This is a genomic window from Pseudomonas moraviensis, assembly GCF_900105805.1.
Lineage (GTDB): Bacteria > Pseudomonadota > Gammaproteobacteria > Pseudomonadales > Pseudomonadaceae > Aquipseudomonas > Aquipseudomonas moraviensis_A.
The window spans coordinates 4493187-4717299 of sequence record NZ_LT629788.1 but is presented as its reverse complement, the minus strand read 5'-3'; the positions used below and the strand labels follow the sequence as shown (position 1 = coordinate 4717299).

The 224113-nt window shown below is 61.1% G+C and carries 217 protein-coding genes, 1 other RNA gene and 1 pseudogene (2 of these 219 only partly in view); 121 read left to right on the top strand and 98 right to left on the bottom strand.

The features are described from left to right. A protein-coding gene (locus BLU71_RS21200; protein ID WP_083353820.1) for an ABC transporter substrate-binding protein crosses the window boundary here: on the bottom strand, window positions 1–1192 show its 5' portion. The gene continues 395 nt to the left of window position 1, outside the view; only the first 1192 of its 1587 coding nucleotides appear in the window; it begins with the start codon at window positions 1190–1192; its stop codon lies beyond the left edge, outside the window. 446 nt (window positions 1193–1638) lie between these two features. On the opposite strand from BLU71_RS21200, the gene rpmB reads away from it, so the two are divergent. Continuing rightward, complete coding sequence (gene rpmB / locus BLU71_RS21195; RefSeq protein WP_007920377.1) at window positions 1639–1872, top strand: 50S ribosomal protein L28; 234 nt, start codon at window positions 1639–1641, stop codon at window positions 1870–1872. An 11-nt stretch (window positions 1873–1883) separates the two neighbouring features. Then, window positions 1884–2039, top strand: coding sequence for a 50S ribosomal protein L33 (gene rpmG / locus BLU71_RS21190; RefSeq protein WP_016772554.1), 156 nt, complete (start codon window positions 1884–1886; stop codon window positions 2037–2039). A 177-nt stretch (window positions 2040–2216) separates the two neighbouring features. Here the strand turns inward: rpmG and BLU71_RS21185 are convergent, their stop codons facing one another. Further along, window positions 2217–2579, bottom strand: a complete 363-nt coding sequence (locus BLU71_RS21185; protein ID WP_042608123.1) for a cupin domain-containing protein — start codon at window positions 2577–2579, stop codon at window positions 2217–2219. A 236-nt stretch (window positions 2580–2815) separates the two neighbouring features. Here BLU71_RS21185 and BLU71_RS21180 point away from each other — a divergent pair, with 236 nt between their 5' ends. Both BLU71_RS21180 and BLU71_RS21175 read left to right on the top strand, forming a co-directional pair. Beyond that, window positions 2816–4309, top strand: coding sequence for an aldehyde dehydrogenase (locus BLU71_RS21180; protein ID WP_065616363.1), 1494 nt, complete (start codon window positions 2816–2818; stop codon window positions 4307–4309). Between the two features lie 184 nt (window positions 4310–4493). Further along, a complete protein-coding gene (locus BLU71_RS21175; protein ID WP_083353819.1) occupies window positions 4494–5636 on the top strand; it encodes an MFS transporter in 1143 nt (380 codons plus the stop codon). 89 nt (window positions 5637–5725) lie between these two features. On the opposite strand, the gene BLU71_RS21170 is transcribed toward BLU71_RS21175, so the two are convergent. Both BLU71_RS21170 and BLU71_RS21165 read right to left on the bottom strand, forming a co-directional pair. Beyond that, window positions 5726–7294 (bottom strand): phospholipase D family protein, encoded by a 1569-nt coding sequence (locus tag BLU71_RS21170; protein ID WP_064364647.1) that lies wholly within the window; start codon window positions 7292–7294, stop codon window positions 5726–5728. Between the two features lie 61 nt (window positions 7295–7355). Beyond that, window positions 7356–8777 (bottom strand): PLP-dependent aminotransferase family protein, encoded by a 1422-nt coding sequence (locus tag BLU71_RS21165; RefSeq protein ID WP_064364648.1) that lies wholly within the window; start codon window positions 8775–8777, stop codon window positions 7356–7358. Between the two features lie 175 nt (window positions 8778–8952). Between BLU71_RS21165 and BLU71_RS21160 the strand changes: the two genes are divergently transcribed. Continuing rightward, window positions 8953–9195: a DUF1127 domain-containing protein gene (locus BLU71_RS21160; RefSeq protein WP_064364649.1), complete on the top strand. Its 243-nt coding sequence runs from the start codon at window positions 8953–8955 to the stop codon at window positions 9193–9195. Between the two features lie 118 nt (window positions 9196–9313). Here BLU71_RS21160 and BLU71_RS21155 read toward each other — a convergent pair whose 3' ends face one another. Then, window positions 9314–10624, bottom strand: coding sequence for an NAD(P)/FAD-dependent oxidoreductase (locus tag BLU71_RS21155; protein ID WP_083353818.1), 1311 nt, complete (start codon window positions 10622–10624; stop codon window positions 9314–9316). A gap of 146 nt (window positions 10625–10770) precedes the next feature. Between BLU71_RS21155 and BLU71_RS21150 the strand changes: the two genes are divergently transcribed. Beyond that, complete coding sequence (locus BLU71_RS21150) at window positions 10771–11124, top strand: YkgJ family cysteine cluster protein (RefSeq protein WP_065616970.1); 354 nt, start codon at window positions 10771–10773, stop codon at window positions 11122–11124. Between the two features lie 118 nt (window positions 11125–11242). Here the strand turns inward: BLU71_RS21150 and BLU71_RS21145 are convergent, their stop codons facing one another. Further along, window positions 11243–11731, bottom strand: a complete 489-nt coding sequence (locus tag BLU71_RS21145) for an Lrp/AsnC ligand binding domain-containing protein (RefSeq protein WP_010465173.1) — start codon at window positions 11729–11731, stop codon at window positions 11243–11245. 153 nt (window positions 11732–11884) lie between these two features. Between BLU71_RS21145 and dadA the strand changes: the two genes are divergently transcribed. The 6 genes from dadA to BLU71_RS21110 all read left to right on the top strand — a co-directional run bounded on the left by dadA (window position 11885) and on the right by BLU71_RS21110 (window position 18177). Beyond that, window positions 11885–13189, top strand: a complete 1305-nt coding sequence (gene dadA, locus BLU71_RS21140; RefSeq protein WP_042607133.1) for a D-amino acid dehydrogenase — start codon at window positions 11885–11887, stop codon at window positions 13187–13189. Next, entirely contained in the window at window positions 13161–13514 is a 354-nt protein-coding gene (locus BLU71_RS21135) for a RidA family protein (RefSeq protein ID WP_042607132.1), read from the top strand. The genes dadA and BLU71_RS21135 overlap by 29 nt, the downstream gene beginning before the upstream one ends. A gap of 93 nt (window positions 13515–13607) precedes the next feature. After that, on the top strand, window positions 13608–14681 hold the full coding sequence (alr, locus tag BLU71_RS21130) for an alanine racemase (RefSeq protein WP_042607131.1): 1074 nt from the start codon (window positions 13608–13610) through the stop codon (window positions 14679–14681). Between the two features lie 88 nt (window positions 14682–14769). Continuing rightward, the gene (locus BLU71_RS21125) at window positions 14770–15318 is read left to right on the top strand and encodes a cupin domain-containing protein (protein ID WP_016772566.1); all 549 of its coding nucleotides are present in this window, start codon (window positions 14770–14772) and stop codon (window positions 15316–15318) included. A gap of 180 nt (window positions 15319–15498) precedes the next feature. After that, a complete protein-coding gene (locus BLU71_RS21120) occupies window positions 15499–15912 on the top strand; it encodes a c-type cytochrome (RefSeq protein ID WP_042607130.1) in 414 nt (137 codons plus the stop codon). A 342-nt stretch (window positions 15913–16254) separates the two neighbouring features. Next, window positions 16255–18177 carry an acetyl-CoA hydrolase/transferase C-terminal domain-containing protein gene (locus BLU71_RS21110; RefSeq protein ID WP_083353816.1) on the top strand — a complete coding sequence of 641 codons (1923 nt, stop codon included), beginning with the start codon at window positions 16255–16257 and terminating at the stop codon, window positions 18175–18177. A 131-nt stretch (window positions 18178–18308) separates the two neighbouring features. On the opposite strand, the gene BLU71_RS21105 is transcribed toward BLU71_RS21110, so the two are convergent. Then, window positions 18309–18881, bottom strand: coding sequence for a xanthine phosphoribosyltransferase (locus tag BLU71_RS21105; RefSeq protein WP_042607125.1), 573 nt, complete (start codon window positions 18879–18881; stop codon window positions 18309–18311). Window positions 18882–18938: 57 nt separating this feature from the next. Further along, entirely contained in the window at window positions 18939–20948 is a 2010-nt protein-coding gene (rep, locus tag BLU71_RS21100; RefSeq protein ID WP_083353815.1) for a DNA helicase Rep, read from the bottom strand. Between the two features lie 272 nt (window positions 20949–21220). Here rep and BLU71_RS21095 point away from each other — a divergent pair, with 272 nt between their 5' ends. After that, window positions 21221–22894, top strand: coding sequence for a putative bifunctional diguanylate cyclase/phosphodiesterase (locus tag BLU71_RS21095; protein WP_042607124.1), 1674 nt, complete (start codon window positions 21221–21223; stop codon window positions 22892–22894). Window positions 22895–23002: 108 nt separating this feature from the next. On the opposite strand, the gene BLU71_RS21090 is transcribed toward BLU71_RS21095, so the two are convergent. After that, entirely contained in the window at window positions 23003–24397 is a 1395-nt protein-coding gene (locus BLU71_RS21090; protein ID WP_064364760.1) for a NorM family multidrug efflux MATE transporter, read from the bottom strand. Window positions 24398–24556: 159 nt separating this feature from the next. Here BLU71_RS21090 and BLU71_RS21085 point away from each other — a divergent pair, with 159 nt between their 5' ends. The 3 genes from BLU71_RS21085 (at window position 24557) to BLU71_RS21075 (ending at window position 29051) form a co-directional block, all read left to right on the top strand. Further along, entirely contained in the window at window positions 24557–25477 is a 921-nt protein-coding gene (locus BLU71_RS21085; RefSeq protein WP_042607123.1) for a LysR substrate-binding domain-containing protein, read from the top strand. Between the two features lie 187 nt (window positions 25478–25664). After that, on the top strand, window positions 25665–27641 hold the full coding sequence (locus BLU71_RS21080) for a methyl-accepting chemotaxis protein (RefSeq protein ID WP_042607122.1): 1977 nt from the start codon (window positions 25665–25667) through the stop codon (window positions 27639–27641). 195 nt (window positions 27642–27836) lie between these two features. After that, a complete protein-coding gene (locus BLU71_RS21075) occupies window positions 27837–29051 on the top strand; it encodes an aldose 1-epimerase family protein (RefSeq protein ID WP_083353814.1) in 1215 nt (404 codons plus the stop codon). On the opposite strand, the gene BLU71_RS21070 is transcribed toward BLU71_RS21075, so the two are convergent. Together BLU71_RS21070 and BLU71_RS21065 are read right to left on the bottom strand one after the other, a co-directional pair. Continuing rightward, the gene (locus tag BLU71_RS21070) at window positions 29048–30541 is read right to left on the bottom strand and encodes a YifB family Mg chelatase-like AAA ATPase (protein ID WP_083353813.1); all 1494 of its coding nucleotides are present in this window, start codon (window positions 30539–30541) and stop codon (window positions 29048–29050) included. The genes BLU71_RS21075 and BLU71_RS21070 overlap by 4 nt on opposite strands. Window positions 30542–30923: 382 nt before the next feature. Continuing rightward, window positions 30924–31388, bottom strand: coding sequence for a hypothetical protein (locus BLU71_RS21065; protein WP_073470953.1), 465 nt, complete (start codon window positions 31386–31388; stop codon window positions 30924–30926). 323 nt (window positions 31389–31711) lie between these two features. Here BLU71_RS21065 and BLU71_RS21060 point away from each other — a divergent pair, with 323 nt between their 5' ends. Further along, window positions 31712–31909, top strand: coding sequence for a HigA family addiction module antitoxin (locus BLU71_RS21060; RefSeq protein ID WP_231982427.1), 198 nt, complete (start codon window positions 31712–31714; stop codon window positions 31907–31909). Between the two features lie 252 nt (window positions 31910–32161). Here BLU71_RS21060 and BLU71_RS21050 read toward each other — a convergent pair whose 3' ends face one another. Beyond that, the gene (locus BLU71_RS21050) at window positions 32162–32422 is read right to left on the bottom strand and encodes an accessory factor UbiK family protein (RefSeq protein WP_007920416.1); all 261 of its coding nucleotides are present in this window, start codon (window positions 32420–32422) and stop codon (window positions 32162–32164) included. Between the two features lie 395 nt (window positions 32423–32817). Here BLU71_RS21050 and glnK point away from each other — a divergent pair, with 395 nt between their 5' ends. From glnK to sutA, 4 genes are all read left to right on the top strand, one after another. Next, the gene (gene glnK / locus BLU71_RS21045) at window positions 32818–33156 is read left to right on the top strand and encodes a P-II family nitrogen regulator (RefSeq protein WP_002555808.1); all 339 of its coding nucleotides are present in this window, start codon (window positions 32818–32820) and stop codon (window positions 33154–33156) included. 37 nt (window positions 33157–33193) lie between these two features. Next, window positions 33194–34531 (top strand): ammonium transporter, encoded by a 1338-nt coding sequence (locus BLU71_RS21040; RefSeq protein ID WP_041476939.1) that lies wholly within the window; start codon window positions 33194–33196, stop codon window positions 34529–34531. Between the two features lie 215 nt (window positions 34532–34746). Then, window positions 34747–35172, top strand: coding sequence for a secondary thiamine-phosphate synthase enzyme YjbQ (locus BLU71_RS21035; RefSeq protein WP_042607117.1), 426 nt, complete (start codon window positions 34747–34749; stop codon window positions 35170–35172). A 101-nt stretch (window positions 35173–35273) separates the two neighbouring features. Beyond that, window positions 35274–35600 (top strand): transcriptional regulator SutA, encoded by a 327-nt coding sequence (gene sutA, locus BLU71_RS21030; RefSeq protein ID WP_016772583.1) that lies wholly within the window; start codon window positions 35274–35276, stop codon window positions 35598–35600. A 185-nt stretch (window positions 35601–35785) separates the two neighbouring features. Here the strand turns inward: sutA and BLU71_RS21025 are convergent, their stop codons facing one another. The 6 genes from BLU71_RS21025 to lptM are packed head-to-tail and all read right to left on the bottom strand — an operon-like array spanning window position 35786 to window position 40392. Beyond that, window positions 35786–36493, bottom strand: a complete 708-nt coding sequence (locus BLU71_RS21025; protein ID WP_083353812.1) for an HAD family hydrolase — start codon at window positions 36491–36493, stop codon at window positions 35786–35788. Beyond that, window positions 36490–37389, bottom strand: a complete 900-nt coding sequence (gene xerC, locus BLU71_RS21020) for a tyrosine recombinase XerC (protein ID WP_039757393.1) — start codon at window positions 37387–37389, stop codon at window positions 36490–36492. The genes BLU71_RS21025 and xerC overlap by 4 nt, the downstream gene beginning before the upstream one ends. A 2-nt stretch (window positions 37390–37391) precedes the next feature. Continuing rightward, window positions 37392–38117, bottom strand: a complete 726-nt coding sequence (locus BLU71_RS21015; RefSeq protein ID WP_042607115.1) for a DUF484 family protein — start codon at window positions 38115–38117, stop codon at window positions 37392–37394. Window positions 38118–38130: 13 nt separating this feature from the next. Then, on the bottom strand, window positions 38131–38961 hold the full coding sequence (gene dapF, locus BLU71_RS21010; RefSeq protein ID WP_083353811.1) for a diaminopimelate epimerase: 831 nt from the start codon (window positions 38959–38961) through the stop codon (window positions 38131–38133). A 3-nt stretch (window positions 38962–38964) separates the two neighbouring features. Continuing rightward, on the bottom strand, window positions 38965–40212 hold the full coding sequence (lysA, locus tag BLU71_RS21005) for a diaminopimelate decarboxylase (protein WP_083353810.1): 1248 nt from the start codon (window positions 40210–40212) through the stop codon (window positions 38965–38967). A 9-nt stretch (window positions 40213–40221) separates the two neighbouring features. Further along, window positions 40222–40392 (bottom strand): LPS translocon maturation chaperone LptM, encoded by a 171-nt coding sequence (gene lptM, locus BLU71_RS21000; RefSeq protein ID WP_016772589.1) that lies wholly within the window; start codon window positions 40390–40392, stop codon window positions 40222–40224. A gap of 313 nt (window positions 40393–40705) precedes the next feature. On the opposite strand from lptM, the gene cyaY reads away from it, so the two are divergent. From cyaY to rnk, 3 genes are all read left to right on the top strand, one after another. Next, entirely contained in the window at window positions 40706–41038 is a 333-nt protein-coding gene (gene cyaY, locus BLU71_RS20995) for an iron donor protein CyaY (RefSeq protein WP_041476930.1), read from the top strand. A gap of 3 nt (window positions 41039–41041) precedes the next feature. Continuing rightward, entirely contained in the window at window positions 41042–41266 is a 225-nt protein-coding gene (locus BLU71_RS20990) for a DUF1289 domain-containing protein (protein ID WP_064364658.1), read from the top strand. A 126-nt stretch (window positions 41267–41392) separates the two neighbouring features. Next, window positions 41393–41812 (top strand): nucleoside diphosphate kinase regulator, encoded by a 420-nt coding sequence (gene rnk, locus BLU71_RS20985; protein ID WP_042607112.1) that lies wholly within the window; start codon window positions 41393–41395, stop codon window positions 41810–41812. Between the two features lie 9 nt (window positions 41813–41821). Here rnk and BLU71_RS20980 read toward each other — a convergent pair whose 3' ends face one another. From BLU71_RS20980 to BLU71_RS20970, 3 genes are all read right to left on the bottom strand, one after another. Then, entirely contained in the window at window positions 41822–44659 is a 2838-nt protein-coding gene (locus tag BLU71_RS20980; protein ID WP_065616349.1) for a class I adenylate cyclase, read from the bottom strand. Window positions 44660–44840: 181 nt separating this feature from the next. Next, complete coding sequence (locus tag BLU71_RS20975) at window positions 44841–45086, bottom strand: TIGR02647 family protein (protein ID WP_003229392.1); 246 nt, start codon at window positions 45084–45086, stop codon at window positions 44841–44843. A 254-nt stretch (window positions 45087–45340) separates the two neighbouring features. Continuing rightward, a complete protein-coding gene (locus BLU71_RS20970) occupies window positions 45341–45631 on the bottom strand; it encodes a hypothetical protein (protein WP_083353809.1) in 291 nt (96 codons plus the stop codon). 123 nt (window positions 45632–45754) lie between these two features. Here BLU71_RS20970 and BLU71_RS20965 point away from each other — a divergent pair, with 123 nt between their 5' ends. Continuing rightward, window positions 45755–46414: a glutathione S-transferase gene (locus BLU71_RS20965; RefSeq protein ID WP_083353808.1), complete on the top strand. Its 660-nt coding sequence runs from the start codon at window positions 45755–45757 to the stop codon at window positions 46412–46414. 130 nt (window positions 46415–46544) lie between these two features. Here BLU71_RS20965 and argH read toward each other — a convergent pair whose 3' ends face one another. Next, entirely contained in the window at window positions 46545–47939 is a 1395-nt protein-coding gene (argH, locus tag BLU71_RS20960; protein WP_042607108.1) for an argininosuccinate lyase, read from the bottom strand. A gap of 469 nt (window positions 47940–48408) precedes the next feature. Between argH and BLU71_RS20955 the strand changes: the two genes are divergently transcribed. The 7 genes and pseudogenes from BLU71_RS20955 (at window position 48409) to BLU71_RS20930 (ending at window position 54802) form a co-directional block, all read left to right on the top strand. Continuing rightward, window positions 48409–49155, top strand: coding sequence for a LytR/AlgR family response regulator transcription factor (locus tag BLU71_RS20955; protein WP_042607107.1), 747 nt, complete (start codon window positions 48409–48411; stop codon window positions 49153–49155). A 138-nt stretch (window positions 49156–49293) separates the two neighbouring features. Then, on the top strand, window positions 49294–50235 hold the full coding sequence (hemC, locus tag BLU71_RS20950; RefSeq protein WP_042607106.1) for a hydroxymethylbilane synthase: 942 nt from the start codon (window positions 49294–49296) through the stop codon (window positions 50233–50235). Then, window positions 50232–50978 (top strand): annotated as a pseudogene (locus tag BLU71_RS27830) (uroporphyrinogen-III synthase); the annotation flags it as partial. The gene hemC and the pseudogene BLU71_RS27830, both read left to right, overlap by 4 nt. A gap of 36 nt (window positions 50979–51014) precedes the next feature. Further along, complete coding sequence (locus tag BLU71_RS27825) at window positions 51015–52157, top strand: uroporphyrinogen-III C-methyltransferase (protein WP_231982544.1); 1143 nt, start codon at window positions 51015–51017, stop codon at window positions 52155–52157. Next, complete coding sequence (locus tag BLU71_RS20940) at window positions 52154–53392, top strand: heme biosynthesis protein HemY (protein ID WP_042607105.1); 1239 nt, start codon at window positions 52154–52156, stop codon at window positions 53390–53392. Before BLU71_RS27825 ends, BLU71_RS20940 begins: the two co-directional genes overlap by 4 nt. Before the next feature lie 217 nt (window positions 53393–53609). Then, window positions 53610–54161, top strand: a complete 552-nt coding sequence (locus BLU71_RS20935) for a disulfide bond formation protein B (protein WP_064364664.1) — start codon at window positions 53610–53612, stop codon at window positions 54159–54161. Window positions 54162–54343: 182 nt separating this feature from the next. After that, window positions 54344–54802 carry an Rsd/AlgQ family anti-sigma factor gene (locus BLU71_RS20930; RefSeq protein WP_039757408.1) on the top strand — a complete coding sequence of 153 codons (459 nt, stop codon included), beginning with the start codon at window positions 54344–54346 and terminating at the stop codon, window positions 54800–54802. 57 nt (window positions 54803–54859) lie between these two features. Here the strand turns inward: BLU71_RS20930 and BLU71_RS20925 are convergent, their stop codons facing one another. After that, window positions 54860–55525, bottom strand: coding sequence for an FKBP-type peptidyl-prolyl cis-trans isomerase (locus tag BLU71_RS20925; protein WP_083353806.1), 666 nt, complete (start codon window positions 55523–55525; stop codon window positions 54860–54862). A 192-nt stretch (window positions 55526–55717) separates the two neighbouring features. On the opposite strand from BLU71_RS20925, the gene BLU71_RS20920 reads away from it, so the two are divergent. Then, the gene (locus BLU71_RS20920; protein WP_083353805.1) at window positions 55718–56899 is read left to right on the top strand and encodes an AlgP family protein; all 1182 of its coding nucleotides are present in this window, start codon (window positions 55718–55720) and stop codon (window positions 56897–56899) included. Here BLU71_RS20920 and BLU71_RS20915 read toward each other — a convergent pair. Then, a complete protein-coding gene (locus tag BLU71_RS20915; protein ID WP_083353804.1) occupies window positions 56896–57357 on the bottom strand; it encodes a TIGR02444 family protein in 462 nt (153 codons plus the stop codon). The genes BLU71_RS20920 and BLU71_RS20915 overlap by 4 nt on opposite strands. A gap of 50 nt (window positions 57358–57407) precedes the next feature. On the opposite strand from BLU71_RS20915, the gene BLU71_RS20910 reads away from it, so the two are divergent. From BLU71_RS20910 to BLU71_RS20900, 3 genes are all read left to right on the top strand, one after another. Next, a complete protein-coding gene (locus BLU71_RS20910; RefSeq protein ID WP_016772606.1) occupies window positions 57408–59318 on the top strand; it encodes an ATP-binding cassette domain-containing protein in 1911 nt (636 codons plus the stop codon). After that, a complete protein-coding gene (locus BLU71_RS20905; protein WP_083353803.1) occupies window positions 59318–59899 on the top strand; it encodes a mechanosensitive ion channel family protein in 582 nt (193 codons plus the stop codon). Before BLU71_RS20910 ends, BLU71_RS20905 begins: the two co-directional genes overlap by 1 nt. Before the next feature lie 194 nt (window positions 59900–60093). Next, window positions 60094–60726 (top strand): LysE family transporter, encoded by a 633-nt coding sequence (locus BLU71_RS20900; RefSeq protein ID WP_083353802.1) that lies wholly within the window; start codon window positions 60094–60096, stop codon window positions 60724–60726. Between the two features lie 60 nt (window positions 60727–60786). Here the strand turns inward: BLU71_RS20900 and BLU71_RS20895 are convergent, their stop codons facing one another. The 5 genes from BLU71_RS20895 to BLU71_RS20875 all read right to left on the bottom strand — a co-directional run bounded on the left by BLU71_RS20895 (window position 60787) and on the right by BLU71_RS20875 (window position 65553). Continuing rightward, entirely contained in the window at window positions 60787–61533 is a 747-nt protein-coding gene (locus tag BLU71_RS20895) for a penicillin-binding protein activator LpoB (RefSeq protein WP_083353801.1), read from the bottom strand. Between the two features lie 3 nt (window positions 61534–61536). Beyond that, the gene (lpoB, locus tag BLU71_RS20890) at window positions 61537–62124 is read right to left on the bottom strand and encodes a penicillin-binding protein activator LpoB (protein ID WP_039757415.1); all 588 of its coding nucleotides are present in this window, start codon (window positions 62122–62124) and stop codon (window positions 61537–61539) included. A gap of 36 nt (window positions 62125–62160) precedes the next feature. Continuing rightward, window positions 62161–62532, bottom strand: a complete 372-nt coding sequence (locus BLU71_RS20885) for a YcfL family protein (protein WP_016772611.1) — start codon at window positions 62530–62532, stop codon at window positions 62161–62163. Between the two features lie 16 nt (window positions 62533–62548). Continuing rightward, the gene (locus BLU71_RS20880) at window positions 62549–63943 is read right to left on the bottom strand and encodes a COG3014 family protein (protein WP_042607098.1); all 1395 of its coding nucleotides are present in this window, start codon (window positions 63941–63943) and stop codon (window positions 62549–62551) included. A 206-nt stretch (window positions 63944–64149) separates the two neighbouring features. Further along, the gene (locus BLU71_RS20875; RefSeq protein WP_083353800.1) at window positions 64150–65553 is read right to left on the bottom strand and encodes a COG3014 family protein; all 1404 of its coding nucleotides are present in this window, start codon (window positions 65551–65553) and stop codon (window positions 64150–64152) included. Between the two features lie 168 nt (window positions 65554–65721). On the opposite strand from BLU71_RS20875, the gene BLU71_RS20870 reads away from it, so the two are divergent. Together BLU71_RS20870 and BLU71_RS20865 are read left to right on the top strand one after the other, a co-directional pair. Then, on the top strand, window positions 65722–67620 hold the full coding sequence (locus BLU71_RS20870) for an FTR1 family protein (RefSeq protein WP_083353799.1): 1899 nt from the start codon (window positions 65722–65724) through the stop codon (window positions 67618–67620). Between the two features lie 102 nt (window positions 67621–67722). After that, window positions 67723–68178, top strand: a complete 456-nt coding sequence (locus BLU71_RS20865) for a YaiI/YqxD family protein (protein WP_083353798.1) — start codon at window positions 67723–67725, stop codon at window positions 68176–68178. Between the two features lie 116 nt (window positions 68179–68294). On the opposite strand, the gene elbB is transcribed toward BLU71_RS20865, so the two are convergent. Next, window positions 68295–68963 (bottom strand): isoprenoid biosynthesis glyoxalase ElbB, encoded by a 669-nt coding sequence (gene elbB, locus BLU71_RS20860; protein ID WP_042607094.1) that lies wholly within the window; start codon window positions 68961–68963, stop codon window positions 68295–68297. Between the two features lie 167 nt (window positions 68964–69130). Then, a complete protein-coding gene (locus tag BLU71_RS20855) occupies window positions 69131–69790 on the bottom strand; it encodes a DedA family protein (protein WP_065616339.1) in 660 nt (219 codons plus the stop codon). Between the two features lie 207 nt (window positions 69791–69997). On the opposite strand from BLU71_RS20855, the gene hemB reads away from it, so the two are divergent. Beyond that, window positions 69998–71011 (top strand): porphobilinogen synthase, encoded by a 1014-nt coding sequence (hemB, locus tag BLU71_RS20850; RefSeq protein ID WP_083353797.1) that lies wholly within the window; start codon window positions 69998–70000, stop codon window positions 71009–71011. An 18-nt stretch (window positions 71012–71029) separates the two neighbouring features. After that, window positions 71030–73255, top strand: coding sequence for a polyphosphate kinase 1 (gene ppk1 / locus BLU71_RS20845; protein ID WP_042607091.1), 2226 nt, complete (start codon window positions 71030–71032; stop codon window positions 73253–73255). 310 nt (window positions 73256–73565) lie between these two features. On the opposite strand, the gene ppx is transcribed toward ppk1, so the two are convergent. From ppx to BLU71_RS20820, 5 genes are all read right to left on the bottom strand, one after another. Continuing rightward, the gene (gene ppx, locus BLU71_RS20840) at window positions 73566–75068 is read right to left on the bottom strand and encodes an exopolyphosphatase (RefSeq protein ID WP_042607090.1); all 1503 of its coding nucleotides are present in this window, start codon (window positions 75066–75068) and stop codon (window positions 73566–73568) included. Between the two features lie 207 nt (window positions 75069–75275). After that, the gene (locus tag BLU71_RS20835; RefSeq protein ID WP_042607089.1) at window positions 75276–76013 is read right to left on the bottom strand and encodes an amino acid ABC transporter ATP-binding protein; all 738 of its coding nucleotides are present in this window, start codon (window positions 76011–76013) and stop codon (window positions 75276–75278) included. Next, the gene (locus BLU71_RS20830) at window positions 76000–76650 is read right to left on the bottom strand and encodes an amino acid ABC transporter permease (RefSeq protein ID WP_016772621.1); all 651 of its coding nucleotides are present in this window, start codon (window positions 76648–76650) and stop codon (window positions 76000–76002) included. Before BLU71_RS20830 ends, BLU71_RS20835 begins: the two co-directional genes overlap by 14 nt. Next, window positions 76647–77315 (bottom strand): amino acid ABC transporter permease, encoded by a 669-nt coding sequence (locus BLU71_RS20825; protein ID WP_083353796.1) that lies wholly within the window; start codon window positions 77313–77315, stop codon window positions 76647–76649. The genes BLU71_RS20830 and BLU71_RS20825 overlap by 4 nt, the downstream gene beginning before the upstream one ends. Before the next feature lie 21 nt (window positions 77316–77336). Further along, on the bottom strand, window positions 77337–78122 hold the full coding sequence (locus tag BLU71_RS20820; protein WP_083353795.1) for a transporter substrate-binding domain-containing protein: 786 nt from the start codon (window positions 78120–78122) through the stop codon (window positions 77337–77339). A 256-nt stretch (window positions 78123–78378) separates the two neighbouring features. Here BLU71_RS20820 and BLU71_RS20815 point away from each other — a divergent pair, with 256 nt between their 5' ends. The 7 genes from BLU71_RS20815 to BLU71_RS20785 all read left to right on the top strand — a co-directional run bounded on the left by BLU71_RS20815 (window position 78379) and on the right by BLU71_RS20785 (window position 86520). Beyond that, window positions 78379–79083 carry a FadR/GntR family transcriptional regulator gene (locus BLU71_RS20815; protein ID WP_042607141.1) on the top strand — a complete coding sequence of 235 codons (705 nt, stop codon included), beginning with the start codon at window positions 78379–78381 and terminating at the stop codon, window positions 79081–79083. Window positions 79084–79203: 120 nt separating this feature from the next. Beyond that, entirely contained in the window at window positions 79204–79533 is a 330-nt protein-coding gene (trxA, locus tag BLU71_RS20810) for a thioredoxin TrxA (RefSeq protein ID WP_065616337.1), read from the top strand. A 247-nt stretch (window positions 79534–79780) separates the two neighbouring features. Continuing rightward, complete coding sequence (rho, locus tag BLU71_RS20805) at window positions 79781–81040, top strand: transcription termination factor Rho (protein WP_003229334.1); 1260 nt, start codon at window positions 79781–79783, stop codon at window positions 81038–81040. Between the two features lie 139 nt (window positions 81041–81179). After that, window positions 81180–83141, top strand: coding sequence for an acyltransferase family protein (locus tag BLU71_RS20800; RefSeq protein ID WP_064364679.1), 1962 nt, complete (start codon window positions 81180–81182; stop codon window positions 83139–83141). Between the two features lie 80 nt (window positions 83142–83221). Then, window positions 83222–84688: a 4-hydroxy-3-polyprenylbenzoate decarboxylase gene (gene ubiD / locus BLU71_RS20795; RefSeq protein WP_039757427.1), complete on the top strand. Its 1467-nt coding sequence runs from the start codon at window positions 83222–83224 to the stop codon at window positions 84686–84688. Continuing rightward, a complete protein-coding gene (locus tag BLU71_RS20790) occupies window positions 84688–85656 on the top strand; it encodes a CDP-6-deoxy-delta-3,4-glucoseen reductase (protein WP_064364680.1) in 969 nt (322 codons plus the stop codon). Before ubiD ends, BLU71_RS20790 begins: the two co-directional genes overlap by 1 nt. A gap of 195 nt (window positions 85657–85851) precedes the next feature. Continuing rightward, window positions 85852–86520, top strand: coding sequence for a gamma-glutamylcyclotransferase (locus BLU71_RS20785; protein WP_083353794.1), 669 nt, complete (start codon window positions 85852–85854; stop codon window positions 86518–86520). Here BLU71_RS20785 and glpT read toward each other — a convergent pair. After that, complete coding sequence (gene glpT / locus BLU71_RS20780) at window positions 86496–87845, bottom strand: glycerol-3-phosphate transporter (protein ID WP_039757430.1); 1350 nt, start codon at window positions 87843–87845, stop codon at window positions 86496–86498. The two genes, BLU71_RS20785 and glpT, sit on opposite strands and share 25 nt — an antisense overlap. Before the next feature lie 257 nt (window positions 87846–88102). Continuing rightward, window positions 88103–89080 (bottom strand): NADPH:quinone oxidoreductase family protein, encoded by a 978-nt coding sequence (locus BLU71_RS20775; RefSeq protein WP_064364681.1) that lies wholly within the window; start codon window positions 89078–89080, stop codon window positions 88103–88105. 150 nt (window positions 89081–89230) lie between these two features. On the opposite strand from BLU71_RS20775, the gene BLU71_RS20770 reads away from it, so the two are divergent. Continuing rightward, entirely contained in the window at window positions 89231–89638 is a 408-nt protein-coding gene (locus BLU71_RS20770) for a flagellar basal body-associated protein FliL (RefSeq protein ID WP_039757432.1), read from the top strand. Window positions 89639–89707: 69 nt separating this feature from the next. Here the strand turns inward: BLU71_RS20770 and BLU71_RS20765 are convergent, their stop codons facing one another. From BLU71_RS20765 to BLU71_RS20755, 3 genes are all read right to left on the bottom strand, one after another. Then, window positions 89708–90517, bottom strand: coding sequence for an IS3 family transposase (locus BLU71_RS20765; protein WP_231982542.1), 810 nt, complete (start codon window positions 90515–90517; stop codon window positions 89708–89710). Window positions 90518–90537: 20 nt separating this feature from the next. Continuing rightward, window positions 90538–90834: an IS3 family transposase gene (locus BLU71_RS20760; protein WP_083352103.1), complete on the bottom strand. Its 297-nt coding sequence runs from the start codon at window positions 90832–90834 to the stop codon at window positions 90538–90540. A gap of 123 nt (window positions 90835–90957) precedes the next feature. After that, window positions 90958–91407, bottom strand: coding sequence for an EVE domain-containing protein (locus BLU71_RS20755; protein ID WP_065616335.1), 450 nt, complete (start codon window positions 91405–91407; stop codon window positions 90958–90960). Window positions 91408–91604: 197 nt separating this feature from the next. On the opposite strand from BLU71_RS20755, the gene BLU71_RS27520 reads away from it, so the two are divergent. Beyond that, window positions 91605–91760 (top strand): hypothetical protein, encoded by a 156-nt coding sequence (locus BLU71_RS27520; protein ID WP_007911192.1) that lies wholly within the window; start codon window positions 91605–91607, stop codon window positions 91758–91760. A 35-nt stretch (window positions 91761–91795) separates the two neighbouring features. On the opposite strand, the gene BLU71_RS20750 is transcribed toward BLU71_RS27520, so the two are convergent. From BLU71_RS20750 to BLU71_RS20735, 4 genes are all read right to left on the bottom strand, one after another. After that, window positions 91796–92401 carry a 5-formyltetrahydrofolate cyclo-ligase gene (locus BLU71_RS20750; RefSeq protein WP_024014742.1) on the bottom strand — a complete coding sequence of 202 codons (606 nt, stop codon included), beginning with the start codon at window positions 92399–92401 and terminating at the stop codon, window positions 91796–91798. Window positions 92402–92481: 80 nt separating this feature from the next. Then, a non-coding RNA gene (ssrS, locus tag BLU71_RS20745) (6S RNA) lies at window positions 92482–92660 on the bottom strand. A gap of 30 nt (window positions 92661–92690) precedes the next feature. Beyond that, on the bottom strand, window positions 92691–93008 hold the full coding sequence (locus tag BLU71_RS20740; RefSeq protein ID WP_042607079.1) for a cell division protein ZapA: 318 nt from the start codon (window positions 93006–93008) through the stop codon (window positions 92691–92693). Then, entirely contained in the window at window positions 93005–93214 is a 210-nt protein-coding gene (locus tag BLU71_RS20735) for a TIGR02449 family protein (protein WP_007911197.1), read from the bottom strand. The genes BLU71_RS20740 and BLU71_RS20735 overlap by 4 nt, the downstream gene beginning before the upstream one ends. 124 nt (window positions 93215–93338) lie before the next feature. Between BLU71_RS20735 and BLU71_RS20730 the strand changes: the two genes are divergently transcribed. From BLU71_RS20730 to gcvP, 9 genes are all read left to right on the top strand, one after another. Continuing rightward, window positions 93339–93899: a YecA family protein gene (locus BLU71_RS20730; RefSeq protein ID WP_065616333.1), complete on the top strand. Its 561-nt coding sequence runs from the start codon at window positions 93339–93341 to the stop codon at window positions 93897–93899. A gap of 27 nt (window positions 93900–93926) precedes the next feature. After that, window positions 93927–95261, top strand: coding sequence for a Xaa-Pro aminopeptidase (pepP, locus tag BLU71_RS20725; RefSeq protein ID WP_065616332.1), 1335 nt, complete (start codon window positions 93927–93929; stop codon window positions 95259–95261). Next, window positions 95258–96445: a 2-octaprenyl-6-methoxyphenyl hydroxylase gene (gene ubiH, locus BLU71_RS20720; protein ID WP_083353793.1), complete on the top strand. Its 1188-nt coding sequence runs from the start codon at window positions 95258–95260 to the stop codon at window positions 96443–96445. The genes pepP and ubiH overlap by 4 nt, the downstream gene beginning before the upstream one ends. A 109-nt stretch (window positions 96446–96554) precedes the next feature. Continuing rightward, window positions 96555–97772, top strand: coding sequence for a 2-octaprenyl-3-methyl-6-methoxy-1,4-benzoquinol hydroxylase (locus BLU71_RS20715; RefSeq protein WP_173867418.1), 1218 nt, complete (start codon window positions 96555–96557; stop codon window positions 97770–97772). A gap of 222 nt (window positions 97773–97994) precedes the next feature. Beyond that, on the top strand, window positions 97995–98999 hold the full coding sequence (locus tag BLU71_RS20710; RefSeq protein WP_064364687.1) for an extracellular solute-binding protein: 1005 nt from the start codon (window positions 97995–97997) through the stop codon (window positions 98997–98999). A gap of 244 nt (window positions 99000–99243) precedes the next feature. Next, window positions 99244–100860 carry an ABC transporter permease gene (locus tag BLU71_RS20705; protein WP_083353791.1) on the top strand — a complete coding sequence of 539 codons (1617 nt, stop codon included), beginning with the start codon at window positions 99244–99246 and terminating at the stop codon, window positions 100858–100860. Between the two features lie 155 nt (window positions 100861–101015). Then, the gene (gcvT, locus tag BLU71_RS20700) at window positions 101016–102098 is read left to right on the top strand and encodes a glycine cleavage system aminomethyltransferase GcvT (protein ID WP_064364689.1); all 1083 of its coding nucleotides are present in this window, start codon (window positions 101016–101018) and stop codon (window positions 102096–102098) included. A 47-nt stretch (window positions 102099–102145) separates the two neighbouring features. After that, on the top strand, window positions 102146–102529 hold the full coding sequence (gene gcvH, locus BLU71_RS20695; protein ID WP_042607071.1) for a glycine cleavage system protein GcvH: 384 nt from the start codon (window positions 102146–102148) through the stop codon (window positions 102527–102529). 246 nt (window positions 102530–102775) lie between these two features. After that, window positions 102776–105649: an aminomethyl-transferring glycine dehydrogenase gene (gene gcvP, locus BLU71_RS20690; protein ID WP_083353790.1), complete on the top strand. Its 2874-nt coding sequence runs from the start codon at window positions 102776–102778 to the stop codon at window positions 105647–105649. Window positions 105650–105825: 176 nt separating this feature from the next. Here the strand turns inward: gcvP and BLU71_RS20685 are convergent, their stop codons facing one another. The 3 genes from BLU71_RS20685 to BLU71_RS20675 all read right to left on the bottom strand — a co-directional run bounded on the left by BLU71_RS20685 (window position 105826) and on the right by BLU71_RS20675 (window position 108428). Next, window positions 105826–106146 carry a DUF2388 domain-containing protein gene (locus BLU71_RS20685; RefSeq protein ID WP_172667868.1) on the bottom strand — a complete coding sequence of 107 codons (321 nt, stop codon included), beginning with the start codon at window positions 106144–106146 and terminating at the stop codon, window positions 105826–105828. 66 nt (window positions 106147–106212) lie between these two features. Further along, a complete protein-coding gene (locus BLU71_RS20680) occupies window positions 106213–107997 on the bottom strand; it encodes a GspE/PulE family protein (protein ID WP_083353789.1) in 1785 nt (594 codons plus the stop codon). A gap of 92 nt (window positions 107998–108089) precedes the next feature. Further along, window positions 108090–108428 carry a hypothetical protein gene (locus BLU71_RS20675; RefSeq protein WP_064364692.1) on the bottom strand — a complete coding sequence of 113 codons (339 nt, stop codon included), beginning with the start codon at window positions 108426–108428 and terminating at the stop codon, window positions 108090–108092. A 126-nt stretch (window positions 108429–108554) separates the two neighbouring features. Here BLU71_RS20675 and BLU71_RS20670 point away from each other — a divergent pair, with 126 nt between their 5' ends. Then, window positions 108555–109019 carry an Lrp/AsnC family transcriptional regulator gene (locus BLU71_RS20670; protein WP_083353788.1) on the top strand — a complete coding sequence of 155 codons (465 nt, stop codon included), beginning with the start codon at window positions 108555–108557 and terminating at the stop codon, window positions 109017–109019. A 120-nt stretch (window positions 109020–109139) separates the two neighbouring features. Here the strand turns inward: BLU71_RS20670 and BLU71_RS20660 are convergent, their stop codons facing one another. Beyond that, window positions 109140–110510, bottom strand: a complete 1371-nt coding sequence (locus BLU71_RS20660; protein WP_039757448.1) for an inorganic triphosphatase — start codon at window positions 110508–110510, stop codon at window positions 109140–109142. Between the two features lie 156 nt (window positions 110511–110666). Between BLU71_RS20660 and argE the strand changes: the two genes are divergently transcribed. Both argE and argA read left to right on the top strand, forming a co-directional pair. Continuing rightward, window positions 110667–111824: an acetylornithine deacetylase gene (gene argE, locus BLU71_RS20655; protein ID WP_042607066.1), complete on the top strand. Its 1158-nt coding sequence runs from the start codon at window positions 110667–110669 to the stop codon at window positions 111822–111824. Between the two features lie 275 nt (window positions 111825–112099). Continuing rightward, a complete protein-coding gene (gene argA / locus BLU71_RS20650) occupies window positions 112100–113401 on the top strand; it encodes an amino-acid N-acetyltransferase (protein ID WP_064364694.1) in 1302 nt (433 codons plus the stop codon). A gap of 99 nt (window positions 113402–113500) precedes the next feature. On the opposite strand, the gene tauA is transcribed toward argA, so the two are convergent. Continuing rightward, window positions 113501–114490: a taurine ABC transporter substrate-binding protein gene (gene tauA / locus BLU71_RS20645; RefSeq protein WP_123417769.1), complete on the bottom strand. Its 990-nt coding sequence runs from the start codon at window positions 114488–114490 to the stop codon at window positions 113501–113503. Between the two features lie 363 nt (window positions 114491–114853). On the opposite strand from tauA, the gene BLU71_RS20640 reads away from it, so the two are divergent. The 8 genes from BLU71_RS20640 to BLU71_RS20605 all read left to right on the top strand — a co-directional run bounded on the left by BLU71_RS20640 (window position 114854) and on the right by BLU71_RS20605 (window position 122112). Continuing rightward, entirely contained in the window at window positions 114854–116197 is a 1344-nt protein-coding gene (locus BLU71_RS20640) for an OprD family porin (protein ID WP_064364696.1), read from the top strand. 291 nt (window positions 116198–116488) lie between these two features. Further along, window positions 116489–117127 carry a peroxiredoxin gene (locus BLU71_RS20635; protein WP_024014725.1) on the top strand — a complete coding sequence of 213 codons (639 nt, stop codon included), beginning with the start codon at window positions 116489–116491 and terminating at the stop codon, window positions 117125–117127. A 315-nt stretch (window positions 117128–117442) separates the two neighbouring features. Continuing rightward, window positions 117443–118036, top strand: coding sequence for an NADPH-dependent FMN reductase (gene ssuE, locus BLU71_RS20630; protein ID WP_042607062.1), 594 nt, complete (start codon window positions 117443–117445; stop codon window positions 118034–118036). Between the two features lie 89 nt (window positions 118037–118125). Then, window positions 118126–119100, top strand: coding sequence for a sulfonate ABC transporter substrate-binding protein (locus tag BLU71_RS20625; RefSeq protein ID WP_065616325.1), 975 nt, complete (start codon window positions 118126–118128; stop codon window positions 119098–119100). Between the two features lie 25 nt (window positions 119101–119125). After that, complete coding sequence (gene ssuD / locus BLU71_RS20620; RefSeq protein ID WP_016772653.1) at window positions 119126–120274, top strand: FMNH2-dependent alkanesulfonate monooxygenase; 1149 nt, start codon at window positions 119126–119128, stop codon at window positions 120272–120274. A 9-nt stretch (window positions 120275–120283) separates the two neighbouring features. Continuing rightward, window positions 120284–121066, top strand: coding sequence for an aliphatic sulfonate ABC transporter permease SsuC (gene ssuC, locus BLU71_RS20615; RefSeq protein ID WP_011336451.1), 783 nt, complete (start codon window positions 120284–120286; stop codon window positions 121064–121066). Continuing rightward, entirely contained in the window at window positions 121063–121869 is an 807-nt protein-coding gene (gene ssuB / locus BLU71_RS20610) for an aliphatic sulfonates ABC transporter ATP-binding protein (RefSeq protein ID WP_042607060.1), read from the top strand. Before ssuC ends, ssuB begins: the two co-directional genes overlap by 4 nt. Window positions 121870–121896: 27 nt before the next feature. Further along, a complete protein-coding gene (locus tag BLU71_RS20605; protein WP_003229256.1) occupies window positions 121897–122112 on the top strand; it encodes a TOBE domain-containing protein in 216 nt (71 codons plus the stop codon). Window positions 122113–122273: 161 nt separating this feature from the next. Here BLU71_RS20605 and BLU71_RS20600 read toward each other — a convergent pair whose 3' ends face one another. Both BLU71_RS20600 and BLU71_RS20595 read right to left on the bottom strand, forming a co-directional pair. Then, window positions 122274–122906, bottom strand: a complete 633-nt coding sequence (locus BLU71_RS20600; protein ID WP_064364700.1) for a TetR/AcrR family transcriptional regulator — start codon at window positions 122904–122906, stop codon at window positions 122274–122276. 162 nt (window positions 122907–123068) lie between these two features. Further along, window positions 123069–124445: a glutamine synthetase family protein gene (locus BLU71_RS20595; protein WP_039757469.1), complete on the bottom strand. Its 1377-nt coding sequence runs from the start codon at window positions 124443–124445 to the stop codon at window positions 123069–123071. Window positions 124446–125173: 728 nt separating this feature from the next. Here BLU71_RS20595 and BLU71_RS20590 point away from each other — a divergent pair. From BLU71_RS20590 to BLU71_RS20560, 7 genes are all read left to right on the top strand, one after another. Further along, complete coding sequence (locus BLU71_RS20590; protein ID WP_042607058.1) at window positions 125174–126532, top strand: glutamine synthetase family protein; 1359 nt, start codon at window positions 125174–125176, stop codon at window positions 126530–126532. A 56-nt stretch (window positions 126533–126588) separates the two neighbouring features. Continuing rightward, complete coding sequence (locus BLU71_RS20585; protein ID WP_083353787.1) at window positions 126589–127953, top strand: aspartate aminotransferase family protein; 1365 nt, start codon at window positions 126589–126591, stop codon at window positions 127951–127953. 171 nt (window positions 127954–128124) lie between these two features. Then, window positions 128125–129237 carry a polyamine ABC transporter substrate-binding protein gene (locus tag BLU71_RS20580; RefSeq protein WP_042607056.1) on the top strand — a complete coding sequence of 371 codons (1113 nt, stop codon included), beginning with the start codon at window positions 128125–128127 and terminating at the stop codon, window positions 129235–129237. A 187-nt stretch (window positions 129238–129424) separates the two neighbouring features. Then, entirely contained in the window at window positions 129425–130522 is a 1098-nt protein-coding gene (locus BLU71_RS20575; protein ID WP_042607140.1) for a polyamine ABC transporter substrate-binding protein, read from the top strand. Between the two features lie 63 nt (window positions 130523–130585). Then, entirely contained in the window at window positions 130586–131728 is a 1143-nt protein-coding gene (locus tag BLU71_RS20570) for an ABC transporter ATP-binding protein (protein WP_064364702.1), read from the top strand. Between the two features lie 35 nt (window positions 131729–131763). After that, entirely contained in the window at window positions 131764–132645 is an 882-nt protein-coding gene (locus BLU71_RS20565) for an ABC transporter permease subunit (RefSeq protein ID WP_173867416.1), read from the top strand. After that, window positions 132642–133532 carry an ABC transporter permease subunit gene (locus BLU71_RS20560; protein ID WP_042606507.1) on the top strand — a complete coding sequence of 297 codons (891 nt, stop codon included), beginning with the start codon at window positions 132642–132644 and terminating at the stop codon, window positions 133530–133532. The genes BLU71_RS20565 and BLU71_RS20560 overlap by 4 nt, the downstream gene beginning before the upstream one ends. Before the next feature lie 139 nt (window positions 133533–133671). On the opposite strand, the gene BLU71_RS20555 is transcribed toward BLU71_RS20560, so the two are convergent. Beyond that, entirely contained in the window at window positions 133672–134313 is a 642-nt protein-coding gene (locus tag BLU71_RS20555; protein WP_064364705.1) for an HD domain-containing protein, read from the bottom strand. A 224-nt stretch (window positions 134314–134537) separates the two neighbouring features. Between BLU71_RS20555 and BLU71_RS20550 the strand changes: the two genes are divergently transcribed. Next, window positions 134538–135503, top strand: a complete 966-nt coding sequence (locus BLU71_RS20550) for a GlxA family transcriptional regulator (protein WP_083353786.1) — start codon at window positions 134538–134540, stop codon at window positions 135501–135503. A gap of 201 nt (window positions 135504–135704) precedes the next feature. On the opposite strand, the gene BLU71_RS20545 is transcribed toward BLU71_RS20550, so the two are convergent. Then, window positions 135705–138113, bottom strand: a complete 2409-nt coding sequence (locus BLU71_RS20545; RefSeq protein WP_083353785.1) for a penicillin acylase family protein — start codon at window positions 138111–138113, stop codon at window positions 135705–135707. 102 nt (window positions 138114–138215) lie between these two features. Next, entirely contained in the window at window positions 138216–138794 is a 579-nt protein-coding gene (locus BLU71_RS20540) for a DUF6436 domain-containing protein (RefSeq protein WP_083353784.1), read from the bottom strand. 99 nt (window positions 138795–138893) lie between these two features. Between BLU71_RS20540 and BLU71_RS20535 the strand changes: the two genes are divergently transcribed. After that, a complete protein-coding gene (locus BLU71_RS20535) occupies window positions 138894–139841 on the top strand; it encodes an alpha/beta hydrolase (RefSeq protein ID WP_042606512.1) in 948 nt (315 codons plus the stop codon). Window positions 139842–139932: 91 nt separating this feature from the next. On the opposite strand, the gene BLU71_RS20530 is transcribed toward BLU71_RS20535, so the two are convergent. After that, window positions 139933–140667 (bottom strand): DUF2059 domain-containing protein, encoded by a 735-nt coding sequence (locus BLU71_RS20530; RefSeq protein ID WP_041476866.1) that lies wholly within the window; start codon window positions 140665–140667, stop codon window positions 139933–139935. A gap of 108 nt (window positions 140668–140775) precedes the next feature. Here BLU71_RS20530 and BLU71_RS20525 point away from each other — a divergent pair, with 108 nt between their 5' ends. Both BLU71_RS20525 and BLU71_RS20520 read left to right on the top strand, forming a co-directional pair. Next, complete coding sequence (locus tag BLU71_RS20525) at window positions 140776–141408, top strand: 2OG-Fe(II) oxygenase (protein WP_083353783.1); 633 nt, start codon at window positions 140776–140778, stop codon at window positions 141406–141408. Between the two features lie 2 nt (window positions 141409–141410). Further along, window positions 141411–141896, top strand: coding sequence for a DUF523 domain-containing protein (locus tag BLU71_RS20520; protein ID WP_064364709.1), 486 nt, complete (start codon window positions 141411–141413; stop codon window positions 141894–141896). 225 nt (window positions 141897–142121) lie between these two features. Here BLU71_RS20520 and BLU71_RS20515 read toward each other — a convergent pair whose 3' ends face one another. Then, window positions 142122–142685 (bottom strand): transporter substrate-binding domain-containing protein, encoded by a 564-nt coding sequence (locus tag BLU71_RS20515; RefSeq protein WP_064364710.1) that lies wholly within the window; start codon window positions 142683–142685, stop codon window positions 142122–142124. A 135-nt stretch (window positions 142686–142820) separates the two neighbouring features. Between BLU71_RS20515 and BLU71_RS20510 the strand changes: the two genes are divergently transcribed. After that, window positions 142821–143246: a DUF4399 domain-containing protein gene (locus BLU71_RS20510; protein WP_039757489.1), complete on the top strand. Its 426-nt coding sequence runs from the start codon at window positions 142821–142823 to the stop codon at window positions 143244–143246. 115 nt (window positions 143247–143361) lie between these two features. Here BLU71_RS20510 and serA read toward each other — a convergent pair whose 3' ends face one another. After that, window positions 143362–144591 (bottom strand): phosphoglycerate dehydrogenase, encoded by a 1230-nt coding sequence (gene serA / locus BLU71_RS20505; protein ID WP_025112046.1) that lies wholly within the window; start codon window positions 144589–144591, stop codon window positions 143362–143364. A gap of 206 nt (window positions 144592–144797) precedes the next feature. On the opposite strand from serA, the gene BLU71_RS20495 reads away from it, so the two are divergent. The 4 genes from BLU71_RS20495 (at window position 144798) to BLU71_RS20480 (ending at window position 149121) form a co-directional block, all read left to right on the top strand. Beyond that, the gene (locus tag BLU71_RS20495; RefSeq protein WP_083353782.1) at window positions 144798–146192 is read left to right on the top strand and encodes an FAD-binding oxidoreductase; all 1395 of its coding nucleotides are present in this window, start codon (window positions 144798–144800) and stop codon (window positions 146190–146192) included. Window positions 146193–146233: 41 nt separating this feature from the next. After that, window positions 146234–146899 (top strand): fumarylacetoacetate hydrolase family protein, encoded by a 666-nt coding sequence (locus tag BLU71_RS20490; RefSeq protein ID WP_024014705.1) that lies wholly within the window; start codon window positions 146234–146236, stop codon window positions 146897–146899. Window positions 146900–147162: 263 nt separating this feature from the next. Then, the gene (locus BLU71_RS20485) at window positions 147163–148086 is read left to right on the top strand and encodes an SdiA-regulated domain-containing protein (protein WP_042606517.1); all 924 of its coding nucleotides are present in this window, start codon (window positions 147163–147165) and stop codon (window positions 148084–148086) included. Between the two features lie 117 nt (window positions 148087–148203). Beyond that, window positions 148204–149121 carry an SdiA-regulated domain-containing protein gene (locus BLU71_RS20480; protein WP_083353781.1) on the top strand — a complete coding sequence of 306 codons (918 nt, stop codon included), beginning with the start codon at window positions 148204–148206 and terminating at the stop codon, window positions 149119–149121. A gap of 133 nt (window positions 149122–149254) precedes the next feature. On the opposite strand, the gene rpiA is transcribed toward BLU71_RS20480, so the two are convergent. Then, window positions 149255–149929, bottom strand: coding sequence for a ribose-5-phosphate isomerase RpiA (rpiA, locus tag BLU71_RS20475; protein WP_007913886.1), 675 nt, complete (start codon window positions 149927–149929; stop codon window positions 149255–149257). A gap of 147 nt (window positions 149930–150076) precedes the next feature. Between rpiA and ilvA the strand changes: the two genes are divergently transcribed. Continuing rightward, entirely contained in the window at window positions 150077–151591 is a 1515-nt protein-coding gene (gene ilvA / locus BLU71_RS20470; protein WP_065615100.1) for a threonine ammonia-lyase, biosynthetic, read from the top strand. A 41-nt stretch (window positions 151592–151632) separates the two neighbouring features. Beyond that, on the top strand, window positions 151633–152046 hold the full coding sequence (locus BLU71_RS20465) for a DUF2269 family protein (RefSeq protein ID WP_083353780.1): 414 nt from the start codon (window positions 151633–151635) through the stop codon (window positions 152044–152046). 93 nt (window positions 152047–152139) lie between these two features. Here the strand turns inward: BLU71_RS20465 and BLU71_RS20460 are convergent, their stop codons facing one another. Next, window positions 152140–152796, bottom strand: a complete 657-nt coding sequence (locus BLU71_RS20460) for an HAD family hydrolase (protein ID WP_065615098.1) — start codon at window positions 152794–152796, stop codon at window positions 152140–152142. Window positions 152797–152939: 143 nt separating this feature from the next. On the opposite strand from BLU71_RS20460, the gene BLU71_RS20455 reads away from it, so the two are divergent. Further along, the gene (locus BLU71_RS20455; RefSeq protein ID WP_003229203.1) at window positions 152940–153419 is read left to right on the top strand and encodes an RNA pyrophosphohydrolase; all 480 of its coding nucleotides are present in this window, start codon (window positions 152940–152942) and stop codon (window positions 153417–153419) included. A 22-nt stretch (window positions 153420–153441) separates the two neighbouring features. Next, a complete protein-coding gene (gene ptsP / locus BLU71_RS20450) occupies window positions 153442–155721 on the top strand; it encodes a phosphoenolpyruvate--protein phosphotransferase (RefSeq protein WP_064364717.1) in 2280 nt (759 codons plus the stop codon). 195 nt (window positions 155722–155916) lie between these two features. On the opposite strand, the gene BLU71_RS20445 is transcribed toward ptsP, so the two are convergent. Continuing rightward, window positions 155917–156663 carry an NRDE family protein gene (locus tag BLU71_RS20445; RefSeq protein ID WP_083353779.1) on the bottom strand — a complete coding sequence of 249 codons (747 nt, stop codon included), beginning with the start codon at window positions 156661–156663 and terminating at the stop codon, window positions 155917–155919. Window positions 156664–156793: 130 nt separating this feature from the next. On the opposite strand from BLU71_RS20445, the gene BLU71_RS20440 reads away from it, so the two are divergent. From BLU71_RS20440 to BLU71_RS20430, 3 genes are all read left to right on the top strand, one after another. After that, window positions 156794–157576, top strand: a complete 783-nt coding sequence (locus tag BLU71_RS20440) for a sulfite exporter TauE/SafE family protein (protein WP_042606524.1) — start codon at window positions 156794–156796, stop codon at window positions 157574–157576. A gap of 79 nt (window positions 157577–157655) precedes the next feature. Further along, entirely contained in the window at window positions 157656–158471 is an 816-nt protein-coding gene (gene lgt, locus BLU71_RS20435) for a prolipoprotein diacylglyceryl transferase (protein ID WP_016772683.1), read from the top strand. A 50-nt stretch (window positions 158472–158521) separates the two neighbouring features. After that, window positions 158522–159493 carry a thymidylate synthase gene (locus tag BLU71_RS20430; protein WP_083353778.1) on the top strand — a complete coding sequence of 324 codons (972 nt, stop codon included), beginning with the start codon at window positions 158522–158524 and terminating at the stop codon, window positions 159491–159493. Between the two features lie 119 nt (window positions 159494–159612). Here BLU71_RS20430 and cadR read toward each other — a convergent pair whose 3' ends face one another. Continuing rightward, window positions 159613–160062 (bottom strand): Cd(II)/Pb(II)-responsive transcriptional regulator, encoded by a 450-nt coding sequence (gene cadR / locus BLU71_RS20425; protein WP_042606526.1) that lies wholly within the window; start codon window positions 160060–160062, stop codon window positions 159613–159615. An 84-nt stretch (window positions 160063–160146) separates the two neighbouring features. Here cadR and BLU71_RS20420 point away from each other — a divergent pair, with 84 nt between their 5' ends. The 7 genes from BLU71_RS20420 (at window position 160147) to BLU71_RS20390 (ending at window position 169180) form a co-directional block, all read left to right on the top strand. Further along, on the top strand, window positions 160147–162402 hold the full coding sequence (locus tag BLU71_RS20420) for a heavy metal translocating P-type ATPase (RefSeq protein ID WP_065615093.1): 2256 nt from the start codon (window positions 160147–160149) through the stop codon (window positions 162400–162402). Window positions 162403–162417: 15 nt separating this feature from the next. Then, the gene (locus tag BLU71_RS20415; RefSeq protein WP_083354357.1) at window positions 162418–163281 is read left to right on the top strand and encodes a LysR family transcriptional regulator; all 864 of its coding nucleotides are present in this window, start codon (window positions 162418–162420) and stop codon (window positions 163279–163281) included. Between the two features lie 193 nt (window positions 163282–163474). Continuing rightward, the gene (locus tag BLU71_RS20410) at window positions 163475–164551 is read left to right on the top strand and encodes a putative 2-aminoethylphosphonate ABC transporter ATP-binding protein (protein WP_083353777.1); all 1077 of its coding nucleotides are present in this window, start codon (window positions 163475–163477) and stop codon (window positions 164549–164551) included. Beyond that, on the top strand, window positions 164551–166275 hold the full coding sequence (locus BLU71_RS20405) for a putative 2-aminoethylphosphonate ABC transporter permease subunit (protein WP_083353776.1): 1725 nt from the start codon (window positions 164551–164553) through the stop codon (window positions 166273–166275). The genes BLU71_RS20410 and BLU71_RS20405 overlap by 1 nt, the downstream gene beginning before the upstream one ends. A 26-nt stretch (window positions 166276–166301) precedes the next feature. After that, entirely contained in the window at window positions 166302–167327 is a 1026-nt protein-coding gene (locus BLU71_RS20400) for a putative 2-aminoethylphosphonate ABC transporter substrate-binding protein (protein WP_083353775.1), read from the top strand. A 165-nt stretch (window positions 167328–167492) separates the two neighbouring features. After that, window positions 167493–168626: a TIGR03364 family FAD-dependent oxidoreductase gene (locus tag BLU71_RS20395; RefSeq protein WP_083353774.1), complete on the top strand. Its 1134-nt coding sequence runs from the start codon at window positions 167493–167495 to the stop codon at window positions 168624–168626. Next, window positions 168623–169180, top strand: coding sequence for a phosphonate degradation HD-domain oxygenase (locus tag BLU71_RS20390; protein WP_083353773.1), 558 nt, complete (start codon window positions 168623–168625; stop codon window positions 169178–169180). The genes BLU71_RS20395 and BLU71_RS20390 overlap by 4 nt, the downstream gene beginning before the upstream one ends. A 162-nt stretch (window positions 169181–169342) precedes the next feature. Here the strand turns inward: BLU71_RS20390 and BLU71_RS20385 are convergent, their stop codons facing one another. Continuing rightward, on the bottom strand, window positions 169343–170728 hold the full coding sequence (locus BLU71_RS20385; protein ID WP_064364726.1) for a GTPase/DUF3482 domain-containing protein: 1386 nt from the start codon (window positions 170726–170728) through the stop codon (window positions 169343–169345). Further along, complete coding sequence (locus tag BLU71_RS20380) at window positions 170721–172094, bottom strand: DUF2868 domain-containing protein (RefSeq protein ID WP_064364727.1); 1374 nt, start codon at window positions 172092–172094, stop codon at window positions 170721–170723. Before BLU71_RS20380 ends, BLU71_RS20385 begins: the two co-directional genes overlap by 8 nt. 85 nt (window positions 172095–172179) lie before the next feature. Between BLU71_RS20380 and BLU71_RS20375 the strand changes: the two genes are divergently transcribed. Next, a complete protein-coding gene (locus BLU71_RS20375) occupies window positions 172180–172692 on the top strand; it encodes a dihydrofolate reductase (protein ID WP_083353772.1) in 513 nt (170 codons plus the stop codon). Window positions 172693–172782: 90 nt separating this feature from the next. On the opposite strand, the gene BLU71_RS20370 is transcribed toward BLU71_RS20375, so the two are convergent. Beyond that, window positions 172783–174174, bottom strand: coding sequence for an L-cystine transporter (locus BLU71_RS20370; RefSeq protein WP_083353771.1), 1392 nt, complete (start codon window positions 174172–174174; stop codon window positions 172783–172785). A gap of 239 nt (window positions 174175–174413) precedes the next feature. On the opposite strand from BLU71_RS20370, the gene BLU71_RS20365 reads away from it, so the two are divergent. Next, on the top strand, window positions 174414–175469 hold the full coding sequence (locus BLU71_RS20365) for a phosphorylcholine phosphatase (RefSeq protein WP_083353770.1): 1056 nt from the start codon (window positions 174414–174416) through the stop codon (window positions 175467–175469). Between the two features lie 129 nt (window positions 175470–175598). Here the strand turns inward: BLU71_RS20365 and ilvD are convergent, their stop codons facing one another. From ilvD to BLU71_RS20335, 6 genes are all read right to left on the bottom strand, one after another. Then, window positions 175599–177440, bottom strand: coding sequence for a dihydroxy-acid dehydratase (ilvD, locus tag BLU71_RS20360; RefSeq protein ID WP_024014684.1), 1842 nt, complete (start codon window positions 177438–177440; stop codon window positions 175599–175601). 256 nt (window positions 177441–177696) lie between these two features. Then, entirely contained in the window at window positions 177697–178929 is a 1233-nt protein-coding gene (locus BLU71_RS20355; protein WP_083353769.1) for a multidrug effflux MFS transporter, read from the bottom strand. After that, window positions 178922–179899 carry a diiron oxygenase gene (locus BLU71_RS20350; RefSeq protein WP_042606539.1) on the bottom strand — a complete coding sequence of 326 codons (978 nt, stop codon included), beginning with the start codon at window positions 179897–179899 and terminating at the stop codon, window positions 178922–178924. Before BLU71_RS20350 ends, BLU71_RS20355 begins: the two co-directional genes overlap by 8 nt. Continuing rightward, the gene (locus BLU71_RS20345; RefSeq protein ID WP_042606540.1) at window positions 179896–180969 is read right to left on the bottom strand and encodes a SagB family peptide dehydrogenase; all 1074 of its coding nucleotides are present in this window, start codon (window positions 180967–180969) and stop codon (window positions 179896–179898) included. Before BLU71_RS20345 ends, BLU71_RS20350 begins: the two co-directional genes overlap by 4 nt. 450 nt (window positions 180970–181419) lie before the next feature. After that, complete coding sequence (locus BLU71_RS20340; RefSeq protein ID WP_016772700.1) at window positions 181420–182616, bottom strand: class I SAM-dependent rRNA methyltransferase; 1197 nt, start codon at window positions 182614–182616, stop codon at window positions 181420–181422. A 163-nt stretch (window positions 182617–182779) separates the two neighbouring features. Continuing rightward, window positions 182780–183319 (bottom strand): type 1 glutamine amidotransferase domain-containing protein, encoded by a 540-nt coding sequence (locus BLU71_RS20335; RefSeq protein ID WP_083353768.1) that lies wholly within the window; start codon window positions 183317–183319, stop codon window positions 182780–182782. 228 nt (window positions 183320–183547) lie between these two features. Here BLU71_RS20335 and BLU71_RS20330 point away from each other — a divergent pair, with 228 nt between their 5' ends. From BLU71_RS20330 to BLU71_RS20320, 3 genes are read left to right on the top strand one after another with little or no spacing between them, the layout of a single operon-like run. Beyond that, on the top strand, window positions 183548–184360 hold the full coding sequence (locus tag BLU71_RS20330; RefSeq protein WP_172667857.1) for an HDOD domain-containing protein: 813 nt from the start codon (window positions 183548–183550) through the stop codon (window positions 184358–184360). A gap of 12 nt (window positions 184361–184372) precedes the next feature. Further along, window positions 184373–185185 (top strand): bifunctional DNA-formamidopyrimidine glycosylase/DNA-(apurinic or apyrimidinic site) lyase, encoded by an 813-nt coding sequence (gene mutM / locus BLU71_RS20325; RefSeq protein WP_064364736.1) that lies wholly within the window; start codon window positions 184373–184375, stop codon window positions 185183–185185. Between the two features lie 55 nt (window positions 185186–185240). After that, window positions 185241–185564: a hypothetical protein gene (locus BLU71_RS20320; RefSeq protein WP_042606544.1), complete on the top strand. Its 324-nt coding sequence runs from the start codon at window positions 185241–185243 to the stop codon at window positions 185562–185564. A 126-nt stretch (window positions 185565–185690) separates the two neighbouring features. Here BLU71_RS20320 and BLU71_RS20315 read toward each other — a convergent pair whose 3' ends face one another. The 5 genes from BLU71_RS20315 to BLU71_RS20295 all read right to left on the bottom strand — a co-directional run bounded on the left by BLU71_RS20315 (window position 185691) and on the right by BLU71_RS20295 (window position 190432). Continuing rightward, on the bottom strand, window positions 185691–185942 hold the full coding sequence (locus tag BLU71_RS20315) for a YfhL family 4Fe-4S dicluster ferredoxin (protein ID WP_003195146.1): 252 nt from the start codon (window positions 185940–185942) through the stop codon (window positions 185691–185693). Window positions 185943–186104: 162 nt separating this feature from the next. Then, the gene (coaD, locus tag BLU71_RS20310; protein ID WP_042606545.1) at window positions 186105–186584 is read right to left on the bottom strand and encodes a pantetheine-phosphate adenylyltransferase; all 480 of its coding nucleotides are present in this window, start codon (window positions 186582–186584) and stop codon (window positions 186105–186107) included. Window positions 186585–186699: 115 nt separating this feature from the next. Further along, complete coding sequence (locus BLU71_RS20305) at window positions 186700–188295, bottom strand: GMC family oxidoreductase (RefSeq protein WP_064364737.1); 1596 nt, start codon at window positions 188293–188295, stop codon at window positions 186700–186702. A gap of 133 nt (window positions 188296–188428) precedes the next feature. Next, window positions 188429–188974: a twin-arginine translocation pathway signal protein gene (locus BLU71_RS20300; protein WP_083353767.1), complete on the bottom strand. Its 546-nt coding sequence runs from the start codon at window positions 188972–188974 to the stop codon at window positions 188429–188431. Window positions 188975–189001: 27 nt separating this feature from the next. Then, the gene (locus BLU71_RS20295; RefSeq protein WP_083353766.1) at window positions 189002–190432 is read right to left on the bottom strand and encodes a coniferyl aldehyde dehydrogenase; all 1431 of its coding nucleotides are present in this window, start codon (window positions 190430–190432) and stop codon (window positions 189002–189004) included. 147 nt (window positions 190433–190579) lie between these two features. Between BLU71_RS20295 and BLU71_RS20290 the strand changes: the two genes are divergently transcribed. Both BLU71_RS20290 and BLU71_RS20285 read left to right on the top strand, forming a co-directional pair. Then, window positions 190580–191251 carry a TetR/AcrR family transcriptional regulator gene (locus BLU71_RS20290; RefSeq protein ID WP_016772708.1) on the top strand — a complete coding sequence of 224 codons (672 nt, stop codon included), beginning with the start codon at window positions 190580–190582 and terminating at the stop codon, window positions 191249–191251. 31 nt (window positions 191252–191282) lie between these two features. Next, the gene (locus tag BLU71_RS20285) at window positions 191283–192137 is read left to right on the top strand and encodes a sulfurtransferase (protein WP_083353765.1); all 855 of its coding nucleotides are present in this window, start codon (window positions 191283–191285) and stop codon (window positions 192135–192137) included. A 118-nt stretch (window positions 192138–192255) separates the two neighbouring features. Here BLU71_RS20285 and BLU71_RS20280 read toward each other — a convergent pair whose 3' ends face one another. From BLU71_RS20280 to BLU71_RS20265, 4 genes are all read right to left on the bottom strand, one after another. Continuing rightward, window positions 192256–193251, bottom strand: a complete 996-nt coding sequence (locus tag BLU71_RS20280) for a hydrolase (RefSeq protein ID WP_083353764.1) — start codon at window positions 193249–193251, stop codon at window positions 192256–192258. Between the two features lie 65 nt (window positions 193252–193316). After that, a complete protein-coding gene (gene rsmD / locus BLU71_RS20275; protein ID WP_042606551.1) occupies window positions 193317–193931 on the bottom strand; it encodes a 16S rRNA (guanine(966)-N(2))-methyltransferase RsmD in 615 nt (204 codons plus the stop codon). Further along, complete coding sequence (locus tag BLU71_RS20270) at window positions 193931–195421, bottom strand: M16 family metallopeptidase (protein WP_083353763.1); 1491 nt, start codon at window positions 195419–195421, stop codon at window positions 193931–193933. Before BLU71_RS20270 ends, rsmD begins: the two co-directional genes overlap by 1 nt. Continuing rightward, the gene (locus tag BLU71_RS20265; protein ID WP_064364743.1) at window positions 195414–196769 is read right to left on the bottom strand and encodes a M16 family metallopeptidase; all 1356 of its coding nucleotides are present in this window, start codon (window positions 196767–196769) and stop codon (window positions 195414–195416) included. The genes BLU71_RS20270 and BLU71_RS20265 overlap by 8 nt, the downstream gene beginning before the upstream one ends. Window positions 196770–197377: 608 nt before the next feature. Between BLU71_RS20265 and ftsY the strand changes: the two genes are divergently transcribed. From ftsY to rpoH, 4 genes are all read left to right on the top strand, one after another. Beyond that, complete coding sequence (ftsY, locus tag BLU71_RS20260) at window positions 197378–198868, top strand: signal recognition particle-docking protein FtsY (RefSeq protein WP_083353762.1); 1491 nt, start codon at window positions 197378–197380, stop codon at window positions 198866–198868. Then, window positions 198865–199536, top strand: a complete 672-nt coding sequence (gene ftsE, locus BLU71_RS20255; RefSeq protein WP_003229148.1) for a cell division ATP-binding protein FtsE — start codon at window positions 198865–198867, stop codon at window positions 199534–199536. Before ftsY ends, ftsE begins: the two co-directional genes overlap by 4 nt. Next, on the top strand, window positions 199533–200558 hold the full coding sequence (gene ftsX, locus BLU71_RS20250) for a permease-like cell division protein FtsX (protein ID WP_042606555.1): 1026 nt from the start codon (window positions 199533–199535) through the stop codon (window positions 200556–200558). Before ftsE ends, ftsX begins: the two co-directional genes overlap by 4 nt. Window positions 200559–200673: 115 nt before the next feature. Then, window positions 200674–201528 (top strand): RNA polymerase sigma factor RpoH, encoded by an 855-nt coding sequence (rpoH, locus tag BLU71_RS20245; RefSeq protein WP_016772717.1) that lies wholly within the window; start codon window positions 200674–200676, stop codon window positions 201526–201528. Window positions 201529–201708: 180 nt separating this feature from the next. Here rpoH and mtgA read toward each other — a convergent pair whose 3' ends face one another. Next, window positions 201709–202431: a monofunctional biosynthetic peptidoglycan transglycosylase gene (mtgA, locus tag BLU71_RS20240; RefSeq protein WP_065615075.1), complete on the bottom strand. Its 723-nt coding sequence runs from the start codon at window positions 202429–202431 to the stop codon at window positions 201709–201711. Between the two features lie 74 nt (window positions 202432–202505). Here mtgA and BLU71_RS20235 point away from each other — a divergent pair, with 74 nt between their 5' ends. From BLU71_RS20235 to trmB, 4 genes are all read left to right on the top strand, one after another. Continuing rightward, window positions 202506–202886: a DUF423 domain-containing protein gene (locus BLU71_RS20235; RefSeq protein ID WP_064364745.1), complete on the top strand. Its 381-nt coding sequence runs from the start codon at window positions 202506–202508 to the stop codon at window positions 202884–202886. A gap of 71 nt (window positions 202887–202957) precedes the next feature. Further along, window positions 202958–203158, top strand: coding sequence for a sulfur carrier protein ThiS (gene thiS, locus BLU71_RS20230; protein WP_042606691.1), 201 nt, complete (start codon window positions 202958–202960; stop codon window positions 203156–203158). A gap of 61 nt (window positions 203159–203219) precedes the next feature. Further along, window positions 203220–204014, top strand: a complete 795-nt coding sequence (locus tag BLU71_RS20225; RefSeq protein WP_007964131.1) for a thiazole synthase — start codon at window positions 203220–203222, stop codon at window positions 204012–204014. A gap of 9 nt (window positions 204015–204023) precedes the next feature. Continuing rightward, window positions 204024–204749 (top strand): tRNA (guanosine(46)-N7)-methyltransferase TrmB, encoded by a 726-nt coding sequence (gene trmB, locus BLU71_RS20220; protein ID WP_042606558.1) that lies wholly within the window; start codon window positions 204024–204026, stop codon window positions 204747–204749. Between the two features lie 130 nt (window positions 204750–204879). Here trmB and BLU71_RS20215 read toward each other — a convergent pair whose 3' ends face one another. The 9 genes from BLU71_RS20215 to BLU71_RS20175 form a co-directional block, all read right to left on the bottom strand. Continuing rightward, window positions 204880–205203, bottom strand: coding sequence for a DUF3392 domain-containing protein (locus BLU71_RS20215; RefSeq protein ID WP_008083808.1), 324 nt, complete (start codon window positions 205201–205203; stop codon window positions 204880–204882). 22 nt (window positions 205204–205225) lie between these two features. Continuing rightward, window positions 205226–206431 carry a radical SAM family heme chaperone HemW gene (hemW, locus tag BLU71_RS20210; protein WP_083353761.1) on the bottom strand — a complete coding sequence of 402 codons (1206 nt, stop codon included), beginning with the start codon at window positions 206429–206431 and terminating at the stop codon, window positions 205226–205228. After that, the gene (gene rdgB / locus BLU71_RS20205; RefSeq protein WP_024014661.1) at window positions 206428–207024 is read right to left on the bottom strand and encodes an RdgB/HAM1 family non-canonical purine NTP pyrophosphatase; all 597 of its coding nucleotides are present in this window, start codon (window positions 207022–207024) and stop codon (window positions 206428–206430) included. The genes hemW and rdgB overlap by 4 nt, the downstream gene beginning before the upstream one ends. Beyond that, window positions 207021–207455, bottom strand: a complete 435-nt coding sequence (locus BLU71_RS20200) for a DUF4426 domain-containing protein (RefSeq protein WP_065615073.1) — start codon at window positions 207453–207455, stop codon at window positions 207021–207023. The genes rdgB and BLU71_RS20200 overlap by 4 nt, the downstream gene beginning before the upstream one ends. 26 nt (window positions 207456–207481) lie before the next feature. Beyond that, window positions 207482–208102, bottom strand: coding sequence for a methionine biosynthesis protein MetW (gene metW / locus BLU71_RS20195; RefSeq protein WP_024014659.1), 621 nt, complete (start codon window positions 208100–208102; stop codon window positions 207482–207484). Between the two features lie 7 nt (window positions 208103–208109). Continuing rightward, complete coding sequence (gene metX, locus BLU71_RS20190) at window positions 208110–209249, bottom strand: homoserine O-succinyltransferase MetX (protein ID WP_083353760.1); 1140 nt, start codon at window positions 209247–209249, stop codon at window positions 208110–208112. A gap of 253 nt (window positions 209250–209502) precedes the next feature. Next, the gene (locus BLU71_RS20185) at window positions 209503–210093 is read right to left on the bottom strand and encodes a YggT family protein (protein ID WP_064364751.1); all 591 of its coding nucleotides are present in this window, start codon (window positions 210091–210093) and stop codon (window positions 209503–209505) included. 11 nt (window positions 210094–210104) lie between these two features. Beyond that, complete coding sequence (proC, locus tag BLU71_RS20180) at window positions 210105–210923, bottom strand: pyrroline-5-carboxylate reductase (protein ID WP_064364753.1); 819 nt, start codon at window positions 210921–210923, stop codon at window positions 210105–210107. Between the two features lie 23 nt (window positions 210924–210946). After that, a complete protein-coding gene (locus BLU71_RS20175; protein WP_064364755.1) occupies window positions 210947–211633 on the bottom strand; it encodes a YggS family pyridoxal phosphate-dependent enzyme in 687 nt (228 codons plus the stop codon). Between the two features lie 56 nt (window positions 211634–211689). Between BLU71_RS20175 and BLU71_RS20170 the strand changes: the two genes are divergently transcribed. Further along, complete coding sequence (locus BLU71_RS20170; RefSeq protein ID WP_016772732.1) at window positions 211690–212724, top strand: type IV pilus twitching motility protein PilT; 1035 nt, start codon at window positions 211690–211692, stop codon at window positions 212722–212724. Between the two features lie 102 nt (window positions 212725–212826). Here BLU71_RS20170 and BLU71_RS20165 read toward each other — a convergent pair whose 3' ends face one another. Then, entirely contained in the window at window positions 212827–213444 is a 618-nt protein-coding gene (locus BLU71_RS20165; RefSeq protein ID WP_042606566.1) for a C40 family peptidase, read from the bottom strand. A gap of 248 nt (window positions 213445–213692) precedes the next feature. Here BLU71_RS20165 and BLU71_RS20160 point away from each other — a divergent pair, with 248 nt between their 5' ends. After that, window positions 213693–214127: an NINE protein gene (locus tag BLU71_RS20160; RefSeq protein ID WP_039757549.1), complete on the top strand. Its 435-nt coding sequence runs from the start codon at window positions 213693–213695 to the stop codon at window positions 214125–214127. Between the two features lie 83 nt (window positions 214128–214210). Here BLU71_RS20160 and BLU71_RS20155 read toward each other — a convergent pair whose 3' ends face one another. The 7 genes from BLU71_RS20155 to gshB form a co-directional block, all read right to left on the bottom strand. Continuing rightward, window positions 214211–215482: a dihydroorotase gene (locus tag BLU71_RS20155; RefSeq protein ID WP_083353759.1), complete on the bottom strand. Its 1272-nt coding sequence runs from the start codon at window positions 215480–215482 to the stop codon at window positions 214211–214213. Further along, a complete protein-coding gene (locus BLU71_RS20150) occupies window positions 215479–216483 on the bottom strand; it encodes an aspartate carbamoyltransferase catalytic subunit (RefSeq protein ID WP_016772736.1) in 1005 nt (334 codons plus the stop codon). Before BLU71_RS20150 ends, BLU71_RS20155 begins: the two co-directional genes overlap by 4 nt. 27 nt (window positions 216484–216510) lie before the next feature. After that, window positions 216511–217017 carry a bifunctional pyr operon transcriptional regulator/uracil phosphoribosyltransferase PyrR gene (pyrR, locus tag BLU71_RS20145; protein ID WP_064364170.1) on the bottom strand — a complete coding sequence of 169 codons (507 nt, stop codon included), beginning with the start codon at window positions 217015–217017 and terminating at the stop codon, window positions 216511–216513. A gap of 81 nt (window positions 217018–217098) precedes the next feature. Then, the gene (ruvX, locus tag BLU71_RS20140) at window positions 217099–217536 is read right to left on the bottom strand and encodes a Holliday junction resolvase RuvX (RefSeq protein ID WP_016772738.1); all 438 of its coding nucleotides are present in this window, start codon (window positions 217534–217536) and stop codon (window positions 217099–217101) included. Next, window positions 217536–218108 (bottom strand): YqgE/AlgH family protein, encoded by a 573-nt coding sequence (locus BLU71_RS20135; RefSeq protein ID WP_065615068.1) that lies wholly within the window; start codon window positions 218106–218108, stop codon window positions 217536–217538. Before BLU71_RS20135 ends, ruvX begins: the two co-directional genes overlap by 1 nt. A gap of 171 nt (window positions 218109–218279) precedes the next feature. Beyond that, complete coding sequence (locus BLU71_RS20130; protein ID WP_042606570.1) at window positions 218280–219179, bottom strand: energy transducer TonB; 900 nt, start codon at window positions 219177–219179, stop codon at window positions 218280–218282. A gap of 107 nt (window positions 219180–219286) precedes the next feature. Next, window positions 219287–220258: a glutathione synthase gene (gshB, locus tag BLU71_RS20125; protein WP_083353758.1), complete on the bottom strand. Its 972-nt coding sequence runs from the start codon at window positions 220256–220258 to the stop codon at window positions 219287–219289. Window positions 220259–220483: 225 nt separating this feature from the next. On the opposite strand from gshB, the gene pilG reads away from it, so the two are divergent. The 5 genes from pilG to BLU71_RS20100 form a co-directional block, all read left to right on the top strand. Beyond that, on the top strand, window positions 220484–220888 hold the full coding sequence (gene pilG / locus BLU71_RS20120) for a twitching motility response regulator PilG (protein WP_016772743.1): 405 nt from the start codon (window positions 220484–220486) through the stop codon (window positions 220886–220888). A 60-nt stretch (window positions 220889–220948) separates the two neighbouring features. Beyond that, window positions 220949–221314 carry a twitching motility response regulator PilH gene (gene pilH, locus BLU71_RS20115; protein WP_039757553.1) on the top strand — a complete coding sequence of 122 codons (366 nt, stop codon included), beginning with the start codon at window positions 220949–220951 and terminating at the stop codon, window positions 221312–221314. Window positions 221315–221324: 10 nt separating this feature from the next. Next, window positions 221325–221864 (top strand): chemotaxis protein CheW, encoded by a 540-nt coding sequence (locus tag BLU71_RS20110; protein WP_083353757.1) that lies wholly within the window; start codon window positions 221325–221327, stop codon window positions 221862–221864. 144 nt (window positions 221865–222008) lie between these two features. Next, complete coding sequence (locus BLU71_RS20105) at window positions 222009–224057, top strand: methyl-accepting chemotaxis protein (RefSeq protein WP_064364165.1); 2049 nt, start codon at window positions 222009–222011, stop codon at window positions 224055–224057. 11 nt (window positions 224058–224068) lie between these two features. Then, window positions 224069–224113: the start of an Hpt domain-containing protein gene (locus tag BLU71_RS20100; protein WP_083353756.1), read on the top strand. It continues 5871 nt past the right edge of the window; 45 of the gene's 5916 nt are visible here — the first part of the coding sequence; the start codon lies at window positions 224069–224071; its stop codon lies off the right edge, out of view.

The following is a 224113-nucleotide window of genomic DNA, read 5'->3' as shown; positions in this document are numbered from 1 at the left end:
TGCCGATCTCGGCCAGGTCCGATTGCAGCATCTGCGCGCCGAGGCTCGGGTTCGGGTTGAGCAGGCTGCCCGATGGGCGCGTCCAGATCGTGGTCTGGAAGCCATCCTTCAATCCGGCCTTGGCCAGCAGCGCCTTGGCTTTGGCCACGTCGTGCGGATAGCCCGGCAGGTTCTTCGCATAGCTCCAGGTGTTCGGCGGGTAGGGGCCGTTGGCCGCCTCGGCGGTGTCTTCGAACACGGCTTTGATGTAGCTCGCCTTGTCGAAAGCGAGGTTGATCGCCTGGCGCACTTCCGGCTTGTCCAGTGGCGGATGCTGGCTGTTGATGCCCACGAAGGCGGTCATGAATGCGTCAGTCTTTTCGACTTTCAGTGTTGGTTCTTTCAGCGCGGCCTGTACGTCCAATGGTTTCGGTGACAGGGCGATCTGGCATTCATTGCGCCGCAGCTTTTGCAGGCGCACGTTGGCATCCGGCGTGATGGCGAAGATCAGCGGGTCGACGGCAGACTTGCCACGGAAGTAATCCGGGTTGGCCTTGTAGCGGATCGCCGCGTCTTTCTGGAAGCGATTGAACACAAACGGGCCAGTGCCGATCGGTTGGCTGTTGAGTTTCTCGGTCGCGCCAGCCTTCATCAGCTTGTCGGCATATTCGGCGGAATAGATCGAGGCGAAACCCATGCTCAGGGTGGCGAGGAAGGTCGAATCCGGATGATCAAGAGTGAATCGCACGGTGAGCGGGTCGAGGGCGTCGATCTTCTTGATCAGAGTCGGCAGTTGCATCGACTGCGCATGGGGGAAGCCGCTTTGGGCGACTTTGTGCCACGGGTTGGCCGGGTCGAGCATGCGGTCGAAGCTGAACTTGACGTCTTCAGCGCTCAGCTCGCGGCTGGGCTTGAAGTAATCAGTTGTATGAAATTTCACCTGCGGGTGCAGCTTGAATACATACGTCAGGCCATCAGTGCTGACTTCCCAGCTGTCGGCCAGGCTCGGGATGACCTTGCCACTGGCGGTGTCGAAATCCACCAGACGGTTCATCAGTACGTCAGCCGAAGCGTTGGTGGTAGTCAGCGAGTTGTACTGCACCACGTCGAACCCTTCAGGGCTGGCCTCGGTACAGACGCTCAAAGCGGCGGCCTGGGCGAGGGGGCTCAGCAGGAGCGGGGCGAGCAACAGGGGTAGGGCAGCGAGGCGCATGGTCGGTTTCCTTTACAGATCGAAGGCCCATCTGCAAGTGCAGTCTGGAAAAGTCCTACCCTAGAGCTCTGAATTGCAAATGACTATCCCCTTTTTGTATTTTCAGGCGCAGTCTTGCGCGGTTTCGGGCACCGCCAGGGAGATGAAAAGTCTGAATCGCCTGTAGGGCGGGAATTCTGCGACGAGTGGTCAAAACTCGTCGCGGCCTTTATTCAAGGCACCTGAGGCGGAAAAAATCGCCCCTTTTCCGATTGATTGCACACCGATTGTTGTTGCACCCCGGTCTTTCTGGTATAAAGCAGCGCTCTTTTCTAGGGGCCCGGTTCCTTCACTGTAGGTGTAGCCGGTAAGACCTCTAAAGAAACGCGGCGCCTGGCGCCAAATGACTGAGAGATTAAGCGGCCAACCCATGCCGGGTTGGGCATGTGGTTTTAGAGGGCTGAGGCATGTCGAGAGTATGTCAAGTTACCGGTAAGGGTCCGGTGACTGGGAATAACATTTCCCACGCAAACAACAAAACCCGTCGTCGTTTCCTGCCGAACCTGCAGCATCACCGCTTTTGGGTTGAAGAAGAGAAACGTTTTGTGCGTCTGCGCGTATCTGCCAAAGGCATGCGTATCATCGACAAGCGTGGCATCACTGTCGTGCTCGCCGAACTTCGCCGCGATGGCAAGATTTAAGGGAGCTAATCATGCGTGAATTGATTCGTTTGATCTCGAGCGCCGGTACTGGTCACTTCTACACTACCGACAAGAACAAGCGTACTACCCCGGACAAAATCGAGATCAAGAAATATGATCCGGTTGTTCGCAAGCACGTGATGTACAAGGAAGGCAAAATCAAGTAATTGATTTTTCCTGACTGCGAAAAAGGCCCGTATCTCACGATATGGGCCTTTTTTGTTGCCTCGGATTTGGCGGTGTCTGGTGGGGCCTCATCGCGAGCAGGCTCACTCCTACACGTGGAATGCGGTCCTGTAGGAGTGAGCCTGCTCGCGATAGGGCCAGATCAGGCAGCGAACATCTCAAGCCTTCTGTTCAAAGATCACATAAACCTTGCGGCAAGCCTCCAGCACTTCCCAGGTGCCACGAAACCCCGCCGGAATTACAAACCGGTCGCCAACCCGCAAGGTCTTGGCATTGCCATCGCTGTCACGCAGTACCGAAACCCCCTGCAAAATCTCGCAGTACTCATGCTCGGTGTAATTCACCGTCCACTGACCCACCGCCCCTTCCCACACTCCCACGCCCATTTGCCCACAAGGGCTGTCGTATTGATGGAACACCGCCTGCTCAGGATCGCCCTTGAGCACTTTCGTCGGATCCGGGCGATAGCGCTCGGCTTCGCTGCTGGCGAGGCTGATGTCGACGACGTTGTGGATGTTCATTGTTGTTTTCTCCGCTGATGACGACGCGTGGGCTGGAATGAGCCGAAGTCTATGTTTATTAAAATGAACACCGCAAGGCTGTATGGCCAGCTTATGTCAAATATATTGAAACAAACCCGGCCGCTGGTTTAGGGTGGCGGGTGCCTCGGGCCGAAAGTGCAGGCTGGCCGGGCAGAATTCTTGAACAGCGCCGCAGCGCTTGCGGTGCTCGTATTCAATAAGAGGAGGACACCCGAATGACCACCCTGACTCGTGCCGACTGGGAACAACGCGCCCGCGATCTGCAAATCGAAGGCCGCGCCTTCCTGAATGGCGAATACACCGACGCCGTCTCCGGCGAAACCTTCGAATGCATCAGCCCGGTCGATGGCCGTCTGCTTGGCAAGATCGCCAGCTGTGACGCTGCCGACGCCGACCGTGCCGTAGAAAACGCCCGCGCTACTTTCAATTCCGGTGTCTGGTCGCGCCTGGCGCCGACCAAACGCAAAGCCACCATGATCCGCTTCGCCAGCCTGCTGAAACAGCACGCCGAAGAACTGGCGCTGCTGGAAACCCTCGACATGGGCAAGCCGATCAGCGATTCGCTGTATATCGACGTGCCGGGCGCGGCGCAGGCGCTGAGCTGGAGCGGCGAAGCGATCGACAAGATCTACGACGAAGTCGCCGCTACCCCGCATGATCAACTCGGTCTGGTGACTCGCGAGCCGGTAGGCGTGGTCGGCGCTATCGTACCGTGGAATTTCCCGTTGATGATGGCCTGCTGGAAGCTCGGGCCGGCGTTGTCGACCGGTAACTCGGTAATCCTCAAGCCATCGGAAAAATCGCCGCTGACCGCCATCCGTATCGCTGCACTGGCCATTGAAGCCGGTATTCCGAAAGGCGTGCTCAACGTGCTGCCGGGCTATGGTCATACCGTCGGCAAGGCGCTGGGCCTGCACAATGACGTCGACACGCTGGTGTTCACCGGTTCGACGAAGATCGCCAAGCAACTGATGGTCTACGCCGGCGAGTCGAACATGAAACGCGTCTGGCTGGAAGCGGGCGGCAAGAGCCCGAACATCGTCTTCGCCGATGCGCCGGATCTGCAGGCCGCCGCCGAATCTGCCGCCAGCGCCATCGCTTTCAACCAGGGCGAAGTGTGCACCGCCGGTTCGCGTCTGCTGGTCGAGCGTTCGATCAAGGACAAATTCCTGCCGATGGTGATCGAGGCGCTGAAAACCTGGAAACCCGGCAATCCGCTGGACCCGGCGACCAACGTCGGCGCGCTGGTCGATACCCAGCAGATGAACACCGTGCTGTCGTACATCGAATCCGGCCACAGCGATGGCGCCAGACTGGTCGCCGGCGGCAAGCGCATCCTCCAGGAAACCGGTGGCACTTACGTTGAGCCGACCATTTTCGATGGCGTGAGCAATGCGATGAAGATTGCCCAGGAAGAGATCTTCGGCCCAGTGTTGTCGGTGATCGCTTTCGATACCGCCGAAGAAGCCATTCAGATCGCCAACGACACGCCATACGGCCTGGCCGCAGCGGTGTGGACCCAGGACATCTCCAAAGCACACCTGACCGCCAAGGCCTTGCGCGCCGGTAGTGTGTGGGTCAACCAGTACGACGGCGGCGACATGACTGCGCCGTTCGGTGGCTTCAAACAGTCGGGCAACGGTCGCGATAAATCGCTGCACGCCTTCGACAAGTACACCGAGTTGAAGGCGACGTGGATCAAGCTGTGATGCATTAAGGGGCCTGAGTAGATCAGGCTCCCGACCATACAGAGATCCCTTGTGGGAGCGAGCCTGCTCGCGAAAGCGGTGTATCAGTCAGCAGACCTGCTGAATGTGAAACCGTATTCGCGAGCAGGCTCGCTCCCACACTGGTTTTGTGGTGCACATAAAAATATCCACAGGAGCGTGGAACATGCGGTGGGCGACCTATTTCGCCGTGTTGGCGTCTGTCTTGAGTGTCGGCCTGGCTCTGGGGGTCAGCATGCCATTGGTATCGTTGCGTCTGGAGGGCTGGGGTTACGGCTCATTCGCCATCGGTGTGATGGCGGCGATGCCGGCGATCGGTGTGCTGCTGGGTGCGAAGATTTCCAGCCATCTCGCTGCGTATTTCGGCACCGCTAACCTGATGCGTCTGTGCCTCTGGGCCGGGGCATTGTCGATCGGTTTACTGGCATTGCTGCCGAGTTATCCGATCTGGTTGCTGCTGCGGCTGCTGATCGGCGTGATCCTGACCATCGTGTTCATCCTTGGCGAGAGCTGGATCAACCAGCTGGTTGTCGAAAAGTGGCGCGGGCGTCTGGTAGCGCTGTATGGCAGCAGCTATGCGCTGAGCCAACTGTCCGGTCCATTGCTGCTGGGCGCGCTGGGCACCGAGCATGATTACGGTTTTTGGGTCGGGGTGGGTCTGCTGACGGTCTCGCCCTTCCTGCTCTTGGGTCGCAGCGGCGCGCCGAGCAGTGAGGCCAACAGCGTGACATTTGGCGATCTGTGGGGCTTTGCCCGGGAGTTGCCGGCGATTGCCTGGGCAGTGTCGTTGTTCGCCGCGTTCGAGGCGATGATCCTGACGTTGCTGCCGGTGTACTGCCTGCAACAGGGGTTCACCGCCGAAATCGCCTTGGCCATGGTCAGCACCGTGGTGGTCGGCGATGCGCTGTTGCAACTGCCGATTGGCGCATTGGCTGATTACCTGTCGCGGCGCACGCTGTTTGCCGGGTGCGCGGTGGTGTTGATGCTGTCGAGTCTGGCCATTCCACTGTTGCTCGACACGCTGCTGATCTGGCCGCTGTGGGTGCTGTTCGGTGCCAGTGCCGGCGGCCTGTTTACCCTGTCGCTGATCCTGATTGGCGAGCGTTACCGTGACGATGCGCTGGTGCGCGCCAATGCGCATATCGCGCAGTTGTGGGGTGTCGGTTGTCTGGTCGGGCCGTTGGCGGCGGGGGCAGGCAGTCAGTGGATCAATGGGCATGCATTGCCGCTGTTGATGGCGGCGGGTGCGTTTGGATTGGTGCTTTTGTTGTTGCGCCAGGGGGCATTCGGCGCAACGCAGACTGCTTGAGAGCAAAAGATCGCAGCCTTCGGCAGCTCCTACAGGGGGATATGCATTCCAACTGTAGGAGCTGCCGAAGGCTGCGATCTTTTTGTTTTTTACAGCATCCGCTCCAGGCCGACGCTGGTGCTGAACCACGAGTTGAAACGCCGCCACCAGCTCCCCGGTTCCTTGGTCAGGGTATGCATCTGACCGTTGTCCTCCGTGACCCAGACGACCTTGCCGTCCTCGAGTTTCGCCTGATAACTCAGGGTTGGCGCCATGCCTTGCAACGCTAGTGCGCGGACGTGCTCAGCCAGTTCCGGGCTGTCGACCAGAATGCCGACTTCGGTGTTCCACAGCACCGAGCGCGGGTCGAAATTGAACGAGCCGATAAACGATTTGCGCCGATCGAAAATCATCGCCTTGCTGTGCAGGCTGGAATCCGAGCCGCGATACGAGCGGCTGTAGAACACTCGCGGACCGCTGCCATAGTTATCCCCAGGCTGGCGCCGCAGTTCATAGAGTTTCACCCCGTGTTCCAGCAACGCCTTGCGATAGGGCGCGTAGCCGCCATGCACCGCTGGCACGTCGGTGGCCTCCAGCGAATTGGTCAACAGGCTCACGGAGACCCCGGCATCGGCGCGCCCGGTCAGGTAGACCAGCCCCGGCTGACCCGGCACGAAATACGCAGAAATCATGATCAGCTCTTTGCTGACACCGGTCAGTTCCGGCGCCAGTTGTGTGGTCAGCAGCAGGTGCGGATCAGGTTCGCCCTTGGACAGAACCTTGCTCGGCGCATCCCACAACGCCTGGTTCCAGGCCCAGATCAGCTCTTTGCGCCAGATGTCCATGCGCGGGTCGGTGGTGAACTTCATCAACTGCTGATACAGCGCGTGGTTCTGCCTGCGGGTTTCTTCCAGCGACTCTTCCAGGCGCGTGCGCGTGTTCTCCAGGTCGGCGGCGGTCGGCTGGCTGGAGAGGAATTCGTCGATCGGCTTGCTCAGCGCACTGTTCCAGTACTGATCGAAACTGTGCCCGAGCTGCTCGGCCACCGGGCCGATGCTGAGCATGTCGATGTCGGTGAAATTCAGGTTGGGTTCGGCGTCGAAATACTCGTCGCCCAGATTGCGCCCGCCGACGATGGCCGCGCTGTTGTCCGCCAGCCACAACTTGTTGTGCATGCGCCGATGCTGCACGGACAGATTGAACAGTCGTCCGGCCGCACGCGTGACGCCGGTGCTGCGTCCCAAGTGCAACGGATTGAACAAGCGAATCTGAATCTGCGGATGCGCCGCCAGGGTGGCGATGATCTGGTCGAGGCCGTCGCTGGTGGTGTCATCGAGCAGGATGCGCACACGCACGCCACGGTCGGCAGCCTTAAGCACTTCCTCCACCAGCATCCGCGTGCTGATGCCGTCGTGGACGATGTAGTACTGCAAATCGAGGCTGACCTGGGCGTGACGAATCAGCTCGGCCCTGGCGGTAAATGCCTCACCGCTGTCGGAGAGCAGGCGAAACCCGGACTGCCCCTTGTAGGGCGCGGCCTGCGCCTGGATCGAGCGGCCGAAACTCGATTCCGACGCCGGCAGGGCCTGGCTCGGTTCGCGCGGTACATCAAGGCTGGCGCAGCCGCTGAGGAACGAGGCGAGTATCAGTAAAGCGAGTAGGGGCTGTCTGAAGCTCACGTAGGATCGTTCCGGTTGGCGGTTGAGGTCGGCATTTTGGACGCCGGGCTGACAAAAAAGGTCAGTCGGTCTCAGCGAGTAATTTGATTGCCGCGGCACCGACCTTGCGCACCGCCTCTTCGATCTGCGCTGTTGGTTTGGCAGCGTAGTTCATCCGCAGACAATTGCGGTATTTGCCCGAGGCGGAAAAGATGCTGCCGACGGCAATCTGTACGCCCTGATCGTGCAGCGCGCGATTCAGTTTCAGCGTGTCGAAACCGTCCGGCAGCTCCACCCAGAGCATGAAGCTGCCCTGCGGGCGACTGGCGCGTGTGCCGGCGGGAAAGTAGCGGGTCACCCAGTCGATCATCGCGTCACGATTGCGCTGGTACTGCATGCGCATGCGCCGCAGGTGCGGCTCGAAATGGCCGGCCTTGATGAATTCGGCAATGGCGATCTGCGGTTGTGGCGCGGTGGATCCGGTGCTGATGTATTTCATGTGCAGCACCCGCTCCAGATACCGGCCCGGTGCCACCCAGCCGATGCGCAGCCCCGGCGCCAGAGTCTTGGAGAACGAGCTGCAGAGCAACACGCGGCCGTCTTCATCGAAGGATTTGATCGTACGTGGGCGCGGGTAGGTGTAGGCCAGTTCGCCATACACATCGTCTTCGATGATCGCCACGTCGAAACGCTGGGCCAGCGTCAACAGGGCGCGCTTGCGCGACTCGGGCATGACGTAGCCGAGGGGGTTGTTGCAGTTGGGCGTGAGCTGAATGGCTTTGATCGGCCACTGTTCCAAGGCCAGTTCAAGCGCGTCGAGGCTGATGCCGGTGAGCGGGTCGGTGGGGATTTCCAGGGCTTTCATGCCCAGGCCTTTGAGGGTCTGCATGGCGCCGTGGAAGCTCGGTGAATCCACCGCGACGATGTCGCCCGGCTCGCAGATCGCGTGGATGCTGGTGGACAGCGCTTCGTGGCAGCCAGTGGTGATCACCAGATCGCTGGCGCTCAACTGACAGCCGGAATCAAGCATCAGGCGTGCGATCTGTTCGCGCAGTTCGAGGTTGCCGTGGATGTTGTCGTAATACAGACCGGGCATGTCCTGCCGCCGACTGATCCGTGCCAGTCCACGCAGCAATGGTTTCATGGTCGGCGAGCCGACATCGGGCATGCCGCGGCCCAACTGCACAACGTCTTTGCGCGGTACGGCGCGGATCAATTCCAGCACCTGATCCCACTGCGAAATCTCCACCGGCCGTTGCGCCGGGCGGCCGATTGCCGGCAATTCCGGCAGTTCGCGGCCAACTGGCACGAAATAGCCGGACTTGGGTTTTGGCGTGGCCAGACCGCTGTCTTCGAGCACGCGATAGGCCTGCTGCACCGTGCTCAGACTGACTCCGTGTTCAACGCTCAGTGCACGCACTGACGGCAAGCGATCACCGGGGCGATAGAAACCCTGTTCGATGCGGGTGCCGAGCAATTCGGCGAGGTTTACATACAGAGTCATGGTGGTCTCGGTGTGCAGTGATGAAAACCAGTACAGATGCGGCAGAAAACGATCATTCAGTCAGCGAATCGGCAAATCTGTATGGAGTTAATACAGGTTCGTTGAGTCTGTAATGGTTTTGCCGGCCCGCGCATCATGGAATCTCTGGCTACCCAAGTAAACAGGAGCAACGAAAATGAACGGCTTGAGCGATGTGCGGCTGACGTTACACAGTCAGGAACTGGCGGCAGGGCAGAAGGACAACGCGCGCAATCAGCTGCGTAACGCGCCGTCCGGCCTGAGTCGCTGGGGTCTGTTCTGGCAGCGTCTGCACACGCGCAAGGCGTTGCTGGCGCTGACGGCGGATCAGCTCAAGGATATCGGGCTGACCCGTGAGCAGGCGCGGGAGGAGGGGTTGAAGCCGTTCTGGCGGATCTGAGATCTGTATCGTTCTTGCGGGCCTCATCGCGAGCAGGCTCACTCCTACAGGGGAAACTCATTTCAACTGTAGGAGTGAGCCTGCTCGCGATAGGGCCCTTAAAGCCACCGCAACTCTGTCAGACCAACTCTTTAAGCCGATGCCACAACATTCCCAGCGCCAACAGCGGCGAGCGCAAATGCTTGCCACCGGGGAAGGTGATGTGCGGCACCTTGGCGAACAGATCAAAGCCACCGCCATGCTGCCCGCTGATCGCCTCGGCCAGCAGCTTGCCGGCCAGGTGTGTGGCATTCACCCCATGACCGGAATAAGCCTGGGCGTAATACACGTTCGGTTGATCGGCGAGCCGGCCGATCTGCGGCAAGCGGTTGGCGCCGATGCCGATCATCCCGCCCCATTGATAGTCAATTTTCACCCCGGCCAGTTGCGGGAACACTTCAAGCATCTTCGGCTGCATATAAGCCCCGATGTCTTTCGGATCACGTCCTGAATAATGGCAGGCACCACCGAACAGCAAGCGTCGATCCGCCGAGAGCCGATAGTAATCCAGCGCTACTCGTTGATCGCAGACCGCCATGTTCTGCGGCAGCAGGTCATGCGCCTGCTCTTCGCTCAGCGGCTCTGTGGCGATGATGTAGCTGCCGGCGGGCAGAACCTTTCCGCTCAGTTGCTGATTCAAGTCGTTGAGATAAGCATTGCAGCCCAGCACCAGAGTCTTCGCCCGCACCGAGCCCTGCGCCGTGTGCACTTTCATTTCGGGGCCGTAATCGATGCGCGTCACCGCCGAACGCTCGAACAGCTGAACGCCCAGTTGCTGCGCCGCAGCCGCTTCGCCCAGCGCCAGATTCAGCGGGTGCAGATGCCCGGAACCCATGTCGATCAAGCCGCCCACGTAGCGCTTGGAGCCGACCACTGTGTGCATTTCACTGGCTTTTAACAGGCGGGTTTCGTAGCGATAACCGAGGCTGCGCAGTTCTTCGGCGTCTTCGGCAAAACCGTCGAGATCGGAAGGCTTGTTGGCAAGGTCGCAGTAGCCCCAGGTCAGGTCGCAGGCAATGCCGAAACGCTCGACGCGCTGGCGGACGATTTCCACTGCTTCCAGGCCCATGAGCTTCATCGCGCGCACGCCGTCGGCCCCGATGACATTGGCGAACTGATCGAGGCCGTGACCGACGCCGCGAATCAACTGCCCGCCGTTGCGACCGCTGGCGCCCCAGCCGATCCTGTGCGCTTCCAGCAACACTACGCTGAGGCCGCGCTCAGCCAGTTCCAGTGCCGTGTTCAACCCGGAAAAGCCGCCGCCGACCACGCAGACGTCAGCCGCCACGTCGCCTTGCAGCACAGGATGGTCGGGCTGCGGCAAGCTGCTGGCGGCGTAATAAGAGGCAACGTGGGGCTGGCTCGCGGTGGTCTGGGCGCGGGCGGTCATGGGCATCATCCAACGGCTGAGTGTCGAGAAAATTTGACGGAGCATAAGCTGCGCGGCTGAAGGCGGGCAACATCGGTCGGTCTGCGGTGTCTGGATCCGGGCTTTTGCGGCACAATCGTTGTCCCGCCACTTTGGTCACCGTTTCGATGAGCTGCAACAGCCAGAAAATCCGCACCCTGCGTCAGCAGATCCCGACGTTCGAATGCGTGCCGGGCTGCCACGACTGCTGCGGGCCAGTGACCACTTCGCCCGAAGAGATGGCACGACTGCCACGCAAGACCCGCGCCGAGCAGGATGCGGCGCTGGAAGAACTCAACTGTGTGCACCTGGGGCCGAATGGCTGCACGGTGTATGAAGAGCGACCGCTGATCTGCCGATTGTTCGGCACCACCAAGACCTTGCCGTGCCCCAACGAGCGGCGACCGGTGGAGTTGATTCATCCGCGGGTGGAGAAGCAGATATTCGAATACATGGCGGCGAATCGGCAGGTGCTGGTTTAACGCGTTCACTCGGAACCGAGTTGACGCCATCGCGAGCAGGCTCACTCCGACAGGGGTACGCATTGCAAGTGTAGGAGTGAGCCTGCTCGCGATAGGGCCGGGTCGGGCACCGAAAATGTCAATCCGGAATCGGCAGGCACAGGCTCTCTTTCACCTCTTCCATGACGATGTAACTCTTCGATTCGCGCACATGCGGCAGCTTCAACAGGATGTCGCCCAGCAGCTTGCGATAGGAGGCCATCTCGGAAATCCGCGCCTTCACCAGATAGTCGAAATCCCCTGACACCAAATGGCACTCCAGCACATGGGGCAGCTTCAGCACCGCGCGGCGAAACTCCTCGAAAGTGTCGCCGGATTTGTAATCGAGGCTGATCTCGACAAACACCAGCAGGCTACCCTTCAAATGCTGCGGATTGAGCCGGGCGTTGTAGCCCATGATGATTCCTTCGCGCTCCAGGCGCCGCACGCGCTCGGTGCATGGCGTGGTCGAGAGGCCGACCTTTTCCCCCAGTTCGGTAAAGGAAATCCGCCCGTCCGCCTGCAGGATTCGCAGGATATTGCGGTCGATCTTGTCCAGCTCACGTTTGGTCTGAGTGTTGGTACGCATAGGGGATGCGCCTCCGTGAAAAGGGTTTTTGCCGAGAATTGTCGCCAAATATAGGCGCTTATATAGTGAAAAGCACTGGCATTTCTTTTTTACACTGCGCTCATCATTGCTCTAATAAACAGTTCGGCGAAAAGCCGCGATGAGGGATTGAAAATGCGCGTCATGGTCTTGGGTAGCGGCGTTATCGGTACCGCCAGTGCTTACTATCTGGCCCGTGCCGGGTTCGAAGTGGTGGTGGTGGACCGGCAGCCTGCTGCGGCCATGGAAACCAGTTTCGCCAACGCCGGCCAGGTCTCGCCGGGTTACGCCTCGCCGTGGGCTGCGCCGGGCGTGCCGCTCAAGGCGATCAAGTGGCTGCTTCAGCGCCACGCGCCATTGGCGATCAAGGCCACCGCCGACATCGATCAGTACCTGTGGATGGCGCAAATGCTGCGCAACTGCACCGCCAGCCGTTACGCGGTGAACAAGGAGCGCATGGTGCGTCTGTCCGAGTACAGCCGTGACTGCCTCGATGAGTTGCGCGCCGAAACCGGCATTGCGTACGAAGGTCGCAGCCTCGGCACTACCCAGTTGTTCCGGACTCAGGCGCAGCTGGATAACGCCGCCAAGGACATCGCCGTGCTGAAAGAATCCGGCGTGCCGTTTGAACTCCTCGATCGCGCCGGCATTGCCCGCGTCGAGCCGGCTCTGGCAGGCGTCACCGACATTCTCGCCGGCGCGCTGCGTTTGCCCAACGACCAGACCGGCGACTGCCAGATCTTCACCACCCGTCTCGCCGAAATGGCGCGCAAGCTCGGCGTGGAATTCCGTTTCGGCCAGGACATCCAGAAGCTCGACTACGCCGGTGATCGCATCAACGGCGTGTGGATCGACGGCAAGCTGGAAACCGCCGACCGCTACGTGCTGGCACTCGGCAGCTACTCGCCGCAACTGCTCAAGCCGCTGGGCATCAAGGCTCCGGTGTATCCGCTCAAGGGCTACTCGCTGACGGTGCCGATCACCGATCCGGCGATGGCGCCGACTTCAACCATTCTCGACGAGACCTACAAGGTCGCGATCACCCGTTTCGACAACCGCATCCGCGTCGGTGGCATGGCCGAGATCGCCGGTTTCGACCTGTCGCTCAACCCGCGTCGACGCGAAACCCTGGAGATGATCGTCAACGACCTTTATCCTCAGGGCGGCAATCTGGCCGAGGCGAGTTTCTGGACCGGCCTGCGCCCGACCACGCCGGACGGCACGCCGATCGTTGGTGCTACGCCATTCAAGAATCTGTTCCTCAACACCGGTCACGGTACGCTCGGCTGGACCATGGCTTGCGGTTCCGGCCGTTTGCTCGCCGACCTGATGGCGAAGAAAAAGCCCCAGATCAGCGCCGAAGGCCTCGATATTTCCCGTTACGGCAACCAGACCCAGGAGTCCGCAAAACATGTCAATCCAGCGCCAGCTCACCAATGAGCGCATGAGTCAGATCGTCAGCCACAACGGCATCGTGTATCTGGCCGGGCAGGTCGGCGACGACTTCGACGCCGGAATTGAACAGCAGACCCGCGACGTGCTCGCCAATATCGAGCGCCTGCTCGATCTGGCCGGGACGGACAAGCAGCATCTGTTGTCGGCGACGATCTACCTGAACGACATCGACGCCCACTTTGCCGGCATGAACGCAGTGTGGGACCAGTGGCTGCCGAAAGGCGCCGCGCCCGCCCGCGCCACCGTCGAAGCGAAGATGGCCAAGCCGAGCATTCTGGTGGAGATCTCCATCGTCGCCGCGCTGCCATAACGTTTCCGAGATCCCTCTCCCGGCGCTGTTGGCGGTTCACGCCGTCAGTCAGCGCCGGTTTTTCTTTCCATGACCGCCCAGAAGTCTGCCGCCATGCGTCCTGCCCGTGCCCTGATCGATCTTCAAGCCCTGCGTCACAACTACCGAATTGCCCGTGAAGTCACTGGCGCCAAAGCGCTTGCGGTGATCAAGGCGGACGCCTACGGCCATGGCGCGGTGCGTTGCGCCCAGGCACTGGCAGCCGAGGCGGACGGTTTTGCCGTGGCGTGCATCGAAGAGGCACTGGAGTTGCGCGCTGCCGGGATTCGCGCGCCGGTACTGCTGCTGGAAGGCTTCTTCGAGGCAGACGAGCTGGCGTTGATCGTCGAGCATGATTTCTGGTGCGTGGTGCATTCGCTGTGGCAGCTCGAAGCGATCGAGCAGGCGGCGCTGAGCAAACCCATCACGGTGTGGCTCAAGCTCGACTCCGGCATGCACCGGGTCGGCCTGCATCCGAAAGATTACCCAGCGGCGTACCAGCGTCTGCTGGCCAGCGGCAAAGTGGCGAAAATCGTGCTGATGAGCCACTTCGCCCGCGCCGATGAATTGCACGCGCAGAGCAGTGCCGAGCAGGTGGCAGTGTTCGAAGCGGCGCGTCAGGGTTTGGCGGCGGAAGTCAGCCTGCGCAACTCACCAGCCGTGCTCGGCTGGCCAGAAATCAAAAGCGATTGGGTACGCCCGGGCATCATGCTCTACGGCGCGACCCCGTTCGAAGAAGCCAACGCAGTGGCCGAGCGCCTGCAACCGGTGATGACCCTCGCATCGAAAGTCATCAGCGTGCGTGAACTGCCGGCCGGCGAACCGATTGGCTATGGCGCCAGGTTCATCACCGACAAACCCATGCGCATCGGCGTGGTCGCCATGGGTTACGCTGACGGCTACCCGCGTCAGGCGCCGACCGGCACGCCGGTGCTTGTGGCCGGCAAACGCAGCCGCCTGCTGGGGCGCGTGTCGATGGACATGCTCTGCATCGACCTGACCGATGTGCCGGAAGCCGGCCTCGGTTCCGACGTCGAGTTGTGGGGCAAGAACATCCTCGCCAGCGAGGTGGCGAAGTGGGCCGACACCATCCCTTACCAGATATTCTGCAACCTGCGTCGGGTGCCGAGGCTCTATTCCGAGGGTTGACGCCGCTACGGGGGCCAAGTGTTGTAAATACTGAACGCTGTCGCCATGATAACGCTCAATATTCTTACAACATCAGGAGGCTCCCGCCTTGGACGTCGGTGAACGACTGCAATCGATCCGCAAGCTCAAAGGGCTTTCCCAGCGTGAACTCGCCAAACGCGCGGGCGTCACCAACAGCACCATTTCGATGATCGAAAAGAACAGTGTCAGTCCTTCGATCAGTTCGCTGAGAAAGGTGCTCGGCGGCATTCCCATGTCCATGGTCGAGTTCTTTTCCGAAGAGATCCTGCAGGACCAACCGACCCAGATCGTCTACAAGGCCAACGAGCTGATCGACATCTCCGACGGCGCCGTGACCATGAAACTGGTCGGCCGCGCCCACCCCAGCCGCGCCATCGCCTTCCTCAACGAAATCTACCCGCCGGGCGCCGACACTGGCGAAGAAATGCTCACCCATGAAGGTGAGGAAACCGGGATTCTGGTGGAAGGTCGCCTGGAGCTGGTGGTAGGTCTGGAAACTTTTATCCTCGAAGCTGGCGACAGCTACTATTTTGAAAGTACCAAGCCGCATCGTTTCCGTAATCCGTTCGACGTACCGGCGCGACTAATCAGCGCAGCGACGCCGGCGAATTTCTAAGCAAGAGGCGCCAGACCATTACGGCGAAGGCACCCGGACCGTTCTTCCGATGCGCAACAAGACCCCTCTAACCATGGGGTTGTTTCAGTACAGCGGCCTAGCCGCTATACTTGCGCCGCCTGCGAACCGTGGCCGCAGGCGTGAATAGCCACCATTGAGGGTGAACGCGTGAACCTAATTATGAAAATGCTGGCTGCACCAGCAACCGTACTGGCCCTCTGGGCTGTCAGCGCTCAAGCTGCGACGAATGACGACATCGCCAAACGCATCGAGCCCGTCGGCCAGGTGTGTGTTCAAGGGCAGGAATGCAAGGGTATGGAAGTGGCTGCGACCGCAGGCGGCGGAGGCGGGGCGAAGGCACCTAAAGACGTGATCGCCAAGCATTGCAACGCTTGCCACGGCACGGGCCTGCTCGGCGCGCCGAAGATCGGCGACAAGGCAGCCTGGAAGGAGCGGGCCGATCATCAGGGTGGTCTGGACGGCATCCTTGCCAAGGCCATCACCGGCATCAACGCCATGCCGCCAAAAGGCACCTGCGCCGATTGCTCCGATGAAGAGCTCAAAGGTGCGATCAAAGAGATGTCCGGTCTGTAAGCGACGCTCTCAACGAAAAACCGTCTTCGGACGGTTTTTTTGTGCCCGTAAATCAAGAGCCCTCACCGGAACCCTCTCCCTGAGGGAAGGGAACCGACCGAGGTCTCTGGCGTTGTACATCGACCTGAAGGATCAAGTCGATTATTGGATTCGGTGGAGCGTTTTCAATGTCAACGAAATGCTGAATATCCTCAATCAGTTCCCTCTCCCTCTGGGAGAGGGCAAGGGTGAGGGTGACCCTCTTAAGTTGAACAAACATCTCGAAACCAAACGCTGTCCTTTGCAGCAAACTCAAGGCAATCTCGGTCTACCCCTATCAACGGAACGGGCGGGAGGCTTCAGATGGTGCAGTTGTGTTCGATCGAACAGGCGGTGGACGACGTACTGGCGCGCTTGCCGGCGCACATCCACATGGGCCTGCCGCTGGGGCTGGGCAAGCCGAATCACTTCGTCAACGCGCTGTACCGGCGCATCAAGGAGCTGCCCGAGCGGCAGCTGACGATCTATACCGCGCTGTGCCTCGGTCGGCCGAATCTGGGCGATGGCTTGCAGAAGCGCTTTATCGAGCCCTTCGTCGAGCGGGTGTTCGGTGATTATCCGGAGTTCGATTTCCTCGCCGATCTGCAGCGCGACAGCCTGCCCGCCAACATCCGTATCCAGCAGTTCTTCATGCAGCCCGGCAGCCTGCTCAACAGCGCGCCGGCGCAGCAGGATTACGTCAGCAGCAATTACAGCCATGCCGCCCGCGACATCAACGCAGCAGGCCTGAACCTGGTGGCGCAGTTGCTCGCCAGCAACAGCGAACATCCCGATCGGCTGAGCCTGAGTTGCAACCCGGACATCACCCTTGACCTGTTGCCGATGATCGCCAAGCGCCGCGAGGCGGGGGAGACCATTGTGCTGGTCGGCCAGGTGCATACGGATCTGCCGTACATGCCCGGCGATGCTGAAGTCGACATCGACACCTTCGATCTGCTGATCGACGAGAAGGACAGCAGCACGCTGTTTTCCACGCCGAATATGCCGGTGGGCTTCCAGGATCATTTCATTGGCTTGCACGCCAGTACGTTGGTGCGCGACGGCGGAACGCTGCAGATTGGTATCGGTTCGATGGGTGACGCGTTGACCGCAGCGCTGCTTGCCCGTCAGGCCGATAACGCCGGCTATCAGGCGTTACTCGATGACATCAACCTCAGCCAATGGGCGCAATTGATCCAGCGCGAGGGCGGCACCGCGCCCTTTGCCAAAGGCCTTTATGGTTGCAGCGAGATGTTCGTCAACGGTCTGCTGGTGCTGGCAGATGCCGGGATCATTCGGCGCAAGGTCTATCCCGATGTGCCGACGCAGGAACAGGCCAATGCCGGCACCCTCGACGAAGCGGCACAACCTGACGGTATCTGCGTGCACGGCGGTTTCTTCCTCGGCCCGCGCAGCTTCTATGAACGGCTGCGCGAGTTGCCGCAAAGCAGGTTGCTAGAATTCAACATGACCCGCATCAGCTACATCAACGAGCTGTATGGGCAGGAAGAACTCAAACGTCTGCAGCGCCTTGATGCGCGCTTCATCAACACCGTGTTCAACATGACGTTGCTGGGGGCGGGTGTCGCGGATCAGTTGGAAGACGGACGGGTGCTCAGTGGGGTCGGCGGGCAGTACAACTTCGTGGCGCAGGGACACGCGTTGCACAATGCGCGGTCGATTCTGATTCTGCGCAGCTGGCGCGAGTCCGCCGGCGAGGTCAGTTCCAACATCGTCTGGGAATACGGCCACTGCACGATTCCGCGGCATCTGCGCGACATCGTCGTCACCGAGTACGGCATCGCCGACCTGCGCGGCAAATCCGACGCGGCAGTGATCGAAGCGCTGCTCAACATCAGCGACTCACGTTTTCAGCCAGGGCTCATCGAACAGGCGCAGAACGTCGGCAAGCTGCCGAAGGATTTCCGTATTGATCCACGGTTTGCCGACAACACACCGCAACGCTTGCAGGCGATTGCCGCGCGGCACCCGAACCTGTTTCCGGAGTACCCGCTAGGTTGTGATTTCACCGCGATCGAACGGGATCTGTTGCGCGCGCTGAACTGGCTGAAGAGCAAGTTCAAGCTGAGCGAGATTCTGGAACTGGGCAAGGCAGCGCTGGATGCGCCGGAGGCCTCAACGTTCCCGGAGCATCTTGAGCGGATGCAGCTGACGAATCCGGAGGGGTTGAAGGAAGACCTTTTCCAGCGCCTGCTCCTCACTGGTCTGAAAGCCACCACGCAATAACTGCCCACCCCAGAAGCCGCTGTGGGAGCGAGCCTGCTCGCGAAAGCGGTGTGTCATTCCCTCAACAGGGTGACTGACACAATGCATTCGCGAGCAGGCTCGCTCCCACAGGGGTAACTCGGTGCTGCTGGTTACTCGATGAAGGTAACGACGCCATCCTTCAGCGATTTCACCCGGGCCAGCGACTCGACGCGGTAGCCCTGCGAGTCCAGTTCGGCGCGGCCGCCCTGGAACGACTTCTCGATGACGATGCCCAGACCGGCAACGGTGGCGCCGGCCTGTTTGATGATCGAGATCAGCGCTTGCGAGGCCTTACCGTTGGCGAGGAAGTCGTCGATGATCAGCACGCGGTCGCTGCTGGTCAGGTGACGCGGGGAGATGGCCACGGTGCTTTCGGTCTTTTTGGTGAACGAGTACACGGTCGCCGAGAGCAGGTTTTCAGTCAGGGTCAGCGACTGTTGCTTGCGGGCGAAGATCACCGGCACGCCGAGGTTCAGACCGGTCATGATCGCTGGGGCGATGCCCGAAGCTTCGATGGTGACGATCTTGGTAATCCCCGAGTCCTTGAACAGCGCGGCGAATTCGTCACCGATCAGCTTCATCAGTGCCGGGTCGATCTGGTGGTTCAGAAAGGCGTCGACTTTCAGGACCTGATCGGAAAGCACGATGCCTTCTTCGCGGATTTTTTTGTGCAGTGCTTCCACAACAGCTTCCTCTGTTGGCGCGATGGGCGCCGAAGGTAGATTAAAAAGTAGTCGATTCTAGCGCTTTAACATCGCGCGTATATCGGCCAATGCGCTATTTCCGCGCACGGCTTTGACTTCAGTCGGGGTGTCGTCGTTGCCTTCCCAGACCAGATCGTCCGGCGGCAGTTCATCCAGGAAGCGGCTCGGCGCGCAGTCGATGATTTCGCCGTACTGCTTGCGCTTGGCGGCAAAGGTGAACGCCAGGGTCTGGCGGGCACGGGTGATGCCCACATAGGCCAGGCGACGTTCTTCTTCGATGGTGTCGGCTTCGATACTGGAGCGGTGCGGGAGGATTTCCTCTTCCATGCCCATGATGAACACGTAGGGAAATTCCAGCCCTTTGGATGCGTGCAGCGTCATCATCTGCACACCTTCGGCGCCGTCCTCCTCTTCCTGCTGGCGCTCGAGCATGTCGCGCAGCACCAGTTTGCCGATGGCGTCCTCGACGGTCATTTCGCCGTCTTCGTCTTTCTCAAGGGTGTTTTTCAACGCCTCGATCAGGAACCAGACGTTGCCCATGCGGTAGTCCGCAGCCTTGTCGCTGGAGCTGTTGGTGCGCAGCCAGTTCTCGTAGTCGATGTCCATGACCATGCTGCGCAACGCCGAAATCGGATCTTCGCCGGCACACTGCTCGCGGACCTTGTCCATGAAGCGCTTGAAGCGCGCCAGGCGGTCGGTGAAGCGGCTGTCGAGATGTTCACCCAGGCCGATTTCGTCGGTGGCGGCGTACATCGAGATTTTGCGTTCGGTGGCGTAGTTGCCGAGTTTTTCCAGGGTGGTCGAACCGATCTCGCGGCGCGGCACGTTGATCACGCGCAGGAAGGCGTTGTCGTCATCGGGATTTACGATCAGGCGGAAGTAGGCCATCAGGTCCTTCACTTCCTGACGGCCGAAGAAGCTGTTGCCGCCGCTCAGGCGATACGGCACCTGGTGGTGTTGCAGCTTCAATTCGATCAGCTTGGCCTGATAGTTACCGCGATACAGAATCGCGAAATCGCTGTACGGGCGGTCCGTGCGCAGATGCAGGCTGAGGATTTCCATGGCCACGCGCTCGGCTTCGGCGTCCTCGTTGCGGCAGCGGATCACGCGGATTTCGTCGCCGTGGCCCATCTCGCTCCACAGCTGTTTTTCGAATTCGTGCGGGTTGTTCGAGATCAGCACGTTGGCGCAGCGCAGGATGCGGCTGGTTGAACGGTAGTTCTGTTCGAGCATGACCACTTTCAAGGACGGATAGTCGTCCTTGAGCAGCATCAGGTTTTCCGGGCGCGCGCCACGCCAGGCATAGATCGACTGGTCATCGTCGCCCACCACGGTGAACTGGTTGCGCTTGCCGATGAGCATCTTCACCAACAGATACTGACTGGCGTTGGTGTCCTGGTATTCGTCGACGAGCAGGTAACGCACTTTGTTCTGCCACTTTTCGAGAATGTCGGCGTGTTCTTCGAAAAGCTTTACCGGCAGCAGGATCAGGTCGTCGAAGTCCACCGCGTTGAACGCCTTGAGCGTGCGCTGATAGTGGGTGTAGACGATGGCGGCGGTCTGCTCTTTGGGATTGCGCGCGTTTTCCAGGGCCTGGGCAGGCAGGATCAGGTCGTTTTTCCAGGCGCCGATCATGTTCTTGATCTCGTCGACGCCGTCTTCGCCTGCGTATTCCTTCTGCATGATGTCGGTCATCAGGGCTTTGACGTCGGTCTCGTCGAAGATCGAGAAACCGGGTTTGTAGCCCAGCCGCGCATGCTCCTTGCGGATGATGTTCAGGCCCAGGTTGTGGAAGGTGCAGACGGTCAGGCCGCGACCTTCGCCGGCACGCAACAGGGTGCCGACGCGCTCTTTCATTTCGCGCGCGGCCTTGTTGGTAAAGGTCATGGCGACGATGTACTGGGCGCGGATGCCGCAGTTCTGGATCAGGTGCGCGATCTTGCGCGTGATCACGCTGGTCTTGCCGGAGCCAGCACCGGCGAGCACCAATAGAGGGCCGCCGACGTAGTTCACGGCTTCTTGCTGCCGGGGATTGAGTCGGGACATACGAAAATTCGGGAGTCGTTGACGAAATGGGCCGGCATTTTAACAGGCTCAGCGATTTGTGCTGCTCTGTCCGACTTGTGACGCAACACGCGATTCAGATTTGCCGGTTTTGTTACTTTCACGCAGGATACGCGGGGATTTTGCGGCTAATGTTCTCATTCGTGACACAAAATAACCTTTCACTGCCGTTGTCATCGGACAACGCATTGGTCATTGTTCAGCACACCGGCATAATGCCCCGCCTACATCATTGCAGAGTCTAGGGAGTCAGCTTGTCTACGCCTGTCGAACCCTTGCGTTTGCTGCTACTGGCCGAAGAGCCAGCGTGGACAGCGTTGTTGCGTGAGTGTCTGGCTCCGATGGGGAGCGCGGCGGTGCTGATCAGCGCGCCGAACTGGGATTCGGTCAGCCGCCTGTTCGAGGACAACCGCCACGCGGTGCTGCTGACCCTGCCGGCATTGCAGCCGGCGCCCGGGCGCTGCAGCCTGCCGACCGTTCTGCTGCTGGAGCATGAACCGGCCACCGCGCCGGTCGGGGTCAGCGACTGGCTGGTCTTCGACGCCCTCGACGCTGGCATGCTCCAGCGTTGTCTGCGCCATGTTCGCGAGCGCGGCGTGCTGGAAAACACCCTGCAGCGCCTGGCCGAACAGGACCCGCTGACCGGCATCGCCAATCGCCAGGGTTTCCAGACCCTGCTCACCGCGCGTCTTGCCGAAGGCGACGGTCGCGGCCTCGCCCTTGGCCATCTCGATCTCGATAACTTCCGCCATGCCAATGATGCTCTTGGTCATCAGGCTGGCGATCGTCTGATCCTGCAAGTCGTCGCGCGCCTGAAAAGTCAGCTGGAAGCCGGTGATCAACTGGCGCGGCTGGGCAGTGATGAATTTGCTTTGCTGATCGACACCCGCCGCGCGCCGCAACGCGCCGAGTGGATGGCCGAGCGCATTACCGAGGCGTTGGCCGAACCTTATTGGGTCGACGGTGAGAGCCTGCTGATCGGCTCCAGCCTCGGCATCGCTCACGCCCGCGCCAACGGCGGTGCCGATCCATTGATGTGGCACGCACACATCGCCATGCAGCAGGCCAAGAGCACGCAGGGCTGCACCTTTCATATCTTCAACGAGCGAATCAACCGCAATGCGCGGAGCATGGCTGACCTCGAAAGCGAACTGCGCCGAGCCCTGCGCCGCGACGAGCTGGAGCTGCATTACCAGCCACGCCTGAATCTTGAGGATGGCCAGATCGTCGGCCTCGAAGCGCTGGTGCGCTGGCGCCATGGGGAGCGCGGTCTGCTGCCGCCGAGCGAATTCGTGCCACTGGCCGAACAAAGCGGATTGATCGTGCCGTTGGGTTACTGGGTGATTGCCCGGGCACTGCGGGATATGCAGGCTCTGCGCGAGCAGGGACTGCCGCCGCTGCACATGGCGATCAACCTGTCGTTCCGGCAGTTTCAGGACAGCCAGTTGCTGCCGACGCTCAGTCGTCTGATTGCCGAGCGTGGCGTGGAAGCACAGTGGCTGGAGTTCGAACTGACCGAAACCGCGGTGATGCGGCGCAGCGATCTGGTCAAGCAGACCATGGACGCGCTCGGCCGCCTCGGCGTGCGCTTCTCGCTGGACGATTTCGGCACCGGTTTTTCTTCGTTCGTACACCTCAACAGCCTGCCGATCACTTTGCTGAAGATCGACAAGAGTTTTGTCGGCGGTATGGAACAACGCGAAGAGAACCGCAAACTGGTGCACGCGATGATCAACCTCGCGCACAACCTGCACCTGGAAGTGGTTGCCGAAGGGGTCGAGACGCCGGAGCAGCTGGACTTGTTGCGCGGGTTCGGTTGCGATCAGGTGCAGGGTTATCTGATCAGCCGGCCGTTGCCGCTGGAGGAGCTGGTGGAATACCTGACGTCGGGATCGAGCCAGCAGCCGGCTCTGGAAATCGTCGGCTGATCACCACCCCCTGTAGGAGTGAGCCTGCTCGCGATAGCTTTTCAACAGTCAACATTTGCATTGACTGATATACCGCAATCGCGAGCAGGCTCACTCCTACAGAGGACCTCATTCGGCCTGGGGGATGTTAAAACCTTGAGCTTGCGGCTCGCGCCGAATCATCCGCTGCATCTTCCATTCAAACCCCAGCGTCAGGCTCACTGCCGCGCACGCCAACCCCAGCGCCAGTCCCCACCAGACACCGGTCGGCCCCCAATTGAGGTGGAAAGCCATCCACCACGCCGCCGGCGCGCCGATCAGCCAATAGCAAGCCAGGCCGACCAGGAAGGTGGTCTTGGCATCCTTGAGCCCGCGGATACAGCCCATGGCAATCGTCTGCGTGCCGTCGAACAACTCGAACCACGCCGCTACTGCCAGCAGGCTCACCGCCAGACGGATCACCTCGGCAAACGCCGGGTCGTTATGGTCGAGGAACAGGCCGACCAACTGGTTCGGCCACAGCCAGAACACCAGGGCAAAGCCGAGCATCACTACCGCGCCGAAGGCAATGCCGACACGGCCGGACATCCGCGCATCAACCAGTTGCCCGGCGCCATAGTGCTGGCCGACGCGCATGGTGATGGCATAGGACATCCCGGCCGGAACCATGAACGCCACAGAAACGATCTGCAGAGCGATTTGGTGCGCGCCCATTTGCGTGCTGCCCATGGTGCCCATGCACAGTGCAGCGAAAGCGAACAACCCGACCTCCACCGCATAGGTGCCGCCAATCGGCAGGCCCAGGCGCCAGAGTTCTTTCAGGTATTGCCGGTTCGGCCGCGACAGACCGACGCGCAACGGATAAGCGTCATAGGCCGGATGCCGGCGAATGTGCCAGGCCAGCGCCAGTGCCATGCAGTTGGCGACAATCGCCGTGACCAGACCGATGCCGGTCAGACCCAGGTGCGGCAGACCGAACATGCCGGTGATCAGCGCGTAGTTGAGCAGGAAATTGGCCACCGTGCCGGCGAGGCTGATCACCATCACTGGCGTCGCCCGGCCAATCGCACTGGTGAAACCGCGCAGGGCCATGAAGCTCAGATAACCCGGCAAGGCGAAGGGCAGGGCGATGAGGAATTGCCCGGCGGCGTTGACGTTGGTTTCGGTCTGGCCAAACAGCAGCAACACGGGTTTGAGGTTCCACAGCAGCAGCCCGGCGCCGAGCGCCATCAGCCAGGCCAGCCACAGTCCGGCCTGTGTCAGGCGCGCGGCACCGATGATGTCGCCGGCGCCCTGACGGATCGCCACCAGTGTGCCGACCGCTGCAATCACGCCGATGCAGAAAATCGACACGAACGAATAGCTGGCCGCACCGAGGCCGCCACCGGCCAGCGCTTCTGGACTCAAGCGCGCCATCATCAGGGTGTCGGTCAGCACCATCAGCATGTGCGCCAACTGCGAAGCAATCAGCGGCCCCGCCAGCCGCAGAATGGCCCAGAGTTCGGTACGCACAGGATGCCGCATGGTCATCACCACCCAAATATCAAAGGGAACAGAAGAGCGTCGATTCTCGGCGCTTGGCAGGCGTTGCACAAAGGGATAAAAAGGATGGGTGGCATGATTAATACTCATCCTGAACCGTCTCGGCCGAACCGGCTGCATCCCGCTACTGGAGCTTTGTGTATGTCCCGACGCCTTCCGCCCCTGTATGCCCTGCGTGCATTCGAAGCGGCAGCGCGACACAGCTCGTTCACCCGCGCGGCGGAAGAGTTGTCGATTACCCAAAGCGCGGTCAGTCGGCACATGCGTACCCTCGAAGAACATTTCGCCTGCCGGCTGTTTCATCGCAGCGGCCGCAACTTGCAGCTGACCGAATCGGCCCGGCTGCTGTTGCCCGGTATCCGCGAAGGCTTTGCCGCCCTCGAGCGCGCCTGCAACACCTTGCGCGCCGAGGACGACATCCTGCGCATGAAGGCACCCTCAACCCTGACCATGCGTTGGTTGCTGGCGCGGCTGAGCCGCTTCCGCCACTTGCAGCCGGGCAATGAGGTGCAACTGACGAGCGCGTGGATGGACATCGATTCGGTGGATTTCAACAATGAGCCGTTCGATTGCGCCGTGTTGCTCAGCGACGGGCATTTCCCGCCGGACTGGGAAGCGAGCCTGCTGTTTCCCGAGGAATTGATCCCGGTTGGCGCGCCGAACCTTCTCAATGACCAGCCCTGGGACGTGGCGCGCCTGGGCAGCGCCGAACTGTTGCATCCGACCCCGGATCGCCGAGACTGGCGCAGTTGGCTGGAGCGCATGGGGTTATCCGATCAGGTCTCGCTCAAGGGCGGTCAGGTGTTCGACACCCTCGAACTGGGCATGATCGCGGCGGCGCGCGGCTACGGTGTGTCCATGGGTGATTTGCTGATGGTTGCCGAAGACGTCGCGCAAGGGCGCTTGAGTCTGCCGTGGCCGACAGCGGTCGCCAGTGGTCTTGATTATTACCTGGTGTGGCCAAGAACCCGTCCGGGAGGTGAACGTTTGCGCCGCCTCAGTGACTTTCTTCAGAGCGAAGTCCGCGCCATGCAGCTCCCGGCAGTGACACGCTTGAGCTGAGACGTTCGAGCCGGCACAATGCCACCACTGCGCCATACCCACGCAATGCGCTCAAGTATTCGGTTTTACCGCCGACTACGAGCATGTGGAACCGTCGTGCCGGTTTCGCGCTACCCCCATTATTAGAATATTTTCCGGGCAATTACCGCGATCAAGGAGGATTCGGTGGCTCGGCCAGGAGCTGTTCATGTCTCAACCTCGTGCTCGGATCGCCTCGCAGTTGGGCCTCGCCCTCGCTGTAATACTGGCGATAGTCATCAGCGGCAGTACGGTGTTCGCCTTGCGTTCGCTGGATTCCGCCAACCTCGCCACCCGTGAAGAGCATCTGGCCAGTGAGGCCCGGCTGCTGGCCGATCAACTGAGTACCTTCCACGGTACGCTGCGCGAAAGCACCCTGCGCTTGAGCGGTCTGTTCGAAAAACGCTTCGGCAGTGGCCTGAGTGTGCACCCCGATCAGCCAGTGACCGTGGCCGGCGTGCAGACCCCGGGCCTGCACCTGGGCAACGAGGTGCTGAACAACAACTTCAAGGAAGTTGACGAGTTCAAGCAGATGACCGCCGGCGTGGCAACGGTATTCGTGCGCAGCGGCGAAGACTTCATTCGCGTCAGCACCAACGTCAGCAAGCAGGACGGCACCCGTGCCATCGGCACCGTGCTCGATCATGCCAACCCGGCGTACGCAAAGTTGATGGCGGGGCAGAGTTATGTCGGCCGCTCGCTGTTGTTCGAGCGCTACTACATGTCGCAGTACACCCCGGTGCGCGACGCGGGCGGCAAGATCATCGCCGTGCTGTATGTCGGCTTCGACTACACCGACGCGCAGAACGCGCAGTTCGCCAATCTCAAGCGCTTCCGCATCGGCCAGACCGGCTCGCTGGCCCTGCTCGACGAGCAGAACAAATGGCTGGTGCCGATTGCCGGCGTAGAAGCGCTGGATCAAGCCGTGCCGACCATCAATAACCTGGTGAAAACCCCAGGCAAGGGCGAGTTCTGGAGCGACAAGGGCGAAGACTTCTACAGCATCGCCGTGCCGTTCGAAGGTGGCCCGTGGTCGGTGGTCGCGAGCATGCCGAAAGCCGAGATCCGCGCGGTGACCTGGAGCGTCGGTACGCAACTGGCGATCGGCAGCCTGCTGGCGATGTTGCTCGCGGTCGGTTCCGTGGTCTGGCTGTTGCGCAGCAAGCTTGCGCCACTGGGCGATCTGGTGCGTCAGGCCGAGGCTCTGGGTGCCGGTGATCTGAGCGTGCGTCTGAACGTATCGAGCCACGACGAAATCGGTCAGCTGTCCCGCGCGTTCAACCAGATGAGCCAGGCGCTGTCGACCATGGTCGAACACATCCGCCGCGCCTCGGAAGAGGTCAACAGTCGCGCGCAGGCATTGTCCGGTTTGTCCGGTGGTGCTTATGAAGGCATGGAGCAGCAGTCGGGCGAAATCACCAGCATGGCCGGCGCGGTGGAAGAGTTCAGTGCGACGTCGCTGAACATCGCTGACAACATGGGCGCGACTCAGCGCCTGGCACAGGAAAACGCCCAGCAAACACAGATTGGTCGCAGCTCGATGGAAGAAGCGTCGTCGTCGCTGGAGCAGATTGCCGGTGCGCTGAACAGCACCGCCACGGTGATCAACACCCTCGGCCAGCGCTCCCAGGAAATCGGCGGCATTGTTGGCGTGATCACTTCGATCGCCGAGCAGACCAACCTGTTGGCGCTCAACGCTGCGATCGAAGCCGCCCGTGCCGGTGAACAGGGCCGCGGTTTTGCCGTGGTGGCGGACGAAGTGCGCAGCCTCGCCTCGCGTACCCGTCAGGCCACCGACGAAATCTCCAGCATGATTCACAGCATCCAGCAGGAGACCGGCAACGCGATCAGCACCATGGAGCAGGGCAATGTGCTGATGCAGGAAGGCCTGTCGCGTAACGCCAATGTCGCCTCGGCACTGGCACGGATCGACGAGCAGAGCCGTTCGGCAGGCCAGCAGTTTGCAGCAATCACCACCGCCACTCAGGAGCAAAGCAGCACCGCGACGTTGCTGAGCAGCAATCTGCAGAGCATTGCCATGGCCAACAGTGAGCAGCGTGAGGTGGTTTCCAACCTGGCCATCACCGCTAAAGAGCTGGAGAAACTGGCGGCGGATCTGCGATCCGAGGTTGATCGCTTCCGTTGATGTGTCTTTGAAATTGCCATCGCGAGCAGGCTCGCTCCCACAGTTTTCGGTGTGACTCACAAATGTTGTGAAAGCCCGATGTCCCTGTGGGAGCGAGCCTGCTCGCGAATGCTTTTCTCCCACAGCTTCTTTGCACTTGCTGAAACGTTTCCGCAGCGCTATAAAAATGGCACAACTCCAATAAAGGCTGCTGCCATGACTCCGCTCAAACTCCTCGTCGCTCTCGGCGCATTCTCTGCCGCTTCCCACGCCATGGCCTGGGACTATGTCCTGCTCGACGCCAACACCCCGGCAAAAAACTGGACGATCACCAGTGAACAGCTCGGTGTAAAAACCACCAAGCCGTTTTCCGTGACCCTGCGCACCCTGCACGGCGGTCGTCAGGAGGGCGTCAGCATCGTCGATATCGATAACGGCACGATGAAGCTTTCGGTGGTGCCGAACCGTGGCATGAACGTGTTGCAAGCTTCGGTGGGCGACGTGCGCATGGGCTGGGATTCGCCGGTCAAGGACGTGGTCAACCCGGCGTTCATCGAGCTCAACGGCCGCGGTGGCCTGGGCTGGCTGGAAGGCTTCAATGAACTGGTCACCCGTTGCGGTTACGAGTGGGTTGGCCATCCCGGCATGGACAACGGTGAACTGCTGACCCTGCATGGTCGCGCCGCCAATATCCCGGCCAGCACCGTCACTCTGCACATCGATGAAAAACCGCCGTATGCCATTACGCTGCGTGGCGAGCTGAAAGAGCAGGCATTCAAGAAAGTCGATTTCTCGGTAGCAACCGAACTGGTCACTGAACCTGGCAGCGCAAGCTTCGTCCTCAACGATACCCTGACCAATAACGGCGACTATGCGAAGGAATATCAGGCGCTGTATCACAGCAATTTCAGTACGCCGTTTCTTGAGCAGGGCGCGAAGTTTGCTGCGCCGGTGAAGCAGGTATCGCCGTTCAACGACAAGGCCAAGGGTGATCTGCCCGACTGGCAGACGTACCGCGCACCGACCAGGGACTACGACGAAACGGTCTACAACGTTGTGCCATATGCGGACGCCAAGGGCGATACCCTGACCGTGCTGCACAACAAGGCCGGTAGCCTCGGCGTTGCGGTTGGCTTCAATACCCAGCAGTTGCCAGTGTTCTCGCTGTGGAAAAACACCGACACCCAAGGGCAGGGCTACGTCACCGGGCTGGAGCCTGGGACGAGTTTTTCCTATAACCGTCGCTATCAGCGGCCGTTGAATCTGGTGCCGACCATTGCGCCGAAAGAACACAAACAGTTCCAGATCAGCTATAGCCTGCTGGCCGATAAGGCTGCGGTGGATAACGCCCTGAAGCGTGTGACCGATATTCAGGCCGGGCGCGACACCGAAGTGCGCCAGACGCCGCTGGTTGATCTGACTGAGCATTAAGGTGTCGCCGGCCGGTATTGCAGTGCCTCCGCCAGATGCTCGCGGGTAATCGCATCGGCCTGCTCAAGATCCGCCAGTGTGCGCGCGACCTTGAGCAGGCGATGCGCCGAGCGCAGCGACAGGATCAGTCGCTCGCAGGCCCCTTCCAGCCATCTCTCATCGGCTGTGGATAACTTGCAGTGACGCTTCAACCCCGGCAGATCGAGAAACGCATTGGCGCAGCCTTGGCGTTTTTGCTGGCGCTCCCGCGCTTCAGCCACCAACGCCGCAGCGCTGGCGCTGTCCTCCCCGAGCTTGGCTGCCGGATTCAATGCTGTCGCTTCACGCGCCACGGTCAGGTGCAGATCGATACGATCCAGCAGCGGCCCCGACAATTTGTTGCGATAGCGCTGCACCATGTCCGGTGTGCACGAGCATTTGCCGCTCGGTTCGCCAAGATATCCACAGGGACACGGATTCATCGCTGCCACCAGCTGAAAGCGCGCCGGGAAACGCACGCGATCCTTGGCGCGGGCGATGACGATATGCCCGGACTCCAAGGGCTCGCGGAGCACCTCGAGAACCTTGCGATCAAACTCCGGCAATTCATCGAGAAACAGCACGCCGTGATGAGCCAGGGTGATTTCACCGGGTTGCGGTTTTGAACTGCCACCGACCAGTGCCGGTCCGGAAGCCGAATGGTGCGGTTGCCGGAAGGGACGCTGCGGCCAGTGAGTCAGAGGCACACCGCTGGCGACCGATTGAATCGCTGCCACTTCCAGCGCTTCGCACTCGGAAAGCGGCGGCAGCAACCCCGGCAGACGACTGGCCAGCAGCGTCTTGCCGGTTCCTGGAGGCCCGCTGAACAACAAATTGTGCGCCCCCGCTGCGGCAATCAGCAGTGCGCGTTTGGCGGCTGTCTGCCCCTGCACCTCATTGAGATCGGGATAGGGTTTGGCGGCATGCATTAAGCCGTCGGAAACGTAAGGCTCCACCGGCGTGTGCCCGTTGAAATGGGCCACCGCTTCCAGCAAATGATCCACCGCAAACACCTTCAACCCCGAGGCCAGACACGCCTCTTCCGCATTCGCCCGCGGCACCACCAACGCCCGCCCGGCCTTGCGCGCCGCCAGTGCCGCCGGCAGCACACCACGCACCGGCCGCACGGCACCCGACAGCGCCAACTCGCCCAGACATTCCACCTCGTCCAGGGTCAGGCAGGGCACCTGCACACTGGCCGACAAAATCCCCAAGGCAATCGCCAGATCGAAGCGTCCGCCATCCTTGGGCAGATCCGCCGGCGCCAGATTCAAGGTGATCCGCCGCGCCGGAAATTGCAGTCCGGAGTTGATGATCGCGCTGCGTACGCGATCCTTGCTCTCCTTCACCGCCGCCTCGGGCAGTCCGACCATGGTCAGGGAGGGCAGACCGTTTGCCAGATGAACTTCGACAGTGACGGCGGGAGCATCCACGCCAATCTGGGCGCGACTGTGGACGATGGAGAGGGACATGGTCGTTCCTTGAGCTGAATCGGGGTCCGCTTCCTGCGGGTTTTTGAAGGGTAGTTGAGCCGGGTTTCAGTGCTGAAATAGAGGTTTACAAGACGTATCAAGACCCGATGGGCTGTCATTGCTTGGCTGAATTGGACCGTTGACTCTCGACCGGCATTGACGGATCATCCCGTTCGAGGACTGCAACTGCGCATTCGTCGGGACTGGGCACCAGCAAAAGCTCCCCCGCATTTTTGGCAGCAGAGAAAGCTGGTTTCTCTGAAGTAGTGACGACGGGCTAGCCTGTCGGATTCTGAACCCAAGGCCGTAAAGCCAGGAGCTAAAGAATCGCTGCGACTACTCCTCAAAAAATACTTAAAAGGCGTCCATCGGACGCCTTTTTTTATTTCTGATTTGGTGGTGCTCGTGGTATCTGCCCCACTAACGTGCCATGTGCACGTTTTTGCGGGTACCAAGTCACCACGAAGTAACCAAATCCTGTGGCGCGCTCGTGTCGCGGTTCAAGAATCAGTGTTCCCATAGATGTCCTCAGTACCGCGACCCTGTTTCCACATCGCTGTTCTTTGAACTCACAATAGATTTGTGCCCCCGGGACGATCATTTTTGCAACAATCGCGGCTACCCCATCGGCAGTCTGGCAACCATGCTTGAGCAAATCGGCACTATGGGCTTCCCAAATGTGCACTACGCCAAAACCACTATTCGCTCGACGGTGAATACCTACCCGCAGATAAATCTTCCCGCCTGGCAAGCCGAATTTTGGCATATCGGGGATCGTGCCAAAGATGTAACCACCATCTGGATGCTGAACCAGCGTGTTTTCTTTGAGCTTGAGCAAATGAGACAAGAGGGATCCAGAACCAGAGTGTCTGGCGATCAATGTGTATCGCCTGGAACTCGACGAATAGGATCGACCAGCGCAGGCGAAAGCCACCAGCCTAATCACAGCCAAGAACTCACGGAATCAGGCGCAGACGCTGATTCTCGTAGGGTTATGCCCTATTAGTTGTAGGACGCCGGCCAAACGGTTTTGATGGTCTTGTTTTCCTGAATCGGATGCTCCAGTTTGGCCACTCAACGCAGCCTCTGGAGGCGAACAATGGACCGCAGTGGTATGCGCCCGACTCATCGGGCGAGGTTCTGAATAAGGAATTCATGGAGCCGTTGGGCATGACCGTCATGGAGCTGGCCTTGCCCACGAAATGGCCCGAAAGTGAGATCGAAAAGCTTGTGAAATGCCAACTCAGGATCTGCGCCGATCTGGCAATCAGCCTTGCCATTCATCTCAACACTACGCCTGAGTTCTGGATGAATCTTCAGTCGACTTACGATTTGCGCAGGGCCCAGCTCAGGCATGCGGGCTTATAGCGATTGCAGCATCCGCGAAGCCCTTTTCCACCAAGGCCCCGTCATTGGGCGCTTGGTCTGTTCCCGCTCCACCATCATCTGCGGCGCATCGTGTGACCGTATCCACGGCTGGGCGTTTTCGATCTAGTTGAAGCCTGGGCTTTTCGGCGCAATCGGACGGCGGTGGTGCAGGTTGTAGGACGTTGCCGGGATGGTTGAAGGGCTGGAGATCAAAAGATCGCAGCCTTCGGCAGCTCCTACAGGGGGCGCGGATTATTCAGCGGGCGGTGTCAGCTTCGCTTCCATCTCGGCAACCTTGGCTTCGAGGCTTTCGAGGCGGGCACGAGTACGCGCCAGCACAACCATCTGACTATCGAATTCTTCGCGGCTGACCAGATCGAGTTTGCTGAAGGCACTTTGCAGCAGCATTTTGAACTGGCTTTCGATTTCGGCTTTCGGAAGTGGCGTGTCGCCGCTGAACAGGCGGGAGGCGGTGCCGCTCAGGGCGTCGAGGAAGTCTTTGGGCGCGAGCATGGGGAATGTCCTGGAAACAATGGCCGGCAGTGTATCACGCAGTGTCTATAGTCAATCTCGTGGTCAGGGATGCACGCTTTTCGCGCAGGGGGACGGACGGTGGCGCACCGTTGTTGTGCGTATCGGTAAACGCTTTACTGCGCGAGTGCGCGCAACCGAGGCCAAACGGTTGAAATGCCGGGCTTTTGCCGAGCTGGCAAGGTTTCTGCTTAGTCACCCTCGACCCATGCACTGATGCAGTCGCTGTGACGAATGCAGTGCGGCAGACGAAGCGGGGAGTTTCGTCTGATGCGGTTAGCTGGCGTCAACGATGCGTTACAAAGCCAGGCACTGCGCTTAGACTTGAGACGGGTTTGTTTTCCTGGGGCAAGTCCACCAATTCGGGAGAGAGTTTCATGAAGCTAGTCACTGCCATCATCAAGCCGTTCAAGTTGGACGACGTGCGCGAGTCGCTGTCCGAAATCGGCGTGCAGGGCATTACCGTCACTGAAGTCAAAGGCTTCGGCCGGCAGAAGGGTCACACCGAGCTGTATCGCGGCGCGGAATATGTGGTCGATTTTCTGCCCAAGGTGAAAATCGACGTGGCCATCGATGACAAGGATCTGGATCGGGTTATCGAGGCGATAACCAAGGCGGCCAACACCGGCAAGATCGGTGACGGCAAGATCTTCGTGGTCAATCTGGAACAGGCGATCCGCATCCGTACCGGCGAAACCGATACCGACGCGATCTAAGCGCCGCCACAAACCCAACGCCCCAGGAGAAAACAATATGACTCTGCGTAAATTCGCAGGGCTAGGCGCCCTGTTGTCCATCGTAATGCCCGGCATCGCCATGGCGGCAGACGAAGTGGCAGCGCCAGTCCTCAATTCCGGCGACACCGCCTGGATGCTCACCTCCACAGCCCTCGTGCTGTTCATGACCATTCCCGGCCTGGCGCTGTTCTACGGCGGCATGGTTCGCTCGAAAAACATTCTTTCCGTGCTGATGCAGTGCTTCGCCATTACCGGTCTGATCAGCATCCTGTGGGTCATTTATGGCTACAGCATTGCCTTCGACACCACCGGCATGGAGCAGGGCGTCGTCAACTTCAATTCGTTCTTCGGCGGCATGGGCAAGGCGTTCCTCGCCGGTGTCACGCCTTCGAGCATCACCGGCCCGGCGGCGCTGTTCCCTGAGGCGGTGTTCATCACCTTCCAGATGACCTTCGCGATCATCACCCCGGCGCTGATCGTCGGTGCGTTCGCCGAGCGCATGAAGTTCTCCGCGATGCTGATCTTCATGGGCATCTGGTTCACTCTGGTTTATGCACCGATCGCGCACATGGTCTGGTCCGGTAACGGCGGCCTGATGTGGGACTGGGGCGTACTCGACTTCGCTGGCGGCACCGTGGTGCACATCAACGCCGGTATCGCCGGTCTGGTAGCGTGCCTGGTACTGGGCAAGCGCAAAGGTTTCCCGACCACACCGATGGCCCCGCACAATCTCGGTTACACGCTGATGGGCGCGGCGATGCTGTGGGTCGGCTGGTTCGGCTTCAACGCTGGCTCCGCTGCAGCTGCCAACGGCACCGCCGGCATGGCGATGCTGGTTACCCAGATTGCCACCGCTGCTGCGGCACTGGGCTGGATGTTTGCCGAGTGGGTCACCCACGGCAAGCCTAGCGCACTGGGCATCGCCTCGGGTGTGGTCGCCGGTCTGGTTGCGATTACACCGGCGGCTGGCACCGTGGGCCCGATGGGTGCACTGGTGATCGGTCTGGCCGCAGGCGTGGTGTGCTTCTTCTGCGCCACCACCCTGAAACGCAAACTCGGCTATGACGATTCCCTGGATGCCTTCGGCGTGCATGGTATCGGCGGTATCCTCGGCGCGATCCTCACCGGCGTTTTCGCAGCACCGGCACTGGGCGGCTTCGGCACCGTGACTGACATTGGCGCGCAGGTCTGGATTCAGATCAAGGGCGTCGGCTTCACGGTGATCTACACCGCGATCGTCACCTTCATCATCCTCAAGGTGCTGGATGCCGTCATGGGTCTGCGTGTCACCGAGGAAGAAGAGTCGGTCGGCCTCGATCTGGCACAACACAACGAACGCGGCTACAACCTGTAAGTACGCGCACTGAAAAAATTGCCCGGTTCGCCGGGCATTTTTTTGTCCGGGATTTGTCATTCAAGGAGCGGCTGAAAGGATTTTTCTTACGGCTTTGGTCGTCTTTACGACGAGGCTTTTTCTGCGGGCAATCGCTTACATCGCTGCAGGAATATTAGGGCCTTTGTTTTTTTTCAGAGCACGCTAGAATGCGCCCCGAACGAGCGGAGAACTGTATGTGGCAACAGACTCTGATAACCCTGCGGGCAAGGCCCCGGGGCTTTCATCTGGTAACCGACGAGTTGCTCGCAGGCTTGCCTGAACTCAAGACCTGTCGGGTCGGTCTGTTGCATTTGTGGCTGCAGCACACGTCGGCGTCGTTGACCATCAACGAGAACGCCGATCCGGCAGTCCGCCGCGACTTCGAACGATTTTTCAATCGCCTGATCCCACAAGGAACAGACGGCTTCGAGCACAACGACGAAGGCCCGGATGATCTCCCGGCGCACTTCAAGGCCAGCGTGCTGGGTTGCCAGGTCAGTCTGCCGGTTGCGGCAGGGCGGCTGGCACTGGGTACCTGGCAGGGCATTTATCTGGGCGAGCACCGTGATCATGGCGGTGCCCGTAAAGTCCTCGCCACCTTGCACGGTGAGCAGGCATGAGCCGCTGCACGGCAGCGGTGGAAGATTTTTCAACGGCGGCTTCGACAGTCGCCAAAGCTGGTCTATAACTAATCTGCTTTTGGCAAGTCATGAGGTAGAACATGAGCGACGATGATCTGGAAAACGACGACCTCGAAGTAGGCGACGAAGACGAGGCCGAGGAAGGCCTGGAAGCGGCAGCGGAAGACGTTGCCGAGGACGATGGTGGTGACGACACGCCGGCCCCGGCTGCCAAAGGCAAAGCCAAGGCTGCGGTATCGGTCGACGAGTTGCCGAGCATCGAAGCCAAGAACAAGGAGCGTGACGCCCTGGCCAAGGCCATGGAAGAATTCCTTGCACGCGGCGGCAAGGTTCAGGAAGTGGAGGCCAACGTGGTCGCCGATCCGCCCAAGAAGCCGGACAACAAGTACGGCAGCCGCCCTATCTGAGGCGCGTCGCTCGCTTGCTGAAAAAGCCCGCCGTCGCTGCGGGCTTTTTCATGCCTGACATGAATGGAGCAGCCACCAGAATCCCCTGTAGGAGTGAGCCTGCTCGCGATAGCGGTGTATCAGATACATCTAATTGAATGACACTCCGCTATCGCGAGCAGGCTCACTCCTACAGGGGATCTGTGTCATTTCGAGGGAGCATTCCAGCGGGCGATTACCGCTGGTAATTCCGTGAGGCTGCGGATCTCTGCATCCGGCAAGCGCTCCGCTTCCCAGACCTTGCCCGTCGGGTTGAACCACACCGCGCGCAAGCCCGCCTGCTGCGCCCCGGCAATGTCATCGCCGGGATGATCGCCGACATGCACCGCTGCTTCGGCACTCACGCCCCCGCGTTGCAGGGCTTCATGAAACAGCCGTGCATCCGGCTTGGCGATGCCGATGTCTTCGGCGCACAAGGCGAACTTGAAGTAGTCCGCCAGCCCCAACCGGCGAACATCGGCGTTGCCATTGGTGACGACGCCGAGGGCATAGTGATTGGCGAGCAGCTCCAGCAGCGGCTCGACCTCCGGGAACACTTCGATCTGATGCCGCGCATGCAAAAACACTTCGAAAGCCTTGTCGGCCAGATCCGACGCCTCGCCGTGGCCGTACCCGGCTTCTTCCAGAGCATGAAACAACACGCGCCTGCGCAACGCACTGATGCGGTGCTTGAGCCCCGGCTCGCCCGCCAGTACTCGCTCGCGAATCGACCACAAGTGTTCCACCGGTACCGCGCCCAGATTCGACGCATGTTCGCTCAGCCATTCGCGCAACACGGTTTCGGCGCTGGCAATCACCGGAGCGGTGTCCCACAGGGTGTCGTCGAGGTCGAAGGTGATCAACTGAATGCTCATGAATCATCGCCTTTCATGCGTTTCGCCCGGGGATGGGCGCTGTCGTAGACCGCCGCCAGGTGCTGGAAGTCCAAATGGGTGTAGATCTGCGTGGTCTTGATATCGGAGTGGCCGAGCAATTCCTGCACCGCCCGCAGGTCCTGGGAAGACTCCAGCAAATGGCTGGCGAACGAGTGCCTGAGCATGTGCGGATGCAGGTTCTGCCCCAGTTCGCGCTCGCCAGCGAGTTTGACCCGCACCTGAATTGCACGTGGGCCAAGGCGTCGGCCTTGCTGACTGACAAAAACCGCATCGTCGGCAGGATTGGTCATGGCGCGTAGCGGCAGCCATTGTTCAAGGGCTTCACGGGCCTTTTTACCCACAGGCAGCAGACGGGTCTTGCTGCCCTTGCCCAGCACCTGAACCATGCCGTCGGCGAGGTCGAGCTGATCGAGATTGAGTCCGGTCAGCTCGGACAGGCGCAGGCCCGATGAATAGAACAGCTCCAGAATCGCCTGATCGCGCCGGGCAAGAAAATCGTCCTCGACTGCACCTTCCAGCAGTTGCAGGGCGCGATCGGTGTCGAGGGTTTTCGGCAGGCGCCGTTCGCCTTTCGGCGGCGCCAGGCCGGTGGCCGGGTCGTGGTCGCACAAGCCTTCGCGATTCAGATAGTGATAGAGCCCACGCACTGCCGAGAGCAGGCGGGCGAGGCTGCGCGAGGACTGGCCTTGCGCATGCAAGCGGGCGATCAGGCTGCGCAGGCGCTGGATGTCCAGCGCAGCCCAGCTGCCGATGTTCTGCTTGATGCACCAGCCGAGGACTTTATCGAGGTCGCGGCGATAAGCCGACAGGGTGTGCGGCGACACCTGTCGCTCACTGCGCAGATGTTCGCAGTAAGCGTCCAGTTGTCGTTCCATGCTCAGCGTACCGAGCGCAGCGAGCTGTTGACCCGTGGCAGCACGCGGCCCATGACCTCGGCGATGTAGCTGAGGAACAGGGTGCCGACCGAACTCTTGTAGTGCTGCGGATCACGGCTGGCGATGGCCAGGATGCCGTGGATGCCCTGATGGCTGACGGCAACCACGGCGGTCGAGCCGATCTGCTGGCGCTGTTCTTCGCCGAAGAGGAAATCCAGCTCATGTTCACGCAGGCTGCCGCTGACGCTTTTGCCTTCGGTGAGCAGGCCGCCGATCGCGGTTTGCGCATCGGCGTGGGTTACCCAGCGGCCGACCGGGGCCGGGTTGTCGCCGAGCAGGATCAGGCTGACAAAAGGCACCTGGAAGTCCTGACGCAGGCTGTCTTCTACACTGATCACCACGTCTTCCAGAGTCGACGCGTCCATCAGCGCAAGGATCAGGCGCCGGGTCTTTTCGAACAGGCGATCGTTGTCACGAGCCACGTCCATCAGATGTGAAAGGCGATGGCGCATTTCGATGTTGCGGTCGCGCAGGATTGTCATCTGCCGCTCGACCAGCGACACGGTGTCGCCACGTCGGTGCGGAATGCGCAGTGACGGCAGCAGCTCTTCGTGCTCGACGAAGAAGTCCGGGTGAGCCTCAAGGTAGGCGGCAACCGCGGCTGCCTCAAGGCTCTCGGACGCTGATTCGTCGGCTGGTCGGGCGGGTACCTGGGGCTTGTCGGTCATGATTTCTGCTCGCTCAAAGACGCACTTGTCCTTCGTAGACACGCACTGCCGGACCGGTCATCAATACCGGTTCGCCCGGGCCGGCCCACTCGATGGACAGACGCCCGCCGGGCAGGTCGATCAACAGCGGCGAATCCATCCACCCCTGACTGATAGCCGCCACCGCCGCCGCACAGGCGCCGGTACCACAGGCCTGGGTTTCCCCGGCGCCGCGCTCCCACACGCGCAGTTGCGCGCGGTGGCGGTCGATGACCTGAAGGAAACCGACATTGACCCGCGCCGGGAAGCGCGGATGGTGTTCGACCTTCGGCCCCAGTTCATGCACCGGTGCGCTGTTGATGTCATCCACGCGAATGACCGCATGGGGATTGCCCATCGACACAGCGGCCAGTTCGACCGTGGTGCCATCGACGTCCAGCTGATAGCTGTTGGCCTGGGCCGGCGCCTGGAATGGAATGTCCGCCGGCACCAGGCGCGGCGCGCCCATGTTCACGCCGATCTGGCCGTCGTTACGTACGTCCAGTTCGATGATCCCGCCCTTGGTCTCGACGCGGATCTGCCGCTTGGCGGTCAGACGCTTGTCGAGCACGAAGCGGGCGAAGCAGCGCGCACCGTTGCCGCATTGCTCCACTTCCGAACCGTCGGAGTTGAAGATCCGGTAGCGAAAGTCCACGTCCGGGTTGCTCGGCGCTTCGACGATCAGCAACTGGTCGAAACCGATACCGGTGTGGCGGTCGCCCCATTGCTTGGCGTGTTTGGGCTGAATGTGCGCGTGCTGGCTGACCAGGTCGAGGACCATGAAGTCGTTGCCCAGGCCGTGCATTTTGGTAAAACGCAGCAGCATGGGTTACTCCGGCAGCAGGCTTTCGCCGGCAAACAGCTCGGCCACGGTTTCGCGGCGACGCACTTCAAAAACCTGATCACCATCCACCAGCACTTCAGCGGCACGGCCGCGGGTGTTGTAGTTGGAGCTCATGACGAAACCGTAGGCACCGGCCGAATGCACCGCCAGCAAGTCGCCTTCTTCCAGCGCCAGTTCACGGTCCTTGGCGAGGAAGTCGCCGGTTTCGCAGATCGGGCCGACGATGTCGTACTTGCGTGTAGCGCTGTCGCGCGGTTTCACCGCCGTGACGTCCATCCACGCCTGGTACAGCGCCGGACGGATCAGGTCGTTCATCGCCGCGTCGACGATGGCGAAATCCTTGTGCTCGGTATGCTTGAGGTACTCGACCTGGGTCAGCAGCACGCCGCCATTGGCGACGATGAAGCGGCCCGGCTCGAACACCAGCGCCAGATCACGCCCGTCGAGACGCTCGCGTACGGCTTTGATGTAGTCGGCAGCCAGCGGCGGCTCTTCATCGCGATAACGCACACCCAGGCCGCCACCGAGATCGATGTGGCGCAGATGAATGCCGCAATCGCCCAAGCGATCGACCAGATCCAGCAGGCGATCCAGGGCGTCGATGAACGGCGGCAGGGTGGTCAGTTGCGAACCGATGTGGCAGTCGACACCGACCACTTCCAGGTTCGGCAGATGCGCGGCGCGCACGTACACGTCTTCGGCGTCGGCAATGGCGATGCCGAACTTGTTCTCTTTGAGACCGGTGGAAATGTACGGGTGGGTGCCGGCATCGACGTCCGGGTTCACCCGCAACGAAACCGGGGCGCGAACACCCAGCTCGGCTGCGACCAGCTGAAGACGCTCGAGCTCGTCGGTGGATTCGACGTTGAAGCAGTGCACCCCGACTTCGAGGGCACGACGCATGTCGTCACGGGTCTTGCCGACGCCGGAGAAGACGATCTTGTCGGCGCTGCCGCCAGCGGCCAGTACGCGTTCCAGCTCGCCGCGGGAAACGATGTCGAAACCGGCGCCGAGACGGGCCAGGACATTCAGGACACCGAGGTTGGAGTTGGCTTTGACCGCGAAGCAGACCAGATGCGGCATGCCAGCCAGCGCATCGGCGTAGGCCAGATACTGCGCTTGGATGTGTGCGCGCGAGTAAACGTAAGTGGGCGTGCCGAAGCGGTCGGCGATGGCGGACAGCGCCACACCTTCCGCGAACAGCTCCCCGCCACGGTAGTTAAAAGCGTCCATGGCGATCCCTTAGTAAACGTCGTGCTTGTGAGCCTTGGATGGCTGCTTTTGCGAAGACTGGGCTTGTTCGGCCGGGTCCTGATCGTCGTCGGGCAGGTACAGCGGGCCTTTCTGACCACAGGCCGATACCAGGCAGGCAACCGCGACGAGCGCAGCAAGGGAAGAGATCAGGCGCTTCATGGCGAAATCCTTGAAAATGCGTTAATTGCGCCGGAGTATACCGGCCACCCGGCAGCTTGCCTATGCGAGGGGGTTCCCGTCCGGCGGTGCTCCTGAGAAGCGCATCATCCCTGTGGGCGCGAGCCTGCTCGCGAAGAGGTTGTAACATTCGATACGTTCGTTGCCTGACACACCGCTTTCGCGAGCAGGCTCGCTCCCACAGGGGCGGTGTTGAATGGGCTACAGGTGCTTGGTCGTTAAACTTTGCAATCGGCCGGCAGCGTCCGTATCTTTCGGCGCTTGAGCCTGATCAGACATTTTTGAGGTTGCCGCAATGAGTTTGTCCGAAGCCCGTTTCCACGATCTGGTCGATGAAACCCAGGAAAAACTGGAAGACATATTTGACGAAAGCGATCTGGACATCGATCTGGAAAGCTCGGCCGGCGTGCTGACGGTCAAATTCGAAAACGGCAGCCAGCTGATTTTCAGCCGCCAGGAACCCTTGCGGCAGCTGTGGCTGGCGGCGGTGTCCGGGGGCTTCCACTTCGACTACGACGAAGAAAGCGAGCGCTGGATGTGTGACAAGAGCGAAGAGCAGCTCGGCGAAATGCTTCAGCGCCTCGTCAAGCAGCAGGCTGGCGCTGAATTCGATTTCGAAGGTCTGTGATTCGTGACTGATGCAGCGCCTGTCCGCCCGCCGAAACCGCTTTACAGCAACGTCAGTCCGGCGGTGCCTTCGCCGTGCACAGGCGTCTGTCGACTGGACGAACAGAAAGTCTGTCTCGGCTGCGCGCGCCACGTCGAAGACATTCGCGAATGGCGCTCGGCGGATGATCAGCGGCGCCGGGTGATCGTCGCTCAGGCGTCACAGCGCAAGCAGTCCAGCGGGGCGTGACTTGTATATTTTTTGAGCTGTGATAGTGTCCGCGGACGCCTCAAACCACCGAGGCACGGTGAAAACCCCGTCTTTTTTGGCGGGGTTTTGCTTTTTTTGTGCAGAAGAAAGGAGTCTGCCTGGATCATGACCGCACCTTCCATCACCCTTACCCGTCTGGACGTGCAACGTCTGGAACGCCTCATCGACAGCCTGAGCGACAAAGACCAGGCTGCGCCGGGCGTGATTGCGCTGCAAACCGAGCTGGACCGCGCCGATACCGTGGTCGGCCACGATGAAGTGCCCGCCGATGTCGTGACCATGAATTCCCGTGTGCATTGCCGCGAAGAAGGCAGTGGCAAGGATTACCACCTGACCCTGGTCTACCCCAGGGACGCCAACGCCGACGAAGGCAAGATTTCCATTCTGGCCCCGGTCGGCAGTGCACTGCTGGGTCTGAAGGTCGGCCAGCACATCGATTGGCCGGCTCCGGGTGGCAAGTCGCTGAAGCTGACCTTGCTGGAAGTGGAATCGCAACCGGTCAACGGCGGCGCTTTTCCCGAATAAATCCCTGCCTCAAACCTGTTCGAGCGCATCGTTCAAAGAGCGCTCCAGGTCCGCCTTGTAGCGCAGATACAGATTGCTTGAACTGTGCCCGTCACCGAGCAGACCCGACAGGTCGAGGTCGGTGATGTAGCAGCGATAGCGCTCGGTCTCGCGGCGCTGCTCGACGATCTCCCGGGCGACCACGCTGAACAGCTGGTCGCCATGCTCCAGCTCGCTGAATTCCCGCTGATTGCAATACAGGGTGACCTGCACTTCGCCGTGCGCGGCTTTGCCAATGATCGCCTGCACGTCGTAGAACGGTTTGTTGGCTGGCGTCTGCGGCGCCGGCCGGGTTTCGACTCTGCGCGATCGCCCCGGGCCTGACAGCTGGTAATACAAGGTTTCGGGACTGCCCGCGGGGCCACCTTCCATCGGCAGCCGTGCTTCACGGCGATACTGGATCGATTGCACAAAGCGCTGCAACGGCACCAGCAGACTCTGCTCGTCGTGGTACGGCAACTGCTGTTGCCACAAGGCATTGAATTCATCCAGCACGTACAGCTCGGCCTGCTGTTCGCTGATGCGGTAGAACACCTGAATGCACTCCGGCTGACCCATCGGCAGAATCAGCGCGAGATCGTGATCCTCGAGTGCCATCGGGTCCAGGTGCAGCGGGCTGTAGCGCGGTTGTTCCTCGCCCAGATAATCGAGCAGCGCCGGCAGGGTGGCGAGGGCAACATGGTTGACCTGACCTGGGACCAGCTCCAGCACGTGATAGTGCTGCTGCACCTGGATCAGGTAGCGGTGATTCAAGTCGCTGAGCAATAGGGTCTGGGCGGTGTCGACGATTTCCTCGACGCGGCGCGCAATGAATTGCGCACGGTTGTGGCAGAAGCAGCGCACCTTCAGCGACGGCTGCACGAGGCCGCGCGGCAGATTATTGAGGTAATCGCGCAGGCAATCGAGCAGCGCGTGCGGGCCGTCGAAGCGATTGACCAGCACTTCGTTCCAGCTGTTGAGCGTGACCTGATCAAGGGTCAGCACGAGGTTCTCGCGCACGCCGGCATAGCTCAGCGAGTCGGTGCGCTCGGTGGTCATCAGGATGTTCAGATCGCGGTGGTGCTTGAGCGGGTCGACGCCGACGTTGATCAGCAGTAGCACTTCGCTGGGCACAGCGGCGCGCAGCAAGGGCTCTTCGGCCACGGTGGGCAAGGGCAGGGCGATGCACTGCTGCAGGCTGCCAAGCAGGTTGAACAGCTCGAACTCGCTCAAGTCGCTGGTGCCCGGATGCAGGGCCAGACGCGTGCTGCTGTCGATCACGCCGTTGCGGTGGCACCAGGTCAGCAGTTCAAGCAGTTCGCGACTGCGCTTGATCGGCGCGAAGTGTTCCCACTCCAGCGCCGTGAGGCTGCCGTTGTACAGGCCCCACTGGGTCTGCCCCGGTTCCTTTTTGTTCGGTGACTGCACCAGGGTCAGGGTGTCTTCGGCCAGGTCCGGGGCGATGCCCGGATTGATGAACTCGACCTTGTCGGCCTTGCGCTCGAACGCCGCATACAAGCGCCGGCCGAGGATATTGAGGTCGCGCTTGTTGATCAGGCTGACGGTCTGTTCGCTGCGGGCGAACTGGGTCAGGAAGCGATAGCTGTAATTGAGTTCGTTGACCAGTGCGCGACGCTCAGCGCTGACCTGCCGCACTTTCCACTGACTGCGACTGTCGAGCAGCGCCAGTTGTCGCTGATCCCAGTGCCATTCGCCGGCCAGGCGTTCGAGCAGTGCGCGTTGCCAGCCCTGGCTGCGGCTGTTGCCGGTGAGCTTGCGGTTGACCTTCAGGTACAGCGCACGGCGCACCAGCTCAAGCCGTTCCGGCTCGTTGCGGGCAATCAGGTATTCCTCGATACGCCGGTACACGACCATGTACGGGTCCAGCTCATCGAGATCGAGCTGATTGGCGAACACGGCCTTCTTGAAGCGCAGGCTCAGGCACTGCACCTGCGGATGTTCGCTGGCGTAAACCTCGGTCAGTAGCAGTTTGAGCACCGACTTGTAGGGCGACTCGATGCCTTTGAACAACTGCCACAACCCGGCGCCGATGAATTCCCCCGGCGGAATCGTCGCCATCGGCCCCAGATCAAGCGTCTCGTCGGCGCGAATAAAGCGTTTGGACAGCAGGGTATGGGTGTAGGCATCGTAGGCCGTTTCTTCATAGACCGGCACCAGCCACCAGATTGGCGTGCGCCCGGCCAGCCAGATTGCGGTGCGGTAAAACTCGTCGAGCAGCAGATAGTGCTGGGTGCTGCCGCAGTTTTCCGAACTCAGCTGCGAGTCTCGTTCGCCTTTCACGAACCGCGCCGGGTCGATCAGGAAGAAATGTGCCTCGGCGCCCTGACCCGCGGCCCAGGTTTCGAGCAACTGGCATTTCTTGCTCAGTTCACTGAGTTCGCTGTCGCTAAGATCAGGCGCGTGGCAGACCCATACGTCCATATCGCTCTGATCGGCCTGGGCCAGTGTGCCGAGGCTGCCCATCAGGAACAGACCGTGAATCGGTCGCGGCGGATTGCTGCCGTGACGCGGTTTGTAGGAGAACGAGCGGGTCAGCCGTTGCGCCTCAGCTAGCGTGTTGGCGTCCGGCTCATAATTGGACAATCCGGCCGGCGTACTCCCCGAGACATAACCGGGCAGCAAGGGATGATTGACGTGGAAGAACAGCGGCAACAGCGTCAATACGCTTTGCTGGCGCGTCGACAAGCCTTCAAGCGCACGGCCGAGGCGCCCTTCGTTGAGTTTGAGAAAACGTGCGCGCAGTTGGCTGAGTACCTTGCGGTCGATGCCTTCGTCCAGGTCGGGGCGGATTTCGTGGGTGCGCGTCATGTCAGCTCAAACCGGCTTGCAGGCTCGGACGTGGAGGTCTCGGAATGGCCGCAGTTTAGCCTCTGCGCAGCAGGACGTTTAAGCTGAATTTGTTTTTTGACGGCAGATTTTTATCGACAGCGATCAGGCGGGCCCGCGGAAATCCCGTGGCAGGAGTTCCCGTGGGCAAAGTCAGGGAAAATCAGGCGGTTTCCTGCTCTCTCAGAATCGTCAGTACGGTCTGCACGTTTTGCGCGGCATCGCGACCGAGGCTGGTCAGATACCCGCCATCGGGCTGGTCGGTAAGTTCTTTTTCGAAGAGGCGCTTGGCAGCAGCGATGTGTTTCGGGGCAGCGGTCTGATGAATTTTCAGACCTTCCTGGGAACTGTCCAGGTTGAAGAGTGCAAGGACTTCCAGTTCGGCAACCAACTCAGGGGTAAGCGACATAAGGACTCCAGACTTTCTAGGAATTGGACGACAGCGCCTCTAAGGTGAACCCGCTGGTGCGGCATGTCCAGTGCGCAGATCAGGGGATTTTGTCTTGAGGCGAATTCCAGTGTAGTCGGGTAACGGCAGATGGCTGGATGGAGGCGTAACAAACATTGTAGGAGTGAGCCTGCTCGCGATCGCGTTCTTTCAGTCATCACCGATGTGTTTGAAAAGACGCTATCGCGAGCAGGCTCACTCCTACAGGATCGGGGTTACTGTTTTTCCGGTGGCAGCTCTGGCAGCTTGCGCAATGCCGTTTCGTACCATTCGGTGTCGAACGGGCGGTCTTCATCGAGCATCGCGTCAATCTCGAAAGCCAGCACGTGAGCCATCAGATTGAGGATCTCCTCACGGTCCATGCCGACCAAAGTCAGCTTGTTCAACGTCGCCCTGGCCGCCGGCGGGTTGTCGCTTTCGATCTGGTTCTCGATGGCTTCGAGCAGCGTCGCTTCGGTGAATGCTTCTTCGTCGTCATCGTTGACGATATCTGTCGGCTCGCTCATGGCAGGCTCCTCAGGGAAAGGCGCCAGTTTACCCGCATTCAGCGGCGTGATGCTGCTGGCGGGAAACGCCGCCGCGATCTATAAACAGGCACTGCCCACCCCGCACGGCCTGGAGGCTCTGTGATGTTCAAACTCTACGGATTCGCTGTCAGCAACTACTTCAACATGGTCAAACTGGCGCTGCTGGAAAAAGGTCTGCCCTTCGAAGAGGTGACTTTTTACCCGACACAAACTCCGCAATCACTGGCCATCAGCCCGCGGGGCAAGTTCCCGGTGCTGGGTGTCGACGCCGGTTACATCAACGAAACCGCGATCATCCTCGAATACCTCGAACAATCACAGAAGGGCACGCCGCTGCTGCCCAGCGATCCATTCGAACGCGCGCAGGTATTGGCGATTGCCAAGGAGATCGAGTTGTACATCGAGTTGCCGGGGCGTGCCTGTTACGGCGAGGCGTTTTTCGGCATGACGTTGCCTGAGGCGATCAAGGAAAAGACCCGCTCCGAATTGCTGCTGGGCTTCGCAGCGCTGGGGCGTCACGGCAAGTTCGCCCCTTATGTGGCGGGTGACAGCCTGAGCATTGCCGATTTGTATTTCCTCTACAGCGTGCCGCTGGCCTGTGCAGTTGGGCAGAAACTGTTCGGAATCGATTTGCTGGCCGAGATGCCACAGGCGAAAGCGTTGCTGGAGCGGCTTGAGCAGAATCCGCATGTGCAGAGGATTGCGGCGGACAAGGATGCAGCTATGCCGGCGTTTTTGGCGATGGTGGCTGCCAGGAAGTGAGTTTTGTAGCGCTCTGAAGGAAGCCTTCGCGAGCAGGCTCGCTCCCACATTGAATCGGTGGTGAACACAAATTTTGTGAACATCCCGAATCCCTGTGGGAGCGAGCCTGCTCGCGAAGCTTTTTTGGCTTTTAGCGGCTGGCGATCAACGCCTGACCGCGAGCCACTGCAGCTTTCACCTGCGCTGGCGCCGTCCCGCCGATATGGTCGCGAGCATTCACCGAGCCTTCCAGGGTCAGCACGGCAAACACATCCTGCTCGATCTGGTCGCTGAACTGACGCAGTTCTTCCAGGCTCATCTCGGCCAGATCCTTGCCAGTGTCGACGCCGTATTTCACCGCGTGGCCAACGATTTCGTGGCAATCGCGGAACGGCAGGCCACGGCGCACCAGGTAGTCCGCCAGATCGGTCGCGGTAGAGAAACCGCGCAGCGCCGCTTCCCGCATGATCGCGTGTTTCGGCTTGATCGCCGGGATCATGTCGGCAAACGCGCGCAGCGAATCGCGCAGAGTGTCGGCGGCGTCGAACAGCGGTTCCTTGTCTTCCTGATTGTCCTTGTTGTACGCCAGCGGCTGGCCTTTCATCAGGGTCAGCAGGCCCATCAGCGCGCCGAACACACGGCCGGTCTTGCCGCGCACCAGTTCTGGCACGTCGGGGTTTTTCTTTTGCGGCATGATCGAGCTGCCGGTGCAGAAGCGGTCCGGCAGATCGATGAACTGGAACTGCGCGCTGGTCCACAGCACCAGCTCTTCGGAGAAGCGCGACAGGTGCATCATCGCGATGCTCGCGGCCGAGCAGAATTCGATGGCGAAGTCGCGATCGGAAACGTTATCCAGCGAGTTGCCACCGACGGCGTCGAAGCCGAGCAGTTGCGCGGTGTATTCGCGATCGATCGGGTAGGTGGTACCGGCCAGCGCGGCGCTGCCCAGCGGCATGCGGTTGGTGCGCTTGCGGCAGTCGACCAGGCGCTCGTAGTCGCGGCTGAGCATTTCGAACCAGGCCAGCATGTGGTGCCCGAAGGTCACTGGCTGCGCAGTTTGCAGGTGGGTGAAGCCGGGCATGATGCTCGCCGCTTCACGTTCGGCTTGCTCCAGCAGGCCTTTTTGCAGGCGGGTGATCTCGGCGAGGATCAGGTCGATTTCATCACGCAGCCACAGGCGGATATCGGTGGCCACCTGGTCGTTGCGGCTGCGCCCGGTGTGGAGCTTTTTACCGGTGACGCCGATGCGGTCGGTCAGGCGTGCTTCGATGTTCATGTGCACGTCTTCGAGGTCGACGCGCCAGTCGAACTGGCCGGCTTCGATTTCACCCTGGATGGTGTTCAAGCCATCGATGATGCTGTCGCGCTCGGCATCGCTCAGCACGCCGACCTTGGCCAGCATGGTGGCGTGGGCGATCGAGCCCATGATGTCGTGGCGATACAGGCGCTGGTCGAAAGTGACGGAGGCGGTGAAGCGGGCGACGAAGGCGTCGACGGGTTCACTGAAGCGGCCGCCCCAGGACTGATTGGTCTTGTCAGTGCTCATGAATTCGCTCGTATCGGCTTGAAGAAATGGCGTGAAACGCTGGCGCGGATGATAACAGGGTTGCCAATCCTGTCGCTGGCACCGGTCGACAGGTTTTTTTCCTTAGGTGTCAGGCGTGGCAGGCGCTGTCTGTAAGGGATTTACAAAAGGATATTTTTTGATTGAGCAATATCGTTCCGACGAACGTCTACAGTGGACATAAGGGTCGGTACATACGCAGATCATGCAAAGGTCTGGCCACCGACTATAAGAAGAGGGGGCGGGTGAGTTGTCCATCAGTCAACCACCGTGAGAAACGCAGGAAACAGTGGGCTCTGAGCGGTACGACCCGGACGCTGGCAAATATTGCTGGCCGACGTACGGCACTTTTTGGCGCTCGGGCTAGTCTTAGCGTGGATCGCGGTGACGCAGGTCACTACACCTGTCTACGCTATCCTTGTGCGAGACTCACGCAGGAATCCAGCGCAATATGAATGTCCTGATCGTTGATGACGAACCCCTGGCTCGCGAGCGCCTAAGCCGTATGGTGAGCGAACTCGAGGGTTACACAGTCCTGGAGCCCAGTGCCACGAATGGCGAGGAGGCGTTAGCGCTGATCGACAGCCACAAGCCGGATATCGTGCTGCTCGATATCCGCATGCCGGGCCTCGACGGCCTGCAGGTTGCTGCCCGACTGTGCGAACGAGAGACGCCGCCGGCCGTGGTGTTTTGCACCAGTCCCGATGAATTTGCCGTGGAAGCCCTGCAGGCCAGCGCCGTGGGCTATGTGGTGAAACCTGTGCGAACCGAACACTTGAATGAAGCCCTGAAGCGGGCTGAACGTCCCAACCGGGCGCAACTCTCGGCCCTGACCCGTCCCGCAGCCGAAAGTGGCAGCGGCCCACGCAGCCACATCAGCGCGCGCACCCGCAAAGGCATCGAGCTGATTCCGCTGGATCAGGTGGTCTACTTCATCGCCGACCACAAATACGTGACCCTGCGTCACGAAGCCGGCGAGGTGCTGCTCGACGAACCCCTCAAAGCCCTCGAAGACGAATTCGGCGAACGCTTCGTGCGTATCCACCGCAATGCGCTGGTCGCCCGCGACCGCATCGAGCGATTGCAGCGCACACCACTGGGACATTTCCAGTTGTTCCTCAAAGGCCTCAATGGCGATGCGCTGATTGTCAGCCGTCGGCATGTCGCTGGCGTGCGCAAGATGATGCAGGGGCTTTGACCCGGTCGTCACCGGGCCTTTCGACTTCTTCTACCCGGCATGGCAGGCCAGGGAGGCCACGCCGTTTTCTGATTCAGGTCAAAGTGGAATTGACTGAGCTGTTATTATCCGCCGTATCTATTCAGTACGGATTGCTCCATGTCCCCTCGCGAAATCCGCATCGCCACCCGTAAAAGTGCGCTGGCCCTCTGGCAGGCCGAATACGTCAAAGCCCGTCTTGAAGCGGCCCACCCGGGCTTGCTGGTGACGCTGGTGCCCATGGTCAGTCGCGGCGACAAGCTGCTCGACTCGCCACTGTCGAAGATCGGCGGCAAGGGTCTGTTCGTCAAGGAACTGGAAACCGCGCTGCTGGAAAACCACGCCGACATCGCCGTGCATTCGATGAAAGACGTGCCGATGGACTTCCCGCAAGGCCTGGGCCTGTTCTGCATCTGCGAACGTGAAGACCCGCGCGATGCATTCGTCTCCAACACCTACGCAAGTCTTGAAGCGCTGCCGACCGGTGCCGTTGTCGGCACATCTAGCCTGCGCCGGCAGACGCAATTGCTGGCGCGTCGCCCGGATCTGCAGATCCGTTTTCTGCGCGGCAACGTCAACACCCGTCTGGCCAAGCTGGACGCCGGCGAGTACGACGCCATCATCCTCGCAGCGGCTGGCCTGATCCGCCTCGGTTTCGAAGATCGCATCACCTCGGCGATCAGTGTCGATGACAGTCTCCCGGCCGGTGGCCAGGGCGCGGTCGGCATCGAATGCCGCAGCGCCGATAATGAAATCCACGCCTTGCTCGCGCCTTTGCATCACGCCGATACCGCTGCGCGGGTGAACGCCGAACGTGCCCTCAACAAACATTTGAACGGCGGCTGCCAAGTGCCGATCGCCTGCTACGCCGTGCTCGAAGGCGAGCAGTTGTGGTTGCGCGGTCTGGTTGGTGAGCCGAGCGGCGGCAAGCTGCTCAGTGCCGAAGCGCGCGCGCCACGCGCTGACGCCGAAACATTGGGCGTGCAAGTCGCCGAAGATTTGCTCAAGCAGGGTGCTGACGACATTCTCAAAGCGGTGTACGGCGAGGCGGGTCACGAGTGACGGCCTGGCGCCTGTTGCTGACGCGCCCTGCGGATGACTGCGCGGCGCTCGCCGAACAGTTGGCCGGGCACGGGATTTTCAGCAGTTGCCTGCCGCTTTTGGACATTGTCCCGCTGCCGGTCTCTGACAGTATTCGTCAGGCGATCAGGCGATTGTCGGCCTGCAGCGCAGTGATCGTGGTCAGCAAGCCGGCGGCGCGGATCGCGTTAGATCTGCTCAAGTGCGAAGGCTCGGTACCGCTTACCATGCCGTGGTTCAGCGTCGGCGTGGCGACCGCCGAGATTCTTCGCGAGCACGGTCTTGATGTGAGCTTTCCGGCGGATGGCGATGACAGTGAAGCTTTGCTGCAATTGCCGCGTCTGCGCGAGGCGGTCGGCCAGCCCGGTGCGCAGGTCCTGATCCTGCGCGGCGAGGGTGGTCGTGAGCTGCTCGCCGAGCGCCTGCGTGCGCTTGGTGCTAGTGTCGAGTATCTGGAGTTGTATCGCCGCGACCTGCCAGCCTACCCGCCAGACGAGCTGCCGCGGCGGATCGAAGCGGAACGCTTGAACGGGCTGGTGGTCAGCAGTGGACAGGGTTTCGAGCACCTGCGGCAGATGGCCGGCGATGCCTGGCCGAAGATCGCGCAGTTGCCGTTGTTTGTTCCAAGCCCGAGGGTCGCCGAGCTGGCACGTGCCGCCGGGGCTCAAACAGTTGTGGATTGCCGCGGCGCGAGTGCCGCGGCTTTGCTGACGGCATTACGGGAATTTCCGCTGCCGTTTTCTAATGCAAAGGATGGATACGTGAGCGAAACAGCCTTGCCAAAAGATGACGTCCAGCCTGCGCTTGATGCCCAGGTTGAAACTCCACCACCGGCCAAAGAGCCGCGCCGAGGCAATGGACTGGCGATTGTTGCCCTGCTCCTCGGCGCCGCCGGTGTCGCCATCGGTGGCTGGGGTGTCTGGCAGGTGCGCCACCTGCAGAACAACACGCAGCAGCAGTCGAGTCAGGTGCAGGCGTTGAATGATCAGGCGCAGAGTCTGAAGCTCAACGAACAACGTCTGACCGAACGCCTGGCGCAGTTGCCCGGTGCCGACGAGCTCGCCGAGCGTCAGCGTCTGGTCACGCAATTGCAGGGCGATCAGCAGCGCCTCAATCAACGTCTGGAAACCGTCCTCGGCGCCAGCCGCAAGGACTGGCGTCTGGCCGAGGCCGAGCACTTGCTGCGTCTGGCCAGCCTGCGCCTGTCGGCATTGCAGGACATCAGCAGCGCGCAGGCACTGGTGCAGGGCGCCGACGAAATCCTCCGTGAACAGAACGACCCGGGCTCCTTCGCCGCGCGCGAGCAAGTGGCGAAAACCCTGGTCGCCCTGCGCAGCACCGAACAGCCGGATCGTACCGGACTGTTCCTGCGCCTGGGCGCGTTGCGCGATCAGGTCATCGAGCTGACCGAGCTGGCGCCTGAATACAAGGATCGCGGCGAGTCGCTGCTGGGCCTGACCGCCGACGGCGATGGCGCCAGTCGCTGGGCGCAGTGGTGGGACAAGGTGTCGCGCTATATCCGCATCGATTTCAACGCTGACAAGAACGTCAAACCGCTGCTCGCCGGGCAAAGCCTGAGCCAGGTGCGCCTGGCCCTGAGCCTGGCGCTGGAGCAGGCGCAGTGGGCGGCGCTCAACGGTCAGGCGGCGGTTTACACCCAGGCGCTGGCCGAGGCGCGCGATGTGCTCAAGGGCAATTTCAACCCGGACAACCCGCAAAGCAAAACCATGCTGGAGCAGGTGGGCGAACTGAGCAAGGAACCGGTCACGGTCAAAACCCCGGATCTGACCGGCACCTTGAGTGCGGTGCAGGGGTATCTCGAGCGGCGTAACGTCAATGCCGAAGAATCGGTGAAACCGTTCGCCAAGCCTGCCGCCGACCCGGCGCAGGAGGCGACCCCATGAAGCGCCTCTATGTAATCGTGTTTCTGGTCATCGCTGCGACGGCAGCGCTGGGCCTGGCGATCGCCGAGCATTCCGGTTACGTGCTGGTGGCGTACAAGAGCTTCCGCTATGAATCGAGCCTGTGGGCAACACTGGCAGTCATCGCGGTGCTGTGGCTGCTGTTCTGGGGCATCAAGGTGTTGGTCGAGCTGGTGATGACCTCCACCGGCGTGGTCAATCCGTGGTCGCGGCGCAATCGCAGCCGTCGCGTGCAAGTGGCGATCGAACACGGGCAACTGGATCTGGCTGAAGGTCGCTGGGCCAGTGCGCAACGGCATTTGACCCGCGCTGCGGAAGCCGAGCGCCAGCCACTGCTTTACTACCTCGGCGCCGCACGTGCGGCGAACGAACAGGGTCAGTACGAAGAAAGCGACCGTTTGCTCGAGCGTGCGCTGGAACGTCAGCCGCAAGCCGAGTTGGCGATAGCCTTGAGTCATGCCCAACTGCAGACCGATCGCGGCGACACCGACGGTGCGCTGGTGACCTTGCAGGCGATGCACGAACGGCATCCGCGCAGCGCGCAAACGTTGCGTCAATTGCAGCGTCTGCATCAGCAGCGTGGCGAATGGTCGGCGGTGATTCGTCTGCTGCCAGAGTTGCGCAAAGACAAAGTGCTGCCGCCAGCAGAACTGGCTGAACTCGAGCGCCGCGCCTGGGGTGAAAACCTGTCCTTGGCCGCGCATCGCGAAGAAGACGGCACGGTCGGTCTGCAATCGCTCAAGCGTGCGTGGGAGCAGCTGACTTCGGCGCAGCGTCAGGAAGCGCCGCTGGTGCTCGCCTATGCTGAGCAACTGCGCCAGCTTGGTGCTCAGGTCGAGGCCGAAGAAGTGCTGCGCACCGCGCTCAAGCGCAAATACGACAGCCATCTGGCGCGTCTGTATGGCCTGGTTCGTGGCAGTGATCCTGCGCGTCAGTTGCAGACTGCCGAAGGCTGGCTCAAGGAGCATCCGGCCGACCCAAGCCTGCTGTTGACCCTCGGGCGTCTGTGTCTGCAAACCAGTCTGTGGGGCAAGGCCCGTGATTATCTGGAAAGCAGTCTGCGTGTGCAGCGCAATCCAGAAACCTGTGCGGAGTTGGCGCGTCTGCTTGCACAGCTCGGCGATACCGAACGCAGCAATCAGTTGTTCCAGGAAGGTCTGGGGCTGCTCGATGAGCGGCTGCTGGCGGCGCCTTTGCCGGTTGCAGCGAAGGTCTGAAAGGCGGGGGAGCTGGCTCCCTCGCGAACTTTCAATGAGTGAAAATTCCACTTCTTCAGGTGCCTGAGGCAAAGTCCTACAGGGTGGTTCACCGTTTCCCTCCGGCCCTGTCGGGTTTTCCCTACACCTCTGGTGAACTGTCGGCAGGCCCTCGCCTTGAAAGGCTGACACGCTTTCCTCTACCGTAACCGTCTGTCTCTACTGTTACGGAAAAGCCATGTCGTTGGCCTGCTCACGCTCCTTGTTCTTCATGGCTTTCATTGCGGGGGCCTTTGCTCTGGGAGCTTCCTATTATCTCGAATACGTGGTCGGCCTGACGCCTTGCACCTTGTGCCTGGTGCAGCGGCTGTTCCTCACTCTGCTGTGCATTGTCAGCGGCGTGGCGGCGGTTCACGGTCCGCGGCGTGTGGGCATGTGGTGGTACTGGCTGTTTGCGCTGGGCGCGAGTCTGGGCGGAACCACCGCTGCCTGGCGGCAGGTGTTGATCCAGAGTGACTCCATGCTGCAACTGGTCAAATGCTCGCCCACCGTGGAATCGCTTTTCAGCGGCTTGCCGTGGATATGTGCTTTGCAACGGATGTTCAACGGTGGCGCCGATTGCGCGGAAATCTCATGGACGCTGTTCGATCTGAGCATCCCGGAATGGAGTCTGCTGTTTTTTGTCGGTGTCTCGATTCTTGCGGTTTATCAGTTGCTGCGTCTGATCTGGAGCGCCCTGCAGCGACCGGTCAGCGACGAAGCGTCGCATCACTCGCTGGTCAGGGATTAAACACTTGTATGAACTTTATCTCCTGCGTACCTTGAAGCCATAGGCGTGCGGGCATAATCTGGCCGGCACGTGTCATTGGATTTATGTTGCTCGATGACGCTCTGCCCGATCGTCCACCCAGTCAAATCAGAACAGGGGCGCGGGTGTAGAGCAGCATGACCCACAAGGGAAGAGAGATCGCCATGCTCGAAAGTTGTCAGAATGCTCAGGAACGTTGGGGTGGGGTTCATCTGCTGATCGACCGCTGGTTGCAGGAGCGTGAAGAGCTGATCGGCGCCTACGACAAACTCGGTGCGCAGCCTGATTCGCTGTCCGAAAGCCGCAAGCCTTTGCTGGAATTTTGCGGTGTGCTGGTCGATTACGTATCGGCGGGGCACTTCGAAATCTATGAACAGCTGACTGGCGAAGCCAAGGCGTTCAACGACAAGCGCGGTCTGGAACTCGCCGAAACGATCTACCCGCGCATCGACGTCATTACCGAGAAGCTGCTCGCGTTCAACGACCTGTGCGATGAAGGCAAATGCGTTGCAGAGAAATTCAAGGAGCTCGGGGGGTTGCTGCACGAGCGCTTCGAACTTGAAGACTGCCTGATCGAAGTGCTGCACACGGCACACAAGGCAGAAGATCCGGTTCAGGCCTGATCCACGACCTTCATGAAAAACGGTGCGCCCGAAAGCGCACCGTTTTTTTATGCCCGATCAGCTCGTCGCACCACGCAGTTCCACTTCAAATACCAGCGGCGTGAAGGGCGCGATCAGGTCGCCGGCACCGTCGGCGCCATAGGCCTGATCCGATGGAATCACCAGCCGCCACTTCGCACCCACCGGCATGTTCTGCAAGGCGGTGCGCCAACCGGCGATCACGCTGTCGAGGTTGAACCACTGCGGCTGGGTGTTCTGATCGAACACGGTGCCATCCGGCAGCTTGCCGACATACAGCACCTGCACTTTTCCGTCGGGGCCGGCCTTGGCGCCACTGCCCGCAACGAGCTCGGTCAGGAGGATGCCATCGGCCAGTTCCTTCACCCCCGGCTTGGCTTTTTCTGCGCTGAGAAAACGTTGCTCGTTTTCCATCGCGGCGTCGCTCGATTGGCGTGAGGCCTGCTCGGCATTGCGCGATTCGTGATCGGCGAGAATCTGTTCGATGCGCGCTTCACTCAATGCCAGTGGCTTGCCCTGATAAGCCTGTTGCAGACCTTCGATCAGCGCCTGGACCTGCAACTGCGGCACCTCCTGGCGCAGCCGTTCTCCGAGGCTGGCACCGAGGCTGTAAGCCAGGTCATGAGCATCGTTCGCGGTAGTTTTTTCATCAGCATACGCCGCCGAAAAAAACACGCAGAGGGACAAAATAATGTAGCGCGACATGGGCACTCTCCGACCTGAGATGCGGGGGATTATGCCAGTGCGAACGCCTGCATCGGTGAACTGCTTTTTCATCGGTGCAGAACATTTCGGCGTCGGTGCAACGCAACGGCAGAGATACTGTCAACATGCCCTAGCGGCGGTATCAGCAGAGGTCTAGTATGAGCCGCACTCACGTCAGCCAGGAGGTAAACCATGTCGGCCACCAAGAAGCCTGTAAATACTCCGTTGCACCTACTCCAACAGTTGTCGGGCAGTCTGCTCGAGCATTTGGAAAACGCTTGCTCGCAAGCCTTGGCTGATGCTGAAAAACTGCTCGCCAAGCTGGAAAAACAGCGTGGCAAGGCGCAGGAAAAACTGCACAAATCGCGCACCAAACTGCAAGACGCCGCCACCGCTGGCAAAGCCAAGGCGCAGAACAAAGCCAAGGCTTCGGTGAAAGAACTTGAAGAGCTGCTCGACGCACTGAAAGATCGTCAGTCCGAGACCCGCAGCTACATTCTGCAACTCAAGCGTGATGCTCAGGAAAGCCTGAAACTGGCCCAGGGTGTTGGCCGTGTTCAAGAAGCAGTGGGCAAAGTATTGTCGTCGCGCTCGGCCAAACCGGCAGCAGTGCCGGCGAAGAAAGTCACTGCCAAACCTGCTGTAAGCAAAGCCCCGGCGAAGACCGCTGCGGCGAAACCTGCTGTTGCGAAAACCGCCGCCAAACCAGCGGCCAAGGCGCCAGTGAAAGCGGCTGCCAAACCAGCGGCGAAAACTGCAGCGAAGAAGCCGGCGGCGAGCGCGGCAAAACCGGCGGCTAAAACCACCGCAGCCAAACCTGCTGCAGCCAAGCCAGCAGTGAAAGCCACCCCTGCCAAAGCCGCTGCGAAATCGGCCGCGAGCAAAGCTGCACCGACGAAAACCGCAGCCGCCAAACCTACGGCGAAACCGGCAGCCAAGCCTGCTGCCAAAACCGCCGCTGCGAAGCCTGCCGCCAAGACTGCAGTCAAACCGGCTACCGCCAAACCTGCTGCGAAAGTGGCGGTAAAACCGGCTGCCAAACCTGCCGCAACATCCGCAGCAAAACCTGCGGCAAAAACCGCTGCGAAACCGGCCGCCAAGCCTGCTGCGAAACCCGCTGCTGCCAAGCCTGCGACCGCTGCTGCAAAACCGGCCGCCAAGCCAGCCGCAAAACCAGCGGTGAAAAAGCCTGCAGCTGCCAAGCCAGCCGCGACCAAACCGGCCACCGCTCCAGCGGCCAAGCCTGCCACTGCCGCCACCCCGGCTGCTTCAGCTGCGTCGGCACCGTCGTCCGCCGCCCACTCGACCCCTTCGACTGCGCCAGCACCAGCCGCTTCGTCGAACGTCAGCAGCACCCCGACCAGCGCTTCCTAAGTGCCGGTTGCCGCGACGCGCAGCACTTGCAGCGCGTCGCGGTCCAGGCTGGCGGCAGTGCCGGCCAAACCTTCAAGCCAGGTCACCGAACCTCCCTCGTTGCGCGCCCATTCCTGCGCCACACCTTCAAGCCGCGACAGCAAGGTTCGTTCAGCTTCCAGCTCGAGTGATTTGATTTGCTCGCGCATGCCTTTTACCACCGCATCATCGACGGCCCGCGCTTTCCATTGCATGCGCAGGGTTCGCAGCGGCTGCACCACTTCGATATCCCAAGGCGCAGTCAGGGCCTTGAGCAAATCCACGCGCGGTTCATCGCAGGCCACTGCACGCTGCTCCAGCCACAAACCGCACAGCAGCAGGCAAACATTGGCGCCCGCCGTTTGCAGTCGCAGGCAGGCATCTTCCACGCCGGGGCGGGCGTAGACATCAAGGGCAAAGCTCCACAGGTCAGAGGACATCGTGCTACTCGCGCCAGTTGTGAGCGAAGCTGGTAGACTCCGCCGCCATTATGATCCGACTTCAGAACCTGACTTTACAGCGTGGCCCGCAACGTCTGCTAGAAGACGCCGAGCTGACCCTGCACGCCGGCCACAAAGCCGGCCTCATCGGCGCCAACGGTGCCGGCAAATCCAGCCTGTTCGCCTTGCTGCGCGGCGAGTTGCACCCGGATTCGGGCGACTGCCTGCTGCCGGCCGACTGGCGCATCGCGCACATGCGTCAGGAGGTCGACACCCTCGAGCGCCTTGCGGTCGATTATGTGCTCGATGGCGACCTGCGTCTGCGCGAGGTGCAGCGCGAGCTTGCCGCCGCCGAGGAGGCGCACGACGGCACCGCGCTGGCGCGCCTGCATGCCGAACTCGACAGTGCCGACGGTTACACCGCCGATGCGCGGGCGCGCAAGCTGCTCGCTGGTCTTGGCTTCACCAACGAGCAGATGGACCGCCAGGTAGGCGATTTCTCCGGTGGCTGGCGGATGCGTCTGAATCTGGCGCAGGCGCTGATGTGCCCATCGGATCTGCTGCTGCTCGACGAACCGACCAACCACTTGGACCTCGATGCGATCATCTGGCTGGAAGAGTGGCTGAAGAGTTATCCGGGCACCTTGCTGCTGATTTCCCACGACCGCGATTTCCTCGATGAGGTGGTCGATCACGTCGCGCATGTCGATCAGCGCAAACTGACCCTCTACCGTGGCGGCTACACCGCGTTCGAACGCGCCCGTGCCGAGCGTCTGGCCCAGCAGCAACAGGCCTACGAGAAGCAGCAGGCGCAGCGTGCGCACATGGAAAGCTACATCGCTCGCTTCAAGGCGCAAGCGACCAAGGCCCGTCAGGCGCAGAGCCGGATCAAGGCGCTGGAGCGCATGGAAGAATTGTCGGCGGCCCACGTCGATTCGCCGTTCGACTTCGTCTTCCGCGAGTCGACGAAGATCTCCAGCCCGCTCATCGATCTGTCCGATGCACGCCTGGGTTATGGCGACAAGACCATCCTCGAGAAGGTCAAGCTGCAACTCACCCCAGGTGCGCGGATCGGTCTGCTCGGGCCGAACGGCGCGGGCAAATCGACGCTGATCAAGAACCTCGCCGGCGAGCTCGAACCGCTGGCCGGACGCCTGACCCGTGGCGAGAACACCGTGGTCGGCTACTTCGCCCAGCATCAGCTCGACTCGCTGGATTCCAAGGCCAGCCCGTTGCTGCACTTGCAGCGTTTGGCGCCGGGTGAGCGCGAGCAGACTTTGCGTGACTTCCTCGGCGGCTTCGACTTCCGGGGGGCGCGCATCGATGAGCCGGTGCTGAATTTCTCCGGTGGCGAGAAGGCCCGTCTGGCCCTCGCCTTGATCGCCTGGGAACGGCCGAACCTGCTGCTGCTCGACGAACCGACCAACCACCTCGACCTGGAAATGCGCCTGGCGCTGACCATGGCTCTGCAGGAATTCAGCGGTGCGGTGCTGGTGGTGTCTCACGACCGGCACTTGCTCAAGAGCACCACCGATAATTTCTATCTGGTCGCCGACGGCAAGGTCGAAGAGTTCGATGGCGACCTCGAAGACTACGCGCGCTGGCTGGTGGAATACCGCCAGCGCAATGCGCCGGTCAGCAACACGCCGGTCAATCCGGACAAGACTGACAAGAAAGCTCAGCGTCAGGCAGCGGCAGCGTTGCGTCAGCAACTGGCACCGCACAAGCGCGAGGCCGACAAGCTTGAAGCTGAACTGGGCAAGCTTCACGAGAAACTCGCCAAGGTCGATGCCAGCCTCGGTGACAGCGATATCTACGAGCCGGCGCGCAAGAACGAATTGCGCGATCTGCTGGCCGAGCAGGCGAAACTGAAGGTGCGTGAAGCCGAGCTGGAAGAGGCCTGGATGGAAGCGCTGGAAACCTTGGAAAGCATGCAGGCGGAGCTGGAGGCGTTGTCCTGATGGAAGCCTTCAAGCTGCCGTTCTCGGCGGTATGGGTCGAGCCGATCTGGTTCACCGCGCAGATTCTGCTGATTCTGCTGGCCGGTTACCTGACCCAGCGTTTCGTTGCCAAAGGCCTGACTCGCCTGGGTGAGCGCTATCCGTTCCCGCCGCAATTGCTGATGCCACTGCGCGGCGTGTTGCGCTGGCTGATCATGGGCAGCGCGCTGCTCTTCGTGCTCGAGCGCCTTGGCGTCTCCGCCACGGTGTTGTGGACGGCGCTATCGGGTTTTGTCGCGGTGGCGGCGGTGGCGTTCTTCGCCATGTGGAGCGTGCTGTCGAACCTGCTGTGCGCGATTCTCATCTTCACCGTCGGGCCGTTCCGCCTCGGCGACGTAGTCGAGCTGGTGGACACCACCGACAAGCCTGGCGTCAAAGGTCGGGTGATCGCGATCAATCTGCTCTACACCACGCTGGTCGAAGCCGAAGAGTTGGGCACCGGCAGCGCCATGGTGCAGGTGCCCAACAGCCTGTTCTTCCAGCGTTCGGTGCGGCGTTGGCGCGGGACCGATGTGTTTCCGTCGAGCGGGTTCGAGAAGTAGCTTTCACGTCGTCGGTTCGGACGCCTTCGCGAGCAGGCTCGCTCCCACGTTTGAAATGCGTTCTCCTGTGGGAGCGAGCCTGCTCGCGAAGGGGCCATCAGCAACACCTGCAACATTCAGCAAGAAATCGGTAGTCATCCCCACGAAGCCGCATTAGCTTAGGCATTTGTCACAAGCATCAGGCGAGGTATGCGATGGAGCTTCAAACATGGCTGGCATTCTTTGCCGCCTGCTGGGTGATCAGTCTGTCCCCGGGCGCGGGCGCCATTGCGTCGATGTCCAGCGGCCTGCAATACGGGTTCTGGCGCGGCTATTGGAACGCGCTGGGCCTGCAGATCGGTCTGGCGATGCAGATCGCGATTGTCGGCGCGGGTGTTGGCGCTGTGCTCACCGCTTCGGCCACGGCGTTCCACGCGATCAAATGGTTCGGCGTTGCCTATCTGGTTTATCTGGCGATCAAGCAGTGGCGGGCGCTGCCCATGGACATGAGCGATGACGCCGCGGTGCGGCCGATCGGCAAGCCGCTGGCCTTGGTATTCCGTGGCTTTCTGGTGAACATCAGCAACCCCAAGGCTTTGATATTCATGCTCGCGGTGTTGCCGCAGTTCATCAACCCTCACGCGCCGCTGCTGATTCAATATGTGGTGATCGGCGTGACCATGGTGTTCGTCGATCTGATCGTCATGGCCGGCTACACCGGGCTGGCGTCGAAGGTGCTGCGCCTGTTGCGCACGCCCAAGCAGCAGAAGCGCATGAACCGCACCTTTGCCGGATTGTTCATTGGCGCGGCGGCGTTCATGGCGACGTTGCGCAAAGCGGCGGCGTAAACCGCCCGGGCAGAAAAAAGGCGACCTTTGCGGGTCGCCTTTTTTGTTTCTCTCGGTCAGTCAGCGCAGGATCACCGGCGCCGTATCACGCGGCAGATTATTGCGCTGCGGCGCTTCACGCGGCTGCTCATAAGCGTCACCGCCACCGAGTTGCATGCTCAATTGCCCGGCCACGTCTTCGCCCAAAGCTTTGGACACCTCACGCACCACTCGAGGGCGGTTCAGCGAGATCTTGATGTCGCGATGGTTCACCAGTTTGGTGTCCTGCGCTTCACCCATCGCCGTGAAGGCCGAGGTGATCTCGTAGGTTTTGGTGTTGATCAGGCTGAAATCCGCCACCAGCGTCAGGCCCAGCACTGCCGAATAGCTGTCGGTGTGCGCCAGCTCGTTGATGTCCTGGGTGAAATCGATGTCGGACACGGTGCCGAACAGCACGTAGTCGGCGCCTTTGAAGTTGCCGGCCTTGATGCGCTTGATCACGTCATACACATCGCCCTTGGAGGACGCGGTGTACGGCGTGCCCTGCACCAGCTGGAACATGCCGGTACGGAGGATTTCACCCTTGATGTCGCCGGTGAATTTGCGCAACTCGCCCTGTTCGATGTAGCTGGTGGTCGCTTCGATCTCGTTGTAGCTCGAAGATCCGCTGGCGCTGTAGTAACTCTCGCGGTGATTGCTCTGCGCCGAAACGATGTGGATGTATTGCTCCACGCGCTCCTGATACGCCAGATCCGTCACCGCCACTTTCGGGGCCGCCTGCACGCTGAACGCGCAAGCCAGGGCCATCATGCCAATCCATGTGCGCATCGATTAACGCTCCGTGGTTTTGCGGATCTCTTTTTCGTCCATCCACTCGGCCAGACCGCTTTCAACGTCGATCAACTGCAGGCTGAATTTGTAGAAGACGTCCTTGTAATCGCTGCTGCGCTTGACGATCGAGCTGATCGAACCTTCGATGCGGTACTTGGCAGCGATCATGTTGCCGGTCTTGGCCACGGTGCTTTTCTTGTACAGACCGCTCTGGTTCTGCAGCTTGAGCTGATCAACCTGGCTCTGCATCGCATTGTTGTCGCTGGCGAAGCGCGCGACACCGGTCTTCATCAACTGCGTTTTGATGCTGGTGGTGATTTCGCGAGTGTCGATGTACTCGCTGGTCTTGTTCTTCACGTCGTAGACCTGAACCACCGGACGGCCCTGCAGGATGCCGGACTGGGCCAGCGAGCGGGTCATCGACTCGGCGATCATTTGCAGGTCGGTCGAACCGAATTCGTTGGTCACGGTTTCAACCGCTTTGGTGTCGCCGTAGCTGATGTTCTTGCTGCCCAGAGTCGGCGAGGTGTTGGCGCAACCGGAGGCGAGCAGGGCGATGACGGCGATGCAGGAAAAGCGTGCAAACATGAGAAAGCTCTCTCAATCAGAAATAGGGTGGCGGGCTTAAGGCGTCTTGATTTCCAAACGGAAATCCACGGCTTTCGGGGTCGGGGCGATGGCCTGAATGAAGCTGGTCTGGGCGCCGTACATCATCTGGCTTTTCCAGACTTCTTCTTCGGCAACCGGGAAACCTTCGGCGCCAAGCCAGGCGAAGCGGTAGTAGAAGATCTTGTTGCTGTTGAGGGTGTTGCTCAGCTGCACGTTGACGGTCATGAAGCCGTTTTCGCGAGCGACGCGCATGGCGCCGACGACGATGTGTTTCTGCGGGCCCATGGCCACGACTTTGCTCGCGGCGCTGCCCGGCTCTGGCGGTGGCGGGGTGGCGCAGCCTGCCAGCAAGGCGAGGGCGGCGACGGCGATGATCTTCAAGCGCATTGCAAAGACTCCGTTCTTAAGGTTGTTTGAGGCTGGCGACGTTGGTCGCGCCAGCGCTCGGCATTACGTGGGCAGCGATGCCGCCAGCGAATACCTGGTTGCCCACGGCACGCAGGCTGACCACTTGATAGCGCTGATCGACGGTGACCCTGACCACCGAGCCGCCGACGGCGCTCGGCAGGGTAACCTGATGCTCCCCCTTTTTCAGGCGCAGACGCACCACTTGGGTGTTGTCCGGCAGGGTGCGCCATGTACGGGTATCGGCACCTTCGAGCACTGCTGAAGAAATGCCTACGGCGAGGCCGGCCAGCGGGTTGGTTTCGTTGATCTGCTTCTGCGCCACGCCTTTGGTGATCGCGCGTACGGTGGTGCGGACGATGATCCCCGGCATGTCATCGCGCAGGGCGCGGCGGGACATGGCGGTGGTGCTGTTCAGCGCGGTCAGGTCGACCTGCTTGCCGTCGACGCCGATCTGCGCAAACGGCGCGGTGGAGGTGTCCGGTTTGATGATCGGGAACGACAACGGGGTGATCACCACGTTGTTGGAAATCGGCAGCGGCAGCGGTACGCGAATCGAGTCGCGCGCCGGGGCAAGACCGCTCTGGACCACGATCAGAATGTCGCTGTCGTCAGACTTCGAAGGCTTGTCGAGATTGACCAGCGCCTGCTCGAGCAGCGGTGTGTTTGGGCGCAGTTCGGCGGCTTTGCGATAACCCGGCGCAGCCAGATCCTTCTCGCCCAGAGCTTCGTAGACGAAGCCGGCGAGATAATGGCTGAACGCACTCTGGTAGCTGTTTTTCAGGCCGACCACTTCCGGTGCGTCGAGGCTGGCCACCGGATAACCCTGCAGATCCTTGTACTGGGTCTTGATGCCTTCCTTCTCGGCCTGTTCTTCGCTCTTGAGGTATTCCTTGTCGCGCAGGTCGGCGATCACCGCTTCGCGTTCGTGGGTCTTTTTGATCGCAGTGCGGGCGCCATCGAAATCGTTGACCGCCAACAGGTTCAGGGCCATCTGCGTGGTCAGCATGACTTTTTCATAGTCATAGCCTTCGTAGCGGCGCACCTTGTCGTTGACGATGAAGCTGCCGAACTGTGCCAGGTACTTGGCCGAGTCGAGCTTGACCGCGTCTTCCCACTGACCGACCACCTGATCGGCGCTGCCCCAGGCGTTCTGGCTGCCCGACAGGTCGCCCTTGGCGCGCAGCAGTTCGCCTTTCTCGAAGTAATAGAGCAGGTCTTTATCGGTGCCGGTGTTGTTTTTTTCCAGCAGGGTCAGAGCAGCGTCGACGTTGCCGGAAGCCAGTTGCTGGTTGGTCTGGGCCAGTTCGGAATCGTAGTTGCGAAACGCTGCACAGCCGGACAACAGCGTGACGGCGCTGAGCGCGAGCAGCATGGGAGCGCGGAATGCCATGGGTACTTCTTCCCTGAGTGACGAAAACTTGCAGCCGCGGGTGCTGGTCGGGCTGGTGTGACCTATCGACGGCGGCACTGGCCTCCTGCCAATTCCTCACGGGAGAGGAGCTTTGGTGCCGGCTCGCTGGGCGAGGGCGCGGCATTATAAGCGTTGGGTGGTGGCTATGTAATGTCTTTTTGATGGCTTAACGAACGGTCGTGCCATCACTTAGGCAACTTGCTCACGACGCGTTCGGCCGCTGTTTTACCGGGTCCGAACGCGCTGCCATTGGCGAAAACCCGATCGCCGAGGGCGCGCAGGGTGATGACCTGGCGGTTCTGATCAATCCGGATCTTCAGCGGCGCGGCGTTGTTGACGTGGGGCAGGGTGATCGCGTGTTCGCCTTTCTTCAGGCGCAGGCGCAGCACCTGAGTCAGGTTGGGCAGTGTGCGCCAGGTACGCGTATCGGCCTGTTCGAAACCATCCCAATGGGTCACGTACGATGCTTTGCTCGGGTCGCGTCGGTTGTCGGTGGCTTGCACATCGGCTGCCAGAAAGGCTCGGTAGGTGGTGCGCTGGATGATGCCGGGCATGTCATCGCGCAGCGTACGCAAGGACATGTCGGTGATGCTGTTGACCGGTATCAGTTTCTTCTGCCGTCCATCGATGCCGATCTGATTGAACGACGGCGTTGAAGTGTCGGGCACCATCACCGGGAACGAGATGTTGGCGACAATGACCTGACCGTCTGCCAGCTTCACCGGGTACGGCACACGCAGCGAACTGCGTGCAGGAGCGAGGCCGCTTTGCACGATGATCAGCACGTCACTTTCGTCACCCTTGAGGCCGGGACTGTCGAGGTCACGCAATGCCTGCTGGAAGAACGGCAGGTCCGGGCGTAATTCGATGGCCTGGCGATAGCCCGGCGCGGCGAGATTCTTTTCCCCGAGCGCTTCATAGGTAAAGCCCGCGAGGTAGTGACTGAACGCGCTCTGGTAACCGTTCTTCAAGGCGATCACCGCCTGCGCGTCCAGCATGACTACCGGATAGCCCTGCAGGTCCTTGTAGTGCACGCGCACGCCCTGCTTTTTCGCTACCTCTTCGACGCGCTCATATTCAAGCTCGCGCTGCCGGGCGATCAGCGCTTCGCGTTCATGGGTCTTCTTGATGTCGGCGCGGGCGCCGTCGAAATCATTCACGGCCAGCTGGTTGAGGGCCATCTGCGTGGTCAGCATGACTTTTTCATAGTCATACCCCTCGTAGCGGCGCAACTTGTCATTGATGATGCTGCCCCAGTGATCACCCATGGCAGCCAAGAGTTTGTCGCCGGTGGTTTCAATGGTGTCCTGGCGCTCGACCACCATTTGCTCGGCACTGCGCCATGCCGCCTGACTCTGGGGCAGTTCGCCGCCCGCACTCAACACCGCGCCTTTCTCGAAGTAATAGAGCAGATCTTTTTGCTCGTCCGGGTTATGTGTTTCAAGCAAAGCCAGTGAGCCGGCGACATTGCCTTGCTTCAATTGCTCGGTGGTCTGTTCCAGCTCCAGATCGTAATTGCGATAAGCCGCGCAACCCGCCAGTTGCGTAATAGCGGTCAGCAGCAGGGGAAGCAGAAGGCAAGGGCGCATTGAGTGGGGTCTTCCTTGAACAAAGCGGGAGCATTTACGTTATTGGAGCCGATGGTGGCACATCGCTTCAACGATATGAATCATTCCCTGTAAGCACCGACAAAGCTTGAGAGAAACGTCTGCGAAGTGAACAATATGTAACTTCGCATTTCCATTTGAGATTCGTTCATGACTGCCTCGTCCCGATTGCTGGCCTGGCTGCTGTTCCCGTTGTTGTCCCTGAGCAGCCTGCCGCTGCTGGCCGATACCGTGGAAGGCGCGCCGCAAGCGTTGCACCTGCTCGATTACATCAGTGCCGACTACCCGCCGACGGTCGCGGCAGGCAAGGTCATCGACGATGGCGAATACCGTGAACAGCTGGAGTTCACCCAGGTTCTGCAAGGCTTGATCACCGCATTGCCAGCCAAACCCGAAAAAGTCGCGCTCGAGCAGGGCGTGAAGTCTTTGTACGCCGCGATCAGTGCGAAGCAGGACGGCGCTGATGTCGCGCGTCAGGCCCGGCAACTGGGAGCGAAGCTGGCTGTGGCGTATGAAGTCAGCCAAGCGCCGATCATTACCCCGGACCCGACACGCGGTGCGCCTTTGTATGCGCAAAATTGCTCGGTGTGCCACGGCGACACTGGTGCTGGCGACGGCCCGGCCGGCGTCGGCCTGACCCCCGCGCCAGCCAACCTGCGCGACGCCGCGCGCATGGATCACCTGAGCCTGTACGCGATCTACAGCACCCTTGGCCAAGGCGTCGAAGGCACCGACATGCCGGCGTTCGCCGATCAGCTCGATGATCGCCAGCGTTGGGATCTGGCTACTTATATCGCCGGCTTCAGTGCCGATGCGGCAGCGGCCAAGTCCGCCAAGGTCTACAACATCGCCGATCTGGCCCGCCAGACCCCGGCCGAGGTGCAGGCAGCCGAGGGCGCAGAGATCGCGGCGACATTCCGTGCCCAGCGCGCACAACCACCGCAGGTCAAACGCGGCCCGGCGCAGTTGCTCGATTACACCGCCGCCACGCTGGACAAGAGCCTCGCGGCCTATCGCGCCGGTGAGCACGATCAGGCCTATGACCTGTCGGTAGCGGCGTATCTGGAAGGCTTCGAACTGGTGGAAAGCTCGCTGGATAACGTCGATGCCAACGTGCGCAAGGACACCGAAAAATCCTTGATGGCGTATCGGCAGTCGCTGCAGGACGGCCTGCCCGTCGAGCAGGCCGAGCAGCGTCTGGACGCGGCCAAGGCCAAGCTCAAGGAGTCCGCCGGCCTGTTGGGCAGCGATGGCTTGAGCTGGTCGCTGAGCTACATCTCCGGCCTGCTGATCCTGCTGCGTGAAGGCCTGGAAGCGATTCTGGTGCTGGCGGCGATCCTCGCTTTCCTGCGCAATACCGGCCAGCAGTCAGCGGTGCGCAGCGTCAACGTGGGTTGGGGGCTGGCATTGCTGGCGGGCCTGGGCACCTGGGCACTGGCCGCTTATGTGATCGATGTCAGCGGTTCGCAGCGTGAGTTGCTGGAAGGCGCCACTGCGCTGTTTGCCAGCGTCATGGTGCTGTGGCTTGGGGTGTGGATGCATGACCGGCGTCATGCCGCGGCCTGGCAGGATTACATCAAGAGCAGCCTGGTCGGCGGCGGGGGACGTTTCGGCTTCGCGATCCTCGCGTTTTTCTCGGTGTACCGCGAGCTGTTCGAGGTGATCCTGTTCTACGAAACCCTGTGGTTGCAGGCCGGGCCTGCCGGGCACAACGCCGTGCTGGCCGGCGGCGCGACCGCTCTGGTTTTGTTGGTCGGTCTGGCCTGGGTGATTCTGCGTGGCTCGGCGAAACTGCCGCTGACCTTGTTCTTCAGCATCAACGCCGCGCTGCTGTGCGCGTTGTCGGTGGTCTTCGCCGGGCACGGCGTGAAGGCCTTGCAGGAAGCCGGGATCTTCGGCACGCGGCCGGTGGCGTTCTTTGAATTCGACTGGCTGGGGATCCACGCCGATGCCTATTCGCTGATTGCGCAGGTAGTGGCGATTGTGGCGATTGCTGTGCTGTATGGGCGAAGTTGGGTGGCGGAGAGGCGCCGGGTTTCGGCTGCCTGAAAGCATTCGCTGCGCTCATATTCGCGAGCAGGCTCGCTCCCACAGGTTCGGTCTGTATCCTGTGGGAGCGAGCCTGCTCGCGAATTTTTTGGAGGCAAGAACATGCGTGTATGGATCGATGCCGACGCCTGTCCGCGGGCGGCGAAGGATCTGGTGGTGAAGTTCGCCCTCAAGCGCCAGTTCGAAGTGGACCTGGTGGCCGGGCAGCCGCAGATCAAACCGGGCTTGGCCATCGTCAAACTGATCGTAGTGCCGAGCGGGCCGGACGCGGCCGATGATTATCTGGTCGAGCACGCGGTGCCGGGTGAGCTGGTGATCTGCAGCGATATTCCATTGGCCGATCGGCTGGTGAAGAAGGGCGTGGCGGCGCTGGATCCGCGCGGCAAGGAGTTCGATGCGCAGAACATGGGCGAGCGTCTGGCGGTGCGGAATCTGTTTACCGATTTGCGCGAACAGGGCCAGATGAGCGGCGGCCCGGCGCCATTTGGCGAGCGCGAGAAGCAGGCGTTTGCCAATGCTTTGGACCGGATTCTGACTCGGCTCACCCGCAAACCCTGAGCCCAATACACAGCCCTTGTAGGAGTGAGCCTGCTCGCGATAGCGGTCGATCATCCAACAGATATGTTGCCTGCACACCGCCATCGCGAGCAGGCTCACTCCTACAGTAGACCGTGTCAGGCGTCGTTTTCGTGGGTCAGTTCGAGCACACGGTCGACCAGTTTGTTGATGCCCGAAGCCGCTTCGCTGATGGTCTGCGCCAGCATGTACGCCGGGGTGGTCACCAGTTTGCGCGCCTTGTCTTCGACGATGTCGGTGACGGCGCACTCTTCGTGGGTGGCGCCCATTTTGTTCATTGCCGCAGCGGTGTCGGCGTCGTTGCCGATGGTGCAGGTCACCCCGGGGCCGTAGATTTTTGCTGCCAGCGCCGGGGAGATGCAGATCAGCCCGACCGGTTTGCCCGCTTCGGCAAACGCCTCGGCCAGGGCGAGCACCTCAGGTTGCACGGTGCAACCGGCACCTTCGATGGCGAAGTTAGACAGGTTTTTCGCCGCACCGAAACCGCCGGGGACAATCAGCGCATCGAAGTCCTCGACATCGGCGTCGCGGATATCCTTGACGTTGCCGCGGGCAATCCGCGCCGACTCCACCAGCACGTTGCGCGATTCCGGCATTTCTTCGCCGGTCAGGTGATTGATCACATGCAGTTGCGCAATGTTCGGCGCGAAGCACTGTACCTGCGCGCCGCGCTGGTCGAGGCGCAACAGGGTGATGACACTTTCCTGGATTTCGGCGCCGTCGTACACGCCACTGCCGGACAGGATCACTGCAACTTTTTTGCTCATGGGCTTCTCTCCAGATTCATGGCGCTCAATGTCCCTTAAATCGTCACGCGTTGCCATAGGGGCATGGGCGACGCACGCGGGGGCAGAGCGCTCTCTCAATGGATCGCAACGGCGGCGGGGTGTTCATTATTTGCCTTGGCTGCGCGCGTCAGCCGCCAGCGCGAGGCTTATTCGGCTGGCGTTTTAGGCTCCGCGGGATGGGTCGCTTCGGCCTGACGCAACTGCTCGGCCGCGGCGGCTTTGGCGATCTGCTCATCCTCATAGATCTTCTTCGCCAACTGCGCATTCTTGAAGCGGCGCCGCAGCCACAGACCCAGGCCGAGGATCAGCAACGCACCGAGCACCCACAGCTCATACTTCTTGATGCTGCCGAGCATGCCTTCCAGTACTGCGCCGAAGTGGTAAGCCGCAGCAGCCAGTGCACTGGCCCAGATCGCCGCGCCGATACCATTGAGCAGCAAGTAGCGTCCCGGCGGATAGCCGGACAGACCGATCGCCACCGGCATCACCGTGCGCAGGCCGTAGACGAAACGGAAGCTCAGGACCCAGATGTCCGGATGCTTGCGGATGTGCTCCAGCGCGCGGTCGCCCATCATCTGCCAGCGCGGTTTGCGCGCGAGCAACTTGCGCCCGTGCTTGCGCCCCAGGAAGTACCACAGCTGATCGCCGGCGTAACTGCCAAAGAACGCCACGACCACCACCAGGTTGATGTCCATGTATCCACGGAACGCGAGGAAGCCTGCGAGCACCAGGATGGTTTCGCCTTCGAAGAACGTGCCGAGAAACAAGGCAAAGTAGCCAAAGTCGTGCAGAAATTGTTGGAGCATTGTCTGGGTGCTGGCGAAATGAACGCGCAGCCTAACCCTTCGGGCACATTCATGAAAGTGTCCAAATGTGTCTCGACGTGAACAATTCCTACACCGAGAATGGAAAGCGGCTACCCGTCACAGGTCTCACACAACTGTCATCTGTTGGTCATAATGGCCGTCTATAACTGTCACGCTCGCCCGTTTGCCCGGGCTCAGGAGTCTGCCGTGAGCTTTACCCCCGCCAATCGTCTGTTTCCCGCCACCCGCCTGCGTCGCAATCGTCGTGATGATTTTTCCCGGCGGCTGGTGCGTGAAAACGTGCTGACGGTCGATGACCTGATCCTGCCGGTATTTGTGCTCGACGGTGAGAATCGCCGCGAAGCCGTAGCCTCGATGCCGGGCGTCGAGCGGCTGACGATTGATCTGCTGCTGGAAGAAGCGGCGAAGTGGGTCGAGCTGGGGATTCCAGCGCTGGCGCTGTTCCCGGTCACTCCGCCCGAACTGAAATCCCTGGATGCCGCCGAAGCGTGGAATCGCGAAGGTATCGCCCAGCGTGCCACTCGCGCTCTGCGCGAGCGCTTCCCTGAACTGGGGGTGATCACCGACGTGGCGCTGGACCCGTTCACCACCCATGGTCAGGACGGCATTCTCGACGAAGACGGCTACGTGCAGAACGACATCACCGTCGATGCGCTGGTACGTCAGGCGCTGTCCCACGCTGAGGCCGGCGCTCAGGTCGTCGCGCCATCGGACATGATGGACGGCCGCATCCAGGCCATTCGTGAAGCGCTGGAAACAGCCGGTCACGTCAACGTGCGCATCATGGCCTACTCGGCCAAATACGCCAGCGCCTACTACGGCCCGTTCCGCGATGCGGTGGGGTCGGCGTCGAATCTCGGCAAGGCCAACAAGGCCTCTTACCAGATGGATCCGGCCAACAGCGACGAAGCGCTGCACGAGGTCGGTGCGGACTTGTCCGAAGGCGCGGACATGGTCATGGTCAAACCGGGCATGCCCTACCTGGACATTCTTTTTCGGGTCAAAGATGCCTTCAAGGTGCCGACTTTCGTCTATCAGGTCAGTGGCGAATACGCCATGCACATGGCCGCTATCCAGAATGGCTGGTTGAGCGAAGCGGTGATCCTCGAGTCACTGACCGCCTTTAAACGTGCCGGTGCAGATGGCATCCTGACTTACTTTGCCGTTCGTGCCGCTCAATTGTTACGAGAGCAGAAATAGCCCTCCCAGGAACATTCCATGAATACCGAAGGACTCACTGAAGTTGCCGTAAAAGAAGCTCAGCCGGTGGTCGAGCAGATCACCGAAACCCCGCCGGAAATGGAACCTGCGCCACCCGCGCCGGTTGCCGAAACTGCCGCGGCGGTGCCGGCGATCGCCATTCCCGGCCTGGATGACAGCAGCCTGTACATCCACCGCGAGCTTTCGCAATTGCAGTTCAATATCCGCGTGCTGGAACAGGCGCTGGACGAGTCCTACCCGTTGCTGGAGCGGCTGAAATTCCTGCTGATCTTCTCCAGCAACCTCGACGAATTCTTCGAAATCCGCGTTGCCGGGCTGAAAAAGCAGATCACCTTCGCCCGTGAACAGGCCGGCGCTGACGGCTTGCAGCCGCATCAGGCGCTGGCGCGGATCAGCGAGCTGGTCCACGGTCACGTCGACCGTCAGTACGCGATCCTCAACGACATCCTCCTGCCCGAGCTGGAAAAGCATCAGGTGCGCTTCATCCGTCGGCGCAACTGGACCACCAAGCTCAAGACCTGGGTACGTCGTTATTTCCGCGACGAAATCGCCCCGATCATCACTCCGATCGGCCTCGACCCGACGCACCCGTTCCCGCTGCTGGTGAACAAGAGCCTGAACTTCATCGTCGAGCTCGAAGGCATCGACGCCTTCGGGCGCGACTCCGGTCTGGCGATCATTCCGGCGCCGCGTCTGCTGCCACGGATCATCAAGGTGCCGGAAGAAGTCGGCGGCGCCGGCGACAACTATGTGTTCCTGTCGTCGATGATCCACGCTCACGCCGATGACCTGTTCCAGGGCATGAAGGTCAAGGGCTGCTACCAGTTCCGCCTGACCCGAAACGCCGACCTGGCCCTCGACTCCGAAGATGTCGAAGACCTGGCCCGCGCCCTGCGTGGCGAGCTGTTCTCGCGGCGCTACGGTGACGCGGTGCGTCTGGAAGTCGCCGACACCTGCCCGAAACACCTCTCGGACTACCTGCTCAAGCAGTTCAACCTGAGCGAGACCGAGCTGTATCAGGTCAACGGCCCGGTCAACCTGACGCGGCTGTTCAGCATCACCGGTCTGGACAGCCATCCGGAGCTGCAATACACGCCGTTCACCCCGCAGATCCCGAAACTGCTGCAGAACAGCGAAAACATTTTCAGTGTGGTCAGCAAGCAGGACATCCTCCTGCTGCACCCGTTCGAGTCGTTCACCCCGGTGGTCGACCTGCTGCGCCAGGCGGCGAAAGACCCGCACGTGCTCGCCGTACGGCAAACGCTGTACCGCTCCGGCGCCAATTCCGAGATCGTCGATGCGCTGGTGGACGCCGCGCGTAACGGCAAGGAAGTCACCGCGGTGATCGAGTTGCGCGCGCGCTTCGATGAAGAGTCCAACCTGCAACTGGCCAGCCGTCTGCAAGCGGCCGGTGCAGTGGTGATCTACGGTGTGGTCGGCTTCAAGACTCACGCCAAGATGATGCTGATCCTGCGCCGTGAGGCTGGCGAGATCGTCCGTTACGCGCACCTCGGCACCGGTAACTATCACGCCGGTAACGCCAAGCTCTATACCGACTACAGCCTGCTGACCTCTGACGACGCTTTGTGCGAAGACGTCGGCAAGCTGTTCAGCCAGTTGATCGGCATGGGCAAGACGCTGCGCATGAAAAAGCTGCTGCACGCGCCGTTCACCCTGAAGAAGGGCATGCTCGACATGATTGCCCGCGAAACCCAGTTCGCCCTCGAAGGCAAACCGGCGCACATCATCGCCAAGTTCAACTCGCTGACCGATCCGAAGATCATCCGTGCGCTGTACAAGGCCAGCCAGTCCGGCGTGCGCATCGATCTGGTGGTGCGCGGCATGTGCTGCCTGCGTCCGGGCATTGCCGGGGTCTCGCACAATATTCATGTGCGCTCGATCATTGGCCGCTTCCTCGAGCACACGCGGGTGTTCTACTTCCTCAACGGCGGCGACGAGCAGATGTTCCTCTCCAGCGCCGACTGGATGGAGCGCAACCTCGACAAGCGTGTCGAGACCTGCTTCCCGGTGGAAGGCAAGAAGCTGCTGACCCGGGTCAAGAAAGAGCTGGAGCTGTACCTGACCGACAACACCCACAGCTGGAGCCTGCAGTCGGACGGCCGCTACATTCGCAACACGCCCACCGGCAACCAGAACCCGCGCAGTGCGCAGGCCACGTTGCTGGAGCGGTTGGGCAGCCCGATATTGCCCGTTAGCAGTTAAGTGCTGGAAGTCAAAAGCCCCTCACCCTAACCCTCTCCCGGAGGTAGAGGGGACTGACCGAGTCGAACTCAGGATTTAAAAAGCCCACAAATCGGCTCCCTCTCCCTCGGGAGAGGGCTGGGGTGAGGGGCAAGGCTCACGCAGTTCCTCAAACCGGACCCAATAAAAAAGGCGATCCCGACGGATCGCCTTTTTTGTGCCTGGAATGGCCTGTAGGAGCTGTCGAGTGCAACGTGGCTGCGATCTTTTGATCTTGATCTTTAAAGGCAAGATCAAAGACCGCAGCCTGCGGCAGTTCCTGCAACGCAGATCAGTGCACCGTGAGAACGATGCCCACCCGCGTCAACCAGTCCGCCTCCAGCGCGAAATCCGCCTGGGTCAGCTGGTTCTCCTCCAGCCAGTTCTCGGGAAACTCCACATCCAGGCTGTCACCCTCGGCATGCAGGACCACCTGCGGCATCGCCTGGGTTCCGCGAATGTGATGGAACAGAATCGCAAAACGCAGCAGCACGCACAGGCGAATCAGCTTGATGCCGTCATCGCCGAACTCGGCGAATTTGTCCTTGGGAATGTTGCGGCGGTGCCCGCGTACCAGCAGCGCGAGCATCTGCTGATCCTCGCGGGAGAAGCCGGCCAGGTCAGAGTGCTCGATCAGGTAGGCACCGTGCTTGTGGTAGTGATAGTGAGCGATGTCGAGCCCGACTTCGTGCACTTTCGCCGCCCAGCCGAGCAGTTCGCGCCAGATGCCGTCGTCCAGCTCCCAGTCCACAGCGACCTGATCGAACGCATGCAGGGCTTTGCGCTCGACCCGCGCCGCCTGTTCCAGATCGACGTGATAGCGCTCCATGAGCGAGGTCAGGGTGCGTTCGCGCACGTCTTCGTGATGGTGGCGACCGAGCAGGTCATAGAGCACGCCTTCGCGCAGCGCGCCGTCGCAGTGATCCATGCGTTGCAGTTCGAGGGCATCGAAAATCGCTTCGAGAATCGCCAGACCCGCCGGGAAGATCGCCCGGCGATCTGGCTTGATGCCTTCGAAATCGATCTTGTCGGCGTCGCCCAGTTTGAACAGCTTGCGCTTGAGCCACGCCAGGCCTTCGGCGTTGACCTCACCGCTGCCATGGCCGCCGGCCTTCAGTGCCAGACCGATGGCGCGAATCGTACCGGAGGAGCCGATGGCCTCATCCCAGGTCAGGCGATGCAGAGCGTGTTCGATGCTCATGATTTCCAGCCGCGCCGCCGTATACGCCTGGGCGTAGCGGGCCGGGGTGATCTTGCCGTCCTTGAAGTAGCGCTGGGTGAAACTCACGCAGCCCATCTGCAGGCTTTCGCGCAGCAATGGCTCGAAGCGCTGGCCAATGATGAATTCGGTACTGCCGCCGCCAATGTCGGCGACCAAACGTTTGCCCGGCGTATCGGCGAGCGTGTGCGACACGCCCAGATAGATCAGGCGCGCTTCTTCACGGCCAGAGATGACTTCGACGGTATGGCCGAGGATTTCCTCGGCTCGGCGGATGAACTCGCCACGGTTGCGCGCTTCGCGCAGGGCGTTGGTGCCGACGATGCGCACGGCGCCCAGGGGCATACCGTTGATCAGTTGGGCAAAGCGCTTGAGGCAATCGAGGCCGCGCTGCATCGATTCTTCATTGAGCTGGCGCGCATCGTCGATGCCGGCGGCCAGTTGGACCTTCTCGCCAAGGCGTTCGAGGATGCGGATTTCGCCGTTCCGGGCCTTGGCCACGACCATGTGAAAGCTGTTGGAGCCCAGGTCGATTGCGGCGATCAGGGACAGATTCTTGGCTTGGGATTGCGGCATGGTCAGGGGGTCTCGGTCGATAACCCCGACATCGTGCCACGATCAAACGCTGACGCCAACGCGCATGGCGCAAAGCCTTGATTCAGCACAGAAAGTCTGGAGATCGCGGCGCGGCCATTCGCGAGCAGGCTCGCTCCCACAGGTGAGCGCATTCCCATGTGGGAGCGAGCCTGCTCGCGAAGAGGGCATCACTGCCTCAGAAAATCTTCAGGCTGTCGCTTCCACGGTGCCAATAAAGTTCGCCAGCTCCGCCGTCTGCGGATTGGCGAACAGCACCTTTGGATCGCCCACCTCATGCACCTTGCCATGGTGCATGAACACCAGTTTGTCGCCGACTTCCCGGGCGAAGCGCATCTCGTGGGTGACCATGATCAGCGTCATGCCTTCCTTGGCCAGTTGCCGCACCACGCTGAGCACTTCATTGACCAGTTCCGGGTCGAGTGCCGAGGTGATTTCGTCGCACAGCAACACCTTCGGCGACATCGCCAAGGCCCGGGCAATCGCCACCCGCTGCTGCTGGCCGCCGGACAGGCGGTCCGGGAAGGCATCGAATTTCTCCCCGAGCCCGACTCGTTCGAGCATTTCCCGCGCCAGTTCGGCTGCCCTGGCCTTGGGCACTTTCTGCACCACTTGCGGCGCGAGCATGACGTTTTCGCCGACGGTCAGGTGCGGGAACAGGTTGAACTGTTGAAAGACCATGCCGACCTTTTGCCGCAGGCTGCGCAGATCGGCACGGGCGGCATCGAGGTACTCGCCGTCGACTTCGATCACGCCATCGTTGATCGACTCCAGGCCATTGAGGGTGCGCAACAGGGTCGATTTGCCCGAGCCGCTGCGGCCGATGATCGCCACCACCTGGCCTTCCTCGACACTGAGGTCGATGCCTTTGAGCACGTGGTGATCGCCGTAGTATTTATGCAGGGCGGAAATTCTAAGCAGAGGCATGCAGTCTCCTTTCCAGGTAGCGCGCGCTGAGGGACAAGGGGTAGCAGAGCAGGAAGTAGCCGAGGGCGACGAGGCCGTAGACCATGAACGGTTCGAATGTGGCGTTGGCGAGCATGCCGCCGGTCTTGGTCAGTTCGGTGAAACCGATGATCGATGTCACCGCTGTGCCTTTGACCACTTGCACCGAGAACCCCACGGTCGGCGCCACGGCGATGCGTAGCGCTTGCGGCAGAATCACGTAGCGCAACTGCTCGAGCGGATTGAGCGCCAAGCTCGATGAGGCTTCCCACTGACCGTGGGGAATCGCCTCGACGCAACCGCGCCAGATCTCCGCCAGATAGGCGCTGGTGAACAAGGTCAAAGCGATCGCCGCGGCCATCCACGGCGAAATTTCAATCCCGGCCAACGCCACGCCAAAGAACACCAGAAACAATTGCATCAACAGCGGCGTGCCCTGGAACAGCTCGATCCAGGTGCGGGCGATGCTGCTTGGCAGGGTGTTTTTCGAGATGCGCATGACCAGAATCAGCAGGCCGACCAGGCCGCCGCCAATGAACGCCACCAGCGACAGCGCCAGTGTCCATTGCAGGCCGGTGAGCAGATTGCGCAGGATGTCCCAGAAAGTGAAATCGCTCATTGGCTGCTCCTGGCAATGAAGCGACGGCCGAACCAGTTGAGCAACTGGCGGATCAGCAGCGCCATGCACAGATAGATCAGGGTGGTCAGCGCATAGGTTTCAAAGGCGCGGAAGTTGCGCGACTGAATGAAGTTGGCGGCGAAGCTCAGCTCTTCCGTGGCGATCTGCGAACATACCGCCGAGCCGAGCATGACGATGATGATCTGGCTGCTCAGCGCCGGCCAGACCTTGCCCAGCGCCGGCAGCAAGACCACATGACGAAACGCTTCGAAGCGGGTCATCGCCAATGCCGCTGCGGCTTCCAATTGCCCGCGTGGGATTGCTTGAATGCCGGCGCGAATGATCTCCGTCGAATAGGCGCCGAGGTTGATCACCATCGCCAGCACCGCCGCCTGCCACTCGGAAATCTGCACGCCAAGCGACGGCAGCCCGAAGAAGATGAAGAACAACTGCACCAGAAACGGCGTGTTGCGGATCAACTCGACGTAGACGCCGAAGATCGCCGAGAACGGGCGGATGTGCCACGCCCGCACCAACGCCCCGACAATCCCGACGCCGACCCCGAGCAACGCGCCGATGGCCGTCAGCTCAAGGGTGAACAGCGCACCGCGCAGCAACAGGTCGGTGTTTTCCACCACCGGCATGAAATCGAACTGATAAGCCATGAAGGTCTCCCGCGCAGTCGATCAGAGATCGGCCGGCAGCGGCTCTTTCAGCCAGGTCTGCGAATTTTTTTCCAGTGCGCCGTCAGCCTTGGCGGTGGTCAGGATGTCGTTGACCTTGGCCAGCAGCGCCGCTTCGTTCTTGTTCACGCCGACGTAAACCGGCGAGTCCTTGAGCTTCACTTTCAGCGCCGGCACGCGCTTGGGGTTCTTCTCGCTGATGGCAACCATCACCACGTTGCCGCTGGCGATCAGATCGACCTGGCCGGCCAGGTAAGCGGCGATGGTCGAGTTGTTGTCTTCGAAGCGCTTGATGGTCACGCCTTCGGGGGCGACTTTGCTCAACTCGATGTCTTCGATGGCGCCCCGGGTGACGCTGATGGTCTTGCCCTTGAGGTCGTCGAGGCTGGTGATCGCGGCGTCTGGCGGACCGAACACGGCGAGGTAGAACGGCGCATAGGCGCGGGAGAAGTCGATGACTTTCTCACGCTCGGGGTTTTTGCCGAGGCTGGAAATCACCAGATCGACTTTGCCGGTGGTGAGGAACGGGATGCGGTTGGTGCTGTTGACCGGGGTCAGTTCGAGTTTGACCTTGAGTTGGTCGGCGAGCAGTTTCGCCGTGTCGATGTCCAGGCCGCGCGGCTTCATGTCCGGGCCGACCGAGCCGAATGGCGGAAAGTCCTGGGGCACGGCGACTTTCAGCGTGCCGCGTTTGACCACGTCGTCCAGACCGTCGGCGTGAGCGGGGGCCTGGCACAGCAGCAGGCCGGCAAACAGGGAAGCGAGGAGGGCGCTGTAACGCTGGGTCATGGACAATCTCCGGATCGGCGGGAAGTGGTTGCTGCGATCGGACAGAGCATGGGCCGTGCCAACAGACGGATTTCGCCCCGGCAGGCCGCGGCATCAGCGGCTTGGTTCGGTCTTACTGGTCTGAACAGTCAACTCGGTTTTCGCACTGCGATGGCGCATCGGCAGTGCGCGCCGAACCCCGCTGGGGCACGACTTGCCGGACTCGACGAATAGCTTTACAACTAGCCGCACCTTGGCCCTGACGCGTCCGCACATCATGAATTCGATCTCCCGCGCCGTACCCGAAGTGGCGCTGCAAGCGATCCGCAAACTGATCACCGAACAGGGCTTCGGTGCCGGCGACGCGTTGCCTTCGCAACGGGATCTGGCGCTGCAACTGGGCGTCAGCCGGGCATCGTTGCGTGAAGCGCTGTCGTCGCTCAGTGCACTGGGCGTGGTCAGCATTCAGCCGGGCAAGGGCGTGTTCGTGCAGTCGCCGGTCGAATTGTCGCGCGGCGAAGCGCCGGGCTGGCCATTCGCGGCGCAAGCCTCGCCGCTGGACATCTTTCAGTTGCGCTACGCGCTGGAGGGATTTGCCGCCGGGCTCGCCGCGACAACCTTGAGTACGTTTGATCTGGATGCGCTGGAAGACAATGTCGCGGCGATGCGCGAGCAATTGCGCGGCGGCGACTTCGAAGCGGCGGCGAAACTCGACTTCGATTTTCACCGGCGCATCCTCCTGGCCAGCGGCAATCAGGCGATGCTGAGCATTCTCACCGCCAGCGCCGAGATCTTCCTCGAGAGCCAGAAACTGCCGTTCATCCGCGCCGAGCGCGCCATGGAAACCTGGCAGGAACATCGCAAGATCCTCCGTGCCCTGGCGCGCCGCGCGTCGGGGGCGGCGCAGAAAGCCATGCAGGAACACGTGCGCAACGCCGCCCTGCGCACCGGAATCGCCTTCATCGCTCCCGCCACGGCGTGACTTGAGCTATACCCAAACTCATCAGGGGCCATAGCAACACTCAATCATCTGCGGCTTCCGGAACAAGGGAAGGGCGGCTATGATGGGCCACGTTTTTTTGCTTACAACCTGGAGAACTCCATGAGCAGCGATCTGATCAAACACGTTAGCGACGCTAGCTTCGATGCTGACGTAATCGAGGCCGAAGGCGCTGTCCTGGTCGACTACTGGGCTGAATGGTGCGGCCCTTGCAAAATGATCGCACCGGTTCTGGACGAGATTGCCGAGACCTACAAAGGCAAGCTGACCGTCGCCAAACTGAACATCGACGAAAACCAGGAAACCCCGGCCAAGTATGGCGTGCGTGGTATCCCGACGCTGATGCTGTTCAAGAACGGCAACGTTGAAGCGACCAAGGTCGGCGCACTGTCGAAGTCGCAACTGGCGGCTTTCCTCGACGCCAACATCTGAGCGTCGCAGTAAAACGCTGAAAAAAAGCCCCGCACTTCGCGGGGCTTTTTGCGTATTCAGGGCTGGACGCTCCGAAACTCAGGTGGTACATTCGGCCCCGCACTGGTTTCTCCAATGCCCCCTGCTAGCCGTCGCCGACGCACTCCTTTTCGAATTAGTTCGCGATCCTGTCGCCTTCTCCGCGGCGCGGCCTCATTAAGCCAAAAGCTTAATTTCCCCCCTCCATAAATGATTACGTCATTCCTATATGAATCTGACTGAACTCAAGCAAAAGCCGATTACCGAACTGCTCGAATTGGCCGAACAGATGGGCATAGAAAATATGGCCCGTTCGCGCAAGCAGGACGTGATTTTCTCCCTGCTGAAAAAGCACGCGAAAAGCGGCGAGGAAATCTCCGGTGATGGCGTGCTGGAGATTCTCCAGGACGGCTTCGGCTTCCTGCGCTCCGCAGACGCTTCCTACCTCGCCGGCCCTGACGACATCTACGTCTCGCCGAGCCAGATCCGCCGCTTCAACTTGCGCACCGGTGACACCATCGTTGGCAAGATCCGCCCTCCGAAGGAAGGCGAGCGGTATTTCGCCCTGCTCAAGGTCGACACGATCAACTTCGATCGTCCGGAGAACGCGAAAAACAAGATTCTCTTCGAGAACCTGACCCCGCTGTTCCCGACCGTGCGCATGAAAATGGAAGCCGGCAACGGTTCCACCGAAGACCTGACCGGCCGCGTGATCGACCTGTGCGCGCCGATCGGCAAAGGCCAGCGTGGTCTGATCGTTGCGCCGCCGAAGGCCGGTAAAACGATCATGCTGCAGAACATCGCAGCGAACATCGCCCGCAACAACCCTGAAGTTCACCTGATCGTGCTGTTGATCGACGAGCGTCCGGAAGAAGTGACCGAAATGCAGCGCACCGTGCGCGGCGAAGTGGTTGCCTCGACTTTCGACGAGCCGCCGACCCGTCACGTCCAGGTAGCTGAAATGGTGATCGAGAAGGCCAAGCGCCTGGTCGAACACAAGAAAGACGTGGTGATCCTGCTCGACTCCATCACCCGTCTGGCCCGTGCCTACAACACCGTGATCCCGAGCTCCGGCAAGGTCCTGACCGGTGGTGTCGATGCCCATGCCCTGGAGAAGCCGAAACGTTTCTTCGGTGCCGCGCGCAACATCGAAGAAGGCGGCTCGCTGACCATTATCGCCACCGCGCTGGTTGAAACCGGCTCGAAGATGGACGAAGTGATCTACGAAGAGTTCAAGGGTACCGGCAACATGGAACTGCCTCTGGATCGCAAGATTGCCGAGAAGCGTGTGTTCCCGGCCATCAACATCAACCGTTCCGGCACCCGCCGCGAAGAGTTGCTTACTGCCGACGACGAACTGCAGCGCATGTGGATTCTGCGCAAGCTGCTGCACCCGATGGACGAAGTTGCCGCCATCGAGTTCCTGGTCGACAAGCTGAAGACGACCAAGACCAACGACGAGTTCTTCTTGTCGATGAAGCGCAAGTAATATTCTGCGCTGTTGAAAAAGGCGTCCCGCGAGGGGCGCTTTTTTTTGCCCGCGATTATTTGTATCTGGATTGAAGTTTGCGCGGCTGCTAACGTCGCGACTTCAAGGGATTCTGTATCCAGAACAGGTAAGGTTTTTCATGCACACGTTTGGCAATCGCCGTGATATCGACGGTTTACGCGCGCTCGCGGTTCTTCCCGTCGTGCTGTTTCATTTCGGATTCAATACGTTCAGCGGCGGCTTTGTCGGCGTGGATGTTTTCTTCGTCATCTCCGGGTTTCTGATCACCTCGATCCTGTTTCGCGAAATCAGCGCCCAGCGCTTCAGCTTTCTCGACTTCTGGGGCCGTCGCGCTCGACGCATTCTGCCGGCGCTGACACTGGTTGTAGTGGTGACTCTGGCGCTGGGCTGGTTGCTGCTGACCGCCAAGGATCTGTCCGATCTGGGACGAACGATCCGCTATCAGTCGCTGTTCATTTCCAACATCCTGTTCATGCGCGAGGACGGCTACTTCGCCCCGGCCTCCGATCTCAAACCCTTGCTGCATACCTGGTCGCTGGCCGTGGAGGAGCAGTACTACATCTTCTTCCCGCTGATGATGGTGCTGCTGATGCGCTATGTCCGGCATTGGCGCTGGATGCTGTTCGCCGTGCTGCTGGTGTCGTTCGGGCTGAACATCGTCTACATCGAGCGTCGCCCGGAATTCGCCTTCTTCTCCCTGCCGACCCGCGCCTGGGAATTGCTCTGCGGCGCCATGCTCGCAGTGTTGCCGGCAGCAAAACATGCGCCGCGGCTTTGGTTTCGGCAGACCGTCGGCCTGGCCGGACTGGCGGCGGTGCTATTGGCAATCTTCACATTCGACAAAACCACCGTGTTCCCGGGCTGGGCAGCGTTGCTGCCGGTGCTCGGTACCAGCGCATTGATCTGGTCGGGCGCTCGCGGCCCGACCCTGGCCGGCCAGGTGTTGAGTCTGCGGCCAATGGTGTGGATCGGTCTGTTGTCCTACTCGCTATACCTGTGGCACTGGCCGATCTACGTGTATGCCAATGCCATCTCGATCGACGGCATCCAGCCGCTTGAAGCGCTTGGCTGGATCGCGCTGGCGGTCGCACTGGCCTGGCTGAGTCTGCGCTTTGTCGAGCTGCCGTTTCGCGAAAAACGCGTGTTCGCCAGCCGAAACTCGGTGTTGGTCGGTGGCCTGGTGTCGATTGCCGTCCTGGCGGTGGTCGGTTCGGCCATCCGTTCGGCGGACGGCGTGCCCGAGCGCCTGAGCGGCAAAGCGCTGGAATATGCCCAGTCCCAGGAGTGGAACGCCGGGCAGATGCAATGCATGCACATGAGCAAGGACAAAACCCTGGACAAGGCGTGTCGCGTGGGCGGCGATCAGAAAATTGCGCCGACGAAAATGTTCTGGGGTGACAGCCACACCGCAGCGCTGCTGCCCGCCATCGAAGGCAATAGCCAGCGTGACGGTCAGCCGGTCTGGCTGTACAGCCTCACCGGATGCCCACCGATCATCGACGACGCCCTGCGCGCGCAGTGCAAGCAGTTCAACCAGCGCAATATGCAGCTGGTCCGCGAGCTGGGTATCAAGGACGTGGTGCTGGCGGCGAACTGGAGTCTGTATGTCTACGGCCGTGAGGACGGTGACGGCGACAAGCAGTTCCTCCTCGACCCTTCGCGCAATGTCGCGCAATCGGAAAAGCGCATGGCAGCGGCAATCAAGGCTCAGGTCAGCGAATTGCGTGAGGCGGGCGTGCAGGTCTGGTTGTTCAAGGAGGTGCCACTGCAGCACAAGAGTTACATCAGCCGCTTGACCAGTCTGGCGCGTATTGGCCGCTCGGCCGAAGGATTGGGCCGCCCGCTCGCCGAGCATCTGGCTCGCCAGCAGTTTTTCACCGAGCTGTTCGGCTCGATGAATGCCGCGGATGCCGGGGTGCACGTCATCGACCCGACGCCGTTGATGTGCAAGGACGGCTTGTGCATGATCGATGTCGACGGCCATTCGCAGTACAAGGATGCCGACCATCTTTCCGACGCCGGCAGCGCCAGACTCAGCCCGTTGTTTGCGCCGATGCTGCTGGGTGCTAGCCACAATTGAGCGATGCCGGGCACTGACGGGCTGCTGTTTGCCCGTCAGAGCAGGTAGGATGTACGCCTATTTTGAGGGTGCCATCGTCAATGAAATTCAAGGATCTTCGGGATTTCGTGCAGCAGCTTGAGCAGCGCGGAGAGTTGAAACGCATCCAGATTCCCGTCTCGCCGGTGCTGGAGATGACTGAGGTGTGCGACCGCACGTTGCGGGCCAAAGGCCCGGCGCTGCTGTTCGAAAAACCCACCGGTTACGACATCCCGGTGCTCGGCAACCTGTTCGGCACCCCCGAGCGTGTGGCCATGGGCATGGGCGCCGAGTCGGTCAGCGAACTGCGCGAAATCGGCAAGCTGCTGGCCTTCCTCAAGGAACCGGAGCCGCCGAAGGGCTTGAAGGACGCATGGTCGAAACTGCCGATCTTCCGCAAGATCATTTCCATGGCGCCGAAAGTCGTCAAAGACGCGGTGTGTCAGGAAGTGGTCATCGAAGGCGACGACGTCGATCTGGCAATGCTGCCGGTGCAGACCTGCTGGCCCGGCGACGTTGGCCCGCTGATCACCTGGGGCCTGACGGTCACCAAAGGCCCGAACAAGGAACGTCAGAACCTCGGCATCTACCGTCAGCAAGTGATCGGTCGCAACAAGGTGATCATGCGCTGGCTCAGCCATCGTGGCGGTGCTCTCGATTTCCGCGAGTGGTGCGAAAAGCATCCGGGGCAGCCGTTTCCGGTGTCGGTGGCCCTTGGCGCTGATCCGGCGACTATCCTTGGCGCTGTAACCCCGGTGCCGGACAGCCTTTCCGAATACGCTTTCGCCGGTCTCTTGCGCGGTAACCGCACCGAGCTGGTCAAGTGCCGTGGCAACGACCTGCAAGTGCCGGCCACCGCCGAAATCATCCTTGAAGGCGTGATTCATCCGGGCGAAATGGCCGACGAAGGCCCGTATGGCGACCACACCGGTTACTACAACGAAGTCGACAGCTTCCCGGTGTTCACCGTCGAGCGCATCACCCACCGGATCAAACCGATCTATCACAGCACTTACACCGGCCGTCCGCCGGATGAGCCGGCGATTCTCGGCGTGGCGCTGAACGAAGTGTTCGTGCCGATCCTGCAGAAGCAATTCCCGGAGATCACCGACTTCTACCTGCCGCCGGAAGGCTGCTCGTACCGCATGGCCGTAGTGACAATGAAGAAGTCGTATCCGGGGCATGCCAAGCGCGTGATGCTCGGCGTCTGGTCGTTTTTGCGACAGTTCATGTACACCAAGTTCGTTATCGTCACTGACGACGATATCAACGCCCGCGACTGGAACGACGTGATCTGGGCCATCACCACGCGCATGGACCCCAAGCGCGATACGGTGATGATCGATAACACGCCGATCGACTACCTCGACTTCGCCTCGCCGATTTCCGGCCTGGGCTCGAAAATGGGCCTGGATGCCACCCACAAGTGGCCGGGCGAAACCACCCGCGAGTGGGGCCGCGTGATCGTCAAGGACGACGCCGTCACCCAACGGATCGATGCCATCTGGAATCAGTTAGGAATAGATTGATGCGTGTAACCCTGCAGCCTTCCGGAGCGGTGCTCGAGATACAACCCGGTGAGCGGATTCTCGACGGCGCGCGGCGCCTGGGCTATGACTGCCCGCAAAGCTGCCGCAACGGCAATTGCCACGTGTGTGCAGCGCTGCTGGTCGAAGGCCGCGTCGAGCAGGCGGGCAAAGTCCACGACCACGGCGAGTTCTACACCTGCATTGCCGAACCGCTGGAAGACTGCGTGCTGTTGTGGGATGGCGTGCTCGCATTGGGTGAGCTGCCGGTGCGCAGCCTGTCGTGTCAGGTCATCGAGTGCCGCGAGGTGGGCGGCGATACCTGGCGCGTGCGTCTGCGTGCACCGGCGGGCAAGCCACCGCGTTATCACGCCGGGCAGTATTTGATGATCGAGCGTGAGAGCGGCGAGAAATCGGCGTTCTCCATGGCTTCGGCACCCCACGGCGGGCGTGATCTGGAAATCCACGTGCTGGCGCGCGAAGCCAGTGCGCTGAGCCTGATCGAACAGCTGCAACGCAACCCGATGGTGCGTGTCGAGCTGCCGTTTGGCGACACACACCTTGCGGAGCTGCCCGAAGGCCCGCTGGTGCTGATTGCCGCTGGCACCGGCATGGGCCAGATTCACAGCCTGATCGAGCATTGCCGCGCCGAAGGTTTCAAGCATCCGGTGCATCTGTACTGGGGCGTGCGCCGCCCGGAAGATTTCTATCAGATCGAGCACTGGGACGAATGGCTGAAGCTGCCCAACCTGTTTCTGCACAAAGTCGTCAGCGACCAGTGCGGCTGGGAAGGGCGCTGCGGCATGTTGCACGAGGCGGTTTGCGAGGATTTCCCTGACCTGAAGCCGCTGCACGTCTATGCCAGCGGTTCGCCCGCGATGGTCTACGGCACGCTGGACGCGCTGGTCGAGGCGGGAATGGATGCGCATCAGATGCGCGCCGACGTGTTCGCCTATGCCCCGCGCGGCTGATACTTATAACTGGGTATATAGCCGATCGGTATTTATGTAATTGCACAAATACCGCTAGGTTATATATCAATCAGGTAATTAATCACCGCCAGTGTCATGGCACTTAATTTGCCTCCAAACATATGTGCCTTATTGTTACAGCGGTGCGTTCTATTAAGTAATTCTTCACCCGCGGGGAGCTGAACGCTATTCGCCATGAGCGCCATTGAAAACGCAATTCTGAATCTGGCTTACCCTCCGCGGCTCGATCTTGGGCCGCAGCTGACGCACGAACAACTTCTCGCTTCCATGCAATCGACCATGGCGCGCCACAAGGGCGGGCCGGTGTGGCTGTTCGCCTATGGCTCGCTGATCTGGCGTCCGGAATGCACGGCCGTTGAGCGTGTGCGCGGGCGCGTGCATGGTTACCATCGCGGCTTGTACCTGTGGTCGCATGAGCACCGTGGTACGCCGGAGATGCCCGGTCTGGTGTTCGGCCTGGATCGTGGCGGTTCCTGCAGCGGTTTTGCCTACCGCTTGCCGGAAGACAATCTCGATACCGCGCTGTACGCGCTGTGGAAACGCGAGATGCCGTTTCCCTCGTATCGTCCGCACTGGCTCAATTGCCGGCTCGAAGATGGCACTCAGGTGCAGGCCTTGGGATTCGTGCTGGAGCGTCACCTGCCGAGCTATGCCGGCAACTTGCCGGATCATGTGCTCAGCCAGGTGTTCGCCAGCGCCAGCGGGCGTTACGGCACCACTCGCGATTATGTCGAGCAGACCGTGCACGCCCTGCGCAGCCACGCCATGCCAGACCGCAATCTGGAGGCGCGGCTCAAGCGCTGTAAATCACACAGCGATCAGGCGACCGCTTCGCGGCTCTGACTGGCGACCTGCTTGTGCCATAGCGTTGGCGCGAGGAAGGCCATCGCCAGCAGGCAAGCGCCGACCAGCAGGACGAAACCGCCGTCCCAGCCGAAATGGTCAACGGTGTAGCCCATCGCCGCGCTGGCCGCGACCGAACCACCCAGATAACCGAACAGACCGGTGAATCCCGCTGCGGTGCCGGCGGCTTTCTTCGGCGCCAGTTCCAGTGCCTGCAGGCCGATCAGCATGACCGGGCCGTAGATCAGGAAGCCGATCGACAACAGGGCGATCATGTCGACCATCGGGTTGCCGGCCGGATTCAGCCAGTACACCAGCGTCGCCACAGTCACCAGCGCCATGAACACCATGCCGGTCAGGCCACGGTTGCCACGGAAGATCTTGTCCGACATCCAGCCGCACAGCAGCGTCCCCGGAATGCCCGCCCACTCGTAGAAGAAGTAGGCCCACGAGGTTTTATCCACCGTGAAACCCTTGGCTTCCTTCAGGTAGGTCGGCGCCCAGTCCAGCACGCCGTAGCGCAGCAGGTAGACGAAAACGTTGGCCATGGCGATGTACCAGAGCATTTTGTTGCGCAGCACGTATTTGACGAAGATTTCCTTGGCGCTGAATTCGTCTTCGTGGCTGGCGTCGTAGCCTTCCGGATAATCGTTCTTGTACTGCTCGATCGGCGGCAGGCCGACCGATTGCGGGGTGTCGCGCATGGTGATGAACGCAAACACCGCAACGCCCAGCGCGACCGCTGCCGGGACGTAGAACGCCGCGTGCCAGTCGTTGAACAGGCCCATGCCGATCAGGAACAGCGGGCCGATCAGACCGCCGCCGACGTTATGCGCCACGTTCCACACCGACACCACGCCGCCGCGTTCCTTCTGCGACCACCAGTGCACCATGGTCCGTCCGCTCGGCGGCCAGCCCATCCCCTGCGCCCAGCCGTTGATGAACAGGAGGATGAACATCATCGTCACGCTGGATGTTGCCCACGGCGCGAAACCGAAAATGAACATCACCCCGGCCGAGACCAGCAGACCGAACGGCAGGAAGAAACGCGGGTTGGAACGGTCGGACACCAGGCCCATGAGGAACTTCGACAGACCGTAGGCAATGGCGATCGCCGACATCGCCAGGCCGAGGTCGCCACGGCTGTAGCCTTCGTCGATCAGGTACGGCATGGCCAGGGAGAAGTTCTTGCGCAGCAGGTAGTAACCGGCGTAGCCGATAAAGATACCGGCGAAGATCTGCCAGCGCAGGCGTCGGTAGGTGCTGTCTATTTTTTCTTCAGGCAAAGGAGCCTGATGTGCGGCAGGACGAAAGAAAGCAAACATTCAAGAGCTCCAGTTTTCTTGTTTTGACTGCGGATGCGAATGTTACAGTTTCGTTACCGAAAATAGCATTGCTTCACGTCGGCAAAACAGCGGAAATTTGCGCTGTTGAGCGTTCCTTTATGAACATGTCGCTCTGAGATAACTATGCGGCGCAGAGGGAATGGTGGCTCGGGTGGCTTTCTGCGGCTTAACGTATTTAAGAGGCGGATCTCAATATTGAAGCGATCCGGGTTGCGGGCCCGGATCGCGCCGCAGTCTTAACGAACCTGAACGACAACCTTGCCCACAGCCTTGCGCTGGCCAAGATCATCGATCGCTTGCGCGGCATTGCTCAGCGGATACACCTGCGACACCAGCGGTTTGAGTTTGCCCTCGGCAAACCAGCCGAACAGTTGGGCAAAGTTCGCTGCATTGTCCTGGGGCTGGCGCTGGGCGAACGAGCCCCAGAATACGCCGAGCACCGCCGCACCTTTGAGCAGGGCCAGGTTCACCGGCAGTTCCGGGATGCGTCCGCTGGCGAAGCCGACGACCAGCAGGCGGCCGTTCCAGGCGATGGCGCGGATGGCCTGGTCGAACAGGTCGCCGCCGACCGGGTCGTAAATCACGTCGGCGCCCTGGCCGTCGGTGAGGCGTTTGATTTCGTCCTTCAGATTGCTTTCGCTGTAGTTGATCAACTCGTCAGCCCCTGCAGCCTTGGCCACCGCGAGTTTCTCGGCGCTGCTGGCGGCGGCGATCACCCGGGCGCCCATGGCTTTGCCGATCTCCACCGCGGCGAGGCCCACACCACCGGATGCCCCGAGGACCAGCAGGGTTTCGCCCGCTTGCAGGTTGGCGCGCTGCTTGAGCGCGTGCATGGAGGTGCCGTAGGTCATGCTGAAAGCAGCGGCAATGTTGAAGTCCATCGACGGCGGAATTGGCAGGACGTTGTAGCCCGGCACCGCAACCTGCTCGGCAAAACTGCCCCAGCCGGTCAGTGCCATGACCCGGTCGCCGACTTTCAGGTGACTGACCTTTTCCCCGACTTCGCGCACCACCCCGGCCGCTTCACCGCCCGGCGAGAACGGGAAGGGCGGTTTGAACTGGTATTTGCCCTCGATGATCAGCGTGTCCGGGAAATTGACCCCGGCGGCGTGCACGTCCAGCAGGATTTCGTTCTTCTTGGCGACAGGACTGGCGACGTCTTCCAGCACCAGCGATTCGGCAGGGCCGAAGGCTTTGCACAGCACGGCTTTCATCAGGGCTATTCCTTTGGGAGTGATGGCCGATAAGTGTAGGTGTGTGAATCAACGGGTCAACGAGCATGCCCGACCCTGATAGTCAGCCATAAGCTTGTGCTTGCGCGGCGGGTCGTTATGCTAGGCCGCAAACCGGATAAGGAGCGAATTGTGAAAGCGTGGATCATGTTGTTGCTGGCCCTGTCTCTGCCTGTGGCAGCACTGGCCGAAGAAGCCAAAGAAGGCGAGGCGCCGAAGGTCAATTACATCACCCTGAGCCCGCCGTTCGTCGGCAATTACGGCCTCGATGGCACCGCCAAGCTCAAGGTCTACAAGGCCGACGTGGCCCTGCGCGTCACTGGCGAAGAGGCGACCAAACTGGTCAAGGCCAACGAGCCGCTGATCCGCAATCAACTGGTGGCGCTGTTCACTCAGCAGACCACCGAGGCGATGGGCAGCATCGAGGGCAAGGAAAAGCTGCGTCAGGAAGCGTTGAAGCAGACCCAGCAGGTCATGAATGACGAGACCGGCAAGCCAGTGGTTGAGGATCTGTTGTTCAACAACCTGATCATCCAGTAAGACATAAAATCAAAAGATCGCAGCCTTCGGTGTAGTGGTTCAGTCTTTTTAAACCAATCCGTAGGAGCATTAGGCCGCCTGTCGCTCAAACAGCGCAGGCGGCAAGTGGTTCGAAGCAGAGTGGCAACGGCGATGGTTGTAATGTGAGATGAAGTCCATCACATCCTTCTCCGCTTCGATGTGGGTTTGATAACCGTTTTCCGGCATCCAATCGTGCTTCAGCGTCCTGAAATAGCGCTCAACCACTGCATTATCCCAACAATTACCTCGACGGCTCATGCTTTGAACGATCCGGTTGTCTGCCAAACAGGCGACAAATCGATCAGCTGTGTACTGACAGCCCTGGTCTGAGTGAAATAGCAGTTCAGGCATTGGTCGGCGTAGTGACACTGCCAACTTCAATGCTTTAGCAGCCAGCGCAGCATCGGCAGTTCGGGAGCACGCCCAGCCAACAATCCTGCGTGAAAAAAGATCCATCACCACTGCCAGATAAAGCCAGCTATTCCCAACTCTGATGTAGGTTATATCGCCTGCCCAAAGCGTATCTGGCTGAGTCGGATTGAAGCGACGATCAAGTATGTTCGGAGCAACGACTGCCGGTTTTGTAGTACGACGATAGTGGGCATACCGTGGTCTGCGTCGGTGCAGACCGAAAGTTTTGATCAGCGAGCGCATTCGATAGCGACCGATAAAGATCCCTTTCTTTCTCAACGCTTTGCAGAGCCCTCGAGTACCCAGGGCCTCTCGATGTTCTTTATGCAACGCACGAAGTCTGCGCCTTAGCCACCGCAGGCCCGGCTTAAAACGCTTGGTTTTGCGGTTTATGTAATAGCTACTACGGGCGATGCCAAGCACGGAGCATACGCGCCGAACTGACATAGCACCTCTTACGCCATCAATCATTTGGTTCGACCGAACAGAACCTTTAGATGAGAGGGCAATTGCTTTTTTAGCACTTGGTTCTCGGCCTCAAGCAGCGCCAGTTTCGCCTGCAGCGACTCGATCAGCTCCTGATCCTGTAATCGTGGCAACTGAGTAACTTCGTTCTGCTGCCGACGCCAGCGAGCAACCCAGCGACGCAAAGCTGTGAGGCCCACACCAGTGGCTTCACAGGCCTTAGGGACGGAGTAATGCATCTCCACCACTAACCGAATAGCTTCTGCTTTTTCTTCAGGCGTAACGACCCGATATCCCATGACGCTTCCTTAAATCGAGGCTCCTACATCATGGTCTAAAAAAGTTCGACCACAACACGGCAGCTCCTACCCTGGAATACGTTTCCCTGTAGGAGCTGCCGAAGGCTGCGATCTTTTTGCGCGTTAACGCAACGCAATTACCGCCGCCCATTGCTCCGCCGTCACCGGCATCACCGACAGCCGCGAGCCCTTCTGCACCAACGGCATCTCGGTCAGCGCCGTCTGCTGCTTCAGATAATCCAGCTTCAACACCCGCGCAAACGTTTCGACATGCTCAACATCGATCGCGCTCCAGGCGTTTTTCTCCGGCGTAGCTTTCGGATCGAAGTAGTGACTGTCGGGCTCAAGTGCCGTCGGATCGGGGTACGCCGCTTCGATTATCTTGCCGATTCCGGCAATCCCCGGCTCCGGACAGCTGGAATGATAGAAAAAGAACTCGTCACCCACCGCCATCGCCCGCAGGAAATTGCGCGCCTGATAATTGCGAACGCCGTCCCAGCGCGCCTTGCCGAGCTTTTCCAGACCCTTGATCGAGAGTTCGTCGGGCTCCGATTTCATCAGCCAGTAGGCCATGTCATTTGCTCCTGAAGCGGTCATTGGGCAGGTTGGCGGGCAATTTTATGACAAACCGACAGTCGGTTGACGTCAGCGTTTGCGCACAGGTTCACGTTGCCGCAAAATGCCGGCCTTTAAAGCTTGACGCTGCTGCACGGCCTACGAACGGAAACCGCTGCTGTCATCGTGATGATGTGCCTTGAGGGGGGCAATCGATGAAACGCAAACCGGATTTGCTATGGACTTTGGTAATTTTGTTTGGCCTGGGCGTGGTAACCACCGGTTACGCGCAGAGCCTGTGGGCCAACAAGGCCGACGCGCCGATTGAAGTGGCGCAACAGGTGCAACAGTCGACCGCTTTCAAACGCTGAACCTGTCTCTTCGACGCCGCTGTTCTGTGCGGCGTCTACTCTGCGAAATACCATGCCTTGTCGGTGACCGTGCCTTGTAACGGGACATCCCAGCTCGCCTGCGCCAAACGCTCGACCTTCTGACATTCATGGGCCAGGCCCAGCAGCGTCGGCTTGCGCCAGTTCTTGCGCCGGGCCAGATAGGCGAGGCTGCGATCATAAAATCCGCCGCCCATGCCCAGTCGCCCGCCGACATCGTCAAACCCCACCAGCGGCAACAGCACCAGATCCAGCGCCCAGACCTTGCGTTGTCGAGCCAGATTGGCCCGGGGCTCAAGGATGCGGAAACGATTGGGAGTGAGCTTTTCGCCGGGACGAATACGCTGGAAAACCATCTTCGTTCGTGGCCAGGCGCTGAGTACCGGCAGATAAGTTGCCTTGCCGCGACGCTGGGCTTCACGCAGCAACAGGCGCGGATCGATTTCACCGTCGGTGGGCAAATACAGAGAGATATGTTTCGCCCGGCGAAAATGCGGGTCTTGGGCCAATTGCCGGAACAGACCCTTGGCAGCCTGACGTTGCTCGCCCGGCGTCAGTGCGCGGCGCGCCTTGCGCAGCAGGCGGCGGAGTTGCGGGCGGGGCAGCAGGGCGGGTTCGGTCATGGTTCGGCTTCGGCAGGTGGATGCAAAAACGTACGCATAAAAAATCCGATGTCGGCATGTACCGACATCGGATTCGAATCAGGCTCCCCGGATGAACCGCTGTCAACTCAGCCCTTGAACCCGAAAGTTCAAGGTGGAAGAAGCAGTAGACTTTAAGGCTTTCCGTCTAGCGGACATGCACACCAGCCCAACGTGCAACTTCCAGGGTAGTGCGAATCGGCTCCGGGACATCGTCAACTGGCAAGCACCCCAGGGAGTGGGGCGAGTATACCTGAAGCTGCCAGTCGAATCAGCCCTTGGCGGTACTCTGATCGTCGGCCAGGACCAGATCGACACGATCGAGCAAGTCGCGCACCTGTTCGCGGGTCGAACCGCTGGCCTGGATATCCGGGCGCTCTTCTTTGTGCAACAGGTCGTGGGTGATGTTCAGCGCGGCCATCACGGCAATGCGGTCGGCACCGATGACTTTGCCGCTGCTGCGGATCTCGCGCATCTTGCCGTCCAGGTAGCGGGCGGCACTGACCAGATTGCTGCGTTCTTCCGGCGGGCAGATGATCGAATACTCTTTGTCGAGGATCTGCACGGTAACGCTATTGCTTGAACTCATGAGTCTTGCTCCAGGGCCTTGAGGCGCGAAATCATCGATTCGACCTTACGCCGGGCGATTTCGTTTTTTTCAATGAGGTGAGCGCGTTCCTCGCGCCAGGTTTTTTCCTGAGCTAGTAAGAGTGCGTTTTGACTCTTAAGTTGCTCGACTCGGCCAATCAGCAGTTCGAGTCTGGCCATCAGCGCTTGCAGGTCGGTGTCTTCCATTGGGTCCACGTGTTCGTCTGATGGGGGTGACTGGCGGACAGCCTTTAATGGTCTTGGCGGGGCTGTCGATGTAGGATACAAGGCCTTCATTCTAGACATAGCGCCGTCTGGCGCCTAGCTGCCCATGACCATTGCGAATTCCCCGTACCAAGCCTTTGCCACCCTGCTGACTGCCAGCGGCCACAACGTCTCGCCTGCCGAACTGCACGGCGTGCTGCTCGGGCGCAGTTGCGCCGGGGCCGGCTTCGATCATGAAGGCTGGCTGATCGACGCCGCCGAACTGCTCGAAGGCGATATCCAGGACAACGTCCGCAACGCCCTGATCGGCCTGCAGGAGATGGTCAAGGGCGAGCTGACCGGCGACGATGTCACCGTCGTTCTGCTGCTGCCGACCGACGATGCACCGCTGGCCGACCGCGCCGCTGCTCTGGGCGAATGGTGCCAGGGCTTCCTCAGCGGTTTCGGCCTGAACTGCCGCGACAGCAGCATGCTCAGCACGGAAGCCAACGAAGTGCTGCAGGATCTGGCGGCGATTTCCCAGGTCCAGGATGCGCTGGAAGAATCCGAAGACGGCGAAACCGACTACATGGAAGTCATGGAGTACCTGCGCGTCGCGCCGCTGCTGCTGTTCTCGGAGACCAAGAAAGCCGACGTGCCGCCAGCCGCCAAGCCGTCGCTGCATTAATCGCGTGCCAGGGAAAGCCATCTGCCCATGACCCATATCCCCAAAGCGGAATACAGCCGTCGCCGCAAGGCCCTGATGGCGCAGATGGAACCCAACAGCATCGCGATCCTGCCCGCCGCCGCGGTCGCTATTCGCAACCGGGACGTCGAGCACGTCTACCGTCAGGACAGCGACTTCCAGTACCTCAGCGGTTTTCCCGAGCCGCAAGCCGTCATCGTGCTGATGCCCGGGCGCGAGCATGGCGAGTACATCCTGTTCTGCCGTGAACGCAACGCCGAGCGCGAATTGTGGGATGGCTTGCGCGCCGGGCAAGAAGGCGCGATCAGCGAATACGGCGCCGATGATGCGTTTCCGATTACCGACATCGACGACATCCTCCCGGGCCTGATCGAAGGCCGCGACCGGGTCTATTCGGCGATGGGCAGCAACCCGGAATTCGATCGGCACCTGATGGAGTGGATCAACGTGATCCGCTCCAAGGCGCACCTTGGTGCGCAGCCGCCGAATGAATTCGTTGCCCTGGATCATCTGCTGCACGACATGCGCCTGTATAAATCGGCGGCAGAAGTGAAGGTGATGCGCGAAGCCGCGCGGATTTCCGCGCAGGCGCATATCCGCGCGATGCAGGCCAGCCGTCCCGGACTGTATGAATACAGCCTCGAAGCCGAACTGGATTACGAATTCCGCAAGGGCGGGGCGAAGATGCCGGCCTACGGCTCGATCGTCGCCGCCGGACGCAACAGCTGCATCCTGCATTACCAGCAGAATGACGCGCTGCTCAAGGACGGTGATCTGGTGTTGATCGACGCCGGTTGCGAGATCGACTGCTACGCCAGCGACATCACCCGCACCTGGCCGGTCAACGGCAAGTTTTCGCCCGAGCAGAAAGCGATCTACGAATTGGTGCTGGCTTCCCAGGAAGCAGCATTCGCCGAGATCGCCCCGAACAAGCACTGGAACCAAGCGCACGAAGCCACGGTGCGGGTGATCACCACAGGTCTGGTCAAGCTGGGTTTGTTGCAGGGCGAAGTTGACGAGTTGATCGCCAGCGAAGCCTACAAGGCTTTTTATATGCACCGCGCCGGCCACTGGCTGGGCATGGATGTGCATGATGTCGGCGAATACAAGGTCGGCGGCGAATGGCGCGTGCTGGAAGTCGGTATGGCGCTGACCGTGGAACCGGGCATCTACATCGCCCCGGACAATCAGAGCGTGCCGAAGAAATGGCGCGGCATTGGCGTGCGCATCGAGGACGACGTGGTCGTAACGCGATCCGGTTGTGAAATTCTCACCAGCGGTGTGCCAAAAACCGTCGCCGAGATCGAAGCGCTGATGGCACAGGCAAGGACACACGCAGCATGAGTCGAGTCAATCTTGCAATTATCGGTGGCGGTCTGGTCGGCGCCAGTCTGGCGTTGGCCTTGCAGGCCGGAGCCAAGGCGCAAGGCTGGAAAATCGTCCTGATCGAGCCGTTCGCTCCCGGAGACAGCTGGCAGCCGAGCTACGACGCACGCTCTTCGGCGCTGTCGTTCGGCTCGCGGCAGATTTACCAGCGCCTCGGCGTCTGGCAGGAAATCTCCCGCCGCGCCGAGCCGATCAAACAGATTCACGTCTCCGACCGGGGCCGTTTCTCCACCGCGCGTTTGTCGGCGATGGAAGAGGGCGTGCCCGCGCTCGGTTACGTGGTGGAAAATGCCTGGCTCGGCCAGTGCCTGTGGCAGCACCTCGACAAAGACGTGATCACTTGGCGCTGCCCGGCGGAAGTCACGCGCATGGAGCCGTTGGCCGATGGCTATCGCCTGACCCTCAACGATGAAACCACCCTGGAATGCGACCTCGCGGTGCTCGCCGATGGCGGCCGCTCCGGGTTGCGCGAACAGTTGGGCATCAACGTGCGCAAGCGCCCGTACAACCAGAGCGCGCTGATCGCCAACATCACCCCGAGTGAAGCGCACAACGGCATGGCCTTCGAGCGCTTTACCGACGAAGGGCCAATGGCCCTGCTGCCGCTGCCGGACAACCGCTGCGCGCTGGTCTGGACCCGACTGGGCATGGATGCGCAGCGCCTGACCGAGTTGAGCGAGCGCGAATTTCTCAGCGAGCTGCAAGGCGTGTTCGGTTACCGCCTCGGCACCTTGAAACAGGTCGGCGCGCGGCATCTGTATCCGCTGTCACTGATCGAGGCTGAAGAACAGGTGCGTTCGCGCCTGGCTGTGCTCGGTAACGCCGCGCACAGCCTGCATCCGATCGCCGGCCAGGGCTTCAACCTGTCGCTGCGTGACGCCGACGCTCTGGCGACTGCGCTGCTGGCCAGTGACAAGCCGCTGGGCGACTTCGCCACGTTGCAGGCCTACCGCGAGCGGCAGCGCCTCGATCAGGACCTGACCGTGGGCTTCTCCGATCAGGTCACGCGGTTGTTCGGCAGCACCCAGCCGCTGGTGTCGCTGGGGCGCAACCTCGGCCTGCTCGGGCTCGATCTGCTGCCGCCGGCGAAACGCTGGTTCGCCCGTCAGGCGATGGGCTTGGGGACGCGTCCGGATGCTTGAGTGGCTGCCCGGCACTTTCATTTTCAGGATCGCGCCGCCCACTGGCGCGCTCGGTAAAACCCATTACGTGCGGCGCAAGCCGCAAGCGAGACAGGCCTAAAGCATGGAAATGCGCGCAGATCTGCTGATTGTCGGAGCCGGAATGGTCGGCAGCGCCTTGGCGCTGGCGCTACAGGACAGCGGCCTGGAAGTGCTGCTGCTCGATGGCAGTCCGTTGAGCGTGAAGCCGTTCGATGCCGAAGCGGCGTTTGAACCGCGGGTCAGTGCGTTGTCGGCGGCGAGCCAGCGCATCCTCGAACGCCTCGACGTGTGGGATGGCATCGCCCAACGGCGCAGCAGTCCGTACACCGACATGCACGTCTGGGACGGCAGCGGCACCGGGCAGATTCATTTCTCGGCGAGCAGCGTGCATGCCGATGTGCTCGGCCACATCGTTGAAAACCGCGTGGTCCAGGACGCCCTGCTCGAACGTTTGCACAACTGCGATCTGGGCCTGCTCGCCAATGCGCGGCTGGAGCAGATGCGTCGCTCCGGCGATGACTGGCTGCTGACCCTGGCTGACGGCCGCACCCTGCGCGCGCCGCTGGTGATCGCGGCGGATGGCGCCAATTCTGCAGTGCGCCGTCTCACCGGCGTGGCCACTCGCGAGTGGGATTACCTGCATCACGCCATCGTCACCAGCGTGCGCTGCAGCCAGCCGCACCGCAAAACCGCGTGGCAGCGCTTTACCGATCACGGGCCGTTGGCGTTTCTGCCGCTGGAACGCGATGGCCAGCAGGACTGGTGCTCGATCGTCTGGTCGACCACGCCAAGTGAAGCCGAGCGCTTGATGGCTCTGGACGACGCTGGGTTTTGCGCCGAACTGGAGCGAGCCTTTGAGGGACGCCTCGGTGAAGTGATCAGCGCCGATCCGCGTCTGTGCGTGCCGCTGCGTCAGCGCCATGCCAAGCGCTACGTCGCGGAAGGCCTGGCCTTGATCGGTGACGCGGCACATACCATTCACCCATTGGCGGGGCAGGGCGTGAATCTCGGTTTCCTCGATGCAGCGGTACTGGCGCAAGTGTTGCAGCAAGCGCATGAGCGCGGCGAGCGATTGGCGGACGTGAAAGTGCTGAGCCGCTACGAGCGTCGGCGCATGCCGCATAACCTGGCGCTGATGGCGGCGATGGAAGGCTTTGAGCGCTTGTTCCAGGCCGATCCGCTGCCGCTGCGCTGGCTGCGCAATACCGGGCTGAAACTGGTCGAGCAGATGCCCGAGGCCAAGGCGTTGTTTGTGCGCGAGGCGCTGGGGTTGACCGGGGATCTTCCAGCGCTCGCCAAGCCCTGAGATGTGCATTGAATTTAATGGCCTCATCGCGAGCAGGCTCACTCCTACAGGGGAACGCATGCCAATTGTAGGAGTGAGCCTGCTCGCGATGGCGCCAGTCGATTCAACCACAGCATTCGGACTGTGCAACATCTGGTAACGCCTTCACCCAGTGTTCGATTGTGGTGGTAAATGTGAGTCCTTATCATTTGGCCCACATTTTCCGACCGAGAGACCACTCCCATGTTGGCACCCAAGCGTCTTCTGACCGCACTGGCCCTGACCCTGATCGGCAGCACCACTGCCCAGGCTGCCGATGAGGTGGTGGTCTACTCGTCGCGTATCGATGAGCTGATCAAGCCGGTATTCGATGCCTACACCGCCAAGACCGGGGTGAAGATCAAGTTCATTACCGACAAGGAAGCGCCGCTGATGCAGCGCATCAAGGCCGAAGGTGAAAACGCCACCGCCGACCTGCTGCTCACTGTCGATGCCGGCAACCTCTGGCAGGCCGAGCAGATGGGCATTCTGCAGCCGTTCACCTCGAAAACCATCGACACCAACATTCCGCCGCAATATCGCTCCTCCACTCACGCCTGGACCGGCCTGAGCCTGCGCGCCCGGACCATCGCCTATTCCACCGAGCGGGTGAAACCGGGCGAACTGACCACCTACGAAGCGCTGGCCGACAAGAACTGGGAAGGTCGCTTGTGCCTGCGCACGGCGAAGAAGGTCTACAACCAGTCGCTTACCGCGACCATGATCGAAGTCCACGGCGCCGAGAAGACCGAGAAAATCCTCAAGGGCTGGGTCAACAACCTGTCCACTGACGTGTTCTCCGATGACGTTGCGGTGCTGGAAGCGATCAACGCCGGGCAGTGTGACGTCGGCATCGTCAACACTTATTACTACGGTCGCCTGCACAAGCAGAAGCCGGAATTGCCGGTGAAGCTGTTCTGGCCCAATCAGGCCGATCGCGGTGTGCATGTGAATCTTTCGGGCATCGGCCTGACCCTACACGCGCCGCACCCGGAAGCGGCCAAGGCTTTGGTTGAATGGATGACCACGCCTGAGGCGCAGAAGATTTTCGCTGACGTGAACCAGGAGTTCCCGGCCAACCCGGCGGTGGCGCCCTCGGAAGAAGTCGCGGCGTGGGGCAAGTTCGTGGCCGATACCTTGCCGGTCGAGGTCGCGGGCAAACGCCAGGCCGAAGCGATCCGGATGATGGATCGGGCGGGGTGGAATTGAGTCTGTTCCGATAACACCGTTTACTTTAGATCGCTGCCCTCACCCCAGCCCTCTCCCGGGGGGAGAGGGAGCCGATTTGTGTTGGATTCGAACCTGAGTTCGGCTTGCTACCTCAGATCGGCATAATACGTACAAGCGACGCGGTCAGTCCCCTCTCCCTCCGGGAGAGGGCCAGGGTGAGGGCAGCACTCTCAACCTGGAATACGCAATCCAAGACCACGCCAATACCTCCAGAGACCCAAAAGTGGCCCACCCCGCCCAACGCCGCTGGTACCCCATCGTCTTCGCCATCGCTGCGCTGGTGCTGTTGCCGCTGAGCGTGTTGCTGCTGTCGTGGCAGACCATCGATCAGCAGATCTGGTCGCACCTGTGGGAAACCCAGATGCCGCGTCTGCTCGGCAATACCGTGACGCTGATCCTCGGCGTCGGTGTCGGCGTGACGCTGCTCGGCGTCAGCCTGGCCTGGCTGACCAGTCTTTGCGAATTTCCCGGTCGGCGCTGGCTCGACTGGGCGCTGATGCTGCCCTTTGCCATTCCAGCGTATGTACTGGCGTTCGTTTTCGTCGGCCTGCTGGATTTCGCCGGCCCGGTGCAGAGCCTGTTGCGCGAATGGTTCGGCACGGGCCTGCGCCTGCCCCGGGTGCGCTCCACCGGCGGGGTAATTGTAGTGCTGGTGCTGGTGTTTTATCCCTACGTTTACCTGCTGGCGCGCACCGCGTTTCTGGCCCAGGGCAAAGGCTTGATGGAGGCGGCGCGGGTGCTCGGGCAATCGCCGTGGCAGGCGTTCTGGCGGGTCGCGTTGCCGATGGCGCGTCCGGCGATTGGTGCCGGCGTGGCGCTGGCGCTGATGGAAACCCTGGCCGATTTCGGCGCGGTATCGGTGTTCAATTTCGACACCTTCACCACCGCCATCTACAAAACCTGGTACGGCTTCTTCAGCCTGCCCAGCGCCGCGCAATTGGCGAGTCTGTTGCTGTTGGTGGTAATGCTGGTGCTGTACGGCGAACGCCGGGCACGCGGGGCGAACCGGGCAAGTAATGAGCGGCCACGGGTGAAAGCGCTGTATCACCTGCGGGGAATCAAGGCATTCGCGGCGACGGGCTGGTGTGGATTGGTGTTCGCCTGCGCCTTCGTCATTCCGGTGCTGCAACTGATCGTGTGGTTCTGGCAGCGCGGGCGCTTCGATCTGGACGAGCGCTACGCCGGGCTGATCCTGCACACGCTGTATCTGGGCGCGATGGCGGCGCTGATTACCGTCAGCGTTGCGTTGTTGCTGGCGTTCGCCCGGCGTCTGGCGCCGACCCCAACGATAAACTCCGGCGTCGGCCTGGCCAATCTCGGCTACGCGTTGCCCGGTTCGGTGCTGGCGGTGTCGATCATGCTCGCTTTCAGTTATCTGGATCGGGAACTGGTGATTCCGCTCTCCGCGTGGCTCGGCGGTGCCGGCAAACCACTGTTGCTCGGCAGCTTCGCCGCTTTGCTCATGGCTTATCTGGTGCGTTTTATCGCCGTCGCTTACGGGCCGCTGGAAAGCAGTCTGGCGCGTATACGGCCATCTTTGCCCGAAGCAGCACGTAGCCTGGGTGTCAGTGGGCCGCGACTGTTTTTCAAAGTGTATCTGCCGCTGTTGCTGCCCGGCACGCTGAGCGCCGCGTTGCTGGTGTTCGTCGATGTGCTCAAGGAAATGCCCGCGACCCTGCTGATGCGCCCGTTTGGCTGGGACACGCTGGCGGTGCGCATCTTTGAAATGACCAGCGAAGGCGAATGGGCGCGCGCCTCATTGCCGGCATTGACCCTGGTGCTGGTTGGTCTATTGCCAGTGATCGGATTGATTCGACGCTCAGCGCACCGAAACACTTAGTAGTGAGTCCTACATCATGCGGCTACAATGCGCGGCATTCGGTGCGGTTCGTCTGACAGACCCGTGCGCTGGAATCGGCTGCAAGCCTTATCCATCAAGGCTTTCAGCCGTATAGCGGCGGTCCGCACCCTCGCCACGCCCGGAAGGAGAAACCCATGGGACAGCGTACGCCTCTGTATGACCTGCACCTCGCGCTCGGCGCGAAGATGGTCGATTTTGGCGGTTGGGACATGCCACTGCATTACGGCTCGCAGGTCGAGGAGCACCACGAAGTGCGCCGCGATTGCGGGGTGTTCGATGTTTCCCACATGACCGTGATCGATGTCACCGGTGCCCAGGCCAAGGCCTGGCTCCAGCATCTGCTGGCCAATGATGTCGAGCGCCTGCAGCATCCCGGCCGGGCGTTGTACAGCACCATGCTCAACGAGCGTGGCGGCATCGTCGACGACATGATCGTCTACCGCCTCGACGACGCTTACCGGCTGGTGTTCAACGCCTCTACCCGCGATCAGGATCTGGCCTGGATGAACGCCCAGCTCGGCGCTTACGACGTGCAACTGCACGAGCGCTCCGAGCTGGCGATGCTTGCCATCCAGGGCCCGCAGGCCCGGCACAAGATCGCCGAACTGGTGACTCAGTCCCGCGCCACGCTGATCCAGCAACTCAAACCTTTCGAAGGCGCCATCGACGGCGACTGGTTCATCGCGCGCACCGGTTACACCGGCGAGGATGGTCTGGAGATCTGCCTGCCGGCGAATCAGGCGCCGGGTTTTTTCAACGACCTGGTCGGCGCCGGCATTTCGCCGATCGGCCTCGGCGCCCGCGACACCTTGCGCGTCGAGGCCGGGATGAACCTCTACGGTCAGGACATCCACCAGGACGTTTCGCCGCTGGCCTCGAACATGGCCTGGAGCATCGCCTGGGAACCGGCCTCGCGTCAGTTCATCGGCCGCGCGGCGCTGGAGGCGGAAAAAGCCGCCGGCGTGGCGCACAAACTGGTCGGTCTGGTGCTCGAAGAACGCGGGGTTCTGCGCGCTCACCAAGTGGTTCGCATCGCCGATGTTGGCGAAGGGGAGATCACCAGTGGTAGTTTCTCTCCTACGCTGAGCAAATCGATTGCCCTGGCGCGTGTGCCGATGGCAACTGCCGACCGCGCCGAAGTGGAAATCCGTGGCAAGTGGTACCCGGTACGAGTGGTCAAACCGACCTTCGTACGCCATGGCAAAACCTTGATCTAACCTTTTCTGGCGGGCATGACCGCTGACCAATTTCCGAGGAACCGAAGATGAGCGATATCCCTGCCGAACTGCGTTTTGCCGAAAGTCATGAATGGGCGCGTCTGGAAGCTGACGGCACCGTCACCGTGGGCATCAGCGATCACGCGCAGGAAGCGCTGGGCGACGTGGTGTTCGTCGAGCTGACCGAAGTCGGCAAGGTGTTCGCCGCCGGTGACCAATCCGGCGTGGTCGAGTCGGTAAAAGCCGCCTCCGACATCTACGCCCCGGTCAGCGGCGAAGTCATCGCGATCAACGAAGAGCTGAGTGGCTCGCCCGAGCTGCTGAACTCCGACCCGTACGGCGCGTGGATCTTCAAGCTCAAGCCAAGCGACAAGGCCGAGCTGGACAAGCTGCTGGATGCGGCGGCTTACAAGGCTGCCATCGGCGAGTAACCTGCCGGCATGACCCAAAGCCCCGATTCGTCGGGGCTTTTTTATGTCCGATACAAATCCACTGTAGGAGTGAGCCTGCTCGCGATAGCGGTCTGTCAGTTCATTTTCGGTGGCTGACCCACCGCTATCGCGAGCAGGCTCACTCCTACAAGGGGATGCGGTGTCCAGAAAATGGGTTGTCACGCAGGCTGCTATGCTGGTTTGACCGTGTCGATTGACGCCAAGCCCCAGCCAGGAGAGCCCGTCATGCCCCAGTCGCCGTCCCTGAGCCAGTTACGCGATCCCGAAGCCTTTCTGCGCCGTCACCTCGGCCCGGATGCTGCCGAGCAGCAGGCGATGCTCGACAGTCTGGGCCTGGGCAGTCGCGCCGAGCTGATCGAGCAGACCGTGCCGCCGGGCATTCGCTTCAATCGCGCACTGGATCTGCCGCCGGCCCTCGACGAGCAAGCTGCGCTGGCGAAACTGCGCGGTTATGCCGAGCAGAATCAGCTGTTCACCAGCCTGATCGGCATGGGCTACCACGGCACCGTCACGCCAACCGTGATCTTGCGCAACGTGCTGGAAAATCCCGGCTGGTACACCGCGTATACCCCATACCAACCAGAGATCGCCCAAGGCCGGCTCGAGGCGCTGCTGAATTTTCAGCAACTGACCATCGACCTCACTGGCCTGGAGCTGGCCAACGCCTCGCTGCTCGATGAGGCCACCGCAGCCGCCGAAGCCATGGCCCTGGCCAAGCGCGTGGCGAAGTCGAAGAGCAATGTGTTTTTTGTCGATGAAAACTGTCATCCGCAAACCCTCTCCGTGGTGCAGACCCGCGCCGAAGGTTTCGGTTTCGAGCTGATCGTCGACGCGGTGGATAACCTGGCGCAGCACGAGGTATTCGGCGCGTTGCTGCAATACCCCGACACCCACGGCGAAATCCGCGATCTGAAACCGCTGATTGATCACCTGCACGCGCAGCACGCCCTGGCCTGCGTTGCCACCGACTTGCTCAGCCTTTTGGTGCTGACGCCGCCGGGTGAGTTGGGTGCCGATGTGGTGTTTGGTTCGTCCCAGCGTTTTGGCGTGCCAATGGGTTATGGCGGCCCCCACGCGGCGTTCTTCGCCAGCCGCGAGGAATACAAGAGGGCGATTCCGGGGCGGATCATCGGCGTATCGAAGGATGCTCGCGGCAACGTCGCGCTGCGCATGGCCCTGCAAACCCGTGAGCAACATATCCGCCGCGAGAAGGCTAACTCGAACATCTGCACGGCACAGGTGCTGCTGGCGAATATCGCCAGTTGCTATGCGGTGTATCACGGCCCCGAGGGCTTGAAGCGTATCGCCCAGCGCGTGCATCGTCTGACCTGCATCCTCGCGGCTGGACTTGAGCGCAACGGCATCAAACGGCTCAACGCCCAGTTCTTCGACACGCTGACTCTGGAAGTCGGCGGCGCACAAACGGCGATCATCGAAAGCGCTCAGGCAGCGCAGATCAACCTGCGCATTCTCGGTCGCGGCCGCGTCGGTCTGAGTCTGGACGAGACCTGTGATGAACACACCGTGGCGAAACTGTTCGATGTGCTGCTCGGTGCCGATCATGGCTTGAGCGTCGACGCGCTGGATGCCGAAGACATCGCCTCGGGAATTCCAAGTGAGCTACAGCGCAGCACGCCGTACCTGCGCCATCCAGTATTCAATGCGCACCACAGCGAAACCGAGATGCTGCGTTACCTCAAACAACTGGAAAACAAGGATCTGGCGCTCAACCAGTCGATGATTCCCCTCGGCTCCTGCACGATGAAACTCAACGCCACCAGCGAGATGATCCCGATCACCTGGCCGCAGTTCGCCAATCTGCATCCGTTCGTGCCGAGAGAGCAGGCCGCCGGTTACACGCTGATGATCGAAGAGCTCGAGCGTTGGCTGTGTGCAATTACCGGTTTCGATGCGATCTGCATGCAGCCCAACTCCGGCGCCCAAGGCGAGTACGCAGGCTTGCTGGCAATTCGCAAATATCACGAGAGCCGGCGCGAGGGCGCGCGGGAGATCTGCCTGATTCCGTCGTCGGCCCACGGCACCAATCCGGCTTCGGCGCAGATGGCCGGGATGCGCGTGGTCATTGTCGAGTGCGATGAGGCGGGCAACGTTGATCTGGACGACTTGAAGCTGAAAGCCGCCGAGGCCGGGAACAAGTTGTCGTGTCTGATGGCGACCTATCCATCGACCCATGGCGTGTACGAGGAAGGCATCAGCGAAATCTGCGCAGTGATTCACCAGCACGGCGGCCAGGTGTACATGGATGGCGCCAATCTCAATGCCCAGGTTGGTCTCGCCCGTCCAGCGGACATCGGCGCCGACGTGTCACACATGAACCTGCACAAGACCTTCTGCATACCCCATGGCGGCGGCGGGCCGGGCATGGGCCCGATCGGCGTTCGCGCGCATCTGGCGCCGTTCGTGGCCAACCACCCGGTGGTGCCGATTGACGGGCCACTGGCGCAGAACGGCGCAGTCAGCGCAGCACCGTGGGGCAGTGCGAGCATTTTGCCGATCAGTTGGATGTACATCGCCATGATGGGTCCGCAACTGGCGGATGCCAGCGAGGTGGCGATTCTGGCGGCGAACTATCTGGCGCAGCATCTATCCGGCGCGTTTCCGGTGCTCTACACCGGGCGCAATGGCCGCGTGGCGCATGAATGCATTCTTGATCTGCGACCACTGAAGGCGCAGACCGGCATCAGTGAGGAAGACGTGGCCAAGCGTCTGATGGATTACGGTTTCCACGCGCCGACCATGTCTTTTCCGGTGCCCGGGACGCTAATGGTCGAGCCGACCGAGAGCGAATCCAAGGCGGAACTCGACCGGTTCATCGCGGCGATGCTGAGCATTCGCGCCGAGATCAACGAGGTGCAGAAGGGCAACTGGTCGGCCGAAGACAACCCGCTCAAACGTGCGCCGCATACTCTGGCCGATGTCACTGGAATCTGGGAGCGGCCCTACAGCCTCGAACAGGCCATCACCCCGGATGCGCACACCCGAGCCCACAAGTACTGGCCGGCAGTGAATCGGGTGGATAACGTTTACGGCGATCGCAATCTGTATTGCGCCTGTGTGCCGGTGGATGATTATCGCTGATACATAGGTGTACACAGTTCCCCTGTAGGAGTGAGCCTGCTCGCGATAGCGGTGAATCAGTCACCGGAGAATTTGCCTGATACACCGCTATCGCGAGCAGGCTCACTCCTACAAGGGATTGTGGTGGAGCTGAAATCCGGGCAAAAAAATGCCGCTCGATCGAGCGGCACTTTTTGTTACTCGGAAGCCACGGCGTTCTTCGCCAGAATCGCGTTCGCCAGTTCCATGTCCGAGGCCTGCAGGCCCGGGTTGTCAGCACGGACTTTCTGCATCGCTGCTTCCAGGTACGGGCCACGGATGCCGCCGTCGCTGGCGACGAAGCTGCCGGCATCGTCCTGGGCGGCGACGATCAGCTTGTGATCCTTGAACGTCAGGTAGGTCGAACCGGTGGTGGCGCCGGAGGAGATGACGTTACGCCAAAAGCTGTCCGCCATGGCCGAACCAACGGGAAGCGACAGCAGGGCCAAGGTGGCGACAGCAAGTTTGAGACGCATGATGGGGTGACTCCTGGGGATTGACTACGGCGTTGGATCGGCGATCCATCGATCCAGTTCCGTGGCGACTTATTTCAACTCACTTTGTGGCGTCACCCGCAGCACTTCCTCCACCGTGGTCAGGCCCGCCGCGACCTTCTGCGCGCCGGACAGGCGCAGGCTGCGCATGCCTTCCTTGAAGGCCTGGCGCCGAATCGCGGTGAGGTCGGTGTCCGGGGTGATCAGCGCTTTCAGGCTGTCGCTCAGTTGCATGATTTCGTAGACCCCGGCGCGGCCGCGATAGCCGGTGTCGCGGCATTCCAGGCAACCGATCGCCCGTTGCGCATGGCTCGGCAGCGGCGCCTGCCATGGCCGGGTCAGGGTTTGCCAATCTTCCTCTTCGAGCGTCAGCGGCGCCTTGCAGTGCGGGCACAACGTGCGCACCAGACGCTGGGCCATGACCCCCAGCACGGTCGCCTTGATCAGGTAATGCGGCACGCCGAGTTCGAGCAAACGGCTGATGGCGCTTGGCGCATCGTTGGTGTGCAGGGTGGACAAGACCAGGTGCCCGGTTAGCGCGGCCTGAATCGCCATTTCCGCGGTTTCCAGATCGCGGATCTCGCCGATCATGATGATGTCCGGGTCCTGTCGCATCAGCGCGCGCACCCCGGCGGCGAAGCTCAGTTCGATGTTGTGCTGCACCTGCATCTGATTGAAGGCCGGCTCGACCATTTCGATCGGGTCTTCGATGGTGCAGAGGTTGACCTCCGGCGTCGCCAGTTTTTTCAGCGTGGTGTAGAGGGTGGTGGTCTTGCCCGAACCGGTCGGCCCGGTGACCAGAATGATGCCGTTGGGCTGGCGGGTCATGTCCTGCCAGCGCCGCAGGTCGTCGGCGCTGAAACCCAACTGGTCGAAATTCTTCAGCAGCACTTCCGGATCGAAAATCCGCATGACCATTTTTTCGCCGAACGCCGTCGGCAGGGTCGACAGACGCAATTCCACTTCGCCGCCATCCGGGGTCTTGGTCTTGACCCGGCCATCCTGGGGTTTGCGCTTTTCCGCGACGTTCATGCGACCGAGGCTTTTCAGGCGACTGACAATTGCCATGGTCACCTGCGGCGGGAATTGATAGACGTTGTGCAGCACGCCGTCGATGCGAAAGCGCACGGTGCCATGCTCGCGGCGCGGTTCGATGTGGATATCGCTGGCACGCTGCTGGAAGGCGTACTGGAACAGCCAGTCGACGATGTTGACGATGTGTGCGTCGTTGGCGTCCGGCTCCTGATCGCTGGCGCCGAGATTGAGCAGTTGTTCGAAGTTGCCGAGATTGCCGCCCTGCGCGTCGGCATTGCTGGCGCCGCTGACCGATTTGGCCAGACGAAAGAACTCGACGCTGAAGCGCTGGATATCCACCGGGTTGGCCACGACCCGTTTGATCGGCAACTTCAATACGTGGGTCAGATCGGCTTCCCATCCGTTGACGTAAGGCTGGGCGCTGGCCACGGTCACCGCATCACGGTCCACGGCGACGGCGAGAATCCTGTGCCGTTGCGCGAAGGCATAGGACATCAGCGGTGTGATCGCTGCGACGTTGATTTTCAACGGATCGATGCGCAAGTACGGCTGGCCGGCCTGTTGCGCCAGCCACAGGGTCAGGCTTTCCAGATCCAGATATTTGCCTGGCCGGCTGAGGTCGTCGAGTTGTTGGCTGGCGATGAACTCCAGCGGATGCATCTGCCCGTGAGCAGCATGGCGACGGCGGGCATTGAGCGCCTGTTCCGCCGCGTCCTGGCAGATGAAGCCTTGGGCGACCAGTTCACGCAGTACATCGTTGAGGTCCAGCCAGCGGTCCTGAGTGACAAATTGAACGGACATGTGGCTTTCCTTTTTAAGCGTCATGCCCAAAAGGATAGTCGTGGCGCTGCTGACCGTTGGGCCACTACCCGACGAAGCCGTTGCCGGATCTGTCAGCCGGCGGCTTGCACGGGCGCCTGCCATGCCGCGTCGACGTTGTGCAGATCCACCGAGCAGACGCTGATCAGGTTGCGCAGTTTTTCCGCGATCACCTGCGCGCGATGCCAGCTCAGGCCGCTCATCAGCAGATCGATCGACAGCAGATCGTCCTGGCGCTGCACGTTGACCTGCTCCGGCGTCAGGAACTGCAAGGCGAACAGATTCAATACCCGCACCAGCAGATCGGGCTCGGCCTCGGCGAGGATTTGGTATTGCGCCAGGCAGTGCGCGTTACTGATGTTCCAGACATCGGCGCGGGTGGCGGGGCTGTTCACGGCTTCAAGGTGCGGCATGGCGAGTCTCCAAAGGTGCTGGAGAAATTTTTACATTCGGCGCGGGGTATTTCTTGGCTATGATCGGCGCTTGACGGGATTTATCGAAATCGATGATTCGTGAAAGCTGATCTTTGAGGATTTTTTATGCACAGCGAGCTGGATGGCTACGATCGCAAGATTCTCGCCTTGCTGCAGCAAGACGCCTCGCTGTCGAGCGCGCAGGTCGCCGAGCAGGTGGGCCTGTCGCAATCGCCGTGCTGGCGGCGGATTCAGCGGATGAAGGAGGAGGGCATCATTCGCGGGCAGGTGACCTTGCTGGATCGCAAGAAGATCGGCCTGAACACGCAGATCTTCGCCGAGATCAAACTCAACGCCCACGGCCGGTCGAACTTCACCGAATTCACCGAGGCGATTCGCGGCTTTCCGGAAGTGCTGGAGTGTTACGTGCTGATGGGTGCCGTGGACTTCATGTTGCGCATCGTTGCGGCGGACATCGAGGCGTACGAGCGGTTCTTCTTCGAGAAGCTGTCGCTGGTGCCGGGGATACAGGAAGTGAATTCGATCGTGGCGCTGTCGGAGATCAAGTCCACCACCAGCCTCCCGGTCTGATAGCAATTGTGGCGAGGGAGCTTGCTCCCGCTGGAGGCCGGAGGACTCCCTGTTCCTGCGGACGCAGGTTTCGGGGCCGCTTCGCAGCCCAGCGGGAGCAAGCTCCCTCGCCACAACGTGTTACATGCGCAGGAGGATCTTCCAGGCGCGGTTCTGGTACACCGCAATCGCCTGATGCTTGCGTGCATCGAGCAGTTCGTCGGTGATGGTCGGCTCGTTGGCCAGTTGCGCCAGTTTGTTCAGCTCGCCGTAGAGGCGATCCATTTCCGGGATATCCAGCACGTTGCGTGCATGGTGCAGCCAGACCTGAATGCGCTCGATGCGCGGCAGTTGCTCGGCGAGATCTTCCGGCTGCTGCTGGTAGCGCTGCAACTGCAGAGCGGTGGCTTCTTCGCCCAGCAGACGCGGCAACCAGCTGTGCAGTTGCGCGTCACCCTGACGGTTGCCGCGAGTGTTGCGGTCGGCGGTCCAGGTACGGGCCAGCAGCCAGCGCGAGGCGTTCAGCGAGAACTGACCCCAGCGTGGGTCTTCCAGCTCTTCGAGGAACTGCTCAGGCGCGGCTTTGCGCACGTCTTCGTCTTCGATGCCGACCTGCACCAGCGGGCGCCAGTCTTCCAGCAAGGCATCAAGGGCGACGCGCAGGTCGTGGGTCGACTGACGCGGTGCCGCTTGACCGAGGCTGCTGAGCAGGGCGCGCATTTCCGCGAGGTTCTCGACCCAGTCCTGCAGCAGGCGCCAGTGGCCGTTGAAGCGATATTGTTCGGCCAGACGCTGGCTGCTGCCGAGCAGGTGCCAGCTCAGCGCGGCGAAGGCGTCGTCGAGACGGGTTTCGGTGGTCAGCTGCGGCGCTGGCAGGCTCAGCGAGTAGCTGTTGGCGTCGTGCAGGCGATAACCGCGCTCGGCCTTGCTGATGTCGCACGGCATCAGTGCCAGGGTCTCTGCCAGTTCAGCAGCCAGTTCCAACAGCGCGGCGGGCTCGCCTTCGCGCAGCTCCAGTTCCAGTTCGCAGATCTCTTCCTTCTGCTTGCCGACCACCACGTGACCGAGATCCAGCGCCGCCTCGATAACGACTTTGGTCTTGCCACGGCCCCAGGCGATTTCGGCGCGCTCGCGGACGAAATCAGTGGTAAAGATCGGCTTGAGGGTTTTCTTGTCCAGCTCGGCCAGCGCCTCGGGCCAGCATTCGCCGTCGAGTTTCTTCACGTCGAGTTTGGCTTTCGGCAGTTTCCAGTCGTACTCGTTACGCTCGGACAGACCGGCGACGCTCTGGCCACGGGTCTTGAGGGTCTGAATCACTTCGTCACCGTCCTTGCGCAGGCGCAGGGCGACTTTGGCCTGGGCCAGATCGCGCTCGGGGGTGTCGAAATACTGGTTCATCAACTCACGGCGTTCCCAGCCACTTTTGTTGCGTTTCTTCAGCAGCGGGTGCTCGCGCAGGGCAGCGAGGGTTTCGCGGCTGACGCGGAGTTTGATTTCGGTTTCTTTTTGCATGGCCGGAACATCCAGAATCGGGAGCGCAGCCGGGGGAATGTGTGGCTGCCAAGGCCGTGCAGTGTACAGGAGTCAAACTTCCTACGCCCTGCGGCGGTTTATTCCGCGCGCCGGATGGTTCTATAGTGGGCCTCAATCCGGGACCTGGAGTCAGTGATGCCATTGCCGTCCATGCAAGACCAGTTCGCCGCGCTGATTGCCGCGCCATCGGTCAGCTGTACCCAACCGAGCCTCGATCAATCCAACCGCGCCGTCATCGATCTGCTGGCGGGTTGGCTGGGTGACCTGGGTTTCAGCTGCGATATCCAGCAGGTCAGCCCCGGCAAATTCAATCTGCTCGCCAGTTTTGGCAGTGGTCCCGGCGGCCTGGTGCTGGCCGGGCACAGCGACACGGTGCCCTACGATGACGCGTTGTGGCAGACCGACCCGCTGAAGCTCACCGAAGTCGATGGCCGCTGGGTAGGGCTGGGCAGTTGCGACATGAAGGGCTTCTTTGCGCTGATCATCGAAGCCGTGCAGCCGCTGCTCGAGCAACCGTTCAAACAACCGCTGCTGATTCTCGCCACCTGCGACGAAGAAAGCTCAATGTCCGGCGCCCGCGCGCTGGCCGAGGCCGGGCAACCGCTGGGCCGCGCGGCGGTGATCGGCGAGCCGACCGGGCTCAAGCCGATCCGCATGCACAAGGGCATCATGATGGAGCGCATCGACATCCTCGGGCAGAGCGGTCACTCCTCGGATCCGCGGCTGGGCCACAGCGCCCTTGAAGCGATGCACGATGCCATCGGCGAACTGCGCGGCCTGCGCTTGTTGTGGCAGCGCGAATTCAGCAATCCACAGTTCAGCGTGCCGCAACCTACGATGAACTTCGGTTGCATTCATGGCGGCGACAACCCCAATCGCATCTGCGGCCAGTGTTCGCTGGAATTCGACCTGCGGCCGCTGCCGGGCATGGACCCGAACGTGCTGCGCGCGGAAATCCTGCGCAAGCTCAACCCGGTGGCCGAGCGGCACAAGGTGAAAATCGATTACAAACCGCTGTTCCCGGAAGTGCCGCCGTTCGAGCAGGCCGAGGATGCCGAACTGGTGCGCATCGCCGAAAAGCTCACCGGTCATCGTGCCGAAGCAGTAGCGTTCGGCACCGAAGCGCCTTATCTTCAGCGCCTCGGCTGCGAAACCATTGTGCTTGGCCCCGGCGACATCGCCTGCGCGCATCAACCGGGCGAGTACCTTGAAATGTCACGTTTGCAGCCTACCGTGCATCTGATTCGGCAGTTGATTGAACATTACTGCCTGAGCCCGGACAAACTTGTGTGAGTGAATGCTGTACCTGTAGGAGTGAGCCTGCTCGCGATAGCGGTGAGTCAGTCACCGAAGATATTGACTGAAATTCCGCTATCGCGAGCAGGCTCACTCCTACAGGGGAGTTGTGTTTTGTCTGACCGAACCCGCTAAATTGCCTGCACCCCAACCCGTATTCATGAGGAGAGCGCGCGTGTCGCCAAGCCTGTTCCGACGATAACCATCAGCCCGCTGTGCGTTTTTCGTTTCGCCCCTTTTTTTCGGCTGCTCTTTATTACAGGCCCAGGTTCATGCCCGAATACGTCAATTGGCTCCGCCACGCGTCTCCCTACATCAATGCCCACCGCGATTGCACCTTCGTCGTCATGCTTCCCGGCGACGGCGTAGAGCATCCGAATTTCGGCAATATCGTCCACGACCTGGTCTTGCTGCACAGCCTCGGCGTGCGTCTGGTGCTGGTGCACGGTTCGCGCCCGCAGATCGAAACCCGCCTCGCCGCCCGTGGCCTGACCCCGCATTACCATCACGGCATGCGCATCACCGATGCCGCGACTCTGGAATGTGTGATCGATGCGGTTGGCCATTTGCGTATCGCCATCGAAGCGCGGCTGTCGATGGACATGGCCTCTTCGCCGATGCAGGGCTCACGCTTGCGCGTGGCCAGCGGCAACCTCGTCACGGCGCGGCCGATCGGCGTGCTGGAAGGCGTTGACTATCACCACACCGGCGAAGTGCGTCGGGTCGACCGCAAGGGCATCAACCGCCTGCTCGACGAGCGTTCGATCGTGCTGCTGTCGCCGTTGGGCTACTCGCCGACCGGCGAAATCTTCAACCTTGCTTGCGAAGACGTCGCCACCCGCGCCGCGATTGATCTGGGCGCGGACAAGCTGCTGTTGTTCGGCGCCGAGCTCGGCCTGATCGACGAGAACGGCAAACTGGTGCGCGAACTGCGCCCGCAACAGGTGCCGGCGCATCTGCAGCGCCTGGGCATGAGCAACTATCAAGCGGAGTTGCTCGATGCCGCCGCCGAGGCCTGCCGTGGCGGAGTGGCGCGCAGCCATATCGTCAGTTACGCCGAAGACGGCGCGCTGCTGACCGAACTGTTCACCCGTGACGGTGGCGGTACGCTGGTCGCGCAAGAGCAATTCGAGCTGGTGCGCGAGGCGGCGATTGAAGACGTCGGTGGCCTGCTCGACCTGATCAGTCCACTGGAAGAGCAGGGCATTCTGGTGCGCCGTTCGCGTGAAGTGCTGGAGCGCGAGATCGAGCAGTTCAGCGTGGTCGAGCGTGAAGGGATGATCATTGCTTGTGCGGCGCTGTATCAGATTGCCGATTCCGATGCGGGCGAGCTGGCGTGTCTGGCGGTGAATCCGGAATACCGCCATGGCGGCCGCGGCGACGAATTGCTTGAGCGCATCGAAACCCGGGCGCGGGCGCAGGGTTTGAAAACCCTGTTCGTGCTCACCACCCGCACCGCGCACTGGTTCCGTGAGCGCGGGTTCGAGCCGAGCAGCGTCGAACGCCTGCCAGCGGCGCGGGCGTCGCTGTACAACTATCAGCGCAATTCGAAGATTTTCGAAAAAACTCTGTAAAACCGTGTCGCTCCATTCGCGAGCAGGTCGAATCGTCGCACCGTCGCTCCCACAGGAAAGCGCATTCCAGTGTGGGAGCGAGCTTGCTCGCGAAGCTTTTTACTGGGTGATGAATTTCGCGCTGACGTAAGGCGAGTAATCCGGCAGCACCGTCTCGACCTTGCCCTGTTCTTTCAGGAATTTCGCCGTTTCAGCAATGGCCTTCGCGGTGCCGCCGTCCAGCAGCGCCGTGGTTTGCTGCGCTTTGGCATCCGGAAATGCCGAACCGGCCAGCAGTTCCGGCACATCCGCCGCGTTGGCACCAGTCAGTTTGGCGATTTTCTGCACAGGCACCGAGTCGGCTGTCCAGCTGTCCTTGTGCGCGGCGTAATCAGCGAAGGAGTCCAGGGTGACCTTGGCGAATTTCGCCACGACCTCGGGATGCTTCTCGGCAAAATCCTTGCGCGCGACCCACACCTCGAAGGTCGGCGCACCCCACTGGCCGACTTGTGCGGCGTCGGTCAGGGTCTTGCCGGTCTTGCGAATCTCGCCCAGCGCCGGAGACCAGACAAACGCCCCGTCAATGTCGCCACGCTTCCACGCGGCGGCGATTTCCGCCGGTTGCAGATTGACCACTTTGACTTGCGAAGTATTCAGGCCCCAGTGCTTCAGCGCCCCGAGGAGACTGTAGTGCGAGGTCGATACGAACGGCGTGGCGATGGTCTTGCCGACCAGATCCTGCGGCTTGTCGATGCCGCTGCCGTTGCGCACCACCAAAGCTTCGGCGGCGTTGATCTGCGCCGAAACGATGAACGCCACAATCGGCAGATTACGTGAGGCCGCCGCAGCCAAAGGGCTCGAGCCGAGGTTGCCGATCTGCACGTCGCCGGAGGCGATGGCTGTCACTACTTCCGGGCCGCTGTTGAAGCGCCGCCAGTCGATCTTCTCGCCAATGGTTTTTTCATAGACGCCGTCGGCCTGTGGCACTTTGCTGGGATCGATGCCGGTCTGGTAACCGACAGTCAGACCAGCGGCCTGTGCGGAAAAACAAAACAGTGCCGACACACAAACTGTAACAAATTGACTTGATAGTGCGCGTTTCGCCATGATGCGTCGCCTTTTCGATGGGATTTGACGTGTTGGGAGCGCGCCAAAGCTAATCGATCTAAAAAAAGGTCAACAAATACCATTTAGGAATGAGCTTAGGCGCCGATACGCTGTTTCCCGGCGCGGATGGCCATTAATGGGCCATATACCCGAATGGTATGAAAAAGAATGAATAAATTCTTTTTGGGATTATCAGGAAGTCTTTACGCTGCAGGGACCAATCACTTGCGATTAGACGATGGTCGTAGACATACAAGGTTACGATTGACTTGGCAGTCACGGTCTGGCGCTAATCGCGAATCTTAGGATTCAGGGCAAATCGACCCCGAACCAGGAACACAAGAATTAGAACGAGAGGAGCGATACATGAACAAGTCCACCTTGGCCCTGGCTGTGGCCGTTGGGGTTATGGCGCAGCAGGCAGGCGCCGCCGGTTTCATCGAAGACAGCAAGGCTACTCTGGGTCTGCGCAACTTCTACATCAACACTGACAACCGTGACGGCGCTGGCGCCAACAAGAACGAAGAATGGGGCCAGGGCTTCGATCTGCGTTTCATCTCCGGTTACACCCAAGGCACCGTAGGTTTCGGTCTCGACGCCATCGGCCTGCTGGGCATCCGTCTTGATTCGGGCGGCGGCACCAACGGCAACAGCGGTACCGCTTACGGCGGCACCGTGTTCCCGAGCGAGTCCAACGGCAAGGCCGTGGACAACTTCTCCAGCCTGGGCCTGACTGCCAAAGCCAAGATCTCCCAGACTGAACTGAAGCTCGGTACCCTGCAGCCAAAACTGCCGGTGATCGTGACTAACGACGGTCGTCTGCTGCCACAAACCTGGCAGGGTGGCCAGATCACTTCCGGCGAGATCAAGGACCTGACCCTGGTCGGCGGTCAGATCGAAGCGGTAAAAGGTCGTAACTCCAGCAACAACGAAAACCTCTCGATCGGTGGTGCCAACTCCCGTGGCACGGCTTTCCGTGACAGCAACAAGTTCATCTACGCCGGCGGTGACTACAAGATCACCAAAGACCTGACTGCCCAGTACTACTACGGCAACCTGGAAGATTTCTACAAGCAGCACTTCCTCGGTCTGGTGCACAACTGGTCGATCGGCCCGGGCGTGTTGAAATCCGATCTGCGTTACTTCAACAGTTCCGATGACGGCAAGAACGGTACTGACTCGGCTTACTACAGCTCGGGTAACTACACCGGTTTCCGTAACGGCCGTGGTGAAGTCGACAACAACCTGTACAGCGGCCTGTTCCTGTACACCGTTGCCGGTCACACCTTCGGTGGCGGTTACCAGGTTTCCAACGGCAGCAGCGACTTCCCTTGGCTGAACCAGGGTGACGGTTCGTCGAACTACACCATCACCGACATGCAGATCCAGAAGTTCGGCCGCGCCGGTGAGAAAACCTGGCAGGCTCGCTACTCCTATGACTTCGCCAAGGTCGGCGTACCTGGCCTGACGGCGGGTGTGGTCTACCTCAAAGGCGACAGCATCGACACCGTTGGTACCAACGGCCGTGAAAACGCTTCGAACCGCTCCGAGTGGGAACGCGACTTCACCATCGGTTACGTAGTACCGGAAGGCCCGTTCAAGAACGTCGGCCTGATGTGGAAAAACGCTGTATGGCGCACCGACCTGCCGAACACCCGTTCGCAGGACGAAAACCGCCTGATCGTCAGCTACTCGATCCCGCTGCTGTAATCACGCGGCTCGATTCGCAGACAAAAAAAGCCCCGTCCGGCATCGCGCCGGACGGGGCTTTTGCGTTTCGAGTCAGGCTCACCCCCGTAAGCCCTTCTCGATTCCCTCTTTGCTGCAACTCAAGGCCTTCTCGAACCTTGCGTGCGATGTTCGTCGCGATGCGGGCCAGTGTCCAATGAACAGATGTTTAATATTCATTAATGATCTAGATATCTAGTTATTTATTCTTTTTCACGCTGATCGATCCCGAGCTACAGTTGTTGTCTCCCATCCCTCATCAGGAGCAGCACCATGAGCCTCAGACTCGGCGACATCGCCCCCGATTTCGAACAGGATTCCAGCGCCGGCAAGATTCGTTTCCACGAATGGCTGGGCGATAGCTGGGGCGTGCTGTTTTCCCATCCAGCGGATTTCACCCCGGTGTGCACCACCGAGCTGGGTTTCACCGCCAAGCTCAAGGATGAATTCAGCCAGCGCGGCGTAAAAGCCATCGCGCTGTCGGTCGACCCGGTGGACTCACACCACAAGTGGATCGAAGACATCAACGAAACCCAGAACACTATCGTCAATTTCCCGATCCTCGCCGATGCCGATCGCAAGGTCTCCGATCTCTACGATCTGATCCACCCGAATGCCAACGACACCCTGACCGTGCGTTCACTGTTCGTGATCGACCCGAACAAGAAGATCCGCCTGACCATCACCTATCCGGCAAGCACCGGGCGCAACTTCCACGAGATCCTGCGGGTGATCGACTCGCTGCAGCTCACCGACAACTACAAGGTGGCCACCCCGGCCAACTGGCAGGACGGTGAAGAAGTGGTGATTGTGCCGTCGCTCAAGGACGAAGACGAGATCAAGCAGCGCTTCCCGAAAGGCTATCGCGCGGTGAAGCCTTACCTGCGCCTGACGCCGCAACCCAACAAGTGATTTCTGCGGAGTAGCCGCTGGCGCCATCGCGAGCAGGCTCACTCCTACATTTGGAATGCGTTTCCCTGTAGGAGTGAGCCTGCTCGCGAAGGCGCCAGCCCAGGCAACCGAGAATCCGGAACCACAAAGCAGGGGATTTCCGGCCGTTTCGACGGCCTTTTTTTTCGCCTGGATTCTGCTTGGCGCTATATCTCTTAAACGCATAACCAAATGAATAAATATGATTTATGGATATATAAATCAGCTGGTAAGGTCACTGCCATTGAAGCGAGATCGCAGCCTGCGAATCGCCTGTAACGCTTAAAGGAATCTGCAATGCTGGTCGTCTCACTCGGTGGCAGCCCCAGCCTGCGCTCCCGTTCCGGGGTGCTGCTGGAGCGTTCGCAACGCTGGTTGCAACAGCAAGGGGTGGAAGTGGTGAGTTATCAGGTACGGGACTTCCCGGCCGAGGATCTGCTCCATGCCCGCTTCGACAGCCCGAAGGTCCTCGACCTGCTGCAACAGATTGAAAACGCTGATGGCCTGCTGATCGCCACCCCGGTGTACAAGGCCTCGTTTTCCGGAGCGCTGAAGACCCTGCTGGATCTGCTCCCCGAGCGTGCCCTGAACCACAAGATTGTCTTGCCGATGGCCACCGGCGGCAGCATCGCCCACATGCTGGTGGTCGATTACGCCCTCAAGCCTGTGCTGTCGGCACTCAAAGCCCAGGAAATGCTCCAGGGCATTTTCGCCGAGGACAGCCAGATCGCTTACGGCGAAGGCAGTGCCGCCGCGCAACTGGCGCCGGCCCTGGAGCAACGCTTGCACGAGGCGCTGGACCAGTTCATCGGCGCCATGGCGCGTCGGCCGAAACCGCTGGAGCCGGGCCTGTTGAACGAACGTTTGTTGAGTGCTCGCTGGAGCATTTAAGCCTCACCGGAATTTGAAGTACTGGCCTTACTCGCCCGCCAACGGGCAAGCAGGTGCAGCCAAAACCCAACAGCAAAAAGGAGAGCGCTATGCGCACTGTATTTTTGCGTCGTGGTCTGGTCGCTCTGTTTGCTGCGGCTGTGTCCTTCGGCGCCATCACTCAAGCTCAAGCCGAGACATTGCGGATCGGTTATCAGAAGTACGGCACGCTGGTGCTGCTCAAAGCCAAAGGCACCCTGGAAAAACGTCTGGCGGCGCAAGGCGTCGACGTGCAATGGACCGAATTCCCCGGCGGCCCACAACTGCTGGAAGGCCTCAACGTCGGCTCGATCGACTTTGGCGTGACCGGCGAAACCCCACCGGTTTTCGCTCAGGCTGCCGGCGCTGATCTGCTCTACGTCGCCTACGAACCGCCAGCGCCGAACAGCGAAGCGATCCTCGTGCCGAAGGACTCGCCGATCAAATCCGTGGCCGATCTCAAGGGCAAGAAAGTCGCCCTGAACAAAGGCTCGAACGTCCACTACCTGCTGGTGCGTGCGCTGGAAGACGCCGGCCTCAAGTACAGCGACATTCAAACGGTGTTCCTGCCACCGGCCGATGCCCGCGCTGCGTTCGAGCGTGGCAGTGTCGACGCCTGGGTCATCTGGGACCCGTACCAGGCCGCTGCCGAGCAACAACTGCAAGCGCACACCCTGCGCGACGGCAAAGGCATCGTCGACAACCACCAGTTCTATCTGGCGACCAAACCCTACGCGCAGAAAAATCCCGAGGTGATCAAGACCCTCGTCGAAGAAGTGCGCGCGGTTGGTGAATGGTCCAAAGCCAATCCTGAAGACGTGACCCAGCAGGTCGCGCCGCTGCTCGGCCTGCCGGCGGACATCACCCTGACCTCGGTGAAACGCCAGGGCTATGGCGCGCTGTTCCTGACCCCGGAAGTGGTCGCCGCGCAACAGAAAATCGCCGACACGTTCTTCCAGCTCAAGCTGATTCCCAAGCCGTTGAGCATCAAGGATGTGATCTGGACCCCGCCGGCCGCTGTGGCCCAAAGCTCACAAGCCCAGTAATTCGAATCTACAAGGAGACCACTCCATGAGCCTCAATATCTTCTGGTTCCTGCCTACCCACGGCGACGGCCATTACCTTGGCACCGCCGAAGGCGCCCGCGCGGTTGATCACGGTTATCTGCAACAGGTCGCGCAAGCGGCGGATCGTCTGGGCTTTGGCGGGGTGCTGATTCCCACCGGGCGTTCCTGCGAAGACTCATGGCTGGTCGCGGCCTCGCTGATTCCGGTGACCCAGCGTCTGAAATTCCTCGTCGCCCTGCGCCCCGGGATCATTTCCCCGACGGTCGCGGCGCGCCAGGCAGCCACGCTCGATCGTTTGTCCGGCGGGCGTGCGCTGTTCAATCTGGTCACCGGTGGTGACCCGGAAGAACTGGCCGGTGACGGGCTGTTCCTCAACCATGAAGAACGCTATCAGGCCTCGGTGGAATTCACCCGCATCTGGCGCCGCGTGCTGGAAGGCGAAACCGTCGATTATGACGGCGAGCACATCAGCGTGAAGGGCGCCAAGCTGCTCTATCCGCCGATCCAGCAACCGCGTCCGCCGCTGTATTTCGGCGGTTCCTCGGAAGCGGCGCAGGATCTGGCCGCCGAGCAAGTGGAGATGGTTCTGACCTGGGGCGAGCCGCCAGCAGCGGTGGCCGAGAAGATTGCCCAGGTTCGCGCCAAGGCCGCCAAGCTCGGGCGCACCGTGCGCTTCGGCATTCGTCTGCATGTGATCGTGCGTGAAACCAACGCCGAAGCCTGGCAAGCGGCGGATCGCCTGATCTCGCATCTGGACGACGACACCATCCAGCGTGCTCAGGCCTCGCTGGCGCGCTTCGATTCGGTCGGCCAGCAACGCATGGCCGCGCTGCACGGTGGCAGCCGCGACAACCTCGAAGTCAGCCCGAACCTCTGGGCCGGCGTCGGTCTGGTGCGCGGCGGTGCCGGAACCGCGCTGGTCGGTGACGGCCCGACCGTGGCGGCGCGGGTCAAGGAATACGCGGATCTGGGCATCGACACCTTCATCTTCTCCGGTTATCCACACCTCGAAGAATCGTATCGGGTGGCCGAGCTGCTGTTCCCACACCTCGACGTCGAGCGCCCGGAACTGCCGAAAAGCGCCGGTTATGTCAGCCCGTTCGGTGAGATGGTCGCCAACGACATCCTGCCCAAAGCCGCGTCGCAGAGCTGAGGCGCGGCCATGAAGAAATTTATCCACAGCCTCGCGCCTTGGGCGTTGCCGGTGTTGCTGCTGGCGGTGTGGCAGTTGTCGGTGTCGGCGGGCTGGTTGTCGACGCGGATTCTGCCGGCGCCGGTGGCGGTGATCGAGGCCGGCGTCAGTCTGGTACGCAGCGGCGAGATCTGGACGCACCTGGCGATCAGCGGCTGGCGCGCGGCACTCGGTTTCACCATTGGCGGCAGCATCGGCCTGGTATTGGGTTTCATCACCGGTCTGTCGAAGTGGGGCGAACGCCTGCTCGACTCCTCGGTGCAGATGATCCGCAACGTGCCGCATCTGGCGCTGATTCCGCTGGTGATCCTGTGGTTCGGCATCGATGAGTCGGCGAAGATTTTTCTGGTGGCGCTGGGCACGTTGTTCCCGATCTACCTCAACACGTATCACGGCATCCGTAACGTCGACCCGGCGCTGGTGGAGATGGCGCGCAGTTATGGTCTGAGCGGTTTCAGTCTGTTCTGGCAGGTGATTCTGCCGGGCGCGTTGCCGTCGATTCTGGTTGGCGTGCGCTTCGCTTTGGGCTTTATGTGGCTGACGCTGATCGTCGCCGAAACCATCTCGGCCAGCTCCGGTATCGGCTATCTGGCGATGAACGCCCGCGAGTTCCTGCAGACCGATGTGGTGGTGCTGGCGATCCTGCTTTACGCGGTGCTGGGCAAACTTGCCGACCTCGCCGCCCGTGGACTTGAGCGTGTGTGGCTGCGCTGGCACCCGGCCTATCAGGTTGCCAAGGGAGGTGCGGCATGACCGCTCAACAACCTCCACGCCTGCTGCGCGGGATTCCACTGGCGGTGCGCAACCTGCAAAAAACCTTCGGCGCGCGCCAGGTGCTGCGCGACATCGATCTGCACATTCCGGCGGGGCAATTCGTCGCCGTGGTCGGGCGTAGCGGTTGTGGCAAGAGCACGTTTTTGCGCTTGCTCGCCGGCCTCGACCAGCCGACTGGCGGCGAGCTGCTCGCCGGCTCCGCGCCGCTCAGCCAGGCGCGCGACGACACGCGATTGATGTTCCAGGAAGCGCGACTGCTGCCGTGGAAAAGGATCATCGACAACGTCGGACTCGGGCTTAAAGGCAACTGGCGTCCGAAGGCTCTTGAAGCATTGGACGCGGTTGGCCTGGCAGATCGCGCCAATGAATGGCCGGCGGCGTTGTCGGGTGGGCAGAAGCAGCGGGTTGCACTGGCCCGCGCACTGATCCATCAGCCGCGTCTGCTGCTGCTCGACGAACCGCTCGGTGCACTGGATGCGCTGACCCGTATCGAGATGCAGCAACTGATCGAACGGCTCTGGCAGCAACACGGTTTCACCGTGCTGCTGGTGACCCACGACGTCAGTGAAGCGGTGGCGATTGCCGATCGGGTGATCCTGATCGAGGACGGCGAAGTCGGCCTCGACCTGCACGTCGAGCTGCCGCGCCCTCGGGTGCGCGGCTCGCATCGCCTCGCCGCGCTGGAAACCGAAGTGCTCAACCGTGTTCTGTCCCTGCCCGGTGAACCGCCGGCGCCGGAACCCGTTTCACCCCTGCCTACGCAATTGCGTTGGGCGCAATAACTCAAGCAAACGACAGGAATCAATGCCATGACTATCAAAGCCATCAACGTGCGCAACCAGTTCAAAGGCTCGATCAAGGAAATCGTCCTCGGCGACGTGCTGTCGGAAATCGACGTGCAGACCGCTTCGGGCATCGTCACTTCGGTGATCACCACCCGTTCGGTCAAGGAGCTGGAACTGGTGGTCGGCAGCGAGGTGATCGCCTTTGTGAAATCCACCGAGGTGTCGATCGCCAAGTTGTAAGCCGGTGAACAAAAAACAACCCCGGAGGGTGTGAGCCCTTCGGGGTTTTTTGTGCCTGGCTTGAAATCGGCGGCGCGACTTTCGCGAGCAGGCTCGCTCCCACAGGGGAGCGCATTTCAAATGTGGGAGCGAGCCTGCTCGCGAAGGGGTCGGTGCATGCGCTAGGGATGCCTCTTCGGCAGGTACGTCGGTAGATACAGGCCGATATAGGCATCAAACACGCGCATCCCTTCCTCGGCCATGCGCGGGGTGATCTGCCCGTGCTGCTGCACCGAGCGAGCATACACCCGGTCGCCCAGTTCCATGGCCAGGGCAAACACATCGACATCGTCCGGCAGTCTCGGCAACTCGAAATGCTGGTCGAACAATTTGTGCATCAGGTCGCCCAGTTCCAGATCGTGCTGGCGGTCAGCCTGGGTCACTTCGGTCAGGCCATGTTGCGCCAGAATCAATTGCCGTGCGGCGGCATCCTGATCGTAGATCTCGAGCATGCGCTGTTCGACCAGTCGCGACAGATCTCGCCAGTCGCGCAAAGCATCATGATCGATCGGCGCTTGCAGGCAGGCGCGGAAGGCCGCGTGGACATCGGCGGTCAGCGCTTCGAGCAGCGCCGGGACGCTGGCGAAAAAGTGATACACGGAAGAGGGCGGAATCTGCGCGCGCTCGGCGACGCTGTAGATCGACAGGCTGGCCACGCCCTCGGCGGCGAGCAGCGTGCGCGCGGCGTCGAGTATCGAATCGATCCGCGCCTGACTGCGGGCACGGGGTTTGCGAACGGTGGCGGGACGCGTCATGGAAGTCTCCTGCGGGGCAGCGGGCATTGTACGCGGAGCGCCCATCCCGAATGCAATACGATCCCTGTGGCGAGCTCCCTCGCCACAAAGGGAAAGCAATCAGGCATAAAAAAGCGCTGCCGGCTGAAATAGCCGGCAGCGCTTTTTATTACCGCAAACGGTTTAAACGGTATGCAGATACCAGTTGTACTCAAGGTCGGAGATGGAGTGTTCAAACTCCTCCAGCTCGCTTTCCTTGCAGGCGACGAAGATATCGATGTACTTCGGATCGATGTACTTGGCCATCACCTCACTGTCGTCCAGCTCGCGCAGGGCATCGCGCAAGTTGTTCGGCAGGCTCTGTTCGTTCTGCTCGTAGCTGTTGCCTTCGACAGGTGCGCCCGGCTCGATCTGGTTGACCAGACCGTGGTGCACGCCGGCCAGTACCGAAGCCATCAGCAGGTACGGGTTGGCGTCGGCGCCGGCCACGCGGTGTTCGATACGCACGGCATCGGCCGAGCCGGTCGGTACGCGAATCGCCACAGTGCGGTTGTCCAGGCCCCAGCACGGCGAGTTCGGTACATAGAACTGCGCGCCGAAGCGACGATACGAGTTGACGTTCGGGCAGAGGAAAGCCATCTGCGCCGGCAGGGTCTCGAGCACACCGCCGATCGCGTGACGCAGCGCGGCGTTCTGCTCGGGATCCTCGCTGGCAAAAATGTTTTTGCCGGCTTTGTCCAGAATCGAAATATGTACGTGCAGACCGTTGCCCGCCTGGCCCGGATACGGCTTGGCCATGAAAGTGGTGTCCATTTCATGGTCGTAGGCGATGTTCTTGATCAGACGCTTGAGCAGCACTGCGTAGTCGCAGGCCTTGATCGGGTCGGCGACGTGGTGCAGGTTCACTTCGAACTGCGCCGGGGCACTTTCCTTGACGATCGCATCGGCCGGGATGCCTTGCTCTTTGGCGCCTTCGAGAATGTCCTGGAGGCAGTCGACGTATTCGTCGAGGTCGTCGATCAGGTAGACCTGAGTCGAGTGCGGACGTTTGCCGGAGATCGGCGAGCGTGGCGGCTGCGGACGGCCGTTCACGTTTTCCTGATCGATCAGGTAGAACTCGAGTTCGAAGGCGGCGCAGATGGTCAGGCCGAGCTCGTCGAACTTGGTCACCACCTGACGCAACACTTCACGGGGATCGGCGAAGAACGGGTCGCCTTCGAGTTCGTGCATGGTCATCAACAGTTGCGCGGTAGGGCGCTTCTGCCATGGCTCGTTGCACAGGGTATCGGGGATCGGATAGCAGATGCGATCGGCGTCGCCGATGTCCAGGCCCAGACCGGTGCTTTCCACCGTGGAGCCGTTGATATCCAGAGCAAATAGAGAGGCCGGCAGGTTGATGCCTTTCTCGTAAACCTTGTGGAGGCTGGTGCGTTCGATGCGCTTGCCGCGCACCACACCATTCATATCCGCAATCAGAAGGTCAACGTACAGAACCTCAGGATGTTCCTTAAGGAACGCGTTCGCTTCGTTAAGCTGAACGGCACGCGGGGGTACCGACATGATGCAACACCTTTGTTGTTAAAAATATCAATCATTGATCTTTTCTGGTTTCAGTCAACCCGAACGGCCTGCCGAAGTCAAGCGAGGCCTTTTTTGCCCCGAAAAAGCGCTTGAAGGGCATTTATGGGGCACTTTGGGGCGTTTTTTCAAACCTTGAACGTTGCTCAACTGCGGGCTTGAGCAGGCCGTGTTGTATTTTTTACGGGGGTGTTGTGTAAAAAAATGAACAAGGCTAAGCTCCGGTCAAACCCATAACAGCAATAATACCGGGGTGCTTCATGTCTCGCCTGCCGTTAATCGGCATCACCGACTGCTCGCAACAGTCCGGTCTGCATGCTCATCACATCAGTGGCGATCAATCCGTCCGTAGCGCAGCCAGCAAGGCGCGCAGCCTGTCGACGAGACTCTCGTCAACAGTCGACGAAACGGCAGCGTCCGATATTCTGGACGTCGGACACAGCATCCGCTTTATGGCGTCCCCTTCCACTATAGAACTCTTTCCCTCTCAAAGCCCATGCCGCGCTCAGCGTCGTGCTGGTGATTCTGCACGTTTGCAAAGTGCACGGGAAATGCAACACCAGCGCAAAGGGCAGGTAAGCTCCTCTTTCATTGTCTATGCGCGGTGCCAGGCGTAAGCCGGCACTGCGCGAGCAAGCCCCCCTTAACGCGACGCCCCAAGCGTCAAAATTGCCTGACATCGCGTCAGGAGACTCAGCCCAGAGGCATTTATGAGTAACAACCTCGACCAGCTCACCGATTGGTTGAAAGACCGCAAGATCACAGAAGTCGAATGCATGATCGCTGACTTGACCGGGATCACCCGGGGCAAGATTTCGCCGACCAACAAGTTCATCGCCGAAAAAGGCATGCGGCTGCCGGAGAGCGTACTGTTGCAGACCGTGACCGGCGACTACGTCGAAGACGACATCTATTACGAACTGCTCGACCCGGCCGACATCGACATGATCTGCCGCCCCGACCAGAACGCGGTGTACCTGGTGCCGTGGGCCATCGAGCCGACCGCGCAGGTGATCCACGACACCTACGACAAGCAAGGCAACCCGATCGAGCTGTCGCCGCGCAACGTCCTCAAGAAAGTCCTGAAGCTGTATGCCGACAAGGGCTGGCAGCCGATCGTGGCGCCGGAAATGGAGTTCTACCTGACCAAGCGCAGCGACGACCCCGACTATCCGTTGCAGCCGCCGATCGGCCGCTCGGGCCGTCCGGAAATCGGTCGGCAGTCGTTCTCCATTGAGGCGGCCAACGAATTCGACCCGCTGTTCGAAGACGTCTACGACTGGTGCGAACTGCAGGAGCTGGACCTCGACACGCTGATCCACGAGGACGGCACGGCGCAGATGGAAATCAACTTCCGTCACGGCGACGCCCTGTCGCTGGCCGACCAGATTCTGGTGTTCAAGCGCACCATGCGTGAAGCCGCGCTCAAGCACGACGTGGCCGCGACGTTCATGGCCAAGCCAATGACCGGCGAGCCGGGCAGCGCCATGCACCTGCACCAGAGCATCATCGACATTCAGACTGGCAAGAACGTTTTCTCCAACGAAGACGGGACCATGAGCCAATTGTTCCTGCATCACATTGGTGGCCTGCAGAAACTGATCCCCGAGCTGTTGCCGTTGTTCGCGCCGAACGTCAACTCGTTCCGCCGCTTCCTCCCGGACACCTCGGCACCGGTGAACGTCGAGTGGGGCGAGGAGAACCGCACCGTCGGCCTGCGCGTACCGGATGCCGGCCCGCAGAACCGCCGCGTGGAAAACCGTCTGCCGGGCGCCGATGCCAACCCGTATCTGGCGATCGCCGCGAGCCTGCTCTGCGGCTACATCGGCATGGTCGAAGGCCTCAACCCGAGCGCGCCGGTGGTCGGTCGTGGTTACGAGCGCCGCAACCTGCGCCTGCCGCTGACCATCGAAGATGCGCTGGAGCGCATGGAGAACAGCAAGACCGTCGAAAAATACCTCGGCAAGACCTTCATCACCGGCTACGTCGCGGTCAAGCGGGCCGAGCATGAAAACTTCAAGCGCGTGATCAGTTCCTGGGAGCGTGAGTACCTGCTCTTCGCCGTCTGATACGCCGGGCGCGGCGGCCAGCCGTCGCGCCTTCACCGATAACAAGGAGAATTGGCATGACCAGCAACAACCCGCAAACCCGTGAATGGCAAACGCTGAGCAGCGATCACCACCTGGCCCCGTTCAGTGATTTCAAGCAACTGAAAGAGAAGGGCCCGCGGATCATCACCAACGCCAAGGGCGTTTACCTGTGGGACAGCGAAGGCAACAAGATCCTCGACGGCATGGCCGGCCTGTGGTGCGTGGCGATCGGTTACGGCCGCGATGAACTGGCCGATGCCGCCGCCAAACAGATGCGCGAACTGCCGTACTACAACCTGTTCTTCCAGACCGCCCACCCGCCAGCGCTGGAACTCGCCAAGTCGATCGCCGACGTTGCGCCTGAAGGCATGAACCATGTGTTCTTCACCGGTTCCGGCTCCGAAGGCAACGACACCATGCTGCGTATGGTTCGCCACTACTGGGCGATCAAGGGCCAGCCGAACAAGAAAGTCATCATCAGCCGCAAGAACGGTTATCACGGTTCCACCGTGGCCGGCGCGAGCCTCGGCGGCATGACCTATATGCACGAGCAGGGCGACCTGCCGATTCCGGGCATCGTCCACATCGCGCAGCCGTACTGGTTCGCTGAAGGCGGCGACATGTCGCCGGAAGAGTTCGGCATCTGGGCGGCCAATCAGCTGGAAGAGAAGATTCTCGAAGTCGGCGTCGACAACGTCGGTGCCTTCATTGCCGAGCCGATCCAGGGTGCCGGTGGCGTGATCATTCCGCCCGATACCTACTGGCCGCGCATCAAGGAAATCCTTGCCAAGTACGACATCCTTTTCGTCGCCGATGAAGTGATCTGCGGTTTCGGCCGTACCGGTGAGTGGTTCGGTAGCGATTTCTACGACCTTGCGCCTGAAATGATGACCATCGCCAAGGGCCTGACTTCCGGCTACATCCCGATGGGCGGGCTGATCGTGCGTGATTCGGTGGTGGCCGTGCTCAATGAAGGCGGCGATTTCAACCACGGCTTCACTTACTCCGGGCACCCGGTGGCAGCAGCGGTGGGCCTGGAAAACATCCGCATCCTGCGCGAAGAAAAAATTATCGAGAACGCCCATAACGAAACGGCACCGTATTTGCAGAAACGTCTGCGCGAGCTGAACGATCACCCATTGGTGGGTGAAGTTCGTGGCATCGGTCTGCTGGGGGCGATCGAGCTCGTGCAGGACAAGGCCACGCGCAAGCGTTATGAAGGCAAGGGCGTCGGCATGATCTGCCGGCAGTTCTGCTTCGACAACGGCCTGATCATGCGCGCAGTCGGCGACACCATGATCATCGCGCCGCCGCTGGTGATCAGCAAAGCCGAGATCGATGAGCTGGTTACAAAAGCACGCAAGTGTCTGGACCTGACCCTCAATGCGCTGCAGGCCTAGGTGCTAGGCTTTGAGCGGGGGAGCTGCGGCGCACTCGCTCAAAGCTGTCAGAAAGGCTGGTCTTTTGTTGAAAGACCGCCTCGGATCTTGCCAGACTAGCCGCGGTTCCGGTTGTCCGGGTTCGGCCGCTGAACAAAGTGGTTCAAAAAAGAAAAATTTGGAGCATGACGCATGAAGGCATTAGGTAAAAAGCTAGCTGGCAAGACTCTGCTCGCGCTGTCCATGGCGGGCATGATGGCGGGTGCGGTGCACGCGGACGACAAGGTACTGCACGTCTACAACTGGTCCGACTACATCGCGCCGGACACCGTGGCCAACTTCGAGAAAGCCACCGGGATCAAAGTCGTCTACGACGTCTTCGACAGTAACGAAACCCTGGAAGCCAAGCTGCTGGCCGGCAAATCCGGTTACGACATCGTGGTGCCTTCCAACAACTTCCTCGCCAAGCAGATCAAGGCCGGCGTCTACCAGGAGCTGGACAAGTCCAGACTGCCGAACTGGAAAAACCTCGACGAAGACCTGCTCAAGGCTGTTGGCGACGCCAGCGACCAGGGCAACAAGCACGCCTTCCCGTATATGTGGGGCTCGATCGGCATCGGCTACAACCCGGCCAAGGTCAAGGCTGCGCTGGGCATCGACAAGATCGATTCGTGGGATGTGGTATTCAAACCGGAAAACATCGAGAAACTCAAAAGCTGCGGCGTGAGCTTCCTCGATGCCCCGACCGAAATGATTCCGGCGGCATTGCACTACCTGGGCAAGCCGACCAATAGCAAGGACAAGGCTGACCTCAAAGCCGCCGAAGACCTGTTCCTGAAGATCCGTCCTTCGGTTGCCTACTTCCACTCGTCCAAGTACATCTCGGACCTGGCCAACGGCAACATCTGCGTCGCCGTCGGTTACTCGGGTGACCTGGAGCAATCCAAGACCCGCGCTCAGGAAGCCGGTGACAAGGTCAAACTGGCCTACACCATTCCGAAAGAAGGCGCTGGTACTTTCTACGACATGGTCGCCATTCCCAAGGATGCCGAAAACGTCGAAGCCGCCTACAAGTTCATGAACTACCTGCTGGAGCCGCAAGTGATGGCCGGCATCACCAACGCCGTGCGCTTCCCGAACGGCAACAAGGCCGCGACGCCTCTGGTGGACAAGGACATCACCAGCGACCCGAGCATCTATCCGTCGGCTGAAGTGAAGAAGCAGCTCTATGCGATCAGCGATCTGGACGCCGCGACACTGCGTCTGATCACCCGCAGCTGGACCAAGATCAAATCGGGTAAATAAGCCGGTTTGTCGCCACAACCACTGGCCGTCGTCGCCGCGACGGCGGCCAGCGGATAATTAAATGACAGAAAGTTTTGCTGGATCGGTTTTTCGAAGGTAAGTTGCGCGCCGGTTTTGTTGTCGGGCAGCCATGGCTGTCATGCAGCGCGGGGGCAACTTGGGCCCAATCAATCTAGAGGACCTCCACTTGCCTGTATTTTCTTCTTTGCGCAAAGCCCTGCTGGCCGCTGCCGGCCTGACCATCGCTGTCGGAGCCCACGCCGCCGGTACGGTGCATATTTATAACTGGTCCGATTACATCGGCGAATCGACCCTGGCCGACTTCGAGAAAGAGACCGGAATCAAACCGGTCTACGACGTTTTCGATTCCAACGAAACCCTGGAAGGCAAGCTGCTCGCCGGGCGCACCGGTTACGACGTGGTCGTGCCGTCGAACCACTTCCTTGGCAAGCAGATCAAGGCGGGCGCGTTCCAGAAGCTCGACAAGACCCAGTTGCCGAATTATTCCAACCTCGACCCGGCGCTGCTCAAGCGTCTGGAGCAGAACGATCCCGGCAACCTCTATGCCGTGCCATATCTGTGGGGCACCAACGGCATCGGCTACAACGTCGACAAGGTCAAAGCCGTGCTTGGTATCGACAAGATCGATTCCTGGGCCGTGCTGTTCGAGCCGGAAAACATCAAGAAGCTGCACAGCTGCGGCGTCGCGTTCCTCGATTCGGCAGATGAAATGATGCCGACCATGCTCAATTACCTGGGCCTGAACGCCAACAGCACCAACACCAAGGACTACGAAAAAGCCACCGCCAAGCTGCTCGCGGTGCGTCCGTACGTCACCTATTTCCACTCCTCGAAGTACATCGGCGACCTGGCCAACGGCGACATCTGCGTGGCGATCGGTTTCTCCGGCGACATCTTCCAGGCGAAGAACCGTGCCGAGGAAGCGAAGAAGGGCGTCAACATCGCCTACTCGATTCCGAAAGAGGGCGGCGCGCTGTGGTTCGACATGCTGGCGATCCCCAAGGATTCGTCCAACGTCAAGGAAGCCCACGCCTTCATCAATTATTTGCTGAAACCCGAGGTGATTGCCCAGGTCAGTGATTACGTCGGTTACGCCAACCCCAATCCGGGTTCGGACAAGCTGATGGAACAATCCATTCGCACCGATGAAGCGGTTTACCCACCGCAAGCAGTCCTCGACAAGACCTACGTGTCGACCGAGTTGCCAGCCAATATTCAGCGTTTGATGACCCGCAGCTGGACCAAGGTCAAGTCGGGCAAATAACGCACAAACTATCCAGGGTTCGTCTTGCGTGGCGAACTGCTGCTTCTGTTGGGAGTTTCGTAAATGGCAGTTGCCTCCGGCGCCTACAAGAAAGCCCTCGAGGGCGACCAGACACCGAAACAGGTGCTGGTCAAAATCGACCGGGTCACGAAGAAGTTCGACGAGACGATTGCCGTGGACGACGTGTCCCTGGAAATCAAGAAGGGTGAGATCTTCGCCCTGCTCGGCGGTTCGGGATCGGGCAAATCCACCTTGCTGAGGATGCTGGCAGGCTTCGAACGGCCCACGGAAGGGCGGATTTTCCTCGACGGCGTCGACATCACCGACATGCCGCCGTACGACCGCCCGATCAACATGATGTTCCAGTCCTACGCCCTGTTCCCGCACATGACCGTGGCGCAGAACATCGCCTTCGGCCTGCAGCAGGACAAGATCCCCAAGGCCGAGATCGACGCACGTGTGGCCGAGATGCTCAAGCTGGTGCAGATGAGCCAGTACGCCAAGCGCAAGCCGCATCAACTGTCCGGCGGTCAGCGTCAGCGCGTGGCCCTGGCCCGTTCGCTGGCCAAGCGGCCGAAGCTGCTGCTGCTCGACGAGCCGATGGGCGCGCTGGACAAGAAACTGCGCTCGCAGATGCAGCTGGAACTGGTGGAAATCATCGAGCGCGTCGGCGTGACCTGCGTGATGGTGACCCACGACCAGGAAGAGGCCATGACCATGGCCGAGCGCATCGCGATCATGCACCTGGGCTGGATCGCGCAGATCGGCAGCCCGATCGACATCTACGAAACCCCGACCAGCCGTCTGGTCTGTGAATTCATCGGCAACGTCAACATCTTCGAAGGCGAAGTGATCGACGACGCCGAAGGCCACGCGACCATCACCTGCAAGGACCTCGACCGGCAGATCTACGTCGGCCACGGCATCAGCACCTCGGTGCAGGACAAATCGGTCACCTACGCTATCCGCCCGGAGAAGCTGCTGGTCACCGCCGATCAACCGACCTGCGAGTACAACTGGTCGAGCGGCAAGGTCCACGACATCGCCTATCTGGGCGGGCACTCGGTGTTCTACGTCGAATTGCCGAGCGGCAAACTGGTGCAGTCGTTTGTCGCCAACGCCGAACGTCGCGGCGCGCGTCCGACCTGGGGCGATCAGGTCTACGTGTGGTGGGAAGACGACAGTGGCGTGGTACTTCGCTCATGAACATGCGCAAATTCAAACGCCGCATCAACCGAATCATCCCCAATGGCCGGCAGCTGGTCATCGGGGTGCCATTCATCTGGCTGTTCCTGTTCTTCATGCTGCCGTTCTTCATCGTTCTGAAGATCAGCTTCGCCGAAGCCGACGTGGCGATCCCGCCGTACACCGAGATCTACACCTACGCCGAGCAGAAGCTGCAACTGCTGCTGAACCTGGGCAACTACGCGATGCTCGGCGACGACGAGCTGTACATCGCCGCCTACCTCGGCTCGCTGAAAATGGCCTTTATCAGCACCGTGCTCTGCCTGCTGATCGGTTATCCGATGGCCTACGCCATCGCCAGCGCGCGCAAAGAGCTGCAAACGGTGCTGGTGCTGCTGATCATGATGCCGACCTGGACCGCGATCCTGATCCGCGTCTACGCGTGGATGGGTATTCTGAGCAACAACGGCCTGCTCAACGGTTTCCTGATGAGCATGGGCCTGATCGACGAGCCGCTGCAGATCCTCAACACCAACCTCGCCGTGTACATCGGTGTGGTCTATTCGTATCTGCCGTTCATGATCCTGCCGCTGTACGCCAACCTGGTCAAACATGACCAGAGTCTGCTGGAAGCCGCGTCTGACCTGGGTTCGAGCACCTTCAACAGCTTCTGGAAGATCACCATTCCGCTGTCCAAGAACGGCATCATCGCCGGCTGCATGCTGGTGTTCATTCCAGTGGTCGGCGAATTCGTCATTCCAGAACTGCTCGGCGGTCCGGAAACCCTGATGATCGGCAAGGTGCTGTGGCAAGAATTCTTCAATAACCGCGACTGGCCGGTGGCGTCCGCGCTGGCGGTGGTGATGCTGGCGATCCTGATTGTGCCGATCATCCTGTTCAACCGCAGTCAGGCCAAGGAAATGGAGGGTAAAGAATGAAGCGCTTCCGTTTCTCCAGCCTGATGCTGGTACTGGGTCTGATATTCATCTATCTGCCGATGCTGATCCTGGTGATCTACTCGTTCAACGCCTCGAAACTGGTAACGGTGTGGGGCGGCTGGTCGATCAAGTGGTACGTCGGCCTGCTGGACAACTCGCAATTGATGGGCTCGGTGCTGCGCTCGCTGGAAATCGCCTGCTACACGGCGGTTGCTGCGGTGGCGCTGGGTACTCTGGCGGCGTTCGTGCTGACGCGCATCACTCACTTCAAGGGTCGCACGCTGTTCGGCGGCCTGGTGACTGCGCCACTGGTCATGCCGGAAGTGATCACCGGTCTGTCGCTGTTGCTGCTGTTCGTGGCGATGGCGCAGATGATCGGCTGGCCGCAGGAACGCGGCATCGTCACCATCTGGATTGCGCACACCACGTTCTGCGCGGCGTATGTGGCAGTGGTGGTGTCGGCGCGTCTGCGTGAGCTGGACCTGTCGATCGAAGAGGCGGCGATGGACTTGGGGGCGAGGCCGTGGAAGGTGTTCTTCCTGATCACCATCCCGATGATCGCGCCATCGCTGGCGGCGGGCGGGATGATGTCGTTCGCGCTGTCGCTGGATGACCTGGTGCTGGCGAGCTTCGTCTCCGGCCCGGGTTCGACGACCCTGCCGATGGAAGTGTTCTCGGCGGTGCGGCTCGGTGTGAAGCCGGAGATCAACGCGGTGGCCAGCCTGATTCTGCTGGCGGTGTCGCTGGTGACCTTCCTCGTCTGGTTCTTCAGCCGCCGCGCCGAAGAAGCACGCAAGAAAGCCATCCAGCAAGCCATCGAAGAAAGCGCTGCCGATTCGTGGAAGCAACCGGACGCGCGTCGCGCGCCTGCGCCACAGGCTGTGTGAGCCGAAGGGTTGGTCTCATTTCCGAGGCCAACCCAAATCCAGACTGTAGGAGTGAGCCTGCTCGCGATAGCGGTGTGTCAGCCAGGCATTATTCGGCTGACACTCCGCTATCGCGAGCAGGCTCACTCCTACAGGGGGTTTAGGCAGTCCAGGGAGATTGGCGGATGACTTGGACGAAATTCATCGGCTTGAATCCCGGCTCCTGATCCACCAGCACATCGGTCTTCACATTGCCGAACGTGGTCTGCGGACGATGGCGCAAGCCATCGGCGAACGCGCAGATGATGCACTCCTTGAAACCCTCCCCGCGTGGATGCGCATGCACCACGGCTTCGCGCTGCACGCTGCTGAAGGCCGCGTAGTCCATGCCCAGCACGTCCATCTCCACCCCGGCCGTCACCAGTGCCACGGTCGGGCGCAGATGCTTGGGCACGCCCGGCGTGGTGTGCAATGCAATCGACAGCCACACCTGCTCGATGTCGTCGTCGCTCAGCCCGTACGGCTTGAGAAACGCTGCCGCGGCATTCGCGCCGTCCACCTCGAAACGTTCGTCATCGCTGCGATGGCCTGCGACCAGACCAAGGTCATGGAACATCGCGCCGACGTACAGCAACTCCGGGTTGTAGGCGAGTTGCTGGCGCTCGCCGCTCAAGGCACCGAACAGAAACACTCGACGCGAGTGGTGATAGAGCAGGTCGGATTCGATGTCGCGGATGTATTCGGTGGTGGCCCGGGCGAGGGCGCTGTCAGGGATCTTGATGCCGGCGATGGTGCTGGTCATAACGGTTTCCTCGTCGAAAACGCCGTCGTGGCGCTGCTGGAGAAAGTCTGTTCCCGGAGCGCCAGGCGAACAATCGAGTCATGGCTGCGATCCTTGCCATTGCACCTGCAAATCGTGCCAAGCTCGCTTGTCGGGTGTGGATTGGCCAGGTTGGCTCGATCAACAGGCCAGGCTCGCTCCCACAGGTTGGTGTGTTTGTCACAGGTATTGAGGACGTTTGAGCCATGAACAAATCCGTCGCCATCGTGGTATTCCCCGGCGTGCAGTCACTGGATGTCAGCGGCCCCATGGACGTGTTCGCCGAAGCCAACCGCTTCCTCGCGCCGCAGGATCACTATCGCTTGCAAGTGATCGGCCTCGAGCACGGGCCGATGGCCTGTTCCAACGGCATGAGCCTGAACGCCCACTGCCACTTCAGCGAAGCAACGGATACTCATGACCTGTTGCTGGTTGCCGGTGGCCCGCAATTGCCGTTCATGGATTTCGGCCCGACGTTCGACGCCTGGCTGCGTGACGCCTGTGGTCGCGCCCGGCGTTGCGGCTCGATCTGCAACGGCGCGTTCATGCTCGCCCGCGCCGGTTTGCTCGAGGGGCGCACCGTCACCACGCACTGGAACGATGCCGAGGCGCTTGCGCAGTTGTGCCCCACCACGCGGGTCGAGGCGGATCGCCTGTATGTCGAGGACGGCACGCTCTACACCTCGGCCGGGGTCACGGCGGGCATTGATCTGTCGCTGTACCTGTTGGCGCGCGATCACGGTGCCGAGGTGGCGCTGAGTGTGGCGAAACGGCTGGTGGTGTTCACCCAGCGCTCGGGCGGACAATCGCAGTTCAGCCCGTTCCTCACGCCGCATGCCGAACCGACATCAGCGGTGGCGCTGGTGCAGCTGTATGTGTTGGCCAATCTCACCGGCGACCTGACGATTGCCGATCTGGCCAATGCAGCGAACATGAGTGCGCGCAATTTCTCGCGGGTGTTCGCGCGAGAAGCCAAAGTGACCCCGGCGGAATTCGTCGAACGGGCGCGGGTGGACGCAGCGCGGGTCATGCTGGAAAGCACCACGGCGCCGTTGAAAACCGTGGCGTATCAGTGCGGGTTTCGGGATGCGCAGCATATGCGCAGTGTGTTCAACCGGCGCTTGGGCGTGACGCCGCAACAGTTTCGGCTGAATTTTGCGCTGGATGTTTGATCCGGGCTTGAGCTCGAAAGCCCTCACCCCAGCCCTCTCCCAGAGGGAGAGGGGGCCGACCGCGGTGTCTGGCGTGTTACATCGACCTGAAAGACCTTATCGATTATGGATTCGGTGCCAATCTTGCACGTCGGCGTTTCTCCCCAATATCCCCCAATCGGTCCCCTCTCCCTCTGGGAGAGGGCTAGGGTGAGGGGCTCTTCAGGGCTTGCGCGCAGGCAACAGCTTCAACGTACTGCGGGTATTCGCCAGCACCTCTTCCTCGCTGAAATGCGCCTGTACATAAATCCCCTCCACATACGCCTCGGCCTGATCGTCATAGTGACTGTCCAACGGCACGCCGCTCTGGCCGACCGGATTGATCGTCAAGGCATGCACCGCATCGGCAAAATCCACCAGACGCCGGGTCGACGGTCCATAGGTCACCGGCCATGGCGCCGGGCCGATTTTCGCCGAGAGGTTGTTCGGCACTTCGTGGCTGCCTGGCGCCGCGAACGGGCCGACATTGAACAGCCGATCCAGTGGCTTCTGCTGGCCCAGCGGATGGCCATGGGTCAGGGTGTGCGCCGCGCCCCACTGCCAACCCGCCACACCGTCGCCGAGGGTCAGTTGCAGATGCTGCATGCTCGCCGCCCATGCCGTGCGCACGACGTCGGCGCGGGTTTCTCTGACCGGCGTGCTGCGATTGTCCCACCAAGGTGAATCAGCTCTCGCCGCCAGTCGCGGCAAGGCGGAATCGATGACCCGCGTCGACAGCATCGTTTCGAAAAAGTCATTGCCCAACTCATCGCGCATCGCTGCGTCGGCAAGGTCGTAGAGGAACTGGTTGAACACCGTCGCGCTGACCGAATTCAGCGGATAGTCGCCGGGCCATTGCGCCAATTGCTCGACCAGTTTGCGTTGCGCCGGATCGCTCACCACTTCACGCAACACCGGCAACAGCGGCGCCAACAGACGCGGGCCGTAGCCGGTCGTCGTGCCCAGCTGCAGTTTCTGGTTGGCCTCGTTGCTCCACTTGACCCGGTTGTCGCTGAGCTGACGATCAAGCTGCTGGCCGCGATCGGCGAGGTTGTAGTAACCGGGAATCTCCATGCCGGTCGGCGATACCGGCTGGAAGTTGGCCGAGACGATATAACCGCGCGCCGGGTTCTCCTCCTGCGGGTTGGCGCTGAACGGGTAGTAGCCGTCCTTGTCCGCCTCAGGCGTGCTGCCGTCGAGAATGAAGCCCGGTTTCACCCCGGCCGGACGTTTCGGCAGCAAGGCCGAGGCCCACCAGGCGATATCGCCCTTGGCGTTGGCGTAAACCAGATTCAGACCCGGCGCCTGCACCTTGGCCGCCGCCGCGCGGGCCTTGGCCAACGTGTCAGCGCGGTTGAGCTGGTAAAAGCCGTCGAGGATCGGGTTGGGTGTTTCGAGGAAGGCCCACCACATCGCAATCGGGGTCTTGCCGGCGGCGCTGCCGAGGGCATCGTTGACGATCGGCCCATGCGGCGACTGGCGCAAGGTGATCGTCACCGGCGCCTGACCCTTCACATTGATCTGTTGCTCGCTGACGAGCAGGTCGGTCCATTGGCCGCGATACCAGACCTGATCGGGATTGTCAGGGTTGACCTTCTCGGCGATCAGATCGAGGTCATCGTTCTGGAACATGGTCAGGCTCCAGCCGAAATCGAGGTTGTGCCCCAGAAACGCGAAGGGCACCAGCGCCTGATGATGGCCGTACAACTCGAAGCCCGGCGCCGACAGTTGCGCTTCGTACCACACCGCCGGCACCGAAAAGCGGATATGCGGATCGCCGGCCAGCAACGGCTTGCCACTCTGGCTGCGGCTGCCGGCGATGACCCAAGCGTTGCTGCCCTCGAACTGCGGCAGACCGTTGTCGATCAGTGCCTGTTCGCTGAGGCGGGCGAGGGCGGTGAGGTCCTGCCAGTCGCCGGCGGCGAGGGCTGGCGGATGCCGGGTGTGATCCGTGGCAAGTACGCCTTTGGCCTGCCAGTCGAGATCGAACACATTGAGGTAATCGGCGCCGAGCTGATCGCGCACGTAGGTCAGCAGCGGCTCGGTGCGAAACGCGGCGGCAAAGCTGTAGGCCATGTAACCGGCGACGCTGATGCTGTCTTCGGCGGTGAACGGCCGCTTGGGGATGCCCAGCACGTCAAACTCGATCGGCGCAGCGTGGCTGTCCTGATACTGGTTGATGCCATCCAGATAGGCTTGCAGGCCCTTCCACGCTGGCGACTGCTTGTCCAGGCTGGCGACGTAACTGGCGGCGCGCTCGCGGATGCGCAGGCTGCGAAACAGCTTATCGGTGTCGAGCAGTTTCGGCCCGAGCACTTCGGCCAGCTCACCGCGGGCGAGGCGACGCATGGCTTCCATCTGGAACAGGCGATCCTGCGCGTGCACATAACCGAGGGCGCGATAGAGGTCGGTTTCGTTCTCGGCGCGGATATGCGGCACACCGCGCTCGTCATAGCGCACGGTCACCGAGCCTTGCAGGTTATGCAGCTGGACCTGGCCCTGGCGCGTCGGCTGCTTGCTGTAGATATACCCGCCAGCGGCGCAGAGCAGGACAACGATGAGCAAGGCAACGACGATCAACGCACGCTTCATGGTGACTCCTTGTGCAGGCGGGAGGGCCGCCCGTCGGGCTGCAAACATTTAGCACAGAGCATCTGTGCGGTGCAGCGCTGTCCTTGAAAAGTCCGGAATGCCTTACCGCGTATCCGCCGGCCACGGGCAATAACAACCCACCGCCAAGGTGTGCGTAGCGTTCACCGGGCGGTCTTCCGTCAGGGCATGCAGGATCGGTTCGATAAAGCTGTTGCTGGAGTTGCAGGTCAGGCCTTCGCTGTACGGGCCGAAGTAGGCCAGTTTGCCGCTGCGATCCCAGATCGCCACGGCGGGGCTGGCGGGAATCTGTTCGGAGCCGGGCAGGACGATGATGGTTTTCAGGCCGGCGAGGGTGGCGGGCAACTGACCGTGGCTGCCGGGTTTTTGCACGGCGAAGAACTCCACGCCGCGCGCGCCGAACTGTTCGACCATCTCGCTCAGGTGCTGTTGATTGCCGACGTTGCACGGACAAGCCGGGTCCCAGAAGTGCACGAGACGGATATTGCCGGGCCCGGCGAGGTCGTCCGGCAGGCGCAGCGGATCGCCGGAAAACACCGCCGTGTGTTCACTGAACGCACGCAGATAGCGGCCCTGAAACCAGTCATACGCCGCCCACAGCACCCCGGCGCAGATCAGCGCGAGCAAGCTGGCGAACAGTGCGGTGCGGTAGGGCGAACGCATGGTTTCGGAATCTGAAAAGGTTGGCTAGCTTGCCATGCTTGCTCCGACAGATGAATATCGCAGGCCGATAAAGTCCGTTAACCGCTTTGGAATGTGCGCATGCCCGATACTTTCGACCCCGATCATTTACGCGCGAGCCTCAAGCCGTTGGCCGAGTGGCAGCCGTTATCGGATGAGGCGAAGGCTTATCAGCGCTTCTACAAGACCGACTTCGCCGAGCGCGATGTGTGGCGCGGCATGGGACGTTTCGAAGTCGATGGCTACGAACTGGTCAGTCATTGCTGGTGGCCGGAGAAGGTCAAGGCGACGCTGTTTCTGCTGCACGGTTACTACGATCACATCGGCCTGTACCGGCATGTGATCGAGTGGGCGCTGGATCAGGATTTCGCGGTGATTGCCTGCGACTTGCCGGGGCATGGACTGTCGAGCGGGCCGCGGGCGAGCATCCGCGATTTCGCTGAATATCAGCACATGCTGCAAGCGTTGTTCGCTGAAGCGACTTCGATCGCGCTGCCGCAGCCGTGGCATTTGTGCGGGCAGAGCACCGGGGGCGCGATTGTCGTCGATCACCTGCTCAACCATGGCGAGAACAGCCCGGCGCAGGGGCAGGTGATTCTGCTGGCGCCGCTGGTGCGACCACGGGCCTGGGGCTGGTCGCAGTTGAGTTATTACCTGCTGCGGCCATTTGTTCGCGGCGTCGCGCGGCGCTTCAGCGAGAATTCCAACGACCCGGATTTTCTACCGTTTCTGCAGGCCGATCCGTTACAGCCAAGACGTCTGCCAACGAAATGGGTGGGCGCGTTGTCGCGCTGGATCATCCGCGTCGAGCACGCGAAAAAAAGTCCGCGACGGCCGCTGATCATTCAGGGACAGGCGGACATGACCGTCGACTGGCAGCACAATCTGCAGGTGTTGAAATGGAAATTCGACCGCCCGCAGATTCTGCTGCTGGCCGAGGCACGGCATCACCTGGCCAATGAGACGGTAGAGATGCGTGAGGAGTATTTCGAGTTCTTGAGCAAGCGGATCAGGGGCAGGAATCTCTGAAGCGTTAAGGCAAGATCAAAAGATCGCAGCCTTCGGCAGCTCCTACAGGGGAACGCGTTTCAATGTAGGAGCTGCCGAAGGCTGCGATCTTTTAAGGCTGGCCGACCGCCAACCCCGCCCGAATCGCCGCCAGCGCCGCCTGATAGTAAGCCTTGCCCTCGGTCGACTCGGCAAACGTCGCAAATTCTTCCAGCTCTTCATCCGACAAATCGCGATAAACGTAGAGCAGGGTGTTGTTCAGATCGGCGCCGATCTGATCCATCAGCCGCTGGCGCTGACCGTTCAACATGCCCTGCGCCTGACCGCCACCGAGCAATCCCGGGATCATCGAACTCAAACTGTCCGCCGCCACGCCGGCAATCGCCAGACTGACCTCGGCGCCAGCCTCGCGGGCCGGCAAGGCTTGCGCCAAGTGGCCGATGATCAGCAAACGACTGTCGCTGGCCTGCATTTTTGGCAGGCCCTGGGCATTTTTCGCCAGTTGATCGCGGCGGGTCGCGAGCAGTTCGGCGGCGACGATTTTCTTGCCCAGCGGTGACTGGAAGAAGGTCAGCGCCGGTTTCGGATCAGCGAGTTTCTGTCGCAGTTGCGCTTCGGCGCGTTGATCCATGGCCTGCGCGGCGAACCGCTGGTTGCTGTTGTTGACCAGTGCTTGAAACACCGCAGGCGGCAGGCTGTTCTGATAGCGCTGCTGGGCGGCGCTCAGGGCATCGTTGAAATGCGCGCGTTGTTCTGGCCAGCCGGCGACCTTGTACAACTGATCGTGGCCGTCCGCCCAGGCGGGCAATACGCAGAACATCAACAGTGAAAAAAGCAAACGGCGCATAGGGACTCCTGTCAGCAGCGGACTATTGTCCGTGCGGTGCCGGTACTTGTCGAGAATTCGTAGCAAGCCGCTGCGTGGCTCTGTCGGATTTATTGCCGTCGGCATACTATGCGCGCCATGCCGATATCCTCTGAACACCCACTGCTGTTACGCATTGTCGATGACCTGGCCGAACACGGCTGGTCGCAGCAGAACATCTTCCTGCCCGCCGATCTGACCCGGGCGCTGGCGGCCGAGTGCCGTAAACGTGAGGCCGAAGGTGAACTGGCGCCGGCGGCGGTCGGGCGCGGGCCGTTTTCGGAGATTCGCGAGGGTATTCGTGGCGATCACATTCAGTGGATCGACCCCGGCCAGGCCGACGCCACTGACCGCTATCTGAGCCTGATGGACAGTCTGCGCGAGGCGCTCAATCGCGGTCTGTTTCTGGGCCTCGAAGATTTCGAATGCCATTTCGCCCTGTACCCGTCCGGCGCGTTTTATCGCAAGCACGTCGACCGCTTTCGCGATGACGACCGACGCATGGTGTCGGCAGTGATCTATCTCAACGACGCCTGGCTGCCGGAGGACGGTGGCCAGTTGCGCATGTACCTGGGTAATGAACGCGTGCATGACGTACAGCCTACCGGCGGTTGTCTGGTGGTGTTTCTCTCCGGCGAAGTGCCCCACGAAGTATTGCCGGCCCATCGCGAGCGCCTGTCGCTGACCGGTTGGTTTCGTCGCCGTGGCAACGAGCCGTTCTGAGCATGGAAAAGATTCTGGTCAGCCGCTGCCTGTTGGGCCATCGCGTGCGTTATGACGGTGGCGCGAGTGGTCCGTTTGATCTGCTTGAGCAGTGGATTGCCGAGGGCCGTGTAGTGCCGTTGTGTCCTGAGGTGGCCGGTGGTTTGCCGACGCCGAGGGCGGCGGCGGAGATTCCCGGCGGGCAGGGCGGTGAGGTGCTGGATGGCAATGCTGCAGTCATCACTGCCGAAGGCGAGGATGTCAGTGCGCAGTTTCTCGAAGGTGCGCGCCAAGCGCTGGAACTGGTGCAACGGCACGGCATCAGGGTGGCGGTGCTCAAGGCCAACAGCCCTTCGTGCGGGAATCTGCTGACGTATGACGGGACGTTCAGTGGGGTCAAGGTCAGTGGCGAAGGGGTGACGGCGGCGTTGCTCAGGCGTCATGGTGTTCGGGTGTTCAATGAGCTAGAGCTGGATGAGGCGGCGGTGGCTTTGGCAGCTTTGGACTGATCCGCAATAGTTGCCCTCACCCCAGCCCTCTCCCGGGGGGAGAGGGGGCCGACCGAGGTGTCTGGCGCTGTCCATCGACCTGAAAGACCTTGGCGATTATGGGTTCGGCAAAGCCATGATCAGTCGATTTCGGATTCGGTATAGCAATCCCAAGTCGGCGTACCTCTAAAGCATTCCCGGATCAGTTCCCTCTCCCTCCGGGAGAGGGCTAGGGTGAGGGAGCTCTTACGGTTTCAACCACTTCTGCGACAACGCCGCCAACCGCCCATCCGCCTTGATCCGTTCCAGCGCGCTCTTGAGGCTGGCCTGAAACGCCGGATTGCCCTTTTGAAACGGAATCGCCAGTTCCACCGGCGCCGCCGCTTTCGGCTTCTCTTCGGTCAACGCCTGCACCAGCACCATCGGCCGTGGCGTCTCGTCCTTCTTCGCGAGCAGTTGCCCATCGACCTCGCCGTACGGCTCGCTGAAGTCGAAACGATCCTTGAGTTCGGGTGTCAGTGCTATGTGGTTGAGCGCGACGTCGTACTTGCCGCTTTCAACGCCCTGGAGCAGATCGCCCTCGTCGGTGACGATGAAATCGGCGCGTACATCCAGCTCCTTGGCAAGAAGTTGCCCAAGCTCGACCTCGAACCCCGTGAGTGTGTCGCCTTCCTTGTAATTGAAGGGCGGTGTATTAGCCTCAATGGCTATGCGCAACTCGCCACGGTCGTTGACGTCATCAATCAGTTCGGCGTGAGCCAGCGGGCTCAGAAGGGGTAGCAGGCAGATCAGGCCAGGCAGCAAGCGCATGGTCACTCCTTTGAAATCATTATCGCGACGCTCTGATTCAGGCTCGCTTTGCTATGGTTGTCGAGTGCCTTCGACAACGAATGGTCATGAAGTTGTCATGACCGTGCGGATTTTACGGAAAAACTGGAGAAGAAAATGAAAAGCTTTATGTCACGTGCAGCGTTGGCCGGTGTGCTGATGGGTGTTTCGGTGCTGGCCAGTGCGGCAACGCCGGCTCCCAAGGATGCTGAAGTGTTCATCGTTTCTCCCGAGGACGGCGCTACGGTCTCCCAGGAATTCAAAGTCAAGTTCGGCGTCAAGAACATCGCGCTGGCCCCGGCGGGTGATACCACCAAGAACACCGGCCACCATCATCTGCTGATCGACGTCGACGACCTGCCGGCCGAAGGCGCGCCGATCCCGACCGACGCGCACCACATGCATTTCGGCAAGGCGCAGACCGAAGCCACGATCAAACTGGCCCCCGGCAAGCACACCTTGCAATTGATCCTCGGCGACAGCGGCCACATGCCGTTCGACCCATCGATCGTTTCGGAAAAAATCACGGTTAACGTGAAATAAAAAAAGGGAGCCCTTCGGGGCTCCCTTTTTTATCCAGCTACAAGTGGCTAGCTGCAAGTGGCAAGTTAAAACAAGAGCGCTGTTCACTTGCCGCTAGTAGCTTGCCGCTGCTTTTCTAGAACAGGACGCGACTACGGATAGTACCGTTGACGTGTTGCAGCTTCTCTTGCGCCAGCTCCGAGTACTCGGCGTCGACGTCGATCACCACGTAGCCGACCTTCTCGTTGGTCTGCAGGAACTGACCGGAGATGTTGATGCCGTTTTCGGCGAAGACCTTGTTGATCTCGCTCATCACACCCGGGATGTTCTCGTGGATGTGCAGCAGGCGGTGCTTGCCAGGGTGAGCCGGCAGGGCCACTTCCGGGAAGTTGACCGACGACACCGAAGTACCGTTGTCGCTGTACTTGACCAGTTTTTCCGCCACTTCCAGACCGATGTTGGCTTGCGCTTCGGCGGTCGAGCCACCGATATGCGGGGTCAGGATCACGTTGTCGAGGCCACGCAGCGGGCTTTCGAACTCTTCGTCGTTGGAGCGTGGCTCCACCGGGAACACATCGATGGCTGCGCCGATCAGGTGCTTGTCCTTGATCGCGTCCGCCAGGGCGTCGAGCTCGACCACGGTGCCGCGTGCAGCGTTGATCAGGATGCCGCCCTTCTTGATGGCGCGGATTTCCTTCTCGCCGATCATCCACTGGGTCGCCGCGGTTTCCGGGACGTGCAGGGTGACGATGTCGGACATGCCAAGCAGCTCATGCAGATTGCCGACCTGGGTAGCGTTGCCCAGTGGCAACTTGGTCACGGTGTCATAGAAGAACACCTGCATGCCCAGGCCTTCCGCCAGAACCGACAACTGCGTACCGATCGAGCCGTAGCCGACGATGCCGAGCTTCTTGCCACGGATCTCGAACGAGTTGGCCGCGGATTTGATCCAGCCGCCACGGTGGCAGGAAGCGTTTTTCTCAGGGATGCCGCGCAGCAGCAGGATCGCTTCGGCCAGTACCAGTTCCGCTACGGATCGGGTGTTGGAGTACGGCGCGTTGAACACGGCGATACCGCGCTCGCGGGCCGCACTGAGGTCAACCTGGTTGGTGCCGATGCAGAAACAGCCGACCGCGACCAGTTTCTTCGCGTGATCGAAGATCTCTTCGGTCAGTTGCGTGCGCGAGCGAATGCCGATGAAGTGAGCGTCAGCGATCTTTTCCTTGAGCTGGGCTTCCGGCAAGGAGCCAGTCAGGTATTCGATGCTGGTGTAGCCCGCCGCCTTGAGGACGTCGACAGCCGATTGGTGGACGCCTTCGAGAAGAAGGAACTTGATCTTGCTCTTATCGAGAGAAGTCTTGCTCATCTGCGTAAACCTGTATCCCGGAGAAAAATGGCAGGGAGGGGCGCAGCCTGGAGCTGACCCAAACGGCAGGAAAGCCGTCACCGCGGATCTGGCCTTGGGCACTGTCCTGCGGGGTCGGTATGCTAGCATAGCCACCCCGCTAAACACTCATTCCTGCGACGTGAAGCGTTCTCAGGATGACCATGAATTGTTCGAGAGTTCTGTCGATGACCAATCCTGCGCTGATTGATGAACTGAAGACCCTGGTTGAGCCCGGCAAAGTCCTCACCGACGCCGACTCCCTGAATGCTTACGGCAAGGATTGGACCAAGCACTTCGCCCCGGCGCCGAGCGCTATCGTGTTTCCCAAGACCATCGAGCAAGTGCAGGCCGTGGTGCGTTGGGCCAACACCCACAAGGTCGCGCTGGTGCCGTCCGGCGGGCGCACCGGGTTGTCCGCCGCTGCGGTGGCGGCCAATGGCGAAGTGGTGGTGTCGTTCGATTACATGAACCAGATTCTCGACGTCAACCTCACCGACCGCACCGCTGTATGCCAGCCGGGCGTGGTCACTGAGCATCTGCAGAACATCGCTGAAGAAAACGGCCTGTACTACCCGGTCGACTTCGCCTCGGCGGGTTCCAGCCAGATTGGCGGCAACATCGGCACCAATGCCGGCGGGATCAAAGTGATTCGCTACGGCATGACGCGCAATTGGGTCGCCGGCATGAAGGTCGTTACCGGCAAGGGCGATGTGCTCGAACTGAACAAGGACCTGATCAAGAACGCCACCGGTTATGACCTGCGTCAGCTGTTCATTGGCGCCGAAGGCACCCTCGGTTTCGTCGTCGAAGCAACCATGCGCCTTGATCGCGCACCGAAAAACCTCACCGCCATGGTCCTCGGCACCGCCGATTTCGATTCGATCATGCCGGTGCTGCACGCCTTCCAGGGCAAGCTCGACCTGACCGCATTCGAATTCTTCTCCGACAAGGCCCTGGCCAAGGTCATGGGCCGCGGCGACGTGCCGGCGCCGTTTGACACCGACTGCCCGTTCTACGCCCTGCTGGAATTCGAAGCGACCACTGAAGAAGTGGCCAACAGCGCGCTGGAAACCTTCGAACACTGTGTCGAACAAGGCTGGGTACTCGACGGCGTGATGAGCCAGAGCGAAACCCAACTGCATAATCTGTGGAAGCTGCGCGAGTACATCTCCGAAACCATCTCCCACTGGACGCCGTACAAGAACGACATCTCGGTGACCGTTTCCAGGGTGCCGGCGTTCCTGCGCGAAATCGACGCGATCGTCGGTGAGCACTATCCGGATTTCGAAATCGTCTGGTTCGGCCACATCGGCGACGGCAATCTGCACCTGAACATCCTCAAGCCGGAAAACCTGAGCAAGGACGAGTTCTTTGCCAAGTGCTCCACCGTCAACAAGTGGGTGTTCGAAACCGTCGAGAAGTACAACGGCTCGATCTCGGCCGAACATGGCGTGGGCATGACCAAGCGTGATTACCTGACCTACAGCCGCTCGCCGGCCGAGATCGAGTACATGAAAGCGGTCAAGGCAGTGTTCGACCCGAACGGCATCATGAACCCGGGGAAGATTTTCCCGGTGTGATCGGTAATCTCTGTTGAATCAATGAAGGCAGGAGTCGGTAAATGAGCTATCAGCACCAGTACGTCGACGGCACGCGCATCCACTTCCCGATCGGGAAAGTCGTGTGCATTGGCCGCAATTACGCCGAACACGCCAAGGAACTGGACAACCCGGTGCCGACCGAGCCGCTGCTGTTCATCAAGCCGGGCAGTTGCGTGGTGCCGCTGGAAGGCGGTTTCAGCATTCCGACCGAGCGCGGTTCGGTGCACTACGAAGCGGAAATCGCTGTGTTGATCGGCAAGCCGCTGTCGACCAAACCAAGCCGCGAAGAAGTCCTCGATGCGATCTCCGGTTTCGCCCCGGCGCTGGACCTGACCCTGCGCGACAAGCAGGCCGAGCTGAAAGCCAAGGGCCTGCCGTGGGAAATCGCCAAGTCGTTCGACGGCGCGGCGGTGATCGCGCCGTTCGTGGTCGGTAGCACTTTCGCTGACCTGACCGACATCGGCATCCGCCTGACCATCAACGGCGAAGTGCGCCAGGACGGCAACAGCAGCGCGATGCTCAATCCGATCGTGCCGATGATCCAGCACATGGCCGGCTGCTTCTCGCTGCAGGCCGGCGACGTGATCCTTACCGGTACGCCGGTGGGTGTCGGCCCGCTGAACGTCGGCGACGAGATCGTCCTTGAACTGCCGGGGGCGAGCAGCTTCAGCAGCAGCGTGCGCTAACCGCCACACCGCAGAACCCCTTGTAGGAGTGAGCCTGCTCGCGATAGCGGTCTACCAGTCAATGCATATCTCGACTGATAAACCGCTATCGCGAGCAGGCTCACTCCTACATTCGTTTTGCGTTGCTGCTGATATCGCACACGCCAATCCCGCCATTTCCCGTTTTTTTCACATCCTCTCTGGATAATTTCCGCGATTGCGGCGTCTCAGCCGGCCTCTTTGTGCTATTACCCTTGGCCTGAATTTACGGAACGCGTCCCTTGATGGCATCTCGAACTCAGCAGAAACCCACCCTCCGTTCCCGCTTCGCTCTGCGCTGGTATGTCTGGCTGTTGCTGGCCATCGTGGCGGCTTATGGGCTGGCGTTTGCCATGCACTGGGATGATCGTGGTGTGCTGTGGGTGCTGGAGCGCTTCGAGAGCAAGGCCGAGCAGAAGGAGAGCGTGTGGCTGCCGGACTATCAGGTGGTGATCGACGCCAAACCGTTGCCGGGCATGGAGAAGGACGAAGCTTCCGACCTGGCTTACAACCCGCAGACCAAAACCCTGTTTTCGGTGATGGGCAAAAATCCGTTCCTCGCTGAGCTGACACTGCAGGGCGAGGTGCTGCGCAAGATGCCGCTGGTGGGCTGGAGCAATCCCGAAGGCCTGACGGTCATGGAAAACGGCCTGATGGCGATTGTCGATGAGCGCCAGCACACGTTGTCGATCGTCAAGGTCGACGCCGGTACACGCGAGCTGAACATTGCCGACTTCCCTAAATACGACCTCGGGCCGTCGAAAGACCAGAACAAGGCTTTTGAAGCCATCACCTGGGATCCGCGCAATCATCAGCTTGTGCTGGGTGAAGAACGCCCGCCAGCGCTGTTCACCTGGAAGAGCGATGGCAGTCAGACCCTGATCGGCGACAAGCAGAAGCTGGCCAGTGACGAGCTCGACATTCGCAATCTCTCGGCGCTGGCGGTCGATCCGCGCACTGGCCATCTACTGGTGTTGTCGGCCGATTCGCACCTGTTGCTGGAACTGGACGAGCGTGGCGAGCAAGTCAGCTTCATGACCTTGCTCGGCAATTTCAACGGTCTGAAAGACACCATTCCCCGCGCCGAAGGCCTGACCATGGACGAAGACGGCACGCTGTACATGGTCAGCGAGCCGAATCTGTTCTATCGCTTCGAAAAGCACCGGTAATTTTCCCTACGACAAACGCGGAATCGTGTGGTTGTCCTGGCAGGCAACTGGCCATTAAGCTTCAATTCAGACGGGCGTGATATTTCATCGGCCTGTCTTGAATCCGAGCCTGCCTGAATGCGTCGACTTGCCCGTCCCAAACCGTTGATTCTTGTCCTGTTGATGATTGCTCTGGTCGCGTTGCTCGCGATCGGCCAGTACCTGCGCCTGTTCGAGCGCGCCTGGTTCAACCTGCACACCCTGTGGCAGCCGTTGAGCAGCGAGGCGATCGGTCTGGATCAATATCGCGTGACGATCGAAGCGCGGCCAATCGACGGGCTCGACGATGACGTTTCGGCGCTGACCTACGATCCGGTGCGCAAAAGCCTGTTCACCGTGACCAACAAGAATTCCGAACTGATCGAGCTGTCGCTGGAAGGCAAGGTCCTGCGGCGCATTGCTTTGGTCGGGTTCGGCGATCCTGAAGCGGTCGAATACATCAGTGCCGACACCTACGTCATCACCGACGAGCGCCAGCAGCGCCTGATCAAGATCCACCTCGACGCCGACACCACGTTCCTCGACGCCGAAGATGCCGAGCAGATGACCTTGGGCGTGCACATGGCCAGCAACAAGGGTTTCGAGGGGCTGGCTTACGACTCGGTGGGCAAACGCCTGTTCGTGGCGAAAGAACGCGACCCCATGCTGATCTATGAGGTCCACGGTTTTCCGCATTTCAAACCGGACAAGACCTACGCCGTGCACGTGATCAACAACCCCAAGCGCGATGCCGGGATGTTCGTGCGTGACCTGTCGAGTCTGCAGTACGACGAACGCAGCGGGCACTTGCTGGCGCTGTCGGACGAGTCGCGCTTGATTATCGAACTGGATGTCGACGGCCGGCCGTTGAGCACCATGTCGATCAGCGGCGGACGCCAGGGTTTGCAGAAAACCGTGCCGCAGGCGGAGGGGATTGCGATGGATGATGACGGCACGTTGTATCTGGTGAGCGAGCCGAATCTTTTCTACGTCTTCAAAAAGCCAACTTCAGACTAACCATCACCACAAAACCCTGTAGGAGTGAGCCTGCTCGCGATAGCGGTCTGTCAGTCAACATTAATATCAACTGACAGACCGCTATCGCGAGCAGGCTCACTCCTACAGGGGGATTTCAGCGCCTGAAGAGTATTTACTCAGCCTTCAGAGTCTTCACACCTTCACTCGTGCCCAGCAACAACAGATCCGCCGGGCGTGCGGCGAACAGGCCGTTGGTGACCACGCCGACGATGGCGTTGATCTGCGCTTCCAGTTCCACCGGGTTGGTGATCTGCAGGTTGAATACGTCGAGGATGATATTGCCGTTGTCGGTCAGCACGCCTTCGCGGTACACCGGGTCGCCACCGAGCTTGACCAGTTGGCGGGCAACGTGGCTGCGGGCCATCGGGATCACTTCCACCGGCAGCGGGAACTCACCGAGCACCGGCACCAGTTTGCTGGCGTCGGCGATGCAGATGAAGGTCTTGGCCACGGCGGCAACGATCTTTTCGCGGGTCAGGGCCGCGCCGCCGCCCTTGATCAGGTTCAGGTGCGCATCGCTTTCGTCGGCGCCGTCGACGTAGAACTCCAGATCGCTGACAGTGTTCAGCTCATACACCGGAATCCCGTGGCCCTTGAGGCGCGCGGCGGTGGCTTCGGAGCTGGCGACCGCACCATCGAACGCGCCCTTGTGCTGGGCCAGGGCATCGATGAAGCAGTTGGCGGTGGAGCCGGTGCCGACGCCGACGATGCTCTTGTCGTCGAGTTTCGGCAGGATGAAGTCGACGGCGGCCTGGGCCACGGCCTGTTTGAGTTGATCCTGGGTCATGCGGGCTCCGAAGCGGGCAAGGGGTGGGCAGAAAGGCCGGCATTATAGCCGCAAGCGTGGCTAAAACCTCTGGATTCGTGTGGTCGTGCGCCCGAAAGCCGGGTTAGACTCCTTGGCCCTGCCCAACCCGCTCAGTGATGCTTTCCGATGCTCGAACAGTACGTCAAAAAGATCCTCACCTCGCGCGTTTATGACGTTGCCGTAGAAACCCCGCTGCAGAACGCTCGCCAGCTCTCCGAGCGACTGGGCAACGACATCTGGCTCAAGCGCGAAGACTTGCAGCCAGTGTTCTCGTTCAAGATTCGCGGTGCCTACAACAAGTTGACGCAACTCAGCGACGAAGAGCGCGCCCGTGGCGTGGTCACCGCGTCGGCGGGCAACCATGCGCAGGGTCTGGCCCTGGCGGCGAAAGTGCTGGGCGTCAAAGCCACCATCGTCATGCCCAAGACCACCCCGGAAATCAAAGTCGAAGGCGTGCGTTCGCGCGGCGGCAAAGTGGTGCTGCACGGCGATTCGTTCCCGGAAGCGCTGGCCTATTCGCTGAAACTGGTCGATGAAAAAGGCTACGTCTACATCCATCCGTACGACGATCCGCACACCATTGCCGGGCAGGGCACCGTGGCCATGGAAATTCTCCGTCAGCACCCGCAGCCGCTGGACGCGATTTTCGTCCCGGTCGGCGGCGGCGGGCTGATCGCCGGTATCGCGGCGTACGTGAAATACCTGCGGCCCGACATCAAGGTGATTGGCGTCGAGCCGGACGATTCCAACTGTCTGCAGGCCGCGATGGCAGCGGGCGAGCGCGTGGTGCTGCCGGCCGTGGGCATCTTTGCCGACGGCGTGGCGGTGGCGCAGATCGGCCAGCATACCTTTGAGATCTGCAAGGATTACGTCGATGAAGTGATCACTGTCAGCACCGACGAGATCTGCGCGGCAATCAAGGATATCTACGACGATACCCGTTCGATCACCGAACCTGCCGGCGCGCTGGGCGTGGCCGGGATCAAGAAATACGTCGAGCAGCGCGGCGTCAGCGGCCAGACATTCGTCGCCATCGACTCTGGCGCCAACGTCAACTTCGACCGCTTGCGCCACGTTGCCGAGCGCGCCGAGCTGGGCGAAGGTCGCGAGGCGATCATCGCCGTGACCATTCCCGAGCAGGCAGGCAGCTTCAAGGCGTTCTGTGAAGCCATCGGCAAGCGCCAGATCACCGAGTTCAATTACCGCTACAACACCGGTAGCGAAGCGCACATCTTCGTCGGCGTGCAGACCCATCCTGACAACGACCCGCGCAGCGCCTTGCTGGCGAGCCTGACCGAGCAGGGTTTCCCGGTTATCGACCTGACCGACAATGAACTGGCCAAGCTGCACATCCGCCACATGGTTGGTGGCCGCGCCGCGCAGGTGGTCGATGAAGTGGTGCTGCGCTTCGAATTCCCGGAACGGCCGGGGGCGCTGTTCAACTTCCTCAACAAGCTCGGCGGGCGCTGGAACATCTCGATGTTCCACTACCGCAACCACGGCGCGGCGGACGGCCGTGTGGTCGCCGGCCTGCAAGTGCCCCATGACGAGCGTCATCTGGTGCCCGCGGCGCTGGCGGAAATCGGCTACCCGTACTGGGACGAAAGCGACAATCCGGCCTATCAGCTGTTTCTCGGCTGAACGGCTACGCTGATGGGCATGGACCTACGGAAGAGAACGACATGGAAACCCTGACCACCCTGAAAGTCCTTCACGTCGCAGCGACCGTGGTCATCCTCGCGAGTGGGCTGGGGCTCGCCTTCCTGACCTGGCGCAATCGCAGCGAAGGCCCGGCCAGCACGATGCGCCGGCCGTGGCTGTTCATCTGGTGCCTGATGCTGATCGGCATGCTCAGCATGCCGTTCACCGGCTGGTGGCTGGTGCACCTGATTGGCTGGCCCTTGGGACAATTGTGGATTCTGGGATCCAGCGTGATCTATGCCGTGGCCACGCTCAGTGCGGTCTGGCTGCTGGTTCGGCTGGATCGGCTCTGGACAACCGGGCGGGGTAACCGCACATTCAATCTGGCGCTGGCGATTGTCAGCGGCGTCGGGTTTGTCGCCATAGCGGCGTTGATGGGGGCCAAGCCGGTTTAAGGTTTGCGACCGCGTCGACCCGATCGCGAGCAGGCTCACTCCTACAGGGAACGCATTCCAAATGCAGGAGTGAGCCTGCTCGCGATAGCAATATCAGCCGCGCAACGAAATCACCGGCCAGCCACGCTTCTCGGCCTCGGCGCGCAAATTCGGATCCGGATCCACCGCCACCGGATTCGCCACCTGCTCCAGCAGCGGCAGATCATTCATCGAGTCGCTATAGAAATAGCTGCCCTCCAGCGAATAACCAGTCTCCTCCAGCCACCGATTCAGGCGCGTGACCTTGCCTTCACGGAAGCATGGGATATCGGTGCTGCGCCCGCTGTAGCGGCCATCAACCATCTCGCATTCGGTGGCGATCAGGGTTTCTACGCCCAGACGCACGGCGATCGGCGCCGTGACGAAACGGTTGGTGGCGGTGATGATCACCAGTTTGTCGCCGGCATCGCGGTGCTTTTTCAGCAGATCCAGAGCCTTGGGCAGGACGATCGGCTCGATGCAGTCGCGCATGTAATCGCTGTGCCAGGCGTCAAGCACAGACATTTCCGTGCGGCCAAGAATCTCCAGGCAGAAGTTCAGGTACGCGGCGTTGTCCAGCTTGCCGGCCAGGTAATCCTGATAGAACTCGTCGTTGCGCGCCTTGTAGGCGATCGGGTCGAGGAAGCCGCGCTCGCACAGATAATCGCCCCAGGCGTGATCGCTGTCGCCGCCCAGAAGGGTGTTGTCCAAATCGAATAGAGCCAGGCGCATTGCAGTTACCCGCTGAAAAGTCAGTAAAAAGGCGACAAGAATACGGTCTTTTCACAAGAGTGCACATAAGGTAGGAACCTTCGTTGCCGCCTGATCAAGCTTTGTGGAACAATGCGGCGACATGCGTTTGCGAGGTTGTTGCCGTGATCGACCCCGATGGTTTCCGCCCCAATGTCGGGATCATTCTGACGAATGACGCCGGCCAGGTGCTATGGGCTCGCCGTATCAATCAGGACGCCTGGCAGTTTCCGCAAGGGGGGATCAACCCCGAGGAGACGCCGGAAGACGCCTTGTACCGCGAGCTGAACGAAGAAGTTGGCCTGGAACGTGAAGATGTTGAAATACTGGCCTGTACCCGAGGCTGGTTGCGCTATCGTTTGCCGCAACGCCTGGTGCGTACCCACAGCCAACCGTTGTGCATCGGCCAGAAACAGAAATGGTTCCTCCTGCGCCTGATCTCCAACGAGCAGCGGGTGCGGATGGATCTGACCGGTAAACCGGAGTTCGATGGCTGGCGCTGGGTCAGCTATTGGTATCCGTTGGGCCAGGTGGTGACATTCAAGCGCGAGGTGTATCGACGCGCTCTCAAAGAGCTTGCCCCGCGCCTTTTAGCGCGCGACTGACGACGGAGTTCGACCCCGAGCCATGCTCAATACGCTGCGCAAGATCGTCCAGGAAGTTAACTCCGCCAAGGATCTCAAGGCGGCGTTGGGGATTATTGTGTTGCGCGTCAAAGAGGCCATGGGCAGCCAGGTCTGCTCGGTCTACCTGCTTGACCCGGAAACCAATCGCTTCGTCCTGATGGCCACCGAGGGCTTGAACAAGCGCTCGATCGGCAAGGTCAGCATGGCCCCCAACGAGGGTCTGGTCGGTCTGGTCGGCACGCGTGAAGAACCCCTGAACCTCGAAAACGCCTCGGTTCACCCGCGCTATCGCTACTTCGCCGAGACCGGTGAAGAGCGTTACGCTTCGTTCCTCGGTGCTCCGATCATTCACCACCGCCGCGTCGTCGGCGTGTTGGTCATCCAGCAGAAAGAGCGCCGCCAGTTCGACGAAGGTGAAGAAGCCTTCCTCGTGACCATGAGCGCGCAGCTCGCCGGCGTTATCGCCCATGCCGAGGCCACCGGTTCGATCCGTGGTCTGGGCCGGCAGGGCAAGGGCATTCAGGAAGCCAAGTTCGTCGGCGTGCCGGGCTCGCCGGGTGCTGCTGTCGGTACCGCAGTGGTCATGCTGCCGCCGGCCGACCTGGACGTGGTGCCGGACAAGACCATCACCGACATCAACGCTGAGCTGGCGCTGTTCAAGACCGCCATCGAAGGCGTGCGCGCCGACATGCGCGCGTTGTCCGCCAAACTGGCGACCCAGCTGCGCCCGGAAGAGCGCGCGCTGTTCGACGTCTACCTGATGATGCTCGACGATGCCTCGCTGGGCAGCGAAATCACCACCGTGATCAAGACCGGCCAATGGGCCCAGGGCGCGCTGCGTCAGGTGGTCACGGAACACGTCAACCGCTTCGAATTGATGGACGACGCTTACCTGCGTGAGCGTGCGTCGGACGTCAAAGACCTTGGTCGCCGTCTGCTCGCCTATCTGCAGGAAGAGCGCCAGCAGAACCTGGTCTACCCGGAAAAAACCATCCTGGTCAGCGAAGAACTGACGCCGGCGATGCTCGGCGAGGTGCCGGAAGGCACGCTGGTCGGCCTGGTGTCGGTACTCGGTTCGGGTAACTCCCACGTTGCGATTCTGGCCCGGGCCATGGGCATTCCGACCGTCATGGGTCTGGTCGACCTGCCGTACGCCAAGGTCGACGGCATCGAAATGATCGTCGACGGCACCCGAGGCGAGGTCTACACCAACCCCAGCGAAGTGCTGCGCAAGCAGTTCGCCGAAGTCGTCGAAGAAGAGAAACAACTGGCGCTGGGCCTCGACACCCTGCGCGACCTGCCGTGCGTGACCCTCGATGGTCACCGCATGCCGCTGTGGGTCAACACCGGCCTGCTCGCCGATGTGGCGCGGGCGCAGAAGCGCGGCGCCGAGGGAGTCGGTCTGTACCGCACCGAAGTGCCGTTCATGATCAACCAGCGCTTCCCGAGCGAGAAGGAACAGCTGGCGATCTACCGCGAACAGCTCGCCGCGTTCCACCCGCAACCGGTGACCATGCGCAGCCTCGACATCGGCGGTGACAAGTCGCTGTCGTACTTTCCGATCAAGGAAGACAACCCGTTCCTCGGCTGGCGCGGTATTCGCGTCACCCTTGACCACCCGGAAATCTTCCTGGTGCAGACCCGCGCGATGCTCAAGGCCAGTGAAGGCCTGAACAACCTGCGGATTCTGCTGCCGATGATCTCCGGCACCCATGAACTCGAAGAAGCCCTGCACCTGATCCACCGTGCCTGGGGCGAGGTGCGCGACGAAGGCACCGACGTGCCGATGCCGCCGATCGGCGTGATGATCGAAATCCCGGCAGCGGTGTACCAGACCAAGGAACTGGCGCGCATGGTCGACTTCCTCTCGGTCGGCTCCAACGATTTGACCCAGTATCTGCTGGCGGTCGATCGCAACAACCCGCGCGTCGCCGACCTCTACGACTACCTGCACCCGGCAGTGCTGCAAGCGCTGCAAACCGTGGTCACCGATGCGCACGCCGAAGGCAAACCGGTGAGCATCTGCGGCGAGATGGCCGGTGATCCGGCCGCAGCAGTGCTGTTGATGGCGATGGGCTTCGACAGTCTGTCGATGAACGCCACCAACCTGCCGAAGGTGAAGTGGATGTTGCGCCAGGTGAACCTGAGCAAGGCGCAGGAGATGCTGGCCGAGCTGATGAAGATCGATAACCCGCAGGTTATCCACAGCTCGCTGCAGTTGGCGCTGAAGAATCTCGGGTTGGCCAAGATGAATTCGCCTGTAGTGAACAAGGCTCTCTAAAGATCAAAGGCCCCTCACCCTAGCCCTCTTCCGGAGGGAGAGGGGACTGATCGGGGGATGCTGCAGAACTCCGTCGACCTGAAAGAGCTTTGCTGAATCCACAATCGACTCGATCTTTCAGGTCGATGTATACCGCAAAGACACCTCGGTCGGCTCCCTCTCCCTCCGGGAGAGGGCTGGGGTGAGGGGCTGCTGTTAGACACAAACCTCAACTTCCCCTAGATGACCGCCATACGGCCCAAAACTGCGCTCCACCATTCGCCGCGTCCCGTCCGCCTGCACAACCAACGCCGTACTCGCCCGCGTGCCGTAACTCTGGCTGGCAATAAACACGCTCGACAACAATGACTCCGTCGCCATGCCCACCCCGGTATCCGGCAACTCGGCTTCTGGTGCGGGCTGCGCATCGCTCAACAAGGCAAGCAATCGTTCAGGCTGCGGATCGTCCAGCACTGCGCTCAACGCCGCCTTGGCCTTGAGCAGTTTTGGCCACGGCGTGTCCAGCCCGGCATTGGATAGCCCATAAACCCCGGGCTGGAGCATCACCGGCTCGGACGCCCGGGCATTGAAATGCCAAAGCTCATGGGTATTGCCCAGCAGCAGGTTGAACCCGGCGTACTCCGCCGCACGGTCCACTACATCGCTCAAATAATCATCAATCGAAAGATCACCCGTGAGAAAGCGTGCCACCAGCTCGCCCCGGGATTTGGTCGCGGGCGGCTGCTGCGGGTCGCGAATATTGGTCAGTGCAGCGAAGCGTCCGTTGGCGCCGATCCCCAGCCAGGTGCCGCCGGCCTCAAGATCGCGCCCGGCATGCACCTGCGGCGCCTCCGGCCACGGCGCCAATGGCAGGCTGGGGCGGGCGTAGAACTCGTCGCGGTTGGCCGCGACGATCAGCGGCTGGGCATGGCCCGGGCGCCAAGCGAAAACAATCAGGCACATAAGGTGGTCCTTGTGTGTTTTTTGCCCACTCTACGCATCCGGCGTCCGTGCATCCATCGCCAGTGGAGCAGAAGGCTGCGCATCCGTTACCATGCCGGTCCTGTTTTGCCGACGCGTGCTGGAGACGGTCATGGAATTTCTGCTCTACCTGGCGCTCGGCGCCTGCGCGGGCGTGCTCGCCGGGCTGTTTGGCGTCGGCGGCGGGATCATCATCGTCCCGGTGCTGGTGTTCAGCTTTACCCTGCAAGGCTTCGATCAGTCGATTCTCACGCATCTGGCGGTGGGTACGTCGCTGGCGACGATCATCTTCACCTCGATCAACGCCGTGCGTGAACATCACCGCCGTGGCGCGGTACGTTGGGCGATTTTCCGCTGGATGACCGTGGGCATTCTGCTCGGTGCCGGTTTCGGTGCGCTGACCGCGGAAGCGATCTCGGGGCCGAACCTGCAGAAGATCATCGGCGTGTTTGCTCTGGTGATCGCCGTGCAATTGGCGCTCGACGTCAAACCCAAGGCCAGCCGAACGGTGCCGGGCAAGCTCGGTCTGACTGCGGCCGGTACGGTGATTGGCTGGGCCTCGGCGATTTTCGGTATTGGCGGCGGCTCGCTGACGGTGCCGTTTCTGACCTGGCGCAGCGTGCCGATGCAGCAGGCCGTGGCGACCTCGTCGGCCTGTGGCCTGCCGATCGCTTTGGCGAGTGCGTCAAGTTTCATGATTCTGGGGTGGCACGATCCGTTGCTGCCGGCCCATAGTCTCGGTTTTGTGTATTTGCCGGCATTGTTGGGCATCGCCCTGACCAGCATGGTATTCGCCCGGCTCGGCGCGCGTCTGGCGCACAGGTTGTCGCCGCGCTTGCTGAAAAGGCTGTTCGCCGCTTTGCTGTTCTGCGTGGGTTTGAGCTTTCTGCTCTGACCGCGTGGCAATCCTGGCTTAATCCTGAGGTGGCAGCGTCACCCGGGAATTTCGCTTTCAACTCTAACAAGGAGTCGCAATGCTGCCTTACCCGCAGATCGACCCGGTGGCCCTGGCCATCGGTCCGCTGAAAATCCACTGGTATGGTCTGATGTACCTGATCGGCATCGGCGGCGCGTGGCTGTTGGCGTCGCGCCGGCTCAACCGCTTCGACCCGACCTGGACCAAGGAGAAGCTCTCCGATCTGGTGTTCTGGCTATCGATGGGCGTGATCGTCGGCGGCCGTCTGGGTTACGTGCTGTTCTACGACCTGAGCGCGTACCTGGCCAATCCGACGCTGATTTTCGAAGTGTGGAAGGGCGGCATGTCGTTCCACGGCGGATTCATCGGCGTGATGCTCGCGGCCCTGTGGTTCGGCAAGCGCAATGGCAAGTCGTTCTTCCAGTTGATGGACTTCGTCGCGCCGATGGTGCCGATCGGTCTGGGCGCCGGGCGCATCGGCAACTTCATCAACGCCGAGCTGTGGGGCAAGGCCACCGACGTGCCATGGGCCATGGTGTTCCCGCCGTTCAGCGATCCGGCGCAGTTGCCGCGCCATCCATCGCAGCTGTATCAGTTCGCCCTCGAAGGCGTGGCGCTGTTCCTGATCCTGTGGATTTTCTCGCGCAAACCGCGCCCGACCATGGCCGTCTCCGGCATGTTCGCGCTGTTCTATGGCATCTTCCGTTTCATCGTCGAATTCGTCCGCGTGCCGGACGCGCAGTTGGGCTACCTGGCGTGGAACTGGCTGACCATGGGCCAAGTGCTCTGCGTGCCGATGATCGTCGGCGGGCTGTTGCTGATCTGGCTGGCCTATCGTCGCGCCCCGGCAGCGCCGCTCGCGCCGACGGCTTAAACTACGATCCCCGGCGCGCGACGCCGGGGCTCAAAGGACACAGGTAACTCATGAAGCAATATCTCGAACTGGTCTCGCACGTCATCCAGAACGGCAGTAAACAGGCCAACCGCACCGGCATCAACACCATCAGTTTCCCGGGGGCGATGCTGCGTTTCGATCTGCAGGAAGGTTTTCCGGCGATCACCACGCGCAAAATGGCCTTCAAATCGGCCATCGGCGAGATGTGCGGTTTTCTGCGTGGCGTGAACAACGCCGCTGAATTCCGCGCGCTGGGCTGCAAGGTCTGGGACCAGAACGCCAACGAAAACGCGCAGTGGCTGGCCAACCCGTTCCGTCAGGGCGACGACGACCTCGGCGAAATCTACGGGGTGCAATGGCGCAAATGGCCGGCGTACAAGCAGATCCCGCTGAGCAACACCGCCGCCATCGAGCAAACCTTGAGCAACGGCTACAAGCAGATCGCTCAGGGCGAAGAAGACGGCCAGGCTTACGTCGTGATGTACAAGGCGATCGACCAGGTGCGCCAGTGCGTCGACACGATCATCAAGGATCCGGGCAGCCGGCGCATTCTGTTCCACGGCTGGAACGTCGCCCAGCTCGATGAAATGGCCCTGCCGCCGTGCCATCTGCTGTACCAGTTCCACCCGAACGTGGAGACCAAAGAGATCTCGCTGACCCTGTACATCCGCTCCAACGATCTGGGTCTGGGTACGCCGTTCAACCTCACCGAAGGCGCCGCGCTGCTGAGCCTGATCGGTCGCCTGACCGGTTACACGCCGCGCTGGTTCACCTATTTCATCGGTGATGCCCACGTCTACGAAAACCACTTGGACATGCTCAACGAACAGCTCAAGCGCGAGCCGTTTGCCATGCCGAAACTGAAGATCTCCGATCGCGTGCCGGAGTTTGCCAAGACCGGTGTGTATCAACCGGAGTGGCTGGAACTGGTCGAGCCGAGCGACTTCTCGCTGGAAGGCTACGAGCACCATCCGCCAATGACTGCGCCGATGGCGGTCTGAACCACTACGCAGGCCCCCTCTGTAGGAGCTGCCGAAGGCTGCGATCTTTTGATCTTGCTGTTTACAAGATCAAAAGATCGCAGCCTTCGGCAGCTCCTACATTTGCTTTTGTGGTGTGCTCAATGGCCGTGGCTACGGCCCACATGGGAATGCTCAACCTCCGTCGCAACAACCCCGCCACTCACTTCCAGCCGCTGCAAGATCCCGCATTGATCCGCCTCCGGGCCTTCGCCACAGCGTTGGCGCAGGTCGAGCAGTTGTGCCTGCAAGGCCAGCAATCCGTCAATCCGCGCCTTCACATGCTGGATGTGTTCGTCGATCAGCGCATTGACGCTTTCGCACTGATCCTGCGGGCTGTCGCGCAGGGCGAGGAGGCTGCGGATTTCTTCGAGAGTCATGTCGAGGGTGCGGCAGTTGCGGATGAAGGTCAGGCGCTCGGCGTGGGCCTGGGTGTAGACGCGGTAGTTGCCGTCGCTGCGCGCCGGTTCCGGGAGGAGGTTTTCGCGCTCGTAGTAGCGGATGGTTTCCACGGCGCAGTCGGTGAGTTTCGCCAGTTCGCCGATCTTCATGACGGCCATCTCCAAATGGGTGCTTGACCCTATAGTGGCTACAGGGTCTTTACTTGGCAACAGGCACCTTCATGGACGCGACCAATGAGCGATTCCCTGCACACCCACAAGCCCGGCGACGGCCACGATCACAGTCATAAATTGCAGCCCGTGCACAAACATGACCACGGTGGCGATTCCTGCTGCGGGTCGAAAGCCGCAGCGCCTGCGTTGGTGCAACTGAGCGAAAAGACCAGCGCCGATGCGCGCCTGAGCAGTTTCCGCATCGAGGCGATGGATTGCCCGACCGAGCAGACGCTGATCCAGAATAAGCTCGGCAAACTGGCTGGGGTGCAGCAGCTGCAATTCAACCTGATCAACCGCGTTCTTGGCGTGACCCACAATCTGCCGGGCACCGAGCCGATCACCGAAGCGATCAAGTCCCTCGGCATGCACGCCGAGCCGCTCGAGGCGGGTGTCGACGCGCCAGTACCGGTAGCGGTGAAAAAACACTGGTGGCCATTGGCGCTGTCCGGCTTGACCGCGCTGGGCGCCGAAGTCATTCATTTCACCAGCGCCGCGCCGGACTGGGTGGTGGCAGTCGTTGCGCTGGTGTCGATCCTCAGCGGCGGCCTCGGCACCTACAAAAAGGGCTGGATTGCCCTGAAGAACCTTAACCTCAACATCAATGCGCTGATGAGCATCGCCGTAACCGGCGCCATCCTCATCGGTCAGTGGCCGGAAGCGGCGATGGTGATGTTCCTTTTCACCGTCGCCGAGTTGATCGAGGCACGCTCGCTGGATCGTGCACGCAATGCGATCAGCGGCTTGATGCAGATGACCCCCGAGCAAGCCACGGTCTTGCAGGCCGACGGCAACTGGCGCGAACAAGAGGTGAAAAGCGTTGAACTTGGTGCCCGCGTACGGGTGAAACCCGGCGAGCGTATCGCCCTGGACGGCGCGGTGGTCAGCGGCAGCTCGACCATAGATCAGGCGCCGATCACCGGGGAAAGCCTGCCCGTGGAGAAAACCGTCGGTGACAAAGTCTTCGCTGGCACCATCAATCAGGCCGGTTCGCTGGAATATACGGTCACCGCTGCGGCTAACAACTCGACACTCGCGCGGATCATCCACGCCGTCGAACAGGCGCAAGGCGCACGGGCGCCGACCCAGCGTTTCGTTGATCAATTCTCGAAAATCTACACCCCGGCGGTGTTCGTCTTCGCTTTGGCCGTGGCGGTGATTCCGCCGCTGTTCATGGGTGCGGCGTGGTTCGACTGGATCTACCGCGCGCTGGTGCTGCTGGTGGTGGCCTGCCCGTGCGCACTGGTGATTTCCACCCCGGTGACCATCGTCAGCGGCCTCGCAGCGGCGGCGCGCAAAGGCATTCTGGTCAAGGGCGGCGTGTATCTGGAGGGCGGCTTCAAGCTCGATTATCTGGCGCTGGATAAAACCGGCACGATCACCCATGGCAAACCGGTGCAGACCGATTACTTGTGCCTGGAGGCAACCGCCGAGCAAACTGCACCCGCCATCGCCGCAGCGTTGGCCGGACGCTCCGATCATCCGGTATCGCTGGCCATTGCCAACGCTGCTGTGGATAAAGATTCCGCGGCGCCCGCTGTGGATAACTTCGAAGCGCTGGCTGGGCGTGGCGTCAAAGGCGATATCAATGGCCAGACCTATCACCTGGGCAACCATCGTCTGGTCGAGGAACTGGGTCTGTGCTCGCCGCAATTGGAGGAAAAACTCTTCGCGCTGGAGAAACGGGGCAAATCCGTGGTGCTGCTGCTCGACAGTTCTGGCCCGCTGGCGTTGTTTGCCGTGGCCGACACGGTCAAGGAAAGCAGCCGCGAAGCGATTCGTCAGTTGCATGAACTCGGTGTGAAAACCCTGATGCTCACTGGCGACAACGTCCACACCGCGCAAGCGATTGCCGCTCAGGTCGGTATCGACGAGGCGCGCGGCGACTTGCTGCCGACCGACAAACTGCAGGCCATCGAAGACCTGTACAAGCAGGGCCATCGCGTCGGCATGGTCGGCGACGGCATCAATGACGCGCCGGCACTGGCCCGCGCCGAGATCGGTTTCGCCATGGCTGCCGCAGGCACCGACACCGCGATCGAAACCGCCGATGTCGCCCTGATGGACGACGATCTGCGCAAGATCCCCGCGTTCATCAACCTGTCTCGCAATACCGCGAGCATCCTGAAACAGAACATCGCGCTGGCCCTGGTGATCAAGGCGATCTTTCTTGCGGTAACCTTCGCCGGGCTTGCCACCATGTGGATGGCAGTGTTCGCCGATATGGGCGTGAGCCTGCTGGTGGTGTTCAACGGGTTGCGCCTGTTGCGTAAATAACGATGAGGAATGGTTGTGCTGAGTGCCGAGCTGAAAGCGTTCTACATGGTCGCCCGCTTGGGCAGTATCACGCTGGCGGCGAAAAAACTCGGCCTCAGTCAACCGACCGTGACCACGCAGATCCGTAACCTGGAAAGTCAGTATTCGGTGGAGCTGTTTTATCGCGGCGGTCGACGCCTGAGCGTCAGCGACGAAGGCGCGCGCTTGTTGCCAATGGTCAAAACCCTGTTGCAGCAAGAGGCCGACATCGAGTTCTTTTTGCGTAACAGCGGCCAGGTGCAGGGCACGTTGCGCATTGCCGCTACCGCGCCGTATTACATCCTCGATCTGGTAAATACCTTCCGCGAGCGTTTGCCACAGGTGGAAGTGTCGGTGGAAATCGGCAACTCGCAGCAAGTGCTCGAAGCGCTGGAGGATTACCGCGTGGATGTCGCGGCGTCGTCACAGTTGCTCGACGATGCGCGATTGATTCGCCGGGTGCTCGGCACCGATCCGCTGGTACTGGCGGTGCATCGCAATCATCCGTTGGCGGCGCAAGCGCATGTGACGTTGAGTGCACTGGCCGGACATACGCTGTTGATGCGGGAGTCGGGTTCAACCACGCGGCGCTTGACCGAAGAGTTGCTCGCCAGCGCCGGGGTCAGCTTCGGGCCGCTGCTGGAGATCGGCAGTCGCGAGTCGATTCGTGAAGCCGTGCTGCGCAATATCGGCATCAGCATCATTGCGCGTCAGGAAGTGCCGCATGATCCGCAGTTGCGCGTGCTGACCATCGAGAATGCACCGCAGATTCCGGAATATCTGTATTGCCTCAAGGAAAGGAAGGGCGCGCGGTTGCCGGCGGCTTTTTTGGGACTCGCACAGGAAATGTCCCCGGCCTGAAGATCAAAAGATCGCAGCCTTCGGCAGCTCCTACAGGTGGACGCATTCCAATGTAGGAGCTGCCGAAGGCTGCGATCTTTTGACTTCCAACCAAAATCCCCGAATACCACTATCAGCCATTTTGGCCTCGCTGCCACATGACGGACGCATTACAACTCTAGGATTGACCCCATCTGCTTGATGAGGTCTGTCCATGAATCCTGCCATCGCAACTGCCCTGACCCACCCCGGTGCGCCGATGAAAGTGCGCGGCGTGCACAAGCGTTTCGGCGCGTTCACTGCGCTGGATAACGTTTCCCTCGATGTCGCCGCCGGTGAACTGGTGTGTCTGCTCGGCCCGTCGGGCTGTGGCAAGACCACGCTGCTGCGCTGCATCGCTGGGCTGGAGAAGCAGGACAGCGGCGAGCTGTATCTGGGTGAGCGCGACGTCTCGCACCTCGCCCCGCAAGCTCGCGACTACGGCATTCTGTTCCAGTCCTACGCGCTGTTCCCCAATCTGACCGTCGAGGCGAACATTGCCTACGGCCTCGCCGGCAGCGGGCGCGATGAAGTGCGCCGTCGCGTCGGTCAGATGCTGGAACTGGTCGGCCTCACCGGCAGTGAGAAAAAGTACCCCGGCCAATTGTCCGGCGGCCAACAACAACGCGTGGCGCTCGCCCGTGCCCTGGCGCCGGCCCCGTCGCTATTATTGCTCGATGAACCAATGTCGGCCCTCGACGCTCGGGTTCGCGAGCACCTGTGCACCGAGCTGCGCCAGTTGCAACGCAACCTCGGCATTACCACCCTGATGGTCACGCACAATCAGGACGAAGCGATGTTGATGGCCGACCGCATCGCGGTGATGAACAACGGTCGCGTCGAGCAGTACGCCACCCCGCAGGAAATCTACGACCGCCCGGCCACGCCGTTCGTGGCCGAGTTTGTCGGCCAGGGCAACTGGTTGCCGTTCCAGCGCAGCAGCGCAAGCCACGCCAAGGTCGGCGGGATGAATCTGCGCTTGGCCGATGGCAGCGTGCACAGCGCCTCGGGTCGACTGTTCTGCCGCCCGGAGGCGATCAATGTCAATCCGCTGGTGCATGAAGAAAACCTGTTCCCGGCCAAGGTTCGCGAGATCACTTTCCTCGGCAATCGCTGCCGGATGAGCTTTGAACTTGATCAGCTTCCGGGCCACCCACTGCTCGCCGAAATTGCCCCGGAAGCGATGCCGCGTCTCGGCGCGCAGCAGATCATGGTTGCCTTGCCGCCGCGTAGCCTTCAGGTGTTTGCCTGATGAACAGCAATCTCGCGCTGCCGCTACCGCACAAGCAGGTGCGACAGTCCTCGAAAGCCGAGATCGGTGATCGCCTGTTCGTGGTCGGCGGGAAAATCCTCCTGCTGGTGTTGCTCGGCCTCGCAGTGCTGCTGCCCTTGCTGGCGATCTTCTGGCGCGGTTTCAGCAATGACGCCGGGCAGGGCGGTGGCTGGCTCGCGGCTAAGGAGTTGGTGACCAGCGCCAATTTCCACTGGCTGCTCGGCAACAGCCTGAAAGTTTCCCTCAGCGTCGCCGCCATCGTGGTACCGCTGGCCTACCTGTTTGCCTACGCGCTGCAACGCACGCTGATTCCTGGCAAAGGCATCTGGCGCGGGATTTCCCTGCTGCCGCTGATGGCGCCGTCGATGCTGCCGGGGATTGCGCTGGTCTATCTGTTCGGCAACCAGGGCATGCTGCGTGGGCTGCTCTCGGACAACATCTACGGGTTCTGGGGCATTGTGCTGGGTGAGGTGATTTATACCTTCCCCCATGCGCTGATGATTCTGCTCTCGGCATTGTCGCTGGCCGATGCGCGTCTGTTCGATGCTGCGTCGAGCATGGGCGCCAGTCCGGCCAAGGCGTTTCGCAGCATCACCTGGCCGGCGACCCGGCAGGCGGTGTTTGCAGCGTTCTGTCTGGTGTTCACCCTGACCATCACCGATTTCGGTGTGCCGGTGGTGGTCGGTGGCGACTATCAAGTGCTGGCGCTGGAGGCCTACAAAGCCGTGGTCGGCCAGCAGCAATTCGGTCGCGGCGCGTTGATCGGCATGGTGCTGTTGCTGCCGGCGCTGTTCAGTTTCGGCGTCGATGCCTGGCTGCGTCGCCGCCAAGGCGACTCGATGAGCGGACGGGCGCAGGTGTTCAAACCGCTGCCGTCCAAGCTGCGCGACGGCTGCTATCTGGTGATCGTTTTGCTGATCAGCGCCGCGCTGCTGCTGGTGTTCGGCATGGCGGTGTTTTCGTCGCTGGTGAAGTTCTGGCCATACAACCTGTCGCTGTCGCTCAACCACTATCAGTTCAACGAGACCGCCGGCGGTGGCTGGCTCGCCTACAGCAACAGTCTGAAGATGGCGTTGGGCACGGCGCTGATCGGCAGCGTGCTGATCTTCACCGGCGCTTATCTGATGGAGAAAACCCGCACCCAGCGCGGCCTCAACCTGACGTTGCGCCTGCTCAGTTTCGTGCCGATGGCCGTGCCTGGGCTGGTGCTTGGCCTGGGTTATGTCTTCTTCTTCAACCTCAGCGGCAATCCGCTGCACGTGCTCTACGGGACGATGACGCTGCTGATCGTCTGCACCATTGCGCACTATCTGACCACCGCACAAATGACCGCGACCACCGCGCTGCGCCAGCTCGACGCCGAGTTCGAAGCGGCGGCGCTGTCGCTCAAGGCGCCGCTGTACCGGCATTACCTGCGCGTGACCGTGCCGATCTGCCTGCCGGCGCTGCTGGACATCGTGCGCTACCTGTTCGTCTCGGCGATGACCACGGTTTCCGCTGCGATCTTCCTCTACAGCCCTGACACCATCCTCGCGGCGGTCGCAGTGCTGAACATGGACGACGCCGGCAATGTCGGCGGCGCGGCGGCGATGTCGACCCTGATTCTGTTCACCTCGGCGGGCGTGTCCTTGCTGCTGGCGTGGGCTTCGCGCGGCCTGTTGCGCCGTTCCCAGGCCTGGCGGCAAACCGCCCCCGGTCACTGATTCAACTCACCTACAGGAAAACGCTCATGTTCAAGCCTATGGCCCTGGCCGCTGCTGTGCTCGCGACTTTCAGCCTGAATGTCTTCGCGGCGAAAACCGAGTTGACGGTGTACACCGCCCTCGAAGCCGAACAGTTGAAGTCCTACAAGGAAGCCTTCGAAAAGGCCAACCCGGACGTCGAAATCAAATGGGTGCGCGATTCCACCGGGATCATCACCGCCAAACTCCTCGCCGAAAAAGCCCGGCCGCAGGCGGATGCGGTGTGGGGCCTGGCGGCTTCGAGTCTGGCGATCCTCGATCAGCAAGGCATGCTGCAAAGCTATGCGCCGAAGGATCTCGGCAAGATCGGCGCGAACTACCGCGACGCCGCCAACCCGCCGGCCTGGGTCGGCATGGACGTGTGGGCGGCGACCATTTGCTTCAACACCGTCGAAGCCGAAAAGCAGGGGCTGAGCAAACCCGTGAGTTGGCAGGACCTGACCAAGCCTGAGTACAAGGGCAAGATCGTCATGCCCAATCCGGCGTCGTCCGGCACCGGTTTCCTCGACGTCAGCGCCTGGCTGCAAACCTTCGGCGAGAAGCAGGGCTGGGCCTACATGGACGGCTTGCACCAGAACATCGGCCAGTACGTTCACTCCGGTTCCAAGCCTTGCAAACTGGCAGCGGCGGGGGAGTTTCCGATCGGGATTTCCTTTGAATACCCTGCCGTGCAGCTGAAACGCCAGGGCGCGCCGCTGGACATCATCCTGCCGAAGGAGGGCCTGGGCTGGGAGATCGAGGCGACAGCGGTGATCAAAGGCACCCCGCATGAAGAAGCGGCGAAGAAACTCGCCGACTTCTCCGCCAGCGCCGAGGCGATGGACTTGTACAAAGAGAACTTCGCTGTTCTTGCACAGCCGGGGATTGCCAAGCCGCAGACCGAATTGCCAGCCGATTATGAGCAGCGCCTGATCAAGAACGACTTTGCCTGGGCCTCGAAGAATCGCGACGAGATCCTGGCTGAATGGCGCAAGCGGTATGACGGCAAGTCCGAGAAGATTGTCGCGAAATAACTGACCCACACATCCTGTGGCGAGGGAGCTTGCTCCCGCTGGAGCGCGAAGCGGTGCCAAATTCTGCAAATGAGTAGTGTCAGGCACTCCACATCTGCGGAAGTTGCGACTGCTGCGCAGCCGAGCGGGAGCAAGCTCCCTCGCCACAAAAGCGGGATTGACTCTATGACACAACCCAAAGACCTGCTCATCGTCGGCGCCGGCATCCTCGGCCTGTCCCACGCTTACGCCGCTGCCAAACGCGGTCTCAAGGTCGCGGTATTCGAACGCACCGCTACGCCCCTCGGCGCTTCGGTGCGCAATTTCGGCCAGGCACTGGTCACCGGTCAGCCACCCGGCACCATGCTCGACCTTGCCAAGGCCAGCCGCGAAATCTGGGGCGACTGGGCGCAACTCGCCGGACTGCAGATCAAGCGCAACGGCTCCTATCTGTTCGCCCGCAGCGAAGCCGAAGAACACCTGCTCGAAGCGTTCTGCGCCGGGCGCGCGATCGAGCACGGCTACAACGTCGAACTGCTTCGCGCAACCGCGTTGGGTGATCTTTATGGCGGCCAGTTCAGCCATCACCGCGCTGCACTGCACGGCATTGACGATCAACAGCTGTACTCGCGCGAAGCCATCCCGGCACTGATCGACTACCTGCGCCGCGACCTCGGCGTCGAGTTTCACTTTTCCACCCTGGTGCGCGACGTCGAGCCGGGACATCTGCACAGCACCGCCGGCAGTTTTGCCGCGAAGCAGATCATCGTCTGCTCTGGCCATGATTATCAGACTCTGCTCGCCGAGCCGATTGCCGCGCTTGAGCCGCAAGTCTGCCGCTTGCAAATGCTCCGGGCCAAACCGCAGATCGATTTCAATCTGCAACACGCCGTGCTCACTGGTCTGAGCTGCGTGCACTACGGAGCCTTCGCCGATTTGCCGGAAGCCGCGGCGGTGCAGGCACAGATCCTCCGTGAACAACCGCACCTGCACGCCAACGGCATCCACCTGCTGATCAGCCCGACACCCTATGGCGAACTGATCATCGGCGACTCACATCACTACGGCAGCGACGCTTCACCGTTCAATGCCGAGCAGATTGACGACTGGATGCTGGAACTCGCCGAGCAGACCCTGGGCTGCCGGCTGCAAGTGGTCGAACGCTGGCAGGGCGTCTATGGCGCTCGCGGCCCCGGCCCGTTCTCGTTCCTGCGCCCGGCGCCGGGTTTGAGCGTGGCGCTGATGCACACCGGCGTCGGCATGAGCGTCGGCCCGGCGCTGGCCGAGCGCAACATCGCGCAGTTGCTGGAGGAGGCATGAATCACGAGCAGGTGATCGCCCGGGTGTTTGGCCTGTATGAACGCTTCGGTCCCAGCGATTACATCGGCGAGCCGGTGTCGCAGCTCGAGCACATGTCCCAGGCCGCCGAGTTGGCGATGGCCGAGGGCTGTGATGATGAAGTGGTGCTCGCGGCGTTTTTCCATGACATCGGCCATCTATGTGCCGAAGGCGCGGACAACATGGGCGGTTATGGCGTGGTCAGCCATGAACGGCTCGGTGCGGATTATCTGCGTGAGGCGGGTTTCAGCGAGCGGCTGGCGCGGCTGGTGGAGTATCACGTGCAGGCCAAGCGTTATCTGACGTTGCGTGAGCCGGGGTATTACGCGCAGTTGAGTGAGGCGAGTCGCAGGACGCTTGAATATCAGGGCGGGGTGATGAGCGAGGCTGAGGCAGATGCGTTTGCGGCTGATCCGTTGTGTGCGCTGAGTCTGCGCATACGGCGCTGGGATGAGTTGGCGAAGGAGAGGGCGGTGCCGGTGATGGATCTGAGTGTGCTAAGGCGCAAGGCTGAGGTTTTGTTGTCGGCTGAATGATTGCAGCCCTCACCCCAACCCTCTCCCGGAGGGAGAGGGAGCTGATCTCCATGCTTTTCAAACCTGAGTTCGACTGGATATCTCAGGTCGGTGTATGACCCAAGAGCAACACAGTCGGCCCCCTCTCCCTCCGGGAGAGGGCTGGGGTGAGGGGGTAGCGATCTAAAGCTCAAGCACCCGATCAACCAACGCCTCAACCTGCTCCTGCCTTTCCCCCTGATTCAACTTCGCATGGGGATTCAACGATGACCACTGCGGATGCGCCCGGGCCTTGCTCAAGGCTTCGGGCAGCTTGCCCTCGCGCCAGGTCTTATCCACAGGCGTGGCCACCTGAATGCTGTCCATCGCCGCATGCCCGCGCTGGTCCAGCGCCAACACCAACTGCCGCTGACGCAACGCCAACAAGCGCAGCACGGCGTCATCCACCGTCAATTCCCGCTGGCCTTTGAGCCTGCCGAGCAAACGACTGCCGTAACTGCGCGCGGTTTGCAGTGCGCCACCGGCAATCGCCCCGGCCAGTGCTGCTGCGCCGAGGGTAATGCCGCCGACCAACAAATCCACGCCAGCCCCGGCCGCCGCACCGGCAGCAATGCCGCCGCCGACGCGCACGCCAAGCTGCTTCAGGGTTTCCGGGTTGAACAGGTCATCACCCCAGCGCCCGTCGAGCAACGGCAAGTCACTGGCCGCCGCATCCTGCGGGCGAAACGCGTAGAGCTTGAGCAGCGCCTCGACACACTTTTGTTCGCGCTGGCGCACGGCTTTGCGCAATTCGCTGACCGCCTGCTGTTCCTGTTCAGGCTCGCTGACCACACTGCGCCGGCACGCCGCGCAATCGATCAGCAATTCGGCAATCAAGCGCGCGGCACTGTGTTGACGGGCTCGGCGATGGGCCTGTTGATCGGCGATCAACCGCTCCAATTGTGGTCGCGCATTTTCCAGCAGCAGGGCGAGGCTTTCATACAGTCGGCGTTCACCATCCTCGGGCGGTGCGACGCTGTCGAACCGTACCAGCGCATGCAGTCCCAGCCGCGCCAGTGCTTCGCGCCAATCAGGCTCGCGATGGTTGGCGCTGCTGACGAAATTCAGCACCGGCAGCAGCGGTTTGCCGCAACTGGCGAGCACTTCCAGCTCGTCGCGATATTTCGCCAGCACCGGTTCGCGGGCATCGATCACATACAGACCGGCGTCCGAGGCGAGCAATTGCCGCAGCACCTTGGCTTCCTGTTCAAAACGCTGGCGCGCCTCGCTGCCGTCGAGAAACCGCGCCAGCCGCGCCGGGCCGTCGAGGCGTTCGCCGGGACGTTCCAGACGTTCGAGAAAATCCAGCAGGGCGATGGCATCTTCCAGCCCTGGCGTATCGTACAGATCGAGCAACGGCTCGCCGTCCACCGACAAGCGCGCGCCTTCGACGTGCCGGGTGGTGCTCGGCCGGTGCGAGACTTCGCCGAAGCCGACATCGCGGGTCAGTGTGCGCAGCAGCGAGGTCTTGCCGACGTTGGTGTGGCCGACCACCGCGAGTTTCAACGGGGCTTTGCGTGCATCAGTCATGTCCGCTCTCCAGCCAGTTCATCGGCGCGCAATCGGCGAACGGCAGTTCCAGCTGTTGCAGCGCAGCGTGCCAGTCGCCCAGACGTTGCCCGTCCAGCGCTTCGCCGGGCGGCGCTTGCAGCAGCCAGATGCGGGTGGCGCCGGCATTGCGTGCCAGTTCGGCGATCAGCGCGAGGCTGCCGCGATCCGGCGAGCGTCGCGGATCGCAGGCGATCGCCAGCCGCGCCGGTGGGAAGCGACTGAGTTGCTCGAGCAGTTTGTGCCGCGATTCGCGACTGTCGAGGACGCCGGCATTGCTGACGTTTGTCGGCAGCGCCGGTGGCCATGGGCGCTGTTCGTCCAACTCGATCGCTACCAGCAGCGCGCCTTCACTGACGAGCTCGCCGACGTTGCTTTCGACGCGGTGCAGTTGCGCCGGCTCCGGGTCGTTGACGCCGAGACGTTCGCTGGTTGGCATCAACCGTTCGCGCAGTTGCGCGTAGCCGGGCAGGTTCAGGTCCAGGCGCAGCGCGGCTTTGCCGCTGTTCCAGCGCCAAAAACAGAACAGCGCGAGCAGCAGGCGTGGCAGCACGCCGTAGACCACCAGCACGCCGACCAGCCAGGTGGCCCAGGCCTGCCGGGCGCTTTCAAGATCGAGGGCGCCATCGCCGCTGGCGCGAATCATCTCCTGCGTGGGCACGTTGAAGCCCAGCAGCGACGGCAGATAGCCGAGGGCTTGGGTCACGTGGATAAAGGTGTCGGCGCCGAGGATCGTGGTTTCCCAGACAAAGCCGTAACGCCGGGTGGCCATCAGCGTCAGCAGCAAAATCAGCGCGCTGAGCATCGCCAGCAGCCACAAGCCATTGACCAAAGCGCCCAGCGCCCAGCGATTGAGTTTTTTGCGTTGCAGCAGCAACAGCAAGGCCGGCGCCAGTTGCGCGGCTTTGGCGTCGCGAGCGAATTTTTCACTCAGCCACAGCCACAAGTGCCCAAGGCTGGCGCCGTGTTCGCCAGCGAAGATCAACCCCAGCGCCCAGCTCAACAGCAGAAGCAGATTGATCCCGAGCAGACTGCCCAGCGCCCAGAACACATTCACTGGCGTCTGCCCGAGCGCGGCGAAAGCCAGACCGGCGCCGCTGAGCACGGCGAAAATCATCAACAGCACTAGCGCCAGGCGCGCGCCTTGCAGCCAATGCTTGAGGGCGGCAGTCAGTCCGTCACGCTCGGCCAGCCATAACGCCCGGCGCTGAATGCGGCTCGGCAGGTCGCCGCCAGCGGCGCGGGCCAGACGATTGGCTTCCAGATCATCCAGCGGCCCCGCGTGTTCTTCGCGCAGGCGGATGGTTTCGGTGAGCCAGAGGTTTTGCAGTGGAGTCAGTTCAGTCACGCGGCGTCCCGTCGCTAAATCGAGCGCTGAGCATAACCGCTGTGGCGCTTATCGGGGTAAGCGCGGCTCTGGTATCCTCGCCGCCATGACTAAATCACTCCCCCTCAGCCTGATCGCAGCCCTCGGTGAAAACCGCGTGATCGGCGTCGACAACAGCATGCCCTGGCACCTGCCGGGGGACTTCAAATACTTCAAGGCGACCACGCTCGGCAAGCCGATCATCATGGGCCGCAAGACCTGGGATTCGCTCGGTCGGCCGTTGCCTGGTCGCTTGAATATCGTGGTCAGCCGTCAGCCGGATCTGCAGCTCGAAGGCGCCGAGGTCTACCCGTCGCTGGAAGCCGCCGTGGCGCGCGCCGAGGAATGGGCGAAAGCCCAAGGCGTTGATGAACTGATGCTGATTGGCGGCGCGCAGTTGTACGCGCAAGGGCTGGCGCAGGCCGATCGTCTGTACCTGACCCGCGTGGCGCTGAACCCGCAAGGGGATGCGTGGTTTCCGGAGTTTGATCTGAACGAGTGGAAGCTGGTGTCGAATGTGCCGAATCCGGCAGAGGGTGATAAACCCGCGTACAGCTTCGAAGTCTGGGAGAAAGCCTAAAAAGCATCGCGAGCAGGCTCACTCCTACAGGGGAACGCATTCCAAATGTAGGAGTGAGCCTGCTCGCGATAGCGGTCTGTCAGGCGCTACTTAAGCCTGGGCCAACTCTGCGTGCTCATCCGCATCCAGCAGCGCTTTATCCGTCTGCTGCATGAATTGGCTGGTAATCGCCCCAGCGGTGATCGAACCACTCACGTTCAACGCCGTGCGACCCATGTCGATCAACGGCTCGACCGAAATCAGCAATGCCACCAGTGACACCGGCAAGCCCATCGCCGGCAGCACGATCAGGGCGGCGAACGTCGCACCGCCACCAACCCCAGCGACACCGGCCGAACTCAACGTGACAATCGCCACCAGCGTCGCGATCCACAGCGGATCCAGCGGGTTGATGCCGACCGTTGGCGCGACCATCACCGCCAGCATCGCTGGATAGAGGCCGGCGCAACCGTTCTGGCCGATGGTTGCGCCGAACGATGCGGCGAAACTGGCGACCGACGACGGAATGCCCAGACGACGGGTCTGCGCTTCGATGCTCAGCGGAATGGTCGCGGCGCTGGAGCGGCTGGTGAAGGCGAACGTCAGCACCGGCCAGATCTTGCGGAAGAAGCGCAACGGGTTGATCCCGGCGGCCGAAACCAGCACGCCGTGCACCACGAACATCAGACCCAGGCCGATATACGAGACCACCACGAAACTGCCGAGTTTGATGATGTCCTGCAGGTTGGAACCGGCGACCACTTTGGTCATCAGCGCCAGCACACCGTACGGGGTCAGCTTCATCACCAGACGCACCAGACGCATCACCCAGGCTTGCAGGGTGTCGATGGCGTTGATCACTTTCTGACCTTTCTCGACGTCGTCCTTGAGCAGTTGCAGCGCAGCCACCCCGAGGAACGCGGCAAAAATCACCACACTGATGATCGAGGTCGGCTTGGCCCGGGCCAGGTCGGCGAACGGGTTCTGCGGGATGAACGACAGCAGCAATTGCGGCACATTCAGGTCGGCAACCTTGCCGGCGTAGTCGTTCTGAATGGTTTGCAGGCGCGCCATTTCCTGAGTGCCGGCGACCAGACCTTCAGCGGTGAGGCCGAACAGGTTGGTCAGGCCGATGCCGATCAGCGCCGCGATGGCGGTGGTGAACAGCAGCGTGCCGATGGTCAGGAAACTGATCTTGCCCAGCGACGAGGCGTTGTGCAGACGGGCCACGGCGCTGAGGATTGAAGCGAACACCAGCGGGATCACGATCATCTGCAGAAGCTGCACGTAGCCGTTGCCGACCAGATCGAACCAGCCGATCGAGGCTTTCAGTACCGGGTTGCCGGCACCGTAGATCGTGTGCAGGGCGACGCCGAACGCCACGCCGAGGACCAGTGCAAGCAGGACTTTTTTCGCCAGGCTCCAGGTCGTGTGGCGGGTTTGCGCCAGACCGAAGAGCAGGGCGAGGAACACCAGCAGGTTGAGAATCAGCGGTAGATTCATGAGGACTCCAGAAAAGACTGTGCCAACAGCCATCCGGGGCTGCTGCGAACCGGCAAGCCTAACAGCTTGATTTGCAATGATTTAATACCGAAATGGCAGGGTGTCCGTCGTTTTTGGAATAAGCGCGTGTCGCTGTCGGCAATGCAGCTGACGCGCAGGGGACGTACGCGGTCGCTGACAGGCCAGGGTTGTCACACTTATTTGTTAGCGTCGAACTCTTTGGATCGGGGAGTAGCGCTATGAGAATTGCACGCACGTTGTTGGCTGTGGCATTGGCTGCGGGCCTGACCGGTCAGGTCTTCGCCACGGAGCTCAAGCATTGGCCGGCAGATCAGGCCAAGGCGCTCGACGCGATGATCGCCGCCAACGCCAACAAGGGTAACTACGCGGTGTTCGACATGGACAACACCAGTTACCGCTACGACCTCGAAGAGTCTTTGTTGCCGTTCATGGAAAACAAGGGCCTGATCACCCGCGACAAGCTCGATCCCTCGCTGAAACTGATGCCGTTCAAGGACACCGCCGAGCACAAGGAGAGCCTGTTCAGTTATTACTACCGGCTCTGTGAAGTCGACGACATGGTCTGCTACCCATGGGTGGCGCAGGTGTTTTCCGGCTTCACCCTCAAGGAACTCAAGGGCTATGTCGACGAGTTGATGGCCTCGGGCAAACCGGTGCCTGCGACGTATTACGAAGGCGATGTGGTGAAGCAGCTGGACGTCAATCCGCCGAAGATCTTCACCGGTCAGCAGGAGCTGTACAACAAGCTGATGGAGAATGGCATCGAGGTCTACGTGATGACCGCCGCCTCCGAGGAACTGGTGCGCATGGTCGCGGCGGATCCCAAGTACGGCTACAACGTCAAACCGCAGAACGTCATTGGCGTTTCACTGCTGCTCAAGGATCAGAAGACTGGCGAGCTGACCACCGCGCGCAAGCAGATCACCGCCGGCAAATATGACGAGAAGGCCAACCTCGGCCTCGAACTGACTCCGTACCTGTGGACTCCGGCAACCTGGATGGCCGGTAAGCATGCAGCGATCCTGACCTACATTGACGAGTGGAAAAAACCAGTGCTGGTCGGCGGCGATACCCCGACCAGCGACGGTTACATGCTGTTCCATGATGTCGACGTGGCCAAGGGCGGCATCCACTTGTGGATCAACCGCAAGGACAAGTACATGACGCAGATCAACGGCATGATGGCCAAACACGCAGCGGCGCAGGCCAAGGAAGGATTGCCGGTGACGGCGGACAAGAACTGGGTGATCGTCAAACCTGAAGAAATCCAGTAAGCCACGATCACATGTAGGAGCTGCCGAAGGCTGCGATCTTTTGATCTTGTTTTTGATCGTTCCCACGCAGAGCGTGGGAACGATCAGCCCCGCACTTGGCGGGGCATTTTTTTGTACGACGGTTAAGCCTTACAGCCCGTCGAGCATCGCTTTGTTACGCACAGCACCCTTGTCGGCACTGGTCGCCAACAGGGCGTAGGCCTTGAGGGCGGTGGTCACTTTGCGTGGACGCACCTCTACCGGTTTCCAGCCTTTCTTGTCCTGCTCGGCGCGGCGTGCCGCCAGTTCTTCGTCGCTGACCAACAGGTTGATCGAGCGGTTCGGAATGTCGATCAGCACTTTGTCGCCATCCTGCACCAGACCGATCGCGCCACCGGCCGCAGCTTCTGGCGAAGCGTGACCAATGGACAGGCCGGACGTACCGCCGGAGAAACGGCCGTCGGTGAGCAGCGCACAGGCTTTGCCCAGGCCTTTGGATTTCAGATAGGAGGTCGGGTAAAGCATTTCCTGCATGCCCGGGCCGCCTTTTGGGCCTTCGTAGCGAATGATGACGATGTCGCCTTCCTTCACTTCGTCGGCGAGGATGCCACGCACGGCGCTGTCCTGGCTTTCGAAGATCTTCGCGTTGCCTTCGAAAACGTGGATCGACTCATCGACACCGGCGGTTTTCACCACGCAACCATCCTGCGCGATGTTGCCGTAGAGCACGGCGAGGCCGCCTTCTTTCGAATAGGCGTGCTCGAAGCTGCGGATGCAGCCGTTTTCACGGTCGTCATCCAGGGTTTCCCAGCGGGTCGACTGGCTGAATGCGGTCTGGGTCGGAATGCCCGCAGGACCTGCCTTGAAGAAGTGGTGCACGGCTTCGTCGCTGGTCTGGGTGATGTCCCACTTGGCAATGGCTTCTTCCATGCTGCGACTGTGCACGGTCGGCAGGTCGGTGTGCAGCAGCCCGCCACGGGCCAGCGAACCGAGGATGCTGAAAATGCCGCCGGCGCGGTGCACGTCTTCCATGTGGTATTTCTGGATGTTCGGCGCGACTTTGCACAGCTGCGGCACGCTGCGCGAGAGACGGTCGATGTCGCGCAGGTCGAAATCGATCTCGGCCTCCTGGGCAGCAGCGAGCAAGTGCAGGATGGTGTTGGTCGAACCGCCCATGGCGATGTCGAGCATCATTGCGTTCTCGAACGCCTTGAAGTTGGCGATGTTGCGCGGCAGCACAGAGTCGTCGTTCTCGCCGTAGTAACGCTTGCACAGCTCGACGATGGTGCGCCCGGCCTGCAGGAACAGTTGTTCGCGGTCGCTGTGGGTGGCCAGGGTGGAACCGTTGCCCGGCAAGGCCAGGCCCAGTGCTTCGGTCAGGCAGTTCATCGAGTTGGCGGTGAACATGCCGGAGCACGAACCGCAGGTCGGGCAGGCGCTGCGCTCGTACTCGGCGACTTTCTCGTCAGAAGCGCTGGAGTCGGCGGCGATCACCATGGCGTCGACGAGGTCGAGACCGTGGGAGGCGAGTTTGGTCTTGCCGGCTTCCATCGGACCGCCGGAAACGAAGATCACCGGGATGTTCAGGCGCAGTGCGGCCATCAGCATGCCCGGGGTGATCTTGTCGCAGTTGGAAATGCACACGATGGCGTCAGCGCAGTGGGCGTTGACCATGTACTCGACGGAGTCGGCGATGATCTCGCGGCTCGGCAACGAATACAGCATGCCATCGTGGCCCATGGCGATGCCGTCATCGACGGCGATGGTGTTGAATTCCTTGGCCACGCCACCGGCGCGTTCGATCTCGCGGGCGACCAGTTGACCCAGGTCCTTCAGGTGCACGTGGCCCGGGACGAACTGGGTGAACGAGTTGGCGATGGCGATGATCGGCTTCTTGAAGTCGTCATCCTTCATCCCGGTGGCGCGCCACAGTGCGCGGGCGCCGGCCATGTTGCGGCCGTGGGTGGATGTTTTCGAGCGGTAATCTGGCATGGAGCACTCCGGGCGGCTAATCACGTACTAAAGGGGAGTGAGCTTCTGTTGACCTCTGAAACACCCGAAAAATGGCCGTGTGTCCGGAAGCTGCCGATGACGTTGCGGGATCGCCGCTGGTCTCAGCCTGAGCTCATAAACCCGCCGGGGATGAATGGCGATGAATGAGGCGATTCTACACCGCTGGCGTCGTGAGGGAATGCCGCAAAGCGTTGTTCCCGTGCCCAAGGCGCTCGCTCAGTGACGACTGGCACGGTCAATGGTCGCCCCCCGGCATTACCGGATCACTGCGCAGGTTGCGGGTGCGACGGCCAATCACGCTGTTGAGCAGCAGGGATATGCCGCTCAGCGCCACAAATCCGTAGCCCAGCGTCGCTTGCAGGTTGGTCGGGCCAAGGCTGATCAGGGCGCTGACCAGCCCGCCACAGATAAAGATGATGGTGCTGCCGGCAGACGCCGATGCGCCGGCGTTTTCGGTGAACAGGCTCATGGCCCGGGAGGTGGCCGGTGGCCGGGAAATGGTGGTGCCCGCCGTGCAGATCAGCATCGGAACAAGCACCGTCGCAGCTGACAGCTCATGGTTGGCGGCCAGGTAGAGCATCACCAGACCCGAAATCAGGATCAGACCCTGTCCGGTGAAAATCTGCTGTTGCGCATTGATAAGCCGGTTCAACACGCTGGCGAGCAAGCCGCCGAAGACATAGGAGGCGCCGTAAATCAGCAGGATCAAGGCGAAATCGTAGGGGGCCATTTGCAGCTGCTCCATGAAGATCAGCGGCGAAATGACGATGAAGGAAAAGTGGCAAGCGAAAGCGAACGCGGAAATCAGCCAACAGCTGACAAATTCGAAATTGCCCAGGACGCGTTGGTAGGACTGGATGAAGCCCAGGCGGTTGGCATCATGAGGAGGACGGCTGTTATCGAGCAGTCGCCAGGTCTTGAGCAGAACCACGGCGGCCAAGGCGATGAACACCCAGAAGCTGCCGCGCCAGCCGAACGTCACTTGCAGAAACGTGCCCGCCAGCGGCGATACCGAAATGAAGATCCCCGTCGCGGTGACCATCAGGATTCGCAGGCGGTCACGCTCGTTACCTGCAAACAGATCCTGCACCAGAGCCTGGGACAGCACGAAGCACCCGCATCCCAGTGCCTGCATCACCCGAAAAATCAGAAACAGCGTGTAGTCATTGCTCAGCACGCAGCCGAGGGCGCCGAGCAGCGACACAGTCATGCCGGCGAGCAGCAGACCCTTGCGGCCGATCACGTCGGACAGCGGACCGATCAGCAACTGGGCAAACGCAATGCCCACGGCGAACAGACTGATCGAGAGTGCGATGTCGCTCGGGGTTCGATCAAAGTGTGCCGCCAGCGCCGGGAAGGACGGCAAGAGCACATCCAGCGGGAACACGCCGAGCAGGATCATTGCCAGCAACAGACTGACGGCGCCGCGCTGTTGGCGGCGGGTAACTACCCGGCTGTGTTTATCCATCGATCAATCCTGCCTTGGCGAACAGTGTCTGGTTGTGGGGCAGTGCAAAGAAACCGGCCTTGTGCAACGCCTCCAGTGTCGGTTTGCAGCCGGCGCGGGCACGGGCGCGGTTGGCCGGCACCGTCGCCATGCCGCCGACGATTTCCATCACGTCGCTGTCAGCGATACCGACTGAACGCAGGCTTTGTTGCAGCCAGCTTTCGTCGGCTTCGAAGAAAATCGAAATGATCTCCACCAGCGTCTTGCTGACGAACAGGCGTTGCCGACTGTTCATGGCGATCCAGAAGTAATGGAAGGCTTCAGCAAAATAACGACTGTGCCGGGCCTCGTCGGCGAGGTGATCGCGCAGCATGTCGTTCACGCTGGAAACCAGCGTGTCGCGACACACCTCCAGCAGCTCCCGGGCAATGATGGTTTCCGAGACGAATCCAAGAAGAAACCAGGCCAATGCGCGGTTCTTCTCCGGCGCGCGCGCGATCAGGGCGTTCATGCGGGTGATGCGCCTGGGGATGACAGGGCGTCGGGTGATGTTGTAGAGCGCGGCGATCTGTTCGGCAATCTGGTTTGAGAACAGTGCGTGATAGCCCTCGTCGGTATATAGCTGCAGCGCCGCGTGCTTCATCGGCAGTGGTATGTAGATGGGCAGCTCCCGGTGCACGATGACTTCCACCGCACGGTTGACGATGCGATGTTCAAGCAGCGTGGTGTAATCGAGGAAATACACCAGGTGATTGGCGGTCAGGCGATGCAGCGTTTCGCGACCCTTGGCCTGGATGGCGGGATGCGCCAGATAGGGCAGGAAGGCCGGGGGAAACCAGTAGCGCGTTTGCAATTGCTGCTCGACATTCGCCGGCAGCCGGTAGTCATGAGTGCTGCTGCGAACCGACGCGCGGCTTTCCCAATCGGGAAGGGTAAATTTAAGCGACCATGACACCGGGGCTTCGCCCTCATCCAGCGCTGTTGAAATCATGACGGTACCCCGCACAGCAGATCGCGCATTTCCTGGCACATGGCCTGACCATCGCTTTCTCCGCACCCGACGAAGAACAAAGGCTGCTCGGCGCTGCCTTCGAGACCGAGCAGGGTTTCGACCCGGGCGTCGGCAAACGCTCCCGTCAGCCAGGTACTCAGCCCCAGTGTTGTCGCCACCAGTTGAAAGGTTTGCGAGAGATGACCCGCATCAATGAACGCCATGCGGTAGGCGCGCGAATGTTCGTACTTCCACCAGAGTCGATCGAATCGCGCGGTGATGAACAGGCCCAGCGGCAGGTTATTGATGAAATGCTGGCCGCCGAGCAATTGCCCCAGCTCTGGGTCGGGCAGCGGATTGACCCGGCTCAAGGCGTGCTCCGCAGGGTGATAGGCATAGATGCCGGGTTCGAGCCCGGAGACATTCTGAGCGAGAAGAAAGCCCTCACAGGCGTTCAGGCCGCCGCCTGACGGACTGCTCCGACGCTCGCCGAGGCCTGGCGCGACGGGGTCGTCGTGCGCGTTTTCCCGCGCGGGGAGATAGCCGAGGGTGAAATACAGAAGCGTGCCGACCTCGTCCAGGGTCACCGCAGCACCGGTATAGGATCGGCAGGTCTTCCGCTGCAGCAATGCCTGAGTCAGGCTGTCTGCATTCACATCACACGGTGCAGGCAGGGCGATAAGCGCTGCTGCTGATTGCCGCGTTCTGGGATTGGCGGGTTCCGGGGTTGCCAATACTTCGCGGCAGTGCGCCAGGTATTGTCTTGACCACTCATGAATGTTTTGCGGCACATGTTCGCAAGGGATGTTTTGTGTGCCGATGTGAAAGATCTTCGACAGCTCATCCCAGCCCCAATTCGGACTGTCTATTTTTGCAATGGTTAGAATGCCCGCGTGCAGAAGTTGTATGTCTATTATGTTTTGCGGGTCATACAGATTCGGATTGTTTATAAGTTGGGCGAGGCGAGTGGAGTAGTCAAGATCAAGCTCGTGTTGAGTATGTGTCTTATAGTTCCATACAACCTGTCCGGGTGGGCGCGGCAATATAAATAGAAAAGGACTGATATACATTTATTCAATTCACTCAAGGGAAGTCTGAAGGACGCCGGAGTGCCGGCACTCTCCGGCGTCCAGACTTGCTTAGCGGGTTTTGGCTGCAACCAGGAAGGCCAGGTTGGCGAGTTTGTTTGTTTCCAGATAAATGGTTTTCATGATGTGAACTCCTTGTTCATAAGTAGTTGAGGTCGCCTCATGGCGACAACTTCATAATAGTTTGTAATCGAATATTGGCAAGGGGTTATTAAGTAGGAATATTCCAGTAATTCTGTCGGAGTGGTCTAGTGTTGGATATCTACCGTGTAGGTTAATTTTCCATAACTAACAGGCGTGGCGAAACGTCCTGCAAGAAAGTTGGAAGATAATTGTAGGAAGACGACAAGACACTCATGGCGAGTGTGAAGAAAGGCGGGAAGGTGACGCAAAAAAACGGGGAGCTCAGTGGCTCCCCGTGTTCAACCGCATTCAGCTGTTGGGCAGCAGACGGCAGGTGATGCTCTTGATGTAGCGGGTTTCGGCGATGGCCGGATGCACCGGATGATCCGGGCCCTGGCCGCCACGCTCGAGCATCTGGATATTGCGGTCCAAGTGACGGGCGCTGGTCAGCAGGATGTTCTGCAGATCATCTTCCGGCAGGTGCATGGAGCACGAAGCACTGACCAGAATGCCGTCCTTGGTCAGCAGGCGCATGGCTTGCTCGTTTAGACGACGGTAGGCGCCTTCGCCATTCTTCATGTCTTTCTTGCGTTTGATGAACGCTGGCGGATCGGCAACGATCACGTCGAAACGCTCTTCGCTGGCTTTCAGTTCCTTCAGCGCTTCAAAGACATCGCCTTCGATGCAGGTCATCTTGTCAGCGAAACCGTTCAGCGCAGCGTTGCGCTCTACACCGTCGAGGGCGAATGCGGAGGCGTCGACGCAGAACACTTCGCTGGCGCCGAACGCCGCGGCCTGCACGCCCCAGCCACCGATGTAGCTGTACAGGTCCAGCACGCGTTTGCCTTTGGCGTAGGGCGCCAGACGCGCGCGGTTCATACGGTGATCGTAGAACCAGCCGGTTTTCTGACCTTGAATGACCGGTGCCTCGAACTTCACGCCGTTTTCTTCCAGCGCTACCCACTCCGGTACCAGACCGAATACGGTTTCGACGTAGCGGTTGAGACCTTCGGCGTCGCGGGCGGCGGAGTCATTCTTGAACAGAATGCCACTTGGCTTGAGCACTTGGGTCAGCGCTGCGATCACGTCGTCCTTGTGCGCTTCCATGGTCGCCGAGGCGATTTGCACCACGAGGATGTCGCCGAAACGATCGACCACCAGACCCGGCAGCAGGTCGGAATCGCCGTAGACCAGACGGTAGAACGGCTTGTCGAACAGACGCTCGCGCAACGACAGCGCGACGTTCAGGCGATGCACCAGCAGCGACTTGTCCAGTGCCAGTTTGATGTCGCGCGAGAGCAGACGCGCGCAGATCAGGTTGTTCGGGCTCATCGCTACGATGCCCAGCGGCTTGCCACCGGCGGCTTCGAGCACCGCCTGATCGCCGGCCTTGAAGCCGTGCAGAGGCGTGGCGGCCACGTCGATTTCGTTGCTGTAGACCCACAAGTGGCCGTTGCGCAGGCGACGGTCGGCGTTGGCTTTGAGGCGCAGGCTAGGCAGGGACATGACGTCGCTCCGGAAAAAAGAGCGGGAGTATAGCGTGTTGCGGTTTGCGCCGGGCTGAGGATGCGATGAAACGCTGATGATGCCTTCGCGAGCAGGCTCGCTCCCACAGGGGAATGCATTTCAAGTGTGGGAGCGAGCCTGCTCGCGAACGGGACCGTGAAGATTACGCAGCCAGTGCGTCAATCAGGGCCTGGCTGAACGCCGGCACATCATCCGGCTGGCGACTGCTGATCAGGTTGCCGTCCTTGGCCACTTCCTGATCGACCCAGTTGACGCCGGCATTGACCAGATCGTCCTTGACGGTCTTGTAGCTGGTCATGGTCTTGCCATTGACCAGCCCCGCCGAGATCAGCAGCCAGCTGCCATGACAGATCACGGCGATCGGCTTGCCCGCCGATGCGGCAGTCTTGACCAGATGCTGAGCATCCTGATCAATGCGGATGGTATCGGAATTCTGCACACCGCCCGGCAGCAGCACGGCATCGTATTGATCGATGCTCACCGCTTGGAAGGTGTTGGCGACGGGGAAGTCGTCCGCCGGTTTGTCATGGTTCCAGCCTTTGACCGTGCCGGCCTCGGCGGAAAGGATATCGACCTGCACGCCGGTCTGTTCCAGGGCATCCTTGGGACCGGTCAACTCGACTTGTTCGAAACCATCGGTAACCAAAATAGCGACGCGTTTGCCATTGAGGGAAGTTGCCATCGGTAAGCTCCTGAGTCTGTGGAGATTTTGCCTTCGCAGCGAACCATCGAGGTCCGATGCGCCCTACAGAGTCCGAAGCCTGAGCGCGGATGAAAGTTCCGGCGATGTGCCCATCGGTGTGTCGCCCTGCCGTTTCAGCGGTTAGAATCGCCGCCTGCCCCGGAGTGTGTACTTATGTCCCAAGAGCTGACCACCGAACAGATTCAACAATCGCTGCAAGGCATCAGTGTGCCGGCGCAACCGCAGATCATGGTGGATCTGCAAATGGAGCAGTACATGCCCGACCCGGACCTGGAGGTGATCGCCAAACTGATCTCCCAGGATCCCGGCCTGTCCGGCGCGCTGCTGAAAATCGTCAACTCGCCGTATTACGGCCTGAGCAACAAGATCACCTCGATCCAGCGGGCGGTGAACCTGTTGGGCAGCCGTTCGATCATCAACCTGATCAACGCGCAGTCGATCAAGGGCGAGATGAACGACGACACCATCGTCACCCTCAACCGTTTCTGGGACACCGCGCAGGATGTGGCGATGACCTGCCTGACCCTGGCCAAGCGCATCGGCACCCAGGCCGGTGATGAAGCCTATGCGTTGGGCCTGTTCCACGATTGCGGCGTGCCGTTGATGCTGCAGCGCTTCCCCAATTACATGACCGTGCTGGAAGAGGCTTACGCCAGCGCCAGCCCGGACTGCCGTGTGGTGGATACGGAAAACCGCGTGTTCAACACCAACCACGCCGTGGTCGGTTACTACACCGCCAAGTCCTGGCGCCTGCCGGAGCATGTCAGCGCCGCCATCGCCAACCACCACAACGCGCTGGCGATTTTCAACGATGAATCGTCGAAGAACAGCCAACTGAAAAATCTCCTGGCGATCCTGAAAATGGCCGAGCACATCTGCGCCTCTTATCGGGTGCTCGGCAACCAGAGCGAAGATTTCGAGTGGAATGCCGTTGGCCCGCTGGTGCTGGATTACGTCGGTCTGTCGGACTACGACTTCGAAACGCTCAAACAAACGATTCGCGACCTCGGCGCGCATTGATCCGAGGACACCATGCCTGAACTGCCGGAAGTCGAAACAACCCGTCGCGGAATTGCCCCGCACCTTGAAGGCCAGCGCGTCAGCCGGGTCATCGTCCGCGACCGGCGTCTGCGCTGGCCGATCCCGGAAGACCTCGATGTGCGCCTGTCCGGGCAGCGCATCGTGCTGGTCGAGCGGCGGGCCAAGTACCTGTTGATCAACGCCGAGATCGGCACGCTGATCAGTCACTTGGGCATGTCGGGCAATCTGCGCCTGGTCGAGGCGGGGTTGCCGGCGTTGAAGCACGAACACGTCGACATCGAACTGGAATCGGGACTGGCCCTGCGTTACACCGATCCGCGACGGTTCGGCGCGATGCTGTGGAGCACCGACCCGCTCAATCACGAGCTGCTGATTCGCCTCGGTCCGGAGCCGCTGACCGATCTGTTCGATGGCGAGCGCTTGTTCCAGCTGTCACGCGGCCGCGCGATGGCGGTCAAGCCGTTCATCATGGACAACGCGGTGGTGGTCGGAGTCGGCAATATTTACGCGACCGAAGCGCTGTTCGCCGCCGGTATCGATCCGCGCCGCGAAGCCGGGGGCATTTCCCGCGGGCGTTATCTGAAACTGGCGATCGAAATCAAACGCATCCTTGCCGCTGCCATCGAGCGGGGCGGCACAACGTTGCGCGACTTCATTGGCGGTGACGGTCAGCCGGGCTATTTCCAGCAGGAACTGTTTGTCTACGGCCGCGGCGGTCAGCACTGCAAGGTCTGCGGCACCGGCCTGCGCGAAGTGAAGCTTGGCCAGCGCGCCAGCGTGTTTTGCCCGCGCTGCCAGACCTGAAAAATCCTTGGGTCTATAGTGAGAAGTCTCACTGTTCAGCCCGAAGGATCGTGCCATGAAAGTCCTGCAAGTCTTCTTCGTCACGCTGCTGCTGTGTTCCAGCCTGCTCGTTCAGGCCTCGGAAAGCGGCAGCGGTGACCCCCGCTACACCATCCAGAATCCCCCGGCGTACGCCATGCTCGGCGACCTGCTGATTGCTCGACCCTTGCTGGTGGTGGCGACGGTGATCGGTGCGGGAGCGTTTGTGGTGTCGCTGCCGTTTACCGCGCTGGGTGGCGGTGTTGGCGATGCCGGACAGGCGCTGGTGGTCGACCCGGCGAAAGCAGCGTTTGTGCGGTGTCTGGGGTGTACGGGGGAGGGGTTCGAACAGCGCGAGTGAGCTGATCGGATTTCGGCGGTGTGGATGATGGCCCATTCGCGAGCAGGCTCGCTCCCACAGGGGAATGCATTGCAAAATGTGGGAGCGAGCCTGCTCGCGAATAGGGCGAGACGGGCACTGAAGAGATCAGGCCTTGCCGGTGATCTTGCGGTATTTCTCCATCAACTGCTCTTCAGTCTCCGGATGGGCTTCGTCCAGTGGAATGCAATCCACCGGGCAGACCTGCTGGCACTGCGGTTCGTCATAGTGGCCGACGCACTGGGTGCACAGGTTCGGGTCGATCACGTAGATCTCTTCGCCTTGGGAAATGGCGGCGTTCGGGCACTCGGGTTCGCAGACGTCGCAGTTGATGCAATCGTCGGTGATGATCAGGGACATGCTAACTCCAGCCGGGGCAGCAGGCCCGGGCGCTATAAATCAATGCGCGCAATTGTGCCGCATTGGCGAGCGCAGTGCACGCGGGGGCGATCAAGGGCTGCAAAACAGAGATCGCAGCCTTCGGCAGCTCCTACAAACAAAGATTCCAGCCTTCGACAGCTCCTACTTTTTGAAGCGCAGGGTCAGTGCGTCGGCCACGGCCGGGTGAACGAACTTGCTGATATCGCCGCCCAGCGCGGCAATCTCCCGCACCAGCGTCGAGGAAATGAACGAATAACGCTCGGACGGTGTGAGAAACAGGCTCTCCACATCCGGCGCCAGTTGACGGTTCATGTTGGCCAGCTGGAATTCGTATTCGAAGTCCGACACCGCGCGCAGACCACGCAGGAACACATTGGCGTTCTGCTCTTTGGCGAAATGCGCAAGCAGCGTCGAGAAACCGACCACTTCCACGTTGGGCAGGTGTCTGGTGACCTCGCGAGCCAGTTCGACCCGTTGTTCCAGGGGGAACAGCGGGTTCTTTTTCGGGCTGGCGGCGACCGCAATGATCACGTGATCGAACAGGCGCGAGGCGCGTTCGACCAGATCGCCATGGCCCTTGGTAATAGGGTCGAAGGTACCTGGGTACAACACTCGGTTCATCGCGTCGTCCTGGCGGGAGTCCGTTGGGGAGTCGGATGGTATCGCAGCCTTCCCGGTCGGCCAAGTCGCCTGTTCGGTAAGAAAGCACTATAGACGATAGGAACAGGCTGCTTTTTCATGGATTTTTCAGTCGATCCGCCAGGGCCGTTGCCAGTTGCGCGGTCAGGCCATACACCGACAGCTGCGGGTTGGCACCGATGCTGGTGGGGAACAGCGAGCCGTCGTGGATCGACAGATTACTGAGCTGGTGATGGCGACCGAGGCTGTCGGCGACCGCACTGTTCGGATCTTCACCCATGGCGCAACCGCCCATGACGTGGGCACTGCCCAGTCGCGTGCGGTACAACTCCAGGCTCAATCCATCGATCAGCGAGCGGGCCTCAGACAGTGTCTTCACATAGCGACCGTCGGCATGCATCGGCATCACCGCTTGCGCGCCGCCGGCGAACTGGATTTCCGCCATAACGTGAAAGGCCCGGCGCAAACCGTCCCAGGCGTACTGCGAGACCTGATAGTCGAGCACTGGCGAGCCGTCGCCGCGCAGTTCCACCGAGCCACCGCTGCTGTCCGGGTGAAAGCCGTCGCGCAGCAGCGCCAGCATGGCGTGGGTGTGCGGCAGGTCGGCCATGTGTTGCGCGTTCTCGCGGCCAAAACCGCCGAGCAGCGTCGCCGCCAGCGCCGGGTGCAGCGGTGGCACTTCGAGCTTGAAAGCCATCGGGCCGGTGGTGCCGTCCTTCCACTGGAAATGGTCGGAATAGATGGACTGCGGCGCGCCGTAAAACGGATTGACCACCTCGGCGAAACGCGCGGCGGACATGTTCACCGGATGCAGGAAGGTACGCTTGCCCAGGCACGCATGCGGATCCGGCGCGTCCGAGCGCAGCAGCAACGCCGGGCTGTTGATGCCGCCGCCAGCCAGCACGTAATGCCGCGCCTTGACCGTAATGCTGCGCCCGGTCGGCTCGACGCAGCGTTCGTCCATTGCCACGCAATGCAGCCCGGTAACCTTGTCGCCGCTGATCAGCAGCTTCTCCACCCGCGCCAGATACAGCAGCTCGCCGCCCTTTTCCAGCGTTGCCGGGATGGTCGTGACCATCATCGATTGCTTGGCGTTGCTCGGGCAGCCCATGCCGCAATAGCCGAGATTCCAGCAGCCACGCACGTTGCGCGGGATCACGTGCCAGCTGTAACCGAGTTGCTCGCAGCCTTTGCGGATCACGTCGTTGTTGGCGTTAGGCGGCACCATCCATGGGGCGACGCCGAGGCGCTGCTCCATTTTTTCGAACCACGGCGCCATCTCTGCCGGGCTATGGCCTTTGACGTTGTGTTCCCTGGCCCAGTGTTCGAGGGTCGGTTCGGGTGTGCGAAAGCTTGAGGTCCAGTTGATCAGTGTCGTGCCGCCGACTGCGCGGCCCTGCAGGATAGTGATTGCGCCGTCCTTGCTCATCCTCCCGATGCCTTCCTGATACAGGCTGCTGTAGGCCTCGTCCTCGAGCAGTTTGAAGTCCGAACTGGTTTTCAGCGGGCCTTCTTCGATCAGCAGGACTTTGTAGCCGGCTGCGCTGAGGATTTCCGCTGTGGTGCCGCCGCCGGCGCCGCTGCCGATGATCGCCACATCGGCTTGGAGGGTGAGGTCGTCGCTCAGTTGCGCGCCGTTGTAGGTTTTCCAGCCTCGGGCAAGGCCTTCGCGGAAGGGGTCGGGTACGGGCATCGATCAGGTTCTCTTTATTATTTTTGGATGCGGCGGTGTGGCGGCCGACCTCTTCACGAGCAGGCTCGCTCCCACATTTGAAATGCCTTTTCCTGTGGGAGCGAGCCTGCTCGCGAAGGGCGCGACGCGCTTGTCAGACCTTCGGCGGCCCGGGATAACCGCAATGCGCCCAGGATTCGGCGCGGGTGTACCAGGCCATCATCACCATCTGTTGCAACGAGCTGTGGCCCATGCGCAGCAGGCTCAGGGAACTGTTCTCCCAGCGTTCAAAGAACTGCCGCATCGCGTCGGGACTGGCGTTTTCCCAGCTGCCCCAGATTCCGGTCAGCGGCCCACGGGTCACGGCCATGCCGAGCACATCGAACAGTTGTCGAGTGAGCTTGAGCATTTCCGGCGACAGGTGATCGAGGCTGTAGTCCAGCGACTTCAGTGTGCCGTCGACCGCTGCGGGCATTTTCTCCGCCGCCACAGCACCGTCGAGCATCACCGGGATCAGCGCGCGCAGAAACAGCAGATCGCCGTCGCGCAAACTGACAAAGCCGTTGGCGCTGACGCTCGACGAGCAGCCAGTCAGGCTGGCGCCAAGGCCGGCGGTGGCGAGAAACGCCGTGGCGCCGAGGCTGAATTTCAGCAGGCCACGGCGCGACAGGGCGGGTCTTTCAGTCAGGCTTGGGTGCATTGTTGTTATTACCCGGGTCGACAGCGTTTAGCGGATGAACAGTTTCTGAATCAGTTTCTGAATCGATGTGCCATATGGCGGGTAGATCAGCCGGGCCGCGTTGAAACGCTGTTTGATCAACACGCCTTTGGCCTTGCTGAAGGTCAGGAAACCTTCATGGCCGTGGTAATGGCCCATGCCTGACGGACCGATGCCACCGAAGGGCATATCGTCCTGAGCGACGTGCAGCAGGGTGTCGTTCAGGCACACACCGCCGGAATGGGTCTCGTGCAGCACGCGATGCTGTTCGCGCTTGTCGTAGCCAAAGTAGTAAAGAGCCAGAGGACGAGGGCGCTGATTGATGTAAGCGAATGCCTGCTTCAGATCGCGATAAGGCACGATCGGCAGCAGCGGGCCGAAGATTTCGTCCTGCATCACGCTCATCTCGTCGCTGACATTCAGCAGGACGCTGTGCGGCATGCGCCGGCCCTGGCCTTGTTCGAACAACGGGATCAGCAGCGCGCCCTTGCTGGTCGCGTCGCTGATGTAAGCATTGAGCCTCGCCAACTGGCGTTCGTTGATGATTGCCGTGTAGTCGGCGTTGTCCGCCAGGGTCGGGTAAAAGCCTTTTACGGCCTGACGATAGGCCTCGACGAAAGCGCCGAGGCGGTCTTCCGGCACCAGCACATAGTCGGGGGCGACACAGGTCTGCCCGGCGTTGAGGGTTTTACCGAAGGCGATGCGTTCGGCGGCGTCCTTCAATGGCACGTCTCTGGAGACGATGGCCGGCGACTTGCCGCCCAGTTCCAGCGTCACTGGCGTCAGGTTCTCCGCCGCCGCACGCATGACGTGTTTGCCGATGCTGGTGGAACCGGTGAACAGCAGATGATCGAAAGGCAGACGCGAGAACGCCATGCCGACATCCGCTTCGCCCAGCACCACGCAGACCAGGTCTTCAGGGTAGATCCGCGCGAGCAATTGCTTGAGCAGCAGCCCGGTCACCGGGGTCGATTCGCTGAGCTTGAGCATCACCCGATTGCCCGCCGCCAGGGCGCCGACCATCGGCCCTACGGCCAGATACAGCGGGTAGTTCCACGGCACGATCACACCGACCACGCCCAGCGGCTGATAGACCACCTTCGCCGAAGCCGGCTGGAACGCCATGCCGACCTTGCGCCGCGAGGGCTTCATCCATTTCTTCAAATGACGGCTGGCGTAGTGAATGCCGTGCAGGCTCGGCATCAGTTCGGCGAGCAGGGTTTCGTCGGCGCTGCGGTGACTGAAATCGGCGCTGATCGCCTCGATCAATGCCTGGCGCTCGGCGTTGAGCAGATCGCGCAAAGCCTTGAGCCACTGCTGACGTTGCGCGGCCGGCGGCATCGGGTTGGCGGCATACGCCGCCCGTTGCGCCTGGAACTGCCGGTCGAGGGTTTCAGCAGGCTGTTGCAGGGTTTGCAGGTAGGCAATGTCGGCAGTCATCGCAGGCTCCGGATTTTGTTGTAATGAGCACTTTTTAGAGTCGATGCTCTAGAAAGTCAAACGACTTCCGCGCACGTCAGTGTTTTATCCATTTCCGGTTAGGTCGTAAGATGCGCCGTCTACGCACTCTGAATTAAAGCTCAAGCCATGGCCCCACGAATAAAAACCAGCGAGCGCATCGTTCAGAACAGCCTGGAGCTGTTCAATCAGCAGGGCGAGCGCAGCGTCAGCACCAACCACATCGCCGCGCACATGGAGATTTCTCCGGGCAACCTGTACTACCACTTCCCCAACAAGCAGGCGATCATCGCCGTGTTGTTCAGTGAGTACGAAGCCCTGGTAGACAGCTTTCTGCGTCCGCCCCAGGGCCGCCCCGCAACGGTCGAGGACAAGCGTTTCTATTTGAAGGAACTGCTTTCGGCCATGTGGCGCTACCGCTTTCTGCATCGCGACCTCGAGCATCTGCTCGACAGCGATGCGGAACTGGCTGCGCGTTATCGGCGCTTTTCCCAGCGTTGCGTGATCCAGGGCGCAGCCATCTACGAAGGCTTCGTCGCCGCCGGCATCCTGAAAATGGACCGCGTACAGATCGAATCGCTGACCCTCAACGCCTGGATCATCCTGACCTCGTGGGTACGCTTTCTGTGCACCACACGGGAAAACTCCAACCACCTCAGCGAACAGGCCGTGAAGCGCGGCGTGTATCAGGTACTGGTGCTGGAAGCGGGGTTTGTCACCGATCAGGCGCGTGATGAGGTCAATGCTTTGTTCGACGAGTTCTATGTGCCGCTGGCGCAGGCCCTTGAAGACGTGAAATAAACCGTTCAGCCGAATGCCACAGGAGCCCGATATGTCGATTGCGCAGTTGATCAGCCCACAAGCTTTGGACGCTCGCAAAGAGCAGCCGGGGCTGGTGATTCTCGATTGTCGTTTCGCCCTTGAAGATCCGGACTATGGCCAACGCAGCTATGCCGAAGGGCACATTGCCGGGGCGAGTTTCGCCGATCTGGAGCGTGATCTGAGCGGTAAGGTCGAGAGGGGCGTGACCGGACGTCATCCGTTGCCCGAGCCCTCCGCGCTGATCGAACGCCTGCAAGCCTGGGGCATCAGCAACGACAGCGACGTGGTTTTGTACGATGACGGCCCGGGTGCCTACGCGGCACGGGCGTGGTGGTTGCTTGCATGGTTGGGCAAGCGCGACGGCGTATTCATTCTCGATGGCGGGCTCAAGGCCTGGCACGCCGCCGGTCTGCCCCTGAGCCTGGATCCGCCGAGCGTGACGCCGGGTAACTTCAGCGGTCAGCCTGACATGAGCCTGCTGCTCAGCGCCGAGCAATTGCAGCAACGCCTCACCCAGCCAACGCTGACCCTGCTCGACGCCCGCGCCTTGCCGCGCTTCAAGGGCGAAGTGGAACCGATCGATCCGGTCGCCGGGCACATTCCCGGGGCGCAATGTGCGGCGTTCACCGATAACCTCGGCAGTGACGGACGATTCCTGCCGGCGGAGCAGCTCAAGCAGCGTTTCGCTGCGAAACTGGGCGATCGCTCGCCGTCGGAGCTGGTCGCGTACTGCGGATCCGGCGTGACGGCGTGTCACAACCTGTTTGCACTGTGTCTGGCCGGCTATCCGCTGGGCGCGCTGTATGCCGGATCGTGGAGCGAATGGATCAATCAGCCTTCGCGCGGCATTGCCACCGGCGAATAATCACCGAGTCCCCCTGTAGGAGTGAGCCTGCTCGCGATGGCGTCGGCACGTTCAGCATCGCGTCGACTGACACACCGCCATCGCGAGCAGGCTCGCTCCTACAAGGGATATGTGGCGTTCACTGACTGGTTGCAGCGAGCCATTGCGGTATGCGCCGCTCCAGGTAATACCCGGGCCGGCGCAGCGAGCCGTCGACGAAGCCGACATGACCGCCCCGCGTCTGCAATTCGAACTGGGTGCAGGCTGACAACTCATCGGCTTGCGGCAGGCTGTGGGGAAATACGAACGGATCGTCCGCTGCCTGAATGATCAGCGTCGGCGTGCGGATCTCGCCAAGGTAGTAGCGGCTGGAAGCGCGGCGGTAGTAATCCTCGGCATCATTGAAACCATGCAGTGGCGCGGTGACCCGGCCATCGAAATCCCAGAACGTGCGCATGTTCTCCAACGAGCCGAGTGCGGCCAGTTTCGCCAGGCCGTCTTCGCGCCCGTCATGTTGGAACTGGCGCTGCTTGTTCTTGATGTAGGCGACCATCTCGCGCATGAAGTGCGCCTGATAGACCCGCGAGAATCCCTGGCCGATGCGGTCCGCGCACTGATCCAGCCTGAACGGTACCGACACTGCCACTGCGCCGAGCACGCCGCTCTGGCTGCCGGTTTCGCCGAGGTGTTTGAGCAGCACGTTGCCGCCCAGGGAATAGCCGACCGCATACAACGGTGCCAACGGACGTTTCGCGCGCAGGTGCTGGATGGCTTCGGCAAGGTCTTCGCTGGCGCCGGAGTGGTAGCTGCGCGGCAGCAGATTCGGCTCGCCGGAACAACCACGCCAGTTCAGTGCGACGCTGGCCCAGCCCTGGTCGGCCAAAGCCTTTTGGATGCCCGCCACATAGGGTGAATTGGAAGAACCCGTCAGCCCGTGCAGCACCAGCACCAGCGGCGCCTCGGCGCTGTGCGGGCCGTGCCAGTCGAGATCGAGGAAGTCGCCGTCCTCGAGCCACAGGCGTTCGCGCTCGCGCTCGATGTGCACGGTTTTGCGCCACAGCGGACCCCACAAGGTTTGCAGATGAGGATTGCCGAGGCCGAAGGCGGGGATGAAGCGTTCTGGCGAAGGGGGCACGATGATTCTCGATGGGCTTGTGGCGAAGAAGCACGCCCCCTCGCCGCAGGTTGCTTGCGACCTTGTCAGCCGGCGATGTCCGCCGTGCGCTGCCATAACGCGTAGTACACGCGACCGGATTTCTGTTCGCGATGCAGGCGCCAGTTGCCCGGCAGGCCCAACGTCGACGGCGCGGTTTCGCTTTCAGTGTAGATCCACGAATCGGCCGCCAGCCATTGGCGCTCTTCCAGCAAAGTACAAACCGCTGGCAGCAGGTTTTGATTGAACGGCGGGTCGAGGAATACCAGATCGAACGGCGTTGCGGTCTGGGTTTCCAGGTAGCGCAGCGCATCGGCGGTTTGTACCTGACCGTTGCTGCAGCGCAGGGTGCCGAGGTGTTCTTTCAGGCTCGATACCGCAACGTTGCTGGCGTCCAGCGCCTGGGCCGTGGCCGCGCCGCGGGACAGCGCTTCCAGAAACAACGCGCCGCTGCCGGCGAACGGGTCGAGCACTTTCGCCCCTTCGACGTACGGCGCGAGCCAGTTGAACAGGGTTTCGCGCACACGATCCGGGGTCGGGCGCAGGCCCGGCGCGTCAGGAAAGCTTAGTTTGCGGCTACGCCACTGGCCACCAATGATGCGCAGTTGGTTCACGCCGTTGTGCACGTTTTGCACAGGTTTTTTCGGTGATCGAGTCGCCATTAATGCTCCGGGACCCCGAGCGGTTGCTCGGCAGGTTTATCAGATGGGGCCGGTAACGGCTTTTGCGGCACGGTCGGGCCAGCGGTGACGATGACCATTTTCTCCGTACTCAGGTGTTTGTTCAGCGCATCACGGACCTGCTCCACAGTCAGGCTCTGCGATTGACGCATGAAGTCGTCCAGATAGCTCAGCGGCAGATTATAGAAGCCCATGGCGCCGAGCTGGCCAACGATGTCGGCGTTGCTCGCGGTGGACAGCGGGAAGCTGCCGGCCAGTTCGCGCTTGGCATCGTCGAGTTCTTTTTGTGTCGGCCCGGTTTTCAGGTAGTCGGCGAGCACGTCCTGCACCAGTTTCAGGGTGCCTTCGCTCATCTCGGCGCGCGTCTGCAGGTTGATCATGAACGGGCCACGGGCCTGCATCGGGCTGAACGCCGAATACACGCCGTAGGTCAGGCCACGCTTCTCGCGCACTTCGCTCATCAGCCGCGTGCCGAACCCGCCGCCACCGAGGATCTGGTTGCCCAGCGACAACGCAGCGTAATCCGGATCGTCACGATCGATGCCCAGTTGCGCGAGCATCAGGTTGGTCTGTTTCGACGGAAACTCGATGTGGTTGACGCTGGCCTTTGGTTCCTGCGGCGCAGCGATCTTCGCCAGTGCCGGGCCTTTGGGCAGGGCAGAGGAGACCTGATTGGCGATGGCCTCGGCGTCGGCTCGCGACAGATCGCCGACCAGCGCAATCACCGCATTGCCGGCGGCATAGGCCTTGGCGTGAAACTCGCGCAATTGCGCGACGGTGATCTTCGGCACGCTTTGCGGATTGCCATCGCTGGAATGCGCGTATGGATGCTCGCCGTACAGACGCTTCATCAGCTCGAGGCTGGCGAGTTTGCCGGGGTTCTGTTTCTGGTATTCGAAACCGGCGAGCAACTGGTTCTTGATGCGCGCGAAGGAGTCGGCGGGAAAGGTCGGTTTGCCGACCACTTCGGCGAACAGCTTCAGCGCCGGCTCACGCTGCTCGGGTGCGCTCAGGCTGCGCAGCGAGGCCAGCGCCATGTCCTTGAACGCACCGTTGCCGAAGTCGGCCCCAAGGCCCTCAAAACCCTGGGCAATAGCGCCGACGTCTTTGCCAGCGATGCCTTCGTTGAGCATGGCGTTGGTCAGCACCGCGAGGCCGGGCACGTTGCCGTCCTGACTGCTGCCGGCGGCGAAGATCAGGCGCATGTCGAACATCGGCAGCTCATGGGCTTCGACAAACAGCACTTTCGCGCCTTCGGCGGTGTTCCAGGTCTGCACATCGAGCTTGCGGCTGGCCGGGGCCTTGCCGTCGAGTTCGGCCAGCGATTGCAGTTTCTGGCTGGACTTGGCGTTATCCAGTGCTTCGCTGGCGTGGCTGTCGGCGCCAGGTGACAGATAGACCGCCGCCGAACCGATCACCGCGACAGCAATCAGGCCGAGCAGCATCAGGCGTGGGGTTTTGCGCTCACTCATGAGTCGTCTCCATTGGCAGGACGTGGGCGACGCTGAGACGTTCGCGGGTGAAATACTTTTTCGCGGCGTTCTGGATGTCTTGCGGAGTCACGCTTTCCAAATCGGCCAGTTCGGTGTCCATCAGCTTCCATGACAGCCCGACTGTTTCCAGTTGACCGATGGCGGTGGCCTGGCTGGTGATCGAATCACGCTCATAGACCAGCCCGGCGATGACCTGTGCGCGCACGCGTTCCAGCTCTTCGGCAGACGGTGCGGTGGTCTTCAGCTGCTCGAGCAGTTTCCACAAACCGGCTTCAGCCTGAGCGATGGTCTTTTTCTTCTGCGTGTTCGGCGTCGCCGACAGGGTGAACAGGCTGTCGCCACGGGTGTAGGCGTCGTAGTCCGACGAACCGCCGGAGACCAATTCTTCACCGCGTTCCAGTTGCGTCGGAATGCGTCCGCTGTAGCCGCCGTCGAGCAGCGCGGAGATCAGGCGCAGGGCGTTGACCGAACGCTTGTCTTCAGCCGTGGCAATGCTTGGCACGTTGAAGCCGAGCATCAGGCTGGGCAATTGGGTTTGCACGCGCAGGGTGATCTGGCGTTCGCCGGGCTCGGCCAGTTCCAGCGGTTTTTTCGCCGGTGGTACCTCGCGTTTGGCGACGGGGCCGAAGTAGCGCTGGGCGAGGGTTTTCACCTCGTCCGGAGTAACGTCACCGACCACTACCAGCGTGGCGTTGTTCGGCGCGTACCAGGACTGGTACCAGTGGCGCAGTTCTTCGACTTTCATGCGTTCCAGATCCGCCATCCAGCCGATGGTCGGCGTGTGGTAACCGCTGGCCGGGTAGGCCATGGCCTTGTAGCGCTCGTAGGCTTTGGACATCGGCTTGTCATCGGTGCGCAGGCGGCGCTCTTCCTTGATGACTTCGATTTCCTTGGCGAACTCGTCGGCGGGCAGGCGCAGGTTGGCCATGCGGTCCGCTTCCAGCTCAAAGGCCACGCCGAGGCGATCGCGGGCCAGCACCTGGTAGTAAGCGGTGAAGTCGTCGCTGGTGAAGGCATTCTCTTCGGCGCCGAGGTCGCGCAGGATCAGCGAGGCTTCGCCGGGGCCGACTTTTTCGCTGCCCTTGAACATCATGTGTTCGAGCGCGTGGGACAAACCGGTCTGGCCCGGGGTTTCGTAGCTGGAGCCGACCTTGTACCAGATCTGCGAAACGACGACAGGCGCACGATGGTCTTCGCGCACGACGACCTTGAGGCCGTTGTCGAGGGTGAATTCATGGGTCGGTTGCGGGTCGGCCGCCAGGGCCGAAAGGGGCAGGCAGACTGCGCTGAGCAGCAGGCCAGCAGCGCGGCGGGCTAGAGCATTCATTCGTTTTTCAACCTGTTGGGCTGCCCGCTTGGTCTTAGCGTCGGCGGGCGAGAGGTAGGGCGTGTCATTGATCATTACCAGTACCGCGCCGGCGCCTGATAGTGTGCAGGGCAAGGCGCGAGGAGTGTGGATTGGTTGTTCCAAATAAACTCCGAGCAACGCAGCCCTGCACACTATCAGGCCCGGCCCTCCGGGTGGCGCCTGAAAACGGGCCATACTGCGTTGCAGTCCTTGGCAAGGAAAGCACATTCCCTGCGGCCTGCGCCTTGTCTGGCCCGTTTTCAGGCGGCCACGCGGTACTGGTAATGATCAATGACACGCCCTAGGATACTGATCCGTTTTACTGGCGACCACGTCTATGAGGTTCTGCAACCTGATAAGGCTGAATGGGTTTGCGGCACAAGGCAGCGGTTTGGCAACCAGACCCTGCGTTTTCGCCGATTTTTGCCGGTTTAGATCATCGTAAAAACGATCCTTGAGGTGCCTGCGGCGCCTCGACAAAATGTTGCGCGTGAACAAGCTGGATGAAACACAGTCTGTTCTGCATCGAATATTTATTTGCCGGGGCGCCCTGTTGGCGCGTCGCTACCGTGAGATAGCCGTCCTCCATGTTTGGTTCCAACGACGACAAGAAGAGCCCAGCTGCGGCTGGCGAGAAGAAAAGCCTGTTCGGATGGCTGCGGAAAAAACCGCAGGAACCCGTCGTCGAACAGCCGCCCGCGATTCCTGAGCCGGCCCCCGCGCCAGCACCTGCAATAGAAGAAGAGCCGGCGCCGATTGTGCTGCCGATCGCCGAACCGGTGCTGCAACCGGAAGCTGAAGCCGAGCCTGAAACGCCGACCGCTGCCGAGTTGCCGCTGTCGCCCGCCGTTGAGCCGTGGTTGACCCTGCCGGTGGCAGAAGAGCCGGTGGCCCTGGTCGAAGAAGCGACACCGCATGTGACGCCAGTGATTCCTGCGCCGGTTGCCGAGGTGGCTGCGCCGCCTGTGCCTGAACCGGTTGTCGAGCCAGCGCCGGTCGTTGCCGAGCCAGTGGCGCCGGTTGTCCAGCCGTCCGAGCCTGCGCCTGCGCCTGCACCGCTTGCCGCGGCACCAGTTGTCGCTCCGATCGTGCCGGTCGAAGCCCCTGTAGAAACGCCGGTCGAAGCGTCGCGCAGCGAAGAAACCAAAGCCGGTTTCTTCGCCCGCCTCAAGCAAGGCCTGTCGAAGACCAGCGCCAGCATCGGCGAGGGCATGGCCAGCCTGTTCCTCGGCCGCAAGACCATCGACGATGATCTGCTCGACGACCTCGAAACCCGCCTGCTCACCGCCGACGTCGGCGTTGAGGCCACCACGCAGATCATCCAGCGCCTGACCCAGAAGGTTGCGCGCAAGGAACTGGCCGATGCCGACGCCCTGTACAAATCCCTGCAGGCTGAGCTGGCGGCGATGCTCAAGCCGGTTGAACAGCCGCTGAAAATCGCCTCGCAGAGAAAACCTTTCGTGATTCTGGTGGTTGGCGTCAACGGCGCCGGCAAGACCACCACCATCGGCAAACTGGCGAAGAAGCTGCAGCTTGAAGGCAAGAAAGTCATGCTGGCGGCCGGCGATACATTCCGTGCCGCAGCTGTTGAGCAATTGCAGGTGTGGGGCGAGCGCAACAAGATCCCGGTGATCGCCCAGCACACCGGCGCCGATTCGGCTTCGGTGATCTTCGACGCCGTGCAAGCGGCCAAGGCCCGTGGCATCGACGTGCTGATCGCTGACACCGCCGGGCGCCTGCACACCAAAGACAACCTGATGGAAGAGCTGAAAAAGGTTCGCCGGGTGATCGGCAAGCTCGACGCGGACGCGCCGCACGAAGTGCTGCTGGTCCTCGACGCCGGCACTGGCCAGAACGCCATCAACCAGGCCAAGCAATTCAACCAGACCGTCGAACTGACCGGCCTGGCGCTGACCAAACTCGATGGCACCGCCAAGGGCGGGGTGATTTTCGCCCTGGCCAAGCAGTTCGGTTTGCCGATCCGCTATATCGGCGTCGGTGAAGGCATCGACGATTTGCGCACCTTTGAAGCCGAACCCTTTGTCCAGGCACTGTTTGCCGAGCGGGAGCGTTCATGATTCGTTTCGAACAGGTCGGTAAACGCTACCCGAACGGTCACGTCGGCTTGCATGAGCTGAGCTTTCGAGTCCGTCGTGGCGAGTTCTTGTTTGTCACCGGTCACTCCGGTGCCGGTAAATCCACGCTGTTGCGCCTGTTGCTGGCAATGGAACGGCCGACCAGCGGCAAACTGCTGCTCGCCGGGCAGGACCTGAGCACCATCAGCAACGCGCAGATCCCGTTCCTGCGTCGGCAGATCGGCGTGGTGTTCCAGAATCACCAGTTGCTGTTCGATCGTACGGTGTTCAATAACGTCGCGTTGCCGCTGCAGATTCTCGGCCTGTCCAAGGCTGAGATCGCCAAGCGCGTCGATTCGGCGCTGGAACGCGTGGCGCTGTCGGACAAAACCGATCTGTACCCGGGCGACCTGTCCACTGGTCAACAGCAGCGCGTCGGCATTGCCCGCGCCATCGTCCATCGCCCGGCCTTGCTGCTGGCGGACGAACCGACCGGTAACCTCGACCCGCGACTGGCGGCGGAAATCATGGGCGTGTTCGAAGACATCAACCGTCTGGGCACCAGCGTGCTGATCGCCAGTCACGACCTGGCGCTGATCGCGCGCATGCGTCACCGCATGCTGACCCTGCAACGCGGCCGCTTGATCGGCGACGGGGAGGCCGGGGTATGAGTGCGACACGCAGTCCGAAGGTTTCCGAGCGCGTGGCCCCGAAAGCCGCTGACCCGCAACCGCAGAAGAAGAAAAAGCACGACGATGACGACGGCCCGGACTTCGCTACGCTGTTCCGCGCCTGGATCGAAAGCCATCGCGCCAGCCTGCTCGACAGCCTGCGCCGCCTCGGCAAGCAGCCGATCGGCAGTTTCTTCACCTGCATGGTGATGGCCGTTGCGCTGAGTCTGCCGATGGGGCTTTCGCTGTTGCTCAACAACGTCGAGCGTCTCGGCGGTTCCTGGCAGCGCGCGGCGCAGATTTCCCTGTACCTGCAACTCGATGCCAGCGCGGAACAGGGCGAAGCGCTGCGCGAGCAGATCAAAGGCATGCCCGGCGTCGCGGATGCCGAATATGTCGGCCGCGATCAGGCGCTTGAGGAGTTCCAGCAGCAGTCCGGCCTGGGCGAAGCCCTGCGTGAGTTGCCGGAGAACCCGTTGCCGGGTGTGGTGCTGGTGACACCGAACGAAGTCGACAAGCCGACACTCGAAGCATTAAGACAAAAACTTTCCGAGCTGCCCAAGGTACAACAGGCACAACTTGATCTAGTCTGGGTCGAGCGTCTGGCCGCCATCCTCAAGCTTGGCGACCGCTTTGTCTTCGGTCTGACGGTGTTGTTGGTGTCTGCATTACTTTTGGTGATAGGCAATACCATTCGTCTTCATATTGAAAACCGCCGCACCGAGATAGAAGTGATTAAACTCGTCGGCGGCACTGACAGTTATGTGCGCCGCCCTTTCCTTTATATGGGCGCGTTGTATGGCTTCGGTGCAGGGCTGTTGTCCTGGGGCGTATTGGCGTTCGGCCTGAACTGGCTGAACGATGCGGTGGTTGGACTGGCCGGCTTGTACGGCAGTGATTTCGCCCTGGCCGGCGTGCCAGTGGCCGACGGTCTGTCGCTCTTGCTTGGCGCGGTGCTGTTGGGTTATATCGGTGCATGGATTGCAGTCGCACGTCATCTCAGGGAGCTGGCGCCGAAGTAGAATCTTTTTTGCGCGTGATTGACCTTGCGGTTTTTATGGGAACTTGTACTTGAGTTCCCGGTCAATTTTTCGCAGTGCCGAGAGGCACGAGTATGTGAGTGGGAGGTTTTTTCGTATGACCAATTCTTTGCAACCTGCGTATGCGTTGGTTCCGGGTGCGAACCTGGAAGCTTACGTGCACACCGTCAACAGCATTCCATTGCTGACGCCGGAGCAGGAGCGTGAACTGGCCGAGAGTCTCTACTATGAGCAGGATTTGGGGGCGGCTCGGCAGATGGTGCTCGCCCACCTGCGTTTTGTCGTACACATTGCCCGTAGCTACTCCGGCTACGGTCTGGCTCAGGCTGACCTGATCCAGGAAGGTAACGTGGGCCTGATGAAGGCCGTCAAGCGCTTCAACCCGGAAATGGGTGTGCGTCTGGTATCGTTCGCCGTGCACTGGATCAAGGCGGAAATTCACGAATTCATCCTGCGCAACTGGCGCATTGTGAAAGTCGCGACCACCAAGGCCCAGCGCAAGCTGTTCTTCAACCTGCGCAGCCAGAAGAAACGTCTGGCGTGGCTGAACAACGAGGAAGTCCACCGTGTGGCGGAAAGCCTCGGCGTCGAACCACGTGAAGTGCGCGAGATGGAAAGCCGCCTGACCGGCCATGACATGGCCTTCGACCCGGCTGCGGAAGCCGACGATGACAGCGCTTTCCAGTCGCCGGCCAACTACCTGGAAGACCACCGGTACGACCCGGCGCGTCAGCTGGAAGATGCCGACTGGAGCGACAACTCCAACACCAACCTGCACGAAGCACTGGAAGTGCTGGACGAGCGCAGCCGTGACATCCTCTACCAGCGCTGGCTGGCGGAAGAGAAGGCCACGCTGCACGACCTGGCGCAGAAGTACAACGTGTCGGCCGAGCGAATCCGTCAGCTCGAGAAGAGCGCGATGAACAAGCTCAAGTTGTCGATCGCCGCGTAACCGGCGCATCAGCAATAAAAAACGCCCCGATCAGCGATGATCGGGGCGTTTTCATTTCGACTGCCACACAGAACCCTTGTAGGAGTGAGCCTGCTCGCGATAGCGGTTTGTCAGTAAAGCAGATGTTGACTGACACAACGCTATCGCGAGCAGGCTCACTCCTACATTAGATCTTCGGTGTTATTCAGCCCAAGGCGCCCGCCGCGAAGCGTTCAGCCCCAGCAAATAACTGTCCCCACCCAACTGACTCATCTGCTGCCGAATCCAGCCAGCCCGACGCGACACATAACCGGTCGGGTGACTCGCGCTCCATACCCGCGGATTGGGCAGGACGGCAGCCAGATAACTCGCCTGCTGGCGCGACAACGATTTCGCACCCACGCCAAAGTGATGGCGGGCCGCCGCTTCGGCGCCAAACACGCCGTCATCCCATTCGACGCTGTTAAGGTACACCTCAAGGATCCGCTGCTTGGGCCAGAACACTTCGATCAACGCGGTAAACCACGCTTCCAGGCCCTTGCGCAGATAGCTGCGGCCGGACCACAAAAACAGATTTTTCGACACTTGCTGGCTCAAGGTGCTGGCGCCGCGAATCGAGCCGCCCAGCTCGTTGTGGGCCAGCGCAGCCTGGATCGCGCGCAGATCGAAGCCCCAGTGCTCGGGGAATTTCTGATCCTCGCCGGCAATCACCGCCACCTTCAAGTCATCGGAGATCTCATTCCACGGTTTCCAGGTGCGCTGCAGGTCGATCGGCTCGCCGTCGACCCAGGATTCGACCTTGCGCTCGACCATCAGCGCCGTGACCGGCGGTGGCACGAAGCGAAACACCAGCACCAGCAAGACACTGCCGCCGGCGAACCAGAGCAGGGCCTTCGTGAGACGACGGAAAATTGAACGCAGCATAGAGATGGCTTGGCCGAACCCGTGGAGCGGGCCATTATACAGACCCTGCCGATCGCGTCTGACTGGAGTTCCCCATGCTGCGTGGCTTTTTGATGCTGGCCGCTTTTTTCGGATTCACCGGTGTTGCGCTGGGCGCGTTCGCCGCCCATGGCCTGAAAAACCGCCTGACCCCGGAATACCTGGCCATTTTCCACACTGGCGTCACCTACCAATTGGTGCACACACTCGCACTGTTCGGCGTTGCGCTGCTGGCCACGCAGATTCCAGGGCGGCTGGTCACTTGGGCCGGCGTGTCCTTCACCGCCGGCATTGTGTTGTTCTCCGGCAGTCTGTATCTGCTGACCACCACCGGCATCAGCAAGCTCGGCATCATTACCCCTTTTGGTGGCCTCGCGTTTCTCATCGGTTGGGTTTGCCTCGGCCTCGCCGCCTGGCGCTTGCAGCTAACCGCTTGACGCTTGGTACTGACCTTTAGGTCATGATCGGGCTAGAATGCCAGCCCCTAAAAATGATGGCGGCGTTGTGCATGCGCATTCAGTTGAACGGTGAGTCCTTTGAATTGCCCGACGGTGAAACCGTTGCGGGCCTGATCACCCGTCTGGAACTGACCGGACGCCGGGTGGCGGTCGAGCTCAATCTGGACATCGTTCCGCGCAGCCAGCATGCCGATACCACGCTCAATGACGGCGACAGCGTCGAAGTGGTCCACGCCATCGGCGGCGGCTGATTGTCCCGGCCCGCAAGGGCAAAGAATTCTGCAAGACCCTCACCCCTCAAGAGGATTCCCCATGAGCATCGTTCGTAGCGACAAGCCTTTTGTGCTGGCCGGTCGTACTTACCAGTCGCGTTTGCTGGTCGGTACCGGCAAGTACCGTGACATGGAAGAAACCCGCCAGGCCATCGAAGCCTCGGGTGCCGAGATCGTCACCTTCGCCGTGCGCCGCACCAACCTGGGCCAGATCGAAGGCGAGCCGAACCTGCTCGAAGTGCTGTCGCCGGATCGCTACACCTTCCTGCCGAACACCGCTGGTTGCTACGACGCTATCGAAGCCGTGCGCACCTGCCGCCTCGCGCGTGAATTGCTCGACGGCCACAACCTGGTGAAGCTGGAAGTGCTGGCTGACCAGAAGACCCTGTTCCCCAACGTGATCGAAACCCTCAAGGCCGCCGAAACCCTGGTCAAGGAAGGCTTCGACGTGATGGTCTACACCAGCGATGACCCGATCATCGCCCGCCAACTGGCGGAAATCGGCTGCATCGCGGTGATGCCGCTGGCCGGTCTGATCGGCTCCGGTCTGGGTATCTGCAATCCGTACAACCTGCAGATCATCCTCGAAGAAGCGAAGATTCCGGTGCTGGTGGATGCCGGTGTCGGTACGGCTTCCGACGCGACCATCGCCATGGAACTGGGGTGTGACGCCGTACTGATGAACTCGGCCATCGCTCACGCCCAGCAACCGGTAATGATGGCGCAAGCCATGCAGCACGCCATCGTCGCCGGCCGTCTGGCGTACCTCGCCGGCCGCATGCCGAAAAAACTTTATGCCAGCGCCTCTTCGCCGCTGGATGGTCTGATCAAGTAAGAGCCATTGATGACTGAATCGAACGACACGCCTGTCCAGCCGGACGAAGGCGACGAGCGCCAACACCGCCGCATCAAGAGTTTCGTGATGCGCGCCGGGCGCATGACCGAAGGCCAGCAACGCGGTCTGGATCAGGGCGCGCCGCTGTACGTGCTGCCGCTGGCCGATGCGCCGGTCGATTACGACCAAGTGTTCGGCCGCTCGGCACCGCGCTCGCTGGAAATCGGTTTCGGCATGGGCCACTCGCTGCTGGAAATGGCCGCGGCGGCGCCGGAGCAGGATTTCATCGGCGTTGAAGTGCACCGTCCGGGTGTCGGTGCGCTGCTCAATGGCGTACTGACCCAAGGGCTGACCAACCTGCGGGTCTACGATTGCGACGCGATCGAAGTGCTCAACCGCTGCATCGCCGACAACAGCCTCGATCGCCTGATGCTGTTCTTCCCGGATCCATGGCACAAGAGCCGTCACCACAAGCGCCGCATCGTCCAGGCCTCGTTCGCCGAACTGGTGCGCAGCAAGCTCAAGGTCGGCGGCATTCTGCACATGGCCACCGACTGGGAACCGTACGCCGAGTACATGCTGGAAGTGATGAACGTCGCCCCGGGCTACCGCAACCTCGCCGAAGACGGCAAATGCGTCCCACGCCCGGCCGAACGCCCGATCACCAAGTTCGAACGCCGCGGCGAACGCCTTGGCCATGGCGTGTGGGATCTGAAGTTCGAAAAACAGTCCTGAGCATCACGCGGTAAAAATGTAGGAGTGAGCCTGCTCGCGATTGCGGTCTGACATTCAACCTCTTCGGTGACTGTCAGACCGCAATCGCGAGCAGGCTCACTCCTACAGTTGTTTTGGATGTGCTGAAAGATCAGCGGCGATCAGCGACTACGCCGATGAGGACGAGGACTACCAGCAGCACCGGCGCCAGGCTGTAGTTGTTGAACTGGCTCAGGCCCTTGATCACCCACGGCGTCGCGTAGATCAGCGCGGCGCCGCTGCCGATCAGGCAGAGCAGGGCCATCAGGGGCACGCGCAGGGCACCGGCGATGCTGCCCAGGCGTTGCTCGACCCAGCCTTTGAAGTCGGCGCCGAACAGCACCAGCAGGCAACCGACCAGCGCCAAAGCGATTTCCGAGAGATTGCTGCGGCTCCAGCGGGAGACGGTGGCCAGCAGGTCGAGTATCAAATCCATGCGTTTTCCCTTTGAGCTGAAGTCAGTTCAGAAATTGTTGCAGCAAGTCGTTGAGGAACAGCTGGCCGCGTTCGGTGGCCGCCAGGCGTGACGGTTCGACCTGCAACAGGCCGCTTTGTTCGGCTTCGCGGCGGCCTTCGGCGAGGCTGTCGAGCGACAGTCCGGTGCGTTCCGGATACAGGCGCGATTCGACCCCGGCAGTCAGGCGCAGGGCGTTCATCAGGAACTCGAACGGCATCTCGTCATTGCTCAGCGGTTTCTCGCCAGCCTGAAAGCTCTTCGCTGGATTCAGATAGTCCTTCGGCAGGCGGGTTTTCCATGTGCGCACGATGCGCCCGTCCGGGTGACTCAATTTTCCATGGGCGCCGGCGCCGATGCCGATGAAGTCGCCGAAGCTCCAGTAATTGAGGTTGTGCCGCGCCGGGCGATCGGGCTGGGCATATGCCGACACTTCGTATTGCGCGTAACCGTGCTCGGCCAGCAGCGCCTGGCCGGCTTCCTGAATGTCCCACAGCGTGTCGTCTTCCGGCAGCACCGGCGGCTGATTCCAGAACACCGTGTTCGGCTCCAGCGTCAGCTGATACCAGGAGATATGCGTCGGCTTCAGCGCGATGGCTTGACGCAGGTCGCTCAAGGCATCGTCCAGCGACTGATCGGGCAAACCGTGCATCAAGTCGAGGTTGAAATTATCGAACCCGGCCTGTCGTGCCATGTCCGCCGCACGCACGGCTTCGTCACCGTTGTGGATACGGCCGAGGGCCTCAAGTTTTTCCTGCTGAAAGCTCTGGATGCCGATCGACAGGCGATTGATCCCCAGCTTGCGATAGGCGACGAACTTCTCTTGCTCGAAGGTGCCCGGATTGGCCTCGAGGGTAATTTCGATGTCGTCGGCGAACGGGATGCGCTGCTCGACGCCCTTCAACAAACGTCCGAGGGCGTCGGCGCTGAACAGGCTCGGCGTACCACCACCGAAGAAAATCGAGGTCAGCTCACGGCCATACACCGCGTGCAGATCCTGATCGAGATCGGCCAGCAGTGCGTCGACATATTCCTGCTCCGGCAGCACCGGGCTGGCGGTGTGCGAGTTGAAATCGCAATACGGACATTTGCGCACACACCACGGGATGTGGATGTACAGCGCCAGGGGCGGCAGCGTTGGCAGCGGCGCCCGAGGCGAGGAAGCGGCGCCGCCGACAATCAGCGACGACGCGGAAGAATCACCGGTCATTTCAAGCCCAGACGCTGGCGCAGCAGATCCATTGCACGGGCGCGGTGGCTGATCTGGTTCTTGTCGGCCGGGCTCAGCTCGGCGCTGGAGCAGTCGCGCTCCGGCACCCAGAACAGCGGGTCGTAACCGAAGCCGTGTTCGCCGCTGGCTGCGGTGAGGATGCGGCCGTGCCACAGACCTTCGCAGAGAATCGGCAGCGGATCATCGGCGTGGCGCACCAGTGCTAAGACGCAGACGAACTGTGCGCCGCGCTCGGCTTGCGGCACATCTTTCAGCGCGTCGAGCAGTTTGGCGTTGTTCGCGGCATCGCCCTGGCCGTCGGCATAACGCGCCGAGTAGATGCCCGGCGCACCGCCGAGGAAATCCACCGCCAGCCCGGAGTCGTCGGCCAGTGCCGGCAGCCCGGAAATGCGCGCGGCGTTGCGTGCCTTGAGGATCGCGTTCTCGACGAACGACAGGCCGGTTTCTTCCGGCTCGACCTTGCTCCATTCGCCAATCGAGCGCAGTTGCACCGAGTCGCCGAGCATGGCCTGGAGTTCTTTGAGTTTGCCGGCGTTATGGCTGGCCAGTACGAGCTGCTTGATGTTCATCATTCGCCGGGAAAAAGTTCTTGGTTGAAGTTGATGGTGTTGATCTTGTCGCCGTTCTGCACCTTGATTTCAAAGGTGCGGGTTTCCTGCTGCGGCACCGGGTACTGGGCGATGTAGTAGATCGCGCCCTGTTCGGTGACCTGGCGGAATTTCAGCGCCACGCTGTTGCTGGTCAGGTCCTTGACCGTGCCGGTGACGCTGGCGATCTGCGGTTTGCCGTCCTTGATCACCGAGACATTGATCACGCCCTGATTCTTGCTGCGGATCAGTTCCGCCGCCTTGGCGATGTCCGGCGTCAGAAACGTCGAGTTGAAAGTGTTGTAGTGCACCGTGACATCGCCGAAGGTTTCCTTGCGTTCACCTTTGATGACGTCTGCCGCCATGGCGCCAGCGCTCAGGCAGGCGGTGAGTAACAGCAACGCTGGACGACTCATGTTCGTGCTCCTCGAAATGGCCTGGCTCAGACCGCGACCCGGTGGTCCGCCAACTGCGGGCTGCTGACGCGGTAGATACCGATTTCACCTAACAGATTAGGCCATAGCTTACTGGCCCACCCGTGCCGGTGCTGTTGATCCACGGCAAGCCGATCAATGACCTTGGCATCACGTTCGCGGCACAGCTCTTCAAAATCCTCGAAGGTGCAGAAGTGGATGTTCGGCGTGTTGTACCAGGTGTAGGGCAGGAACTCGGAGACCGGCATGCGGCCCTTGCTCGCCAGGTACCAGCGGCAGCGCCAGTGGCCGAAATTCGGGAAGGTGATGATGCACTGGCGGCCGACCCGGAGCATTTCGTCGAGGATCTTGTCCGGGTAATGCACCGCTTGCAGGGCCTGGGTCATGACGACGATGTCGAAACTGTTGCTGGCGAAGTTGCCCAGGCCCTTGTCCAGATCCTGCTCGATGACGTTGATGCCCTTGGCCACGCACTCGGCAATATTGTCGGCGTCGTTTTCCAGGCCATAACCGGTGACGTTCTTGTTGTCGCGCAGCCAGGTCAGCAGCTCGCCGTCACCGCAACCGAGGTCGAGGACGCGGCTGCCGGCGGGGATCCATTCCTGGATGATTTCCAGATCAGCTCTCATGGCTTTCTCACAACGAAATGCGGTTCATGTAATTGCCGAACGCCTGCAAGTAACGCGGGATCGGAATCAGAAAGGCGTCGTGGCCCTGCGGTGCGTCGATTTCCAGATAGCTGACGTCCTTGCGCGCGGCCATCAGCGCATCCACCAGTTCCCGCGAGCGCGCCGGGGAGAAGCGCCAGTCGGTGGTGAACGACATCACGCAAAACTTGGCCGTGGCGTTTTCGAAGGTTTTTGCCAGATCATCGTCGAAGTTCGCCGCCGGATCGAAGTAATCAAGTGCCTTGGTCATCAACAGATAGGTGTTGGCATCGAAGCGCCCGGAGAACTCTTCGCCCTGATAACGCAGGTAACTTTCAACCTGGAACTCGACACTGTGGAAGTCGTAGTTGAGTTTTTCGCTCTTCAGGCCGCGGCCGAATTTCTCGCCCATGGAGTCGTCGGACAGGTAAGTGATGTGGCCGACCATGCGCGCCAGCATCAGCCCGCGCTTGGGGATCACGCCCGCTTCCTGGAACGAACCGCCGTGGAACTCAGGGTCGGTGAGGATTGCCTGACGTGCGACTTCGTTGAACGCGATGTTCTGCGCCGACAGTTTGGGCGCCGAGGCGATGGCCAGGCAGTGACGCACGCGATCCGGGTAGGTGATGGTCCATTGCAGCGCCTGCATGCCGCCGAGGCTGCCGCCGATCACCGCCGCCCACTGGCCGATGCCGAGCAGATCAGCGAGACGCGCCTGACTGTGCACCCAGTCTTCGACGGTGAGCACCGGGAAGTCGGCACCGAACGGCTTGCCGGTCTCCGGGTTGATGCTGCTCGGGCCGGTGGAGCCGTTGCAGCCGCCGAGGTTGTTCAGGCTGACCACGAAGAACTTGTTGGTGTCGATCGGCTTGCCGGGGCCGATGCAGCTGTCCCACCAACCGGGTTTGCGGTCGTCGACGCTGTGATATCCGGCCGCGTGGTGGTGGCCGGACAAGGCGTGGCAGATCAGCACGGCGTTGCTCGCCTGGGCGTTCAGCGTGCCGTAGGTTTCGTAGATCAGATCATAGGCGGCCAGCGAACGCCCACAAGCCAGCGCCAGCGGTTCGCTGAAGTGCGCGGTTTGTGGTGTCACCAGACCAACAGAATCGGCGGGAAAGGCAGTTGGCATCGACCCTGCTCTCGTTGAAATGAGGCGTAAGTCTAAAGACCGTGGGGGGTAGCGGCAAGCGGCCCTCACCCTGGCCCTCTCCCGGAGGGAGAGGGGACTGACCGCGGCGATCTTCAGAGTGATGCTGACCTGAGGTATCGAGTAGAAGTCAGGCCTTGAAAACAACCCGATCGGCTCCCTCTCCCTCGGGAGAGGGCTGGGGTGAGGGGAGCAGGCGACCCCATATCAAGTCGAGCGCCCGCTCCCTCTCACCTCACATCAGCAAACGCAAAATCTCCGGCATCATCGTCATCGCCGCCAGATTGTTGATCACCAGCATGTCGATCAATTTCAGCGCAAGGAAGGCGAAGATCGGCGACAGATCCAGGCCGCCGAGGTTCGGCAGGAAGCGGCGGAACGGTGCCAGCGCCGGTTCACAGATCTGGTTGACCAGTTCGGCGCCCGGATTGTGGCTGCCCGGTGCGACCCACGAGAGAATCACGCTGATGATCAGGGCGAAGAAGAAGATCTTCAGAAACAGCGCGGTAACGCCGATCAGCGACCAGATAAACAGTTGCAGCGGGTTGCCGGTGGTGCCGTAGGTCAACAGCAGGGTGAGTGCCATCAGCAGTAGCTGCACCAGAATCGCCAGTACCAGCGACGACATGTCGAGGCCGAACAGGCTCGGGATGATCCGGCGCAAAGGCTTGAGCAGCGGCTGGGTGGCCTTGACCACGAACTGGCACAGCGGGTTGTAGAAGTTCGCCCGCACCAGTTGCAGGACGAAGCGCAGCAGCACGATCAGCAGGTACAGGCTGCCGAGGGTTTGCAGCACGTAAACCGCTGCGGTGTTCAATCCGATCATGTAAGGCTCCTTTATTTGCCCAGTTGTTCGGCCATTTCGGCCGAGCGGTGCGCGGCGGCGCCGAGTGCGGTTTCAACCAGCGCTTCGAAGCCGCCAGCCTGGAATGATTTGATCGCTGCTTCCGTGGTGCCGTTTGGCGAGGTCACACGGCGACGCAGTTCGGCGGCGTCGACGTCGCTGGACACCGCCATGTGCGCGGCGCCCAGAGCGGTCTGCACGGTCAGTTGTTCAGCGATTTCCTTTGGCAAGCCGAGTTTGACGCCAGCGGCGGTCATCGCTTCGATCAACAGGAAAAAGTACGCCGGGCCGGAGCCGGACACGGCAGTCACGGCGTCCAGTTGCTGTTCTTCGTCCAGCCACAGGGCGATGCCGACGGCGGACAGCAGCTCTTCGGCTTGCTGACGCTGCTCGGCGGTCACTTCGCTCGTCGCGTACAAACCGCTGACACCCTGACGCAGCAGCGCCGGGGTGTTCGGCATGCAGCGCACGATCGGCTGTTCGCCGAGCCACGCGGTCATGCTCGCGCAGGTGATCCCGGCGGCGATCGACACCACCAGTTGATTCGGCTTCAGGCTGGGGCGAATCGCCTCGCACACAGCTTTCATCGCCTGTGGCTTGACCGCCAGCACGACGACATCGACGCCTTCGATAGCCTGGGCGTTGTCGGCGAAGGTTTCGATGCCGTGCTCGGCGCTGACCCTGGCGCGGGTGTCGTCGCCCGGATCGCTGGCGCGGATCTGCGCCGCTTCCAGACCCTTGGCGCGCAAGCCGCCAATCAGACTGGCCGCCATGTTGCCCGCACCGATAAACGCAATACGTGTGTTGCTCATGTGTGGTCCTTATCTGGAAACGTTCAAGACTGGGAATAATCTCTGGCGCCAAACAGCGCGGTACCGATCCGCACCCAGGTGGCGCCCTGGGCGATGGCCGACTCGAGGTCGTGGCTCATGCCCATGGACAAGGTGTCGAGCGGCAGCTCGAGGCTCGCCTGCAAGGTCTGCACGGCGGCGAAAGCAGCGTCCTGTTCGGCGCGCGCCTCGGTCGGCTCGGGAATCGCCATCAGCCCGCGCAGTTTCAGCCGGGGCAGGGCGCTGATGGCCTCGGCCAGCGCCGGCAGATCGGCCGGGGTGCAACCGGATTTACTCGCCTCGCCGCTGACATTGACCTGAATGCAGATATTCAGTGGAGGCAGCTCGGCGGGGCGTTGTTCGGACAGGCGTTGGGCGATTTTCAGACGATCCACGGAGTGCACCCAGTCGAAATGCTCGGCAATGGCGCGAGTCTTGTTCGATTGAATGGGGCCGATGAAGTGCCAGATCAAGGGCAGATCGGCCAGCTCCAGCTGTTTGCCCAAGGCTTCCTGCAGGTAGTTCTCGCCGAAGTCGCGCAAGCCGGCGGCATAGGCTTCGCGCAGGGCCTGGGCGGGTTTGGTCTTGCTCACGGCGAGCAAATGGATGCTGTTTTCGTCGCGGTGTGCAGCTTTGGCTGCTGCCTGGATGCGCGAACCAACCTGAAGGATGTTGTCTGCTATCGTGGACATCAAGAGGCGCCGGCGGTCTGTAGGTTCGCGGCATTCTACTGGAATTGAGGGACGCTATGGATATCACTGAACTGCTGGCCTTCAGCGCCAAACAGGGCGCATCCGACCTGCACCTGTCGGCGGGCCTGCCGCCGATGATCCGCGTCGATGGCGATGTGCGACGGATCAATCTGCCGGCGCTGGATCACAAGCAAGTGCACGATCTGATCTACGACATCATGAACGACACCCAGCGCATCGAATTCGAGAAAAATCTGGAAACGGATTTTTCCTTTGATGTGCCCGGCGTGGCGCGGTTTCGGGTCAACGCGTTCAACCAGAACCGAGGCGCCGGCGCAGTGTTCCGCACCATTCCCTCGAAAGTGCTGAGCATGGAAGACCTCGCCATGGGCGATGTTTTCCGCAAGATCACCGATGCGCCGCGCGGGCTGGTGCTGGTCACCGGGCCGACCGGTTCAGGCAAGTCCACCACGCTGGCGGCAATGATCGATTACCTCAACACCCATCGCCATCACCACATTCTCACCATTGAGGACCCCATCGAGTTTGTCCACGAATCGCGCAAATGCCTGATCAATCAGCGCGAAGTCCATCGCGATACCCGCAGCTTCGCCACAGCGCTGCGTTCGGCCCTGCGTGAAGATCCGGACGTGATTCTCGTGGGTGAGATGCGTGATCTGGAAACCATTCGCCTGGCGCTGACCGCCGCTGAGACCGGGCATCTGGTGTTCGGCACACTGCACACGACCTCGGCGGCGAAGACCATCGACCGCGTGGTGGACGTGTTCCCCGGCGACGAGAAGTCGATGGTGCGTTCGATGCTGTCGGAGTCGTTGCTGGCGGTGGTGTCGCAGACGTTGATCAAGAAGATCGGCGGCGGGCGGGTGGCGGCGCATGAAATCATGCTCGGGACATCGGCGATCCGTAACCTGATCCGCGAGGACAAGGTGGCGCAGATGTATTCAGCGATTCAGACCGGTGGGTCGTTGGGGATGCAGACACTCGATATGTGCCTGAAAGATCTGGTAACCAAAGGCCTGATCAGCCGCGAGCATGCCCGCGAGAAAGCGCGTACACCGGATAATTTCTAGTAGCCAAAAGCAAAAGATCGCAGCCTTCGGCAGCTCCTACAGGGAAACGCTGATCCCAATGTAGGCGCTGCCGAAGGCTGCGATCTTTCGATCTTTCGATCTTTAGCGCTGGACTACACGCAGTTGCTGTTGCTCTTTGGGCAACACGCGCTTGGCCACGACGTAATGCTTTTCCCAGTAAGGCTTGTTCAGCGTGTCGATGCTCACCGCTTTGCCACGGCGCGGGGCGTGGATGAAGCGGTCGTTGCCCAGGTAGATGGCAACATGGTTGACCCGACGGCTCTTGATGTTGAAGAAAATCAGGTCGCCGGGTTTCAGATCCTTGCGCTCGACTTTCTCGCCGTGACCGCTGGCCATGGCGTTGGAGGTGCGTGGCAGGTCGAACGTAGCGTCGTTGAACGCGTATTTCACCAGGCCGCTGCAATCGAAGCCTTTACTTGGGCTGCTGCCGCCCCAACGATAAGGTGTACCGAGGACGTTTACCGCACGGCTCAGCACATTGCTGCTTTCCTTGCTCGCCATCGGTGGCACCAGCTTGCTGCGGCTCTTGCTGCTCAGCGTGGTGGTTTTGCTCTTGCTGCTTTTGCTCGCTGGAGCCGAAGCATGGGATTTAGGGGTAAAGCCGTTAACGTTTGGAAGACGTTGCTCACGATTGGTGGCGTGGGCGGCCAGTGGCATTAATAGGCAAATAGTCAGCCATGTCTTGAAAAATGGTCGCATTAGGCGTGGCTCGTAAGTGATAGCGCGCAACTTTATAACAGCTTTTTTTGCCGTTCCGAGGCCGTTCATCGATTCATTCCGCCGGCCAGGGAACCAAAAACGCTTAAAAAGTACGCAATTGTCCGACAGAAGTCAGGTTCTACAAGGGTTTCGCGCTAGCAACGGTAACATTTGCCATACGTCGGCCACCTGTAAAAAAGTCACAAAGAAATGAAGAATATTTATCTATCGAGTGCAATGAGGTCTTAATGAACAGCTATCAGCTACCCCGCGTGAAAGAAAAAGACACTCACAGCAAAGTCATCGGCTACCTGCTGTGGATTTTCGGATTCACGGGTGCGCACCGCTTTTATTACGGCAAGCCGGTGACCGGGACGATCTGGTTTTTCACCTTTGGTTTGCTGGGGATTGGCTGGCTCATCGACGTGTTTCTGATCCCGGCGATGGATCGCGAGGCCGACCTGCGTTTTGCTGCCGGCCCGATCGAGTACAACGTCGCGTGGATCCTGCTGACCTTCCTCGGTGTGTTCGGCGTACACCGCATGTATCAGGGCAAATGGATCAGCGGCTTGCTGTATCTGCTGACCGGCGGGTTGTTCTTTATTGGTGTGCTGTATGACTTCTGGACGCTGAACGATCAGGTGTCGGTGCGTAACGCGCAGAATCGCGGCGCCTTCCAGTAAGCTTTCGCGAGCAGGCTCGCTCCCACAGGAATCACCGCAAAACCTGTGGGAGCGAGCCTGCTCGCGAGGGGGTCAACTGGCTATCAAGCCTGGTGCGTAATCCGCCCATCCACCAGCGTATAGCGAACGACACCCGGCAAACTGTGCCCGATGAACGGGCAGTTCTCGCCCTTCGACAGCCAGTGCTCACCGGCCACCGTCGATGCTTTCGGATCGAACAGCACGATATCCGCCGCCCCTCCTACCGCCAGCTTGCCCGCCGGCAAACGCAACGCTTCGGCCGGGCCTGCGCTCAGGCGTGCCAGCAGCGTCGGCACGTCGAGCAAACCATCTTCGACCAGGGTCATCGCCAGAGGCAGCAGCAACTCAACGCTGCTGATGCCCGGCTCGGTGGCGCCGAACGGCGCCAGTTTGGCATCGCGCTCGTGGGGCTGGTGATGGCTGGAGATGGCCGAAACCACCCCGGACTTCACCGCTTCACGCAGGCCATCGCGGTCGGCGCGGGTGCGCAGCGGCGGTTGCACGTGATAGAGGCTGTTGAAGTCGATCAGCGCTTCGTCAGTCAGAATCAACTGATACAGCGCGACATCCGCCGTCACCTTCAAGCCACGGGCCTGGGCCTGGGCGATCAGGGCAACGCCGCGAGCACTGGTCAACTGGCTGAAGTGCGCACGCACACCGGTCTGCTCGACCAGCAGCAGGTCACGGGCGAGCGCTACGGTTTCGGCGGTTTCCGGAATTCCCGGCAGGCCGAGGAAACTGGCGACCGCGCCTTCGTGGGCCAGACCGCCCTCGGCCAGATCGTGATCCTGGGAGTTGAAAATCACCGTCAGGTCGAAGGTCGCTGCGTATTCCAGCGCCCGGCACAGGGTGCGGCTGTTGCGGAAACTCTCCAGACCGTTGCCGAAAGCCACACAACCGGCGTCACGCAGGGCCACCAGTTCGGCCAGTTGCTCACCGTCCAGACCTTTGCTCAGTGCGCCGATCGGGAACACCTTGGTGTTGCCGGCTTCGCGGGCACGGTCGAGGATCAGTTCGGCCACGGCAGAAGTGTCGAGCACCGGTCTGGTCTTCGGCGGGCAACACAGACTGGTCACGCCACCGGCAGCGGCGGCGCGGGTTTCGCTGACGATCGAGCCTTTGCGGCTGTAACCCGGCTCGCGCAGGGCAACGTTGAGATCGACCAGGCCAGGCGCGGCGACCAGGCCTTGGGCATCGATGGTTTCTACTGCGCTGAAACCCGCCGGCGCGGCGCCGAGGGCGACGATCTTGCAGGCTTCAACGTGGATATCGGTGATTTGATCCAGGCCGCTGCTGGGATCGATGACGCGTGCGCCGAGAATGCTGAGCTTCACTGGGCGTTCTCCTGCTCGAATTGGCGCTGGGCAGTCTGCCCGCTCATGGCCATGGACAGCACGGCCATGCGAATCGCGATGCCGTAGGTCACTTGATTGAGGATCACCGAGTGCGGGCCGTCGGCCACCGCCGATTCGATCTCCACACCCCGGTTGATCGGCCCCGGGTGCATGACGATGCAATCCGGTTTGGCCCCGGCCAGACGCGCGGTGGTCAGACCGAACAGGCGGTAGAACTCGCCCTCGCTCGGCAGCAGGCCGCCGGTCATGCGCTCGCGCTGCAGGCGCAGCATGATCACCACGTCGACGTCTTTCAGGCCTTCAGCCATGTCGGTGTAGACCTTGACGCCGTATTGCTCGATGCCGATCGGCAGCAGGGTTTTCGGCGCGATCACGCGGATATCCGGGCAGCCGAGGGTTTTCAGCGCGAGCATGTTCGAGCGCGCCACCCGCGAATGCAGGATGTCGCCGACGATCGCCACCGAGAGGTTTTCGAAACCGCCCTTGTGCCGACGGATGGTGAGCATGTCGAGCATGCCTTGCGTCGGGTGCGCGTGTCGGCCGTCACCGCCGTTGATGATCGCCACTTGCGGGCAGACATGCTCGGCGATGAAGTGCGCCGCACCGGAATCACCGTGGCGCACGACGAACATGTCGGCGGCCATGGCCTCAAGGTTGCGCAGGGTATCGAGCAACGTTTCGCCCTTGCTTGCCGACGATGTCGACACGTTCAGGGTGATCACGTCCGCCGACAGCCGCTGGGCCGCCAGCTCGAAAGTGGTGCGGGTGCGCGTGGAGTTTTCGAAGAACACGTTGCACACGGTCTTGCCGCGCAGCAACGGGACTTTCTTCACCGCCCGGGCACCGACTTCGAGGAACGAGTCGGCAGTGTCGAGGATTTCCGTCAGCAACTCGCGGCGCAAGCCGTCGAGCGAGAGGAAGTGGCGCAGCTGACCCTGATCATTGAGCTGCAGCGGGCGCTTGGTATCTAGAGGCGTCATCGCGAGGGGGACTCTCAATAGGGCGGATTAAAGGGTGACGTCTTGCAGTTCGAGGCTCAGCGGCTCGGGGCCGGACAGCTTGACCCGCTGGTTGCCGGCCAGGGCCAGGGTGGCGCCGACCACGTTCGGGCGGATCGGCAGCTCACCGGCGTCCAGATCCAGCAGGCAGACCAGAGTGACGCTGGCCGGGCGGCCGTAATCGAACAATTCGTTCATCGCCGCGCGGATGGTGCGACCGCTCATCAGCACGTCGTCGATCAGCACCAGATGCTGGCCTTCGATCTCGAAGGGCAGGGCGGACGGGCGCACTTGCGGGTGCAGGCCGTTCTGGCTGAAATCGTCGCGGTAGAAGGACACATCCAGCGTGCCCAATGGCGCATCGCTATTCAGTTCCTTGAGCAGCGCCTGCGCGACCCAGATGCCGCCGGTGCGGATGCCGATGTAACGCGGTTCGTTGATGTCACGCTGGGCAAGGTGCGCCTTGAGGCGGGTCGCCATCTGGCTGATCAGATCGGCGGGATTGGGCAGGCTCATGGTTGCTCCTTCGTGAATCCGCGCTGCGTCCTGCCGGACGAAGCTCGGTTTATAACCAAAAGAAAAGCGCCGAAGCGCTTGTCAGGATTCAAACAATGCAGTGTTTTCATCGAGCCAGCCCTGCAGCAGCAGGGCGGCGGCGATGGCGTCCACCGGGTTGTCGCGGTAACTGCCTTTCTGCCCGCCACGCACCAGTCGCTCGCCCTTGGCTTCGAAGGTGGTCAGGCGTTCGTCGTGGGTATAGAAGGGCAGGTTGTAGCGGCCGTTGAGGCGGCGGGCGAACTTCTCGGCGCGCACGCACATCTCGCTGGGCGTGCCGTCCATGTTCAACGGCAGGCCGACCACCACGGCGTCGGGTTTCCATTCTTTTATCAGCGCTTCGACCTGATCCCAGTTCGGCACGCCGTTCTGCGCCTTCAGGGTGCACAGTTCGCGGGCCTGGCCGGTGATGACCTGGCCGACCGCGACGCCGATCTGTTTGGTGCCGTAGTCGAAACCGAGAATCAGGCGCAGGGCCATCAGGCGTGACCTGCCTGACTGGTGAGCAGGTTGAGGTCGATGCCCAGGTGCCGCGCCGCCGCTTCGAGACGCAATTCGCTGCGGGTATTGAAGAGGATGTCGGCGTTGAACGGGCAGGTCAGCCAGGCGTTGTCTGCCAGTTCGGCTTCCAGCTGCCCGGCTTCCCAACCGGCATAGCCGAGGGTGATCAGGCTCTGCGCGGGGCCGACGCCGTCAGCGATGGCGAACAGCACGTCCTGCGACGTCGACAGGGCCAGATCGCCGTCCAGTTGCGCGGTGGCCTGGAAGGTTTTGCCTGCTGGATGCAGGACAAAACCGCGATCGGTCTGCACCGGCCCGCCGATGAAGATCGGCACATTCTGGCAGCGTGCCGGCGGCTCGATGTCCGGGCGCAACTGTTCGAGGATGTCGGCCAGGTTCAACTCTTGCGGTCTGTTGACCACCAGCCCCATCGCGCCATTGGCCGTGTGCTCGACGATGTAGGTCAAGGTGTGGGCAAAGTTCGGGTCGGCCATGTGTGGCATGGCGATCAGGAAGTGATGCTTGAGGTAGGTGGGGCTGACGTTTTTCATGAGCGCTAGTGTGGCGTTCGGGGGGCGAACTGACAAGCCGGAGATGTAAGCAACACACCGATCAACTGTAGGAGTGAGCCTGCTCGCGATAGCGGGGTGTCAGTCAAATGTTCAGGTTCTGACATACCGCTATCGCGAGCAGGCTCACTCCTACAGGGGGTATGTGGTGTGTCAGTTGCTCGAGAGTCTGTCGCCCCGGGCAAATTTCCAGGTGCGGATGATTTCCAGACGATCGATATCCGACAGATCGCCGGTAAACGGTGCAAACGGCGCGGCCAGGCGGACGATGCGTTGCGCGGCCTGATCGAGCAGCGGCTGGCCGGAGGACTCCAGCACCAGCACTTCATACAGCGAGCCGTCGCGGTTGATCGAGACCATCAGGCGCAAATTGCCGTAGATCTGCTTGCGCCGTGCTTCTTCGGGGTAGTTGAGGTTGCCGATGCGCTCGACCTTCTTGCGCCAGTCGTCCTTGTACCAGGCGCCCTTGTCGCGCATGGTCGACGCCGCGCTCAAGCGGTGGATGCGCGGGCGCTTGGCGTACAGCTGCTGTTCCTTGGCCAGTTCCGCCTCGAGGCTGGCGATGTCGCTGGACAGCTGCGAGCTGTCGAACGCCGGCGCGTCGACGGTCGGTTTGACCTCGGTTTTGCTTTCTTCTTTCTTGGTCGGCGCTTTCTTCGGTTTCGGCGCGACGGTGGTCACCGCTGCTTTCGGTGCGGCTTCCTGCACCTCTGGCTTGGCCGCGGGTGGCGGGGTGACCTTTTTGACCTGATTGTCCTGGAAAGGCGCGACTTCAGTGGTCTTGGGCAGGGCTTTCTTGTCCAGCGTGCCACTGCCTTCCTGGTTTTCCTGAGCGAGAAAATCTGCCTTCTCCGGCTTCTTCTCGGTCTTGAACGTGGCGAGGGTGATTTCCAGGGTTTTGCTGATCTGCTGCGGCTCGACCATGGTAAAGCCGACGCCCAGCAGCAGCGCCAAATGAATCAGCGCCGCGAGAAACAGGGTAAAACCGAGGCGATCGGCCGGGCGCACGCCACGATGGGCGAGTTCAGCGGGCAGATCGGACGGGAGGGTCATGACAAGAAAACCAACATCGCGTTTTTCAGAGGCTGCGCATGATAACGCAATGTTGGTTTCGCGCCTTGGGCTTCACGCTTCAAGCGACAGACTGCATGTGACGTGCATCAGGCTTTTGGCTTTTTGCCGGCCGCGTGCAGCTTTTTATCGATCGCATCCATCAGCATGCCACCGATGTCAGTGCCAAACGCATTGTCGATTTCGCGGATGCAGGTCGGGCTGGTGACGTTGATTTCGGTCAGATGCTCGCCGATCACATCGAGGCCGACGAACAGCAGGCCTTTCTCGCGCAGGGTCGGGCCGACCTGGGCGGCGATCCAGCGATCCTTCTCGGTCAGCGGACGGGCTTCGCCACGGCCACCGGCGGCGAGGTTGCCACGGGTTTCGCCCATTGCCGGGATTCGCGCCAGGCAGTAATCCACCGGCTCGCCATCGATCATCAGGATGCGCTTGTCGCCATCGACGATCGCCGGCAGGTAACCCTGAATCATGATTTGCTGCTTGCCGTGCAGGGTCAGGGTTTCGAGGATCACCGAGAGGTTCGGGTGGCCGGCGGTGTGGCGGAAGATCGACGAACCGCCCATGCCGTCCAGCGGCTTGAGGATCACGTCGCCGTGATGATCGGCGAACTGGCGCAGTACATCCGGGCGACGGCTGACGATGGTCGGCGGCGTGCACTGCGGGAACAGCGTGGCGAACAGCTTTTCATTGCAGTCGCGCAGGCTCTGCGGCTTGTTCACCACCAGCACGCCGGCGGCTTCGGCCTGTTCCAGCAGGTAGGTGGAGTAGACGAATTCCATGTCGAACGGCGGATCCTTGCGCATCAGGATCACGTCCAGGTCGCTCAGCAGCTTGTCCTGCTCGGCGTACAGTTCGAACCACTTGTCCGGGTTGGCGAAGACTTTCAGCGGGCTCATCCGCGCCCGCGCCTGGCCCTCGGCCTGATACAGGTCTTTCTGTTCCATGTAGAACAGTTCCCAGCCGCGCTTCTGCGCGGCCAGCAGCATGGCCAGCGAGCTATCCTTTTTATAGGAGATGCTGGCGATAGGGTCCATGACAATCCCGACGCGAACGCTCATTGGGTTTTCCTCGAAATTTGGCTACCGGATCGGTATTGAAAAAGTGCCGCCAGAGTGGCGCCGGGCGGGTTTCGGGTCAAGGAAAAACCCGTCGATAGATTGCATCTGGAGACTGTGCTAAAAAGGCTGGCAGATCGCGCCGGCCCTTGGCTATCAAGGGTTTCAGGCCATTATTCACAGTAAATCGGACAATTTGATTCGCAAAGGCGACGGTAGAACCCTCTTATGGAACAGCAGTCCAGCGCCTTGAAGGTCATGGTGATCGACGACTCGAAAACGATTCGTCGCACCGCCGAAACATTGTTGAAGAACGTCGGTTGCGAAGTGATCACCGCCATCGACGGTTTCGATGCGCTGGCGAAGATTGCCGACCACCATCCCGGGATCATCTTCGTCGACATCATGATGCCGCGTCTGGATGGTTATCAGACCTGTGCCCTGATCAAGAACAACAGCGCTTTCAAGGCGACGCCGGTGATCATGCTGTCGTCCAGGGACGGTTTGTTCGACAAGGCCAAGGGGCGGATTGTCGGCTCTGATCAGTTTCTGACCAAACCGTTCAGCAAAGAAGAACTGCTCAACGCGATCCAGGCCCATGTTCCGGGCTTCGCCGCCGTTTTGCCGCAGTAAGACACGCACAGTGACGCTCGGCCAGCGGGCCGGCAGTCGACCAGAAAAATGGGGAAGACCATGGCACGTATCCTGATCGTCGATGATTCGCCGACTGAAATGTACAAACTCACCGGCATGCTCGAAAAGCACGGCCATGAAGTGCTCAAGGCCGAGAACGGCGCCGACGGCGTGGCCCTGGCCCGTCAGGAAAAACCCGACGCCGTGCTGATGGACATCGTCATGCCCGGCCTCAATGGTTTTCAGGCGACCCGGCAACTGACCAAGGATGCCGACACCGCGCACATCCCGGTGATCATCATCACCACCAAGGATCAGGAAACCGACAAGGTCTGGGGCACCCGTCAGGGCGCCAAGGATTACCTGACTAAACCGGTCGACGAAGACACCCTGATCAAGACCCTGAACAACGTGCTCAAAGGCTGAGCGCGCAATCATGAGCGAATCGCTGACCGCGTTCGAACTGCTCTGGCAGATCGACCAGCGCTGCCGCCTGCTGGCGGCGGACCTGCCCTCGCAAGCGGCGCGCCCGGATCGCTGGAGCGGCATCGGCTTTCGCCTCGGCGAGCATTGGTATGTGGCGCCGATGGGCGAAGTCAGCGAAGTCCTGCATGAACCGCGCTTCACCCAGTTGCCCGGGGTCAAACCGTGGGTCAAGGGTGTGGCCAACTTGCGCGGGCGGTTGCTGCCGATCATGGACCTGTGCGGGTTCTTCGGCCACGAGCTGTCGCCGCTGCGCAAACAGCGGCGGGTATTGGTGGTGGAACACGAAGACGTGTTCGCCGGGGTGATGGTTGACGAGGTCATCGGTTTGCAGCATTTCGAGCAGGGCAGTTTCGAGCCGCTGTCGATCAGCAAGCGCCAGGGCTCCAAGGCCGAGTTCGTCAAAGGCTATTTCCGCCGCGAGCAGAACTGGCGGGTGTTCAGCCTGTACGCACTGGCCAAATCCCCGGTGTTCATGGGTGTCGCAATATAGCCGTCACAACACAGATCCCTTGTAGGAGTGAGCCTGCTCGCGATTCAGGCGCCGCGGTGTATCAAGCACACCGCGTTATCGTTCAATCGCGAGCAGGCTCACTCCTACAGTTTCAACGGGCGAGCTTCAAACAGGCGAGGACCGATGACAAAAGCAAAAACAGGCAAGTCGGCAGAAGCATCGCGCAGTCGCGCACAGATCATCGTGCTGTTTATCGCACTGATCGTGTTCATCATGCTGCTGTTCGCCAACTTCGCGTACCTCAACACCCAGGCGAACTACGACAAGCAGTACATCGGCCACGCCGGTGAGCTGCGCGTGCTCTCGCAACGCATCGCCAAGAACGCCACCGAAGCGGCGGCGGGCAAGGCGGCCGCCTTCAAACTGCTCAGCGATGCGCGCAACGATTTCGCCCAGCGCTGGGGTTACCTGAAGAAAGGTGACCCGAACACCGGCCTGCCGCCGGCACCCGTCGCCGTGCGCCCGGAAATGCGCGCGGTGCAAATGGACTGGGAGCGCCTGCTGAAAAACACCGATGCGATCCTCAGCAGCGAACAGACCGTGCTGTCGCTGCATCAGGTCGCCGCGACGCTGGCCGAAACCGTGCCGCAGTTGCAGATCGAATACGAAAAAGTCGTGGAAATCCTGCTCCAGCGCGGCGCCCCGGCGGCGCAGGTGGCGATGGCGCAACGGCAATCGTTGCTGGCCGAACGCATCCTTGGCGCGGTCAACACCGTGCTCGCCGGTGACGAAAATTCGCAGCAGGCCGCCGATGCCTTTGGCCGTGATGCGGCGCGTTTCGGTCTGGTGCTCAACGGCATGTTGCAGGGCAACCCGGCGCTGAAAATCAGCCAGGTCGAAGACCGCGACGCCCGTGCGCGTTTGAGCGAAATCTCCGAGCTGTTCCAGTTCGTTTCCGGCTCGGTGGACGAGATCCTCGAAACCTCGCCGGAGCTGTTCAAGGTCCGCGAATCGGCGAGCAACATCTTCACCCTGTCGCAAACCCTGCTCGATGAAGCCTCGCACCTGGCCACCGGTTTCGAAAATCTCGCCGGCGGGCGCAACACCGACACCATTGGCGGCTATGTGCTGGGCTTGCTGGCACTGGCCTCGATCATCCTCATCGGCCTGGTCATGGTGCGCGAAACCAATCGCCAGTTGCGCGAGACTGCCGAGAAGAACGAGCGCAACCAGAACGCGATCATGCGCCTGCTCGACGAGATCGAAGACCTTGCCGATGGCGACCTCACCGTCACCGCTTCGGTGACCGAAGACTTCACCGGCACCATCGCCGACTCGATCAACTATTCCGTCGACCAGTTGCGCGATCTGGTGGCGACCATCAACCTCACCGCCGGCCAGGTTGCCGCTGCCGTGCAGGAAACCCAGGCCACCGCCATGCATCTGGCCCAAGCGTCTGAGCAACAGGCCCAGCAGATTTCCGAAGCTTCGACGGCGATCAGCGACATGGCCGAGTCCATCGATCAGGTTTCGGCCAACGCTGCCGAATCGTCGGCGGTGGCCGAGCGCTCCGTGGAAATCGCCAACAAGGGCAACGAGGTGGTGCACAACACCATCCACGGCATGGACAACATCCGCGAGCAGATTCAGGACACCGCCAAGCGCATCAAGCGCCTCGGCGAGTCCTCTCAGGAGATCGGCGACATCGTCAGCCTGATCGATGACATCGCCGACCAGACCAACATCCTCGCCCTCAACGCAGCGATCCAGGCATCGATGGCCGGTGATGCCGGGCGCGGTTTTGCCGTGGTTGCCGACGAAGTGCAGCGGCTGGCCGAACGTTCGTCCGCCGCGACCCGGCAGATCGAAACACTGGTGCGGGCGATTCAGGCCGACACCAACGAAGCGGTGATTTCCATGGAACAGACCACCACCGAAGTGGTGCGCGGCGCGCGACTGGCGCAGGATGCCGGTGTGGCCCTGGAAGAAATCGAAGGCGTCTCCAAGACCCTCGCGGCGCTGATCCAGAGCATTTCCAACGCGGCGCAGCAGCAGACGTCCTCGGCGGGGCAGATCTCGCTGACCATGAACGTGATCCAGCAGATCACTTCGCAGACTTCGTCGGGCTCCACGGCCACCGCCGAGAGCATCGGCAACCTGGCGAAAATGGCCAGTCAGTTGCGCCGTTCGGTGTCCGGTTTCACCTTGCCGGCGGCGACAGATAAAGCGTGAGTGGAGTGGTTATGGGTGATCGGCACGACTATGTGGCCCTGGAGTGGGTCAAGGGC

Excerpts from the sequence above, each read along its gene's own strand:
- coaD (WP_042606545.1), bottom strand. The coding sequence starts at position 186,584 with ATGAACCGAGTGTTGTACCCAGGTACCTTCGACCCTATTACCAAGGGC.
- BLU71_RS20760 (WP_083352103.1), bottom strand. The coding sequence starts at position 90,834 with ATGGGATATCGGGTCGTTACGCCTGAAGAAAAAGCAGAAGCTATTCGG.
- BLU71_RS20540 (WP_083353784.1), bottom strand. The coding sequence starts at position 138,794 with ATGCGTTCGCCCTACCGCACCGCACTGTTCGCCAGCTTGCTCGCGCTG.
- BLU71_RS20440 (WP_042606524.1), top strand. The coding sequence starts at position 156,794 with ATGGAATTTCTGCTCTACCTGGCGCTCGGCGCCTGCGCGGGCGTGCTC.
- BLU71_RS20270 (WP_083353763.1), bottom strand. The coding sequence starts at position 195,421 with ATGAGTGAGCGCAAAACCCCACGCCTGATGCTGCTCGGCCTGATTGCT.
- BLU71_RS20365 (WP_083353770.1), top strand. The coding sequence starts at position 174,414 with ATGAGAATTGCACGCACGTTGTTGGCTGTGGCATTGGCTGCGGGCCTG.
- BLU71_RS20675 (WP_064364692.1), bottom strand. The coding sequence starts at position 108,428 with ATGCCGCACCTTGAAGCCGTGAACAGCCCCGCCACCCGCGCCGATGTC.
- BLU71_RS20235 (WP_064364745.1), top strand. The coding sequence starts at position 202,506 with ATGCTGCGTGGCTTTTTGATGCTGGCCGCTTTTTTCGGATTCACCGGT.
- BLU71_RS21165 (WP_064364648.1), bottom strand. The coding sequence starts at position 8,777 with ATGACTCTGTATGTAAACCTCGCCGAATTGCTCGGCACCCGCATCGAA.
- BLU71_RS20555 (WP_064364705.1), bottom strand. The coding sequence starts at position 134,313 with ATGACCAGCACCATCGCCGGCATCAAGATCCCTGACAGCGCCCTCGCC.
- BLU71_RS20660 (WP_039757448.1), bottom strand. The coding sequence starts at position 110,510 with ATGCAAAAAGAAACCGAAATCAAACTCCGCGTCAGCCGCGAAACCCTC.
- BLU71_RS20820 (WP_083353795.1), bottom strand. The coding sequence starts at position 78,122 with ATGACCCAGCGTTACAGCGCCCTCCTCGCTTCCCTGTTTGCCGGCCTG.
- BLU71_RS20965 (WP_083353808.1), top strand. The coding sequence starts at position 45,755 with ATGTTCAAACTCTACGGATTCGCTGTCAGCAACTACTTCAACATGGTC.
- BLU71_RS20410 (WP_083353777.1), top strand. The coding sequence starts at position 163,475 with ATGAATCCTGCCATCGCAACTGCCCTGACCCACCCCGGTGCGCCGATG.
- trxA (WP_065616337.1), top strand. The coding sequence starts at position 79,204 with ATGAGCAGCGATCTGATCAAACACGTTAGCGACGCTAGCTTCGATGCT.
- BLU71_RS20345 (WP_042606540.1), bottom strand. The coding sequence starts at position 180,969 with ATGTATATCAGTCCTTTTCTATTTATATTGCCGCGCCCACCCGGACAG.
- ppx (WP_042607090.1), bottom strand. The coding sequence starts at position 75,068 with ATGCCGCAATCCCAAGCCAAGAATCTGTCCCTGATCGCCGCAATCGAC.
- glnK (WP_002555808.1), top strand. The coding sequence starts at position 32,818 with ATGAAGCTAGTCACTGCCATCATCAAGCCGTTCAAGTTGGACGACGTG.
- BLU71_RS20680 (WP_083353789.1), bottom strand. The coding sequence starts at position 107,997 with ATGTCCGTTCAATTTGTCACTCAGGACCGCTGGCTGGACCTCAACGAT.
- BLU71_RS20430 (WP_083353778.1), top strand. The coding sequence starts at position 158,522 with ATGAAGCAATATCTCGAACTGGTCTCGCACGTCATCCAGAACGGCAGT.
- BLU71_RS20865 (WP_083353798.1), top strand. The coding sequence starts at position 67,723 with ATGCGTGTATGGATCGATGCCGACGCCTGTCCGCGGGCGGCGAAGGAT.
- BLU71_RS20560 (WP_042606507.1), top strand. The coding sequence starts at position 132,642 with ATGAAGCGCTTCCGTTTCTCCAGCCTGATGCTGGTACTGGGTCTGATA.
- BLU71_RS20390 (WP_083353773.1), top strand. The coding sequence starts at position 168,623 with ATGAATCACGAGCAGGTGATCGCCCGGGTGTTTGGCCTGTATGAACGC.
- metX (WP_083353760.1), bottom strand. The coding sequence starts at position 209,249 with ATGCCAACTGCCTTTCCCGCCGATTCTGTTGGTCTGGTGACACCACAA.
- BLU71_RS20905 (WP_083353803.1), top strand. The coding sequence starts at position 59,318 with ATGGAAGCCTTCAAGCTGCCGTTCTCGGCGGTATGGGTCGAGCCGATC.
- BLU71_RS20335 (WP_083353768.1), bottom strand. The coding sequence starts at position 183,319 with ATGGCAACTTCCCTCAATGGCAAACGCGTCGCTATTTTGGTTACCGAT.
- argE (WP_042607066.1), top strand. The coding sequence starts at position 110,667 with ATGCCATTGCCGTCCATGCAAGACCAGTTCGCCGCGCTGATTGCCGCG.
- BLU71_RS20340 (WP_016772700.1), bottom strand. The coding sequence starts at position 182,616 with ATGTCCCTGCCTAGCCTGCGCCTCAAAGCCAACGCCGACCGTCGCCTG.
- BLU71_RS20130 (WP_042606570.1), bottom strand. The coding sequence starts at position 219,179 with ATGACCCTCCCGTCCGATCTGCCCGCTGAACTCGCCCATCGTGGCGTG.
- BLU71_RS20135 (WP_065615068.1), bottom strand. The coding sequence starts at position 218,108 with ATGAAAAACGTCAGCCCCACCTACCTCAAGCATCACTTCCTGATCGCC.
- BLU71_RS20580 (WP_042607056.1), top strand. The coding sequence starts at position 128,125 with ATGAAGGCATTAGGTAAAAAGCTAGCTGGCAAGACTCTGCTCGCGCTG.
- BLU71_RS20710 (WP_064364687.1), top strand. The coding sequence starts at position 97,995 with ATGTTGGCACCCAAGCGTCTTCTGACCGCACTGGCCCTGACCCTGATC.
- BLU71_RS21185 (WP_042608123.1), bottom strand. The coding sequence starts at position 2,579 with ATGAACATCCACAACGTCGTCGACATCAGCCTCGCCAGCAGCGAAGCC.
- lysA (WP_083353810.1), bottom strand. The coding sequence starts at position 40,212 with ATGGACGCTTTTAACTACCGTGGCGGGGAGCTGTTCGCGGAAGGTGTG.
- BLU71_RS27520 (WP_007911192.1), top strand. The coding sequence starts at position 91,605 with ATGAAACGCAAACCGGATTTGCTATGGACTTTGGTAATTTTGTTTGGC.
- BLU71_RS20910 (WP_016772606.1), top strand. The coding sequence starts at position 57,408 with ATGATCCGACTTCAGAACCTGACTTTACAGCGTGGCCCGCAACGTCTG.
- BLU71_RS20775 (WP_064364681.1), bottom strand. The coding sequence starts at position 89,080 with ATGAAAGCCGTGCTGTGCAAAGCCTTCGGCCCTGCCGAATCGCTGGTG.
- BLU71_RS20930 (WP_039757408.1), top strand. The coding sequence starts at position 54,344 with ATGCTCGAAAGTTGTCAGAATGCTCAGGAACGTTGGGGTGGGGTTCAT.
- ssuB (WP_042607060.1), top strand. The coding sequence starts at position 121,063 with ATGACCGCTCAACAACCTCCACGCCTGCTGCGCGGGATTCCACTGGCG.
- BLU71_RS21060 (WP_231982427.1), top strand. The coding sequence starts at position 31,712 with ATGACCGTCATGGAGCTGGCCTTGCCCACGAAATGGCCCGAAAGTGAG.
- BLU71_RS20875 (WP_083353800.1), bottom strand. The coding sequence starts at position 65,553 with ATGCGCCCTTGCCTTCTGCTTCCCCTGCTGCTGACCGCTATTACGCAA.
- BLU71_RS20740 (WP_042607079.1), bottom strand. The coding sequence starts at position 93,008 with ATGAGTTCAAGCAATAGCGTTACCGTGCAGATCCTCGACAAAGAGTAT.
- lgt (WP_016772683.1), top strand. The coding sequence starts at position 157,656 with ATGCTGCCTTACCCGCAGATCGACCCGGTGGCCCTGGCCATCGGTCCG.
- ftsE (WP_003229148.1), top strand. The coding sequence starts at position 198,865 with ATGATTCGTTTCGAACAGGTCGGTAAACGCTACCCGAACGGTCACGTC.
- alr (WP_042607131.1), top strand. The coding sequence starts at position 13,608 with ATGCGTCCTGCCCGTGCCCTGATCGATCTTCAAGCCCTGCGTCACAAC.
- BLU71_RS20215 (WP_008083808.1), bottom strand. The coding sequence starts at position 205,203 with ATGGATTTGATACTCGACCTGCTGGCCACCGTCTCCCGCTGGAGCCGC.
- BLU71_RS20265 (WP_064364743.1), bottom strand. The coding sequence starts at position 196,769 with ATGAATGCTCTAGCCCGCCGCGCTGCTGGCCTGCTGCTCAGCGCAGTC.
- BLU71_RS21150 (WP_065616970.1), top strand. The coding sequence starts at position 10,771 with ATGAGCTGCAACAGCCAGAAAATCCGCACCCTGCGTCAGCAGATCCCG.
- BLU71_RS20595 (WP_039757469.1), bottom strand. The coding sequence starts at position 124,445 with ATGTCGGTACCCCCGCGTGCCGTTCAGCTTAACGAAGCGAACGCGTTC.
- BLU71_RS20535 (WP_042606512.1), top strand. The coding sequence starts at position 138,894 with ATGCCCGATACTTTCGACCCCGATCATTTACGCGCGAGCCTCAAGCCG.
- lptM (WP_016772589.1), bottom strand. The coding sequence starts at position 40,392 with ATGAAGCGCCTGATCTCTTCCCTTGCTGCGCTCGTCGCGGTTGCCTGC.
- BLU71_RS20750 (WP_024014742.1), bottom strand. The coding sequence starts at position 92,401 with ATGACCGAACCCGCCCTGCTGCCCCGCCCGCAACTCCGCCGCCTGCTG.
- gcvT (WP_064364689.1), top strand. The coding sequence starts at position 101,016 with ATGGGACAGCGTACGCCTCTGTATGACCTGCACCTCGCGCTCGGCGCG.
- BLU71_RS20165 (WP_042606566.1), bottom strand. The coding sequence starts at position 213,444 with ATGCGACCATTTTTCAAGACATGGCTGACTATTTGCCTATTAATGCCA.
- BLU71_RS20640 (WP_064364696.1), top strand. The coding sequence starts at position 114,854 with ATGAACAAGTCCACCTTGGCCCTGGCTGTGGCCGTTGGGGTTATGGCG.
- ftsY (WP_083353762.1), top strand. The coding sequence starts at position 197,378 with ATGTTTGGTTCCAACGACGACAAGAAGAGCCCAGCTGCGGCTGGCGAG.
- rsmD (WP_042606551.1), bottom strand. The coding sequence starts at position 193,931 with ATGGCGACTCGATCACCGAAAAAACCTGTGCAAAACGTGCACAACGGC.
- rpmB (WP_007920377.1), top strand. The coding sequence starts at position 1,639 with ATGTCGAGAGTATGTCAAGTTACCGGTAAGGGTCCGGTGACTGGGAAT.
- BLU71_RS20495 (WP_083353782.1), top strand. The coding sequence starts at position 144,798 with ATGACCAATCCTGCGCTGATTGATGAACTGAAGACCCTGGTTGAGCCC.
- BLU71_RS20355 (WP_083353769.1), bottom strand. The coding sequence starts at position 178,929 with ATGGATAAACACAGCCGGGTAGTTACCCGCCGCCAACAGCGCGGCGCC.
- BLU71_RS20870 (WP_083353799.1), top strand. The coding sequence starts at position 65,722 with ATGACTGCCTCGTCCCGATTGCTGGCCTGGCTGCTGTTCCCGTTGTTG.
- BLU71_RS20600 (WP_064364700.1), bottom strand. The coding sequence starts at position 122,906 with ATGACGCGTCCCGCCACCGTTCGCAAACCCCGTGCCCGCAGTCAGGCG.
- BLU71_RS20940 (WP_042607105.1), top strand. The coding sequence starts at position 52,154 with ATGAAGCGCCTCTATGTAATCGTGTTTCTGGTCATCGCTGCGACGGCA.
- BLU71_RS21180 (WP_065616363.1), top strand. The coding sequence starts at position 2,816 with ATGACCACCCTGACTCGTGCCGACTGGGAACAACGCGCCCGCGATCTG.
- gcvP (WP_083353790.1), top strand. The coding sequence starts at position 102,776 with ATGCCCCAGTCGCCGTCCCTGAGCCAGTTACGCGATCCCGAAGCCTTT.
- BLU71_RS20445 (WP_083353779.1), bottom strand. The coding sequence starts at position 156,663 with ATGTGCCTGATTGTTTTCGCTTGGCGCCCGGGCCATGCCCAGCCGCTG.
- BLU71_RS21080 (WP_042607122.1), top strand. The coding sequence starts at position 25,665 with ATGTCTCAACCTCGTGCTCGGATCGCCTCGCAGTTGGGCCTCGCCCTC.
- pilG (WP_016772743.1), top strand. The coding sequence starts at position 220,484 with ATGGAACAGCAGTCCAGCGCCTTGAAGGTCATGGTGATCGACGACTCG.
- BLU71_RS20530 (WP_041476866.1), bottom strand. The coding sequence starts at position 140,667 with ATGCGCCGTTTGCTTTTTTCACTGTTGATGTTCTGCGTATTGCCCGCC.
- BLU71_RS20510 (WP_039757489.1), top strand. The coding sequence starts at position 142,821 with ATGAAAAGCTTTATGTCACGTGCAGCGTTGGCCGGTGTGCTGATGGGT.
- BLU71_RS20970 (WP_083353809.1), bottom strand. The coding sequence starts at position 45,631 with ATGAGCGAGCCGACAGATATCGTCAACGATGACGACGAAGAAGCATTC.
- BLU71_RS21025 (WP_083353812.1), bottom strand. The coding sequence starts at position 36,493 with ATGAGCATTCAGTTGATCACCTTCGACCTCGACGACACCCTGTGGGAC.
- ruvX (WP_016772738.1), bottom strand. The coding sequence starts at position 217,536 with ATGGCCCTGCGCCTGATTCTCGGTTTCGACTACGGCACCAAACAGATC.
- BLU71_RS20175 (WP_064364755.1), bottom strand. The coding sequence starts at position 211,633 with ATGTCCACGATAGCAGACAACATCCTTCAGGTTGGTTCGCGCATCCAG.
- BLU71_RS20920 (WP_083353805.1), top strand. The coding sequence starts at position 55,718 with ATGTCGGCCACCAAGAAGCCTGTAAATACTCCGTTGCACCTACTCCAA.
- gshB (WP_083353758.1), bottom strand. The coding sequence starts at position 220,258 with ATGAGCGTTCGCGTCGGGATTGTCATGGACCCTATCGCCAGCATCTCC.
- BLU71_RS21175 (WP_083353819.1), top strand. The coding sequence starts at position 4,494 with ATGCGGTGGGCGACCTATTTCGCCGTGTTGGCGTCTGTCTTGAGTGTC.
- BLU71_RS21120 (WP_042607130.1), top strand. The coding sequence starts at position 15,499 with ATGAAAATGCTGGCTGCACCAGCAACCGTACTGGCCCTCTGGGCTGTC.
- ssuD (WP_016772653.1), top strand. The coding sequence starts at position 119,126 with ATGAGCCTCAATATCTTCTGGTTCCTGCCTACCCACGGCGACGGCCAT.
- rep (WP_083353815.1), bottom strand. The coding sequence starts at position 20,948 with ATGTCCCGACTCAATCCCCGGCAGCAAGAAGCCGTGAACTACGTCGGC.
- BLU71_RS20835 (WP_042607089.1), bottom strand. The coding sequence starts at position 76,013 with ATGCCTCTGCTTAGAATTTCCGCCCTGCATAAATACTACGGCGATCAC.
- BLU71_RS20730 (WP_065616333.1), top strand. The coding sequence starts at position 93,339 with ATGACCATTGCGAATTCCCCGTACCAAGCCTTTGCCACCCTGCTGACT.
- BLU71_RS21135 (WP_042607132.1), top strand. The coding sequence starts at position 13,161 with ATGTCAATCCAGCGCCAGCTCACCAATGAGCGCATGAGTCAGATCGTC.
- BLU71_RS21015 (WP_042607115.1), bottom strand. The coding sequence starts at position 38,117 with ATGACCGACAAGCCCCAGGTACCCGCCCGACCAGCCGACGAATCAGCG.
- BLU71_RS20105 (WP_064364165.1), top strand. The coding sequence starts at position 222,009 with ATGACAAAAGCAAAAACAGGCAAGTCGGCAGAAGCATCGCGCAGTCGC.
- pepP (WP_065616332.1), top strand. The coding sequence starts at position 93,927 with ATGACCCATATCCCCAAAGCGGAATACAGCCGTCGCCGCAAGGCCCTG.
- metW (WP_024014659.1), bottom strand. The coding sequence starts at position 208,102 with ATGAGAGCTGATCTGGAAATCATCCAGGAATGGATCCCCGCCGGCAGC.
- ftsX (WP_042606555.1), top strand. The coding sequence starts at position 199,533 with ATGAGTGCGACACGCAGTCCGAAGGTTTCCGAGCGCGTGGCCCCGAAA.
- BLU71_RS21160 (WP_064364649.1), top strand. The coding sequence starts at position 8,953 with ATGAACGGCTTGAGCGATGTGCGGCTGACGTTACACAGTCAGGAACTG.
- BLU71_RS20935 (WP_064364664.1), top strand. The coding sequence starts at position 53,610 with ATGTCGTTGGCCTGCTCACGCTCCTTGTTCTTCATGGCTTTCATTGCG.
- BLU71_RS21085 (WP_042607123.1), top strand. The coding sequence starts at position 24,557 with ATGTCCCGACGCCTTCCGCCCCTGTATGCCCTGCGTGCATTCGAAGCG.
- BLU71_RS20880 (WP_042607098.1), bottom strand. The coding sequence starts at position 63,943 with ATGGCATTCCGCGCTCCCATGCTGCTCGCGCTCAGCGCCGTCACGCTG.
- BLU71_RS20290 (WP_016772708.1), top strand. The coding sequence starts at position 190,580 with ATGGCCCCACGAATAAAAACCAGCGAGCGCATCGTTCAGAACAGCCTG.
- BLU71_RS20525 (WP_083353783.1), top strand. The coding sequence starts at position 140,776 with ATGCGCGCCATGCCGATATCCTCTGAACACCCACTGCTGTTACGCATT.
- ptsP (WP_064364717.1), top strand. The coding sequence starts at position 153,442 with ATGCTCAATACGCTGCGCAAGATCGTCCAGGAAGTTAACTCCGCCAAG.
- rpmG (WP_016772554.1), top strand. The coding sequence starts at position 1,884 with ATGCGTGAATTGATTCGTTTGATCTCGAGCGCCGGTACTGGTCACTTC.
- BLU71_RS20895 (WP_083353801.1), bottom strand. The coding sequence starts at position 61,533 with ATGCGCACATGGATTGGCATGATGGCCCTGGCTTGCGCGTTCAGCGTG.
- argA (WP_064364694.1), top strand. The coding sequence starts at position 112,100 with ATGCCCGAATACGTCAATTGGCTCCGCCACGCGTCTCCCTACATCAAT.
- BLU71_RS20375 (WP_083353772.1), top strand. The coding sequence starts at position 172,180 with ATGACTAAATCACTCCCCCTCAGCCTGATCGCAGCCCTCGGTGAAAAC.
- pilH (WP_039757553.1), top strand. The coding sequence starts at position 220,949 with ATGGCACGTATCCTGATCGTCGATGATTCGCCGACTGAAATGTACAAA.
- ilvA (WP_065615100.1), top strand. The coding sequence starts at position 150,077 with ATGCTCGAACAGTACGTCAAAAAGATCCTCACCTCGCGCGTTTATGAC.
- BLU71_RS20715 (WP_173867418.1), top strand. The coding sequence starts at position 96,555 with ATGCGCGCAGATCTGCTGATTGTCGGAGCCGGAATGGTCGGCAGCGCC.
- dadA (WP_042607133.1), top strand. The coding sequence starts at position 11,885 with ATGCGCGTCATGGTCTTGGGTAGCGGCGTTATCGGTACCGCCAGTGCT.
- BLU71_RS20550 (WP_083353786.1), top strand. The coding sequence starts at position 134,538 with ATGAACAAATCCGTCGCCATCGTGGTATTCCCCGGCGTGCAGTCACTG.
- ilvD (WP_024014684.1), bottom strand. The coding sequence starts at position 177,440 with ATGCCAGATTACCGCTCGAAAACATCCACCCACGGCCGCAACATGGCC.
- mutM (WP_064364736.1), top strand. The coding sequence starts at position 184,373 with ATGCCTGAACTGCCGGAAGTCGAAACAACCCGTCGCGGAATTGCCCCG.
- BLU71_RS21070 (WP_083353813.1), bottom strand. The coding sequence starts at position 30,541 with ATGTCCCTCTCCATCGTCCACAGTCGCGCCCAGATTGGCGTGGATGCT.
- BLU71_RS20790 (WP_064364680.1), top strand. The coding sequence starts at position 84,688 with ATGCGTGTAACCCTGCAGCCTTCCGGAGCGGTGCTCGAGATACAACCC.
- BLU71_RS20465 (WP_083353780.1), top strand. The coding sequence starts at position 151,633 with ATGGAAACCCTGACCACCCTGAAAGTCCTTCACGTCGCAGCGACCGTG.
- BLU71_RS20350 (WP_042606539.1), bottom strand. The coding sequence starts at position 179,899 with ATGATTTCAACAGCGCTGGATGAGGGCGAAGCCCCGGTGTCATGGTCG.
- BLU71_RS20825 (WP_083353796.1), bottom strand. The coding sequence starts at position 77,315 with ATGGCTTATCAGTTCGATTTCATGCCGGTGGTGGAAAACACCGACCTG.
- BLU71_RS20625 (WP_065616325.1), top strand. The coding sequence starts at position 118,126 with ATGCGCACTGTATTTTTGCGTCGTGGTCTGGTCGCTCTGTTTGCTGCG.
- hemW (WP_083353761.1), bottom strand. The coding sequence starts at position 206,431 with ATGACCGGTGATTCTTCCGCGTCGTCGCTGATTGTCGGCGGCGCCGCT.
- BLU71_RS20200 (WP_065615073.1), bottom strand. The coding sequence starts at position 207,455 with ATGAGTCGTCCAGCGTTGCTGTTACTCACCGCCTGCCTGAGCGCTGGC.
- BLU71_RS20765 (WP_231982542.1), bottom strand. The coding sequence starts at position 90,517 with ATGTCAGTTCGGCGCGTATGCTCCGTGCTTGGCATCGCCCGTAGTAGC.
- BLU71_RS20735 (WP_007911197.1), bottom strand. The coding sequence starts at position 93,214 with ATGGAAGACACCGACCTGCAAGCGCTGATGGCCAGACTCGAACTGCTG.
- BLU71_RS20420 (WP_065615093.1), top strand. The coding sequence starts at position 160,147 with ATGAGCGATTCCCTGCACACCCACAAGCCCGGCGACGGCCACGATCAC.
- rdgB (WP_024014661.1), bottom strand. The coding sequence starts at position 207,024 with ATGATGAACATCAAGCAGCTCGTACTGGCCAGCCATAACGCCGGCAAA.
- ppk1 (WP_042607091.1), top strand. The coding sequence starts at position 71,030 with ATGAATACCGAAGGACTCACTGAAGTTGCCGTAAAAGAAGCTCAGCCG.
- pyrR (WP_064364170.1), bottom strand. The coding sequence starts at position 217,017 with ATGAGCCTGCCCAATCCCGCCGATCTGATCAGCCAGATGGCGACCCGC.
- rpoH (WP_016772717.1), top strand. The coding sequence starts at position 200,674 with ATGACCAATTCTTTGCAACCTGCGTATGCGTTGGTTCCGGGTGCGAAC.
- BLU71_RS20110 (WP_083353757.1), top strand. The coding sequence starts at position 221,325 with ATGAGCGAATCGCTGACCGCGTTCGAACTGCTCTGGCAGATCGACCAG.
- BLU71_RS20460 (WP_065615098.1), bottom strand. The coding sequence starts at position 152,796 with ATGCGCCTGGCTCTATTCGATTTGGACAACACCCTTCTGGGCGGCGAC.
- BLU71_RS21155 (WP_083353818.1), bottom strand. The coding sequence starts at position 10,624 with ATGACCGCCCGCGCCCAGACCACCGCGAGCCAGCCCCACGTTGCCTCT.
- BLU71_RS20915 (WP_083353804.1), bottom strand. The coding sequence starts at position 57,357 with ATGTCCTCTGACCTGTGGAGCTTTGCCCTTGATGTCTACGCCCGCCCC.
- BLU71_RS21075 (WP_083353814.1), top strand. The coding sequence starts at position 27,837 with ATGACTCCGCTCAAACTCCTCGTCGCTCTCGGCGCATTCTCTGCCGCT.
- BLU71_RS20800 (WP_064364679.1), top strand. The coding sequence starts at position 81,180 with ATGCACACGTTTGGCAATCGCCGTGATATCGACGGTTTACGCGCGCTC.
- argH (WP_042607108.1), bottom strand. The coding sequence starts at position 47,939 with ATGAGCACTGACAAGACCAATCAGTCCTGGGGCGGCCGCTTCAGTGAA.
- BLU71_RS20370 (WP_083353771.1), bottom strand. The coding sequence starts at position 174,174 with ATGAATCTACCGCTGATTCTCAACCTGCTGGTGTTCCTCGCCCTGCTC.
- serA (WP_025112046.1), bottom strand. The coding sequence starts at position 144,591 with ATGAGCAAGACTTCTCTCGATAAGAGCAAGATCAAGTTCCTTCTTCTC.
- BLU71_RS20855 (WP_065616339.1), bottom strand. The coding sequence starts at position 69,790 with ATGCTCCAACAATTTCTGCACGACTTTGGCTACTTTGCCTTGTTTCTC.
- BLU71_RS20170 (WP_016772732.1), top strand. The coding sequence starts at position 211,690 with ATGGATATCACTGAACTGCTGGCCTTCAGCGCCAAACAGGGCGCATCC.
- thiS (WP_042606691.1), top strand. The coding sequence starts at position 202,958 with ATGCGCATTCAGTTGAACGGTGAGTCCTTTGAATTGCCCGACGGTGAA.
- BLU71_RS21110 (WP_083353816.1), top strand. The coding sequence starts at position 16,255 with ATGGTGCAGTTGTGTTCGATCGAACAGGCGGTGGACGACGTACTGGCG.
- glpT (WP_039757430.1), bottom strand. The coding sequence starts at position 87,845 with ATGTTTGCTTTCTTTCGTCCTGCCGCACATCAGGCTCCTTTGCCTGAA.
- ubiH (WP_083353793.1), top strand. The coding sequence starts at position 95,258 with ATGAGTCGAGTCAATCTTGCAATTATCGGTGGCGGTCTGGTCGGCGCC.
- lpoB (WP_039757415.1), bottom strand. The coding sequence starts at position 62,124 with ATGTTTGCACGCTTTTCCTGCATCGCCGTCATCGCCCTGCTCGCCTCC.
- BLU71_RS20830 (WP_016772621.1), bottom strand. The coding sequence starts at position 76,650 with ATGAGCGATTTCACTTTCTGGGACATCCTGCGCAATCTGCTCACCGGC.
- BLU71_RS20150 (WP_016772736.1), bottom strand. The coding sequence starts at position 216,483 with ATGACGCCTCTAGATACCAAGCGCCCGCTGCAGCTCAATGATCAGGGT.
- BLU71_RS20295 (WP_083353766.1), bottom strand. The coding sequence starts at position 190,432 with ATGACTGCCGACATTGCCTACCTGCAAACCCTGCAACAGCCTGCTGAA.
- cyaY (WP_041476930.1), top strand. The coding sequence starts at position 40,706 with ATGAGTTTGTCCGAAGCCCGTTTCCACGATCTGGTCGATGAAACCCAG.
- ssuE (WP_042607062.1), top strand. The coding sequence starts at position 117,443 with ATGCTGGTCGTCTCACTCGGTGGCAGCCCCAGCCTGCGCTCCCGTTCC.
- BLU71_RS20670 (WP_083353788.1), top strand. The coding sequence starts at position 108,555 with ATGCACAGCGAGCTGGATGGCTACGATCGCAAGATTCTCGCCTTGCTG.
- BLU71_RS20185 (WP_064364751.1), bottom strand. The coding sequence starts at position 210,093 with ATGATCGGATTGAACACCGCAGCGGTTTACGTGCTGCAAACCCTCGGC.
- ssuC (WP_011336451.1), top strand. The coding sequence starts at position 120,284 with ATGAAGAAATTTATCCACAGCCTCGCGCCTTGGGCGTTGCCGGTGTTG.
- BLU71_RS20900 (WP_083353802.1), top strand. The coding sequence starts at position 60,094 with ATGGAGCTTCAAACATGGCTGGCATTCTTTGCCGCCTGCTGGGTGATC.
- BLU71_RS20585 (WP_083353787.1), top strand. The coding sequence starts at position 126,589 with ATGACCAGCAACAACCCGCAAACCCGTGAATGGCAAACGCTGAGCAGC.
- BLU71_RS21040 (WP_041476939.1), top strand. The coding sequence starts at position 33,194 with ATGACTCTGCGTAAATTCGCAGGGCTAGGCGCCCTGTTGTCCATCGTA.
- BLU71_RS20400 (WP_083353775.1), top strand. The coding sequence starts at position 166,302 with ATGTTCAAGCCTATGGCCCTGGCCGCTGCTGTGCTCGCGACTTTCAGC.
- BLU71_RS20320 (WP_042606544.1), top strand. The coding sequence starts at position 185,241 with ATGAAAGTCCTGCAAGTCTTCTTCGTCACGCTGCTGCTGTGTTCCAGC.
- sutA (WP_016772583.1), top strand. The coding sequence starts at position 35,274 with ATGAGCGACGATGATCTGGAAAACGACGACCTCGAAGTAGGCGACGAA.
- BLU71_RS20980 (WP_065616349.1), bottom strand. The coding sequence starts at position 44,659 with ATGACGCGCACCCACGAAATCCGCCCCGACCTGGACGAAGGCATCGAC.
- BLU71_RS21090 (WP_064364760.1), bottom strand. The coding sequence starts at position 24,397 with ATGCGGCATCCTGTGCGTACCGAACTCTGGGCCATTCTGCGGCTGGCG.
- BLU71_RS20485 (WP_042606517.1), top strand. The coding sequence starts at position 147,163 with ATGGCATCTCGAACTCAGCAGAAACCCACCCTCCGTTCCCGCTTCGCT.
- rnk (WP_042607112.1), top strand. The coding sequence starts at position 41,393 with ATGACCGCACCTTCCATCACCCTTACCCGTCTGGACGTGCAACGTCTG.
- BLU71_RS20315 (WP_003195146.1), bottom strand. The coding sequence starts at position 185,942 with ATGTCCCTGATCATCACCGACGATTGCATCAACTGCGACGTCTGCGAA.
- BLU71_RS20975 (WP_003229392.1), bottom strand. The coding sequence starts at position 45,086 with ATGTCGCTTACCCCTGAGTTGGTTGCCGAACTGGAAGTCCTTGCACTC.
- proC (WP_064364753.1), bottom strand. The coding sequence starts at position 210,923 with ATGAGCAACACACGTATTGCGTTTATCGGTGCGGGCAACATGGCGGCC.
- trmB (WP_042606558.1), top strand. The coding sequence starts at position 204,024 with ATGACTGAATCGAACGACACGCCTGTCCAGCCGGACGAAGGCGACGAG.
- cadR (WP_042606526.1), bottom strand. The coding sequence starts at position 160,062 with ATGAAGATCGGCGAACTGGCGAAACTCACCGACTGCGCCGTGGAAACC.
- BLU71_RS20225 (WP_007964131.1), top strand. The coding sequence starts at position 203,220 with ATGAGCATCGTTCGTAGCGACAAGCCTTTTGTGCTGGCCGGTCGTACT.
- rho (WP_003229334.1), top strand. The coding sequence starts at position 79,781 with ATGAATCTGACTGAACTCAAGCAAAAGCCGATTACCGAACTGCTCGAA.
- BLU71_RS20545 (WP_083353785.1), bottom strand. The coding sequence starts at position 138,113 with ATGAAGCGTGCGTTGATCGTCGTTGCCTTGCTCATCGTTGTCCTGCTC.
- BLU71_RS20755 (WP_065616335.1), bottom strand. The coding sequence starts at position 91,407 with ATGGCCTACTGGCTGATGAAATCGGAGCCCGACGAACTCTCGATCAAG.
- BLU71_RS20815 (WP_042607141.1), top strand. The coding sequence starts at position 78,379 with ATGAATTCGATCTCCCGCGCCGTACCCGAAGTGGCGCTGCAAGCGATC.
- BLU71_RS20570 (WP_064364702.1), top strand. The coding sequence starts at position 130,586 with ATGGCAGTTGCCTCCGGCGCCTACAAGAAAGCCCTCGAGGGCGACCAG.
- BLU71_RS20925 (WP_083353806.1), bottom strand. The coding sequence starts at position 55,525 with ATGTCGCGCTACATTATTTTGTCCCTCTGCGTGTTTTTTTCGGCGGCG.
- BLU71_RS20520 (WP_064364709.1), top strand. The coding sequence starts at position 141,411 with ATGGAAAAGATTCTGGTCAGCCGCTGCCTGTTGGGCCATCGCGTGCGT.
- BLU71_RS20590 (WP_042607058.1), top strand. The coding sequence starts at position 125,174 with ATGAGTAACAACCTCGACCAGCTCACCGATTGGTTGAAAGACCGCAAG.
- BLU71_RS20955 (WP_042607107.1), top strand. The coding sequence starts at position 48,409 with ATGAATGTCCTGATCGTTGATGACGAACCCCTGGCTCGCGAGCGCCTA.
- BLU71_RS20300 (WP_083353767.1), bottom strand. The coding sequence starts at position 188,974 with ATGCACCCAAGCCTGACTGAAAGACCCGCCCTGTCGCGCCGTGGCCTG.
- BLU71_RS20480 (WP_083353781.1), top strand. The coding sequence starts at position 148,204 with ATGCGTCGACTTGCCCGTCCCAAACCGTTGATTCTTGTCCTGTTGATG.
- rpiA (WP_007913886.1), bottom strand. The coding sequence starts at position 149,929 with ATGACCCAGGATCAACTCAAACAGGCCGTGGCCCAGGCCGCCGTCGAC.
- BLU71_RS20490 (WP_024014705.1), top strand. The coding sequence starts at position 146,234 with ATGAGCTATCAGCACCAGTACGTCGACGGCACGCGCATCCACTTCCCG.
- BLU71_RS20305 (WP_064364737.1), bottom strand. The coding sequence starts at position 188,295 with ATGCCCGTACCCGACCCCTTCCGCGAAGGCCTTGCCCGAGGCTGGAAA.
- BLU71_RS20285 (WP_083353765.1), top strand. The coding sequence starts at position 191,283 with ATGTCGATTGCGCAGTTGATCAGCCCACAAGCTTTGGACGCTCGCAAA.
- BLU71_RS20405 (WP_083353776.1), top strand. The coding sequence starts at position 164,551 with ATGAACAGCAATCTCGCGCTGCCGCTACCGCACAAGCAGGTGCGACAG.
- hemC (WP_042607106.1), top strand. The coding sequence starts at position 49,294 with ATGTCCCCTCGCGAAATCCGCATCGCCACCCGTAAAAGTGCGCTGGCC.
- BLU71_RS20385 (WP_064364726.1), bottom strand. The coding sequence starts at position 170,728 with ATGACTGATGCACGCAAAGCCCCGTTGAAACTCGCGGTGGTCGGCCAC.
- BLU71_RS20515 (WP_064364710.1), bottom strand. The coding sequence starts at position 142,685 with ATGCGCTTGCTGCCTGGCCTGATCTGCCTGCTACCCCTTCTGAGCCCG.
- BLU71_RS21050 (WP_007920416.1), bottom strand. The coding sequence starts at position 32,422 with ATGCTCGCGCCCAAAGACTTCCTCGACGCCCTGAGCGGCACCGCCTCC.
- BLU71_RS20635 (WP_024014725.1), top strand. The coding sequence starts at position 116,489 with ATGAGCCTCAGACTCGGCGACATCGCCCCCGATTTCGAACAGGATTCC.
- BLU71_RS21145 (WP_010465173.1), bottom strand. The coding sequence starts at position 11,731 with ATGCGTACCAACACTCAGACCAAACGTGAGCTGGACAAGATCGACCGC.
- gcvH (WP_042607071.1), top strand. The coding sequence starts at position 102,146 with ATGAGCGATATCCCTGCCGAACTGCGTTTTGCCGAAAGTCATGAATGG.
- BLU71_RS20785 (WP_083353794.1), top strand. The coding sequence starts at position 85,852 with ATGAGCGCCATTGAAAACGCAATTCTGAATCTGGCTTACCCTCCGCGG.
- BLU71_RS20395 (WP_083353774.1), top strand. The coding sequence starts at position 167,493 with ATGACACAACCCAAAGACCTGCTCATCGTCGGCGCCGGCATCCTCGGC.
- BLU71_RS20885 (WP_016772611.1), bottom strand. The coding sequence starts at position 62,532 with ATGCGCTTGAAGATCATCGCCGTCGCCGCCCTCGCCTTGCTGGCAGGC.
- BLU71_RS20605 (WP_003229256.1), top strand. The coding sequence starts at position 121,897 with ATGACTATCAAAGCCATCAACGTGCGCAACCAGTTCAAAGGCTCGATC.
- dapF (WP_083353811.1), bottom strand. The coding sequence starts at position 38,961 with ATGCTGCTGCGTTTTACCAAAATGCACGGCCTGGGCAACGACTTCATG.
- mtgA (WP_065615075.1), bottom strand. The coding sequence starts at position 202,431 with ATGCTGCGTTCAATTTTCCGTCGTCTCACGAAGGCCCTGCTCTGGTTC.
- BLU71_RS20160 (WP_039757549.1), top strand. The coding sequence starts at position 213,693 with ATGAACAGCTATCAGCTACCCCGCGTGAAAGAAAAAGACACTCACAGC.
- elbB (WP_042607094.1), bottom strand. The coding sequence starts at position 68,963 with ATGAGCAAAAAAGTTGCAGTGATCCTGTCCGGCAGTGGCGTGTACGAC.
- xerC (WP_039757393.1), bottom strand. The coding sequence starts at position 37,389 with ATGGAACGACAACTGGACGCTTACTGCGAACATCTGCGCAGTGAGCGA.
- ubiD (WP_039757427.1), top strand. The coding sequence starts at position 83,222 with ATGAAATTCAAGGATCTTCGGGATTTCGTGCAGCAGCTTGAGCAGCGC.
- BLU71_RS21035 (WP_042607117.1), top strand. The coding sequence starts at position 34,747 with ATGTGGCAACAGACTCTGATAACCCTGCGGGCAAGGCCCCGGGGCTTT.